Raw genomic sequence first — 229609 nt, forward strand, 5'->3', positions numbered from 1 at the left:
GATCTTTGCGCCGCTCGTGGCCCCCTATGATCCGGCCGAGCTGGTCAGCCGGGCCCGGCAGGCCCCTTCCTGGGATCATTGGCTTGGGACCGACATGTTGGGCCGTGACGTGCTCAGCCGGGTCATCTACGGCTCGCGGATCTCGATCTCGCTCGGCCTGATCGCGGTGGCGCTGGGCGGCATTCCCGGAGTGATCCTTGGACTGCTCGCCGGGTACTTCGGGGGATGGGTCGATACGATCATCTCGCGCTTCGTCGACGCGCTGCTGGCCTTTCCGTCGATCCTGCTGGCGCTGATCGTCATTGCCTCGCTCGGCCCGTCTATCCAGAACATGATGATCGCCGTTGGGATCGCGACCCTGCCGGATTATGCGCGACTGGTCCGTGGATCGGTGCTCGCGATCAAGTCGCAGCCCTATGTCGAAGCGGCGCGTCTGGTCGGGAACAGCCATCTGAGAACGATGGCGCGCCACATCCTCATCAACGCCAACGCACCGATCGTGGTGCTGGCGACCCTGCAGGTCGGCAGCGCGATCCTGATCGGGGCAGGACTGTCGTTCCTGGGTCTGGGGGCGCAGCCTCCCACGCCGGAATGGGGGCTTATGTCCGCCGAGGGGCGGCAGATGTTGCAGCGCGCCTGGTGGATCTCGACCTTTCCCGGCGTCGCAATTCTCAGCGTGGTGATCGCATGCAACCTGGTCGGTGACGGTCTGCGCAGCGCGCTCGACCCAAAGATGCGGATGTGACAATGGCCCAACCCCTGCTGGATGTTTCTGACCTGCATGTTTCCTTCCGCACCGACCGGGGCATGGCACATGCCCTGCGCGGCGTGTCGCTGTCGATGCAGCCCGGTGAGACGCTGGCCGTCGTGGGCGAGAGCGGTTCAGGGAAGTCCGTGACCGCCCTCGCGATCATGGGGCTGCTGCCGAAAAAGACCGCCAAGCTGTCGGCGACCGCCTTGCGGTTCGGTGGGCGGGATCTGTTGACCATGTCGGTGGACGAGCAGCGGCGCATGCGGGGGCGGGATGTGGCGATGGTGTTTCAGGACCCGATGACGTCGCTCAACCCGGTCCTGACGGTCGGCCGGCAACTCTCCGAGATCGGCGAGTTGCATCTCGGGATGGGGCGCTCGGAGGCGCGCGGCCATGCGGTCGAGACGCTTCGCATGGTTGGCATCCCGTCGCCGGAGGCGCGCATGTCCAGCTATCCGCACCAGTTCTCGGGTGGCATGCGTCAGCGTGTGATGATAGCAATGGCAATCGCCTGCAAGCCGCGCCTGTTGATCGCGGATGAGCCCACTACGGCGCTCGACGTCACGATCCAGGCGCAGATCCTCGACCTGCTCAGCGAGCTACAGGAAGAAATCGGCATGGCGATCATGCTGGTGACTCATGACCTGGGCGTCGTCGCTCGCGTCGCGGACCGGGTACAGGTCATGTACGCCGGGCGCGTTGTCGAGACGGGCCCCGCCGAGTCGGTGTTCGATGCTCCGGGCATGCCCTACACCGAGGCGCTGCTGCGGTCGGTGCCGCGCGTGGATCTTGTCGAGGATGCGCCGCTTGATCCGATCAGAGGCAGTCCGCCGGATGTGATGCGCATTCCCTCTGGCTGCAGTTTTGCGCCGCGCTGCGATCACGTCCGGGACGCCTGCCATGCGGGTGTCCCGCCGCTTGCGCCGTGCGGGGCAGGGCATCGGGCAGCGTGCATTCTTGTCGAAGAACAGGAGGTCGCGCTGTGAGTTTCGATGATACCGCATCGGCAGTGGATGCAAATGCCCTGGTTCGGCTGCGTGACCTGAGGGTGCACTTTCCAATTGCCAGGGGACTTTTCTCGGGCCATCGCGGCGTGATCAAGGCGGTCGACGGGGTGGACCTGGACATACCTCGGGGAGAGACACTCGGCCTTGTCGGTGAAAGCGGCTGCGGCAAGTCCACGCTCGGGCGCGCCATCGTCGGCCTCGTGCAGCCCTCCGGCGGGGAAATCCTGCTTTCGGGGGAGGGCGGGGACAGGCCTTTTGGGCGGCGCATCCAGCTGATTTTCCAGGACCCGGCCGCCAGTCTGAACCCGCGGATGACGGTTGCCGCTACACTTGCGGAACCCGTCCGCCTGCACGGACTGCGCAAGGGGCGGGCGGCCATCGACGCGCGCGTGCTGGATCTGCTTAAGATGGTCGGTCTGGATGAAAGCGCGGCGCACCGGTATCCGCACGAGTTCTCCGGCGGGCAGAAGCAGCGGGTCGGCATCGCCCGTGCGCTGGCGTGCGAGCCGGACCTGATCGTGTGCGACGAGGCAGTATCGGCCCTGGATGTCTCGATCCAGGCGCAGATCGTCAAGCTTCTCGAAAACCTGCAGAAGCAGCTTGGTCTGACCTATCTGTTCATCGCTCACGACCTGGGGGCGCTCAAACACATCTCTCACAAGGTCGCGGTCATGTATCTTGGCAAGGTGGTCGAGGTCGCACCCAAGGCCGAGCTGTTCTCGAATCCGCGCCATGCCTACACGCGGGCGCTGTTGTCCGCGATCCCGGTTCCGGACCCAAGGGCCGAGCGCCTTCGCCGCCGGATCGTCCTGCGCGGCGACATTCCCAGCCCGGCCAATCCGCCTGCCGGATGCCGTTTCCATACCCGCTGCCCCATCGCGATCGACCGCTGCGCTGTGGAAACGCCCGCGCTTGATCCGGTGGGCAGGGGGCATCACGCCGCGTGCTGGCGCGCGGGCGAGGATGTGGACCTCTAGACGGTAGACGGTTCCTCAAAGCCCTTCTCGCGCCGAGCCTTCGGCGCGGTGCAATTGGCTGCTCAACCGGTTTCTGCGGCCCAGTGTCCCGGCGAGATTTCCTTCATCGCGGTCTTTGTCGGGAGCCATCCCACCGGATGAACCGGGCTCGGGATCTCGCCCTCTATACGCGTGCGATCGCGCGGATGGGTCGGGTCGGCGACGGGCACGGCCGCCAGCAGTTTGCGCGTGTAGGGATGGGCAGGGTTCTGAAAGACGGATTGCCGGGGGCCGATCTCGACGATCTGACCAAGGTACATGACGGCGACGCGGTGACTGATCTTTTCGACCACGGCCATGTCGTGGCTGATGAACAGGTAGGACAGGCCGCGCCGAAGCTGGATCTCCATCAGCAGATCGATGATCTGGGCCTGCACCGACACATCCAGCGCCGACACGCTTTCGTCGGCGATCAGCAGGTCGGGATCGCTGGCCAATGCCCGTGCGATGCAGATCCGCTGGCGCTGGCCGCCCGAGAACTCGTGCGGGTAGCGGCCGGCCATCTCGGGGGTCAGGCCGACCTGCTCGAGCAATTCGCTGGTGCGGGTCTTCAGTGCGCCTCGACCGCTGACGAGGCCATGGACCACCATCGGCTCTGAGATCGAGTAGCCGACGGTACGCCGCGGATCGAGCGAGGCGAACGGGTCCTGAAAGACATACTGGATCTTCTGCTTCAGGCCGCGCCGCCGCGCCATCGTCATTTCGGCGGTATTGGTCGAGCGAAACCGGATGCTGCCCTCGGTCGGTTCGGTAAGCTGCTGCAACGTGCGGCCAATCGTAGTCTTTCCGCTGCCGGATTCGCCGACCAACGCCAGGGTTTCCCCCGGATGGATATGAAAGCTCACGTCCTCGACCGCGTGGACGCGGTGCGTCACTTGCCCGAAGAAACCGCGCCGGGCATCGAACCGGACCGAGAGGTTGTGCGCCTCCAGCAGGGTGGCGGACGGGTCGACGGTGTCCTGAACCTGGCTCTCGCCGCTTTGCCGGATGCCGTCGTTTCCGATGACCAGAAGGGGCGTCCTCTGCGGCAGGGGTTGGTCCGCCATGCTCCCAAGGCGCGGCACCGCCGACAGCAACGCCCGGGTATAGGAATGCGTCGGGGCGGCGAACAGGTCGCGTACCGGGGCGGCCTCGACGGTCTGTCCCTTCCACATCACCACGACATCGTCCGCCATCTCGGCCACCACGCCCATGTCGTGGGTGATGAAGATGACGGATGTGCCGGTCTCCTGCTGCAGTTCCTGTATCAGGTCCAGGATCTGCGCCTGAATGGTGACATCGAGCGCGGTCGTGGGCTCGTCCGCGATCAGGATGCGCGGCTCGCACGCAAGCGCCATCGCGATCATCACCCGCTGCCGCATCCCGCCCGACAACTGGTGCGGATAGGCGTCCAGAAGCCGTTCGGCGTCGGGCATCCGCACCCGTTTCAAAAGCTTCACCGCGCGATCGCGGGCCGCCCTGCGCGACAGCCCTTCGTGCAGGATCAGGGTTTCGCAGATCTGGTCGCCGATCGGAAAGACCGGGTTCAGCGAGGTCATCGGCTCCTGAAATATCATGGATATTTCGCGGCCGCGGATCTGGCGCAGGTCCGCATCACTCGCCTGTGCCAGGTCGACCGTCTGCCCGTTCTGCCGGTTGAGAAGCATCTGCCCCGAGGTGATCGTGCCATTCGCCGAGTCCGTCAGCCGCATCACCGCAAGCGAGGTCACCGATTTGCCTGAGCCGCTCTCGCCGACGATGGCGAGCGTCTTACCGGCCTGGAGGTCGAAGCTCACGTCCTGCACGACCTCGGTTCCGCCGAACGCTACCGAAAGGTTGCGGACCGACAGCAGCACTTCGGCGTCCTGGGTGGACTCCATGGCGGTTCGAGACTGCATCTTCATGATCCGGTCACCTTGCGTACGCGGGATTTCGGGTCGAGGAGGTAGCTCAGCCGGTCCCCGATCAGGTTCACGGACATCACCGCCAGGAACAGCGCGAGTCCGGGAAAGATCATCATCCATGGGGCGTAGCGCATGTACTCGCGGCCGCTGTTCAGCATCGCGCCCCATTCCGGCGTGGGCGGCTGTGCCCCGAGGCCCAGGAAGGACAGCGTCGCGGTCGACAGGATCGCCTCGCCCAGGTTCAGCGTGCCCAGCACGATTAGGGTCGGGGCCACGTTGGGCAGGAGGTGCTGCCACATGATGCGCCAATGATCCGCGCCGATGGCACGGGCCGAGTCGATGAAAAGCTGCTCTTTCACCGACAGCACCGCGCCGCGGGCGACCCGGGCGAAGCGCGGAACCTGCGCGATGCCGACGGCAAGGACGACGTTGACCAGCCCGACGCCCAGAACCACGACCACCATGATCGCCAGAACGACGGACGGAAAGCCGAGCATCACGTCCACCGCCCGGCTGCCGATAGCGTCGATCCGGCCGCCGCTGTAGCCAAGGATGATGCCCAGCGCGCTGCCGATGATCAGCGCGAACAGGACCGTGGCGATGCCGATGGTCAGCGAATAACGCCCGCCCCAGACGATCCGCGAGAAGATGTCCCGCGCAAACAAGTCGGTGCCGAAGAGGTTCTCGGCGTTCGGCGCGCCGAGCCTTGCACCGACATCCATCTTCGCAGGGTCGAACGGGGCGATCCACGGCGCGCAAATCGAGGTCAGCGTCAGGACCAGCAGGACCAGAATGCCGATGGCTGCGCCGGGATGGCGGACGAACTCGCGCAGGAAGCTCAGCGCACGCACGTGGCGCGCATTGCGTTCGGCGGGGGCGAGGGGGATGTCGGTCATGTTCTGCGGGCCTGCACACGGGGGTCGATCACTCCGTATAGAAGATCGACGATCAGGTTCACGATCACGTAGACGGCGGTGGTATAGACGACGAGCGCCTGCACCAGCGGCAGGTCTTTGGTCAGAACGGCGTCGACCAGCATCGTCCCGAGGCCCGGTCGGGCAAAGACGTTCTCGGTCACCACCGCGCCGCCGATCAGGACGGCGATCTGGATGCCCAGCAACGTGACCGGCGGGATCAGCGCGTTCCGAAGCGCGTGCTTGAAGGCGATCCTGCCGCGCGACAGGCCCTTCGCCCGTGCCGTGCGAATGTAGTCCTGGTTCATCGCCTCGATCATCGAGGCCCTGACCAGCCGGGCAAGCCCGCCCGCTATGTAAAGGCCAACCGAGATCGACGGCAGGATCAGCGCAGGCAGCCCGTCGCCCACGATCGGCACCCAGCCGAGCGTCATGCCGAACAGGTAGATCAGCACCATGCCGATCCAGAAACTCGGGAGTGAGATCCCGGCAAGTGCGACGACCATGCAGGCGGTGTCGATCCAGGTATTCGGTTTCAGCCCGGCGATCATGCCGAGGATGAGCCCCATCGACAGGCCTACGATCAGACCGCCGGCGGCGAGTTCCAGCGTGGCCGGCGCCTGCTCTGCGATCATCTTCGTCACCGGCTCGCGCGAGCGGAAGCTTTCACCCAGATCGCCGGTGACGGCGCGGCCGAGGAAGTCGACGTAGCGCTCGGCGATCGGCTTATCGAGGCCAAGCCGTTCCCGCTCGCGTTCGCGCACCTCTTCCGAGGCGGGTACGCCGGCGAGCATCAGGTTGACCGGATCACCCGGTATCCATTGCAGGACCAGGAAGACCACGGTCCAGGTGAAGAACAATACCGGGATGATCCCGATGATCCGGCGAAATGCATATTGCATGGCTGCCCCGCGGAAGTGCTGGAACGACCGGGCAGGGCCGGTCGCTCCCGGGTTCAGATACGATCCGTCACTCGGCGGGCCGGACGTCGTAGAGACGGACCTGCCAGTTGCCCGGCGCGAACCGCAGCCCCTCGATGGCACTGCTGTAGGCCACCGTCTGCACTTGATCGTGGATCGGCATGAAAGCCGCATAGTCCATGATCATCTTCTGCGCATCGGCATAGAGTTGCGTCACCTCGTCGGCCGAGGTCGCCATCGCCGCCATCTGGAGCGTCTCGTCCAGCTTCGGCTCGTTCCAACGCATCCAGTTGAACTTGAACTTGCCGGGCTCGGGGATGTTGGTCGAGCTGAACGGGATGACCAGGACCGAGGGCGAGTTGAAGACCCAGCGGATCTCGCCCATGTGGTACTCGTTCGCGAGGATCAACTCGTCCTGCTTGGCCTTGGTGACGATCTCGACGGCCAGATCGATGCCGACCTCCTTGGCCTTGGCCTGAAGCGCGACGGCGGTGTCCGGCTCCAGAAGCGAGGCGTAGTGGATGCTGAGCTTCTCGCCGTCCTTCTCGCGGATGCCGTCCGCGCCCATGGTCCAGCCTGCTTCCTCAAGCAGCGCCGCAGCCTTCTCGGGATCGTAGGGGTAATAGTCCTCGACCCCCGGCCAGTAGGCGGGTGTCGCGGACGAGATCGGGCCGAAGGCCGGCTTGGCCAGACCGAAGAAAAGGTTCTCGGCAAGGCGCGGGCGGTCGATCGCGTGGAACAGGGCCTGCCGCACCTTGATGTCCTGAAGCGGGCCGCGCGACGTGTTCAGCATGATCGAGAACGGCACGCCGGATGCGACGCCGACCACGGTCTCGAACTTGCCCGAGTCCGACAGCCGACGGATGTCCAGAGGCGGGGTCAGATCGCTGACGTCCACTTCTCCGGTCTCAAGCGCGGCGACGCGGGTTCCGGCATTGTTGATGAACTTGTGAACGATCTTCGAGACCTGGCTGGGGCCTTCGTTGTCGTAGAATTCGGGCGCCCAGGCGTAGTCGTCGTTGCGAACAAGCACGACCTCGCTGCCCTTTTCCCAGGATTCGAACTTGAACGGCCCCGTGCCGACCGGCGCCTGAGCGAACCCGGTGTTGCCAAGCGCTTCGACCGCGGCCGGGCTGACCGGGGACAGCTCGTTCTCGCTGTAGCTGGCGACGGCGCCGGGGAAGGGGCGTTCGTAGTCGATCCGGATCTCGTAGGGGCCGAGGACTTCGGAGCCGGCGTAGGGGCCAAGCAAGTCGACCGCGCCCTGCGAGCCGGTCGCGGGGTCGACGATGGTGTCGAAGGTGAACTTGACGGCCTCGGCGTCGAAGGGCGTGCCGTCGTGGAAGGTGACGCCCTCGCGCAGCTTCAGGGTCACCGACTTGTTGTCATCCGAGACGGTCCATTCGGTCGCGAGTCCGGGGTGGAGCGTGCCTTCCGCGTCAGCCGCAATCAGCTGATCGAAGATCTGCACGATCACCTGTTCTTCGTGGCGCGACTGGGTGACGCGCGGGTCGTACCCGACATCCGATGTGCTGTCGTCGGCCCATGTGACGGTCAGGTCCTGGGCGAGCGAGGCGGATGAGAACGCGAGTAGGGCTGCCGTCATCGCGGCTCCCGATAGCAAGTTCTTCATTTTCTTCTCCGTGTTGGGTCAGTCCAGAGGTGTCCCGCCATCTCTTTTCCGGAAGGCTGGGACGGGTCGTTCACTCGATCTGCTTGCCTCCCAGGAAGACGGTCTTTTTGTCATTGTCGCGAAGCACCGAGAGATCCCGCGAAGGATCGCCCGCCACCAGCACGAGGTCGGCGAGTTTGCCGGGCAGAAGCCGCCCGGCCTCCAGTTCCATGATGTCTGCGTTGGTCGCGGTCGCGGCCGAGATCGCCTCGACCGGGCTGAAGCCGCCTTCGACAAGACATTCCATCTCGCCCAGGCTGCTCGGGCCATGTTCCAGCAGGAAACCCGCGTCCGAGCCCGAGCCGATCCGGACGCCGCGCGCGCGGGCGCGGCTCAACCGTTCCCACATCGCGTCGAGCGAATTCTCTCCCCACCGCTTTGCGCCCCACGAGGCGTTCGGGTCGTTCGCGGTATATGCGGAGGAGGTCTTGTTGACGAGCAGGGTGGGCACCAGGAAGGTGCCGCGCTCGGCCATCAGATCCAGTGTCTCGTCGTCGATCCAGTGCCCGTGTTCGATGGTGTCGCAGCCGGCTTCGACGGCGGCGCGCAGCGGCGGGCCGCCCGAGGTATGCGCGCCGACATGGAAGCCCATCTCGTGCGCTTCCTCGCAGGCCGCCCGCATCTCGGCCGGGGTCATCTCGTACCGGTAGGGCTTGCGGTCGGGATCCTTTCGCGAGCCGACGCAGGGGTTCACCTTGATGAAGTCCGCGCCCCGCCGCATCTGTGTCCGCACGCCTTTACGAAACCCGTCCGGGCCGTCGCAGGGTGCCGTGAAGTCGCGGAAGCTGACATGATCCGCGAACCCGCCCTGATCCATGTGTCCGCCAGTGACGGTCAGGCCCATGCCGCAGGCCATGATCCTCGGGCCTTCGACGTGGCCTGCGTTCACCGCGTCGCGCAGGTCGATGATCGTTCCGCCCGGCGCGTGCATGTCGCGGACGGCGGTAAAGCCGCTGCGCAGGGTCTGCCGGGCATAGTGCGCGGCCCGCAGCGCCACGGACGCGTAGTTCAGATCGACCAGTTCGGCCCGGAACTGCCGCAGATCGGGGTGGCCGCTGTAGGCGAGGTGCACGTGCACGTCGATCAGGCCGGGGATGAGCGTGCTGTCCGGGGCCTCGACGATCTTTGCGCCTTCGGGTGCGGCGATATCGGCCTGCCGCCCGACCGCGAGGATCCGGTCGCCGTCGATCAGAAGTGCGGCGCCTTCCAGCGGCGGGGCGCCGGTGCCGTCGATCAGCTTGCCGACGCGAAAGAGGATCATGCCGCGCCCTCCGTTCGCAGGCGCTCGCTCAGTTCCCACGCGCTGACGTATTGGTCATGGATCCCGCTTGCGTCCTGGCAGGCGAGATGGACGAACGCCGGGGCGAACTCTTCGGGTTCCTTCCAGATCTTCCGGGTTTCCGCGTCATAGGTGATCTCGCTCATCGCGGTGTGGACCGGATGGCCGGGGGTGAGCGTGTTGACCGAAACGTTGTACTTGCCGAACTCGATGGCCAAGGCGCGGCTGAAGCCCTCAATGCCGAATTTCGACGCGCAATAGGCGCTTTCGTCGTCGCCACCGTGTTTTCCGGCGCGGCTGGAGACGTTGATGATCGCTCCGGACCGCCTGCGTTTCATGCCCGCGGCGACGGCGCGGGTGCACAGGAAAGGACCGCGCAGGTTCACGGCCTGCAGCCGGTCCCAATCCTCGGTCGAGGTATGTTCGATCGGTTTGAAGAAGATGATGCCGGCGTTGTTGACCAGCACGTCGATCTGGCCGGCGGTCCCCTCTATGTCCGCGAAGGTGCGCACGACGTCGGTCTGATCCGTCAGGTCCATGCGGCGGGCGAGGATGTTGGGCCTCGCAATTTCGGCAACTTCGTCGCCGAGAATGTCCAGCGCGTGGACCTGCGCGCCCTCTTTCGCGAACGCGAGCGCAGCGGCCCGCCCCAGTCCGCGAGCGGCGCCGGTGATGACCGTGACCTTGCCCGCGAGCCTGCCGCTCATGTCGCGACCCTGCCGCCATCGACCAAAAGGCCGACGCCGGTGATGAACCCTGCGCCGGGGGAGCACAGGAACATTACGGTTTCGGCGATCTCCTCGCCGGTGCCCATGCGGCCTATGGGCGTGATGGCGCGCCATTTCGCCTCGACTGCCGCCGGGTCGGCGGCGAGTTCCAGGTTGCGGCGGTTCATGCCGGTGTCGATCACGCCCGGATTTATCGCGTTCACCCGAATGTTCCGGTCCGCGTACTCGATCGCCAGAACGCGGGTCATCGACATGATCCCGCCCTTGGAGGACGCGTAGGACAGGTTGCCGCCCACGTTCGCGAAGGCGCTGACCGAGGAGTTGTTGACGATCGCCCCGCCGCCGGTTTCGAGCATGGCGCGGATCGCGTGTTTGCAGCCGAAAAACACACCCTTGAGGTTGATCGAGATCACCCGCTCGAACAGTTCTTCCGTCAGTTCGTGAGAGGGCGTGACCGGCTGTTCGATACCGGCATTGTTGAACATTGCGTCGAGGCGGCCGAAGCGGGTGACGGCGGACCCGACGAGCGCCTCGACGTCTGCCTCCGAGGCCATGTCGCAGCGCTGGAAGTGAAGCTTGTCCCCGGCTTCGCGCGACAGCGCTTCTCCGGCGGCTTCGTCCACGTCGCCAACGACGACATTCGCACCCTCGCGCAGGAAGGCCAGAGCGGTCGCCTTGCCCATGCCGTGCGCGCCGCCGGTGACGATCGCGGTCTTTCCCTCGAACCTCATGGCGGGTCTCCCGAAGCATACTCTCGACTTTTGATAGGTCGACTGTAGCATTGTCGACAAATATCGCAATAATGAATCCGCGCTGCTTGTGCGTCCCGAGCCGCAACCCCTTACCGGCGGCGGGATTGACGGATCGCGAGCGGTGCAGAACGGCGCGGGCCGGTTGGTCGGAACGCGCCCCAAGTCCAACCAGACAAGGATATTTCTTCGATGAGCCAACCTGATCCGAAGACGGGAATTACGCTTGCAAGCCCCAGCGATGTCTCCCCCGCGCCGACCTACGAGCACGGTGCACGCTGCGGCGACTTCATCTATGTCGCGGGGCAGGTCGCCAGGGACGAGCACGGGAACTGGGTGGGAATCGGTGACGCCCGCGCCCAGGCCGAGCAGGTCTACAAGAACATCGGCCGGATCCTCGCGCATTTCGGGGCCGGGCCCGAGCATGTCGTAAAAATCAACGCGATCATGGTCGACCGGGCGGACCGCGATGCGGTGACCGAACCGCGCCTCGCCTTCTTCGGCGACCACCGCCCGCCCCATACTGGGATCGTCATCGCCGGTCTCGGCTCGCCCGAGGTCAGAATCGAAGTCGAGGTCGTCGCCTACCTGCCGCAGGACCGGGCATGAGCGACGCGCCGGTCCCGCTTTACGATCACGCCGCGCTCTATGCCGCAGCAAGGCCGCAGATCGATGCGGCCATCGCGCGTGTCCTGACCTCGGGCCGGCTGGATTGGGGCGACGAGGTCCCGGCCTTCGAGGCGGAGTTGGCCTCCTGGCTGGGCGCCTCGCACGCCGTGGCTGTCGGGTCCGGCTCCGCCGCGCTCAAGGCCGCCTTGCTGGCGCTGGGCGTCGGGCCGGGGGACGAGGTAATCACGGTGACCAACACCGATATCGCCGGCTCGTCGGCGATACGGTTCGTCGGGGCCGAGGTGGTGTGGGTCGACATCGACCCGCTGACCCGGAATATCGATGTCGCCCAGGTCGAGGCGGCGATCACGCCCCGGACCCGGGCAATTCTGCCCGCCGACATGTACGGGCATCCCGCAGACCTTCCGGCGCTACGCGCGCTGGCGGATCGCCACGGATTGGTCATCGTCGAGGATGCCTGCCTTGCGCTGGGCGCCGAGATCGGCGGGCGCAGGATCGGGACCTTTGCGGACATCACCTGCTTCAGCTTCGCCCCCACCAAGCACCTGGGGGCCTATGGCTCGGCGGGGGCGTGCACCACGGAAAGCCCCGACCTCGCCGAGCGGCTGAGAAAGCTGTCGGCTTACGGCCAAGCGCGCGACCGGCACATGGGCGGCATTGTCGGCGCCGCAGACGGGCTGCACCACGAAACCGACGGGCTGAACGAGCGCATGGACGAGGTGCAGGCCGCCATCCTCCGCGCGCGCCTACCGGATCTGGATGGCTGGCTGGAAACGCGGTGTGCGCAGGCGCGCCGGTACGATGCCCGGCTGAAGGGTTCCGGCATCGACCTACCCGGAGAGCATGGCGACGTGCGCCATGCGTGGCGGAACTACGTGGTCGAACTCGATGACCGGGATGGGGCCCGCAAGAGACTTGCTGAGCACGGGGTTGCGACGAACACGCCCTATGCACCGCCGATGCACCTGCAGCCGGTGTACGCGGACCTCGGCTATGGCTGCGGCAGGTTTCCGGTGGCGGAACGCTCGTGCGCGCGCCTGATGGGGTTGCCCCTCGGGCCTCATCTATCGCTTGAGGATGTCGACCGGGCAGCCGACAAGCTTCTGGCGGCGGTCTAGGTCGGTCGTCCGGATCGGAAACAAAGAAAAAGCGCCGGGCCAGTTGGCCCGACGCTCTCTGGGGGAAACCCGGTTTCTTACTTCAGACCGGCGTTGAAGAGGTACACCTTTTCGTCCGGACGGGGCTGCCAGTCGATGCGGTCGCTGACGCCGTAGAAGTCCGGCTGGAAGTAGAGGTGCAGCCAGGGGCCGTCGTCGTAGAAGACCTGAAGCATCTCGTCGATGATGACGCGGCGCTCTTCGTCGGTCTCGGCGGCGTTGATATCATCCCAGCGGTCGAACCAGCGCGGGTCGTCCCAGTGGGTGTAGTTGGTGCCGGCGTCGACCGCCGAGAGGTCGGCCATGTCGTAGAGCGGGCTCCACAGCGCGCCACCTGAACCGATGAAGTAGAGCGGGCCTGCATTGCGCTCGCGGATGCGCGGGATGTAGACCGAGGACCATTCCATCAGGTCCAACTCGACATCCAGCCCCACGTCGCCAAGGTACTGGGCGATGGCCTGGATGACGCTGGCGTCGTTCAGGTAACGGCCCGGACCCGCCTGGAAGCGGATGCTGAAGCGGTTGCCGTCATCGCCGCGCGGCCAGCCGGCCTCGTCCAGCATCGCCTCGGCCTTGTCGGGGTCGTAGGGGTAGGGGGTCAGGCTCTGGTTCGCGTTGGGCGGGTTCACGATGCCGGTCATCCGCTCGCACTCGAAGTTGAGCAGCTGCTTGCAGATCGTCGGCACGTCGACGGCGTACTGCAGAGCGCGGCGGACCATCGGGTCCTGAATGGCGTCGCCACCGGGCTCTTTGGCCATTTCCTCGGAGAGGTTGAAGCCGACGTACATGCGGCGGGTGCCCTGGATCGGAACCACCTCGGCGCCGTCACGTGCGTTGATCGCGTCCAGCTGGTCCGGGGCCACGTTGGTGATGATATCGACATTGCCCGACATCAGTTCCGCCGCACGGGTCGAGGCTTCGGGGATGATGCGCCAGCGGATCGTCTCGAAGGCCATGTCCTCGTCGACGCGTGTCAGCTCGATGGCCGAGCCGGGTGTCCAATCCGCGAGCTTGTAGGGGCCCGAGCCGATGGGCTTGCTGGCCGCGTCGTCGAGGCTCATCGCCTCGTAGCTGTCCTTACAGTGGATGAAGACCTCGGCGATCAGGCCAAATGCAATCGGGTTTGGAGCGCCGAGATTGAGCTGGACGCGGCTTCCGTCAAGCGCCTCGGCGCTTTCGAATTTGATCGACGAGAACACGAAGCCGGGGGTGTTGCCGGTGAAGCCGTTCTCGGGATCGGCCGCGCGATTGAAGGAATACGCGGCGTCCTCGGCGGTCAGCGCCTCGCCGTCGTGGCAGGTCAGGCCTTCCTTCAGCGTGTAGATGTAGCCCAGGCCGTCCTCGGTCACTTCTCGCGACTCAGCGAGGTCGGGCTGCTCGACGCCCTCGGCATCGATCGACATCAGCGTGCCGAACATGTGGCGGGCGACGTTCGAGTTGTCGCGCGAGGAGATTTGCGCCGGATCGAGCGTGGTGATGTCCGCGCTCAGCCCTACGACGATGGTATCGTCGTCGACCTGCGCCAAGGCGGCGCCGGTCATCAGCAGGCTCGCGCTTCCCGCGGCAAGCAGACGTTTCATGGCAGGCATTCAGTCTTCCTTTCACCTGTTGGTGTTCAATCCCGACCGTTTCTTGTTCTGGTGGTCGGGAGGTTGACCGGCCCGTCTGCTGCGCGAAACGGGCCGAACTCTAGCCGGAAGCTGCGATAAGCTCCGGATTGAGGTCTTCGATGTTGCGGGTGTGGGCCGAGATCAGCTTGACGGCCGTCTTCTCGTCCCGGGCGTCTAGTGCGTCGACGATCGGCGGGTGGTTGGCGGCGATCGCGGTCAACTCGCGCTTCTCGTTGCCGCGCAGCGACATGATCTGGTGGATCCGGAGGTAGAGGTTCGCCCAGGTATCGAGCAGCAGCTGGTGGTCCGACAGCTGGATCAGCGTGCGGTGGAAAGCCTCGTCAGCGGAGACGAGCCCTTCGGTGTCGTCCGCCGCTGCTGCTTTCTGCATCTGGTCGCAGACGGTCCGCAGGGTCGCGACGTCCGCGCCCTTCTGAACGATGCGGCGCACCGCCATGACCTCGAGCGCCTCACGAAGGCTGTAGATTTCCTCGACTTCGCGGGGCGTCAGCGGCTTCACGCGCTTGCGCTTGTAAGCGATTGTCTCGACCAGACCGTCGTTTTCCAGGATCTGGATGGCCTCGCGGATCGGCGCGCGCGAGACGTTCATCTGCTGCGCGAGCGTCGTCTCGACCAATGCGACGCCGGGGCGGAGCCGGCCGCTGACGATCGCGTCCCGCAGTCGGTTCGCCACCATCACCCGCAGCGGCACGTTCTCGATCGGGGCCATGTCGCTCATCGGTTCTTCCCCGGAAAACGCGGTAGTTTCATCCATACGAAGGTTCCTCCCTCAAGTCCGCTTCAAGGCGGAGCGACCGTGCCGAGCGTTCGATGACGCTTGGCTGCCGGGCCCCGTATCCGAATCTATCAAATTCGGGCTCCGTATGGGCGAAATCCTTTAGATTGTCGACCGTTTGACTGCATACAGTCTGGCGCGCATCGCGACGCTGGCGGCCTCTAGTGTCGTTTGTGTAATGTCGACAATCCATACGTTGACATTGAGCCAGCATCCATCTGCTTGTCAAGCAGTCATTGTGCGGCAAGCGGCACAAAAAAGGGGACGGGCCGACCCCGCGAAAGGGCCGACCCGTCATCACAGTTTTTCAACAGGTCAGGTGGTGTGGATGCAGGCACTGAGATGCCCCGGAGATATTTCCTTGAGCGGGGGCATAACCTGGGCGCACTCCGCCGTCGCCAGTGGGCAGCGCGTGCGGAAAACGCAGCCGGATGGAGGATTGATCGGGCTCGGGATGTCCCCTTTGAGAAGCGTTCGCTGCCGTCGTTTGCCCGGTCGAGGCCGCGGCACCGCCGACATCAGGGCCTGCGTGTAGGGGTGGTTCGGGTTCGAATAGAGATCCGCCGCCGAGGCTTTCTCGACCACATGGCCCAGGTACATTACGATCACTTCGTCGCAGAAGTGTTCGACCACCGCCAGATCGTGCGCGATGAACAGCATCGTCAGGTTGAATTCCGACGCGAGGTCCTGAAGCAGGTTGATGACCTGGGCCTGGATCGAGACGTCGAGCGCGGAGACCGGCTCGTCCGCGACGATGAACTCGGGTTCGACCGCTAGCGCCCGGGCGATTCCGATGCGCTGCCGCTGACCGCCCGAGAACTCGTGCGGGAACCGGTCTAGATGGTCCGCCGTCAGGCCGACCTTGCTCATCAGCGCTTCGGCCCTGGCCTCGCGATCCGAAGATCTGCCGATACGGTGCAGCTTGAGGGGGTGGGTGAGGATCTCGCGCACCTTCTCGCGGGGGTTCAGGCTCGCATATGGATCCTGGAATATGATTTGCATGCGTTTCCGGTAGGACCGCATTTCAGAGGCGGACATCTGCATGATGTCGTTGCCATCGAAGCGGACCTCGCCCGAGGTCGCCTCTTCCAGGCGCAGCAGCGTTCGGCCGACCGTTGTCTTGCCGGAGCCGCTTTCTCCGACAAGGCCGACAACCTTGCCGCGACCGATCTCGAAGCTGACGTCGTCGACCGCCTTCACCTCGGCCACGACGCGCTGAAGGACGCCGCCGTGAATGCCGAAGTACTTTTTCAGGTGGCTTACCTGTACCAGTGGCTGAGTCATGCGCCGATGGTTCCTTCGAGTTCGAGTTCTCGCCAGCGCAGGCAACGGACAAGGTGCCCGCCGTCGTTTTCGAGTTGCGGAGCGTGCGCCCGGCATGCGTCCTGCGCGTAAGCGCAGCGCGGGTTGAAGCGGCACCCCGCCGGGGTATCCGAAAGCTGGGGCACGGTGCCGGGAATCGTCTTGAGCCGTTCGCGGTGCCGGGACGATCCGAGCTTGGGGATCGAGCTCATCAGGCCGGCAGTGTAGGGCATGCGCGGCCGGTCGAAGATCGACTGCACGTCGCCGGTTTCCACCACCTGCCCACTGTACATGACGACGACGCGGTCGGCGACCTCGGCGACCACGCCAAGATCGTGCGTGATGAAGATGATCCCCATGCCCATGCGGTCCTGCAACTCGACCATCAGATCGAGCATCTGCGCCTGGATTGTCACGTCGAGTGCGGTCGTCGGCTCATCCGCGATCAGGACGCTGGGTTCGCAGGAAAGTGCCATCGCGATCATCGCCCGCTGTCGCATGCCACCGGACATTTCGTGCGGGTAGTTGTCGACCCGGCGCTGCGGCTCGGGGATGCCCACAAGGTCCAGCATCTCGATGGCGCGCGTCCGGGCGGCGCTTTTCGACAGGCCCTGATGGCGAATGACAGTCTCGGCGATCTGGCGCCCGATAGTGTGGACGGGGTTCAGGCTAGTCATCGGCTCCTGGAAGATCATGCCGATGTCTTTGCCGCGAATATTCCACAACTCTCGGTCGGGCAGGTGGGTGATGTCGCGGCCGTTCAAGTGGATGCTTCCGCCGGTGATTGCCCCCACTCCCTTGGGCAGGAGGCCCATCACCGCCAGGCTCGTGACCGATTTTCCTGATCCCGACTCGCCGACGATGGCCAGGGTCTCGCCCGGTTCGAGGTCGAAACTTACGCCGTCGATGGCCGTGACAGTCCTGCGCTTGCCAAGCCGAAAGGTCACCTGAAGGTCGCGGACGCTGAGAAGCGGCGCGGCGCCTTGCACGCGGTCCGGGCCAGTCTGTGCCGTTGTCTGAGTGGTGGTGTCCTTCATCGGGCGAACCGTATCTTGAAAGCGTCGCCGGGTCTGGACTTCATCTGGTGTCCGGCTGTCATCTTGGCCCCTGTTTGCATCTTCTGAGTGCAGTTTCCGGTTTTCGCGCCACCGATCTTCACTTGTGTTCTTGACGCGGAACCGTGCTGCATGGTTTCATTGGTCTACTGTCGACAATATGTTGAGTACCTTGGGGCAGTCATCGAAGGCTTGTCAAGGACCCCAACAGCTTCAGTCGCCAGCAGATGCAAAGACCGACCGGGAGAGCAGAACGTGAAATCGAGTGACCAGCACGCGGTAACGACCTCGTGGCGCCGGACAACAGCGGCAGCGAGAAGTCTCGCCGTCGTCCGCAGAACCTAAGGCGCAAGGTCATGTGGACATTCCTGATCCGGCGACTTTGGCAAAGCGTGATCGTCATCATCGGCGTCACGCTTATCAGTTTCGTCTCTCTACAGATCGGCGGCGACCCGACCTATCTGTTCGTCTCGGAAGCAGCGAGCGAGGAAGAAATCCAGCGCGCCCGAGAGGCGCTGGGCTTCGACAAGCCGCTTCACATCCAGTACCTCGTCTACATCTGGGATCTGCTGCACGGCGATTTCGGCACGTCGCTCAGCTATCGGCAGCCGGCAATGGACGTGGTGCTGACCGCCATGCCCGCCACGATCGAGCTGACGCTGGTTTCGCTGGTGCTGGCCATCGCGCTCTCGATTCCGCTGGGCATCTACTCGGCCCTACACCGGGGCAAGCCCGTGGACGGCGGCATCATGACATTCGCAATGCTGGGCCAGTCGATTCCCAACTTCTGGATGGGGATCATGATGATCATGTATTTCGGGCTCTACCTCAGCTGGTTCCCGATCTCGGGGCATGTCCCGTTCCTCGAGCCACTGTTCGAGGGAGACATCGTCACGGCTTTCGGCAACCTGCCAGATGCGATGTACCACCTTGTCATGCCAGCGTTGGCGGTGGGCTCGTACACGCTGGCGCGCAATGCGCGGCTGGTGCGCTCGTCGATGTTGGAGGTCTTGCAGCAGGACTATGTGCGCACCGCGCGATCCAAGGGCATTTCCGAGCACAAGGTGATCGTTGATCATGCGCTTCGTAATGCCTGGCTGCCGGTCGTCACGATGATCGGCCTTGAATTCGGCTTCCTTCTAGGCGGCGTCGTGGTGGTCGAGACCGTCTTCTCCTATCCCGGCATCGGCCGGCTGGTGTTCAACGCGATCAACCAGCGGGACATCCCTGTCGTGCAGGCCTCGGTGATCCTGCTGGCAGTGATCTTCATCCTGTTGAACCTGATCGTCGACCTCATCTACTCGCGGCTGGATCCGCGCGTGAAGCTCTGATCGCGGGGAAAGAAAATGGCTAATGTCGAACCAAGTGTGCGGATGCAGATGGCCACGGCCCCGCGCAGATCGCACCGTCAGAAGGAATTGCGCCGCGCGCTGGAAAGCCTGACCACGAGCCGATGGGCGCTGGTGGGCATGCTCATCCTGTTCGCGGTGACGTTCGTCGCGATCTTCGGACCGGCGCTTTCGCCCTTCGATCCGAACCGCCAGAACATCCTGATGCGCCTGATGGAGCCCGGTGCCGAGGCGGCGCGGGGCGGGACCTACTGGCTGGGCTCGGACCATCTGGGGCGGGATGTGCTGTCGCGGCTGCTCTACGGCGCAAGGGTGTCGCTGCTGGTCGGGGTCGCGGCGATCGTGGTCGGCGGGACCCTGGGCACGCTGCTTGGACTCGTGTCGGGGTACTTCGGCGGCTGGGTCGATGACGTCATCATGCGTCTTGGCGACATCCAGCTGGCGTTCCCGTTCATCCTGCTGGCGATCATGTTCCTGGTCGTGCTGGGCCCCGGTCTTGTAAACATCATCCTGGTGCTCGGGATCGGGCAGTGGATCACCTATGCCCGTATCGTGCGCGCGCAGACACTGAGTCTGCGCGAGAAGGAATTCGTCGAGGCCGCGCGAGCGATGGGCGACAGCACCATGTCGATCCTGTTCCGCACGATCCTGCCGAACATCATCGCGCCGCTGACGGTCATCGCTTCGTTCAACGTGGCCAGCGTGATTCTCTCCGAGGCGGCGTTGTCGTTCCTTGGCCTGGGCGTTCCGCCCGATGTCCCGACCTGGGGCAGCATGCTGTCCGAAAGCCGCGATCACCTGCTGTCGAACAAGTGGTGGCTGGCAGTGTTCCCGGGGCTTGCCATCGTGTTCACCGTGCTGGCCTTCAACATCATCGGCGACTGGCTGCGGGACTTCCTGGATCCGAGGCTGAAGGAATCCGGCTGATCCCAAGATCCGCCCAAAAAGAAAGGCCGTGCGAGACGCTCGCACGGCCTTTCCGTTTCAGGTATTTAGCGTGGTGTCAGGCAGGCGCCACGAAACAGCCGTTTCCGGGTTCTCCGGTCACTTCGTCTTCCGAATAGACGGTCTTGCCCGAGAGGATCGTCCGCATGACCTTGCCCTTGAAGCTCCGGCCATCCCAGAGGTGTGCGACGTCGCGTGCGTGGCTTTGCAGGCTTCCCAACCGCACCTCGGTCACCTGGTTCAGGTCGACCAGCGCCACGTCGGCATCCGCACCGGGCAGCAGAGAGCCCTTTCGGGGATAAAGACCGTAGCGCCGCGCCCCGTTCGCACAGATCAGATCGTGCGCGCGCTTGAGGTCCATCCGTCCATTCGCCACGGCGTCCAGCATCGCAGGCAGCATCGTTTCGATCCCGGGCGAGCCAGGCGGGGCGGAGAAGAAGTCGCCCTCGGCCGCCTGCTTCTCGGCCTTGGCGAAGGGCGCGTGGTCGGTCGTGATGTACTCGATCACGCCATCCTCGATGGCCTGCCAGATCGCGTCCTGATCGGCCTGGCTGCGGATCGGCGGATTGACCTTGGCGTAGACGCCGGCGCGGTCGACGTCCTCTTCGGTGGCGAACAGGTACTGCGGACAGGTTTCGGCGCTGAAGTCCGAAGTGCCAGCGAAGGCGCGCAGGACCTCGACGGTTTCGGCGCTGGTTACATGCGCGATATGCAGCTTGGCCCCCGCGGTGATGTTCATCGCCAGCAGCTTGGCGACGGCCACGCTTTCACAGACGGCTGGGCGGGCCCGGTTGTGGGTGAACCCGCTTGCCGGATCCATGCCCACCCGCGCCTCGGCCTCGAAATGCGCCAGAAGGTCCGCGCTTTCGGCGTGGACGATCAGCGGACGTCCGGTGCCGGCCAGGACCTTCAGCGCGCGGTACTGGTCGTCCTCTTTCGGGAAGGCCAGGCCGTCGAACTCGTCACCGCGCCCGGCCGGGGCTGGGGTCGTGAAGATCTTGAAGGCGATGGCACCCTGTTCGAGGAACCGGTCCCGCGTCGCCTCGGTCAGATCGCCGGGCGCGGCGTAAAGCGCGAAATCGATCACCGCGTTCTCGGCGAAGTGATCCCGCCTGCGGTCGAACTCCTCGGGGGTGGAGCAGCAGGGCTTGGAAATCGGCATCTCGAACAGGGTCGTGACGCCGCCGGCCGCTGCGGCGCGGGTCTCGGACTGGACGGTGCCCCGTTCCGGGTAGGCCGGGGCGCGGACATGGAAGTGGATGTCGACGATGCCGGGCAGGGCCACCTGACCGGCGGCGTTGATGGTCTCGGTCGCGGCGGGCGCGGTTCCGGGGGCGTAGACCCCCGCAACCTTGCCGTTCGACAGGCCGAGATCGACCCGGTGCAGACCGTCGGGCAGCAGCACATCCGCCCCGGTGATCAGGGTATCGAGCATGCTCATTTCAGCCCCAGTTCAGTCAGGGCCTGCGCGACGCCGTCCAGGTTCGTCAGGTGCATCGAGGCATAGTTTGGCGACAGCACCACGCCATGCCCGCCCGCGCGATAGGTCGCCATGACCGAGCGATAGGCGATGTCTGGGGTGCACTTCGCCTGATCTGCGCGCACACGCGGAGCGTCGATGCCTAGGCCCATGTAGACTTTGGCACGCCCGTGAACGCCGCGCAGGGCGTCTGCGCACTGGCCGTAGACATAGGTGTCCGGGTCCATCCCCGCCTGCACCACCTGGTCGAGCGGCGCTTCTTTCAGCCCGAGGATCTTCGCCATCACGGCGGCAGCGGCGTTGGGCTCGAAATCGCGCAGGATCGTCTTGTGGAAGAAGCCGAATTCCTTGTGCCAGATCTCGCCCGACTGGTGCTGGTAGGTGATCGGCTTGACCCAGTCGGAATACATCGTCTGCTCGGCCCAGGGCCATTGGGCGCGCCGGAACAGGTTGAAGTGGTTGCGGTTCCAGACGTTCAGGCCGAAGGGCAGGTTGGGCTTGCACCACTTCACGAGGCCGTAAAGCTCGCGGTCGAGGTCCTTGTTCCGCTCCAGCCAGAAGCGCTCCCAGATCAGGATCTCGGGGTTTTCCATCAGCACGCGCAGGAAGGTGATGAAGGCGCCATCGTCGAATTCCTCGCCCGCGATGGCAGCCTGCATGAACTCGTACATCTTGATCAGGCCGCGGCGGCACGCCTCGACGTCGATCCCGCGGCGGATGGCCTCGTCGCGCGAGGCTTCCGAGAAATCGCCCGGCGCCTGGCCCTGGATCAGCTGGTCGAGCGGCGAGTTCCGCTCGTTGCACCACATCAGCCCGTCGATGTCGTAGCGGCGCACCTGATCCTCGATCATCGAGTGCATCCACGTCCGGTAGTCGGGGTTGGAGGTGGACGGCTCGTCCTTGCGGCGGCCGAACACGTCGACCTCCATCACCTGTGCGAGGTTCGGAATGTCGATCGAGTTGACCGAGCCGTGGCCGGCGTACTTGAAGAACGGCTCCATCAGCTCGGGATAGACCTTCATCCCGCGCTTGCGTGCCTCGGGAATGACGAGATCGAGGATGTCTATCCCCTCCATCTCCTCGTCCTTGGCGCGGAAATCCTTGATCAGCGTGTTCTGGTAGTAGCGCGGATCGGGATCGAAATAGGCGCCCCCCTTCATCGTGAATGGCTCGGGCACGCCGTGGTCCGGCCAGCCGTCGAGCTTGTGGCTGATCGAGCGACCGGTCTTGAGGCCAAGCCAGGACACGGTTCCCAGCATCAGGACGTTGACCCCGACACGATCCTTCAGCGTGTCGAGGACGGTATCCACGCCCTCGTCGATGAAGCTGATCGGGCTGACCTGAATGCCGACGAATTTCTCGGCGGGATCGGGTTTGGCAGCGGTCATGCGGCACCTTTCTTATGGGTTTCAATGAAACCCGCGATGCGGCGCACGGCTTCGCGGATCAGGTCGAGCGGTTGAAGGTAGGAAATGCGGATGAAGTCGCTGTCTGGCTCGCCGAACATGTCGCCGGGGAAGACCATCACCCCGGTTTCGCGCAGTAGCGCCTCGCAGAACGGTTTGCCCTTCATCCCCGTCGCCGAAATGTTGGTGTAGATGTAGAAGGCACCGCCCGGCGCGCCGTAGCTCAGTCCCATCTTGTCCAGCGCTTCGGTCAGGTAGGTCCTGCGCGCGGAGTAGTCCTCGTACATCCTTTCCATGTCATCCTGCGGGCCGGTCAGCGCCGCAATGGCGGCGAACTGGCTGACGGTGCAGGTGTTGATCGACAGGGTGTGGCGCGGCTCGGTCAATTTCTCGACGAAATCCGCAGGCGCAGCCATGTAGCCCACGCGCCAGCCGGTCATCGCGTAGGTCTTGGAGAACCCGTTGAGCGTGATCGTCCGTTCCTTCATGCCGGGCAGGGTGGCGATCGAGAGATGCTCATGCGGCGGGTAGATGAGTTTCGCGTAGATCTCGTCGGCGATGAGCAGGATGTCGTGCTTCACCGCCAGGTCCGCGATCTTGCGGATGACCTCGGGCGGGGTGATCGCGCCCGTGGGGTTGTTGGGCGAGACCAGCACGAACATCCGGGTCTTGTTGGTGATCCGCGCCTCGATCTCGGCCACGTCGAGCGCGAAATCGTCCTTCTGATAGGTCGGGACCGGTACCGGGACCCCGCCGCACAGATGCACGGCGGTATCATAGGTGGTGAACCGGGGCGAGGTGATCAGGACCTCGTCGCCGGGCTGCACGAGCCCGAGCATGCAGAGCATGATGGACTCCTGCACGCCGGCGGTGACGATGATCTCGTCCGGGTCATAGCCCAGCCCGTATTCGGCCGACAGGTTGTCCGCGATGGCCTTGCGCAACTCGGGCAGGCCCGTGGGGCCGGTGTAGTGGTGCTGGTTGGCGTCGATCGCGGCTTTCGCGGCCTCGGCGATGTGCTTCGGCGTGTGGAAGTCGGGATCGCCGCGGCCAAGGGCGATCACGTCGTCCAGCTCCGAGGCGATCTTCAGCATCTTCGTGCGAAACGAACCGTCTTCCTCGACGATCCGGGGGGCGAGGCGGCTGGCAAGAAGCGAAACTTCGGTCATCCGTACATCCTCTTGCCGTCGATGAAGGTCATCTCGACCCGTTCGAGCGCGGTCAGATCCGCATCAGGCTTGCCGTCGACCACGATCAGGTCGGCCAGCTTGCCGGCCTCGAGCGTGCCGAGCGTGTCACCGAACCCGTTGAGCACCGCCGCACGGGCAGTGATCGCGCGCAGCGCATCCATGTTGTCCGGGCAGACGCCGACCTCGACCATGAAGCCAAGCTCGGGCACGATCCGGTCATGCTCGACCGCGGGGCTGCCCGCGTCGGTGCCGAACACGATCGGCACACCGGCCTTGGAGGCACGAAGGAGGCCGTCGAAGCGGGACTTGTCGGCGACCGCGCGCTGACGCTCGGCGATCTTCCATTCCGGAATACCGAAGGCGCGGGCGATGTCGGGATTGGCCTGGATCACCAGTGCCGAGAAGGTCGTGACGATCGGCAGCTTGCGGTCGAGCAGGACCTGGATCGTCTCGTCGCTCATCGAGCCGCCATGTTCGATGCAGTCGATCCCGAACTCGGCGACGCGCTTGATGCAGGCGTCATAGGTCGCATGCGCCGTGATCGGCAGGCGGTTGCGGTGCGCCTCGTCGATCACCGCGTGCAGTTCGTCGTCGGTGAACTCCAATGTGTCGTGACAGGCCATTATCTTGATCAGATCCGCGCCGCCCTTGACCTGGTCGCGCACGGCCCGGCGCATCTCGTCCGCGCCAGAGGCCTCGCGGCAGACCCAGTAGGTGTGGCCGCCGGTCTGGATGATCGACTCGCCCGAGACCAGAAGCCGCGGGCCGGGGAATATGCCCTGCGCCACCGCCTGCTTGGTGAAGAGGTTGGCGTCGTGAACGCCCAGGTCCCGGACCAGCGTGATCCCGGCCTTGAGCGATTTGAGCATGTTTCCGGCCGCCTTGTAGGCGCGGATCTCGGGCGCATCGTACATCGACTGCTGCGACAGCTCGTGGATGCCGTCCCAGCTGAGGTGGGCATGGCTGTTCATCATGCCGGGCATCAGCGTCTTGCCGCCGGTGTCGATCACCTCGGCACCTTCGGGGGCCGAGGCCAGGTCGGCCCGTTTGCCGACGGCGGCGATCTTGCCTTCGCTGATGTGGACGAAGCCGTCCTCGATCACCTCGTCGCCGACGGCGGTGATCACGCGGCCGTAGATCAGGCGTTCCGGCGCCGGTTCGTCGAACATGCGTTTGGTTATCTTCTGGTAGTGCCAGGCGGCTGGTTCGGGCATCCTGTTGGTCCTCCCTCTTGGGTTGGGGTTTCAGAGCGCGACGATGCGCGCGTCGATCGGAACGTCGGCCTGGAAGCGCGAGGGGATCTCCACCCCGTCATGTCCCAGGATCATCGTGTTGATGGTGCGATAGCCGTCGCGACCGGGGCGGTAGACGCCCGGCTCGTTCGAGAACACCATGCCGGGTGCGGCCGGGGTTCGGTCCCCGGGGGCGAGCCAGGGGGCCTCGTGACCCTCGAGGCCCATGCCGTGACCGATCCGGTGGCGGATCGCGTCGCCAAGACCGGCGGCGCGTAACTCGTCCAGCGCTGCGCGGTCTATCGCCTCGCCGGTCTCGCGCCGGGAAAGCGCGGCGACGCCTGCGTCGTTGCAGGCCTGCATGGCGGTCATGATGCGGCGCTGCTCGGGCGTCATCTCGCCGGCGATCAGTGTGACGCCGCTTTCAGCGTGATAGCCACCAAGGTGCCCGCCGATGCCGGCAATCAGGGTTTCCCCGCGCTGGGGCTGACGGGTCAGAACGGCGCCGTGGGGTAGGGCGGCGCGTGGACCGGAGTGGACCGAAGCGGTGATGCCGACCGGCGTGCCCGCGAAGGCCTCGCCGTGCGCCGCAAAAATCGCCCCGCGCGCGTGCGACATCGCATCGGCCATCAGGTCCTGTTCGGTCCCGCCCTGATTGATGATGTCGGCTGCGACATCCGCGAGGCGGAACAGGAACATGTCGGCGAAGCGGGCGGCCTCGCGGATCAGCGCCAGTTCTTCGGGTGTCTTGATGGTGCGGACCGTCATCGCGTGATCGCGCAGGTCGACGCGCTTCATGCGCTCGCGCGCGGCGTCCAGAAGGTGCGCGTCGAGCCGGTCGATCCCGATGGCGCTGGGCCCGATCTCGTCGAGCATCCAGAGGACGGGATGCAGCGGGCCGGGAAACTCGTCATAGCAGCGCAGATCGGTGATGCCGGGGGCGACGGCGTTCTCACGCTCGAGCGCGGGCATGAACAGCACCGGCTCGCCCGCCACCGGCAGCCACAGGGCCATCGGCCGCTCGTTCGCGGACAGGAACAGGCCCGTCGCATAGGCGATGTTGGGCACATGCGTCAGCAGAAGGCCGTCGAGTTTCGCGGCATCGGCCCGCGCCTGCAGCCGCTCGCGCGCGGCTGCGTGGACGTCGGCGTCGAGTGGCTTGAGGCCGCTCACAGCGTATCGCCGCTGTACGGCCCCAGCTCGCGAAGGGGGCTCTTAAGCCCAAGCTCGCCGCCCAGTGCCTTGAGGTCGGCGAGCACCCGGTCATCCAGCGGCACGCCGTCCTTCGACTTCGCGGCGACGCGGCGGGCTTCCTGCTCGCCGGGGACGAGGATCTCGTCGACGCCGGGGCGGCGGGCGCGTGACTTGGCCATGTCAACGAACTCGCCCATGCGCCGGGCATAGTCGGCCGGGTCCATGAACCAGCTGATGTCGATCGCCTGGAAGTAATGCGACACGTCCAGCTTGTTCGGATCCGAATAGGGCGTCAGGCCGAAACCTCCGCCGGACAGGACGCCGGTCAGCGCCTCGGTCATGAAGGCAAGGCCGTAACCCTTGTGGCCGCCGATGGGCAAAAGCGGTCCCAGCATCGCGGCAGAGGGATCTTCCGTCTCGTGTCCCTCGGGGGTCAGTGCCCAGTCGAGCGGCATCTTCAGCCCCTCGCGCTCGTGCCATTTCATCATGCCTTTGCCGGCCGTGGTCAGCGCGATGTCGAGCACGACGGGAAAGCCCTTGTCGGACGGGGCCGCGATCGACCACGGATTTGTGCCGGTGACGCCTTCACGACCGCCATGGGGCGCCATCTCGGGGCCAGCGTTGGTGAAGGCGACCCCGATGCAGTCATGCTCCAGCGCCTGACAGGCATGCACCGCGCTGGAGCCATAGTGCGTGGAGTTGCGGACGATCACCGTGCCGATGCCGTTCTCCTTGGCCTTCGCGATGGCCAGCCGCATCGCTTTCGCCGCGGCGACCGTGCCGATGCCGTTGTGCGCGTCGACCAGCGCCAACGCCGGGCCTTCCTTGACCACAGACCACCCAGCGCGCGGATCGACCTCGCCCTTGCCGATCCGTTCCTGGTAGCGGCGCAGGCGCATCACGCCCTGACCCTGACCTGGGTGGAACCGGAGTTCCGAAAAGACCAGCGCGTCGGCAAAAATGCCGGCGTCTTCCTCGGTCAGGCCCAGGGCGGCGAAACCCTCGGCCACGAAGGCGCGCAAATCGTCCTTGTGGACGTTCGTCATCGGGATGCGGTTGGCCGACATCAGCGGGCAAGCTCCAGCAGTGCGGCGATGTTGGTGTTGGGCGCGTCGAACGTGCCCAGTTTGCCCGAAGGCGCCGTCATCACCACCGTCATGCCGGGGCCGTAGCCGGCGCGCGGCCCGTCGGTCTGGCCGACGATTCCGATGCTCAGGGCGCCGCGCAGGTAGCCGTGATTGTAGCGGCTGTCGGTGTCCTGAATCGCGACGACATCGCCAAGACGCAGCTTGTCGAGTCCATGCGCCGCCAGTTCATCACGATCTGTCGACTGCATGTGGAGCGAGCCACCCTCGGATGTCAGGCCGGCACCCGCGCCGACCATGTGCGGCGGGACGGTGGCGACGACGCCGATCTTCAGCACATCGCCTTCGGCCTTCTTGGGAAGGGCGTCGAACAGCGCGGGCGATATTGACTTCAGGGCAACGTCGGGATGGTCCGGAAGCGCAAGGCCAACGCCCTCGGCCCGTACCGTCAGCAGGTCGTCGACGGCGATCTTGCGGCGGGTCTCGGCGTCGAAATGGACGATCACCTGGTCCGAGAAACGGCCGGACTTGCCCGTGACCACGCCCTTCGCGCCCTTGGCCGCGCCGGTCGAGACCGTGACGCTGTTGCCGACGCAGGCAAAGACGTTGAGGCCGCGGTTCTTGTTGTCGTCGGGGTGAGCGATGCTGACCGAGGGGTGAATGCAGTCGCCGGTCCAGCCATAGGCACTGTCGCCGACCGAGACGTTGTAGACGATGCCTCCGAACGTCGGCCAGAGGAACGGCTTGCCCTCGGCGGTCAGGCGGTAGGGTTCGGCGGGCAGGCCGGTCAGGGACGGGTTGGCCACGCGGCCCGAAACGGAGACGGCGACGACGTCCGCGGCATTGGTCTTGATGGTCATTCGGCTTCTCCCAGTCCCAGGTGGCGGGCAATGTTGGCGGTCTCGTCGATGCTGAAATCGATGCAGCCATCGGCGGCGGTCATCAGTGTCAGGATGCCGGGGCCGTGGCCGGTCATGATCGAATCGCCGTGGATACAGAGGCAGATCGACACCGCGCCCTCGCGGTAGCTGCGCCCCCAATGGTGATCGGCATGGCGGATCGCGATGATGTCGCCCAGACGCATCTGGTCGATCCCCAGTTCCGCCATCAGGGCACGGTCGCCGGACATCAGGTCCTGGTCGACATATTCGGAGTTGAGCTCCGCGCCGGAGCCCATAATGCGGATCGGAAGCTCCATCGCGACGGGCACGTGTATCCGGCCATTGCCGCTTTCGGTGATATTCATCGCGCGCAGAAGGCGCGGGCTCATCTTCTTGAGCGAGATCTGCGGATAATCGAGGAGCGACAAGCCCTGGCCGTGCGAGGTGATCTGGATGCGATCGCCCTCCGCCAGCAGCTCGTGCGTCTCGTCGTCGAACTGTACGAGGATGCGGGCATGTTCGCCGATGACGACCCCGCGCGCGCCCGCGGCGAGCCCCGAGGTCACGACCGCGTCGTTGCCGATGCAGTTCAGGTAGTGCAGCGCGAAATGCCGGCCCTGGTCGCCTTCCATGTCGATGGAGACGCCGGGTTCGACGTGGTCTCCGGCCCAGCCGAAGGCGCGGTCGCCGCACCGGACATTGTAGGTGACCCCGAACATCCCGGGCAGAACTGTCGCCTTTCCATCGGGGTAGGGGATGTATTGGCCGGGGCGGACGGCCGGCGTCGTGACGGCACCGGTGATAGCCATTTCCACCAGTGTCGATTCGTTGGTTCTGAGGCTGGTCATGGACGCCTTTCCCTCCTTGCGGCCCTGCGAGCGGGTTTTGGTGTTGACTTATCGTTGATCAATTGCCACCAGTAGATTGTCGACATTGTTCATGACGATGGGATACATGAGCAGCGCCGATAGTCAAGCGCCGCGGCGGTCGTCAGAATCGCCGGCAGCCGACACAGACCGAAGGGATACCGAGCGGAATGAGCTACGCCGATCTGATCGAAGTCACTGGACGGGTGAACGATTTCCTGAACGCAGGGTCGATCCTGTCCTGGGACGCGCGCACGATGATGCCGAGTGCTGGCGCCGAGTCGCGCTCCAAGCAGCTTGCGACCCTGGCCGTAGCGGCGCGGGACCTGCTTTGCTCGGATGAGTTGAAGCGCGCGCTGGATGGCGCCGAGGCCGAGGTGGCCGGCAAGGAGCCGACCTCACCCGAGGCGCGCATCACTGCGGCGGTGCGCGAGGCGATCGACTATCACGAGCGTATCCCGGCCACACTGCTGCGGCGCAAGACCGAGCTTGGGTCCGCAAGCCACCAGGTCTGGGCCGAGGCGCGCGCGACCGCGGATTTCGCGAAGTTTGCGCCCGCCCTGACCCAGATGGTCGAGATCAACCGCGAAATGGCCGAGTGCATCGGCTACGAGGATCATCCCTATGATGCGTTGATGTACCGGTTCGAGCCGGGCACGACGACGCGCCAGTTGAACACCCTTTTCGCGCGCCTGCGCGAGGGGATGCTGCCGCTGGTCCGGCAGATCGCCGAGGCGCAGCAGCCGCGCGCCGATTTTCTTTACCGCGAATACGCGGTCGAAGATCAGATGGCCTTTGCGCTGAAGATGGCCGAGCGGATCGGCTATGACACCAGCCGCGGCCGCCTTGATACGACGGTGCACCCGTTCGAGATCTCGTTCACGCGCAACGACGTCCGGATCACGACCCGGGTAAATGCGGAATACATGCCGATGTCATTGTTCGGTGCGCTGCACGAGGCGGGCCATGCGATGTACGAACAGGGCGTCGATCCCGCTTACACCCGCACGCCGCTCGCCACCGATCTGATCAGCCTTTATGCCGTCGGTGGCGTCAGCTTCGGTGCGCATGAATCGCAATCGCGCCTGTGGGAGAACCACGTCGGGCGCAGCCGCGCCTTCTGGCACAACCATTTCCCGGACATCCAGGCGGCCTATCCCGGCACGCTGGACGATGTGAGCGCGGAAGAGTTCTATCGCGCGATCAACCGATCGCAGCCCAGCTTCATCCGCGTCGAGTCGGACGAGCTGACCTACGATTTCCACATCATGCTGCGGGTGGAACTGGAAAGCCGCCTGATCGACGGCAGCCTCGAGGTCAAGGACCTGCCCGAGGCGTGGAATGCGGCAATGAAAGAATACCTGGGCGTCGACGTGCCCGACGATTCGAAGGGTGTGCTTCAGGACGTGCACTGGTCCTCGGGGCAGATCGGCACCTTCTGCAACTATACCATCGGCAACATCATGGCGGCGCAGCTGTTCGAGACCGCCATGCAGAAGCGGCCCGAGATTGGCACCGCGCTAGAAGCGGCCGACTACGCGCCACTGCGCGAGTGGCTGACCGAGAACGTCGCCACGCATGGCAGGCGGTTCACCCGGGACGAGCTGCTGGAGAACGCCACGGGCCGGGTTCTGGATCCGGAACCGTATATCCGCCACCTCACCGCGAAGTTCGGCGAGATCTATGCGCTTGCCGCCTGAAGTGGCCAACCAACGAACGCCTGAAGGGAGGGCCCTGAGACCATGACGATCGATTACACAGCCCGGCTGGCAGACCGCGTCAAGCTGACCGAAGAGCACCTGATCACCAAGATGCTCAATATCGCCGATGGCCTAGATGACGTCATCAAGCTGGGCCGCGGCGACCCGGATCTGGACACCCCCGAGCATATCGTGAAGGCGGGGCAGGAGGCGCTGGCGAACGGCGCGACGCACTATACCCACCCGCTGGGCATCCTGCCTCTGCGCGAGGCGATCGCGCAGAACATCAGGGACTACGGCGGGGCGGACTACGCGCCCGACGAGATCATGGTCACGCCGGGGGGCCAGCACGGGATGTTCGTGATCGCCCTGTCGCTGCTGAACCCCGGCGACGAGATGATCGTGCCATGCCCGGGCTACAATCCCTACGGCCAGGCCGCGGAACTGGCGGACGCCAAGGTCGTCAAGGTGCCCATGGGCATGGAGACGAACTTCACCCTGACCGCCGACATGGTCCGCCCGCACATCACCGAGCGGTCCAAGATCCTCGTGCTGATCAACCCGAACAACCCGACCGGCACCGTCACCCCCGTCGAGGAGGTGCGCAAGATCGCGAAGCTCGCCGAAGAGCATGATCTGATCGTCATCTCGGACGAGATCTACTCTCGGCTGACATTCGGCAACCACAAGGTCCTCCCCGTCGCCTCGATCCCCGGCATGCGCGAGCGGACGATCACGCTGTCGGGTTTCTCGAAAGCCTATGCGATGACCGGCTGGCGCATCGGCTATCTCGCCGCGCCGCGCGGGCTGATCACGCCCATGTCCGAGATCAACCACGCCTTCGCCATCTCGACCGCCGCGGTCAGCCAGCATGCGGCGCTTGCCGCCATGACCGGCTCGCAGGAATGCGTCGAGGACATGCGCCGGACCTACGATGGCCGGCGCCGGGCGATTTGCGCCGGACTCGATGCCGTCGGCATGCGCTACGCCGAGCCGCAGGGCGGGTTCTACGTCTATGCCGATGTCGCCAGCCTGGGCTTGGGAATCACCGCTGGCGAGTTCTGCGAACGGCTTTTGGCCGACGGCAAGGTGATGATGTACCCGGGCACGATCTATGGCGATCACACGGACGATTTTGTCCGCATGTCCATGACACAGCCCGTCGACCGGATCGAAGTCGCAATGACCCGCATCGGCGAGGTCGTCGCCGCCATTCGCGCGGAAAAGACAGCTTCGGCGACAGCCTGACACCGTATTCCAGCAGGAGAGACCAAATGACCGTCAAATCAGACAATCCGAACGTGAAGGGCATCAAGCATATGGCCTTCGCGGTCAGCGACGCCGAGAAGGCGCTCGAGGCCTATGCGAAGTTCCTGCACGTTCCCGCCGACACCGAGATCACCCATTTCCCGAAATCCGGGAACAAGGTCGCGCTTTTCTACCTCGGCGGCATCGAATACCAGCTTTGCCAGTCGACCGATCCGAACGGCCGCTTCGCCTCGTGGATCAAGGAGCGCGGCGCCGAGGGGCTGCACCACATCTGCTACGAGGTCGACAATATCGACAAGGCGCTGGAGCACGCCCAGGCGCAGGGCGCCGAGCTTCGCCTTTGCCAGGCGTGCGGCGTGAAGGGCAGCCACGCGCATCCCGAAGGCTGGGTGGCGTTCCTCGACAACGATGCCGGCGGCATCGAGATCGAGTTCATGCAGGTCTACACGCCCGAGCAGCTGAAGGCCTACGAAACCTCGGGGGCCGAAGCGGTATGACGACCGAAGCGAACCAGGTGCTGAGCGTCGGCTCGGCAAGCGCGAAGCCGGGCGAGATGGCCCGCGGATATATCGCCGCCGGTGAACTGGCCGGTGGTGTCAAAGTCGAAATCCCCGTCGTGGTGATCAACGGCGCCAAGCCGGGCCGCGTCTTCTGGGTCAACGGCGCGATCCACGGCGACGAGCCCGAGGGCCCGCGCGCCTGCCACTTGGCGATGGAGCAGATCGACCCGGCAAAGCTGACCGGGGCAGTCGTTCTGGTGCCGGTGGTGAACCCGCTTGCGTTCTCGGCAGCCGAGCGGGGCAACCCGCTGGACACGTTCACCTACGACATGAACCGGATCTATCCCGGCAAGCCGGGCGGCTACTATTCCGACCGCGTCGCCGATGCGCACTGGCAGGCGATGAAGGACGTCGCCGATATCGAGATCTCGATCCATTCCGGCGGCGCGCACTCGTTCCTCGACAAGGCGATTTTCGTCGACGAGACGCCAGAGTCGGTCGAACTCGCCAAGGCGATGGGCGAGGGCTGGGGCTGCATCATGTCGAACTTCAACCCTTCAGGCAGCCCGATGGCGGCGCTGAAAGGTGTCGGCAAAACCGGGATCACCGTCGAGCTTGGCGGCCGGTCTGCAACCTCGCCAGAGCGGTTCCGTTATGTTGCGGACGAACTGGCTAAATCGATCATGAACATCCTCTACCACTACGGGATGATGGAGGGCGACGCCGTCTATCCGGACCCGTGCTGGAAGGGCGTTCAGGAGGCTCTGCTGGCGCCCGCGTCGGGGATCTTCCTGCCGGTAGAGGGCATCGACTTCCTGACCATGATGAAGAAGGGCGATCCGATCGCGAAGATCGTCAATGTCTTCGGGGACGTCGTGGGCGAACTTGAAGCGCCGGCGGACGGCATGTTCTTCGGCCTGCGCGCGCTGCCGAACGTGACGCTTGGCGACTGGTGCTGCTTCTTCTGCAAGGTGGAGGGGCCCCGTGACTGAACCGGCGAAAAAACAGGGGGCCCCGCGCCCGGGAGCGGTGGCCGCATGACGCACACGCGCGACCTCGAGGGCTATGCGACGGACCCGCCCAAGCTGACCTGGCCCAATGGGGCCGGGCTGGCGCTGAACTTCGTCCTCAACGTCGAGGAGGGCTCCGAATACTCCATCGGCGACGGGGACGGTGTGTCCGAGTCCGCGCTGCTGGAGGTACGCGCAAGCCGTGTCCCGAAGGGCGAGCGGGATCTCGCAGCAGAGAGCATGTACGAATACGGCCAGCGCGTTGGCGTCTGGCGCATCTTCGACCTGTTCCAGCGGCGCGGTGTGCCGCTGACCATCTTCGCCAGCGCGCAGTCGCTGGAGCGAAGCGATCGTGTCGCGCGCGCTATTGCCGAAACCGACTGGGACATCTGTGCCCACGGCTGGCGCTGGGTCGAGCACTACAAGATGGATCGCGAGGCCGAGCGCGAGCATATCGCCCGTGCGCATGAGAGCATCGAGACCACGATCGGCCGCCCGCCCGCAGGCTGGTACTGCCGCTATGCGCCGTCGCTGACGACGCGCGAACTGGTGGTCGAGCATGGCGGGTATGCCTACGACAGCGATGCCTACAACGACGATCTGCCGTACTGGACCACGGTGTCCGGTAAGCCGCACCTTGTGCTGCCCTACACGATGGTCAACAACGACGCGAAGTTCCTTGCCGGGGACGTGTTCGCGGCGGGCGATTTCGCCGACTTCCTGATCGACGGCTTCGATATCCTTGCCGAGGAGTCGACGCGGATGCCGCGCATGATGTCGGTCGGTCTGCATTCGCGGATCATCGGGCATCCCGGTCGCCTGATGGCGCTGGTGCGGTTCCTCGATCATATCGCCGGGCGGGACGATGTCTGGGTCTGCCGCCGGGCGGATATTGCCGAGCATTGGAAGCGCCACCAACCCGCCGGCGGGGTCACATGAGCGGTCCGGTCGTCACGCTGGAACCGGCGACCACCGAGGCCTTTGCCCCGTTTGGCCATTTCGTCGAGCCGCCTCACGCGGCAGGTGAGCGGGCGTTCTATTCCGACAGCTTTCACGAGCGACCGGATAGTTCGGCGCCGGTGCTCCACACCAATTTCGTGCCCGAAACGACCATCCCTCTGGTGTGCTCCGAGGTCGAGCGCCATCCCTTCGCCGCGCAGTGTTTCCTGCCGTTGGACGTCTCGCGCTACGTCGTTCTGGTCATGCCCTCGGACGACGATGGCGCGCCGATCGTCGGTGCCGCGCGGGCGATGCTGGTGCCGGGCAACCGGGGTGTCATCTACAACCGGAACGTCTGGCACATGGGGGCGAGCGTGCTCGACCGGACCGGGCATTTTGCCGTGCTGATGTGGCGCGGCGGAAAATACCACGACGATGAGTTCCGGCGCATCCCGCCGCTGACCGTCGTCGAATGACCCAAGATTTCTGAAGAACTGGATCCCTCGTCATGGCCCGCAAGGCAATCGAACTCTACGTTCCCGCGATCACGCCGTTCTCTGCCGACCTCTCGGTCGACACCCAGCGCTTCGTGGCGCGATGCCAGGCATTGCTCGAAGCGGGCGCGCATGGGCTTGCACCGTTCGGAACTACGAGCGAGGCGAACTCCCTGACGATCGAAGAGCGGATGCAGGCGCTCGAGGCGCTGATCGAGGCGGGTATTGCGCCATCCAGGCTCATTCCCGGCACCGGGTGCTGTGCGATCGGCGACAGCGTCACGTTGGGGCGCCATGCCACGTCGCTGGGCTGCAAGGGCGTGCTTGCCTTGCCGCCGTTCTACTACAAGGGCGTGCCGGACGAGGGTGTCTTCGACGCCTTTTCAAGGATGATCGACGGCATCGCAGACGACGCGCTGCGCGTCTACCTTTACCATATCCCGCAGATGAGCGGCGTGCCGATCACGCTGAGCCTGATCGAGAAGCTTCTGAAGGCGTACCCCAAGACCATAGCCGGGCTGAAGGACAGTTCGGGAAATTGGGAGAACACCGAAGCCGTCATCCGCACTTTCCCCGAGATCGACAGCTACTCCGCGTCGGAGGCGATGATTCCGAAGAACGCCGCGACCGGCGGGGCAGGGTGCATCAGCGCCAGCGCCAACGTGAACCCGGCCGGCATCCGTCGCCTGATCGAAGCGCTGGGCTCGGATGCCGAGGCCGGATGCCACGAGCAGGTTTCAGCGGTGCGAAAGATCTTCGAGGGGTTGCCGCTGATCCCCGCGATCAAGGCTGCAGTTGCAACACAGATGGGCGACGCGGTGTACGGAATTGTCCGACCGCCCTTCGTGGCCGTGGGCGCCGAACATGATGCGATGATCGCAGAGGCGGTTGCCATTGCCGGTCCTCAGGTGCGGGCGGGGCAGTGACAGTGACCGCCATGATCGACGGGCCAATTGTCATCACCGGCGCTGGCGGGTTCGTCTGCTCGGCGCTTGCGCAGGCCTGCGCGGAGAAGGGGTATGACGTTGTCGCCGTCGATCGTGGTTTTGACGGCCCGTCGCCGCATCGCCGCATCCGGCAGGTGCAGGCTGAACTGGGTCTTGCACTCGATCTGCCGGGAATCGGCACTCCGTCCGCTTTCGTGCATGGCGCGGCCCTCACCGCCGAGCCGGGGACTTTGGGGCTGACGGCAGCGGAACATCTGCAGCGCAATCTCGGCGTGCACATGGCCTGCATGAATTGGGCGCGGGACAGGGGCGTCGATCGTTTCCTGTTCCTCAGTTCAATGGGCGTTTTCGCACCGTTCGATGGTGTTGGCTTGGAAAAGGTGACCGAAAATGTCCCTGCCCATGGATTGGGTGCCTACCAGGCGGCAAAGCAGGCGGGCGAGATTGTTACCAAAGTGGTTCGCGAAGCGGGATTCGCGACTTTGAGCCTGCGTCTGGGCAATATCTTTGGCCCGGCGGAGCGAGAGCGTCCCTCTCGCCCCTGGATGAGCCTTGTCGGGCGCATGATCCGCGAAGCGCGGAGCACCGGCAAGGTGCACCCCGGGACGGGCGACAACTTGCGGGAATGGGCCTGGTTGCCTGACCTTGCGGACGCGATTGCGGATCTTCTGCCGACGGTACCGGAACTGGACGGCGGCGTGCTGCACGCGGGAACGCCGCCGGTCCTGTCAGACCGTGTGCTTGCGGAAGTGATCGCGGCAGGCATTGCCGGTGCGACTGTCACCGATGAAGTGCGGGGCGAGGCGCCTCGGCCTCCGATGGCGAGTGCCCGTAATTCCGTCTTTGACAAGGTTGACTGGCTGCCGATCGAAGAGGGTGTCGCGCGTCTGCTCAAAGAGGAAGTGCCCGCATGACCTCGGCTGTCCGCCTTGTCGTGGTCGGGCTTGGTGCACGTGCGCGCACCTGGTTGACCGTCATCGACGCCAACAAAGAGGTGGAGGTCGCTGGCCTTGTCGACCCGTCCCCCGACGCGCGTGACGCCGCCGCAGCGCGCTATCCCGGTGTGCCGGTTGCGGCCGATCTGGCCGACATAGTGACGACCTGCGCAGCGGATGCGGTCCTTCTGGTCACACCGCCGGGCGGTCGCGAAGGACAGATCAGCGCGGCCATCGAGGCTGGGCTGCACATCATCGCGGAGAAACCGCTCGCCGACGATGTCGCCCTGGCCGAACGCTATGTGGCGGCTGCCGAGGCTGCCGGTTTGCACCTGATCGTGGGTTTGAACTTCCGATACCTGCCCGTGACCCGCGCGCTCCGTGACCTGCTGGCCTCAGGCCGTATCGGCAAGGCGGAGTTCGCGCGCTTTACCTACGAACGCTGGCGGGACGGGACGCAGGCGCGGCTCAACAAGTATCCGCTGACGATGGATCAGCCGATGCTGTGGGAACAGTCGATCCATCATTTCGACCTCATGCGCTTCGTCTACGGGCAGGAACCTACCCGGATCTTCGCGCGGACCTACAATCCTGGCTGGTCCATGTACCGCGGCGACGCCAACGTCTCGGCGCTGATCGAGTTCGATGGTGGCATGTTCGTCAACTACCAGGGCACCTGGCAGGGCGGGGTCGACAGGCTCGATTTCGAGTGGCGTACCGACTGCTCGGACGGGGTCGCGCTGCAACGCGAGATGTTCGGCGATCTCGTCGCCACGACGCGTATGCGGCCGGACTACGAAGCGGTACCTCTTGCGCCGCTGGAGCCGTGGATCACCGACGCGACCGCATTGCTGGAAATGATCGTCGACGCGCTCAAGGGCCGCGCGGCGCCCGAATGCACCGGTCGCGATCACCTTCAATCCCTGCGGATGCTCGAGGCCTGCATCCGATCATCAACAACCGGCCAGCCAGTCGCACTGGCGTGAACGTAAGGAGAGTGCGGCAGCCAACGACACGACGGGACCGGGCCTAAAGTCCGAAACGTATTTCTCTGGTTCAGGAGACTTCCATGAAACGACGTCTAGACTTGTGTTTCGCCGCCTCGGCGATGCTGTTGCTGCCTATTACGGCGGATGCCCAGACCCTTCCGGACGACACGCTTGTTGTCGGCCTCAGCGCGGATGCCAGCACGTTCGAGCCGGCCGAGATCCGATCGCTCGACAATGCCAACATTGCCGAGATGATCTTCACGACGCTGACGGCGATCGATGACGAGGGCACGATCATGCCGCGCCTGGCGACAAGCTGGGAGGTTTCGGACGACGGCAAGACCTGGACCTATACCATCCTGCCGGACCAGACCTGCGAGGACGGCGCACCACTGACGGCAGACGATGTGGCCTATTCCTGGAACCGGGCCGCCGATCCGGCGAACGCGTTTGCGGGCAACACGCCGGGCTTCGTCTATACCTCGATGGGGTTCGAGCGCGCAGAGGCCCTGGACGACACAACGGTTGCGATCCACATCCGCGAGCGCAATGCGATGGCCCTCGGGTTCACCTCGCAGGTGTATCTGCATTGCCGTGAAAGCTACGAGGCAATGACCGAGGACGAGATCGCCCGCTCGCCGGTGGCCTCGGGGCCGTATCGCCTGGTCGAATGGCGACCGAGCTCGGAACTCGAGCTGGAGCGGTGGCGCGACAGCGAGCGCGGGCATTTCGACCGCATCCGGTTCCGGATCATACCCGAAGCCTCGACCCGCATCGCGGAGCTGCTGGCCGGTAACGTCGACATCATCACCAATGTGCTGCCCGACCAGTCGGACATGATCAACGCCAGCGGCGTGGCCGAGGTGCAGGTCGTCCAGGGGCTGCGGCGCATGTATGTCGGGTTCAACCAGGGCTCGCAATTCGAGGGTGTCGCGGGCGAGGCGGTGCGCGACCCGGATGTGCGCCGCGCACTGCAGTATGCCGTCGATGTGCCGCTGATCTGCCGCCAGCTTCTGAACTTCGAGTGTGAGCGGGCGACCGGCCTTGTGAACCCGCCGAACGGGCATCCGGACCTCGAGCCATATCCCTACGATCCGGAAACCGCCGAGCGGCTGCTGGACGAGGCGGGCTATCCGCGCGGCGAGGATGGCGTCCGTTTCGAGATCACGTTCCAGGCCCCGCGCGGCCGGTATCTGAACGATGCCAACGTCGCGCTGGCCGTCGGGGCCTTCCTGACGGATGTGGGCGTGAAGACCGAGGTAGAACTGCTGGAGTGGTCCTCGGTCTATGTGCCGCTGATCCGCAAGCACGATGCTGGTCCGCTGTTCCTCTTGGGGTCGGGCGGTGCGCTTTGGAGTCCGCTCTATGACATGGCGCTGCTGGCGACCGTCGAGTCGGGGCCGAACTACACGAACTGGTCCGATCCCCGCTGGTTCGACCGCTGGCCGGATGTGATGAACGCCGAGACCCCCGAGGAAGAGCGCGCGATCATCAACGAGATGCTGCAAGTCTTCTACGACGACGGTCCGTGGCTCCACATGTACTTCCAGCCGGATTTCTACGGCGTGGGCTCGCGCGTCGACTGGACCGCCCGGCGTGACGAGCGCCTTGACCTGTGGGATGCGCAACTCGCGGCAGACTAACCATATCTCCGCCCCCGCGCGTCGTTGTCGGGGGCGGATGCAATGACGAGAGGAAATGAAATGATCAGGACCGGCATCATCGGCGCCAGTTTCGCACGCGACGCTTATCTTCCCGCTTTCGAGCACATCGAGGGGGCGAAGGCGGTCGCTCTGGCCTCCGGCCGCCTTGAGAGCGCGAAGACGGCAGCCGGCGATTACGGCATCGAGGCGGTTTACGACGATTGGCAGAAGATGCTGGACGAGCAGGAGCTCGATCTGGTCTGCATCGCGACGCCTACAGTCCTGCATGCGCCGATGGTCAAGGCGGCCGTCGCACGCGGTGCCCATGTCCTGTGCGAGAAGCCGACCGCGATGAACGCAGGCGAAGCCCGCGAGATGCTGGACGCGGCGCGCGCAGCCGGGCGCCTGCACATGATCGATCATGAATTGCGCTTCAACCCGAACCGGGCGCGGATCGCCGAGCTGATCGCCGCCGGTGAACTGGGCGAAATCCGCCACGTGAACATTACCAACATCGGTGCGTCGTGGAACGATCCCGCCTCCCGCCGCAAGGGCGACTGGTGGTCCGATGCCGCCCAAGGGGGCGGGCGCCTCGGCGCGAACGGGTCTCACCAGGTGGACATGCTGCGCTGGTGGCTGGGCGAGCCGGCCTCGGTTGTCGGGCAGGCGCTGACCGTGGTCCCCGACCGGGTCTGCAAGAATACCGGCGAGCCGTGGACCGCCACGGCGGATGACCTGTCGCATTTCACGCTCGAGATGCAGTCGGGCGCGCTGGCCACGGTCTTCATGTCCGGGGTGGCGGCGGCGAACATGGGGAACGAGACGCAGGTGTTCGGGTCCAAGGGCACGATCACGCTGTCAAACTCGGACGAACGGCTCTACTTCGCGAAAGGGAATGCCGGGTTCGAGGAAATCACCGTCGATGATCCGACTGCTCGCCTTCCAGGCTTGAACAAGGGGATCTGGAACGTCTCGGTCCTCTCAGCCCTGCGGGAATTGACCAGCGCCATCGCCGGGGAACGGGAGTTGAAGCAGGGCGCGACTTTCGTCGACGGGTTGCGGAACCAGATGGTTCTGGATGCGGTGCTTGCCTCGACCACTTCGCGGGCATGGGTCGATCTGGATATGTCGGGCGCCGTTTGATGGCCCCCCCGATTGCCGATCAGCGGGTCTGCATCACGGGCGCTGCCCACGGTCTGGGGGCAGCGATCGCGCGTGCGTTCGCCGCAAAAGGCGCAAGGCTTGTCCTGATGGATTTCGACCGTTCAGCGTTGGAGGCGAGCGCCGAAACGCTAAACGCGGAGGCCCAGCTGATCTGCGCCGACCTGTCGGATCCCTATGCCTGTCAGGAGGCGATCCGGACGATGATGTCCGATCCCGCCCCGGTCGATACCCTGATCCACAACGCGGCGATCCTGCGGCCCGAGCCGTTCGAGGCCGTCACGTTCGGCACTTACCAGGCGACGGTAAATGTCGGATTGCAAGCGGGCTTCCAGCTTGCGCAGTCGGTCTGGCCCGCGATGAAGGCGCGGGGTGGGGCGCTGGTCTTCGTCTCTTCCCAGTCGGGCATCAAGGGGTTCGCGGACGAAACCGCGTATTGCGCGGCCAAGCACGGGCTGGAGGGACTATCCAAGTGCCTGGCGCTGGAAGGCGCCGCGCACGGGGTCCTGTCCTGCACGATCACGCCGGGCAAGGCGATGCGCACGCCCATGTCCGAACAGAACTATCCCCCGGAACTCAAGGCGACGTGGGTGGAGCCTGACGCGCTCACCCCCGCCTTCATCGAGATTGCAGAGACCCGGAACCCCGCGTTCAACGGTCAGCGCCTGAACGCGTGGGGTCTGTCCAGTGCCAAGGAGCCGACCGAATGAGTGACCGCATGCAGGAAATCTATGACTACATCGACGCGCATGCCGACGAGTTCGTGGCCGATCTCCAGCGCTTCGTGCGTCAACCGTCGATCTCGGCACAGGGGATCGGACTGGAGGAATGCGCCGCCCTGGTGCAGGACATGATGCATGCCGACGGGCTGCCGGCGGATCTGCACGCCTTGCCCGAAGGCCCCCCTGTGGTGTTCGGCGAGCTGAAAAGCCCCAGCTCGAAGAAGTCGCTGCTCTGCTATTCGCACTACGACGTTCAGCCCCCCGAGCCGATCGAGGCCTGGAGCCATGGCGGCCCCTGGTCCGCCGAAATCGTCGACGGCATTCTTTATGGCCGCGGCGCGACGGACAACAAGAGCGGCGTCCTTGCCTTCAACAAGGCCGCGAAAGCCTTCCTTGCCGTCCGCGGCGAGGTGCCCGTGACCCTGAAGCTGCTGATCGAGGGTGAGGAAGAAATCGGCAGCCCGAACCTCGGTCCCTGGGCCGAGCAGAACAAGGACATGCTGCAGGCGGATGGGATGCACTGCCTGGACGGCTCGCTGGAGATCGGGGCGGATGTGCCCGACGTCTCGCTGGGCCTGAAATCGATCCTCTTCGTCGAACTGGTCGCGCGCGGTCCTCGGACGGATGTCCACTCGCTGAACTTTCCGCTGGTGCCGAACCCGGTGTGGGACCTGATCCATTGTCTTGCCACCATCATGGACCGGGACCGCAACATCCTGATCCCGGATTGGGCCGAAGGGATCTATGTCCCCGACGAAGATCACGAGGCGTTCCTGCGCGACAAGGCCGGGCGGATCGACTTCGACATGCTGCGCGACGAGATGGGCGTGGACGAGTTCGTCCTCGGTCGCGACGGGGTGGATGCGCTGCGCGCCCGCACCTACGAGCCGACCGCCAATATCCAGGGCATCGAGGCCGGGTACATGGGCAAGGGCACCAAGACCATCGTGCCGTCGGAAGCACGTGTGCGGCTGGACTTCCGGCTGATCCCGAACATCAGCCCCGTCAAGGCAGCCGAGAAGCTGCGCGCGCACATCAAGGCGCAGGGCTTCGACTCGATCGAGGTGAATACGTTCGAACGGGCCGAGGAGCCGTACAAGATCTCGGCGAAAGAGGACATCTCCCAGTCAATCATCGCGGCGGCCCACGAGGTCTATGGCGAGCCGCCCATCGTCAACGGGGTGTCGGCCGAGGGCGCGATCCTGCGCCACGTCTGGATCCCGTGCGTGCTGACCGGCTTCGCCAACCCCGGCTGCAACCTGCACGCACCCGACGAGAACATTCACGTCGACAAGTACATCCAGGGCATCAAGTACGCCGCCGCCATCATGGAACATTTTGGCCGCTCGTAAGCGTCGCCGCGACAGGATCAGACATGACCACGATCAACATTCCCTTTGACACCTACCACGACTACGACACCATGACCGGCCACCTGAGGGCGTTGGCTGATGCGTATCCAAAGCTGGCCACGTTGACCTCGATCGCGAAGTCGCATCAGGGGCGCGACGTGTGGTTCATGCAGCTGACGAACCCCAAGACCGGCGCGCCCGAGGACAAGCCGGCGTTCTACATCGACGCGCAGATCCATGCCGAGGAGCATGCGACCTCGGCCACGGCGCTCTATGCGATCTGGTATCTGCTGACCAACTACGGCTTGGACGAGGAAGCCACGCGCTTGCTGGATACGCAGGTGTTCTACATCATTCCGCGGATCAATCCCGACGGGGCGGAGTTCGCGCTGAAGGCGCCGTTCCACCCATGGTGCGGCAACGGGCGCTTCCTGCCGGGCGAAGACAGGATCTCTGGCTTGATCCCGCAGGATATCGACGGCGACGGTTATATCGTCAGCATGCGTGTTCCGGATCCGAAGGGTGAGTGGAAGAAGGACGACAAAGATCCCCGGATCATGGTCCAGCGCGAGCCGGGCGAGGAGGGGGGCGAGTATTACCGCATCTACCCGGAGGGTCTGATCCGCGACTATGACGGCCTGCATGTCGAGATCGAGCAGGGCGAAGACGGGAACATGAACCGCAATTTCCCGATCAACTGGAGCCCGCGCGAATATGGTGCCGGCGAATACCCGTTTTCCGAACCCGAGGCGATGGGCGTTGGCCGACTGATCCTCGACCATCCGAATATTGCCGGGATGTGCGCCTATCACACGCACGGCGGGATCATCCTGCGCCCGTCGATGATGAAGATGGATGCGGACATGAGCCCGCGCGACCTTGCGCTCTACAAGGACCTCGGCGCGGTTGGGGAAAAGCTGACCGGCTATCCCACGATCTCGGTCTACGAAGAGTTCACGCCGGACAAGTCCAAGGTGCGCCACGGCAGCCTCAAGGACTGGGTCTACGAAGAGATGGGCATCATCTGCTTCTCGACTGAACTGTGGGATCTGGAGCGGACCGCCGGCGTACCCAAAGAGGGGTACTACAACCTTGGCCCGCGCGATGCCGAAACCCAGCGTACCGTCTTCAACTGGGTCGTCGAGAACCTCGGCGATCACGGGTTCCGCGACTGGAAGCCCTTCGACCACCCGCAACTTGGCCCGGTCGAGATCGGCGGGATGGTCTACATCTGGAGCTACCGAAACCCGCCGGGTCACCTGCTGGAAGAAATCTGCCACAACAACACGATGTTCAACCTACGCCACGCAGCCTCGGCGCCGCAGGTGCGTCTGGACGAAGTGACCTGCGAGCCATTGGGTGGAGATCTGTTCAAGGTGTCTGCCGTCGTTTCCAACCACGGATACCTGCCGACCAACCTCTCAGACGTTGCCATCGAAAAGGGTGTCGCAAAGTCGGTTCGCGTCGCCATTGAGCTGGAGGAAGCGGAACTGGTGATGAACCCCGACGAACAAGACCTCGGACACCTGGCTGGCCGAAATGAGCGCAAATACCAATGGTCGCCCTGGGGCCAACAGTGGTCGGCTGTCTCGAAGCGTGCCGAATGGCTGGTCAGAAGGACGTCTGAGAATGCCACCTGCTGCGTCAGCGCGGTCTCTGAAAAGGGCGGAAGCTGTTCCTCTTCATTCGTTCTCGGGGATTGAGAAACTGTCCTGCGGTACGATGAAGCTGGTGTGTCGAGAGGGTTTGTCGGGCTTGAATATCAAGCGTACATCACTGCGTTACTATGCCATCGCGCGCATGTGATCTTGCAATAAAAGCAATGTTTTGATCCTGCTCTGACAGCCAAAGTGACAAAAGATATCAAATACTTGAGGTCGGCTTTAGCCGATCGAGTTCCCGATATCGCGTTTCACATCAACGTCTGGCAAGGGCTCCAGACGGAACCTGTGGATTCGCGGGTTGCGGCTGTGCGAGTTGAAGATCGAAAATGCCAAACATAAGCGGATCGTGGCTTACCAAATGCTGGCCATGTCGTCGGTGAAGGAACTGCCGGCGAAAAAAACTGGCGAGACCCATGGCCAAACGTAAAGCTTTGGGATTTCTGATGGGGAGGTAGGCCTGAGTGAACGGCGGGCGTGCCAGATCGTTGGATTGGAGTGATCGGTTTGACCTTCCCCCCTGATAAGGGGCGCGTTGATCCAGAATCCCCCGGTTGATTGCGCTGTACCCGAACCTTAGGCCACCCGGAGCTGGAATTTCCGGACTCCCTCAACGTGGCTGGCCGAATGCGCCGCAGTAGTCTGTGAGCGCAATCGGGACGGTTTAGCTGATCACACTAATGGGTCGATACTCATTGTCGAACCTGCGCCAAGCCTCCATCTTCTACTGCGCCCCTGCGAGGCTCAGGATCCTGTGGACGGACAGGCATTCTTGTTGGAACTTCGAATTGAGCCTCGCAAGTGTAGCCTGATCGATCTGGCGAGACACCGCGTGGTCAGATCATAGCTTCTCGCGCAAAGCCTCGTAAGGCGTGTTTCCACCGTGGGCTCCATGTGGCCTTGCGAGATTGTAGAAGCGCTCCCACTCATTCAGCTTGGCGGCAAGATCGACGTCGCCCTTGTAGCTGAGAAGCTGATAGAACTCCTGCTGGTCAGCCCTGTGTGACCGCTCGACCTTTCCGTTGAGTTGCGGCGATCTCGGTTTGATGTAGGCGTGCCGGATGCCCCTGTCCTCGACAAACCAGTGGAACTTGGCCTGAAACTCATGGCCGTTGTTGGTTCGGATCTCTCGGATACGGAAAAGAAAGGCCGAGATGACATGATCGACGAAGTCGATGGCATTTGCCTGGGTATGCCTTTCGCGGATCTTCAGGGCGCGGATGCGCGTCGCATCATCGATCGAGGTGTATTGGAAACGCCGTATCTTCCGACCGTCTTTTCCTTTGAAGGTCAGGAACTTGACGTCCATCTGGATGTGATGGCCGGGACCCTGCTTGTTGTAGCGCCTGGTGTGCACCTTGCGCAGTCGGGTGCCCCGTGGCAGGCGGTTCAAGCCGTTGCGGCACAGGATGCGGGACACGCCGGCATCCGAGATCATGGTCCCGTGATAGCGCTCCAGGTACCAGACAATGAGCATAGGCCCGAGGTGATACTTGCGTCGCAGATGCAGGACTTTCTCGGCGACGCCTGCCGGTGTCTTGTTCGGATGATTATTCGGGACTGACCGCTTGCTGACCAGGCCTGCCTCCCCGTCGCGCTCGTACGCGTCGCGCCACCGATAGAAACTCGCGGGCCCGACCCCGAAGTACCGACAGGTCTTGCTAACGTTTCCCGCGCGCACTGCGTGGTCGAGAATGCGCAGCTTTCGACGGATCTCCCGTTGATCCTCTGTCATGTAAAACACCCTCCCTCTCCGCCATGGAGATCATCGAAGGTGTCTCGCTGAATCGTCCAACCCTACAAGCTGCTGAGACTGGTGGGGCTCAATCCCTCCGATGCCGACAGGCACCACCACCGGTGTTCGGGCGACCAGCATCAGCGTATCGGCATCGCCCGAGCGCTGGCGTTGGAACCCGAAGTCATCATCTGCGACGAGGCTGTCTCGGCGCTCGATGTCTCGGTACAGACGCAGGTGGTCAACCTGCTCAAGGACCTCCAGCAGAAGCTGGGGCTGGCCTATCTGTTCATCGCCCACGACCTGTCGGTGGTGCGTCAAATCTCGGGCCGCGTGATCGTGATGTATCTTGGAAATGTCGTCGAAGAGGGTCCGACCGAGAGCGGTAGCCCGTGAGGTTCCTAATCCGATTGTGTGGTTCCGGTACGGACAACGAAGCGGAAACGATAGCGCGTTCTAGATGCTGGCTGGGGTGCCCAAATTGATCCACTAGGCAGCAGTAGCAAGACAAGAAGTCCTAGGGACTGATTTATCCGGCACCGCATGAGGTTCCGGCCTCTAGCTGATCTCATATGGTGCATAACAACTTTGTCTCTTCCCGGTTCAAAGCTGCGCGCATAGTATCAATAACGCAGCCTTTTGGAGACTATCTTCTTGCCCACCGGAAAGCTCAGCCTGCGCGCGGGGCACGAGTCAAATGCCGGCAGAAACCGGGGACTTGTCTTCAACTTCGGGTGCGGTGCCATTCTGGGCCGAACGACGACCCGCTGGGCGATGCAACGTGTTGGCCCGAATGCGCGGGAGAGCTATGGGTGGGACATTCGGGACCTTGGCCTTGTGTGCGATCCATCGCACAGCGCGGCGCGGGAAACCATCTGCGGAGAGGGCCGAGGCCTATCTTGGCATACTGCCAACATAGGCTGGCATCGCGGTGGAGGTGGCCGTCACACCTGGGCGGCAGGGCGGGCTCAAGATGATTCCGAGCCGCCCTCGGTCTCGAGTTGATTGACCCTCTGCCCCTCAGGTACTCTGGCCCCATGAAGGAACGTCGACATCATTTTCTTTTCCTGTCGATCATTCTCCAACCGGTCGTTGTGCCGAATGTTGGATTGGCAGAAAGTATGACCGTCGTGACCTGGGGCGGGACCTACCAGAAAAGCCAGGAGAACGCCTATTCGCCCGGCTTCGCAGCCGATATTGAATGGGTGGAGTATCGTGGCGGGCTTGATGAGGTGCGTGCCCAGGTCGAGAGCGACAACGTCGAATGGGACGTCCTGGACGTCCTTGCTCATGACGCCCGCATCGGGTGCGAAGAGGGTTTGTTTCGCAATCTTCCGCCGGATCTTTTTCCCGCCGACGTGGAGAATGATCTCGTGATCCCGAGGCCTAACGCGTGTGTCGGCCCGAACATCACATGGTCTTGGGTCACAGCTTACAGACGGGCCGCATTTCAGAGCAAATCGCCAGGGTCCCTAGCCGACTTCTTCGACCCGCAAGCGTTTCCGGGGCCGAGGGCAATCTCGGCTTTCCCGCAGGCAAACCTGGAGATGGCGTTATTGGCCGATGGCCTGCCCGTCTCGGAGGTCTACGATCAGCTTGCTACGCAAGCCGGTCAGGACCGGGCGTTCTCGGTCTTGAACCGCATTGCCGCCGATCTGCACCTCTGGTCCTCTGGTGAGGAGCCGTTGGACCTGCTGCGAGCGGGCGAAGTGGTCATGGCCACAGCCTATAGCGGGCGTGTCGGGGCAGCGCAGTTGTCAGGCGAAGAAGGGATTGCGGCCATCTATGATGGCCAGATCCTTGATGAGGAGTGGTTCGTCATCGTCGCTGGTGCCCCGAACGAAGAAGCCGCACTCGACTTTCTGCGCCATGTCGCGGAACCCGAGCAGCAGGCGGCACAGGCGCGCTGGATCCCTTACGGACCCATGCGCCAGTCTGCGCTCGAGATCATTGCGGAGGGCGAGCCCTGGTTTCATACGGGAGAACCCGTCCTGCCTCATATCCCGTCGCGTCAGGATCGGGTTGAACATTCGCTCGTGCTCGACCCGGACTTCTGGGCGGAACACGGACCGGCGTTGACTGAACGCTTTGCGGCCTGGCGTAGGGGACTTGGCCTTTGATCAATCCGGATGGTGGTCCCGAACCGCGCAGCTCGAGGCAAGCAATACCCACGCCCAATTGAAAGCGCCCGTCTCGCCGTGAGCATTCAGGTAGGCCTCTTGTAACAGGTAAGCATCCCATTCCATTGCCTGCGGGCAATACCAATGCTGCGCAGTGGTCTGCCTATGATGCACCATTTCGTGCAGGAGAACGCTGCGGTCGAAGGCGGTCTCCTGATACCATTGCCTGACCAGATAGATCGTCGCTGTCTCGGCATCATATGCACCACGGACCGTCTCGGCGACCTGGGTCAATTGTCCTTCGAAGAGAATGGGGCTGCCGGGCTCGACGAGTGCCACCCGCGCGACCGGAACATCCGCTCGTGGGAGATCCGAATAGCCATCGAGCCAGAGGTCCAAAACCTCCATCGTGTTCAAGATTGCGCGCGGTTCATATGGTGCATGAGCCCCTAGGACCTCGGGCTCGGCGGCAGCTGGTGCAGCAAGGACAAAGGCGATCAAGCTTGTTCGGAGGGCGTTCATCTGATTGGCTCCCGTGCACTGGATTGCAGTGGTCACGGTTTGCCCGGCACCTCTCAGATTCGATTCAATCCGGTCTCAAATCGCTCTCAAAAGCGCGCAGGGCCTTGGAAAACAGGTTTGCAGTCGCCGATTCCGCGGCTTGACCCGGGATCGAGCATGGCTGGATGCTGATCGAGATGGCACAGGTGCGGGTTTCCCTTCTTGGGGCGTTCGAGATTGCGACTGGCGACGGTCGAGCGATCCGCATCGACACGCGGAAAGCCCGCGCGCTTCTGGCCGTACTTTTGATGGCGAAAGGCGCGTCGATGCGCCGGGAGCAACTCGCCGACCTTCTTTGGAGCCGCGTTGGTACACGGCAGTCCCTCGCGTCGCTCAGCCAGGCAATCTATAACATCAAGCGCGCGGTTGGTGATGTCGCGCCAGATCTGATCACGGCAGAAACCGATATTGTCGCTATCGATCGAAGTCAAGCCCGGATCGACGTTTGGGAGCTCGAGGCGGCGGCTACAGCAAACGACGAAGTGGGGCAGAGGCGTTGTCTCGAACTCTACAGCGCGGGGTTTCTCGAGGATCTCGTGATCGCCACCGAAGAGGGCTATTCGCAGTGGCGGAACGCAGAACGTGTCCGTTTAGACGGGATGGCCGCCGGTGCCGGAGCTGCTTTGATGGCTGCGTGGGAAAGTGCTCCCGAAGTTGCGGAGATGGCGCGGGTCGATCGCTTGTTATCCATAGATCCCTATTGCGAGCCGGCGATCCGAGTGCGGATGATACTGCTGGCACGAGAGGGCAGAAAGCCGGCGGCAATCGAAGCGGGCGAAGCCTTTACCAAGTTGCTCTCATCAGAACTGGGTATTTCACCTTCGAAAGACCTCTTCGACCTCTTGGCGAGGATTCGGACGAACGACGATTTCTTCGTTTCCCATGTAGTGAAGCCGGCCGAACAGGCTGGCCGATCGCACAATACTGCGCGTCTCTTGTTCGTCGCGGCAATCCTCACAGGCTTCGTAGCCGTCTGGGTGATGTTCGCACGCGCTCCGCCGCAGCCATTGGAGAACGCAAGGCTCCTCGTCAGGCCCTTCGAGCCGTCAGGCGGAGTGGACCCGCAACTCGCGGCGGGTTTTTCGGACGACCTTTCGACTTCGCTTGTCCGGCTATCGGCACTTGATGTGCTGTCTCGTGAAAGCGGACGCCTCATTGTTGATTCTGAGGATCGATCGAGTGGGGCCAGCCACGTTCTGCGCGGAAGGATGCGAGGCGACTCGGAGCAATGGGTGCTGAACGTGTGGATCACCGAAGTCGACAGCGGTCGTGAGATCTGGGCTGACCGCTTTCGGGGCAGCGCGAATGAACCGCGCGTGCTGCAGGACAAGATCGTTTCCAGGATCTCGGACAGAATTGGCTTAGAGTTGTTGCCAGTTCCGAAAGCCGCCCCGTCGAGACTCCCGCCGCGTTCAGTACCAGCGTACATGCGGGCGTTGAGCCGGTTGTACTCGGGCACGCCCGAAGGCAATGCTGTGGCAATCAGCGCGCTGAGAGATCTGGCTGTCGCGAATCCCGAAGCCATCGAGCCGGTCGCTGCGCTTGCCGTCGCATTCGAGCGGGTTGCTTTCGAAGCAGATGACTTCGCGAAAGCTGCAAGGCTGCATTGGCTCGAGGGATACCTCGAGCTGAAAAAGCACCTCGCCTCGGCGGAGGCCGCCAGCCCGGAACTTCTGGCCAGCCGCGCAAGGCTTGCTCTTCGCCGCCTGGATCATGTCGAGGCACAAGGGTTGGCGAGGCGCTCCCTTGCATTGGACGGCTCCAACGTGGTTGCGCTCGAGGTATTGGCGCAAAGCCATGCCTTGTCCGGTGATACGGAAGCAGCAAGAGAGTTCGGAACCCGCGCGATACTCTTGTCGCCCGCCACTCCGGAAAACGGATACCTTGCCCTGGCAACCGCCGCTTTCGTCGATGGCGACATGGCAGCCGCGTCCGATGCTGTCGGGATCGCCTTCGAAGGGACGACCGATCACTCTTTGGGGCTCTTGGCGCTTCGGGCCGCGATTTTCGGTAACAATGTCGATAAAGCTCGCGCTGAAGCCGCCTTTGATGACTTGCTCAACGCTGTTCGGAGCCGCCCCTTCGGCGCTTGGCGTATGGGCACGGTGGCGTTTACGAACCCGCGCGCTGCCACTTGGAGGCGCCCCACCGGTGCTGAAGCGTCGAGCCTGATCAGTTTCGCTGTGGAGTCTGCGAACGCTCGGTTTCGGGGCGGCCTGATCAATGCCTCCGGGCAGAGCTATCCTGACGAAGCCGTTCGGTCATTTGATCCGCTTTCCGGGCAAGAGATCGAAGAACTCTTGTTCAATCGCCGCATATCCGGGCAACAAACTTGGCAAGTCCTGGAGGACTGGACCCAGATTCGAACGGCTGACGGGACGATTTACCAGGACGGTGCTTTCGGTCCACTTGCCGGGGCGCAGGAAGGGCACAGCTACGTCATCGACGGGCGGCTTTGCGACCAGTGGATCTGGGACAAGGTGGAGATTGAGAACTGCCATCTGGTGCTCCGGACAGGCGAGGGGGAGACCTATGCTTTCGTCGGGGAGACGGGGTGGTTTCCTTTCGTGGCCGAAGGGCCAGAGTCGTCGCCAGACCCGCGTGACCTTCCATGAAACCATATAGCGCTATCGGCCCGAGAAACGTCGGTGTAGTATCCAATTCCGCGGCCTCGCTATCGTCCCGCGGTCAACGCGAGCGGTCCGACAGAATTGTATGAGGGCGCTCCAAGTTGTCCCAGGGCACGCTCCAGTTCCAGCTTCAGAATATCGAAGGCCCGTTGAGCGCCGGCTGCTCCGCCAGCTCCGACGCCAAATGCCAGGGCCCTTCCCGATAACACGAAATCCGCGCCGAGCGCCTTGGCGCGCAGGATGTCAGCTCCGCGGCGCACGCCGCTGTCGAGTATGATCCTTATCCTTCCGTCAAGTTCCTTGGCGATGGTGGGTAGCGCTTCAATCGTCGATGGACCGAAGGCGACTTGCCTCCCGCCGTGGTTCGACACGACGATGCCGTCACAGCCAATCTCGGCGCAGCTTAGTGCGTCCTTCGGATGCAGAATGCCTTTCACCAGCAGGGTGCCCTGCCAACGGTCGCGCAGGCGTTTCAGGTCCGCCCAGGTGAAACCGGGTGTGATCAGGGTCTTCTGCACATCGGCGTAGCTCGTGGCGCTTTGAAGCAGATCCGCATAATTCGCGATATTGGGTTTCCCGTGGCGCGCAGTGGCCAGGGACCAGCGCGGATGCAAGGCCAGTTGGAGGACCACTTCGGGCGTTATCCGGAAAGGTACCGCAAGCTGGTTTCGGATATCGCGGTCGCGCTTGCCTGCCGCTGGGACATCCGCGGTGACCATCATAACTTTGTAGTCTGCCGCTTCGGCGCGCGCGATCAGGCTATCGGTTACGTTAGGGTCGCTCGAAACGTAGAGCTGAAACCAACCATTGCCTTCTGTCGCCTCGGCCAGATCCTCGAGGGGCGTCGAGGCCGCAGAACTCGCCACATACGGAATGTTCTCGCGCGCGCAAAGCCGCGCCAGGATCAAGTCGGCCCCCGGCCAGAAGGCGTTCAGCATGCCGATTGGCGCCATCCCGAGCGGGACATCGAACTCGTTTCCGAACAGCGTCACCCTGGTGTCTACCTCTGAGACGTCCACCATGTAGCGGGGCGTCAACTGGATTTCTTCGAAGGCTTCGGAATTGCGCCTGAGATTGCGTTCAGACTCCGCTCCGCCATCAACCAGGTCGAATGCAAATCGGGGAATCCGGCGCTGTGCAATGCGCCGAAGATCATCAATGGAGGCGGCGCGGTTCAGGCGCATCAGATCGACCATCCACCGTCGACGGCGAAAGCCTGACCGGTCGTGAAGCCGGAGAGATCGCCCGAAAGGTAACAGACCATTTCCGCGATCTCTTCCGGCGTACCGAGGCGCCCCATGGGCTGCCGTGCTGCAAACTCTGCATGCGCCTTGTCGTAATCGCACGTGGCGGAGAGACGTTCCTTGAGCGATGGGCTTTCCACGGTGCCGGGGCAGATCGCATTACAGCGGATCCCGTGTTTCACGAAGTCGCAGGCAATGGCCTTGGTCATCCCTATGATTGCAGCTTTCGAAGCGCCGTATGCAAAGCGCCTGGGTGCACCCTTAACACTGGAGACGACCGAGGCGATGTTGACGATAGACCCGGCGCCCTGGTCAAGCATGCTCGGCAGGACAGTCCTTATCGTTCGAAACATAGCCTTCGCGTTCAAGTCGAACGCTGTGTCCCAATCTGCATCGTTGCAATCGAGGATGGTTCCATCGTGTACCCAGCCCGCGCAATTCACGAGGATCTGCAAGGGCGGTGCCGAGGTGACCAGCGCCTCTAGTTCTTGGATACTCAGAACGTCGAGGCGTTTGCCGGTCACACGGTTGGTATCAGCGTCAAGGCTTTCCACCGCCGCGCCGTCGATATCCGTTGCAATGACGTTTGCGCCTTGGTTCGCCAACGCCTCGGCTGTGGTACGGCCAATGCCTTGGCCGGCTGCGGTGACGAGGGCCGTTTTTCCTTCAAGCGGGTAGAGCATACGTCCTCACTCAGCGGGCCAGCCAGCCGCCGTCCACCGTGATTACACTGCCATGGCAGTAGGTCGCGGCGTCGGATGCCAGAAAGACGGCCGCGCCGGCAATCTCGGATGGTTCGGCAAAGCGTCCAGCGGGGATCCGGTCTAGAAGCGCTTTCGATCGCTCAGGATCGTCTCGCAGCGCCTGGGTATTGTCCGTTGCCGTGTACCCCGGCGCGATGGCGTTTACGTTCACCCCATGACCGGCCCATTCGTTGCAGAGCGCGCGGGTCAGGCCGATAGCGGCGTGTTTGCTGGAGGTGTAGGCCGGCACACGCAAACCTCCCTGACTGCCAAGCACGGATGCAACGGTGATGATCTTGCCGCTGCCCTGCGCCACCAGCTTGCGCCCGGCGGCCTGAGACAGAAGCCAGACGGAATCGAGGTTTACGGACAGGACGCGCCGCCAGTCCTCGAGCGGCAGGTCGACCGAGTCTTCGCGATGTATGATGCCGGCGTTGTTGACGAGGATGTCGAGCCCCCCCAACTCGTCGGCGGCAAAGTCTACGACACCCGCCGCGGATGCGGCATTCATTCCGGCGAAGTCCGATTTCACCGCGCTCGCTTTCCTGCCCAGAGCCTCGATTTCGGCCAGCGTCTCTTCGGGCTGATGGCTGCGATAGGTCAGCGCGACGTCGGCTCCGGCCTCGGCAAGACCAAGAGCGATGCCCCTGCCGATGCCTGTTGCGCCTCCGGTGACCAGGGCCTTGCGGCCGGTAAGGTCGAACGGGTTTGCCATCGTCAATAACGGTTCGCGATGGGCAGGTCTTCCGCCGGGAAGAGCGAGATGACCTCTACGCCCGTGTCGGTGACGACGACCTCTTCTTCGATCCGTGCAGCCGAATACCCGTCTGCGGCAGGGCAGTAGGTCTCAAGGGCGAAGACCATGCCGGTCTGGATCTCCATGGGATGATCGAGGCTGACCGCACGGCTGATGATCGGCCTTTCGTGGAGAGCCAGGCCGAGGCCGTGACCGAATTGAAGGCCGAATGCGGAATCCTCGTCCGGGAAGCCGAACTCTTCGGCCTTCGGCCAGACCGCCGCCACCTTGTCGGTCGTGACGCCGGGCTTGATCATTTCGATCGAGGCATCGATCCATTCCCGCGCCTTGACGTAGGCGTCGTGCTGGGCCGGCGTCGCCCTGCCGATGTTGAACGTGCGGTAGTAGCAGGTGCGATAGCCCTGGTACGACTGAAGGATATCGAAGAAAGCCTGGTCGCCGGGGCGGAAGTAGCGGTCTGTGAAATTGTGCGGATGCGGATTGCAACGCTCGCCCGAGATGGCGTTGATTGCCTCGACGTCGTCCGAGCCCATCTCGTAGAGCATCTTGTTCGACAGCGCGACGATGTCGTTCTCGCGCACCCCGGGTTTCAGCTCTTCGTAGATCATGTGGTAGACGCCATCGACCATGCTGGCGGCCTGGGTCAGTAGCTGGATCTCGTCCCAGTTCTTGATCTCGCGCGCGGCGAGCATGATCTGCTGACCGTCGACGATGTTCAGGCCCTCTTCCTTGAGCGCGTGGAACATCGCGGTCTCGGCATAGTCGACCCCGACCGGCATGTCGGCCATACCCGCGTCTCGAATGAGGCCAGCGATTTCCTTTGCGTACTTTCGCATCAGGCCGAACTCGGGCGGGATCGTTCCGCGCATGCCGACGACGCCGGCGCGGCAGTGTTCGGGTTCCAGCCAGTTGGAATACTTCTTGTGGTGCATCGCGGCCGAGCCGAAGTCCCAGACATAGGGGCTGTCGTCACCGGTCAACAGGCAGAAGCGGCACATCTTGTCCCGTTCCCACTCACCGATCTTGGTGGCCGAGACATAGCGGATGTTGTTCACGTCGAAGAGGAGCAGGGTGCCCGCCTGAGACTTCCCCAGGGCCTCGCGCGTTCGGCTCAGGCGATAGCGCCGCAGGCGGTCATGGTCGATCCTGCGCTCGAAATCCACTTCGGTGTGGCCCCAGGCCGGAATGCGACCTTCCCAGCGCCACGCGGGGTCGAGGTCGATCGGCTTCAGCACATTCGGCGTTAGCGCCGGGTTATGTAGGTTCATGGGATCCTCTCGGATTTTGCGGTGCGGGGATCGGCCCCGCGCTCAAGGTCTTCACTGGATGCACCAGCCACCATCAATGTGGATCATCTGACCGGTCATGTAGTCGCTGTCCTTGCTGGCCAGGAAGGCTGCAGTGCCCGTTACATCATCCGGATACGAGACACGCTTGATCTGGAGAGCATCGCGGACGATGTCTTCGTAGGCTTGCCCTTCCTTCTGCTTGAAGCCGATGTCGACAAGATCCTTGTCGAGCTGCTCCCAAAGCGGTGTCACCACGACCCCGGGCGCGTATCCGTTCACCGTGATCCCGTGTTCGGCCAGACCGATGGCGCCGCAATGCGTCAACGCCAGCACGCCGTACTTGGAGGTGCAATACACGGTCACATCCACAAGAGGTTTCCGGGATGCGATGGAGCCGACGTTGATCAGTTTATAGGGATAGTCGCGTTTGCCCTGAGCGATCATCTGACGGGCCGCCTCCTGCATGCCGAGCCACATCGCCTTGGTATTCACGTTCATTATGAGGTCCCAGTTGTCCTCGTCGATGTCCATGAAGAAGCGGGGCTTGTTGAGGCCCGCATTGAAGAGTGCGACGTTCAGCTCGCCGAACGCGTCCACGACCGCCTTGACCGCCGCAGCGTTGTCTTCGCGCTTCGTGACGTCCAGTTCGACCGCGATCGCCTTGCCATTGCCCGCATTGTTGATCCGGTCGGCGACCCCTTGCGCCTCTTCGACGTTGACGTCGCCAAGGCACACGTTTGCGCCTTGTGCGGCGAAGTTCTCGGCGTTTGCCGCGCCCATTCCGCGAGCGGCGCCCGTAATCAGTACGTTCTTCCCCTTCAGGCGGTTCGGGTCCATTGCGTCCTCCCTCGTCGTTGCTACGAACTGTTTTCTGCAATCAGCTTCTCGGCGCGGCTCTGAATACGCTGCAATGTTTCCTTCGGCGTGATGAGGCCGCGAAGCATGTCGTGGGCTTCCTCGCCGCAGATCTGGAAAAGCCGAAAGATCTCGGGGACAGGTGGGCGCGGCCAGAACTGCAGTTCATCACGCCAGCTCATACCGTCCACAGCCTCGAAAATCGGCGAAATGCGGCGTACTTCGGGATCTGCCCCGACGGAGTAGCGCGGGTTAGTTCGACTGCCGTTCTGGACGTACATCTTCTGCGCTTCGGGCGAGGTGAATACGACAAGAGCCTCGACAGCGGCGTGGAGCCGGTCCTGCGGCAGGTTTCTAGGGATACCCATGATATAACCCCCGACTGGCGCGACCACGCTTGCGTCCGGGCCTGTCGGGTGCGGGAGGTATCCGGTGTTTCCGGCGGCAGGCGAAGACGTATCTAGCTCGAAGTACGGGGCCAGAAGCGTATAGCCATAGGCCATCGGCACAGTGCCGGAGGAATAGGGCCGCACGCGCTCGTACCATGACATCGACAGGATATCGGGGGGCGAATAGCTGAGCAGTTCCTTGAGATATTCGCAGGCTGCCAGACCGGCATCCGTGTCGAACGTCGGCCTGTAACCGCCTTTCGCCAGACCAGCGGTATCGAAGCCGCCGGCAATTTCTGGCAGGTCGAAGATCGGCTGACCGAAATCGGCAAAGGTCATCATGACCGTATGGCCAAGCGCGGTACCGCGTGCGGCGTTCCAGGCAATACCGTAACGGCCGGCGCGAGGCTTGTGAAAGTGCCGCGCAGCTTCGAGGACGCGCTCGGTCGATACCGGAGGCTCCAAGCCGGCCTCGGCGAAAAGATCGCGGCGGAAAAAGAAAAGCTCTGGGGTGGTCTGAGCAGGGACGCCGTAAGGACGTCCGTCCCAATGCGCCGCTGCCCAACCGGCTGTATGGAAATCCGCCGGATCGATGCGCGCCAGATCCATAGCCTCATCGAGCGGCATCAGCGCTCCCTTTTCAGCAAACTCGCCCACCCAGGGGAGGTCGATGGCAATGATGTCGTAGCGGCTCGCCTTGCGCTCGGCGTTTCTCAACCCTTCTTCACGTAGCCGGTCGATCGAGAAAGCGCGTTGGTTGATCTGGCACCCGATTGCCTGCTCGAACTGGCGCTTCAACACGTCCATGACCATGAAGGTCGGATCGCCGTGAACCAGGACGCGGAGGCCTCCAACGGGCTTCAGCGGCTCCGGTAGCACCTGCAGTGGTGGGATCGAGCGTGTCTCGAGGTATGAGCCGCCGAAGTAGTAGTCCTGCGTTTCCGGAGCTTTTGCCTGGCCACCGAACCGCGCTTCCGCGATGCGGCGTACGCGTCCGGAAAGCGCCATCCACTGGTCGATAAGCTTCTCGCTAGGGTGCAGTGACACGCTTTTGCCAGTGGCGGTTCGCGGGCGCTGCTCGATCATGTCCGCGTCTACCATATCCCTGAGGCGGCGGTTCGCGGTGGCGTAGGGAACGCGGCTTGCCCCGATTAGTGCGGTAGGGGTGACGATCTTGCCCTCGTAATGAGCGCGCATCAGATGCAGAGCCATACGATAGAACGGGTTCGGAACGAAAAGCTCCGTCGTGTCTTCGAGCTCGTTGCCCAGGTCTTCCAGGAAAGCGATCATGTCGAGGCTGTCCGCTGGGGCAATCGTGCCCGCAGAGCCATTGTCGATATGATGTCCATCCTGGATATTCATGGTTGGGTATGACGTTGTGCCCGTCGGGCGCGGCGTCTCCGGCTTGTTGGATTTCGTGGTGCTCACAGCAGACCTCTTCGAAACTGTTCAAAATGAGCGTCGGGGTGTATCCGGAAAAAATCCAATATGGATAATTTAATGTCCATATTGGATATAATCTGCTGCCTATCTTGCACGAAGTTTGTGCACGTTGGAGGAAGTCCGCAGCGCCGGACCGCGATCCCCTTGGAGAAGAAGAGGGGGCAAAACGTCAAACAGGGAAAATCCGGGAGGACCCCAAGATGAATATCCGGACCGCACTCGCAGCATCCGTCGCCACAATTGCATTTGCCGGCGTTGCCGTCGCCGACTCGCATGGCGGCATGATGAAGATCGGCATCACCCAGAACAATGTCGGCGTGGACAGCTACCAGACGACCTACGAAAAGGCGTTCATCGAAGCGGCGGCGGCGAACGATAGCGTCGAGACCGTCGTTCTGGACGCCGGAGGCGATGTCGCCCGTCAGATCGCGCAGATGGAGGATCTGATTCAGCAAGAGGTCGACGCGATCATCATCTGGCCGACGAACGGTGAGGCGGTGATCCCCGCTGTCCGCAAGGCTGCTCAAGCCGACATTCCGGTCATCGTCACTAACTCGAACATCGCGGAGCAGGGGTTCGACTTTGTCGCGTCGTTCTCGGGTCCGGACAACATCACTCAGGGCCAGCGCGCCGCGGAGATCATGTGCGACAAGTTCAAGGCTGACGGGGTCGAGAACGAAGCGCAGATCGTACAGATCTCGGGCCAACCGGGCTATACGACCGCCATCGAGCGTGCGCAGGGCTTCGAAGAGCGTCTGCCGGAGGTGTGCCCGAACGTCACGTTGCTCGAAACGCAGCCCGGAGACTGGAACCGCGAGAAATCGCAGCAGGTCATGGAGGCGTTCCTGGTGAAGTACGACGACATCGACGGGGTCTACGCCGGTGATGACAACATGGGTGTCGGCGCTCTGAACGCTGCCAAGGCTGCGGGCCGCGCGGGAGATATCATCTTCGTTGGGGCGACCAACTTCGCCGTCGGCTACGAGGCGATGGAAGCCGGTGAGTACTGGGGGTCGATCTATCAGTCGCCTGTCGACGATGCGGAAGCGGCGCTCCAGACCGCAATCGACGTGCTGAATGGAGAGGAAGTGCCGTTCCTCAACTACTTTGATACGCCGAAGATTACCCAAGAGAACATGAGCGAGTTCACGAAACCGGTCTTCTGATCCTTTATTAAAGCTCAGCGGGGCTGCAGAAGCGGCCCCGCTCACCAAGAAGAATATCGGGAGGAGGCCATGGGCCGCGTAGAGGGACGATCTTGTATCGTGACTGGCGCTGCGAGGGGCATCGGCCGGGCCATCGGCGAAGCACTGCTCGAAGAAGGAGCGGATGTCTGCTTCGCAGATATAAACGGCGATCAGGTTGCACGCGTCGCCGATATGAACCGCGACCGGCTGAACGGGAACGGTGGTCGCGTCACCCATGCGGCCGTGGACGTAACCGATCGCGATGAGGTTCGCGCGATGATCGCGCACACCGTCGATGTCTTCGGTAAACTCGACGTAAAGTTCAACAATGCAGGCGTGAACAAGCCGATGAACTTTCTCGATGTGACCGAGGACAACTGGAATTTCATCATGGGAGTGAACGGGCTGGGCTGCATGATCGGCATGCAGGAAGCGGCCCGGCAGATGATCGCCCAGGGGTCCGGCGGCAAGATCGTGAACACGGCTTCGATCGCCAGCCGGCAGGGTTTCGACAATGTTGCCCCTTACTGCGCATCGAAATGGGCTGTCGTCAGCCTTACGCAGTCAGCGGCGCGCGACCTCGCGAAGCACGACATCACGGTTACCGGTTTCGCGCCGGGTGTGGTTGCGACCGAGATGTGGGAAGAGGTCGACCGTGATCTCATGGAGATCGGCGCCTCTGAAAGACCGGGCCAGGCAATGGACGAATTTTCGGCAGAGATCCTGAGGGGGCGCGTCGCGACCCCGGCCGATATAACCGGGACAACAACGTTCCTCGCTTCCCGGGACAGCGACTACATGACGGGGCAAATCGTCATGATCGACGGAGGAATGACGCTGGTCTGAATGGCCGGTGGGGAGGAGACATGGCTATGACCGACACGTCGAAGCAGCGCGTCGCAGACACCGCCGCAGCGAAGGCCGGATCTAGCAAAGCCGCGCCCGCCGGGACGGACCGAGCGGCGATAGGCAGTTTTCTGGCGCGGAACGGGATCCTGGTTGCTTTCGTGGTATTCATGGTCGGCTTCACGCTGGCAGAGCCGCGCTTCATTGGGCTCGACAACATCATGGGCGTCGTTCGCTCGTCGGCCATCCTTGGCGTGATGGCGCTGGGCGTCACATTCGTAGTCATCTCCGGCAATCTTGATCTCTCGGTCGGGTCGATGATGAGCTTCTCGACTATTGTCGTTCTCGATCTTCATGATCGACTCGGGCCGCTGCTGGGCATCCCTGCCATGTATGGCATGACGCTTGCGTTGGGTGCGATCATCGGCGTTCTCGTAGGCTACTTCAAACTCAACTCGCTGATCGTGACGCTCGGCATGTTGTCGGCGATCCATGGATTGACGCTGACCTATTCGGGCGGACAGAACATGGACATCGCCGACAAGGCTGGCACGTGGTTCAGTGTCTTCGGGCAAGGCAATGTCGCCGGCGTCCCGGTTCCGATCCTGATCTTCGGTCTTCTGGCGATCGTGCTGGGCATCACTCTTGCGAAGACGCCATTCGGTCGAAAGGTCTATGCGGTTGGCGGCAATGGCACAGCGGCGACATTTTCGGGGATCCGGCGCGCGCGGACAGTTTTCTACTGCTACCTGGTCTCGGCATTCTGTGTTGCGACTGCAGGTCTCATTCAGGCGTCGCGCTCGCTCGGATCCCAAAACACCGTCGGGCAGGGGATGGAGTTGGAAGTGCTCGCCGCGATCATCCTCGGCGGTGCGTCGCTTCTCGGAGGTTCCGGAACGATCTTCAAGACTGTGATCGGTGTTCTGATCCTGGGCTTCATTCAGAACGGGCTCTTGCTGATGGGGCTCCAATTCTATGCCCAGTACGTCGTCACCTGGATCATCATCATCCTGGCGGTCTGGTTGGATATCGCGGCAAAGCGCGGCCGTCTTCTCTCGCCCATCGCCTGACGGAGGAACTCATGGCACCAGGAGCTCTATCCAAATTCCTAAAGCGAGGCGCCATCTGGGCTTTCGTCGTTCTGGAGTTGATCTTCTTCTCGCTTGCCGGCCAGTTCTTGGCTATTTCGGACACGGCGTTTCTGGACCTCGATAACATGCTGCTGCTTCTGAAGCAGTCGGCTCCGATCGGCATCATTGCGATGGGGATGACCATCGTCATGATCAACGGGAATATCGATCTCTCCGTCGGGGCGACCTTCGCGATGTCGGCGATCATCCTGCTTACCGTGATGGGGGCGCCTGCGCTCGAGGGGCTCGGTGACTGGGTTATACCGGTAGCCTGGGCGGCGGCACTTCTTACCGGCTTAGTGCTCGGCGCGCTCAACGGGTTCATCGTCTGGAAGACCGGGGTAGACAGTTTCATTGTCACGCTCGGATCCTTGCTCGGATACCGGGGCCTGGTGTTCATGATGAACGGGGAGCAGCCCACCAGCGAACTGAACTGGACGCTGGTCGATTTCGCTGAGGCGCAATTCCTCGGGCTGCATACGGCCACCTGGTTTCTGCTTGGAGTCACGGCAGTAGCCTGGTTCCTGATGAACCGCACGGTGCACGGCCGGAACGCCTATGCAGTCGGCGACAACCGGGAAGCGGCGGTCAATGCGGGGATCCGCGTTGGGCCGCACATGATGATCAATTTCATGATCATCGGCTTCCTCGCCGCGCTCTCCGCTGTTGTCTTCTATTCGGAAAGTGGCTCGGTGAACCCCAACGACGGGCAACTCTACGAGCTCTGGATAATCACCGCCGTCGTTCTTGGCGGAACCAAGCTTACAGGAGGCTCTGGCTCGATCCTCTCGACGCTCGGTGGCGTCATCGCGATCCAGCTGCTTAGGAAAGGGCTCGGCTACATCGGCGCAGATACCGAGACCGTGAACCTCGTGATCGGCCTCATTCTCATCGCGGTCCTGTTCCTTGACCGCCAGCTCAACGTACGCGGCAAGGAGGCGCTTCGGGTATGACGAAACCGGCCCTCAGACTTGAACACATCACCAAGACCTTTCCAGGCGTAAAGGCGCTGGACGACGTGAGTTTCAACGTCTTGCCGGGAGAAGTGCACGCGCTCATGGGCGAGAATGGGGCGGGCAAATCGACATTGATGAAAGTGCTGGGCGGCATTCACCAGCCCAACGGCGGAACCATATATATCGATGAAGCACCCGCCGTCATGACTTCGCCGCTGGAGGCGAAAGCGAACGGCATCATTTTCATCCACCAGGAACTGAGCCTCGCGACGGAATTGACTGTGGCCGAGAATATCTATCTCGGGGAACTGCCGCGCAGTCGTTTCGGCATGGTCGACTGGAAAGGTCTTTTCTCGCGTACGGATGAGATCCTACAGAAGCTGCGGGTAGGTTTTGATGCCAAGACGCGTGTGGGCGATCTCTCTATCGCGAACCAGCAAATGGTCGAGATCGCACGTGCGCTGACACACGAGGCCAAGGCCGTGATCTTCGACGAGCCGACCGCTTCGTTGACAGATGCCGAGAAGGTGGTGCTGTTCGACGTCATCGATGACCTGAAGCGCGAGGGCGTTGGCATCATCTACATTTCACATCGGATGGAAGAGATCTTCAGGATAACCGACCGGATCAGTGTGCTGCGCGATGGCCAGTATCGGGGGACCGTGAACACTGCGGATACAACAGAAGAGGCAGTGACGCAGATGATGATCGGTCGCGCTCTCGACCTGAGCCGAAACGCCATGCACCACCAGTTGGGCGAGGTTGCTCTCGAGGTACGGGGCCTGTCCTGCGGTCATCTCTTTCAAGATGTCAGCTTCGAGGTGCGCAAGGGTGAGGTTGTCGGCTTCTATGGGCTTGTGGGGGCCGGACGAACCGAAATCGCCGAGACGATTTTTGGCCTTCGGGAGCCGTCCGCCGGTACGATCCACATCCATGGCGAGCAGACCCGGATCCACTCTCCTGCCGAGGCGATCGAGAAAGGCATTTCTCTGGTCCCAGAGGACCGGAAAGGGCAGGGGCTGGTGCTCGGACTCAACTGTCGCGACAACATGGTACTGCCGCAGGTTGGCGACCTGGCGAACGGCCCGTTCGTGGACGAAGGAGCGGAGAACCGGATCTTCGAGACCTACAAGGAGCGGCTGGACATTCGGACGCCCGGCTGGAAGCAGACCGTAGGCAATCTTTCCGGAGGCAACCAGCAGAAGATCGTCATAGCCAAGTGGCTGTCGATGAACCCGGAAGTTCTGATCGTGGACGAGCCGACGCGGGGGATCGATGTCGGCTCGAAATCGGAGATTCACAACCTGATCCGCGAGCTCGCTTCGCAAGGTTATGCGGTGGTTGTGATCTCGTCTGAAATGCCGGAGGTACTACACGTTTCAGACCGGATCATCGCGATGTACTCGGGAAGGATCATGGAGACCTTCACCTCCGACGAGGTGACAGAGGACAAGTTGATCCAGGCAATCTCGGGCATGACAGGCAGTAAGGCTGCTTAGTGGTGATTGCGCGGTTACGCCGGGCCTTGCTCTGAGGCTTTCGCAGTCTCGTGTAGCTCGGGCGGGTGCCATCCGACGAAGCACGCTCAAGTGCTGCACTCGCTTGTTAAGGCGATCCGCTAGCGCTTGATGCCCGTCCCAATCTCAGCAACCGCAGACTCTTCAAAGCTGTATCGAAAAGTATCGAGATCGTAGAGGTGGAGTTCCGCTGCTGAAAGCAGGTCGTGCAGAAGGTTGTGGTATGGTCCATTGCATACGCGGATTGCAGCATAGGTCGCAGAAACTAGCGGCAAAGGGCAGTCTGGCAATGGTCGAGGGCCCGGTCGCTCGGGCGGTCCGTAGTATTGGTCCGGCGTGCGGAATAAAATGGCGGCCCATCTATCCCAATCACTCCGGCGGTTTGATCTCAAGTTGCACAGCCGCGTACCAATCGGCGATTTCGCGGATTTGCGCATCGTCCAACGCAGCTGCCACGTCCGACATGATTTCGTGTTGCCGCTTGCCGCGTTTGAAAGCCTTCAGTTGGGTATCGATGTATATATTTGTTTCTCCCGCAAGGTTGGGGGCGTCGAGCAGCTTGGAGATTCCATCCGCCCCGTGACATGCGACGCAATCTGCCGGCGCCTCATCGGGGGTCGCGCCGCTCGGAAGGGTCGCGACCGCCGTATGCGAGGCATACCACGCTGAGACATCGGCGATCTGCTGCGCGCTCAACCCGGACGCCACGACACTCATCATCTCATGCTCGCGCGTCCCGGTCTTAAAGGCAAGGAGTTGTGCCTCGAGATACTCTGCCGGTTCGCCGCCGATATGGGGGGCGATTGGTATGGCCGCGTATCCGTCCAATCCATGGCAGGTTCGGCACATGTTGGCCACCTTGCGCCCGGCATCGGCGTCTTGTGCGGAGGTCGTCCCGGCGAGCATCAGCCCGCCGAGACCCAATAGCATCGCCAGCTTCATTCGGCTGATGAGGGATTGTAGGCGATCCGCCAGATCGCGCCTGCAAAATCGTCCGACACCAACATCGAGCCGTCAGGCAGGAAGGCAATGTCCATCGGGCGACCGCGATACTCGCCGGTGTCCTCATTCAACCAGCCATCGGCAAACACTTCCGTACCGGCAGCATTGCCCTCCTCGTCCAGCGTGGTGAACATGACCCGCGCACCCACCGGCGTCGTTCGGTTCCAAGAGCCGTGCTGTGCCGAGAAGATGCCGCCATGATACTTCGATGGGAAGCTGTCGTGCCGGTAGAAGCTCATCCCCAAGTCCGCCGCGTGTGCGTCCATCTCAACCTGTGGCTCCACGAACTCGACGCCTTCAGGCCGGGGGACATCCTTGTATTCGGGTATCTCGACGCGAGCATTTGTCCACGGGAAGCCGAAATGCTGTCCTGCCGCAGTCTGGCGGTTCAGCTCGCCGGGCGGGATGTCGTCACCCATCCCATCCACCTGGTTGTCGGTGAACCACAGGTCGCCGTTCGCGGGGTTGAAATCGTGTCCTACCGAGTTCCGAACGCCGCGTGTGTAGACCTCGCGACCCGAGCCGTCAGTGTTCATCCGGATGATGCCCCCGATCCCGATTTCATCGTACATCTCCAGCTTCTCGGCCGGCTGTACGTTGTAGGGCTGGCCGAGCGAAATGTAGAGCTTGCCGTCCGGGCCGACCCGGCAGACTCGCGCGGTGTGGTTGAAGCTCTCTTCCTCGGCGGGGATCAGTTCGCCCTGTGGAACCACAACACCCACTGCAGGGTCGGGCCCCTCGAAGAAGAACTCGGCGGCCGGCAACACCAGCACCCGGTTGCGCTCGGCGATGAATAGGAAGCCGTCCTTCGAGAAGCACGGACCGTTCGGAATGTCGAACGTGATCGACGGAGCGAAGTCTTTAACTTCGTCGGCGATGCGGTTGCGATCGCGGTCAACGATGGACCACACCTTGTCCTTCCGCGTGCCGGCAAAGACTACCGTACCCTGTGGTGCGACCGCCATCGACCGCGCATCCGGCACGACGGCATATAGGCTGACTTCAAACCCATCAGGGACATTGATGTACTGGATGATGTCCGATAGCGCTTCGGCGCGATCGCCTCCCTGATCGATGTAAGTAAAAGTCGCGTCCGTTCGCTGCATGTTTGACAGCTTTTCCATGTTGTCCGGCTCATCGGCGTTCTGAGCGAGCGAGAATGCGGGCAACAGTGCGGTGACAGCCACCGCGGTCATCAGCTTTTTCATTATTTCCTCCCTGGGTACTTCCCGCGTGAATCTTTTCCCAACTAACCCATTTCGGTCAAGTCTGGCGCTAAACTCGGGTCGATCAAGTATCGTGGAGCTTCCTGAAAACTAGGCTGTGCAGTTGCCATACAAATAATTCAATGCCTTAATAGGCGATGTGGATCTCGGGCCCAAGAGTGCGACGCGCAACAAAACCTCGAAACTGTCTCTGCCAGAGGGGCCACATTCGTGGTTGGGGAGGTCAGAATTCGAAGCTTGGACCCCTGTGAACGACTCACCCCGCAGCCAGAATCCGATGCTTGGTAGCTTGTCGCCGATCAACGGTCTTCGGATCTCTGTTGCGCCTATCGGATTGGGGGCGCTACGGGACGATGGCCTGGCTGATTCAAATGCCGTGTACACTGTCCATTCTAGGAATGCTCGAAGCTACGGCGGATTGTAGCGAAGCATGGCTCGCGCCGGTCGATTTCGGCCGGGACCGACTCGCAAGGTATCGAGGAGGCTGCATTTCAAGTTACGAGCGCCTGCCAGGTGCGGCACCGTAGTTGGGGCCCAATCGGACTGACGAGTCTTACTTCAGCGCCTTCCAACCGAGTCAATGAAGCAAAGGAGTAGGGGCTTTTTCGTGCCCGGGACAACCTGTCCGGTTGCCATGAAGCCCGCCTTGTTGTTTTGTGACAGTTCCGTGACAAAGGCAAATGCGCCCAAGCTCAGATCAGCCGTGACTTCGAGGTTGTTCGCTCTTGGTGCGCGACACAGGCCTTTGCGCGGGAAAGGGAGGAAATGCAATGACCAAAAAAACCAATATCGACAGACGCTCATTTCTTCGGAAATCTGCGTTGGCTGGCGGAGCAGTTGCGGGAGGCACGCTCGCCGCGCCCGCGGTCCTCGCCCAGGCACCCGTCGTCATCAAGATGCAGACGTCATGGGGTGCGGCCAACATCTGGCAGGAGTTCGCGCAGGACTACGCCGATCGGGTAGAGCAGATGTCGGGCGGCCGGCTCAAGATCGATCTGCTGCCCGCTGGCGCGGTCGTCGCGGCGTTCCAGGTGATGGACGCGGTCAACGACGGCGTTCTGGACGCGGCCCATTCCGTGACAGCCTACTGGTACGGCAAGACAAAGGCCGCATCGTTGTTCGGCACCGGCCCGGTTCTTGGCGCTTCGTCGCCCGCGATGCTTGGCTGGTTCTACGAGGGCGGCGGCGCCGAACTCTACCGTGAACTGACGCAGGATGTCCTTGGCCTCGATGTGGTCGGCTTCCTCGGCATGCCGATGTTCGCGCAACCTTTCGGCTGGTTCAAGGAGCCGGTCGCCGGCGTCGCAGATATCCAGGGCTTCAAGTACCGGACGGTCGGACTTGCCGCGGACCTCTTGCAGTCGATGGGCATGTCCGTCGCCCAGCTGCCGGGCGGCGAGATCGTTCCCGCGATGGAGCGGGGTGTCATCGACGCGTTCGAGTTCAACAACCCGTCGTCGGACAAGGATTTCGGCGCGCAGGACGTGGCGAAGAACTACTACCTGTCGTCCTATCATCAGGCTGCCGAGCAGTTCGAATTCATCTTCAACCGCTTCACCTACGAGGATCTCGAGCCCGATCTGCAGGCGATCCTGAAGTACGGTGTCGAGGCCTCGGCCACGGCGAACCTCAACAAGGCGATGCGTCGCTACTCGGACGACCTGCAGTGGCTTCAGAACGAAGCTGGCGTCACCGTTCATCGGACCCCGAAAGAGATCCTGGGGGCGCAGCTCGAAGCCTGGACGGAGATCCTTCCGGAACTGGAATCCGATCCGATGTTCAAGAAGATCGTCGACAGCCAGCGCGCTTGGGCGGAGAAGGTCGCGTTCTATGAACTGATGAACGCGCCGGACTATGCGCTCGCCTACGAGCACTTCTTCCCCGGCAAGCTGAAGCTCTGATCAGCTCCTGCGAACTCGCTCGCCCCGGCGCTCTCGCGTCGGGGCGGATTTGATCGAACCGGGGAAAAGCATGATTGGGTTCATCCGCTTTGCCGACAATTTGTCGGCGTGGTTTGGCAAGGCGTTCGCCTGGCTGATCGTCTTGATGGCCGTCGGGACCGGCTACGAAGTGTTCGTCCGCTACGTCCTCAACAGCCCGACGGCCTGGGCGCTGGACGTTTCGTTCATCATGTACGGCACGCTCTTCATGATGGGCGGGGCCTATACGCTCTCCCGCGGCGGACATGTGCGCGGCGATTTCCTGTATCGCCTTTGGCAGCCGCGGAACCAGGCCAAGATCGACTTCGTACTCTACATCATCTTCTTCTTCCCCGGCGTCATCGCCCTCGTCCTTTCGGGCTGGAAGTACGCTTCGCGCTCCTGGCAGTATGGAGAAGTGTCGGTCAACAGTCCGGCAGGCGTGCCGATCTACCAGTTCAAGACGATCATTGTGGCGGCGGGCATCCTCCTCTTCATTCAGGGCATCGCGCAGGTGATGCGGTGCATTCTGGCCATGCGGACCAACGAGTGGCTGGAGGCAGACGAGGATATCTTCGAAACCGAAGACCTGCTGATGCGTGAAGCCGACAAAGCCGAGACGGACCACCACATATGACCGATCCCCAGATCGCCCTGCTGATGCTGGGCCTTTTCATCGTATTCGTGTTCCTTGGCTTCCCCATCGCCTTCACGCTGATGGCTATGGGTATTGGCTTCGGCTACTACGCCTATTTCGACGAACGCCGCATGTGGCGTGACTATGATCGCCTAGACGAAACCGCGTCTGGGTGGGAGCAATGGTGGACGTGGCTCGAGGGTTTCATCAACAACCGAATATTCGACCTCTTCGTGAACCAGACCTTCACGGTGATGTCGAATGAAGTCCTGACCGCAGTGCCCCTGTTCCTGTTCATGGGGTACATCGTTGAGCGTGCGAACATCGTCGACCGGCTGTTCTCGACCCTGAACATCGCGTCCAAAAATGTTCCGGGGTCGATGGGCGTGGCGGCGCTTATCACATGTGCGCTTTTCGCGACGGCGACAGGGATCGTCGGCGCGGTCGTCACGCTCATGGGGTTGCTCGCGCTGCCTGCGATGCTCAAGGCGCGCTACAACCCTTCCTTCGCCTCGGGCATCATCTGCGCCGGCGGAACGCTGGGCATTCTGATCCCGCCCTCGATCATGCTGATCGTCTATGCCGCTGCCTCGAACGTCTCAATCGTGCGGCTCTATGCGGGCGCGCTGCTGCCGGGGCTGACCCTCGTCGGTCTCTATCTCGTGTACGTCATCGGCCGGTCGATCCTGCAACCGTCCGCAGCTCCGCGTCCCACATCAGACGAGGTGCCCGACGTGCCGATGGGCCGGCTCGTGATCATGATCCTGACGTCTTTCCTGCCGCTCGCGTTCCTGATCCTGGCGGTTCTCGGGTCGATCTTGTTCGGCCTGGCGACACCGACCGAAGCCGCGTCGATCGGCGCGCTGGGTGGGATACTGCTCGCGTTCGTCTACCGTGCGATGACCTGGCAGCGAATGCGCGAAAGCGTTTACCTGACGGTACGTACGACCGCGATGGTGTGTTGGCTATTCGTCGGGTCGTACACCTTCTCGGCCGTCTTTTCCTACCTCGGCGGCGAGCATGTCATTTCGGAGTTCGTTCAGGGGCTCGATCTGACGCCGGTTCAGTTCCTTATCCTTGCGCAGTTGATCATCTTCCTGCTCGGCTGGCCGCTTGAATGGTCGGAGATCATCATCATCTTCGTGCCGATCTTCCTGCCGCTCCTGCAGTTCTTCGATATCGACCCGCTGTTCTTCGGGATCCTCGTAGCGCTCAACCTGCAAACAAGCTTCCTGACGCCGCCAATGGCGATGTCGGCATATTATCTGAAGGGCATAGCGCCTCCAGAGGTGCGCCTGACTCAGATCTTCTCCGGCGTCATGCCCTTCCTGTTCTGCGTGATCCTGTCGATGGTGCTCATGTATATCTACCCGGATATCGTCTTCTATTTGCCCGAGTTGTTCTATGGAGGCTAAGGCGAGACGGCATCCTGCCGAGGCGCTTGTTTCACTGCCGGTCGCAGAGTTGCGCGACCGGCTGGCCGCCGGGGCGCTGTCGGCGCTGGAACTGACCGAAGCGTACATCGCCCGGATCGAGGCCATGGAGCCGCAGGTGCAGGCCTGGGAATGGTACGACGCCGATTACGCCCGGCAACAGGCGAGGGCACTCGACGCCTACCGGAACTCGGGCCGCCCGATAGGTCCGCTGCACGGGATCCCGGTCGGATTGAAGGACATCATCGACACCCTGCGAATGCCGACCAGGAACGGCTGCGCGGTTGATTCCGGAAGAATGCCAAAGCACGACTCCTTTGTTGCGGAGCGCCTCAAGGCGGCGGGGGCGATCATCCTTGGCAAGACGGTCACCACGGAACTGGCGCTCATGCATCCCGGGAAGACCCGCAATCCCCACAACACCGGTCACACGCCCGGAGGATCGTCCTCCGGTTCTGCCGCCGCCGTAGCGGCCGGCATGGTACCGCTTGCCGTGGGCACCCAGACGAACGGCTCGGTGATCCGACCTGCAGCGTATTGCGGGATCGCGGGGTTCAAGCCCAGCTTCGGCGCAATTTCTCGCAGAGGCGTGTTGATGCAGTCGCCAAGTCTCGACACAGTCGGTGTTTTCGCCGCCGATCCCATGGGGGCTGCGATCCTCGCGGAGGTGCTTTTCGGCCACGACCAAGGTGATCCTGCCACGGCGCCGTCACCACACCCAGACCTGTCGACGACCGCGGCGTCCGACCCGCCGTTGAAGCCTGTCTTCGCCGTGGTTCGGCCCCCCGGTTGGAGCGATGCAGACCAAGCCACCAAGGATGCCATCACAGAAATGGTCTCTGCTCTTGGCGACCAGGTCTTCGAAGTTCCGTTACCGAATGCTTTCGAGCAGGCCGTGACGGAGCATCGGCGCATCAGCTACGCAGAGATGTCGCGCTGCTATTATCGGTATTGGCGCGATGCGAAGAGTACGCTCGCCCCCGAAACGATAGCGGCGCTCGAAGAGGGGAACGGCATTCTCGCACGCGACTATCTTGCGGCACTCGACTGGAAGACGGTGCTGAATGCCGCCTTGGACGAGATTTTCGAACGGTGCGATGCTATCCTCTGTCCGGCGGCACCGGGGCCGGCACCTGAAGGGTTGGACACGACGGGAGATCCGGTCTTCAACGGCCTGTGGACCCTCTGCGGAACACCGACCGTAACGCTCCCGCTTTTCACGGCCCCGAATGGCCTGCCGATGGGCATACAACTCGTTGGAGCCCGCGGGAACGACTCACGCCTTCTTCGTACAGCCCGCTGGCTGTTCGACTGGGTCGATCAGCAATCTGGTTCCGGGAGCTAATGGAATGAATCGCTTTCTTGCTCTGCTCGCCTTTCTCGTTTTCTGCGGGTTTGTCGGTATTCTCGTCTTCGCGGTCCCAAGCCCGGACCTCGTGATCGTTGTCGTCTTCACTGTGCTTCTTGTGGCTTATGATTTCGCGACATCGAGCGGCAACAAGAGCTAGCGCCCTGCTACCGCGCCGGGGCATTCCCCGGTGGGTTTCCACAGAGGGCCGCAAGTCCATTAGCGCGGGGGAAACGAAGCGATAAGGCCCGGGGCGCAATCTGCTCTCCATGCCGGATGCGCAATCGAAGGCAACCCCACAAGCCTCGAGCATGGCAGCGGCGTGGTACTCCCCACTTGACGTGGTGCCAAACAATCCTGAGCCGGAGGACACATGATAAACGCCCTGACGATTTTTCTCCTGTGCCAGTTCGCCGGCGAAGTTGTCGCTGCGTTCACCGGCTCATCGGTTCCGGGGCCCGTCATCGGGATGGGCCTGCTCCTTGCCCTGTTTCTTGCCTTCGATCGGCTGGTTGCCTTGGTCCGGCCGACTGCGACGGCACTACTAGCCAATCTGTCCCTGCTTTTCGTACCGGCCGGGGTAGGGATCGCGGCCCACCTGTCCGAACTCGGGCCCTCCGCGCTCGGACTTTTCATCGCCATCCTCGTCTCCACCGTTCTCGCCATATGCGCGGGCGCGTGGACCTTCATGGCGGTCGCGAGGTTGACGGGAGACCGCCTTGACTGAACTGGGCACATTCTGGAGCTACCTCACCGAGGGGCCGCTCCTCTGGCTTCTGCTGACACTTCTCGCCTACGCGCTGGGCCAGGCTCTGAACCGCGCCACCAACGGATCTTCGCTGGCGAACCCAGTTCTCATCGCTGTCGCCGCCCTTGGCAGCGCCCTCTACTTCACTTCGACGCCCTACGACGTCTATTTCGAGGGGGCGCAGTTCGTACACTTCCTGTTGGGGCCCGCTACGGTGGCCTTGGCCCTGCCGCTCTATGACAACATCTCGCGTCTCAGGGCATCGCTCCTTCCGATCGTCGCCAGCGTGGCAGTAGGCTCGACGGTTGCGTGTCTTTCCGCTCTCCTGATCGCCTGGGCCCTCGGAGTGGGGGACACGGAACTCGCCTCACTGGCGCCGAAATCGGCCACCGCCCCCGTGGCTATCGGCATCGCGGAGCGCATCGGCGGGCTGCCCACTCTCACGGCGCTGCTCGTCATACTGACCGGGATCACAGGAGCAGTCGTCGCGACGCCGCTGCTCAACGCGATCCGAGTACGGGACTGGCGCGCAAGAGGTCTCTCCGTCGGTACTGCGAGCCATGGCATCGGCACGGCACGAGCTCTTGAGGTGAACCCGATCGCCGGAGCCTTCGCGGGGTTGGGCATGGCGCTGAACGCAGTCGTGACAGCCCTCGTTGCGCCACTTATTTTGAGAACATTTCTCGAGATCGTTCCCTGAGTGGACAAGGGTAGGGATCAGTTTATGGGCCATAACTCCCGGACGAGCACGTCGTAGTCTCCCCCCACCGCCGGTCAGGCGGGCCCTCGGTTCTGGAACGAAATTGCAGATTGCCGCGGTCTGAAGGTCTAAGTCAGGGACTTAAGAAGCATTTCCCTTAGCGGCAACGCCGCGCGCAGACGGCTTGCCAACAAGAACATGCCGCCAAGTTTCCTTTGAAGGTAAAGGACATCCATGTGGAGCGTCGGGGGCGCATAGCCTGCCTCTGCGAGAGCGATTCCCTTTTCGTTCAAGCGGTTGGACAGGGTCATGTCGGTGAAGTCGAAATCATCGGCACGGTCCAGAGCATCGAATACTGTCTTGATCATCCCGAGAATGTCTTCATCAAACCGACCTCCGCCTTCGACGAAACGAAGTTTCATGGCTGCATCGCGCAACTGCGCGTCATCATGAGAAAACCCAGCGCGTATAAGTTGACGATAACACTCAGTAATCCACGGATCGAGGTGCCTTGTAGCGCCGAAATCGAGCAGGATGATCTTTCCCGTTTCCGGATTGTAGCGGTAGTTCGCGAAGTTCGGATCGCTCTGAAGCGTGTTGAACTCGAAGATCTCGCGCAGCGTGAGGTCGATCAGCGCCGCTGTAATCCGATTGCGTTCGCGCTGCTCGGTGTAGGCGGCCGCTTCGATCGGATGCCCGTCAAGGTAGGACATCGTGAGGACCTCGCTTGTGCTCCAATCCTCGTGGTACGCGGGCACTGCGAAGACCTCGCTGTCGGAAAGCAGCTCTGCGAAATGACGCAGATGGGCACCTTCGTGCGCGTAATCAGTTTCTTCGTGCAGCTGCTTTCGAGCTTCCTCCATATAGGGAGCCAGATCGAAGCCGTCCGGTAAGAGGCCGGACATCCTGACCAGTGTGCCGACGTTGGAAACATCGCTGTCGATGCTGCGGGAGATGCCGGGGTATTGGACCTTTATCGCGACGTCCCGCCCATCGTTCAGTCGCGCGCGATGAACTTGGCCAATGCTGGCTGCGGCGATAGGGCGGGGGTCGAAAGACTCGAATTCGCGAAGCCAGTCTGGTCCCCAGTTTTTTGTGAGGACATGTTTCAGCTGTCTCGGCGGCATGAAATGGGCCTGGTCCCGCAGCCGGGCCATGATGTCCGCCAATTCCGGCGGCAACACCTCGCCCGCGTCCATGGAGATGAGCTGCCCGACTTTCATCGCGGCGCCGCGCATCCGGGCGAGTTCATCAGCCATTCGACGCATGTTTCGCGGCGTCATCAGGAGGTTGCGCATGTCCGGGCGCGCGCCGCGGCCGGCATCTCCGAGAGCCTGCAAGGCCATGTTGCCTGCAATACCGGCGGTCATGGTCCCGAGACGCATGAACCGATTGAGCCGGCCCGATGGGACGGGAAGGGGACGGCGTGAGTGAGAACGCCAGGTCATTCTGAACCGCCAAGTTTAGCGGGTATTGACCGGTGCCACCGTAGTGGAGCGGCTTCCATGACCGAAAAGCGCATCACCAGTGCTCCGTTCCTGCGGCGCCCTTGATGCGCCCGCGGAGGTTCTCCGTAACCCAGCCGCCATAGAAGTCGCCCGGCTGCGGTGTCACCCTGGTGTCGCCCACGAAGCAGTCATCCATCAGAGCAGCGTAGAACGCGATGTGGCCAGCCAGACTAGCGTAGCCGGCCGTCGGCCTGACGTAACTCCATGCAGCACGCGGCGCGGCAACTCCATTCAGTGTGACATCAAGATATTCGGCGGTGCCCTTCCACTCGCAGATAGAACGCCCCGGCGCGGAGGTCAGCGTCGCATGCACATCGCCAGGGGGCAGGTAGTAGGTTGGTGCATGGTGGGTTTCGAGAACGCGATAGGCGTGTATCGTTTCCGCCACAAGTCCGCCGCCAAGAAAGACGCGTAGTCTCTGGGGAACCTGCTCGAGCGTGGGCGGGCGCGGGTAGCCTTGAACGTTCTCCACTGGAAGCGCAGTCATATCAGCCCCGCTTTCCACAGGATCTCGGGGATCTTCTTCTTCACCTTGAAGAACCCCGCCGTGGCGTGAGGCCAGATGAGTTCGTCCCAGCCGCGCCGCCATTCTGTAAGGGCGATTCCTTTCGCCTCGAGGGCAGGCCGGGCCTTGCCTACCCAGTCAGACAAGGGCCCGACGGGAACATAGGGCATCGCAACCTGGCGCGCGCCGGCAGCCTCTGCCCATACGGCAAGCAGGTTCGGGTCGGCTGCAGGCCGGGCGGTCGCATCGACCCCGGCACGGCTCGCGGCATCGCGAAGTGCTCCCGCTTCGAATTCGTTGACCCGGGCCGACACCTTGCGCGGAGACCTCAGATGACTGGACGACAGCATGACGGCTGCGCGGATGTCGAGCGTGTTGATATCGAAATCCTCGAGGGTGCAGTCATCCTCGGTGAAAACCAGGATCGTCGGCACTCGGAGATTCGGCGCATGGGGGGCACGGAGCGGGCTAACCGGGGGCAGTCCATCCGGCTCTTCGCCGAGCGGTGCGGAAACCGTGGGCGTTAGATCTTCATCACGCGGCGAAAGGCGGTCGCTTGTGAACTCCGCTATGTTCGCGGCTGTTGCCATGTAAGCCTTGCCGGGTGTGTGGAGCCCCGCGACCCAGCGCCAGCTGCAGGTGTTCGAAGCAGGATCTCCATCCAGAAGATGTCTGTGGAAGAAGTCCGCCCCGATCCGCCACGGCAAACCGAAGGTGAATATCCATATCGAGGCGAACCACATTCGAGCGTGATTGTGCAAATAGCCTGTTTCGACCAGTTCGCGGGACCAAGCATCAAAGCAGTCGAGGCCGGTGTTTCCGCTTTCAGCGGCATCGATCTTTCGACGCAGAGCGCCGTCCGCTTCGAGCGCCCCTAGGTCTGTGTGTAGGCCTTCTGCATACCGCGTCCAGATGATGGGCCGGTGCTCCAGCCAACCCTTGAAGTAGGTGCGCCATAGCACCTCCTGAACGAACTTCTGTGCGGTTTTGGGCCCATGCTGGGCCAATGCGATCGCGACGACCTCTTGTTCCGTGATGAGACGCCGACGAATGTACGGGGAAAGGCGGGAGACGTCATCATGACGCCCGGGACCATGATCGTAATTCCGCCGGGCCTCATATTCGAGGCCCATCCGGCTCTTGAAGCTCTCGACACGGCGGTAGGCCTGATCGCGAGTGGCCTGTTCTGGAGACACGGTTTCCTCCTTGTCACGACCGCGAAGCTGTTCTGAAGGATCGGCCTTTCAATACTCCTGCGACACCGGTGCTCTGTCGCGCTGTGAAACAACTAAATCGCCTAACCTCTCGGTGCGGATGGATTAGACAGGCGCGCGCTGATTTCGTTGCGACATTATGGTGCGCTCGCGAGCGTTGCCCCCCATATGTCGCGGCCTACATGAGTTTCAGAAATTACTGAAAATAGAGAACGCAATGCCGACGCATGTAGAGAAGGAGTTCATCCTTCACTTCGGAGAAATGGGTTCGCGGTGGGGGATCAATCGCACCGTGGGTCAGATCTATGCGCTGCTGTTCCTCGCGCCCGAACCGCTCTGCGCGGACGATATATGCGAGGCGCTCGGGTTCTCGAGATCCAACGTCTCCATGGGTCTCAAGGAGTTGCAAGCCTGGAACCTCGTGCGGCTACGTCATGTTGACGGGGATCGCCGCGATCACTTCACCACGCCGGAAGATCTGTGGGAGATTGTCCGGACCCTGATTGCGGAGCGCAAGAAACGCGAAATCGACCCGACGCTGACCAAGTTGCGCGCATTGGAACTCGAAGGCGGAGACGCGGATGACTACGCGCTCCACCGCATGCGCGAGTTGCGAAATCTTATCGAGACCCTTGCCGGTTTCTACGACGATATGGAGCGACTGGAGACCACGCGTCTCGTCGGGCTCCTGAAGACCGGGCGGCGCCTGTCCGAACTGGTGTCCGCGACTGGCCAACTCATTCCCCTGAACCGCCTCAAAGGCGAGAAAGACCGCTCATGATGGACGCACTGCTGCTGTCGCGGATCCAGTTCGCGGCGAACATATCCTTCCACATCCTGTTCCCTACGATCACCATCGCGCTGGGATGGGTGCTTCTGTTCTTCAAATTGCGCTACACGCGAACCGGCGAGATGCGCTGGATGGAAGCCTACCGTTTCTGGGTGAAGATCTTCGCCCTGTCGTTCGCGATGGGCGTCGTATCCGGCATCACGATGTCTTTCCAGTTCGGCACCAACTGGCCCGGCTTTATGGAGACGATCGGGAACATCGCCGGCCCGCTGCTCGCCTACGAGATCCTGACGGCGTTTTTCCTCGAAGCAGCTTTCCTCGGGATCATGCTGTTCGGTTTCCGTCGTGTGCCGGGATGGCTCCACACGCTTGCGACCTTCCTGGTGGCATTCGGCACCACCATGTCCGCTTTCTGGATCCTGGTCTTGAACTCCTGGATGCACACACCCGCCGGTTTCGAGATGCGCGATGGCGTGGCCCATGCCACCGACTGGTTGGAAATCATCTTCAATCCTTCGATGCCCTACAGGCTGACGCACATGCTCCTCGCCTCGGGGCTCACCGTGGCCTTCCTCATGGCGGGCATATCCGCATTCCGTTGGTTGCGTGGGGATCGCGGTGCCGAAGTACGCACCACGCTCCGGACCGGCATCCTGCTCGGGGCGGCGCTCATTCCGCTCCAGATCGTTGCAGGCGACATGCACGGGCTGAATACCCTCGAGCATCAGCCAGCCAAAGTGGCGGCGATGGAGGGCAATTGGGACACCGGGGGCAACGTGCCGCTCCTGCTGTTCGCGCTGCCGGACGAAGACATGCGCAGCAACCGGTTCGAGCTTGGCGTACCGAACGGTGCGAGCCTGATCCTGAAGCATCATGCAGATGGTGTGGTGCCCGGCCTGAACGATTTCGTCGCGGAGGATGGTTCGCCCCTGCACCCGCGTGTCGCCCCGGTATTCTGGTCATTCCGGGTCATGGTGGGCACAGGTGTCGCGATGCTGCTGGTCAGCTGGTTCGCGGTGGCGATGATGGTGCGCAGGGTTCCGGGAGCGACCGGAAGCTGGAGGGCCACGCGGCGCGGGCTCGACGCGTTGCCGAAGATGCTTGTCGTCGCACTCGTGGGGATGACCTTTGCCGGCTGGATAGCAACGCTCGCGGGCTGGTATGTGACGGAGATCGGTCGTCAGCCCTGGCTTGTGACCGGCGTTCTGACCACCGAGGCTGCCGTAGCAGATGTGCCGGGCAGCATGGTCCTGTCCACACTGCTTGCCTACCTGGCCGTCTACGCAGGGTTGCTCGCTGCCTATGTGGGCGTGCTCTTCCACCTGGCGCGCAAGGCGGCCGGCACCGCCGGCCCAGTAGCGCCGGCGCCGATCCTTCAACCGGCGGAGTAATCTTATGCTGACGCTTTTCGGTGACCCGGCGGTCTGGCTGCCTCTTGCCTTCGCGGCGCTCATGGGCCTGTCGATCCTCGTTTACGTGATCCTCGACGGGTTCGACCTTGGGGTGGGGCTGCTTTCGCCCCTCGCAACCGACCAGGAGCGCGACCGGATGGTCGCCTCCATCGGCCCGTTCTGGGATGCGAACGAGACCTGGCTCGTCCTCGCGATTGGCCTGCTCCTAGTCGCGTTCCCGACCGCGCACGGGATGATTTTGTCGAGCCTCTACCTGCCTGTTGCGGTCATGCTCGTCGGACTGATCCTGCGCGGCGTCGCGTTCGAGTTTCGAGTGAAAGCGCCTCTTGGGCACAAGGCAAGCTGGGACCGGGCCTTTTTTGCCGGCTCGCTGATGACGTCCCTCTCGCAGGGCTTCATGCTCGGCATGTACATCATGGGTCTAGATCGCACGCTTTTTAGCTACGGCTTCGCCACGCTGACGGCGATATTCCTGACCGTGGGGTACAGTTTCATCGGCGCGACGTGGCTGATCTACAAATGTGAAGGAGGGCTTCAGGACAAGGCTGCGAAATGGGCGAGGCGCGGTATCTGGGGCGTGCTGGGCGGCGTGGCGGCAATCTCGCTAGCCACTCCGGCGGTCTCGCCTCGGATTTTCGAGCGATGGTTCTCGTTTCCCGACATGCTGTTCCTGGCGCCGCTGCCGCTGACCTTCATGGCAATCGCCGGGCTTCTATTGCTCGTTCTCCGCGGTCTGCCTGCCAAGGATGACGCGTTCGCGATGCTGCCGTTCGCCGCGACGGTTCTGCTGTTCGCATTGGCCTTCTTCGGGCTCGCCTACTCGTTCTATCCCTACGTGGTTCCGGAGCAGTTGACCTTGTACAAAGCGGCTGCCGCGCCCGAGAGCCTGATCATCATCCTTGTTGGAGCGGCAGTCGTGCTGCCGGTGATCATCGGCTATTCGGTATTGGCGTACACGGTGTTTCGCGGCAAGGCGACCGAGCTGCGCTATGACTGAGATTCCACTCCGTCTCCGTCGCTGTCTCGGCGCGGTTCCACGGGGTGAGCAGCAGTTCCGGTGCTCTCGAATGCCGTCAGGTTCGCAATCGTCGTCTCGGCGATCGCGGCCAAAGCCTCGCGCGTGAAGAACCCCTGGTGTCCGGTGATCAGGACGTTCGGAAAGGTCAGAAGCCGGGCAAACACGTCGTCCGGGATGATCTTGTCCGAGAGATCTTCGAAGAACAGGCCGCCTTCCTCTTCGTAGACGTCGAGGCCGAGGCTCCCGAGATGCCCCGACTTCAGCGCCCGGATCGCCGCGCGGGTATCGACCACTGCGCCGCGGCTGGTGTTCACCAGCATCGCCCCCGGTTTCATCTTCGCCAGCGCGGCATCGTCGATCAGGTGGTGCGTATCCGGCGTCAGGGGACACTGGAGCGTGACGACATCGCTCGCGGCCAGCAAATCGTCCACAGAGACATATCTGACCCCGAGCCCGGTGCACTCCGCGTTCGGCGATGGGTCGAAGGCCAAGATCTCGCAGCCGAACCCGGTCATGATCCGCGCGAGGACGGTGCCGATCAGCCCGGTCCCCACGATACCCACGGTCTTCCCGTTCAGGTCGAAGCCCATCAGCCCGTCGAGATCGAAATTGCCCTCGCGGACCCGATTCCAGGCACGATGGGTCTTGCGGTTGAGCGTGAGGATCAGCGCGACGGCGTGCTCGGCCACCGCGTGTGGCGAGTAGGCTGGCACCCGGCCGACGACGATCCCGGCGCGTTCCATCGCATCGAGATCGACATGGTTGAACCCGGCCGAGCGGAGCGCGACGAAACGGATGCCCTCAGCGGCCAGTTGCGCAACCACCTCGGCCGAGAGGTCATCGTTCACGAACGCGCAGACCGCCTCGGACCCTTGGGCGAGACGCGCGGTCTCGGCGGTCAGTTTCGCCTCGAAGAACGAGAGATCGTGACCCTCCGCCTCATTCGCTTCGGCGAGCGAGCTTTGGTCGTAGGGTTTGGCGGAGAAGACGGCGACACGCAAAGAGACCTACCGATTTCCGAGTTCGAGGACGTGCGTGATCGCAGCCTGACCGGCGGCTTGGGTCAACCCCGGAATCACCCCGGCAAGGAGCATCGGCAATTACCTGTCCATTTCGAACCTGAACGCGATGCCTGTTTGTCGCGAACCGAACCTGGTCAGCCTCGCGTGAACCCGGCCTCGAGGGCGCGTCTTTCTTCATCGTCTTCTTCGCGGTCACTTTCGCGAGCGCTTTGGTCTTCCAGCGCCTCCTCGAGCTCCGCAATGTCTGGGGTATGGAAGATACGCGCCGCCATCATGAGATCCGTCCACATCGGAACGAGTAGCATGTTCGTCTCCATGGTCTGGTGTTGTCGGTTCAGGCGTTTGCAGTGCCGCGGTTCAGCGTCCGCAACAGGCCTTCGTAGAGCGCCAGTTCGTCTTTCAACCTGAGCTTCTCGCGCTTCAGAGAACTGAGCTCCGTCGTATCAAGAAGCGGCCTACGCTGTTCCCTCGAAACATGGTCGTCGAGTTCCCGATGCCGCCGGCGAACGGCGTCGACCTTCGCCGAGAGGGCTTCAGTTGTGATCCGTGGGTGTATTGTCATCTGTGGTCCTCCTCTGCATGCATTGTTGCGCGGCTTCCCGCGGTGACTTCGTTTCCTGTTTATGAGAGGTGGGATTGGTGGGTTGACTGTGCCATCCTATGTAACAAGGAAATCCAATCGGAAATTCCTATCGTCATGGATCGCCAGCCAACCCTCAAACAGTTGCGGTACTTCGTGGCCCTCGCCGAGGCGGGTCACTATCGCCGGGCCGCCGAATTGGTAGGGATCAGTCAGCCGTCGCTCAGCCTGCAGATCGCCAACCTTGAAGAGACGCTTGGGCTGAGGCTGGTGGAACGCGGTAGGGCCGGGGCCGTGCTTACGCCAGCCGGGCGCGAGGTTCTGGCGCGCGCCCAGAGCATCTTGTCGGAAGTCTCTCTGCTGACCGAGACGTCGGAGCGGCTGACGCAGGGCCTTGCGGGGACGTTCAGGCTGGGCGCCTCGGCGACGTTGGGGCCGTACCTGCTGCCGAGCGTCGTGCGTGAACTGCACCAAGGCTATCCGTCGCTTCGGCTGTTCATCAGCGATGGAGCGCCGCGTGACCTCGAGGACGATCTGCTCGCCGGGCGGCATGATATCATTCTCACCCAGCTTCCGATCCGGTCATCTGAAACCACGGTCGCCCGCCTGTTCCGGGAACCGCTCCGGCTTGCCGTGGCGCGGGATCACCGTCTCGCGGCAGCCACGCGGGTCTCCGACGCGGATCTAGCCGAGGAGAGCCTGCTGACATTGTCGAGCCGGTTCACGCTTCATGCGCAGATATCAGAGATCGCGCACGAGGTCGGTGCGAACCTGCGGCAGGACTACGAGGGCACCAGTCTCGATGCGATCCGCCAGATGGTCGCCATGAACATGGGGGTGGCGTTTCTGCCGGCGCTTTACGTCCACTCCGAGATTGCCGAGCCGGACGGGGATGTCGCGCTTGTGCCGTTCCGCCCGGGCCGCTTTACCCGTTCGATCGGATTGGTATGGCGCAAGACGGTCGGCAACAGCGCTGGCTTCGCGGAACTGGCGGAGGTCATCCGGTCCGTCACACGGGACCGGTTTGCCGGGCTAGTCCAATTGGAAGCGGCTGCGCCGCGCTGAAAGCAACTCGGCAAGCAATCGCTCCGGCACTGGTATTCCTGCCAGCTGCCGTCGGAGAACGTTGCGAGATAGGCGTAGATGTCCTCCATTCCGTTGCGCAGCTTGAACGTCATCTTCCCGCGCGCGCTCGGATCGTCGAGATACTCGCGCAGGAATGCCGTCGGATCCTGCACGTAGGCGGAAAAGCTTTCTTCGTCCCACGCCAGCCCGGCTTCGCCTGCGTCGACCATCGCATCCGAGTATTGGGCGAATTCCGCTTGCGAGCCGGCAGTGCGGCCGATGACGCCGTAGAGGTTCGGGCCGACCTTTCCGCCTTTCTGGATTTCTTCTCCATCCGGGCTTGCGATCATGTGGCAGGAGCGGCACTGGCGGAAGATCTTCTCTCCTTCGTCGGCGCTTCCCTACGCCTGCACCCTGGAATGACCGAGGAGCAGTTGTCCGGCGGCGTGGACATCACCCGCTCGCTTTCGGCGGGCAGGCTATGCCAGAGCCGGGGTTTGCTGTGCGCCGAAACTGCGACCTACCTAATGCCCATGGCGGAGAGGACGCCGCGTGCGCTGGCAGCAAGACTGGCTGCGGTCCTTGATGCGCGAGAAGGAAGCGTGCTGATCGCGCTCGACGAGGGTATCGACGACGAGGCCCTGCCGGATTGCCTTTCCGAGCGGTTGGCGTTTCAGGTGATGCTGGATGACGGTGGCGGGTTCACCGAATTTTCTCCGTTTGCAATTGGCGGTGATCCGCGAAGTCTGTCCACCGTGGAGGTGCCGGACGAGACGCTGAAGAGTGTTGTGGGCCTGGCTCGGCAGCTTGGAATCCTCAGGATGCGCCCGGTGCTGCAGGCCGTGCGCGCTGCGCGTGCATCAGCCGCACTGGCAGGCCGGGCGCGTGTAGAAGAGGAAGATCTGATCCTGGCGACACAACTCGTGCTGGCGCCGAGAGCTATGCATCTACCTGAACCGGAAGACGGTCCCGATGCATCAACAACAGATCCGGCGTCGGAGGAGCAACCCGAGGTTGCCAAAGGCGAGAGCGTGCCCGAGAACGTCTTGCTGGAGGCGATCTCCGCCGTGCTGCCCGAAGAGGTATTGGCCCGGTTGCGTCAGTCGCGCCCTGGTCAAGGACTGGCGAGCGGATCCGGCAGCGGCGAGCGTATGCGCGGCAATCGCCGCGGGCGTCCTCTTCCGTCTCGCCCTTATCGCGGAGGTCAGAGCGCGAGGATCGACCTCGTGGCCACCCTGCGCGCCGCGGCTCCATGGCAGATGCTCAGGCGCGGGCAAGGCGCGGTTTCGGGGCACCTGGTTCAGGTGCGACCTGCGGACATCCGCTATGCGCGCCACGAAGATCGGAGTGATCGGCTCTTGGTGTTTGCCGTCGACGCGAGCGGTTCCGCCGCGGCAAGCCGCTTGGCCGAGGCGAAAGGGGCCGTCGAGTACCTTCTCGCCGAAGCTTACGCCCGTCGCGACCATGTCGCGCTGATCGCCTACCGGGGAGACCGGGCGGAAGCGCTGCTGCCGCCCACGCGTTCGCTGGTTCAGGCGCGCCGCAATCTTGCGGCTCTGCCCGGTGGCGGAACAACACCGCTTGCGAGCGGACTGGAGGCGGCACTGCGAACGGCTCTGGCCGGGCGGGGCAGGGGGATGACCCCTGCAATAGTGCTTCTCGCGGAGGGACGCGCAAACATGCCGAGAGTTGGCGTTCCGGACCGAGAGAACGCGTTCCGCGATGCGCTCGGAGTAGCCGACGCGATCCGGGCAAAGAGCGTAGAGACGTTGGTGGTTGATGTGAGCCGTCGCCCGCAGCCCCAATTGCAGGATCTGGCTGTGCGCTTGAGCGCGGTCTACGCACCCCTTCCGGTGAGTGACGCGCGTCGCCTGTCGCGGCTGGTGGCTGACGAGCTCGGCTGATGGACTGGGCCAGATACTCAGCAGTCTGGCCGAACGCCGAGTGCAGCCGCTTCCTCGATGTCGCGCCGCACCGCTGGCACGTTCAGGAAGCCGGCATCGGGAAATGCATTCTCCTGCTGCACGGGGCCGGGGCGAGCACACATACCTGGGCCGGAATGTTTCTGCCGCTTGCGCAACATGGAAAGGTTTTCGCGCTCGACCTGCCGGGGCAGGGCTTCACGGTGCGAGGTCGCAACAGGCGGTGCGGTCTTCCCGAGATGGCTGCAGACATTCGCGCTCTGCTCGAAGCCGAGTCTCTGACGCCCACCACGATTATCGGTCATTCCGCCGGTGCGGCCATCGCGTTGGAAATCGCGCGTTCGATGCCCGGCGTCCGTCGGGTGATCAGTCTGAACGGTGCGCTCGAAGGATTTGGCGGCCTGGCGGGGATCCTTTTCCCGGTGATGGCACGGCTCTTGTCGCTGACACCATTGCCCGCCGCGGCCTTCGCGCGGATCTGTTCGTCAAGAGGCCAGGTGCGCAGACTTGTGGAAGCGACGGGGAGCCGGATCCCCGAGTGCCAACTCACTTGCTACCGGGCTTTGATATCCGACCGCGCCCACGTCGACGCAACTCTCGAGATGATGGCGGACTGGGAGCTCGGCGACCTCATACAGGTCTTGCCGAGCCTTGAAATCCGCACCGTGTTTCTCGTCGGTACTAGGGATAGAACCGTTCCACCGAGCGTTTCCGGTCGCGCTGCGTCGCGTATGCCTGACGCCGAAGTCATTTCACTCGACGGTCTCGGACATCTCATGCAAGAAGAGGATCCGAAGACCGTTCTGGATCATGTGCTTCCTGTCGTGGGTGATGGGCTTAGCAGGTCTTGTTTTTGACGGACCCACCATCCTAAGCGCGGCCCAAAGTAATTCCTTTGCCACCTCGCCTGGTCGCCATCAGGTGGAGAATGCTCAAGGCGGACCATCAGCCGGCAGCGAAGCACTATGGAGCCTTTGAGGCGAGGTTGTCTGCCGTGGCCGGACCGCTCGAATCTACTCGGGGAAACGTCCGTCTCGGCGTGGCCCGCGTTGTAATGAAGTGTCGAAAGTCGCGCGCCAGTTTGGTCGCGGTCCTAGAAGAATAAAATCTACCCTCTGGGGCTGTTTTTGCTCAGGTCCAGCGGATCTCTCCGCAACCGCTCGGCGATATCCTCGTCCAGTGGGGTGTCGAAGGTGTTAAGGATGAAGCCGAGGGTCGAGTAAAAACCTACCGTCGCAAAGAGATCGAAGATTGCCGTGTTCCCGAATCGGCGAGAAAGGTCTTCGACAACGGTTTTTGACAGCCTAGCTGTTTCGAAGAGCTCATCGACGGCAGTCGAGACAAGCCTGTCGGGCGCAGACATCGCGTCTACTGGCCCGAGGATCGCGGCGATGCGTGAGTCGTCAAGGCCGCGCCTGCGGGCGCGCTCGATGTGCTGGTTGAGTTCATAGGACGATCCGAGACGATGTCCCGTTCTCAGTATCGCCACCTCGGAGAATTCAGGTCCAAGGGATGTCTGGTTGACGACATGCTCGCGCAGAGGTGCCCAGGACCGCAACAATTCCGGGTGATGGGCCATGGTCCGGTAGACGTTAAGGCGCCCGGCGAAGCCGTCGCGCAGGTCGGCGACGCTCTCCGGCCAGGCGTCATCGGGAATCGGGTCGAAAGTGGATTCGGATGTCATGGTTGGTAGCAATATCAAGACGGGCCAAGGATTTGGCGTTGGGCCTTCCCCGGCGCGCAGGACAGCCAAGACATTCGTCGAGTTAATTGTCCAGCAAGACCCTGTTCCTCAGGTCGGGATCGTCGATCTCACCAGTTCCTGGTTCGCTTTGGGGGCAACAGTACATCATCGGGCAGGAACAGGTGTGACTGACCAATTCTGGCAGATGCCATTTCCGCATTGGCCTACAGGCTAGTCCACCGGGTCAGGTTCACCGCAGCAGCACGGTAAGATGTTCGACATGGTGGTTCCCCCTCATTGCCAAGCATTCTCGGTTCCTGTCCGTTTCCTCCCCCAGTGATGCACGACAGAACTGGGCGCGGTGGATGCCGCGCCCAGTCGCCTGCGAGCTCTATTCAGCGGCGTGCGGGATTTCGGCTCTGACCGCGTCGGCCAAAGCGGCTTCGAAGATGGACATGCCTTCTTCGATGATTGCATCCGAGGCCGTGAGAGGCACCATGATCCGAACTGCGTTGCCGTGCATCCCGCAAGACAGCAAGATCAATCCGCGCTCGAGAGCGTTTGCGATGACCGACTTGGTCAGCGTCGCATCCGGTGTCGCTGTATCGAAATCGGTAACGAATTCGACCGCCAGCATCGCGCCTATGCCGCGGATATCCCACATGCGGTAGGGGGCGACGCGCGCGCCTATGTCGGCAAAGCGCTCGCGGAGCGTCTGACCCAACGCGGTCGAGCGCGCAAGCAGCCCTTCTGTCTCGATGGCTTCGATCGCGGCGAGGGCTGCCGCACAGGCTACCGGGTTACCCCCATAGGTGCCGCCGAGACCGCCCGGCGCCATCGCGTCCATGACCTCGGCCCGGCCGACGACGCCGGCAACGGGGTAGCCGCCGGCAACGCTCTTGGCGAAGGTGATGAGGTCAGGGGCGACTCCCGAATGCTCGATGGCGAACCAGGTGCCGGTGCGGCCAAAGCCCGCCTGAATCTCGTCGGAGATCAGCAAGATGCCGTGCTTGTCGCAGACCGCGCGAAGCCCCTGCCAGAGTTCGGTCGGGACCGGATGGTATCCACCTTCGCCCAGTACAGGTTCGAGAATGATTGCTGCGACCCGGTCGGGCTGAGCGTCGGTCAGGAACAGCGTCTCGAGGGCACGAAGCGAATCCTCGACCGTGATCCGGTCGCGCTGGCTGGGGAAGGGCACGCGGAAGATGTCACCCGGGAAGGGGCCCGCGTCCTTCTTGTAAGGGTTCATTTTGCCCGTGAGCCCGAGGGTAAGGAGGGTGCGGCCGTGGTAGCCCGCGGTGAAGGCGATGACGCCGGGGCGGCCGGTCGCTGCTCGCGCGATCTTGACGGCGTTCTCGACTGCTTCTGCCCCGGTGGTCACCAGAAGCGACTTCTTGGTGAAATCACCGGGTGCGAGCGCGTTGATCCGCTCGGCCAGCGCGACATAGGGCTCGTAGGGGATCACTTGGAACGAGGTGTGCGTGAAGCGGTCTTCCTGGGCTTTCGCGGCTTCGACCACCTTAGGGTGGCGATGCCCGGTGTTCAGAACAGCGATACCGCCTGCAAAGTCGATATAGCGTTTGCCCTCGACATCCCAAAGCTCGGCGTTCTCGGCGTGCTTGGCGAATACCGGAGCAGCAGAGGCGACGCCGCGCGCGACCGCGGCCTCGCGGCGCGCCCAAAGGGCTGCATTGGTGCTGCTGGCATCTACGGCAGGCACTTCGGTCTGGACCGGCGCGACCTGCTTTGCAGGCTTATTCGCGCGCGATTTGACGGGCTTTTTTGGGGCTGTGGCCATTGCGATTCTCCTCGCGACAGGTGCGTTGAGAATTATTAGTACGTGTCTATTATTCTTGTCAAATGCCACGCCATCAGCGATTCAGAATTCCCTGTCTGGTGTATAAACGTGATAAATCAGTGGGTTAAACTTCTTGACCGAATGCCGATCCGCCGTCAAAAATACTTGCCACATCTAAAGTGAGGCCAAATGGAAATCGGCGGCAGGCTCAGGACGGTACGGGAGGCGCGTGGAATGTCGCAGCGCGAACTTGCCGGGCGTGCAGGGCTGACCAACGCCGCGATCTCGTTGATCGAGCAGAACAAGTCCAGCCCGTCGGTCGCTTCGTTGAAGCGCCTGCTCGACGCAATCCCGATGACACTTTCCGAGTTCTTCTCGGAGGTCGAGGATACGGGCACTCCCAAGTATTTTTACAGTGCCGATGAGTTCGTCGAGTTGTCGCCGCAGGATATCGGGCTCGGCGCCGGCGCTATGCGAGTGTCGCTGCGCCAGCTGGGGGATGCCTCGCGACATGCGCTGCAGGTGCTTCACGAAACCTATCCTCCGGGATCGGATACGGGCCCCGACCTTCTGACGCACGAGGGCGAAGAGGCGGGCGTCGTCATCGAGGGCATCATCGAGATAACGGTGGCGGATCAGATTCGCGTGCTCAATCCGGGCGATGGATATCTGTTCGACAGCCGTCTTCCGCACCGGTTCCGCAACATCGCAGACACGCGCTGCGTGATCGTTTCGGCCTGTACGCCGCCAAGTTTCTAACGGCCTCCCGGCTTTCGCCGATCATTTGTGAAACACTGTTGATCGCCACGAACAAGAGGCTAGCATAAGAAAAACAATAAGCTGGCGGTCTGCCGGCTGCACCTGTCGAGCAAAAACGGATAGTCAGGGAGACGTCATGAAGATCCTGAGCACCGCGGCAATCGCCGCATCTCTTGCCCTCGCCGCCCCCGCGGTGTCGGCGCAGGAACAGTTCATTACCATTGGGACCGGCGGCCAGACCGGCGTGTACTACGTGGTCGGCCAGTCGATCTGCCGGCTCGTCAATCGCGGTACGGCCGATCACAATTTGAAATGTACCGCTCCTTCGACGGGCGGTTCGATCGCGAACATCAACGCCATTGCTGCGGGTGACATGGACATGGGTGTCGCCCAGTCCGACTGGCAGTACCACGCCTACAACGGCTCGTCCGAGTTCGAGGGCAAGCAGGTCGGTGACCTGCGCGCAGTCTTCTCGGTCCACGGCGAGCCCTTCACCGTGGTGGCGCGCGCCGACAGCGGCGCGGAAACCTTCACCGACCTGTTCGGCAAGCGGGTCAACGTCGGAAACCCCGGGTCGGGCCAGCGTGCGACGATGGATGTCGTGCTGAACGCCATGGGCAAGTCGGACGCTGATTTCTCGCTTGCCTCGGAGCTGAAACCGGCCGAACAATCGGCTGCGCTTGGCGACAACAAGGTCGATGCGATCATCTACACAGTCGGTCACCCGAACGGCTCGATCCAGGAAGCGACCTCGACGATCGAGGCCAAGATCCTGCCCGTCACGGGTGAAGCGATCGATACGCTTGTCTCCGAAAACCCGTACTACGCAAAGGCCGTCATCCCCGGCGGCATGTATGCCGGCACCGACAGCGACGTCGAGACCTTCGGCGTGAAGGCAACCTTCGTCACCTCCGCCAGTGTGCCGGACGAGGTGGTCTACACGGTCGTGCAGGCGGTCTTCGACAACTTCGACCGCTTCAAGGGCCTGCACCCGGCCTTCGCGAATCTGAAGGAAGAGGAAATGATCGCCGACGGGCTTTCGGCGCCCCTGCATCCGGGTGCCGAGAAGTACTACCGCGAACGCGGATGGATCAACTGATCCGACACCTCTCCTGAACCAAGGCAGATCCGCTTCGGCGGGCCTGCCCACATAAATGGGAGCGGCTCCCAGGGCCGCGGGGACCAGAGGGGAAGCGACATGACAGATGACCGGCAATTCGAGGCGGCCAGTGTCGAGAAAGAAGCCGCGGGCAAGGGCGGGCTCAGCCAATCCGAACTCGACGAACTTGTCGCTTCCGCCGACACCGGTGGCCGAACGCCGTCGATCCTTATCGCCCGGCTGATCACAGTCACGGCAATCGTCTGGTCGCTGTTCCAGCTATGGATCGCATCGCCGCTGCCCTTCATGGTCGGCTTCGGGGTCTTCAACGACACCGAAGCACGATCATTCCACCTGGCCTTCGCGCTGTTCCTGGCGTTCCTTGCCTATCCGGCAGCGCGTTCACCTGTTCAGCTTGTCCTCGCTATCGGCGTCCCTGCCATCCTTACGTTCCTGTTCATCTACGGCGCGAAGGAGGGGACACCGATCTGGTGGATCCCCGTCGTCGGTCTCGCCGTGATCGCGGCGGTCCTACTGGGATCGCCAAAGGACCGGGTGCCTCCTTGGGAATGGGCGCTCGCAATCGCCGGGGCGGTTGCCTCGCTTTACCTCTACTTTGCCTATGACGCGATCGCCACGCGGGTCGGCGCACCGATCCTGACCGACTTCGTGATCGCGGTGATCGGTCTGATGATTCTGCTCGAAGCGACGCGCCGCGCGCTTGGCCCGGCACTTATGATCGTCGCCACGGTGTTCCTGATCTACACCTTCCTCGGCCCGCTGATGCCATCGATCATCGCGCACAAGGGCAACAACCTAAGTGAGGTCGTCAACCACCAGTGGATCACCACCGAAGGGGTCTTCGGTATCGCCTTGGGCGTTTCGACCTCCTTCGTCTTCCTGTTCGTCCTCTTCGGATCGCTCCTCGATAAGGCCGGTGCAGGCAACTACTTCATCCAGGTTGCCTTCAGCCTGATGGGTCACATGCGCGGTGGACCCGCAAAGGCCGCCGTCGTGTCCTCGGCGATGACGGGCCTCATCTCGGGGTCGTCCATCGCCAACGTGGTCACGACGGGTACCTTCACCATCCCGCTGATGAAGCGCGTCGGTTTCTCGTCCGAGAAGGCGGGCGCGGTCGAGGTGGCCTCGTCGGTGAACGGACAGATCATGCCCCCGGTGATGGGCGCGGCGGCGTTCCTGATGGTCGAGTACGTGGGCATACCCTATTTCGACGTCGTCAAACACGCCTTCCTGCCTGCGGTCATTAGCTACATCGCGCTGGTCTACATCGTGCACCTCGAGGCGATGAAGGCAAACATGCAGGGGCTTCCCCGCGCGTATGAGCCGAAGCCGGTTGTCGCCTGGCTGATCAGTCTCGCCTTCACCATCGCCGTGATCTGCGCGCTCTCTTTTGCAGTCTATTATGGCATGGGATGGATCCGCCCGGTTTTCGGCGCGTCCGCGGGCTATATCGTCTTCGCACTTCTGGTCGCGGTTTACATCGGGCTGCTCTTCGTCGCCTGCCGCGAAGAGCGTCTGAAGATGGAAGATCCGAATGCGCCGGTGACCAAGCTGCCGCTTCCGGGGCCGACGATCCGTGCGGGCCTGCACTTCCTGCTGCCCGTGGTTGTTCTTGTCTGGGCGCTCATGGTCGACCGGTTGTCGCCGGGACTCTCGGCTTTCTGGGCCGCGGCCTTCATGATCTTCATCCTCATCACCCAGCGGCCGCTCGAGGCGGTCTTCCGGGGCGAGGGCGACATCGGTGCTGCGGTGAACCACGGTTTTCGCGAGTTGCTGGAAGGTCTCGAGGCGGGTGCCCGGAACATGATCGGCATCGGCATCGCGACTGCGACGGCGGGCATTATTGTCGGGGCGGTCAGCCAGACGGGCGTCGGCTCGGCACTTGCCGATGTGGTCGAGGTCCTGTCGGGCGGGAACATCCTCGCGATCCTGTTCCTGACAGCGGTGCTTTCCCTGATCCTCGGCATGGGTCTGCCCACGACGGCGAACTACATCGTCGTCTCGGCGCTTCTCGCGCCGGTGATCGTGACGCTCGGCCAACAGAACGGGCTGATCGTCCCGCTCATCGCCGTGCACCTTTTCGTGTTTTACTTCGGGATCATGGCGGACGTGACGCCACCGGTGGGGCTCGCGTCGTTTGCCGCCGCGGCAGTCTCGGGCGGCGACCCGATCCGAACCGGCGTGGTCGCGTTCTTCTACTCGCTGCGCACCGCGGCGCTTCCCTTCCTGTTTATCTTCAATACCGATCTGTTGCTGATCGATGTGGGATGGGCTCAGGGCATCTTCGTGTTCATAACGGCGACAATCGCGATGTTGCTGTTCGCCGCGGCGACACAGGGCTGGTTCCTGGCGCGGAACCGCATCCACGAGACGGTGTTGCTGCTTCTGATCGCGTTCACGCTGTTCCGTCCGGGATTCTGGATGGATATGGTCGCGCCCCCGTTCCAGAGCGTCGCGCCGGCCGAGATCGAGGCTGCGATGGCGGATGCCGCTGTCGGAGAGGAGTTGCGGCTCACCGTCAATGGCATGAACGCGGTCGGGGATCCGGTAACGTTCACGGCGCTCCTGCCGGTGGCCGAGGGTGAGACTGGCGCGGACCGGCTGCTGGCGTCCGGGGTCGAGTACATCGACAACGGCGGCAAGATCATGATCGACAACGTGACCTTCGACAGTCCCGCGCAGAAGGCGGGCCTCGATTGGGACCAGGAGATCGTCGAGGTCCTCGCGCCGTCATCGCAACCGTCGAAGTACCTGATGTATCTGCCGGCGCTGCTGCTTCTGGCGCTGGTCGTCCTGATGCAGCGCCGCAGGTCGGAGCCGGCGGAAGCCATGGCGTAAAGGAACAAGCCGATGCCCAAGACCATCCTACTTCCGATCGACCTGAACCATTCGGCATCCTGGGAGAAGGCTCTGCCGATGGCGCTGGACCTTGCCGGGGAAGGGGGCTCCCTGCACATCCTCGGCATCGTCCACGATCTCGGCGCCGCGGCTATAGCTTCGTTCCTCCCCGAGGGCTTCGAGGAGAAGGCGCTGCAGAAAATGAAGGCGGATCTCGACGCGTTCATTGCCGCCAACGTTCCGTCCGGAAACGCCGTGGCACATGTCGGTCATGGCCACGTCTCCGAACAGGTCCTCGATCACGCCAAGCGCCTGAACGCCAACGTCATCGTGATGGCGTCCCACCCGCCCGACGAGTTGATGACCTGGCTGGTGGGTAGCCAGGCGGACAAGGTGGTCCGGCACAGCGACCGTCCAGTGCTTGTCGTCAGGTAAAGGCGATATGCGGCGCAAGGGCATTGCGGGGGTCGACACAGTGTGCATCCGCTATATCGGATGCGGCTCACCTTTGGAGGCTTTGAGTAGATGACCCCTTTCGCGATCGCCGGCGTGCAGATGCATGTGGCAGCCCTTCACTCCAACGTGGAGGCTATGCGCCATAGGCTCGATATCCTGATGGCGCGCTTCCCATGGACCCAGATGGTCCTGTTCTCGGAACTGGCGCCGTTCGGTCCGCTCGACAGGTTTGCGCAGCCTTTCCCGAATGACGCTCTGCAGCAGTTCCAGGAAGACGCGCGGCGCTACAAAGTGTGGCTGATTCCCGGTTCGATGTTCGAGAAGCAGGAGGACGGGCGCATCTTCAACACGTCGGTGGTGATCAACCCCGATGGCGATATCGTCGCCAAGTATTCCAAGATGTTTCCGTTCCGGCCCTATGAAAGCGGGATTTCTGCGGGCACCGAGTTCTGCGTCTTCGACGTGCCGGACGTTGGGCGGTTCGGCCTTTCGATCTGCTACGACATCTGGTTCCCCGAAACCACGCGCCAGTTGACCAGCCAGGGTGTCGAGGTTCTGCTGCACCCGGTCCTGACCGGGACGACCGACCGCGACGCCGAATTGGCCATCGCACGTGCTACGGCAGCCCAGTTCCAGTGCTACGTCTTCGACGTGAACGGGCTCGCCGCCGGTGGCGTCGGCCGCTCCCTTGTCGTGGATCCCTCGGCCACCGTGCTGCACCAGTCGGCAGGGCAAGAGGACATGTTCCCGATCGAGGTCGATCTCGATCAGGTACGCCGCCAGCGGGAGACCGGTCTCAAGGGTCTGGGACAGGTCCTGAAAAGCTTCCGGGATCGGGATGTCGACTTCTCGGTCTATGACCGGTCCAGCGGCGCGGACGCGTATCTGAAAACCCTGGGGCCACTCGAGACGCCAATGAAAGGGTCGGCGCGGGGGCTTGGGGCATTCGATCCGCGAACCGCGCTCGGCTACACCGAGCAGCCGGACATCCCGGCAAAAAACTTCTCCGTGTTCCACGGCAAAACAGGATCCGACTGACGCGCGGGCGCCGTACGGATCCAACGATCAGAGGAGGCGAACGTGAACGTGCGGTCCACAGAGGGAAACCTCCCGTCCATCAGGGATTACTACAGCGCGACCCAATTGCGTGCAGATCGCTGGAGCGCACTACGCGAGGCGGCTGAAGGGCTTCATCGACATGGCTCCCAGGGCCGGCAGGGCAAGAAACTGCTGGCCTCGGCCGAGTCGCTCTTCGAGGCGCTTTCGCCGATCGAAAGCTACTGGGCCTTCCCCGGTGCGCATGCATTCGAGAATCTGCGCAGGCTTCTGCAAAACGGGAATATCGAGGATCTGTCGGTATCGGTTCGACGGATCGCGCGTGCCCTGACCTCCGGTGCATATCGGCGCCGAACGATTCCGCTGTCCTCGGACGAAATGGACAACGAGGACTATGAAGACGAAGCCTCGCTTGCGCCTGACGCTCGTGCACTCGGAAGGCCGTACTTCGAGGTGCTGATCGTTGATGAAGTGAACGAGCATCAGGAGCGTTTCCTGCGGCACTCGCTTCAGCGCATGCGGCGGCCGGAGGACCCCTTCATCTACGAAGCCGTCGTGGTTCCGTCGCTCGAGGATGCGCTGATCGGCGTTCTCTTCAACCACAACGTTCAGGCCGTCGTCGTCAGGCCTGGCTTGACGCTGAAGTCCCGAAACGACCTGCCGATCCTTAGCCAGTATCTGAACCGTGTGAACGAGGACGAAGAGGTCGACGCGATCGAACCGGCCGAATACGGCCCTGAAACCTGCCGCCTGATCGCCAAGATCCGTCCCGAGCTGGACGCCTATCTCGTGACGGACCGCTCGGCCGAGGATATCGCCGGGCTGGATCTCGGCCTCTGTCGCCGCGTCTTCTACAATCAGGAAGACTTTCTGGAGCTTCACCTCAATATCCTTCGGGGTGTGAACCGGCGGTTCAAGACCCCGTTTTTCACCGCGCTGAAAGAGTATTCCCGCCAGCCGACCGGCGTCTTCCACGCCATGCCGATCTCGCGCGGGAAGTCGATAAGCCGGTCTCACTGGATCCAGGATATGGGCGCGTTCTACGGGCCCAACATCTTCCTGGCAGAGACTTCGGCAACGTCCGGCGGTCTCGACAGCCTTCTGGAGCCGCGTGGCCCGATCAAGGAGGCGCAGGACATGGCGGCCCGGGCCTTCGGCTCGAAGCACACGTTCTTCGCCACCAACGGTACGTCGACCTGCAACAAGATCGTCGTTCAGGCGCTGGTGCGGCCGGGGGATATCGTGCTGGTCGACCGGGACTGCCACAAGTCGCATCACTACGGAATGGTGCTCGCGGGGGCCAATGTCGTCTACATGGACAGCTATCCGCTGCATCAATATTCGATGTACGGCGCTGTCCCGACGCGGGAGATCAAGCACCATCTCCTGAAGCTCAAGGCAGCGGGCAAACTTGATCGCGTCCGCATGGTGCTCCTGACGAATTGCACGTTCGACGGGCTGGTCTACAACGTGCAGCGAGTCATGGAGGAATGCCTCGCCATCAAGAAGGACCTCGTCTTTCTTTGGGACGAGGCCTGGTTCGGCTTCGCGCGTTTCGGGCCGACCTATCGGCAGCGCACCGCGATGGGCGTGGCGAACCATTTGCGCGAGACGCTGCGCTCTCCGGAGGCGGCGGCGGCATGGGAGGCACAGCAGAAGGAGTTGGACGGCGCCGACGAGGAAACGCTTCTCAACACCCGCCTCGTGCCGCCTCCAGATGCCCGCGTTCGGGCTTACGCGACCCAATCCACGCACAAGACGCTGACGTCGCTCCGTCAGGGCTCGATGATTCATGTGAACGACCAGGACTTCAAAGGAGAGGTCGAGCAGGCGTTTCACGAAGCCTACATGACCCACACCTCGACCTCGCCGAACTACCAGATCATCGCCTCGCTCGACGTGGGGCGGCGTCAGGTCGAACTGGAGGGGTTCGAGTTCGTTCAGCGCCAGGTCGAAAGCGCCATGGCCATCCGCCGCGCCGTCGCCACGCATCCGCTCTTACAGAAATATTTCAAGGTGCTGACCTCCGGGGACATGATTCCCGAGGAGCATCGGCAGAGTGGAATAGAGTCCTACTACGACCCCAAGGAAGGCTGGATTGACAAGTGGAAGACCTGGGGAGAGGACGAGTTCGTTCTCGACCCGACCCGGATCACGCTTGCCGTGGGCGGCACCGGTTGGGACGGCGACACGTTCAAGACGAAGATCCTGATGGACAAGTACGGGATCCAGATCAACAAGACCTCGCGCAACACCGTTCTCTTCATGACGAACATCGGCACCACCCGTTCGTCGGTCGCCTACCTGATCGAGGTGCTGGTGGAGATTGCGAACGAGCTGGACGATCTTCTGGACGACGCCTCGAAGATGGAGCGCCGGTCGTTTGAGAACCGAGTGGCCGCACTCGTCGAACACCTGCCACCGCTGCCGGATTTCAGCCACTTCCACGACGCGTTCCGTGCAGAGGGCGACACGCCCGAGGGGGACATAAGAAGCGCCTTCTTCCTCGCCTATGACGAAGAGAAATGCGACTACCTCGATCTGGATGACAAGCTGATGCAACGGCTGGAGAAGGGCGAAGAACTGGTCTCGGCCAGCTTCATCATTCCCTATCCTCCGGGCTTTCCCATTCTCGTACCAGGCCAGGTGATCAGCCCCGAGATCCTGTCGTTCATGCGTGCGCTCGACGTGAGCGAGATTCATGGCTACCGGGCAGACCTCGGTCTGCGGGTTTTCACGAAAGAAGCGCTCAAGGCGCTGACCAACGATAGATCCTGAAGGGAGAGAGACAGCAGATGCCCAAGAAAACCTTGAAGAACATCTCCGAAATCCGTCGCTACTTCCACACGAACAACGACCCGATCTATTTCGTGTCAGCGACGAATTTCAACCTGCTCGGTCTCGATGAATGGGTCAAGAACTTCAAATACATATGCTACATGGACTGCTTCGATGGGCAGCATCCGAACGTTCTGGTCCCGCAGGAATTGCCACACGACGAGTTCCAGTCGATCGAGGACATCAACAACTATCTGCTGTCTCACAAGGACGTGCATGACTACGTGAAGTCCCGCGGTGGCAAGCCGAAGTTCGTCTTCCTGATGTTCGACGAAAAGACAGAGAAGCTTGCCAAGGAACTGGGCGGCGAGGTCTGGTTTCCCAAGGCCAAGCTGCGCACCGCGATGGACAACAAGATCGAGACGGTGCGAGTCGGCAATAAGGCGGGTGTGCCCTCCGTGCCGAACACGCTTTCCGAGGTGAAGGACTATGCCCATCTTCAGGAACTGACGAAGAAGGCCGGAATCGGTGACGATCTGGTGCTTCAATCCGCTTTCGGGGACTCGGGCCACACCACGTTCTTCATCAAGTCCGAGGCCGATTTCCGCAAGCACGAGCACGAGATCGTGGGACAGGGCGAAATCAAGATCATGAAGCGCATCGACTGCCGCGGCTCGGCGATCGAGGCCTGTGCGACATCGCAGGGCACCATCGTCGGACCATTGATGACGGAACTGGTCGGCTTCAAGGAACTGACGCCCTATCGGGGCGGCTGGTGCGGCAACGAGATCTTCCCGACCGCGTTCTCTCCCAAGCAGCGCCAGAAGGCGCGTGAGTTGACGTTCAAATTCGGCGAGCAGCTGCGCAAGGAAGGGTATCGCGGCTACTTCGAGCTCGACTTCCTGATCGACAAGAAGAACGACGACATTTGGCTGGGTGAGTTGAACCCGCGCATCACCGGCGCGTCCTCGATGACCAACCACGCCGCATTCGCGCACGCCGATGCGCCCCTGTTCCTGTTCCACTTGCTCGAATTCTCGAAGAAGCCCTTCGAGCTGGATGTCGATGAACTGAATGCCCGATGGGCGGACCCGGACATGATCGACAGCTGGTCTCAGATGGTGATCAAGCACACCGAGGACAACGTCGATATCATCACGTCGGCGCCGCGGTCCGGCATCTACCGGATGCTTCCGGACGGCGAGGTGGTGTTCGACCGGTTCGACTATCACCGCCGCGCCGTGGAATCCGAAGACGAAGCCTTCTTCCTGCGGATCGCGAACGCGGGAGACTATCGCTACGAGGGCGCCGATCTCGGTATTTTGGTAACCCGTGGCCGCTCGATGACGAAGAACTTCCAGTTGACCGAGAAATCGAAGCGCTGGATCGCGGGCATCAAGGCGTCCTACTCGGCCCGGCCGCTACCCACCGCGCAGGCTTTGCAGGATCCCGCCTTCAAGATTATGTAGCGGGCATGGCCCTTACATTCAGAGCGATTTCCGAGGACACGCCTGGACCGAAATGGTCCAGGCTGTTTTCACAATACCGCGACGCCTACCTGAGATGGTGGGGGCGTGAAGGCTTGAGCGGCCGCCCGACCTATGTCGAATGCCGCCGCGCGCTTTCGACCCACATGCCAGAGCTGCTTCCGATCTACGAAAGGCTTTGCGAGCTTGCGGGCGGTGGCGACGCCGAGTCCCGGTTTCTCAGCTTCTACACTCCGCCCGCTTATCTGACCGGATGCAGCCAGGCGGTGTGGTCCGGAGACGAGCCCCTTCTGGTCAGAAACTACGACTACGATCCTCACGCCGTCGACGCGATCCTTCTGAAGACCGCATGGGACGGCCGACGGGTCATGGGCATGTCGGACGGGCTGTTCGGGCTCGTGGACGGGATGAACGATGAAGGCCTGGTCACCTCGCTGACCTTCGGTGGACGACAGGTCACCGGCGAAGGGTTTGGTGTGCCGCTGATCCTGCGGTACATCCTCCAAACGTGCTCCACGACGCAAGAGGCGGGGGAGGTGCTTCGCCGGGTTCCTTGCCACATGAGCTACAACGTGACGGTGCTCGATCGCGATCGAAACTACCTTACGGCGTTCCTGGCGCCGGACCGCGCCGCCCTGATCACGCACGCCGCCGTGGCGACGAACCACCAGGAGAAGGTCGAGTGGAAAAGCCATGCGAGGTTTACCGCGACCGTAGAGCGCGAGCGGTTTCTGCTGCAGCGTCTGACCCTGCACCCCGAAACCCCGGAGAAGTTCGTGAGTTCGTTCCTGAGGCCCCCGTTGTACTCGCTCGCGTTCAACCACGGTTTCGGAACACTCTACACATCGGCCTACCAGCCGAGAAAAAATGAGATCGAGTTGCTCTGGCCCGGTCAGCGCTGGGTGCAGTCTTTCGGCTCGTTCATCGAAGACAGCATGACCGTGTCTTATCCGGATGGGTCTCTGGCCTATTCGTGACGAAAAACGTCAGCGGTCAGAAAGTTTGAACACGAAGGCCGGACTTTTGACAACGACGCTGCCCCATGTTGGTTTCTGGTACCTGCCTAGGTATTCAGGACGCTGCGAAAGCGGCGACGCTGACCTCCGAAATGCGGTCTTTTTATGGATCATCTTCTCCAGCCTCGAGGAGGATAGTGGGAGATTGCGAAAAATCGCAGCATGGCGCGCGTGCATTCACGGTTGAGTTGCAGCTGTCCGCCACCAGAGCCCTAGCTGCGTCCGGCTTCGAAGTACGGAACCGCTTTGATCCGCCGTTTGTAGCGACACGGATCATCCAAGTAGTCACCAAAAAAGATCGGGGCTGTCCCTTTGGGTTGGGAAGTTGACGCACCCAGGTGAAGCCTGGCTTCTCTTCGACTAGAGCGCGCCGTGAGCGTGTTTATGTGCTGGATTGCCGGTTGTTCGAAATCGAGACTTTCTGGCAGTGACCATGTATCAGTTTGCTATTTCTATGGGCGTACCATCAGCCCTACGGCGTGTTCGCAATGATCCAGGGTACCGCTTCCGCCAGCAATCGGGTGGTCGCTCGGTCGAAGGCGATGGCTATGGCATCGACTTCGGTCGATGTGGCGGCGGCGGTCGCGGTCAGGGTTCGCGTGGCCACGACGCGTGCGTCGTTTTCGCGGACAAGTCGGAAGCTCATGCGGATCCGGACGGTTGCTTGCCCTGCCTCACCAGTCGTTTCTGCTTGGAAGTCCGTGAGTTCGCTGAGGACCGTGTAGTCGGCGAGGGTCCCCACCGGGCGCCTGCCGACAGAGGAGAAGGATCCGGTCTCTGTGAGGCTTCGGACCATGAGGGTCTGCAGCATGATGGGTGCGGTATCCGCCCAGCGAACGCCGGGGAGGTACTGTGCCTGCAGGGGAGCGGGGCGGACCATGATCCGCTCGGTCGCCAGTGCGCCGCTGGCGGCGGGTTCCTCGACGACCAGTTCCACGTTCCGGCGCACGCCCGATGGACGCACGGCCGGTGTGGTCAGCTCGTAGACCTCGAGCGGTTTCGATGCTTCGTCGAGAGCCGAAAGCGCAGAGCATCCCGAGAGGGCGGTCAGGAGCAATAGGCAGAGGCCCTGCCGCTGGATTGTGGCAATCATCGTCTGTACTCCGGTGCCCGTGGGTCGAGGAAGAAGCGGCTTGGGTCACGGCGAATCTGCTCGAAGAGCGTGTCGAGATTGTCGATCAGTGCCCGGGTTTCCGCGGCAAGGCGGCCGTATTGCGGCAGGGCCGTGGTGGCGAATTCGCGAACGGCCGGGGCGCTCTGATCGACGGCACCCTCGATCTGGGCGAATGCCGCCTCTGCGGACCGGCTTGCCGCGCGGAGCTCGTCGGCCACGCCCGGGATTTCCTCGGCGACCTTTCCCACGGCGGTTTCGAGTTCGGCAAGGGTCGAGCGCAGCCTCTGGGCGATCTCGGCCACCTCTTCGTTCATGATGCGGTCTGCACCCTGGAATGCCGTCTCTGCCGCCAGAAGCGCGCGATCTCCGGTCTCAAGCGCCGCGTTGATGGCCGACAGCGTATCATTGGCGTTGGTGAAGGTGCCGCGCACGCTCTCCAACGTTTCGGTCGCCGTCAGGGTCAGGCCATCCAGTCTGCCGGAGGCACCCGATAGGTCCGCGCCGACCCGTTCTGCCACGGTGGCAGCGGTTTCAGTCGCCGTGCGGATGTCCGCGAAGATCGTGGGAAGGTCGGTTTGCGCGGTCTCCGCCACCAATTCGATGACCGAGGTGGCGCTGGCGGTGGCGGCGCGAAGTTCGGTGACAAGCGGTTCAGCGCCCTCGGCGATCAGCCCGTCGAACCTGCGCGCCGCGGCGTCCACGCTTGCGAGCGTCACGTCTATACGCGTGATCAGTGTATTCGTCGCGGCCAGTGTTTCGCGGGCTTCTCTGAGCCGCTCCGTCGCAGTCTCGCCGGTCTCGGAATAGGTTGCCATCAGCTCGCCCGCCGACGTGGTCAGGGTGGCGAAGCGCGCCTCAAGTTCGGCCACGGATCGGTTGATCTGGGACGTCGCGGGGCCAAGCTCTGAGGTTATGTAGCGATCCGCCGTCGCGATGGTCGTTTCCGCCTGCACCAACGCGTCGGAGCCCTGCGCCAGCACTTTGCGGGCGTCGTCGGAGAGCGCGTCGATCGATGCCAGCGTGGTCTCAATCGCCGTCATGACGCCCGTCGCGTCCTTGGTAAGGGCGTCGAGCGTCGTGTTGAAGCGGTCGATCTCCTCCGCGAAACTCGTAACCGTGCCGCTGACGGTGGAGAAGTCTTCGAGCGCTTTGGCAAAGGATTCCGACGACTGCTCGACATTCTCGAGGATGTTCTGCACCCGCACCTGGTTCTCGCCGCCGATCAGTTGACGCAGTTGCCGGACGACCTCCAGCGTTTCCGATAGGATCTCGGGTGCGTCCTCGGACAGGGATTGCAGCACGGATTGCCCGGCGTCGATCATGGGAATGTCATCCTGCGACACCTCGGCCAGAAGCGGTGCCGTCGGGGTGCCGGCGGAGATGCCGACGTAGGATACCCCGGTCACGCCTTGCGCTTCGATAGTGGCGACGCTGTCGGTGCGGACCGGCGTCTCCGAGTCGATCTCGATCCGGATCCGCACGCGCCCATCGTTATTCGGCGACAGTCGCACATCGACGACTTGCCCCACCTGAAGTCCCGCGAACCGCACACCGGACGCATCGCTGAGCCCCGAGACCGTGGAAAAATCCACGTCGTAGTAGGCGAACTGGCGATCGAACTGGATGTTCGCGAACCAGAGGAAGAAGCCGAGTATTCCCAGAAAGCCCGCGAGGGCGAAGGCGCCGATCAGGATGTAGTTGGCACGTGTCTCCATGCTCAAAGATCTCCGGAGGCCGTGCCTGGGGTCGGCGCATCGAACGCCGCGCGGGCGCGCGGGCCGTGAAAGTAGTCGCGGACCCAAGGATGATCGACCTTGCGCATATCCTCAAGTGTCCCGGTAACCAGCACCTCGCGTTCAGCGAGCACCGCGATGCGGTCGCATGTCGCATAAAGCGTGTCGAGGTCGTGGGTGACGAGAAAGACCGTGAGCCCCAGAGACCGGCTCAGGTTGCGGATCAGGGTGTCGAAAGCGGCGGCGCCAATCGGGTCGAGCCCGGCCGTTGGCTCGTCAAGGAACACGATTTCGGGGTCGAGCGCGAGGGCCCGCGCAAGACCGGCACGCTTGCGCATCCCCCCCGACAGTTCGGAGGGATACTTGTCACCCGCAAGATAGGGCAGGCCGACCATCGAGATCTTCAGGTCCGCCAAATGGCGCCGGATGGCGGGCGGCAGTCCCGGGACGGTGCGCATCGGGACCTCGACGTTCTCCCGCAGAGTCAGCGAGGAGAACAGCGCACCATCCTGGAACATGACTCCCCAGCGTTCATCGAGGGTTTCTCGCGTCGCCTTCTTGCCGGAGAGGACATCGACACCGAAGACCTCGATCGAGCCTGCCGCCGGCTTCTGCAACCCGACGATCGTGCGTAGCAGGACCGATTTCCCGGTGCCGGAGCCGCCGACCACGCCAAGCACCTCGCCGCGGTAGACGTCGAGGTCGAGATCCTCGTGCACCACGTGGGTGCCGAACTGGGTTCTCAGGCCCCGCACCCGGACCACCGCTTCGCGTCGTCCGGTTTCGGTCATAGGCCGACCTGCGCGAAGAAGATCGAAAACAGCGCGTCCGCGATGATCACCGCGAAGATCGCGGTAACCACCGCGTTCGAGGTCATCCGCCCGAGCGACTCGGCGTTGCTTTTGACCTGCATCCCGGCGTGACAGCCGACGACGCCGATGATGAGCGCGAAGACCGGCGCCTTCACCAGCCCGACGAAGACATGCGAGACGTCGGTGCCCTCGATCAGGCGGGTCCGGAACATCGACGGCGATATCCCGAGATCGATCCAGGCCATGAGCGCCCCGCCGAAGAGGCCCATAACGTTGGCGATCAACCCGAGGATCGGCAGCATCAGCAACAGGGCCAGAATGCGCGGCAGGAAAAGGATGGTCGCCGGGTCGAGCCCCAGCGTACGCATGGCATCGATTTCCTCGCGCATCTTCATCGAGCCGATCGCGGCGGTGAAGGCCGAGGCTGTCCGGCCTGCGACGATGATCGCGGTCAGCAGGATGCCAAGCTCGCGCAAGACCGAGATCGCGATCAGGTCCACTACGAAGACCTCGGCACCGAACTGCTGAAGTTGCGTCGCGCCCTGGAAGGCGAGCACGACGCCGATCAGGAACGCCATCAGTGCCACGATGGGAACGGCGCGCAAGCCGACATCTTCGGCATGGACGACGAGAGAGGTGAAGCGGAATTCGCTCGGATGCAGCACGACACGCCCGAGACGGGCGAAGAACAGCCCAAGATAGCCGGTCAGATCGAGCAGGAAGCCCATGCCGCCCGCCACGGCCCGGCCTGTCTTTTCGAGGAGTGCCGCGAGGCCGCGGCTTTCCCGGGGCGGTTCTTCCGGCACCGGCATCGCCTCTCGGACGTTGTCCAGCAGCAGTGCGGATTCTGCGCTCATGTTGCGGACCACGAGCGCGCCTCCGCTGGCCGAGATCTTCTTTTCGAGGTCCGAGATCAGCCAGGCGCCGGCGGTATCCATACGGTCTACAGCACTCAGGTCGACAACCAGCCCGTCGGTTGCCGCGAAGGTTTCGAGCTGCTTGCGGGCTTTGGTCACGGTACGGATCGAAAGCTCACCAGCCAGTCGCACGATGTCTTCACCGCTTGCCTCCAGGCGATCGTGATCGATCCGTATGTCCTGACTCATTCCCTGCCTGTCCTGCTATGTCAGGTGCAGCGCACCCCGCGGGCATGTTTGCATACCGCCAGACGCATGACAGCAAAGAAAAATCTGCCGGATTGACGCGCCCATTCACCGCAGCTTGCAAGGCCACGAGAATCTTCACCTCGTCGCCGCGTGAGGCGGCGCAGGCCAGCCATGGCTGCCAAAACCTTGATCTATCTCATGGTGGACCGACCGCATTCCGGGGAACGCTTGCTCCGGGAGGAATTGCAGATGACGTGGGAGACAATCACGAAATCTGCCGGGGAGCGGGATTTCGCGGTTCTTGGCGATCCTGAAACGGCATGCCTGGATTTCACTTGGGACGACGCCCGGGCGATGCTCGACGGGTTGCCTGGAGGTGGGCTCAACATCGCCTACGAGGCGCTTGACCGGCACGTTCTACACGGCGAAGGCGAACGGATCGCGATGCGCTGGTTCGGCAAGAACGGCGAGGTAAAGGATTTCACCTATGCCGACCTGACGGCCCAGACCGCGCGTTTCTCCAACTTGCTGCTGGCGAACGGGCTTGAGCGCGGCGACAGGGTCTATTCGCTGATGGGGCGCAGGCCGGAACTGTTCATCGCGGCACTCGGCACGCTGAAAGCAGGGCTGGTGTTCTCGCCGCTGTTTTCCGCCTTCGGACCCGAGCCGATCCGGACCCGCATGGAGATCGGCGAGGCGAATGCCGTCGTGACGACCGAAGCGATTTATCGCCGGAAGATCGCTGCCTGGCGACACGAGATACCCTCGTTGAAGACGGTCTTTCTGGTGGATGTCGACGAGGCGCCGGAGGGGTGTGTGGCGCTCTCACCCTCCATGCAGGCCGCATCGCCGGACTTCGAAGTCGCGAACACCGATCCGGAGGATATGGCCCTGATCCATTTCACCTCCGGTACGACGGGACGCCCCAAGGGCGCGGTGCACGTACACAAGGCGGTTCATGCTCATGTTGCGACCGGCCGCTTCGCATTGAACATGCGGCCGGGCGCGATCTACTGGTGCACTGCGGATCCGGGGTGGGTGACGGGCACGTCCTACGGGATCATCGCGCCCTTGACCAATGGGGTGACCATGCTTGTGGACGAGGCGGAGTTCGACCTCGACCGATGGTACGAGACGCTGCAGCGCGAGCGCGTGGAGATCTGGTACACTGCGCCGACGGCAATCCGCATGATGATGCGCGCCGGAGCGGAGGCGGCGAGGGGATACGATTTCTCGGCTCTGAGCTTCCTCGCGAGTGTCGGGGAGCCGCTGAACCCCGAGGCCGTGGTTTGGAGCGCCGAGGTCTTCGGTCTGCCCTTCCACGACAACTGGTGGCAGACCGAAACCGGTGGGATCATGATCGCCAATCTCGCGGCGATGGACATCAAGCCCGGCTCCATGGGCAAGCCGCTGCCGGGGATAACTGCCGGCATTCTTGATACGTCGGGGGAGAGCCTGCGGGACTGCACGACCGGCGAGATCGGGGAACTCTCCCTGCGGCTAGGCTGGCCGTCGATGATGCGGGCCTATCTTCACGAGACCGCGCGGTACGAGAAGGTTTTCCGGGACGGCTGGTACCTGACGGGCGACCTCGCGATGCGCGATGCTGACGGGTATTTCTGGTTCGTGGGCCGCGCCGACGATCTGATCAAGTCGTCAGGCCATCTCATCGGCCCGTTCGAGGTGGAAAGCGCCCTTATCGAACATGACGCGGTTGCCGAGGCGGCGGTCATCGGACTGCCGGACGAGACCGCTGGCGAGGTGGTGAAGGCCTATGTCTCGTTGAACCACGGTTTCGAGCCTTCGGAGGACCTCGAACGGGAGATCCGCGGTCACGCCCGGAAGAAGCTGGGGCCGGCGGTCGCGCCGCGCGAAGTGGTGTTCCGCAGGACCCTGCCCAAGACCCGGTCCGGAAAGATCATGCGGCGACTGCTAAAGGCCCGGGAACTTGGCCTTCCGGAAGGTGACATCTCAACATTGGAGACCGACGAGTCATGAACATATCCGACAGGATCCGTCTGTCCCGTGAGCACGTGCTGGAGCTTCTGCACGCAATGGTTCGCGTGCGGAAGTTCGAAGACAAGTGCGCGGAACTCTACACACAGGAGAAGATCCGCGGCTTTCTGCATCTTTACGACGGAGAAGAAGCTATCGCCGCGGGCGTCATCCCGCTGCTGACTGGACGAGACAGCATCGTGGCGACCTATCGCGAGCACGGTCACGCCCTGATCCGCGGTGTGCCGATGAACCGGATCATGGCCGAGATGTACGGCAAGGCCACCGGGTGCTCTGGCGGGCGCGGCGGGTCGATGCACCTCTTCGACAGTGAAACGAACTTCCTCGGCGGCAACGCGATCGTCGGGGGCGGCCTTCCGTTGGCCGGAGGCGTCGCGCTGGCCGAACGGATGCGCGAGACTGGCGGCGTGTGCGCCTGCTTCTTCGGAGAGGGCGCGGTGGCCGAGGGCGAGTTCCACGAAACGATGAACCTTGCGCAGCTGTGGCAGGTTCCGGCTCTCTTCGTTTGCGAGAACAACGGCTACGCCATGGGAACGGCCCTTGCGCGGTCCGAGGCCGAGACCAGCATCCATCTCAAGGCGGCGGGCTATGGCATGACCTCCGAAGTGGTGGACGGGATGAACGTCGTCGCCGTCGGAGGGGCCGCGCGCCGGGCTCTTGCGGCGATACGGGAAGAGGCGCGCCCGTATTTCCTGGAATGCCGCACCTACCGGTTCCGGGCCCATTCGATGTTCGACGCCCAGCTTTATCGCGACAAGGCCGAAGTCGAGGAATGGCGGCTAAAGGGGCCCATCGTGCGCTTTCGGGATTGGGCGCTGGAGGCCGGACTGATCCACGATGCAGACCTGACCGAGCTCGAGAAGCAGATTGACGACGAGATCGCCGAGGCGGTTGCGTTCGCCGAAACGTCCGATTGGGAGCCGCTTTCCGACCTGGCCCGGCATGTGGTGGCGGAAACCCGTCCGGCCGCACCGGAGCCAACGGGTTCGAGCGGCGAGGGGACGGAAATGACCTATCGGGACGCGTGCCGTGAAGCGATCCGCGACGCGCTCAATCGCGATGAGCGGGTTTTTCTGATGGGCGAGGACGTCGGCGCCTATGGTGGCTGCTACGCTGTCTCTAAGGGACTTTTGCAGGAATTCGGTGATGCCCGGATCCGCGACACGCCGTTGTCGGAATCCGGGTTCACAGGCTTCGGTATCGGCGCCTCGATCGCCGGAATGCGACCGATCGTCGAGTTGATGACCGTTAATTTCAGCCTGCTCGCGCTCGATCAGATCATGAACACCGCCGCCACCATACGCCACATGTCGGGCGGACAGTTCGGCGTGCCTCTGGTGATCCGGATGGCCACCGGCGCGGGCAAGCAGTTGGCCGCGCAGCATTCGCATTCGCTTGAGGGCTGGTACGCGCATATCCCGGGGTTGCGGGTGCTGGCGCCGGCCACGCTCGAGGACGCGCGGGGGATGCTTTGGACCGCGCTGCAGGAGCCTGACCCGGTCCTGATCTTCGAGAACGTGATGCTCTACAACCGCAGCGGCAAGATCGACGCGGTGGCGGGACCGGTGGATATCGACAAGGCGGCGATCCGGCGGCCCGGCGGCGACCTGACCCTGATCACCTATGGCGGATCGCTTCACAAGACTTTGGAGGCTGCGGAGGAACTCGAACAGGGCGGCATAAGCGCCGAGGTCATCGACCTCAGGACGCTGCGGCCGCTGGACGAAGCGACGATCATGGCCTCGGTCGGCCGAACGCGTCGGGCGGTCGTGGTCGACGAGGGATGGCGGTCGGGGTCCCTGTCCGCGGAAATCGCGGCGCGGATCGGCGAGCGGATCTTCTACCGGCTGGATGCGCCGGTTGGGCGGGTCTGCGCCGAAGAGGTTCCGATCCCGTATCCGAAGCACCTGGAAGATGCCTCGATCCCGCAGGTTCCGGCCATCGTCGCGGCGTCCCGCGCCTTACTCGGCAAGGGGACGCCATGACCGTCTTCAGGATGCCTTCGCTGGGCGCGGACATGGAGGCGGGCAAGCTCGTCGAATGGCTCGTGGCGCCCGGCGACGCTGTCAAACGCGGTGACGTCGTGGCCGTGGTGGAAACCCAGAAAGGCGCGATCGAGATCGAGGTGTTCGAAGACGGTATAATCGAGAGGATTGACGCGGCGCTGGGCGAGATGCTGAAGGTCGGGGCGCCGCTGGCCGTCATTCGCCAGCCCGGCGAAACGGCTGGGAGCAAGCCGGAAAGGCCGGCTACCGACGCGGTTCCGGCCCCGGCTCCACAATCAACGCCCACGGAACCCTTGCACTTCGAAGTGCCCGAGGGGATCGCGGCCTCTCCCGCAGCGCGGGCCAGGGCGGCGGAACTGGGACTCGACCTGTCGACGGTATCGGGAAGCGGCCCGGACGGCGCGGTTGTTCTGGCCGATGTCGATGGAACCGGCATAAGAAAGTCCCGGGGAAAGCCGGGGCTCGATCTTGATGCAATGCGCTTGGCCATCGCCGCTGCGATGACCCGCTCGAAGCACGAGATCCCGCATTACTACCTGGAACATGAAATAGACCTGACACTGGCCGAGACGTGGCTGGGCGACAGGAATGGTGCGCGCCCGCCCGCCGAGCGCATCCTGATGGGGGCGTTGCTCGTGAAGGCCGTCGTGGATGCCGCCCGCAGCGTGCCGGGCCTCAATGGTCATTATCTGAACGAGGCGTTTTCGTCTTCCGCTACGGTGAACGCGGGGGTCGCCGTAGCACTGCGCGGCGGCGGGTTGATCGCGCCCGCAATCCTGGGCGCGGAGGCCCTGTCGCTCGGTCAGGTCATGGAGGAGATGCGTGATCTTGTTGGCCGCGCCCGAAGCGGGCGTCTGAAGAACTCCGAGATGACCCAGGGCACCATCACGATCTCCAGCCTCGGCGAGCGCGGCGTCGACGGTATGACGGGGGTGATCTACCCGCCGCAGGTAGCCCTGGTCGCCTTCGGAACCCCCCGGCAATCGCCGCGCGTCGTGTCTGGTGAGGTGATGCCCCGCCAATGTGTCCACGTCACGCTTGCCGCAGATCACCGGGTAAGTGATGGCCGCCGCGGTGCGAAATTCCTGACCGAACTGGACCGACGCCTGCAAGAACCGGAGGCCCTATGACAGAAGCTGAACTCAAGACCGCGTTCCTGGAAATCCTCATACAGATTGCCCCCGATCTCGACCCGGACGAGGTCGCGGGAAGCGATCATCTCCAGGACGACCTGGAACTGGACTCGATGGATGTGCTCAACCTGGTCGCCGCGCTCCACGCGCGGTTCGGCATCGACATTCCAGAGGCTGAATATGTCCGGATCGAAACGCCTGACAAGGCGGCGGCCTTTCTGTCGGAGCGGCTTGGTTGAGACATCTGGGCTTCAGGGGGGGCGCCGATGGAAGCGGCTTGCGGAAAGGCAATAGGGGCCGGACAGCGCATTCAGAGTTGGGCAACTCCGCAGCGTCACGGTGAAAGCGGCAATGGAAGATGAAGAGCCTCGCGCCGCACTGCGTCGACTGGGTGGAATGCCGGTGCAAGGTAGAGTTGACGCCGGTCAATGTGGAAATCCCCGACAAGCGGATAGGCTAGGGGTGTCATGGCCGAAACCAGATCTACCTTGTGGAGCGCCGAAATCCTGTCCGCCAACGGATGTTGTCGCGTGAAAATATGCAAGAAGCGCTGATCACCGCCGATGAGGCCCGAACGCTATTCGGCCTGCTGAGCGAGCGGGCGACACGGTCTCCGGATACTGTGGCCCTGTCGGAATACGACGAGACCAGGCGCAACTGGGTCGACTACTCCTGGAACGACATCCTGGGCCGCGCGAAGCGGATCGCGGCCGCCTTCGAGATGCGGGGGCTGACTTCGGGGGACCGGGTCGCGATCCTGCTGGGAAACCGCGTTGACTGGGTTTGCTACGACATGGCCGCGCACATGCTCGGGTTGCCGGTCGTGGCCTGCTATCTTGTCGACGCTCCGGCAGCCAGCGCGCACGTCCTTGCCGATGCGCAGCCTCGGATCCTGCTCATCGACACGCAGGCCCGGTGGAGCGCGATCGCGGCGACATCGGAGGATCTTGCCAGCATCGAAGAGGTCTGGATCCACAGAGGACAGGATGAGCCTGCGCCCGGCGTGCACGGATTTGGCGACGTGTTGGCGGAAGCCGCGGACGCGCCCGGGCATGTTCCCGAGGTTGATCCGGGGTCGATCGCCGCGCTGATCTATACCTCCGGCACGACCGGCAAGCCGAAGGGCGTGATGCTGACGCACCGGGCTATACTGAAGAACGCCGAGGCGGTCGGGCAGGTAGTCTCGCCGCTGCCCGACGATCGCTTCCTGTCGATCCTGCCACTTGCGCACGCGTTCGAGCGCGCGCTCGGTTACGTTCTGCCGTTCATGGCCGGTTCCAGTATCAGCTATGCACGCTCGATCCAGCGTCTCCGGCAGGATCTGGCGACGGTCCGGCCTTCGGTGATCATGGGGGTGCCGCGGTTCTACGAAACGATCGAGGCTTCGGCCCGGCGCGCTGCGGCCGGTAGTCCGCTCAAGCGGGCGCTTTTCGAGAAGACCGCGCAAATCGGCTGGAAGCGCTTCTCTGCGAAAGCCCACGGTGGAGCGGGGTTGTCGCTCTCGGAAACCCTGGCGTGGCCGATCCTGCAACGCCTGATCACCGGTAAGGTGGCGCAGGCGTTTGGCGGTCGGTTGCGCGTCGCAGTCTCTGGTGGGGCTGCGCTGGAGCCGGCGAAGGCGCGTGCACTGATCGGTCTCGGGGTCCCGCTAGTCGAGGGGTACGGCTTGACAGAGGCGGGCCCTGTCGTGACCGCTTCGACCCTGAAGCGCTATCTGCCCGGGCATGTCGGCTTCGCTCTGCCGGGTATCGACGTGAAGTTGTCGCGGGATCGCGAACTGATGATCCGCTCGCCGTCGCTGATGGCAGGCTATTGGCAAAACGAAATCGCGACGCAGGAAATTCTGGACGCTAGCGGCTGGCTCTCCTCGGGCGACCTGGCTGAGATCCGGGACGGGCGGATCCGGATCATAGGCCGAGCGAAGAACGTTCTTGTCCTGACGAACGGCGAAAACGTCAATCCAGAGCCGATCGAAGCGGCTCTGGACGCGGACCCGCTGTTCGATCAGGTCTGCGTGATAGGTGACGGCAAGGCCTGGCTTGCCGCGCTGATCGTCCTCAACCGGGAGAGTTGGAACGCTGCCACGGCCGAGGCGGGTATCAGCACGACTGACCCGAACACTGGTCCCGGCGGTTTGCTGATCAGCGAGCGGTTGAAAGAGTTGCTGAAGGAATATCCGCCGCACCAGACGGTGCGTGGATTCCATGCCGATTTCGGTGCTTGGACGGTCGAGCGCGGTTTGCTGACGCCCACTCTGAAGCCAAAACGTGCGCCTATCATGGCCGAGTACCAAGACCGGATAGACGCGCTTTACGGCCAGTTGCGGCAGGATTGAGGGACAGGCAGCACCTCTCGCACGCACTGCCAACGCTTTGCGCTCGATCAATGCAGCCTGCACGCAGCGGCGTACGCTGCCGGCATGGAACCGAAGACCAGATTTTCGGACCGTACCGACGCCGGGCGGCAGTTGGCGGCGAGGCTGGAGGCATTGGGTCTCGGCAACGCGGTAATCCATGCTTTGCCGCAAGGAGGGGGTCCGGTCGCCCATTCGGAAGAAGAGACGGTCGGACTGCTTCGGCGGAGTTGGAATGATTCAGCGGAAATGACCACATGGCCGGAAGAGTGGAATGAGCGGGGATCCCTACAAAGTCCTTGGTATCGCGAAAACAGCAAGCCAGGATGAGGTAAAGAAAGCCTACCGCAAGCTCGCGAAGAAGCTGCATCCGGATCTCCATCCCGGAGACAGCGGCAAACAGGCCGAGTTCCAGGCGGTCTCGGCGGCTTACGATCTTCTCGGCGATGCCGAGAAGCGCCGCCGCTTCGATGCAGGCGAGATAGACGCCAGCGGTCAGGAGCGATCCGAGCGCCAATACTATCACCAGTATGCGGATCAGGGTGCCGGACGCCGCTATGACCCGGATCAGAATATGGGCGATTACGGAGATTTCTCGGACCTGTTTTCGGACCTCTTCGGGCGGCGTGCTGGCGGAAGCGCCTACCGGCAGGAGTTTGACGCCCGGGGAGCGGATGCCCATTATCACCTGGACGTCGATTTCCTCGATGCGGCGCTCGGCACAAAGCGAACCGTGACGATGCCTGACGGAAACAGGATCGAGATCACGATTCCCCCCGGGTTGAACGACGGCCAGACGTTGCGCCTGCGTGGAAAGGGCGGTGCCGGGATGGGCGACGGACCCGCCGGCGACGCGCTGGTCAAGGTCACTGTTCGGCACCACCCGATCTTTACCCGCGACGGGAATGATATCGAGCTCGACCTGCCGATCACCTTCGATGAGGCCGTGCTCGGGGCCAAGGTTGAGGTGCCGACGATCTCGGGGACGGTTTCGATGACGATCCCGAAGGCCTCGTCCTCAGGCGACCGGCTGAGGTTGAAGGGGCGGGGTATCAAGCCCGCCAGAGGGGCGCCCGGAGATCAGTTCGTGCGCCTGAAGATCGTGCTTCCTGAAACGGTGGATGCCGAGATGGAGAACCTTGCGAAATCCTGGCGCGAGAAGGCCGCATTCGACCCAAGGCACAAGCTGCGGAGGAGGACATGACCTACGATGAACGCACGGTCGTCACGATCATCAGCCGCGTGAGCCTGCGCGAACTGCGGCTTTGGGTGCGCGAAGGCTGGGTGCGCCCTTCGCACGGTGAGGCCGGCCCGGTGTTCGATGAGGTGGATATCGCGCGGATCAGATTGCTGTGCGATCTGACGAAGGACATGGCCGTACCCTCGAACACGCTGCCCGTCGTGCTCAACCTGCTGGACAGCCTGCATCAGGCCCGTCGCGAGCTGAGATGCCTGTCTGAGGCGCTGGAGGAGCAGCCGGACGCCGTGCGTCGGTCCGTGGTCGACACGTACCGAAGATTGCAAGACGCGCGGGAAATCATAGCCAACGGCGACTAGCGGCGTGGGGACTCGACTGTCGCGAAACCTTGGGAGGAAACATGCACACGGACCTCGAAGCACGGCGACGCGTTCTCGTGCTCATCTACGAAAGATACACCGAAGCGGATCGCGCCTGGACAATCGCGTTGCAGGAAATGCGCGGCTGGTTCCCGCGATCCAGCCAACCCTACCGCAGTGCCATAGGTAACCCTGGCTCACCGATCCGCCGGCTCTACGAGCAACGCGCCCGCGCTCTGCAGCAGCTTGAAGTGGCGCGAATGGAATACGAGAGCATGAAGCGAAGGCTGTCCCGCGAAGGCACCCGAATCCCGATCCTCAGGATCACTGGGCGAAGCGGTTGAGGTCTGGCGGCAGGGCAGGGGGCGAGGATCTATGACCAACCAGGCCAATGGTTCGGATGGAGCGCCCGGCTCGAGTGGAAAACTGGACGCGCAGGACCCCGCGCGCTCCGCCCCCGAAGGGGAAGCCCGCCATGTCCCGTGGGAGGTCGAGGCCGGTCCGGGGCCGTTCGTGGGGCTTGCCCTCCACGCCGGCCACGAAATCCGTGACGGCTTGAGGAACGCCCTGGCGATCGACGATGAGGCCCGCCTTCGGGAAGAGGATCCATACACCGACGGGATCGCGGCGCTATGCGGGACGCGTGTGCGGACGTTTCGCTCCCGTTTCGAGGTCGACCTCAACCGCCCGGCGGACGAGTCGATCTGCGTGCAACCCGCCGATTGCTGGAACCTTCAGGTCTGGAAGCAGACCGGCGGCCTGACACAAACCATGTACCGCCGCTCCATCGAGGAGCATCGGCAATTCTACGCGATGCTGGGCGATCTGCTGGCGGAAGTCCGCGATCGCGATGGACGTTTCCTGGTCCTCGACTGCCATAGTTACAACCATAGGCGCTCCGGTCCCGACGCTCAGCCAGCCGATCCGCAAATGAACCCCGAAATCAACATCGGCACTGGCAGCATGGACCGGGAGCGGTGGGCGCCCGTGGTCGATGGCTTCATGTCGGCGCTTGCGAATGCGGACTACAGTGGGCGAAAGCTCGATGTGCGCGAGAACGTGAACTTCCGCGGGCGCTATCTGGCCGAATTCGTCCATACTCGGTTTCCTGAAAGTGGCTGCTGCATGGCCATCGAGGTCAAGAAGTTCTTCATGGACGAGTGGACCGGCGAACTCGACCGCGATGCGTTCTCGGCGCTTCTATCAGCCTTTCGCACCGCGCTCGAAGCGGTCGAAGACAAGCTGCGGAAGCCGGAATGATGGACACTGCGGGGCACCGGTTCGACGACGCGCTGTCCAGGATCAGATCGGCGTTGCATGCAGGCGAGGTCTGTCGCCACTTGCTGCCCGATGGGCTGGGCGAAATCTACATCGACCGCCTGCAGCCATTCCTCTGTGTTTACCGGCAACCGGCAGAGGGCGACGCGGGAACCGCGCAGCTGCTGCTTGGGCAGGCGTCTTACCTTCGGGGCGACGCATCTGAGGAAGCGCAGGAAGAACTGTTCGGCCTCGTCTCGGCGCTGACGAACCTTATGCTGGACGCTTATGGCGCCGCGCTGGTCCTGGAGTTGTGGAGCGCCCCCGAGCCGCCAAAATCTCCGGACGGCCCCCGCGCGTCGGCCAACCGGTATCGGATCGTGGCCGAAACGCATGGTGTGTCACGCCAGACAATCGAGGCGCTGGAGCATGCGCTTCTGGCTGCCGGAGCGTCCGAGCGAGCCGGGATCTCGGTCGAGTATCGCTCCCGCGCAGCTCCGCCCGGGCTTCGTCCGGTCCTGTCCCGCACCTTCGAAGACCGCGATGATGTCTACCTGCTGGGGCTCGAAGTGCCCGCGCATTATCGCGACGCGTACTCCGGCAAGGTGATCCCCGGCGCGCTGCGGCAGGTGACACGGCACCTGGGGCGCGCCTTGCGGCAGGCGTTCTACGCGTTTTCCCACGCTCACGCTCAATTCCAACCGGTGCATTTCCACGAGTTGGGGCCCAACGCGATGGCTCCCGAGGTAGAGGTGGTGGACCGGGGTTTCGCTTCGGTAGGCGATGCGTTCGATCTGCTGCTTCACGCCACGCCGGTAAACGCGGAAGCAGCCTACGCACGCTTCGTGGCGAGCGGCTACGACGCGGTTCCGGAGTTTCTTTACCGCCCGCTGACCGTCGATCCGGGCGCCCTTAAGCTTTCGCTCTACCAGGTTCCGCTCGAGGCGATCGAGGACCCGGCCCTGCATCACATATTCGCTGCTCAGCGCGACGAACTCGATCGGCAGATCACCATGCTCGGGGATCGTGGTACGCACCGGTTCCTGCTCGAAAGCCAGCAGGTTTTCGGCGGGGCGGATGCTGGTCTCAAGAAGATCGCGGCAAATATCCTCATGGCGGAGAGCGGCGAAACGAAGTCTGCGGGGCGGAAAAACTTCACCGCGGCCGAGTTTGCCCGCGAGGCCGAAAGCGAACTGGCGTATTATCGGAAGCATTGGCCCGGCTTGCCGGCGCGCGTCGAACTCCGCGACGACATCCCCGGCGTGATGGTCTCGAAAGGGCACTTGCTGGTGGGCCGTAACGCCCGGGTCCGCGAGGATCGGGTTGCACCGCTGTTGCACCACGAGATCGGAACGCATGTCCTGACCTACTACAACGGGCAAAGGCAGCCGCTTTCCCAGTTCCATACCGGAATGCCCGGATACGAGGAAACCCAGGAGGGGCTAGCCGTTCTGTCCGAATATCTCTGCGGCGGGCTGAGCGTCGGCCGCCTGCGGATGCTCGCCGGGCGCGTGCTTGCGGTCGATTGCGTCATCGCGGGCGCCGATTTCGTCGAGACCTACCGCGTTCTGACCCACCGCCATGGTTTCGGCGACCGGGATGCGTTCACCATCTCCATGCGCGTACATCGCGGCGGCGGTCTGACCAAGGACGTGGTTTACCTGCGCGGTCTGATCGAGCTTCTCGATCATCTGGCGCGGGGGCATCCGCTGGATGATCTGTTCCTGGGCAAGGTGACGCTGGAACACATGGAGATCGTCGAGGAACTGCGGTGGCGGCAGATCCTCGAGCCCGGTCCCCTGAGGCCCCGTTATCTGGATGCTCCCGATGCCAGGGATCGGCTTGAGGCTTTGCCCTCGGGCTCAGGCATTGCCGAACTGCTGGACGAGGTGTCGCGATGAGAATTGCATTCACGATCAATGATCTCGCGGCGGAGCATGCGGGCTACACCACCACCCAGCTTGCCCTGCGATCGCTGCGGCTGGGACACGAGGTCTGGTATGTCGAAGTGGGTAATTTCGCTCTGGGCCCGAACGATGGCTTGAGCGCCTGCGCGCGGCGGGTCGGCGGCGAAGGGATCAGCAGCCGGGAAAAGTTGATCTCGATCCTGCACAACGTGCGAGAGGAACAGCTGGATCTGGCCGGGCTGGACGTTCTGTTCCTGCGCAACGATCCCGCCGCAGACGCGTTGAATAGGCCCTGGGCGCAACTGGCTGGGGTCAATTTCGGTCGTCTTGCGCAACAGGCCGGTGTTCTCGTGGTGAACAATCCAGACGGATTGTACCGTGCCGTCAACAAGCTCTACCTTCAGCTGTTCCCGCAGGAAATCCGGCCGCGAACGCTGATCAGCCGCCAATTCGACGCTGTGCGCAACTTTATGGAAGAGGTCGGGGGCATGGCGGTGGTCAAGCCGCTGCGGGGCTCGGGTGGTCACAACGTTTTCCTTATCCGCCAGGAGGATCACTTTAACCTCCGCCAGATCTTCGATGCCATCTGCCGCGAAGGTTACCTGATTGCGCAGGAGTATATTCCCGCGTCGGTCGAAGGTGATACGCGGCTTTTCCTGCTGAACGGCGAAATCATCGAGGTCGACGGCAGGGTCGCCGCGGTCCGACGGGTTCCCGCCGGGGGGGATCTGCGCAGCAATCTCACCGCCGGGGGGCATGCGCAGGAAGCGGTGATGACTGAGCGTTACCGGGAAATCGCGGAACTGGCACGCCCGCAATTGCAGGCGGATGACATGTTCTTCGTCGGGCTCGACCTGATTGGCGAACATCTCGTGGAGATCAACGTGTTCTCGCCCGGCGCGCTCATCGCGGCGGAACACATGGCGGGCGTCGATTTCTCGACATCGATCATCAAGGCGCTGGAGCGGCGTGTGGCGCGGCGTCGGAGCTGACCGCTCGCGGCGCTTCCTAGTTACGCAGTTCGTGAGGCGAGCTGGCTTTTCAGCGCGTTCAGGATTCGGCGATATGGGCCGCGATGGCGGTTGCGCGTCAGAATCGCGGCATAGACAGGCTGGGCGATCCGCGGGGCCTCCGCGACACGTCGGGCTAGTCCGGCCCGTTCAAGCTCCAGCGCGGTTTCGCGAAGGACATACGCACTCCCTCCGAGGGCTGTCAGCAGTCCCCTGACCACTGCATTCTGCCCGCTCGAGACCAGTCCCCCCGACAGGGACGGGAGCAACGCGGAATGGGTCGCCGAGAAGGCCGGCGAGTAGTTCGCGAGGATGTAGGCTTCCGGCCCTACCTCCGCGAGGGTTTCGGCGTCGCACGAAACCATGAGATAGCTGACTTCCCCGAGGGTCTCGAAGTAGAGATCCGGATGTGGACGCGGGCTGTAGTGGATCGCGGCGTCGAGTTGGCCGTTCATCACGTCGGCGCACATCTGTGTGGAATAGTCTGCCTCAACGTAGAGCGCGGTTTCCGGCACGGCGCTTTGCAGGGCGGCCACCCAATTCGCCACCCGATCCCCAAGCAGGTCGTGCTGAATCCCGATCCGCATCACCAGGGCGGAATTGCCGGTGCCTTGTACGGCCTGACCAGCCGCGGTCCAGTTCAGTCGGATCGCGCGGGCATGGGGTTCGAATCGCAGCCCCTCCGTCGTCGGTTCAGTTCCGGCTCGGCTCCGTTCCAACAACCGGCAGTTCAGAACCCTCTCCAGCGCGCGGATCCTGCCCGAGACGGTGGATTGCGTGACCCCGAGGCGGATTGCTGTCTGGTTGAAACTGCGCGTCTCGCAGAGGTCCAGAAATGTGTCGATCAGCTCGATGTTCATGGTGCGCCACTAATCGTTATTTCCGATCAAAACACATGCGCCAACCGAATTGAACCCTTCGTGCGCCGGGAGGATACTTCAATCAGGTGGCACGGAGGATCCTGTGGCGGAACTGCCCGGACAGGCACGCGTGGTGATCATCGGCGGCGGGGTGGTCGGGGTCTCGTCGCTCTATCACCTTGCAAAGGCGGGTTGGACCGACTGCGTCCTGCTGGAAAAGAACGAACTGACCGCCGGATCGACCTGGCATGCGGCGGGCAACGTCCCGACGTTCTCGACGTCCTGGTCGATCATGAACACGCAGCGCTATTCGACCAAGCTCTATCGCGGGCTCGGCGCCGCGGTCGACTACCCGATGAATTACCACGTCACCGGATCGATCCGGCTTGGGCATTCCGATCAGCGTATGCAGGAGTTCGCTCGTGCCAGGGGGATGGGGCTTCACCAGGGGATGGAGCTTGAGATCCTGTCTCCCGGCGAGATCCGCGAGAAATACCCGTTCATCGAAACTCACGATCTGAAAGGGGCCCTCTATGATCCCGCCGATGGTGATATCGATCCGGCGCAGCTGACCCAGGCGCTCGCCAAGGGCGCACGCGACATGGGCGCGACGATCGTGCGATTCTGTCCTGCAACCGGGGTGAGCCGAAAGGATGGCGAGTGGATCGTTCACACCAGCAGGGGCGATATTCGCTGCGAAATCGTGGTGAACGCGGCGGGCTACTACGCTCAGCGGGTGGGCGAATGGTTCAGGCCATACGGAGGCCGGACTGTTCCTATGATGGTCATGAGCCACCAGTACATGGTGTTCGACGAGGTCGAGGCGGTTCGTAGTTGGTCCGACGAGTTTGGCCACAAGCTGCCTTTGTTGCGGGACGTGGACACCTCGTACTACCTGAGGCAGGAGAAAACGGGCTTCAACCTCGGCCCTTACGAGCGACATTGCCGGGCGCATTGGGCGGCTCCGACAGACCCGATGCCGGAGGATTTCAGCTTTCAGCTCTATCCTGACGATCTCGACCGCTTGTCCTTCCAGATCGAGGACGCAATGGCCCGGGTGCCGGTGCTAGCCGAGGCCGGACTCTCGAAGGTCATTAACGGACCAATCCCCTACGCGCCCGACGGCAATCCACTGATCGGGCCGATGCCCGGTGTGCCCAACGCTTTCGAGGCCTGCGTGTTCACCTTCGGCATCGCCCAAGGCGGCGGCGCGGGCAAGGTACTGGCGGAATGGATCACGGAAGGCCGGACAGAGTGGGACATGTGGTCCTGCGATCCGCGACGCTTTACCGACTTCACCGATCATGACTACTGCATCGCCAAGGGGATGGAGGTCTACGGGCACGAATATGCCATGCACTTTCCGTGGCATCGCTGGCCAGCCGCGCCGGATCGGAAGGTTTCGCCGGTGCATGAGCGGGTGCGGGAACTTGGCGGGCAGATGGGCGTCTATGCAGGCTGGGAGCGGGCCAACTGGTTCGCGCGACCGGGCGACGATATTTCGGAGGAGAGTACGCAAACCTGGAATCGTGCGGGCCCGTGGGAGCCCCGCATCCGCGAAGAATGCGAAGCGGTTCGCGATGCGGTCGGCGTGCTCGACCTGCCGGGCTTTTCTCGTTTCCACCTGACCGGTGCAGGAGCGGGCGAGTGGCTGCTGGGCAAGATTTCCGGCGGGCTGCCGAAACCGGGGCGTCTGTCGCTTGCCTACTTTCCCGACGAGAGGGGCCGGATCGTCACCGAGATGTCGGTCGCCTGCAATGGCGAGGACGACTTCACGCTCATTACGGCTGCCACGGCGCAGTGGCACGATCTTGAGTGGCTGACGCGCGACTTGGCGCCGGGTGTGCTGTTGGTGGATCGCACGAAGGAGTTGTCCACGCTTATCGTCACCGGCCCCGAAGCGCGCGCGCTGTTCGAGGCCATCGGAAGCGAGGCTGACTTGCACCCGCCATGGCTCAGCCATCAGCGCGCGGTTGTCGCTAAGCAGGAATGCACGTTGGCCCGCGTATCCTTCGCGGGAGAGCTGGGTTGGGAAATACACGCGCCGACCGCTAGCGTTCCCGCAATCTACGAGGCCGTGCTCGGGGCGGGCGCCAGGCCCTTCGGCATGTTCGCCCTGAACAGCTTGCGGATCGAAAAGGCATACCGCGCATGGAAGGGCGATCTCTCGACGGATTACAGCCTGCTCGAAGGTGGGCTCGAGCGCTTTGTCCACTTCGGGAAACCGCAGGACTTTCCGGGAAAGGCCGCGCTTGCGGCTGAACGGCAAAGAGGGGTGACCAAACGCTTCGTATCTCTTCTGGTCGACGCCGGTCCTGCGGACGCGCCGTACATGTCCACGCTCTGGCACCGCGGCGAGGTGGTGGGTGAAACGACCTCGGGCGCATGGGGCTACCGCGTCGGTGCTTCGATAGCGCTCGGGATGTTGAGGGCCGATCTCACTGCGCCGGGAACGGAAATAGAGGTCGACATCTATGGAGCGTGCTACCGCGCGGTGGTGCAGCCGGAGGGCCCATTGTGGGATCCCTCCAACGCGCGGCTGAAGGTGTGAGGGATGGCAACGCTAAGGGTGGGTGCCGGACGGCCCGCCGGGCGCCCCCGTGCCGCGCGCTCCGAGATCGAAGAGTTCGGTTTGGGGCGTTGGCCGCGCGAATGCCTGGGTCCTTAGTGCGGATGGAAACCTGAAGGGGGACGGATGTGAACGCCAAGATCGACCAGATCCCGCATACGCGTCGGAGCGGGGGACGCGCTGCACGGCATGCCTTGCGGACCGCACCTAGGACCGAGGACCGCCGCGCGGTTCGGCCCGGGCTTGTAGGCGGGCAGTACAACCCGCTGTCGGAGGTCGAGGTCGCGCGGATCCACGCAGCGGCGCTTGACGCGCTGGAACAGGTCGGCCTCAGCCAGGCACCTGCGTCAGGCGTGGAAGCCATGACGGCGGCTGGCGCGAGGCTTGGCGACGATGGCAGGCTGCGTTTCCCTCGTGCGCTGGTCGAAGACATGCTCGACAGGGCCGCCAAGGGTTTCCCGCTTTACGGCCGCGATCCGCAGCATCACCTGGATCTTTCGGGCACCCGGGTCCACTACGGCACTGCTGGCGCTGCGGTGAACATCGTAGATCCGTTCACCGGCGAATACCGGGCATCTACCGCCCAGGATCTCCACGACTCGGCCCGGTTGGCGCATCACCTCGACAACCTGCACTTTTTCCAGCGGACCATGGTCTGCTGTGACATCGCCGATCTCGTGGAATTGGACATCAATACGCTTTATGCCTCGGTCGCGGGCACGACCAAGCACGTCGGGACCTCGTTCTCGGATCCGGCGAGCGTCGCGCCTGGGATCGAACTCCTACACCTCATCGCCGGGTCCGAAGCCGCGTGGCGGGCCCTGCCGTTCGTGTCGCTCTCCAACTGCTTCGTCGTCCCGCCGATGAAGTTCGCGACCGAAAGCTGCCTGACCATGGAGGCCTGCATCCACGCCGGCATGCCGATCCTTCTGCTCTCGGCCGGTCAGGCTGGCGCCACCGCACCCGCGCCGATCGCGGCGGCCATCGTGCAGGCTGTGGCAGAGGTGTTGGCCGGTGTCGTCTACGTGAACGCGATCAGCCCAGGCCACCCGGCGGTCTTCGGAACCTGGCCCTTCGTTTCGGACCTGCGGACCGGGGCCATGTCCGGCGGTTCTGCCGAGCAAGCGCTGCTCTCAGCCGGTTGCGCGCAGATGCACCGGTTCTACGGCATTCCCGGCGGCGCTGCAGGGGGCATGAGCGACGCGAAGACGCCCGACATGCAGGCCGGCTGGGAACAGGGGATCACAAACGTGATGGCCGGGCTCGCGGGACTTAACATGGTCTACGAGTCTGTGGGCATGTATGCCTCGCTGCTGGGGTTTTCCCCCGAGGGCATGGTGCTCGGCAACGATCTGATCGGTCAGGCGCAGCGCTGCGTCCGCGGGATCGAGGTGACCGAGGACAGTCTCTCTATCGAGGTCATGAAGTCCGTCTGCCTCGGCGATGGGCCCGGGCACTATTTGGGCAGCGACCAGACGCTAAGGCTGATGGAGAGCGAGTATCTCTACCCCGAGATCGGCAACCGGATGTCTCACAAGGACTGGGCGGATGCCGGGCGCCCTGAGCTGCTCGCAACGGCGCGCGCAAAGGTGCGGCAGATCCTCGATGCAGCGCCTCGGCAGGTGTCGGAGGACATCGACCGCGCCGTCCGGGCACGTTTTCCGGTCAGGTTCGGTGCAGGTGGATGAGGGGGGCGTATGAAGGTCGGTTTCATAGGACTGGGAAGCGTAGGCGCCAAACTCGCGGGCAGTCTGCTGCGCAACGGGATCGAACTGACGGTGCACGACCTCGACACCGCGGCGGTCAAGGCTTTCGTCGACCGTGGCGCTTCGTCGGGCAAGGGGGCGGCCGAGGTGATGCGACGCTCAGACGTGGTGATCACCTCGCTGCCGTCCCCGGCCGCCTGCGACGCGGTGCTGATGGACGTGCTGCCCGAGATGAGACCAGGCAAGACCTGGGTCGAGATGTCCACCACGGACCCCGACGAGATGATACGTCATGGCGAGCTTGTCTCGGAAACTGGTGCGCACGTGGCGGAATGCCCGGTGTCCGGAGGTTGCCACAGGGCTGACACCGGAAACATCTCGATATTTGCAGGTGGAGAGCGGGCGGCGATCGAACACGTCATGCCGATTCTGCGCGTGATGGGGCGGCGGATCCTCCACACCGGACCGCTCGGCTCTGCATCGAAGCTGAAGGTGATGACCAACTATCTTGCCACGGTTAACCTTCTGTCGCTGTGCGAGGCGCTGACCACCATGAAAGCTGCCGGCCTGGATCTCGGCACCACCTACGAGGCGATCCGGATCAGTTCCGGCAATTCCTTCGTCCATGAAACCGAGAGCCAGCTGATCCTTTCGGGGTCGCGCGATGTGAACTTCACCATGGACCTCGTCCAGAAGGACATCGGTCTGTTCCAGAAGCTGGCTGAAACGCTCCGGATCCCCCTCGAGATCTCGCCGCTTATCATCGATATCATGACCGACGGGCAGCGCCGCTGCGGGGAGCGCGCCCAGTCCAACCGGATCATCGAACGTCTCGAGGAGGCTACGGAGCTCGAGATCCTGTACCCCGGTTTTCCGCATGTGCTCGTCGACGAAGAACCCGAGGCCCTAGGCAGCGAAGTCGCGCGGCAGCGCGATGCTGATGCGCCGGAGGATCGGTGACAGATCTTTGAGCACGACGCGACAGTCGACAGCTCAGCGATGCTGGATGGCGCCCCGGATTGATGTCCTGGAGGAATGAGCAAGCTTTACTTCGATCGGAGGGACATCCCACCGCGCAGGAGAGAAGTCGCATCGGTTCCCGGGATCAGCTCCTTGCAGGCGCCCAGCCGGCCTTGTCTAGCGCAGCTCCCGCGACCCAGAGAATGTCCTTCGTCGCCTTGTGCCGGATGAATGCCGCGAGCGGGTCGAAACCCGGAGCGGCTTGAGCCATTTTTGGCCAACGCGGCCCCGGCGGGCTCGGTATCTCCAGAGATCGCATAAGCATTGCAACCACCGCAGCGTCGAGACGTTCCCTTACAGTGCCATAGTCCATTTCCGCGAAGTTTCGCCGGTAGGAATAGCTGCCATATACGCAGAGGTAGCTGCTCATGTTGGCGACATCTTCATCGGCGGCAGTTCCCTGAAGATCTACCGATAGCGTGCCGTGGGGTGGCCGATCTCGGTCGCCACTGCTTGCTGCATCGCGATCAGTTCCGGCAGTCGGGCCGCGCGGTCATAGGCATTGGTCCAGACCACGCGGCCGGTGGCGATCTCGACCAGTTGTGTGGCGAAGTGGACGCTGTCGGCGTCGCTGCGGACAATGCCGGAGACGACAAAGCCGACACCGAGGTACTGTCCGACCTCTGACGGGGTTCGGCCGCTAAGGTCGAGGCCGATGGGCCCGGCGTACAGGCGAAAGTCCTGATACCGCCGCAAGCTGTCGGTCAGTTCAAGCGTGATCCCGGCGGCGAGGTCCCGGCTTTCCTCGGAGTCGCCGAGCGGCCGGAAGGGCAAGGCGACCAGTGCAGGTTCGAGCGGTGTCGCCGGCCTGTTCCTGGGCCAGAGGTGGCCAAGCGCCACGTCGGCGGCGCGCCTCGACACGGACCACGGGATCGGTCTTGCTGTCGAAGGTCTCTTCCCGCCGCATGACCTCGGTGGCGACCGTGTATCCATTGATGCGGTCGGAGCGACCCTCCGTCGTCTCTTTGACGACATAGCGCAGGAAATCCATCCGCCGGCGGCTGTGCTCGTATGTCCGGCCTTTTGCGATGCGCTCTAGTTCCGCGCGTACGTCGGTGTTCGACGGCGCCACGGCGGCAGCCACAAGCCGCTTTGTATGAAGGCCAGCCAATGGTCTTCCACAGCTACGACATGGTGCCCATGCTGTTCTCCGACGTGGACGACGTGGACTGGGAGCGCGACTCGTGGCTTCATTTTACCGAGGACGAACCGACGCCGGGTGTGATCCGGCTTTAGCCGTGGAAGGCGGTTTTCAACATGCGCGGCGACAATGTCGCGCGCGGGGTCTGAAACCCCGGCCTCCGAGCTGGGCTGGCGTGGACTGACGAAATACTCGGCAACCGTCCTGCAGATATCCAACTAGTGGGAAAACCCGATGGAGCGCTACGACATCTTCATTACTACTGGCGGCGAGAACCACTGGGCGATGCCCTTCTTCGGCGAGGAACTGAAGACGGTGGCGGACAGCTACAAGCAGTACCCGCCGCACAGGCTGCAGTCCGAGACCTAAACCGGGCCGACCACGATCTACCGCACCCAGGCGATCATCGCGTTCGCGAAAGCGTCGCCGACGCCGGTGCCGAGACCTGCGTACCCATGCGGGACCGGATCGCCGCACTCGACGACGATGGCACGCTCTGGTCCACTTCCAGGCGCTCTACGCACTGGATGTGCGCGCGAGATGGCGGCGCTTGATCCATCGAGCGTGACCTCGGATGTACTTCGGGCGGCTGGCGATGGCGACATGGACAAGGTGATGGCTGGGGGCGAGGATAGGCTGCTAGACATCTCGCATCCGGGTTTGACGGCCGAGGAGTTCAAGGGCAGCCCACACGGGAGGCTTTTCGTCGGACTTTTTCAGAGAATTGAAATTTATATTACATTTTCATGAAATACTCACCTAGAAATTGGAATTGATTTATTTTTATTGTCTATATCTACTTGGGTAGCCGAAGCGATTCGGCTCAACTTGTAAGGACCTAAATTATGAAGAACATCACTCTTTCCCTGGCCATGGTGGCCACCTCCTTCACCCTGGCTTTTGCTCAGGCCAGCGAAGCGCAGATCACCCAGCTGCAAAGCGAGATCAACGCTGCACAGATCGACGTGCAGGTCCCCGAAGGCGTGACCGAAGAGCAGATTGCGCAGGTCATGGGTCTGCTCGAGTCGAGCCAGGACACCGACTATCTGACCAATGAGGTCAAGAAGGTCCTGGGCCTCGAATAACCTGAAACCGCTCTGCCCGGCGGTATATGTGCTGACCCGCGCCACCCGCCTGGGATTCGGGTGTTGCAGAGGGCTGATCTTGCCGGGCAGGGCCATTCCGTCGCCGGTTTCGCAGGTGCGCGCCCGGCGACGGATCCGAACAATCTTGATCCTACGCGACGCATCCCACGGCATCGAGGGTTTGGACCGGGTCGTCCGGCGAACAGGCTTCGCCCGAAATCGGGTAGGTTTCCTGCGGTCCGCAGCCTGCCAGAATTGCGCAGATGGCCGGGATGACCGCGAATGCCATCAGCGTGCGGTAGCGCCGTTTATTCTCAACCACTTCCATTTCTCCTTTAGTGTTCTTCCGGCAGCCTACTTCCGACCCGATGCCTCTGCCTTGATCAGGATCATTCGGTAAGTGCCCGCGTCCATAGGGCGGCAACCACATTGCGAGGTCACTGGTCCTCGCCCAAAAAATCGGCCCGTATCAGTAGCAGAACGAACGTTGCGGCAGCCGGAGATGGAAATATGCCGTTACCGCTGAGGCGACCTTAACTTCCGGTCTATCTTCGAGCGGTATCGCGCGATCCGAGATAGTCGCTCGGCGTCGTGCCTGTCTGTGACCGGAAGAACCGCGTGAAGTGGGAGTTGTCAGCGTAACCGAGTATCCGGCCGATCTCGGCGACCGTATGCTTTCCTCCGTGCAACAGTTCCTTTGCCCGGTCGATCTTGTAGCGCTTCAACTCACGCGGGATCGTCGTTTCGTGCCGTTTGAGGGCCTTGGCGAGCCGGTCTTCCGCGATGCCGAGCGCGGCGGCGACGTCGGCGGGACCGACGGTCCCCAGGTCTTCGCGTGTGCTGAGGACGGAGCGTAGTGCCGCTATGACAGAGACTTCCTGTGATGGCTCGTCGAACCGCGCCGGCGTTGCCCGGCTGACGAAACGTAGGTCCCGAAACAGCCAAGAAGCGGGGAAGCGGAAGGACAGATCGTGTTCGCTGCCGCGCGCGATCGTGTGACCCGCGTAGTTCGGGGGGATCGCCTCGACATAGGCGCTTCGCACCGTCACTTCGGCCGGGTTCCAGTCCGGTCCGGCGACCGCATGGAAGAGGCGGGAGTAATGCGAGACGCCGAAGCCCATGGCGTGGGCGGGGCTCACCGCGGGTGGATGCAGGCGATATACCCGGTAGACCGCGGTCTCGTCGCCGATCGTCAGTTCGTGCCGGACCGAGCTTGCTTCTTTCGGAACCTGCCGGATGAAGTTGGTAAAGAACTCCGCCAGCGTCTTCGATGTCTTGGCGGCATTGGCGAACACCGGCCAGCCGGCAAGATTGTGGTATTCGCCGACATGCACGCCGAGGTAAGGGTCGTTCGCCGCATCTGCGAACGCGTTCAGCAATCCGTAGAGGATCTCGGCATGGACATAGACATTCGGGTCCTTGAGGGACGGCAGCTCCAAGCCCATGGACTCGACCGGTCCGGACATGTCGATCCGGGACGCTGCCAGGTACTCGATGAACGGCGAGACCTGGATCAGTCGAATGAAGCCTTCCTGCGGCTCGTTCTGTGGGCTCTTCTGCGGCACGGACACCTCTCGTGGCCAGCAGGATACAACAATGGCCACGCGAGTATGGCCACTTTTGCAGAAGACTTGCAAAGTTTTCCATGAAAGTGGCCGTCGTGCGAACCGCGGCCTTGCTAGGCTGGGTGAGGAAAGTTCCCCCAAGGAGACCGCAGATGCCCAAGACACCACGCCTCTTAGCGCTAGCCGTCGCGCTTGCGTCGCCATCGCTGATCGCCGGCCCGAGCAATGCGCAGGAGAATGAGCCCGCTCCGATCCTGTTCACGAATGTCGACGTCTTTGATGGATTTGGGCCGGACCTGATTGAAGGCGCGAACGTGCTGGTCGAAGGCAATGCCATCACCCAGGTTTCGACCGATCCGATCGAGGTCGAGGGCGCGTTCGAGGTTGACGGCACCGGAAAGACGATGACGCCCGGTCTAATCGACATGCACCAACACGTGATGCTGAATGCGCCCGAAGGCACCGCTGCGTATCAAACCCGTTGGGATGACGCAGCAGGTGGGGCGATCGCCATCCAGTACATGAACGATCACATGCTCATGAAAGGGATCACGACAGTACGTGACATTGCGGGTGATCCTCTGGATGTCGCCAAAGCCATCGACATGGGGCTTATCCGGGGACCACGCATCTTCTCATCGGGGGGCGCCATTGGCCAGACCGGCGGCCACAGCGATTGGGCGGCCAGAAACGTCCCGCCGCACACGCTCGAGAACGGCCTGGATATGGGACAGGCGACGTCGAATACATGGGTTGTCGACGGTGTTGACGACGTGACCCGCGCGGCACGGCTGAACTTGCGCCGTGGCGCAGCATTCCTCAAGGTGATGGGCGGCGGCGGCGTCGCCAGCGAGTTTGATCCCCTTGAGATCCTGGGCCTGGCCGAAGACGAAGTCGCGCGTGCAGTTGAAATTGCACGGGATAACGGCACCTACGTGGCGGTCCATGCCTATCACGACGAAAGCTACGAAAGGCACCTTCGTCTTGGCACCCGATCCTTCGAACATGGCTTCCTGATCTCGGAAGACATGGTCAAGAAGATGGTCGCCAAATACAACGAAACAAAGGACATTGTCTGGAGCTTCCAGTGCTACATGAGCGTGAAGTCCTTTGGCAGCTATGAAACCATGCCTGAGTTCTTTACGCATGAACAGAAGCTCAAGGGCGTCGCAGCAGGCGAAGGCGTGCGCCGTATGTCCAAGTGGATGAACGAGTACGGCATGTTCATTGTGGGCGGCTCAGATATGTTCAGCCCGGGGCTTGTTGAAAAGATCAAGGAAGACCTGACCTGCAACGTGGAGGCTGGATTCTCGCCCGCACAGGCGCTCAAGCACTGGACCGGCAATGCCGGGATCGTGCTGGCATGGTCCGGCCCGAAAGCTCCGTATCAAACATACCATCTCGGTCGAATTGCGCCCGAAAGCTATGCCGACATCCTGATCTGGGACGGAAACCCGCTTGAGGACATCAACCTCATCCTCGACGAGAGCAAGCTTCAACTCGTCATGAAGGATGGCCGCGCGTACAAGAACACTATGGTCGATAGCGACAGCGTCATGTACCGGCCGGCGGTAAGAGAACCAGGCATTTACCCGTGAGGATCATGAGGCACGGCGTGATCCGCAAGACCACGTCGAGCTGAGATCCGGAATGGCAGCGGCGGCTCAGGTCGCCCTGTCGGACGCCGATGATATCGAGCGATGAACCATGCACCGACAAGGCCGATCCGGGCATATGCACGTTTTCAGGAGCTCTGGTAATGAAGCCGAAGCTCTCGGCCAACCGGAAAGCGGAAAGTTCGCTTGATGGCGCTAGGGGGCTCGGCGGCTCGGTCACCTTCGGCTTTGCGACCGGAAAGCTACTCAGGGGAGCCCGGCTGCCGTTGCCATATCGCTGGCCCTTCCGCGAACAGGATAGAAACATGCGCGCAATTGCACTTGCAGTGATCACGGCCTTTCTTTCCGCTCCGGCATGGGCCGGCCCGCCGCTCGACTGGGCGGAACTTGTCGACCAGGCGGCTCAGACCTACGAGGATCCGTACCTCGATCTGACATTGGAGCAACTCGAGGCTGTGCGTACGGTCGCGCGATTTCGAGCGTCTGGAGAGGCCGGGGCAAAGGTGTCTCCGGACGCTGCGCAACGCGCGACTGCGGCGGAGGCGGCGCTGGAAGGTGCCGGGATCGACGTCGACTGGATCATCTCGCAGCGCTGGGTCGTGGCCGAGCGCCGGGAGCGGGCGGCGATAGCGGGCAACGCGGCGCTTGACGGGGAGGTCGTGACGCTTGCGGGCTTTGCAATCCCCGCGCCGCCCGACGCGGACGGCGAGCCAACTGCCTATCTGGTGCCTGAGCGCGGCATGTGCAGCCACATGCCGCCGCCGCAGCCTAACCAGATGGTGCAGATGAGCCTGCCGGAAGGCTGGACGCCTGAGACGATCCATCAGCCCGTACTGGTGACCGGCGCGCTGGCGATCGATCCCTCGGCGCGTGAGATTGTCGTCGTCGACGGTGTCGTGCCGATGCGGGCGACTTTCGCAATGGAGGTCAGCGAAGTACAGACGCCCTTCCGCCCGGCGCCCGCCTCCGAGATGACGAACCCTTGGGTGGACCAGCTTGCCGATAGATTGCGCGCGTCGGGGGTGATCGATGTCGAGTAGCGTCGGGTTGATCCGTCAGGGCACGCGGCTCTGGCCTACGCTGCTCGCCGCAACCCTTTTTGTGGCTCAGGCCTCGGCTCAGGAGGGCGGCTTGTCCGGCCCGTCTTCGGTGGCGGCCGAACTTGCGCCTGGTGACGGTCTCACCGATCCGCAGTACCGATCAGACTTCCCGCGTGGCGGTCTGCCGGGCCTTTACCGCTGGAAGGGGGATCTCGCCGAGCGCGGCTTCGCCTTCAAGCTGGACTACCTGTCGCTTGGACAGGTGTCGACCGCTGACCTTGGAGCTGGCGAGGCCGCAGGCGGCATCGCCCGCGCCTACGGAACCTGGCAGGCGACCGAGAACGGTGCGCTCACGTTCAAACTCGAGAACCGGCACAGCTATGGAGATGTCGCGCCGCAATTCTTCGGCCTCGACGGTGGCGCACTCGCCATCTCCGGGACGGCTTTCAACGACAGCGGCACGCTGCTGACCAACCTGTTCTGGACCCAGCGCGCGCCTGACCGGTCTTGGACCTTTCAGATCGGCCAGATCGACGTGACGGATTTTCTGGACGTCTACGGCGCCGTCAGCCCCTATACCGCGTTCCAGAACCTTGCATTCAACACAAACCCGACGATCAACGCGCCCAACCCCGGGCTCGGCATCGCCGGCGGCTTGGCACTCGGCAGCAATTTTTACGCGGTCGGCAGTCTGGCCGACGCGAACGCCGATCCCTCCGAGCCCGATTTCGACGTGTTCAGCGACGGGGATCTCTTCAAGAGCGTCGAGATCGGCTACACCAGCGATCTGGATCGGATCTACTTCGACAACATCCACCTGACCGTGTGGCACTCAGACGCCGCCGACGACGGAAGCCGGGCCGAGGACTACGGCGCCAGCCTCTCTGCCGCATGGTTCATCGACAACGAATGGCTGCCCTTCCTGCGCGCAGGTGTCTCGAAGGGCACCGCAGCGCTCTACGAGCGATCGCTTTCGACTGGCGTGGCCTGGTATCGCCGTAACACCGACCTCGCGGGCATCGGTCTGAACTGGGCAGGGGCGGACGGGATCGACGGCACCCAGTTCACCGCCGAGGCGTTTTACCGCTTCTCGATCTCGCCGGGTTTCCAGCTAACGCCATCGGTGCAACTCATCTCGAACCCGCTGCTCGACCCCGCGCAGGACCAGATCACGATCGTCGGGCTGCGGACGCGGATCGCGTTCTGACCATGCGGTGGTGACCTCGGCTACCATTCCACTCGCTTCAGCGCGCGGCGCGGTTGCCCGGCCAAATGCATGTGATCAGTTGATTTGTGGATTGCCGCGTTGAAATCGTTCGGCCCACCGGATCTAATCGCGCAAAGACAGCTTGCCAATTTTCTTCGGCACAATGCCTGAGGGGCAGGGGGGCGCATGAACCTGAAGACGCGGCTGGCGGCGCAGGAGCCGCTGTTGGGCACGTTCCTCAAGACGCCCCATCACGTTTTGGTCGAAGTGCTTGCGGGCACGGATCTGGATTTTCTCGTGCTGGACGCCGAGCACGCGCCCTTCACCCTGGCCGAGATCGACCGCTGCATTCTTGCGGGCCGGGCCTCGGGTCTTCCGGTGCTGGTGCGGCTGCTCGACGACACTGCAGGCTCGATCCTTCGGGTGCTCGACATGGGCGCGGCGGGGATCGTCGTGCCCCATGTCGGCTCGGCGGCGCAGGCCGAGGCGATCGTCGCCCGCACGCGCTATGTTCCCGGCGGTCGTGGCTTTGCGGGTACCAACCGGGGCGGCGGTTATGGTTCCATTCCGGCGGCGGACCTGGTCGAGCGGGCGGAAGGCACGGTGATCATCGCCCAGATCGAGAGCGAAGCCGCCGCCGCGAACGCGGCCGAAATCGCGCGGGTCGATGGCATCGACGCCTGTTTCGTGGGCCGCGCCGATCTTGGCGCTTCCATGGGAATCTTCGGCGCGGGGCACGCGCGTGTCGCCGAACTGACGCGGGCGGTGATCGACGAGACGGTGGGCGCCGGGAAATCCTCGGCGCTGTTCGTCGGAAGCGCGGCAGAGATCCCGGAGTGGCGCGACGCAGGCGCGAACGTCTTCCTGCTGGCGAGCGAGCACAAGGCGATCACCAGCTTTTTCAAGGACATCTGAGCGGATCCGCCTGGCGAACGGGGAGATGTCCGAACTGAACATCCCGGGCTTTTCCCCAAGGCTCGTCCGCCTCTAGGATCGCCTAAACAACGCCCGAGGGAGGACACTGGATTGACCATCGATATGCGCGCGCCGCTGCGGCAGCCATTGCTTGACCGCCGCTTGCGCCTGGGGTTCGTGGGCGGCGGCATCGGCGCCCTCGTCGGGGACTGGCACTCGGCGGGCGCGCGGCTCTCAAACCATTGGGAGATCGTCGCCGGTGCCCTGTCCTCGGATCCCGAACGGGCGCGGGCCTCGGCCGCGCGCTGGATGATCCCCGAGGATCGCAGCTATGCCGATTTCGCCGAGATGGCCCGCGCCGAGGCGGCGCGGCCGGACGGGATCGACGCGGTATCGATCTGCACGCCGAACTGGACGCATTTCGAGATCGCCAAGGCGTTCCTCGATGCCGGGATAAATGTGATCCTCGACAAGCCGATGACCACGCGGCTCGACGATGCCGAGGCGCTGGCGCTCCATGGCCGCGACGGCGGGCCGAAGCTCTACATCACGTATCCGTTCGCATTCCACGCCATGGTCCGGCAAGCGCGGCACATGATCCTGAACGGCGATCTGGGCCGTATCCGGCAGGTCAATGTGGAGTACCTGCAGGAATGGGCGACCGAAGCCCCCGATCCTTCGATCAAGGGGCGGGCCTGGCGGATGGACCCCGAGAAAGCCGGGCGATCCTCGGCGATGGGGGATATCGGCACCCATGCCTACCACCTGCTGCACTACACCACCGGGCTCGACATCGACGCGCTGCGGGCCGATTTTCATGTCTGCGGTGCGCCGAAGGACCTGGAGGACACGGCCTACGTCAACCTGCGGATGGAGGGCGGCGTGCCCGGTCTTCTCTGGGTCACGCAGGCTGCGCCGGGGCAATACTGTGGCCTCCGGATGCGGATCTGGGGCGAGAAGGGCGGGCTGAGCTGGGACCAGGAGCATCCCGAACGGCTGGTGCACACGCCGCTGAACGAGCCCGAGCGGCATATCCTCCGCGGCAAGGGCGTCGGCCTCTGCCCCGAAGCGGAGCGGCTGGTGCATCTGCCGCGCGGCCACCCCGAGGCGCTGAGCGACGCCTGGGCGAACCTATATGCCGAGATCGGCGTGGCGATCGCGGCCGAGGTTTCCGGCCAGCCCCTGCCCGAGGGCCTGGTCGAACTGCCGACCGGGATCGACGGTGCGCAGGGCGTACGGTTCATCCACGCCTGTGCCGACAGCCACGAGGCTGGCGGCACCTGGGTGGATTTCGGGCGCACGGCCTGAGCAATACGGCGGGGCAGGGGGCGGCGTTCTCAACCGCTTTGCGCATCGGCCGGCACGTCTGCCTAAGGTCGATCGGTCAGTGATGGGCGATCGTCACCGGGCCTCGAGGAACGGCCTTTCATGGGCCTGGCGCTAGCCTCCCGCAACGCCCGCGACATTGACATAAAGCGCGTAGACCGAGTGGCTGGCGGCCATGAACAGGCGGCTGTTGGCGCGGCCTCCGAAGCAGAGGTTAGCGCAGCGTTCGGGCAGGGCGATGCGGCCGATGGGCGTTCCGTCCGGGGCGAAGATCATCACGCCGTCAAGATCGTCCGACCCCATGCCCCAACCGCACCAGAGATTGCCGTCGACGTCGACGCGGAACCCATCCGGCGTACCGGGACCGGCGTCGATCAGCACCCGTTTGCCACTCAGCGTCTCGCCGTCGTGTCCGACGTCATAGGCGAGGATCTTGCGGGTCGGAACGCCCCGCGACTCGACGATGTACAGCAGGCTTTCGTCCGGCGAGAATGCCAGCCCGTTCGGCCCCAGGATGTCGTCCGCCACGACCGAGAGCCGACCGCTCTCCGGCTCGAGCCGGTAGACGTTCTGACCCAGTTCCGGCTCGGACCTGTGGCCCTCGTAGTTGCCGAGAATGCCGAATGGCGGGTCGGTGAACCAGATGCTGCCATCCGACTTCACGACAACGTCGTTGGGCGAGTTCAGCCGCTTGCCCTTAAAGTTGTCGGCGAGCACGGTGATCGTCCCGTCGTACTCCGTCCGCGTCACCCTGCGGGGGCCATGCTCGCAGGTGATCAGCCGGCCCTGGCGGTCGCGCGTCTGGCCGTTCGAGAAACTCGACGGCTCGCGATAGGCGGAGACCTGGCCGGTCACCTCGTCCCAGCGCATGATCCGGTTGTTGGGAATATCGCTCCAGAGGAGGTAGCGGCCGTCGCCGAACCAGACCGGGCCCTCGGACCAGCGGCACCCAGTGGCCAGCCGCTCGACGCCCGCCAGGGGCAGCCGGTACTTGTCGAAGCACGGATCGAGCGAGATGACGGACGGATCGGGATAGCGGCTTGCCGGTTGCCAGCTTGATGCATGATTTCCCTGGTCCGTCATGGTTCCGCCCTCTCCCCTGATGTTGCGCTTTCCTGACTAAGGCACCTACTGCGCCTGGGCAACATTGGGCTATACGGCGCTCAGATGATCTCGTCCTCGTCGAACATCGGATCGTCGGCCAGTTGCGTTGCGTGACCGTCCAGCGCGCCCTCGGCCTTGGCGAAGGCGCCGACCCGGGCCAGGTGAAACACCGCGTCGCCTTCGTTGACCACAGGCATCACTGCCCGGCCGACGATGATGCCGTCGAACGGGGCCACGATCTCGTTCTCCTGGTCGCCGAACGGATCCGATACCGAGCCCAGCACCTCGCCCTCGCGCACCGCGTCGCCGTCGGAGCGGAAGCAGCGGAAGAGCCCGCCCATCGGTGCGCGTAGCCATCTGCTGGAGGCGCAGAACTGCGGTGGCGCCTTGGACGCTGTGACGCCGCGGCCCGAGATCATCCCAAGCGAACGCAGGACGCGCAGGATGCCGACCTGACCGGCGCGCACCGAGACCTCGTCGAACCGCAGTCCCTCGCCAGCCTCGTAGAGCAGGATCTTCGTACCCAGTTCCTGCGCCGCGCCGCGCAAGGAGCCTTCCCGGATCGGCGATTGCATGACGATCGGCGCGCCGAAGACGTCGGCGAGGCGGCGCATCTCCTGATCTTCGGGCGAGACGCGGATCTGCGGGTAGTTGGTGCGGTGCACCGCCGCCGAGTGCAGGTCGATCCCGATGTCCGAGCGCGAGACGACCTCAGACAGGAAGAGGTGCGCCAGCCGTGCCGCGAGCGATCCGCCCTCGCTGCCCGGGAACGAGCGGTTCAGATCGCGCCGGTCCGGCAGGTAGCGGGACTTGTTGATGAAGCCGAAGGAATTGACGATAGGCACGACGATCAGCGTGCCCTTGAGGCCCCGCAGGCCCGGCGACTTCAGCAGACGGCGGACAATCTCGATGCCGATGACCTCGTCGCCGTGGACGCCCGCGCTGACGAAGACCGTCGGCCCCTCGGCCTTGCCGTGGATCACGTGCGCGGACATGGTCACGGGCGTGTGGTCCGAGAGCGAGCTGACGGGCAGGTCCACCGTACGGCGGCTGCCGGCGGCTACGGTCTCCCCGCCGATCGCGAACGCGCTTCGTTTTGCTGTCACCGGGTATCCTCGCTCGTCCCGGAGCCTGTCTCCGGCAAGGCGAAAAGCTTTCGCAGACGGCCGGGGGAAATCAATACCCAAACCGCGAGGGGTCAGCCCTCGGCGTGGTGGCAAGCGATGCGGTGGCCGCCGCCTGCAGTGCGCAGTTCGGGTACTTGCCGGGCACAGAGATCGGTGGCGAGGGGGCAGCGCGGGTGGAAATGGCAGCCCGAGGGCGGCGAGAGCGGGCTGGGGATCTCGGACGAGGGTGGCGGCGCGGTATGGGCGCCGGGTTTGGGCCGAAGGCTGGGTGCCGCACCCAGCAGCATCCGGGTATAGGGATGCGCGGGCCGCTCGTAGAGCGCCTTCGTCGGGGCCAGTTCGACGATCCGGCCGAGGTACATCACCGCGACCCGGTCCGAGATGTGCCGCACCACCTGCAGATCGTGCGCGACGAAAAGGATGGTCAGCGAAAGATCCCGTTGCAGGTCCTTCAACAGGTTCACGATCTGCGCCTGCACCGAAAGGTCGAGCGCCGAGACCGCCTCGTCGCAGACCAGGAAACGGGGCGTCAGCGCCAGGGCACGGGCGATGCCGATGCGCTGCCGCTGGCCGCCCGAGAACTGGTGCGGGTAGCGGTCGGCGAAGGCCGCGGGCAGGCCGACCATCTGCATCAACTCGTCAACGCGGGCGCGGCGCTGGCTGGCACTCAGCCGGCCCTCGACGACCAGCGGTTCCGAGATGATCCGGCGCGCGGTCATGCGTGGGTCGAGCGAACCGAACGGGTCCTGGAACACGATCTGCATCTCGCGACGCAGTGCCTGAAGGTCCTTGCCGCGCAATCCGGCGATCTCGGTCCCGGCGAAGCGGATGCTGCCGCGTGTCGGGTCCAGCAGGCGGATCAGCATGCGGCTGGTCGTGGTCTTGCCAGAGCCGCTTTCGCCGACAAGCCCGAGCGTTTCACCGGGGGCGATGTCGAAGCTCAGCCCGTCCACCGCCTGCACGCTGCCGGTGGAGCGGCCGAACAAGCCGCTGCGGACCGGGAAGGATTTGCCGAGGTCGCGGACCTCCAGAAGCGGGGCGTTCATGCGGTGAGCTCCGTGTGGGGGGCAGGGGAACGGGCGTCCAAGTCGTCCAGCCGGAGACAGGCGGCGTCGTGGGCGGGGCCAACGGGTTCGACCGGCGGAACGGTTGTGTGGCAGCGGTCCTGCACGTAGGGGCAGCGGGTGGCGAAGCGGCACCCGGCGGGGAAGGCGGCGGGCGTGGGCACCTGGCCCTCGATTGCGGGCAGGCGCGCGACGCCATCCTCGAGGCCGAGCGCGCAGGCGATCAGCCCTTGGGTGTAGGGATGCCGAGGCGCGTCGAAGAGGGTGTCCGCCGGGGCGGTCTCGGCCTGTCGGCCTGCGTACATCACCATGATCCGCCGCGCGAAGGACGCGACCAGCGGCAGGTCGTGGCTGATCAGCATGATCGCGACTCCGGTCTCGTCCTGCAGGCGGGTCAGCAGGTCGATGATCTGCCGCTGGATCGTGGCATCAAGGGCCGTCGTCGGCTCGTCCGCGATCAGCAGCCGGGGACGGCAGGCCAACGCCATCGCGATCATCACCCGCTGCCGCATGCCGCCCGACATCTGGTGCGGATAGTCTGCGATCCGGCGCTCGGGGGCAGGGATGCCGACCTGGCGGAACAGCTCGATCGTGCGATTACGGGCCTCGACGCGGGACAGGCGTTCGTGACGGCGCAGCACTTCCGAGACCTGCTCGCCCGTGGTGAACACCGGGTTCAGCGCGGTGGCGGGTTCCTGGAAGATCATCGATATGTCGCGGCCGCGGATCTCGCGCAGGCGCTCGGGCCGGAGTTCGGCCAGCGCCAGCCCGTCGAAGCGGATCTTGCCACGGGTCATCGTCATGGCGCGCGGCAGCAGACCCAGAAGCGACAGTGCGATCATGCTCTTGCCGCTGCCGGATTCCCCGACGACGCCCAGCCGGTCGCCGGGGGCGATGGAAAAGCTCACCCCGTCCACGATGTCGATGGCACGCGCGCCGGTGCCCAGCGTGATGGTCAGGTCCGAGACCTCGAGAAGCGGTGCGGTCATGGCTCAGCTTACCTTCTTCATGCGCGGGTCGAGCGCGTCGCGCAGCCCGTCGCCCAGCAGGTTCAGCGACAGCACGGTCAGGAAGATCGCAAGGCCGGGGAACATGGTGATCCACGCCGCCGAGTAGAGATAGGTCCGACCGTCCGCGATGATGTTGCCCCAGGTCGGTGCGGGCGGCGGCGGGCCGATGCCGATGAAGCTGAGCGCCGCCTCGGCCAGCACGGCGTCGGCGAAGATGAAGGTCATCTGCACGATCACCGGGGCCAGCGCGTTGGGGATCAGGTGGGTCAGGATGATCCGCGCCGGGCTTGCGCCCGAGGCACGTGCCGCCTCGACGAATTGCTGCTAAGCCACCACCAGGACCGAGGCGCGCACGATCCGCGCTGTCCTCGGAGCGTAGGCGACGCCGAGCGCCACCACCACGTTGATGACGCCCGGCCCGAGCACGGCTGCAAGCGCGATGGCCATGAGCAGCGTCGGGAACGCCTCGCCCGCGTCCATCACCCGCATGATCGGATTGTCGAGGCGCGGGAAATAGCCTGCCACCGCGCCGATCAGCACGCCCAGAACGGCGGCGATCACGACGACCGCCAGCCCGATCAACAGCGAGACATGCCCGCCGTAGAGCACGCGCGTCATCACGTCCCGGCCGAAACTGTCGGTGCCGAACGGATGCGACAGCGACGGGCCCTTGAACCGGTCCATGAGCGAGGTGTCCTCGGGGCCCAGAGGCGTCAGGAACGGGCCGAGCGCGGCGGCAAGGACGATCAGGCCGAAGATCGCGCCACCGATGAGCAGTGGCCAGTGCGCGCCCGATAGCGACAGGCGCAGGCGGCGCGTGCGCGGAGCTGCGGTGGAAAGGTCAGTCATAGCGCACCCTCGGGTCGAGCCAGGAATAGAGGATGTCCACCAGCAGGTTGATGAACACGAACGAGAAGGCGATCACCACGAGGCCGCCCTGCAGCACCGGGTAGTCGCGGCGCATGATGCCGTGCAGCATCAGCCGCCCCAGCCCGTTGAGCGAGAACACCGACTCGACCACGATTGCGCCCGCCATCGTCAGCGAGAAGGTGATGCCGATGACGGTGATGATGGGGATCATCGCGTTCTTCAGGGCGTGCTTGCCGATCACCTGCCGCTCGGCCAGCCCCTTGGCCTGTGCCGTTCGGACATAGTCCTGGCCCAGCTGCTCCAGCATCACCGAACGGGTGAAGCGCGAGATCTGACCCATTGTCGCCGTGCCCAGCGTCAGCGCGGGCAGCACCATCGACAGGAACCAGCCCGAGAGCGACTCGGCGGGGGAGACGAACCCGCCGGGCGGGAACCAGCCCAGCCCGACCGAGAAGATCAGGATGCCCACAAGGCCGAACCAGAAGTTCGGCACCGACACGCCGCAGAGCGCGACAGTCATCGCCGCCGCGTCGATCCAGGTGCGGTGGAACACGGCTGCGAGGATGCCCAGCGAGACGCCCATGACCGTCGCGAAGGCGATCGAGAGACCGGCGAGCGACAGGGTGACCGGCAACCGCTCGATGATGGCGTCGGTGACGGGGCGATTGAGGATATAGGAATAGCCGAGGTCGCCTCGGGCGAGGCCGCTCATCCATTCCCACAGCCGCGTGGGCCAGGGCTGGTCGAGGCCAAGCTGGCTGCGGATGAATTCAATCTCGTCAATGGTCGCGTCCTGCCCGGCGATGATCGCGGCGGCGTCTCCGGGGACGAGCTGCATGATAATGAAGGCGGTAATGCTGACCAGCAGCAGCACCGGAAAGGCGCTGATCAGGCGCTTGATGATGTAACGGCTCATGCCTGGGCCCTTGCGTCTGCCGCGGCCTTGGCCGCGATGGCCGCGTCGCGGTCGGCGATGACCTGGCGCGCGGTGTCCATGATGAATTCCAGTCCCGGACTGATCTGGCGGTTGCGGCGCCAGATCATGCCCGTTGCGCGCATCCGTGCGACCCGCTGTTCCGAGATGATCGCCAGCTCTCCCGAGACGACCGGGGGCGAGTGGCGCGGCTGAAAGCCCAGCAGGTCGCTCGACAACAGGGCACGGGTCGTGAGGTGCTTCTGGTAGCTTTCAAGCACGACATGCGGTTTCTCCATCCCGTGCTTGCGCGCGGTCGAGGTCAGCCAGTCCCAGGTGAGGTCCAACTGGCTGCACTCGCCGACAACCCAGCCGTACTGCATCATTTCCTCGAAACGGCATGGCCGGTCTAGTTGTGCCAGCGGATGCCCTTTTCGGGCGACGACGTGCAGTTGGCCATGGGTCAGTTCCTCGACGCAAAGCTCGGGCCCGAAGGGAACCGTCATCGACGAGAACGCGAGGTCGAGTTGCCCGTTCGTCAGTTTGGCCGTCAGCTCGGGTACGGATCCGGCGATGACGCTCATGCGCAGGCCGGGACGGGCCTCGTGGACCCGCACGAATATCTCGGGAAGCTGTTCGTGCACCCAGGTCTGCCCGGCGCCGATGCGGAAATGGCCGCTGGCGCCCTTGCGCATGGATTGCGCGATGGTGCCAAGGTCGCGCGTTTCGCGTTCGATCACCTGGGCGTAGTCCAGGAACAACCGCCCGAAGGGCGTCAGGATCGCGCCCTGCGGGCCACGGTCGAACAGCCGGACGCCGAACTCGTCCTCGATCCGCCGAACGATCTTGCTGAGCGCGGGCTGACCGATGCCAAGACGCTCGGACGCGGCCGAAAACCGGCCGGTCTCGGCGATCTCGCGGATCATACGTGCGTGGCGTGTTTCCATCCCGGCTCCCTTTGTCCGACCGGTCCTTCTTGGCCGGCTGGTTTTCAGGGAAGCTGCGGGATGAAGGGGGATTCAGGCAACGTCGATTGCGGGGGCACATTATTCCGGTTCGGAATGGCGCATGCCGGAACTCCGCGTTGCGAGGAAACATGACCTCCGCTCTGATCAGGGCATCCCAAGCGAGAACAAACATACCGGGAGGAAGGAATGAAACACGGATTGACCCTGGCATCGGCGGCGCTCGCGTCGCTGCTGCTGACCTCGCCTGCGCTGGCACAGGAGCCGGTCAAGGGCGGCGAGTTCGTCGTCGCGATGGCTGTCACCCTGTCCGAGCTGGACCCGCACGCGACCACCGGCCTGCCGACGCGCTATGTCGGCGCGCACCTCTACGAAGGCGTGCTGACGCGGGGCGAAACCGGCGAGATCATCCCTCAGCTTGCCGAAAGCTGGGAGATGAGCGAGGACGCCAAGACATATACTTTCGTGCTGCGCGAAGGTGTGACCTTTCACGACGGGTCGGGCTTCGATGCGGCGGATGTGGTCGCCTCGTGGGAGCGGATGCAGGAAAGCGGCATCGATCGTGGCGTCATGAGCCTGGTCGACCGGTTCGAGCAGGTCGACGACCGCACCGTACGCGTTCACATGACCGAGGCGAACCCGACCTTCCTCGACGGACTGTCCTCGCCAAGAGTAATCGTCGGTATCTTCCCCGAGGAGGTCGCCCGTGCCGCCAAGGAAGACTTCAAACCCATCGGAACCGGCCCGTTCAAGTTCGGCGAGTGGGTTCCCGATAGCCACATAACCCTCGAGCGCTTCGACGACTATGCCGCGCAGGACGGTGCCGCGCCCCGCGACGGTTTCGGCGGCAAACGCACCGCCCATGTCGACAGCGTCACCTTCCGCACTGTCCCCGAGGCCAGCGCGCAGCTTGCGGGCCTGCTGACCGGAGACTACCACGTCGCCGACCAGATATCGCCGCAGGATGTGCCGCGCCTCGAGGCGTCGGAAGACGTGCGCGCCGAGAAGATGCTGCCCTGGTACATGGTGCACCAGAGCTTCAATGCCTCGATCCCGCCCGCCGACGACGAGAACTTCCGAAAGGCGATCCAGGTCGGGCTCGACCTCGAGACGCTGATGGATTTCGCAACCGGCGGAAACTACCAGATGGGTCATGGCTGGCAGTACGAGGGCTATCCCTATCATTCCGAGGTCGGCAAGGAGACCTACAACCTCGGCGATGTCGAGGCCGCGAAAGAACTGCTGGCCAAAAGCGACTATGACGGGCAGGAACTTGAGATCCTGACGATCTCGGACGAGGCGGTGATGCGCGACTATGCCATCGCGCTGGCAGACCAACTGGGCAAGCTGGGCATCAAGTCGCGGATCAATGCACAGGATGCCGCGACCTGGTCGGCGCTGCTGCAGCAGAAGGACAGTTGGAACATCGTCATCGGCGGTTTCGGCATGGCGCCCTCGATCGGGCCTTTCGGAATGCTGCGGCACTATTCCGGTGACAACGCGATCCACGGGCTGAATGACCCGGATATCGAGGATGCGGTGAAGCGCGTGCGGACGTCGCTGACCTTCGAAGAACGCAAGCAGGCGTTCGAGGATTACCAGGCGGCTGTGCTGGGCAAGGCGCTGGCGATCCGCGCGGGGGCTGCCGGGATCTATGTCGGTGTCCGCGACGAGGTGCACAACTTCAAACCGTTCCGCGTGGTTCGCGCGTGGGACGTATGGCTCGATCCCCAGAACTGAGCCACTGGCCCCGCGCTGGTCGCGGGGCCTCTTTTCTTGCGGCCGCCAAGGCCCTCTCCGATTGTTGACCAAGGAGTGACGCGCATGACGACCGCGCCCGATATCCTGCTGATCCTCGCCGACCGCCACCGCCGCGACTATACCGGCCACGCAGGCGCAAGCCTGGTGCAGACGCCGAACATCGACCGGCTGGCGCGGGGCGGGATCTGGTTCGACCGCGCGGCCGCGATCTTTCCCCAGTCCGGCCCGTCTCTGGCCTCGGTGCTCGGCGGCACCTATCCTCAGCCGGACGCGGTCGCGCCCGCGCTGGGGGACAGCCCGCTGGGACGGGCCATGGCCCAGGCTGGGTATGCGCTGGTCGAGGTTCCGCCCGGCGCCGATCTGACCGCAACCGCCCGTGCCGGAGCCGAAGCGATCCGCACCGCGTGCGATGGTCCGCGGCTGTTGGTCGTGCGTTTGCCCGCCATCGACGGTGAGACCGACGATCTGCCGATCGAAGCGCTGGTCCCGTATCGCGGCAACGGTATCCCGCTCGCGATGCATTTCGCCGCCGTCACCGCGCTCGACATGGCGGTTGGGATGTTGCTTGCCGCGCTGGAGGGCAGCGCGCAGGCGGACAGGACCGCAGTGATCTATGCCTCTGTGGTCGGCGATCAGCTGAAGTTCCGCGACGCCGCGAACCGAACCAACACCTGCTACGACGACTGCATCCGGGTGCCCCTGATCCTGCGCCTGCCGGGCGGCCCCGAGGGCATGCGCCGAGAAGAACTTGTGGGCTTGCATGACCTTGCGCCGACGATCTGCGCGCTTGGCGGCACGGACCTACCGGCCGGGCAGGGCGCTTCGGTGCTGCCGCTGCTGAAAGGCGGCGCGCCCTGGCGCACGTCGCTCTACCTGCATAACCGGCACCTGCGGCACATCGCGGTCTCGTTCGTCGAGGGGCGGGCCTATTACGGCACGTTCCCGCCCTGGGATCAGCGTGCGATCTGGGACGGGCGGCACAAGCTGATCCTCAGTTTCGAGGACGGACGGCGCAGCCTGTTCGACACCGGGATCGACCCCGAGGAGGAGTTCGACCTCTACGGCGCGCCGGTTCGCCGCACGCCGATGGACGAACTGATCCGTTTCCGCGACACCGGGCCCAAGGTGGTCGAACTGGCGACCGAAATGGCCGCCTGGGCCGACCGCATGGGCGACGCCGAAGGGCGCGATCTGGCCCGGCAGGTCGCAGCCAATCCGCAGCCGATGCACAGACCTCTCGGCAAGCGCATCTGATCCGCGAACAGGAGCCGACATGACCGACCGTCCCAACATCATCCTTCTGTTCAGCGACCAGCAGCGCGCCGACAGCCTGCCGTGCTACGGCAACAGTTTCGTGCACACCCCCTATCTCGACCGGATGGCGCAGGAAGGCACGGTGTTCACCCAGTGCCGCACCGTGTTTCCCGTCTGCACCCCGGCGCGAGCGTCCATGTGGACCGGGCTCTACCCCCACAGTCACGGGATCGAGCGCAATGTCTACGGCGTCTCGGATCTGCTGAGCGAACGCGGCCTGACCGACCGGACCATGTTCGCGCTGCTCAAGGGTGCCGGTTACGACCTGGGTTACTGGGGCAAGTGGCACCTGGGCGACGACAATCCGGGGCCGTTCGACGAATGGCACAGCTTCAACTCGCTGGGCGGGCACTGGGTCGATCACCGGCAGCATTTCCAGGGCGGCACCTATGTGCCGGACCGCGACACCGACGACATGATTACCTGGATGCGCGAACGTGACCGGACCAACCCGTTCTGCGCCGTCCTGTCATGGTACCCGCCGCATGATCCGTTTTCCTGCCCGCTCGATACGATGGACCATTACCGCCGACTGGGCGTGCCGCACCCGGGCTATTACGGCTCGGTCACCGCGCTCGATCGCTGCGTCGGCCGGGTTATGGCCGCGCTGGAAGAGCAGGGCGAGGCCGAGAACACCGTCGTGTTCTACTACTCAGACCACGGCGAGACGTTCCGCGCCCGCGACGGCGTGACCTCGAAGTTCGTCTGCACCGAGGATTCGGTCCATGTCCCGTTCATGATGCGGGGACCTGGGGTCCCACAGGCCGCGCGTTGCGACGGGCTGATCGGCCTGCACGACCTCATGCCGACGGTGCTGGACCTCGCCGGGATCGATGCGCCCGCCGAGATTGAAGGTCGCAGCGTCCTGCCGCTCCTGCGCGGCGAGGCGGAGGACTGGCGCCGCGTGAACTATATCGAAAACGAGACCCACACGATCATGCGCGGCAGCGAAGCGCCGGTGCTGCCGCGCCGCCGCCAGCGCGCGGTCTGCGACGGCCGTTTCAAGCTGATCCTCGGTCCCGACGAGTTGCGCCTGTTCGACGTTCACAACGATCCCGAAGAACGCCTCGATATCGCCGCCGACCAGCCAGCGCGATGCAAGGCTCTTCTGGCCGAGCTTCACGCCGAGGCAAAGCGCACCGAGGATACCGCCGGACTTGGCCTCGTTGAAGCTATTGTCGAACGGATGGTCCCGGAGCGTGAGATCTCCATGTCTGGCTAATCCCTCGGGGGGGGGATGGGCCGACGGGGCACCATGGATCGATATCCGCGAGCGCTGTGGATTGTCTACTACCATACTTGTCTGCAATCGCGGAACACGCTACCTCTGCCGGCCAAACGGAGGAAGCAAATGCGGCAGACTTGGCGCTGGTTCGGACCGCACGATGCGGTCGGGATCGACGAGATCATGCAGGCCGGAGTCGAAGGCGTCGTGACAGCACTTCACCACGTGCCGACCGGACAAGTCTGGACCGAGGCCGAAATCGCCAAGCGGCAGCGGCAAATCGCGACCCGGGCCGATGGCGCGCCCTCGGGTCTGAAGTGGGAAGTGGTCGAAAGCCTGCCGGTCTCGGAGGCGATCAAGAAGCAGACAGGGGACTGGCGCGCACATCTCGATGCCTATCGAGAGAGCATGGCGAACCTCGCCGCCGCCGGGATCGAGGTGATCTGCTACAATTTCATGCCGGTGCTTGACTGGACCCGCACTGACTTGGCCTGGCGTCTGCCCCACGGTGGGACCGCGATGCGGTTCGACCTCGTGGATTTCGCCGCGTTCGACATCCACATCCTCAGACGGCCCGGTGCCGTCGAGGATTTCCCCGCGGCCGTCGTCGCCGAAGCTGCCGAGCGTTTTGCCCGCATGGACGGGCCGGCGCAAGCCGCGCTGACGAGCAACATCGTCAGCGGTCTGCCTGGCGCGGCGGAGCATTTCACGCTGGACGATGTGAAGGCGCATCTGGCCGAGTACGCCAATATCGCGCCCGAGAGGCTGCGCGCACACCTGATCGATTTCCTCGCCGAGGTCGCGCCCGAGGCCGAGCGCCTGGGCCTGAGGCTGTGCTGTCACCCGGACGATCCCCCGTTCCCGCTGCTTGGGTTGCCGCGGATCATGTCGACCGAGGCAGACTACAGGTCGATCATGGATGCGGTTGACCTGCAGGCGAATGGGGTGACGCTGTGTTCGGGATCGCTTGGTGCGCGGCCGGACAACGATTTGTCGGACATGATGGAGCGTTTGGGCGACCGGGTGCATTTCCTGCACCTGCGCAATGTCCTGCGCGAGACGCCGGGAGTGCCCTGTTCCTTCCACGAGGCAGAGCATCTGCGCGGCGGCACCGATATGGTCGCGCTCATCAAGGCCGTGGTGGCGGAAGAGAAACGCCGCCGCGAAGCCGGACGGCGCGACGCCTCGATCCCCTTCCGACCAGACCACGGGCAGGACATCCTCGACGATCTGAACCGCAAGGTGCAGCCCGGCTATCCGCTGATCGGCCGCCTAAAGGGGCTCGCGGAACTGCGCGGCATCGTGACTGCTCTCGAGCATCGGCCGTGACGCGCCTCACCCGCGCCGCGCTTGCCGCACTGCCAAAGAGTATGGCGCCCGGCTATACCCCCAAGGCGCACGGCATCGGCATCCTGCATCTAGGTCTCGGCGCCTTCCACAGGGCGCATCAGGCAGCCTATACCGATGACGCGCTGGCGGCGGAGGGCGGCGACTGGCGCATTGCCTCGGTCAGTTTGCGCTCTACCGGGACGGTCGATGCGCTGACGGCTCAGGACAACCTCTACACGCTGATCGAATGCGGGAAGGACGGTTTGCGGTCCCGTTTGATCGGCGCGATAGGGCAGAGCATCGCCGCCGCCCGCAATCCCGGCGCAGCCGTCGAGATCCTGGCCCGTCCCGAGATCTGCGTCGTCACGCTCACGGTGACCGAGAAGGCCTATGGCGTCGACCGCACCGCCCGAGATTGCGATCCTGGGCATCCGGCCGTCGCTGCCGACCTGGCCGATCCTCACAATCCAAAAGGCGTACTCGGGACGCTGGTCGAGGGGCTGCGTCGCCGCCGCGCGGCGGGGTTCGAGGCCCCGGCGATCCTCAGTTGCGACAATCTTCCGCACAACGGTGCACTGCTTCGGGCGGGCGTCCTGGGGTTCGCACGCCGCGTTGATCCGGACCTGGCCGACTGGATCGGGCGTAGCGCCACTTTTCCCTCGTCGATGGTCGACCGCATCACTCCGGCGGCGAGCGCCGAGACGCTGGCCAAGGCAATGCGCCTCACCGGGTTGGAGGACGCCGCGGCGATCGAGACCGAGCCCTTCGCTCAATGGGTGATCGAGGACGATTTCCCTCTTGGCCGTCCGGCGTGGGAGACGGCAGGTGCGACCTTCGTTTCGGACGTGGTGCCCTACGAGAAGATGAAGCTCCGGATGCTGAACGGCGCGCATTCGCTGATCGCCTATGTGAGCGTCGTTGCAGGCTATGAATACGTTCGCGACGCAATGGCCAACCCGGCGCTGGCGGTGCTGACCGACCGTCACATGGCGGCCGCTGCGCGGACCGTCGGCGCGTTGCCGGGCATAGATCTGGACCAGTACCGGGCCGATCTTCTAGATCGTTTCGCCAATCCCGAGATTGCCCACCGAACCGCGCAGATCGCGATGGACGGAACCGAAAAGCTGCCCCAGCGCATCTTCGAACCGGCTACGAAGGATCCGGCGCCAAGCTTCGCCTTCGCTCTGGCCGCGTGGATGCGCTACTGCCTAGGAACGACCGACAGCGGCGAAACCTATGACCTGAACGATCCGCGTGAAGCGGAACTTCGAGCCGCCGTCGAAGGCGCCGGGCGCGATGCGGACGCGGTCTTCGACGCACTGGTCGGCCTACCCGCGCTAGTGCCTGCGCCGCTCGCCACCGGCACGTTCCGAAATGCCGTGATCCAACGGCTGGGAACCATGCTGAAAGACGGTATGGTCGGGGCCATCCACAGAGAAATAGAGTGACCTGGCCTAGTGCCGTTTTCCCGGATGTACTGTCCACTGAAATCTGGATCGTTTGAAGCTGACGTTATCAGCTAGTATTTCCTCGCAGCGAGAGGAGTGGAAACGCACGAAGGTCTCGAAGGTCACGGCGGCGCAGAAAACGTTCATTCTGAAGCAGGGCGAGCAAGGCACGAAGGTAGCGGAGATTTGCCGCGCCGTCGCCATTCCAAAGACCTGGGTCTCGACGCTGAAATGTTCAGTGCACTCATCCTTGCGAACAGTGGTCCCGGGCGCCGGCAAAATATTCGGGGGATCTTCTGCAGGATTTACATTCACGCACACTCGAGAACTCCAATTATCGGGGCGCGGCGACGGTAAGGCCGCTACCCCCGATGGCCTCACGCGCGACCAACCTGGCGCGCAAGGCAATTTCTAAACCCTTGATCAGCCTTGCGCGCGGCCGAGCACCCGGAGACGGCTGTCCCATTCGCCTCGGTCGACGTAGCAGCCGTGCAGGTGGCGGTAGCCGGTTGAAGGGTCGAAGGCCTCGCGACCGTGCAGGACGCGGCGGTTGTCGAAGACCACCATCTCCCCTCCAGAGAGCCTCAGCGCGATGCCGTAGGCAGGATCGCGGGTCATCTCCATGAAGAGCCGATAGGCGCGGTAGAAAGCCTTCAGCCAAGAGGGCTCGAGATCGAGAATATCCGCGAGGTGCGCGTTGAAGCAGATCTCGGAAACCGCACCGCGCGTGTCGAGCGTGATCACGGCCTTGCGCGCGCGGATGTCGTTGTGGCGGTCATGGAAGCGGAAGGGGACCGTCACTGTCGACAGGACCTCGAACGCCTCCGCGTCGCGCGCACGCAGATCCTCGGCGACGGCGACCCCGTCGCAGAAGGTCGACCCGCCGCCCTTCGCCTCGTTGGCGAGGCAGTGGAGGAACTGGTAGCCCGGCGGCAATTCCTGGTTGGTCAGGTCGGTGTGCAGCGGAAGCGCGTCCGAAGTGTAGGCAAGGTTGTTCGGATCCGGCTTCGACACGACCTCGAAGGTCAGGCCGAAATTCGTCTCGCGCAGGTGGCCGACGCGCCGCGCGATCGCCTCACCGGCCTCGGTGGTGTCGGCCAGCCCTGTCACGATGGAAAGACCGTAGCGCTTGGTCTCGGTCAGCCACTCCGCCAGAGCCCTGTCCGAGGTCATGAGGCCGTTCGCATCGTGGCGCGGCACGCCGGCGCCGCCTAGATCGGCCCGCCATGCAATTGGAGCGACGTCCGCCGGATCATGGCGGCGCTGGCCTGGCCTGTGGGCCTTGATCCAGTTCAGATCGAAACGGCTCGGGGATTTCTGGTCATCCCATGTGACGAAGAGTTCCTGCGGCGTCAGTTCGGCCTTGCTCGGCGCGACGTCGAGCGGCACCTGCGTCAGATCGAAGGTGCGCTCGCCGGTCTGCGGATGGAAGCCCGAGGGGTCCGTATCGCGAAGCCAGATGTAGGGGAACTCGCCGACGGTCCCATCGGACCAGCGGATCTCGAGGCCCTCGGCCCCGGTGGTGAGGGTGGGTTGCATGTATGTCTCCGGAAAGCTGAGAAGATCAGGCGTGGTGGCTCAGCCGATCCGCGGGGGCGGCCACCATTCGTGGGCCTTCGCGTGAGGATGGCCCGGAGATCTTCCCAAGACGGTGCGCATGCTTTCGAAGACTCATTTGGTGGGTGCAGCAAATACGGATGCCGCGCTCCGCGCAAGCAGATCATTCGGTCGGAGATACGAACAGGCTGAAACGGAGCAACCGGCGCGATCTGCGCCGGCTGAAGGGTTTGCCGTCATGCTTCGGTCTGTCGGCCGGACAGCGTTCCGAGCGACGCCAGGCGGTTCAGGCCGCGTCCGTCAGGCAAACCACCAGCGCTCGACGGCGCGCAGGCCGTCCAGGGTCCAGTTGTTGCCGACGGTTTCGGGTGTGGCAATCGCGTTGCTGTGGGCCATGACGTAGCTCGCGAACAGCGGGATGACCGCGCCGCCCTGGGTGCGGACGATTTCCTGCATTTCGCGGTACATCTCGGCGCGCTTCGCCTCGTCAAGCTCGGACCGGGCTTCCAGCAGCAGGCTGTCGAACCGCTCGTGCGACCAGAACGTGTCGTTCCAGGCGGCGCCGGATGCGTAGGTCAGCGAGAACATCCAGTCCTCGGTCGGGCGGCCGCCCCAGTAGACCGCGCAGAAGGGCTTCTTCATCCAGACGTCCGACCAGTAGCCGTCGTTGGGCTCGCGCCGGACCTCGATGTTGATCCCTGCCGCGCGGGCACTTTCGGAGTAGAGCAGGGCGGCATCGACCGCGCCGCCGAAGGCTGCGTCCGCAGCGGACAGCGCGACGTCGACCGACTCGAGGCCCGCTTCCTTGAGGTGGAACTTCGCCTTGTCCGGGTCATAGCTGGTCTGCTCGAGATCGGCGGCGTGGTACCGGTTCGAGCGCCCGATCGGATGGTCGTTACCGACCTCGCCGTAGCCGAACAGGATCTTGTCGACGAGCTCCTGCCGATTGATTCCGTATTTCAGCGCCAGGCGCACGTTGTTGTCATCGAACGGGCCGACGCGGGTATCCATCGCGAAGCTGTAGTGCTGCGTTCCGGTCTTCGAGAGGACCGTGACGTTGGGCGCCCGCTCGAACAGCGAGACGGTCTTGAGATCGACCTGGTCGATCACGTCGACCGAGCCGGTCATCAGCGCGGACTGGCGGGCGGCCGCGTCGAGGATCGTAAGCAGCGACACCGAGTCGAAATGGGCGCGATCCGACTTCCAGTAATTCTCGTGCCGAACGAGGTCGGCTCGCACGCCTGGCTCGAACGTATCGAGCTTGTAGGCGCCGCAGCCGTCGGTGCCGGTCGGATCGATCTTCCCGTCCGAGGACGGCTTGATTGCCAGGTGGTAATCGCTGACCTGGAAGGGGAAGTCGGCATTTCCTTCGCGCAGGGTGATCGTGACGGTGTCGCCGTCCGCAACGATTTCGGTGATCGGTTCGACGATCGGCTTCGCGGCCGAAGTCGACTCGTCGCCGCGGTGGTAGTTGATCGACGCGGCCACGTCCTCGGCGGTCACGGTCCCGCCGGAGTGGTACTCGATCCCCGGGCGCAGCTTGAAGGTCCAGACCCGGGCGTCAGGGCTGGCTTCCCAGCTTTCGGCGACCTCGCCGATGATCGAGCCGTCCGCGGCGACCTCGGTCAGGAAACCGTTCATCGCAGTCCCGAGGGTCTGGGTGAAGACATGGGACCAGCTGCCCGGATCAAGGCTGTCCGATGTGTTGCCGGCGGCGATCCCGATGCGAAGCGTCCCGCCCTTCTTCGGCTGCGAAAAGGCCTGCCCGGCGGGAAGGATCAGGCCGGCGGCGGTAAGCGCCGTGCCCCCCTGGAGCACGGAACGCCTGGAGATCGCGCGCGCTGAAAGAAGTTTCCTCGAAGCCATGGTGATACTCTCCCTGTGCGGATTTGGATCCGACTTGCGTGACATTTGGAATGCGCCTCGACGCTGCGCCCGAAGGCTCAGGCAATCGCCGCACGGGGTCAACCGCTTTTTTGATTGATCCGTCAGTCAATAAAATCCATGGTCGCGCGGAGCGAACAAGGTGCGGGACGCGCGATGCCGAAAATCGGAATGCAGCCGATCCGGATGAACGGTCTGGTCGAGGCGGCGATCATGGAGATCGGGGCGACCGGGTCGCTCGACATAACCGTGAGCCAGATCGCCCGGCGCGCCGGCGTCTCGAGCGCGCTGGCGCACCACTACTTCGGAACCAAGGAACGGCTTTTCCTCTCGGCGATGCGGCACATCCTGTCGCAGTTCGGTGCAGAGGTGCGCAGCCGCCTTGCCGCCGCGAAGACGCCGGGCGCACGGCTTGATGCGATCATCGAGGCCAGTTTCGACGATCTGAATTTCCGGCCCGAGGTCGTCAGCGCCTGGCTCAACTTCTATGTCCGCGCAAGGTCGCAGCCCGACATCGCGTACCTGCTGTCAGTCTACCGCCGACGCCTGCGCTCGAACCTTGTCCAAGCGTTGAGGGCAGGTGGCTACGCGCAGCCGGAGATTCGTGCCGAGGCGATCGCCGCGATGATCGACGGGCTCTACCTGCGCCAGAGCCTTGCCGCAAAGAACGAGCGGTCCTCGGGAACGCTTGTCCTGAAGGATTACATTTCCCTGCTGCCCAAGGAGCCGACGTGACTCGGCCGAATATCCTCGTGATCATGGTCGACCAGCTGACCGGAACCCTGTTCGAGGACGGTCCGGCGGAGTGGCTGCACGCCCCGAACCTGCGGCGCCTTGCAGAGCGCTCGGTCCGGTTCGCGAATGCCTACACGGCCTCGCCGCTGTGCGCCCCCGCACGGGCCTCCTTCATGACCGGCAAGCTGCCGTCCCGGACACGCGTCTACGACAATGCGGCAGAGCTGTCCTCGGACCTGCCGACCTATGCGCATCACCTCCGCCGGGCAGGCTATGCGACATGCCTCGCGGGCAAGATGCATTTCGTCGGGCCGGATCAGCTCCACGGGTTCGAAGAGCGTCTGACCACGGACATCTACCCGGCCGATTTCGGATGGACCCCGGACTATCGCAAGCCGGGCGAGCGGATCGACTGGTGGTATCACAACCTCGGCTCGGTCACCGGTGCCGGTGTCGCCGAGATCACCAACCAGATGGAGTATGACGACGAGGTCGCGTTTCTCGCACAGCAGAAGCTCTATGACCTGTCTCGCGGCCAGGATGCCCGGCCCTGGTGCCTCACCGTCAGCTTCACTCATCCGCACGACCCCTATGTCGCGCGCCGGAAGTTCTGGGATCTCTACGAGGATTGCGAACACCTGGCGCCGGCGGTTCCGGCCATGGCCTACAAGGATCACGACCCGCACTCGCAGCGGATCTTCGACGCGAACGACTGGCAGAAGTTCGAGATAACCGAGCGGGACATCGCGCGGGCGCGGCGCGCCTATTTCGCTAACGTCAGCTACCTTGACGAGAAGATCGGGGACCTGCTTGCGACGCTGGAGGCGACCCGCCAGGAAGCGGCGATCCTCTTCGTCTCCGACCACGGCGATATGCTGGGCGAGCGTGGGCTGTGGTTCAAGATGAGCTTCTTCGAGGGCTCTTCACGCGTGCCGCTGATGATCTCGGCGCCCGGCCTCGAACCCGGGTGCATTACCGAGCCTGTCTCGACAATCGACATCGCCCCCACGCTCGCCGATCTGGCCGGGGTCGCGATGGACGAGGTCGCGCCCTGGACCGAGGGCGAGAGCCTGCTTCCCATCGCGTCCGGGCATCCGCGCTCAAAACCGGTGGCGATGGAGTATGCCGCCGAAGCCTCCTATGCCCCGCTGGTGGCGCTGCGTGACGGACGGTGGAAGTACACGCGCTGCGCCCTGGACCCCGAACAGCTCTTCGATCTCGAGACCGATCCGCACGAACTGATGAACCTCGCGACCTCACCGGATCATGCGCAGGTGCTGGGGGACTTGCGGCGGAAGGCCGATGAAAGGTGGGACCTTACCCGGTTCGACGACGAGGTTCGGGAAAGTCAGGCGCGCAGATGGGTGGTCTACGACGCACTGCGTGAAGGCCGATACGCGCCGTGGGAATACCAGCCGGTCCGCGATGCCTCGGACCGCTTCATGCGCAATCACATGGACCTGAACATGGTCGAGGAAAACCAGCGTTACCCGAGGGGCGAATGATGCGAAACGTTCAGCCGAAAGCCAGCCACTTCGTAAACGGCGCGCCGCTCGAGGATACCGAGGGGGCCGCGATGGAGGTGATCTATCCCGCGACGGGTGCGACGGTCGCGACCGTTCACGCGGCAACGCCTTCGGTGGTCGACGCGGCGCTCGGCGCTGCCGCTCGCGCTCAAGCGGACTGGGAAGAGATGGGCGGGGCCGCGCGGGGCAGGGTGCTGCGTCGCGCCGCCGATCTGCTGCGCGAGCGGAACCGAGAGCTGTCGGAACTGGAGACCATCGACACGGGCAAGCCGCTGTCCGAAACCCTTGTGGCGGACGCGGCTTCGGCGGCGGACGCGCTGGAGTATTTCGGAGGGCTGGCGGCGGGTTTGACCGGCTCGCACATCCGCCTGCCGGGCGGCGATTTCGTCTACACGACGCGGCGCGCTCTTGGCGTCGCGGTCGGCATCGGTGCCTGGAACTACCCGATCCAGATCGCCGGTTGGAAGGCAGCTCCCGCGCTCGCCTGCGGCAATACGATGGTCTTCAAGCCGTCCGAGACCACGCCGCTTTCCGCCCTGGCGCTTGCCGAAATCCTTACAGAGGCCGGCGCTCCGCCGGGTGTCTTCAACGTGGTTCAGGGCGCTGGCGGTGTCGGCAGTGCGCTAGTCACGGACCCGCGCGTGGCGAAAGTGTCGCTGACAGGTTCGGTCCCCACGGGCCGCAAGGTCTACGCCGCCGCGGCCGAGGGCATCCGCCACGTCACCATGGAACTGGGCGGCAAGTCGCCCCTGGTCGTGTTCGACGATGCGACGCTCGAGGACGCGGTTTCCGGCGCGATCCTCGGCAATTTCTACTCGACGGGGCAGATCTGCTCGAACGGCACCCGCGTCTTCGTCCAGCGGGGCATCAAGGATGCGTTCCTGAGCCGCCTCAGCGTGCGCATGGGCAACGCCGTGGTCGGCGATCCGCTGGACGAGGCGACCACGATCGGCCCGATGGTTTCGGCCCGGCAACGCGAGATCGTCGAGGGCTACATTCGCAAGGGACAGGAAGAGGGCGCGCAGCTGGTCGCCGGCGGCAAGCGGATCGACCGGTCGGGGTTCTACCTGGAGCCGACGCTGTTCGCCGACGTCACCGATGACATGACGATCGCCCGCGAAGAGATCTTCGGCCCCGTCATGTCGGTGCTGGAGTTCGACACCGAGGACGAAGTGATCGCGCGGGCCAACGACACAAGCTACGGGCTCGCCGCCGGAGTGTTCACCAACGACATCAGCCGCGCGCACCGGGTCATCGACCGCATCGACGCGGGCACCGGCTATATCAACACGTACAACCTGACCCCGGTCGAGGCGCCCTTCGGCGGTACCAAGGCTTCGGGCGTGGGTCGTGAAAACGGCCACGAGGCGCTGAACCACTGGTCCGAGCCGCGCTCGGTCTATGTCGGGATGTCCCGGGTGGAGGCTCCGTTCTGACCATGGCGATGGAAGCGGAGTACGTCATCGTCGGCGCGGGGTCCGCCGGTTGTGCGATCGCCTATCGCCTGGCCGAGGCGGGGCGGTCCGTCATCGTGGTGGAATACGGCGGCAGCGACCGGGGGCCGTTCATCCAGATGCCGGGTGCGCTGAGCTTCCCGATGAACATGCCACGTTACGACTGGGGGTATCGGACCGAGCCGGAGCCGCATCTCGGCGGCCGGCGGCTGGCCGTGCCGCGCGGCAAGGTGATCGGCGGCTCGTCCTCGATCAACGGCATGGTCTACGTGCGGGGCAATCCGCTCGACTTCGACCACTGGGCCGAGGCGGGCGCGACGGGCTGGTCCTACACCGACGTGCTGCCCTACTTCCGCCGGATGGAGAACTGGGACCCCGGACGCCACGGCGGCGATCCGTCCTGGCGCGGCACGGATGGACCGCTCCATGTGACGCGGGGCGATTGGGACACGCCGCTTTTCGAGGCCTTTGTCGAAGCTGGCCGTCAAGCCGGTTACCCGGTGACCGAGGACTACAACGGCGCCTATCAGGAGGGCTTCGGTCCGATGGAGCGCACGATCTACAAGGGCCGGCGCTGGTCGGCGGCAAACGCCTACCTGAAGCCCGCGCTGCGCACTGGCCGCGTCCGCATGGTGCGGGGCCTTGCCGAGAAGATCGAGATCACGGACCGCCGCGCCACCGGTGTCCGTGTCCGTACCCGGGGCGAGACCCGGCTGATCCATGCGTCGCGTGAAGTCATCGTGGCGGCCTCGTCCATCAACTCGCCCAAGCTGCTGATGCTGTCGGGCATCGGTCCGGGCGGGGACCTCGCAGCCCACGGGATCGAGGTGATCCGGGACGCGCCTGGCGTCGGTGGAAACCTCCAGGACCATCTCGAGGTCTACATCCAGATGTCCTCGAAAGAGCCGGTTACCCTCTACCGCTACTGGAACCTTCTCGGGAAAGCGTGGGTCGGCGGCCGCTGGCTTCTGACCGGCCGCGGCCCCGGCGCCTCGAACCAGTTCGAAAGCGCCGCCTTCATCCGAAGCCATGCGGGCGTCGAATACCCGGACATCCAATACCACTTCCTGCCGATCGCCGTGCGTTATGACGGCCGGGCCGCTGTTCGGGATCACGGCTTCCAGGCCCATGTCGGACCGATGCGCTCCCCCTCGCGCGGGCGGGTGTCGCTGGCATCGGCCGATCCCGCCGCGCCTCCGCGGATCTTCTTCAACTATATGTCCGAAGAGCAGGACTGGCAGGACTTCCGCGCTTGCGTCCGCCTGACCCGCGAGATCTTCGCGCAGGAGGCCTTCCGGCCGTTCGTCAAAGACGAAATCCAACCCGGCGCCGACGTGCAGAGCGACGACGAGATCGACGCCTTCATCCGCGAGCACGTCGAAAGCGCCTACCATCCCTGCGGCACCTGCCGGATGGGATCGGCTGACGATCCCGAAGTGGTCGTCGACCCCGAACTCCGCGTCATAGGGATCGACAACCTCAGGGTCGCCGACAGCTCGGTCTTCCCGAGGATCACGAACGGCAACCTCAATGCCCCGACGATCATGGTCGGGGAGAAGGCCGCTGACCACATTCTTGGAAAGCGGATGCCGACCGGAGCTGTTTCAGGTCAGCCGTCAGCCGTCGTTGCTCATCGGTCGGTGGAGGGTGTTCGACAGACCGCTGAATAGACTTCTCACCGCCGAACCGGAGGAAGGGTTCCCTGCAAGCACCGAAAAACCGGAGTCCGTGCGAACCTTCGGTTTGGTCGCGGATCATTTGCTTTGGCACTCTGACCGACACTCCGGAGACCTGTTCCAGAAACCCTCAAGCGCAGCGGGAGTGCGGCAGAAGTCCTCCTCGCGTCAAGTAGGAGCCGTTTCAGAGAATCTGTACGCTCGCCCAGTCGTCCAGCGATAATGACTCCAGCGTGGTATCGAGGATCCGGACTCCCGCCTCCGCACTTCCCCAGAGCAGCAGTACGTCGTCGCCGTTCTGCTCCAGCCAGCCCTCGGCGCCGCGTAGCGCCATCAGGTCCTCGCCCGGTGTGTAGTCGGTGATCTCGTCCCAGCCTTGCTGCGCGGCGCGGAAGAGGAAGACATCGGCCCCGTCGCCGCCCTCAAGCATGTCGTCACCGCGTCCCCCGCGCAGCACGTCATCGCCTTCGCCGCCCTCCAGCCGGTCGTTGCCTGCGCCACCGCGCAGGACGTCGTCTCCGCGCCCACCCTGAAGCCGGTCCGCCCCCGCGTTCCCCCACAGCAGGTCGTCGCCGTTGCTCGAGATGACCACGTCGTCTCCGCGCCCGCCGTGCACCCTCGAAGCCTGGGACCAGAGCCCGGTTTCCAGATGATCATCGCCCGCGCCACCGCGCAAAAGGCTGCTGCCGCCCGTATCGACAAGCACATCGTCGCCGCTGCCACCGCGCAGAACCTCGTCGGCGCGCCCGCCGTGCAGTACGTCATTGCCACCACCTCCGGACAGCAACATCGGCGCGTAGAGCGGGAGCACAGAGGCTGCCGGCTGAAACACGTCGTCACCCGCACTGCCCCGGAAGTGCAGCCCCTCGTGCTGCACCGCTTCGGACAGGGCTGCGGCCAGATCGCCGATCCACGCCGCATCCGCGCCGGTTCCAGGATCGTGGATAGCAGTGACCGTCAGCGGGGTTGTGAACTCCAGCGTGCCGACGATCTCGGCGCCGTCTGCCCCCGGCCGGGTCCAGTCGATCCTCAGTACGCTGATCTCGGCCGAGCCGTCTTGGCGCTCTGCGGGATCCAGCGCTGTGGCCGTGGTCACCACGATCTGCGCGGCGCCGGACAGGGCGGCCGCGGCATCCTCCCAGGCCGATCCCGGCCGCGAAAGGGCGATTCCCCCCTTCGGGTCGGGACCGGCGTTCAGGTAAACATCCGGAGGCAGCAGCGCGCCCAGCGGCGACAGGGCATGGAAGCCCCCGGGTCGGGCATGGATCACAAGCATGACAATCTCCGGCACTCGTTACGTCCCCGGAAATCCCATGAAGTCGTGTAAAATCCAAAGCATATGTTAAGCTTTGGTTAACCCCCGGGGGACGTCACGCCGCAGTGGCTCGGGGTTGGCATCCGGGCCCCTGCGCCGCTATGTATCAGGCAACAGGACAGCCTGACGGACGGAGTGAATGGCGAAGATCACCTATATCGAGCACAACGGCACCGAGCATGTCGTGGACGTGCCCAACGGGCTGAGCGTGATGGAAGGCGCACGGGACAACAACATTCCCGGCATCGAGGCCGATTGCGGCGGTGCCTGCGCCTGCTCGACCTGCCATGTTTACGTGCACCCGGACTGGGTCGGCAAACTGCCCGAGATGGAAGCGATGGAGGAGGACATGCTCGATTTCGCCTTCCAGCCCGACGCGGAGCGCTCACGCCTGACATGCCAGCTGAAGGTCAGCGATGATCTTGACGGGCTGGTGGTCCAGATGCCCGAGAAACAGATCTGATGCGCCTGCCGGCCCTCGCACTGACGGTTCTGATCGCCGGTGCAGCGCCGGCGCTGGCCAATGACGCCTGCCCGCACCCGGCCGAGATCGGCCGGGTCGTGCTGCCCGACGCGCCCTGCTATGACATTTCCGCCAGCTACGACCGCCCCACGACGCGCTACCCGCACGGCGCACTTGGCGACAACGAGGAATGGGCCTCGATGTTGGTGCGGAAGGCGAACGTAAAGGTCTACGTCAACGTGCCCGTGACGCATGTGTTCGAGGACCTTGCTCCGCGCCTGTCGAATTTCGACGACGATCCGGACCCCGAGATCGTGACCGTGGAAAGCTACTCCGCCGGCGGGGCCGCGCTGGTGGTCTACGATCCGGATTTCGAGAGAGGCCCGACCGTAAAGCGGATGGCAGCCACACGTGTCATCGGCCAGCGGAACCGCTGGCTGGCTCCGGTCGGGATCGCCGACTTCGACGGCGACGGCCGCAACGACGTGGCTTATGTGGAAACGCCGCACCTGGGTATGGTGCTGAAATTCGTGACCCCCGGCCCGGGCGGGATGGAGCCGTTGGCCGAAGCCGAGGGCTTCACCAACCACCGGTTCGGCGAAGCGGTCATCCAGGGCGGTGTGCGGGACTGCGGCACTGGTCCCGAGGCGCTTACTGCCAATGCGGACTGGACCCGTATCTTGGCTGCGCGGCTTGATGGCGGTCAGGTCGTCACCGCCGATCTCGGCCCCTACGAGGGACCGGACAGTTTCACACCGCATCTGGACTGCGAAGGCGCCTGACGCGGTAGCGCCCGGGCCTTCTCTTTCGCGAAAATTATTCTCGCCGGAGGCCCTCGCGCACAGGGTTAGCCGTCGCGCTTCAGCGCCCGCCAACCGATGTCCCTGCGCCAGTGCGCCTTGGGCCAGTCTATCGCCTCGACCGCGGCGTAGGCCCGGTCATGCGCCTCTTGCAGCGTCGCGCCGCGCGCGGTGACGCTCAGCACCCGACCGCCAGCACTCACCAGCGCGCCGTCCGCGTCGGCGGTGCCGGCGTGAAAGATCCGCACCAGAGGATCGCCTTTCGCGGCTTCCTTCACGCCGCCGATGCGCTGGCCCTTGGGGTAGCTGCCCGGATAGCCCGGCGCGGCCATCACCACGGTCAGCGCGTGGTCGGGCGCCCAGTTCAGCTTCGCCTCCGCCAGCTTGCCCTCGGCACAGGCCAGCATCGCGTCGAACGCCTGCGCGCCCAGACGCAGCATCAGAACCTGGCACTCTGGATCGCCGAAGCGGACATTGTATTCCACCAGCCGGGGCTGGCCGTCCTTGATCATCAGCCCGACATAAAGCACCCCTTGGAAGGGCGTGCCGCGCCGGACCATCTCGGCCAGCGTCGGCTTCACGATCCGCTCGATCGTGGCCTCGGTCACGGCGTCGGTCATCACCGGGGCAGGGGCATAGGCGCCCATGCCGCCGGTGTTCGGGCCCTCGTCGCCGTCAAGCGCGCGCTTGTGATCCTGCGCCGTGCCGATGGGCAGGAAATCCTCCCCGTCGCAGAGCACGAAGAACGAGGCTTCTTCACCCTCCATGAACTCCTCGATCACCACTTCGGCGCCCGCATCCCCAAAGGCGCCGCCGAAGATCGCCCGCACCGCGTCCTTCGCGGTGTCGAGGTCCACCGCCACCGTCACGCCCTTGCCGGCGGCCAGCCCGTCGGCCTTGACCACGACCGGGGCACCGGTCTTGTCGAGATAGGCCAACGCTGGGCTTTCCTCCGTGAAACGGGCCCAGGCGGCGGTCGGCGCGCCGCAGGCGTCGCAGACTTCCTTGGTAAAGCTCTTCGAGGCTTCGAGCCGCGCTGCTTCGCGTCCTGGACCGAAGACCAGCAGGCCCTGGCTGCGCAACACGTCGGCGACCCCGGCGGCCAGCGGCGCCTCGGGGCCGATCACCACGAAATCGATGCCGGTCTCGCGGGCGAAGGCGGCCACCGCCGCTCCGTCCTCGATGTCGAGGCTGACGCAGGTCGCCAGTTCCGCGATCCCAGGATTGCCCGGCGCGGCGTAGAGCTTGTCGCACTTCGGACTTTCCGCGATGGCCCAGGCCAGCGCGTGTTCGCGGCCGCCGCCGCCAAGCAGAAGAATCTTCACAATCACCGTCCTTGTTTTGCAAAGGGGTTTAGGCAAGAGGGCCAAAATGAACAAGTGGTGCGGGACAGGGCCTCGCGGCAGGCATGGACCTGATGGTGCCCGCACGCCCGCTTTCCTTTGGCCGCGCGGTTGCTCCACTGGCCTGAGCTGGACATTCGCAGAATCGCCACGTTTCCGGCCTATGATTCGCTCCCAGGCACCAGCAAAGGGGGCCGCGATGCGCGACCCGGCACTTTGGGAACGGCTGCGCGACTACCGGTTCGACGATCCGAACGCGAAAGTCCCGTTCAGCCGGAAGCTTCAACGATCCGAGGGATGGACGACAAGGGCGACGGCACGGGCGCTCGACGAGTATCGCCGGTTCCTCTATCTGGCGGCGGTTTCGGACGGAAAGATCACGCCCAGCCGCAAGATCGACAAGGTCTGGCACCTGCACCTGACCTACACCGAGGATTACTGGCACCGGCTTTGCCCCCTGCTCGGCGGAGAATTGCACCACAAGCCCTCGACCGGGCCGGACGAGGACGCGATGTACCTCGATCGGTACCGGGACACGGTAGCTCTCTACGAGCAGGAGTTCGGTGCCCGGCCACACAAGTCGATCTGGCCGAAGCCGCCGCGTTCGGCCGCGCCGAAGTCGATGGGAGGGCTCGGCGCGATGGCACGGCTGGCGGTGTTCTTCGGTGGGATCTACCTGGCGCTGACCTATTTCATGACCGGGGTGCCGATGCCGGTCGCGCTGATGGCCTCGGCCATCGGTTCGGTGATGCTGCTGATGATGACGGCCCCGGGCGGCGAGGGGGCAATCACATTCAGCTTCGACAGCGACAGCGGCGGAGATGGTGGCGATTGCGGCGGAGGCGGTTGCGGCGATTGATCCCGCCCGCCGATTGATCGCTTACGCCGATTGACCTGGGCTTCACGGCGCGAATAGTGTGCCGCGATGTCCGACCTTTTCGACGACCCGCCCGAGGGCGCCAACGCCCCCGAATTCACTGTCACGGAGCTGTCCGGCGCCGTGAAGCGCACGATCGAGGGCGCCTTCACCCATGTCCGCGTGCGCGGCGAGGTGGGCCGCGTCTCGCGCCCGCGCTCGGGCCATGTCTACTTGGATCTGAAGGACGACCGGTCAGTACTGGCGGGGGTTATCTGGAAGGGCAACGCGCAGCGCCTTCGTACCCAACCCGAGGAAGGGATGGAGGTCGTCGCCACCGGCCGGCTTACCACCTTCCCGGGGCAAAGCCGCTACCAGATCGTGATCGAGGATATTGCGCCCGCCGGGATGGGTGCGCTGATGGCGATGCTCGAGAAGCGCCGCGCCGCGCTGGCCGCTGAAGGGCTGTTCGATGAGGCCCGCAAGCGCCCGCTGCCCTATCTGCCCGAGGTCATCGGCGTCGTCACCTCGCCCTCGGGCGCGGTGATCCGCGACATCCTGCACCGGCTGCGGGACCGGTTCCCACGCAAGGTGCTGGTCTGGCCCGTCGCGGTGCAGGGCGAGAAATGCGCGCCCGAGGTTGCCGCCGCGATCCGCGGGTTCAATGCGCTGACGCCGGGCGGGGCGATTCCGAGGCCCGATGTGCTGATCGTCGCGCGCGGCGGCGGCTCGATCGAGGATCTCTGGGGGTTCAACGAGGAAATCGTCGTGCGGGCGGCGGCGGAAAGCGGCATACCCCTGATCTCGGCGGTGGGGCACGAGACCGACACGACGCTGATCGACTTCGCCTCGGACCGCCGTGCGCCGACACCCACGGCAGCCGCCGAGATGGCGGTGCCGGTGCGGCGCGACCTCGCGGTGCACCTCGGTGCGCTGGAAGAACGCCGCCGCCGGGCGCTGGTGGCGCAAGTCTCGACCAAGGGGCAGCGGCTGCGGGACCTCGCCCGCGCGCTGCCGCGCCCCGAGGCGATGCTGGGCGAGCGCGCGCAGCGGCTGGATGCCGTCGCGCAACGATTGCCGTTGGCGCTGACCGGTTTTGCCCGCCACACGCGGCTGCGGCTGACCACCGGGGGAGGGGGGCGGTTCGGCCCGCACTTGCTGACCGGACGGATCGAGGTGCGACGGGGGCGGCTCGACGCGCTGTCGGACAGGCTGCCGCGCGGGCTCTCACGGCAGGCGGAACGCGCGCGGGCGCGGCTGGAACGGCAGGTGCTCAGACCAAGGATACTGGAAGCGCTCAAGGAGCACGAGCGCGGGAGATTGAAGAATGCCGTGGATAGCCTCGCAAGATGTGCGTCCACCGCGCAGGAACGAAGGCAACAGAAGCTCAGCGAACTCGGCAAACTGCTGCGTTCGCTGGGCTATACCGAGACGCTGCGCCGGGGCTTTGCCGTGGTGCGCGACGATGCCGGGAAATTGGTGCAGGGCGCTGGGGCGGCGCAGGCCGCCGGGGCGCTTGAGATCGAGTTCTCGGACGGGCGCGTGCCGGTGATCGCGGCGGGCGGGAAGCCCGCGCGCAAGGCGCGAAAGAACGAACCAGAGCCGGACGAGGGGCCGCAGGGCTCACTGTTCTGACCGGGTGCGGTGCGTCTGGCCGTCGCCGGAGCCTCCGGCGGGAGTATTTTTCGGGATAGAGAACGCGGGGCGCGCGTCCGCCTGCTGGCGTGGGTGCCGGGTCAGACCTTCTCGAATTCCATCCGGTAGATGACCGCTTCGCCGGTGACCGGATCGGTGCCGGGCGCGCCGCTGATCGTCAGGCGGCGGCCCGAAAGGGTGAAAGGGCGCGAGAGATCGAGTTCCCAGTCCGGGTTCCAGGCGCGCTCGACATGGTGCACGACGCGGTCGCCCTCGAGGGTGTAGGAGGCGACATAGGCGAGCATGGTGTCGAAAAGTTCGGCTTTCTGCCCAGGTGTCCAGCCGCTACCGTCGCCTTTCGGCCGGTCGCGCTGGAAGACCGTCGCCATCATGCGCCCGTCGGCATGATAGGCGATGTAGCCCACAGGGGCGGGGCCCTGTGCGTCGGTGACCTGGCCGGTCGCAACCGCCTCGCGGGTCCAGGATATCATCCGCCAGCTTCCGAGTAGCGCGTCCTTGCCTGTCATTGTGACCTCCTCTGCCGTTCAGCCTAGCATGGCCGGGCGCGCAAGCGGAAACCGGCCGCTGGAGGGCAGCGGCCGGCAGGTAGTCCCTCGGGGCAGGGCTCAGGCGTCGGTCTGCTCGTCAGGCGGCGCGTCCATCGCGCCGGTCATCATCGCCACTGCGTCCGACATTGTGTGGCGCTTCGGATCGATCACCGCCTTGCGCGTGCCCAGCCGGTGGATGTGGATCCGGTCCGCGACCTCGAAGACATGCGGCATGTTGTGCGAGATCAGCACGATCGGCAGGCCGCGTTTCTTGACGTCGAGGATCAGGTCCAGCACCCGTCGGCTTTCCTTGACGCCGAGCGCCGCGGTCGGCTCGTCCAGGATTACCACCTTCGAGCCGAAGGCGCAGGCGCGGGCCACTGCGACGCCCTGGCGCTGGCCTCCCGACAGCGTCTCGACCGCCTGGTCGATGTTCTGGATCGTCAACAGGCCCAGTTCCGATAGCTTCTCGCGGGCGAACTTGCGCATCTCGGCCTTGTTGAGCTTGCGCAGGTACTTCCCGGCGAAACCCTCGGCGCGGATCTCGCGGCCGAGGAACATGTTGTCCACGATCGACAACGCCGGGGACAGGGCGAGGGTCTGGTAGACAGTCTCGATCCCGTGCTCGCGCGCCTCGAGCGGGTTGGCGTAGCTGACCGGCTTGCCGTCGAGCCGGATCTCGCCATCGTCGGGCTGCACCGCGCCCGAGAGCGCCTTGATCAGCGTCGACTTGCCGGCGCCGTTGTCGCCGATCACGGCCAGGATCTCGCCAGGGTAGAGGTCGAAGTCGCAGGCATCCATGGCGGTGACACGGCCGTAGCGTTTGGTCAGCCCGCGGGCGGAGAGGATGGGTTCCATGCCGGTATCCAGGCTCATGACGACACCTTTCTGATCCACTGGTCCATGGCGACGGCCACGATGATGAGCACGCCGACGGTGAACTCCTGCCAGAGTACCTCGACCCCGGCGAGCGCCAGGCCCGAGCGGAACACGCCCACGGTGATCGCGCCGATCAATGTGCCGAAAATCGCGCCGCGTCCGCCGAAGAGCGAGGTGCCCCCGATCACCACGGCGGTGATGGCGTCCAGGTTGCCTTCGTAGAAGCTCTGCGGGCTGATCGAGCCAAGTCGGCCGATGGCGATCCAGGCGCCGATGGCGCAGACGAAACCTGCGGTGGCGTAGACCGAGAGCAGGATCCGGTCGGTGCGGATACCGGCCAGTTCCGCCGCTTCCTTGTCGTCACCGATGGCATACACGGCTCGGCCCCAGGCGGTCCAGTTGAGGATGTACCAGAACACGCCGAACATCCCGAGCATCAGGAACGAGCCGTAGGTGAACTGCGCCCCGAACAACTGGACCCGCTCACCGAAGAACTTCAGCAGCGGCGCTGCGGCGTCGATGTCCTGGCTGCGCACCGTCTGCGCCTCGGAATACCAGAGGTTCAGCGCGAAGAACATCGACCAGGTGCCCAGCGTCACGATGAAGGGCGGCAGCTTGAACCGCGTCACCAGGAAGCCGTTCAGCATGCCGCAGGCGGTGCCGACGGCGAAGCCGATCAGGATCGCGAGCGGGGCGGGCAGGCCCATCGTCACGCCGAGCCGGCCCATGACGACCGAACTCAGCACCATGATCGCCGCTACCGACAGGTCGATCCCCGCGGTCAGGATGATCAGGGTCTGTGCGATGCCGAGGATGCCGATCACCGTCACCTGCTGGATGATCAGCGAGAAGTTGAACGGCGTGAAGAAGTTGTTCGCCACCATGCCGAAGACGACCAGGCTGGCCGCCAGCACCATCAGGGGCGCCGCGGTGGGGTAGCTGTGGAGGAAGTGGTGCAGCCGTTCCAGCGGGGCCCGGTGTCGCGTCTCGAACGTGGCGACACTCCCGCCGGAGTGGATGGCCTTTTCATAGTCGTCGCTCTTGGCGTCTGACATGGCGCGTCTCCAGGGTGTTGCGTTGTCTGGCCGGGTGCGCGGGCGGGGCCGGCGTGCACGAGGCTGTCCGTCGGCCTACGGGCCGTCGGTTGGGGGAGGGGCCGCCGCGTTGGCGGCCCGTCTGGTTCTGTCGTTGGGTGTGCTGACAGGTGCCGGGTATCAGCCCCAGCACTGCTCCAGCGCTTCGTCAGAGGTGATCGAGTCGATCCCCTCGACCGGGGCGTCGGTGACCAGCGTCACGCCGGTGTTGAAGAAGTCGAGGCCTTCAGAGTTCGCCGGCTTGGTGCCGTCCTTGGCGAAAGCGACGATCGCCTCGACGCCCATAGAGGCCATCTTCAGCGGGAACTGCATCGAGGTGGCGCCGATCACGCCCGCCTTCACGTCCTCTACGCCCGGGCAGCCGCCATCAACCGATACGATGGTGACCTGGTCCTCGAGACCGAAGGCCTTGAGCGCCTCGTATGCACCGGCGGCGGCGGGCTCGTTGATGGTGTGGATCAGGTTGATGCCCGGGTCGATCTGCAGCAGGTTCTCCATCGCGGTCCGGCCGCCCTCGGGCGAGCCTTGGGTGATGTCGGAGCCGACGATGCGCGGATCGTCCTCGTCGTACATCTTGTTGACGTCCTTCACGTCGATGCCGAAGCCGCTGAGGAAGCCCTGATTGCGGAGCACGTCGACGGTGATCTGCGCCTCGGAGAGATCGAGCGTCGCGATCTTGGCGTTCGCGGGATCCTCGAGAGTAGCGGCCGCCCACTGGCCGATCAGCTCGCCTGCCTTGAAGTTGTCGGTGGCGAAGGTCGCGTCGGCCGCGTCGATCGGATCGAAAGGCGTGTCGAGCGCGATCACCAGCAACCCGGCCTCGCGCGCGGCGGCGACGGTGTCGGACAGTCCCGCAGGGTCGGAGGGGGTGATCAGGATGCCCTTGGCACCGGCGGCGACCAGGCTTTCGATCGCCTCGACCTGGGCCTCGTTGTCACCGTCATACTTGCCGGCGAAGGTGCGCAACTCGACGCCCATTTCCTCGGCCTTGGCCGACGCGCCTTCCTTCATCTTCACGAAGAACGGGTTGGTGTCAGTCTTGGTGATCAGGCCGATGATCATGTCGTCCTGCGCGAACGCGGCGCCGGATAGGGCGCCCGCGGCGACGGCGGTGGACGCAAGAAGGGTTGTGAGACGTTTCATGCTATGATGCTCCTCCCAAAGCGGTGTTGTGGCCGGCCCGCCCGGTGTTCCGGATCGAACCTTGATCCTATCAAGCATCGCTTGGGGCGATTCGTCAATTAATAAATCACATTGATTTGTTAATTATGATCGGGCATGCTTCTCTCAAGAAATTATGGGGAGGAAGCGGCATGAAAGGGGGCGACTCCACGGGGCTCCGGGCGTACAACGCCCGGCTGATTGCAAGCGAGATCCGCACCGCGGGGGCCTTGTCGAAGGCCGAGATCGCGCGCCGAACCGGCCTCAGCGGTCAGGCAGCCTCGGTGATCGTCAACGCGATGCTTGAGGATGGCATCCTGCGCAAGGAGGCCAAGATCCGCGGACAGGTCGGCCAGCCGTCGACGCCCTATTCCCTGCACCCGCGTGGGGCGTTCTCGATCGGCATCAAGATCGGTCGCCGCAGTCTCGAGGTGCTGCTGGTTGATCTGAGCGGCAAGGCGGTGGCCCGGCGCGAGGTGGTCTACGAGGCACCGTATCTCGACCAGACGCTTGCGAGGGCCCGCGAGTTCGTCGCCGAGGCACGGGCGGTGCTGACTGACGCCGAGCAGGCACGGTTGGTCGGCATCGGCGTCGCCATGCCCTACGAGCTGCACGAATGGGCCAGTGAACTGGACATTCCCGACGATGCACTGGAAGACTGGCGCACCGCCGATGTCGCGGCAGTGCTGCGGGCTGCGACAGGGCTCGAGACGACGATCTTCAACGATGCCACCGCGGCCTGCGCGGCCGAGATGCTCGCGGGCTCGGCGATCACCGCGTCGAGCGCGCTCTACATTTACATCGGCACTTTCGTCGGCGGGGGCGTTGTGCTCGACGGTAGGCTGTATCGCGGTGCGCAGGAGAATGCGGGCGCGATCGGCTCGGTGCCGCTGGGGCCGGCAGGCGGTGCCGGAGCACCGCCGCAGTTGATCGAACGCGCCTCGCTGATCCATCTCGAACAGGCGCTGACCGAGGCGGGGCTTGATGCGGGCGAGGTGATCAACGGCGAGATCGGTCCAGCCGAGGCGATGTTTGACGCCTGGCGGGCCACGGCGGTCCCCGCGCTGGCGCAGACCGTGGTTGCCGGGCGTGGCTTCTTCGATTTCGAGACCGTGGTGGTCGACGGTTTTCTACCGGAACCCTGGCGCGCGCAGCTGGTCGCGGAACTCGAGACCGAGGTCGCGCGGTTCAACGCGGCCGGCCTGTCCCCGGCCGAGATCCGCGAGGGCACCATCGGCCCCGCGGCACGCGTCGTGGGCGCGGCGCTGCTGCCGCTGAACCGGCGGTTCTCGCCAGATACCGACCTGCTGGTGCGCGGTTCGGCGCAAGCGCAATCGGCGGTCTGATCCGGCGTTCCTGGCGTGTGCGTCTGACGGGGCCTCCGGCGGGGATCTTTAAGGAAAGCGGAAGTCGGGGCGCGGCGCGCGGGGTGCCTTGCGCCAAGCGGAATTGCAGGATAATGCAGTATTTTGCAAGTTAATGCAGGATTCGGCATGGATCTCAATATTCCCGAGACGCGGCAGGATCTGCTGGCCCGGCGGCTGTCCGGGGGGCAGGGGCTTGTCGCGGCGGATCTGGCAGAGGAGTTCGGCGTATCGATCGATACGGTGCGGCGGGACATCATCGCGCTTGAGCAATTGGGACGGGCACGCCGCGTGCGTGGTGGCGCAGTGCCTGTGGCGCGGCCCGCCGGCCCGGTGCAGGAGCGGCTGGGCGCGGATCCAAGTGCCGCGCGGGTGGCGGCAGCGGCGGTGCCGTGGTTGAAGGAGTACCGGACGCTGCTGCTCGACGGTGGCGCGACCGTGCAGGCGCTGGCCGAGCGGCTGCCGCAGCGCCCGGACCTGCTGGTCATCACGCCAAGCCCGTTCGTAGCCGTCACTTGTCAGCGGCGGGGCATCGACGTGCACCTATTGGGCGGGCGCCTCAGTCCGCGCGGCGGCGTTGCCACCGGGCAGGAGACGCTGGCCGAGACCGGGGCCGTCGCCGCCGAGATCGCCGTGCTGGGCGCATGCGGGCTTGAGACCGGGTTCGGGCTAAGCAGTGACGATCCCGAGGAAGCGCGGCTCAAGCGGGCCATGGCCGCCGCTTCCGCGCGGGTGATGGTCGTGACCTCCGCCGCCAAGCTGGGCCGGCGGGCGCGGCACCGGACCTTGCCGGTCAGCGGCATCGACATGCTGGTCACCGACGCGGAAGAGGCCGCCACAGCGCCGCTGACGCAGGCGGGGGTGGAGGTGATCCATGCGTAGACTTCGCACGCCGAGGCTGGCGGTCTCGGCCATGTTCGCGCTGAACGGTGCGCTGTTCGGCATCTGGGCCTCGCGCATTCCGGCGGTGGCCGAGCGTCACGCGCTGGGGCCGGGGGCGCTGGGCGTCTTGCTGCTGCTGATGGCGGCGGGCGCGATCTGCGCCTTTCCGCTGGCCGGGCGCGGCGCGGACCGGCTGGGGGCCTACCGGCTGACCTTCGGGCTGGCAATCGCGTACACCGGAACACTGGCGCTGCTGGCGCTGGCGCCAACCCCCTTGCTGCTGGGCGTGGCGCTGTTCCTGTTCGGCGCGGCGCATGGCGCGATGGATGTCTCGATGAACGCCTGGGCGGGCGAGGTCGAACGGCATCTGCGGCGGCCGGTCATGTCCTTCTTCCACGCGATGTGGAGCCTCGGCGCGGGTCTGGGCGCGGGCAGCGGCTACCTTGCCGCACGCGCCGGCCTTGGAGTGTCGCCGCATTTCCTGCTGGCAGGGGCGCTGGTCGCCGCCATTGCCCTGACTCTCGCCCGGATCGAGTGGGACTCGCCCCGGCGCGCGCCGCAGGGCAAGGTCTTCGCGCTGCCAAAGGGGGCGCTCGCGGCGGTCGGCTTCGTCGCCTTCTGCGCCGCGATGGGCGAGGGCGCGATGGCGGACTGGAGCGCGATCTTCATCGTGCTGACCACCGGCGCCTCAGAGGCTGCGGCGGCACTCGGATACGCGGCCTTCTCGGCGGCTATGGTGACGATGCGGCTGGCCGGGGACCGGGCGGTCGCGCGGCTGGGCACGGTGCGCGCGGCGCGGCTCGCCGGGCTGGTGGCCGCGGCAGGTATCACGCTGGCGCTGGCGGTGCCGGGATACGGCGCGGCGCTCACCGGGTTCGCGCTCATGGGGCTGGGCTATGCGGTGGTCATGCCGCTTGCCTTCAGCCGTGCCGCCAACGATGCCGAGGTGCCGCCGGGGACCGCCATCGCCAGCGTTGCGACGCTGGGCTACGGCGGCATCCTGATCGGCCCGCCGGCGATCGGTTTCCTGGCCGAGGCGACCTCGCTGCCGACGGCCTTCGGGCTGCTGCTGGTGCTGGCGCTGAGCATCGCGGCACTGGCCGGGGTGATGCGGCCGCAGGCGGTGGGGCAGGTCGCCTAGTCGTCGGTGGCGTGGATCGCGAACTGCTCCAGCGCGGCCTCGTCGCCCTTGATCGCGCGGAAGCGCTCGCGCACGCCGGCCTCGGTCAACTCGCGCTCGACGGTCAGCAGGGTGTTCGGATCCTGCTCGTCGCAGAGTTCGGCCATGTGGGCGATTTCCTCGGCGGCGACGGCGCGGGCAGCCTCAAGACCGGGGGCACCGTAGACCTGCACGAAATGCTCGGCGAGGCTTTCGGTCAGGCGTTGCAACTCCGCGTCCTCGATCCGGGTGACGGCGACCAGCGTGGCGCGGCCGAAGGTCTCCAGCCCCAGCCAGCCGTTGGCGAAGGCCTGACGGGCCTTGCCGGTCAGGTCCGCCTCGGACCAGTTCGAGAACTCGAACCCGCCCGAGATCGCCCATTCCCCGGTGCGGGCGTGGCGGTGGAAGACGAAGGTGTCGCTTTCGTCGAAATGGATCGTGCGGGCCAGGTGCATCAGGCGTCCTCGGTCTGCGTCAGAAGGGCGGTCAACGGGATTGCCCGCGTGCCTTCGAGTGTTTTCAGGATCATGCCGAAATCCTCATCCGTGCCAAGGAAAACTCCCGACATCCCCGCGACTTGCACCTCGTCGTTGAGGCCGTGCACGAGGCCTTGCCATTCGGCATGAAGCGGCGCTGCGCCATCCTCGGACCAGCGGTGGATCCAGGTCAGCGTGTGCCGCGCCCAGGATTCGAGCAGGGTGACGGGCGCGACTTCGCCGCAGCCCTCGTCATAGAGCGAGGTCTGGTCGGGCGTCGCGCCGGGCGCCTCGGCGTCCAGAGGGATCAGCCGGACCGAGAGTCCCACGACCAGCCAGTCGGGGACCTCCGCAGGATCGGCCCCGGAGGCCGCCATCTGCAAGGCGCCTGCCAGAGCGCCGTTCAGCCGAACGCTACCGTCCCAGTCGAGGTGCACCCCGACCTCGGGCGGCGAGAGCGCGCCCAGCGCATTGGCGAAGCCCACCCCGCAGAGCGGCAGCATCGCCGCCGCCTGCGCAAGCGGGACCTCGGGGGCCAGCACCAGCGCGGCTTCCAGCCGGTCGGCGGTCAGCGACCAGACCAGCGTGCCGCCGTCGCAGCCCTCGGCTGCCAGCCGCTGCGCCTCGGCAAAAGGCGCGGCGGCCTCGATGCCGATCAACAGTGGCGGGAAGGTTGGCCCCTGGTCCGGCGCTTCGCTCATGCGACGCCCTGGTCCACCAGTGCGCGGGCGACAGACCTGAAGGCCTGCGCCTGGGCGCTGTCAGGCTTGGAAACCACGATCGGCACGCCGCCGTCCGCCGCCAGCCGGATATCCAGATGCAGCGGCACCTCGGCCAGCAGGGGCACGCCCAGCTTCTCGGCCTCTTTCGCCACGCCGCCATGACCGAAGACATGCTCCTCGTGGCCGCAGTTGGAGCAGATGTGCGTCGACATGTTCTCGATCATGCCCAGCACGGGCGTGTTCATCTTATCGAACATGTTGATCGCCTTGCGCGCGTCCAGCAGCGCAACGTCCTGTGGGGTCGAGACGACGACCGCGCCGTCCACGTGCGCCTTCTGGCAGAGCGTCATCTGCACGTCGCCGGTGCCCGGCGGCAGGTCGACCACGAGGCAGTCGAGTGCGCCCCACTGCACCTGGTTCATCATCTGTTGCAGGGCGCCCATCAGCATCGGGCCACGCCAGACCACGGCCTCGTCCTCGCGGGTCATCAGGCCGATGCTCATCAGCGTGACACCGTGATTGCGCAGCGGCAGGATCGTCTTGCCGTCAGGCGAAGCGGGCCGGCCCGAGACGCCCAGCATCCGGGGCTGCGAGGGCCCGTAGACGTCGGCGTCCAACAGCCCCACGCGCCGCCCCTCGGCGGCAAGCGCGGCGGCGATGTTCGCCGAAACTGTTGACTTGCCGACGCCGCCCTTGCCCGAGGCGACGGCGATGATGTGCTCGACGCCCGGGATCTTCTGCGGGCCCTGCGGCGCCGCCTTGCGCGGCGTCAGTTCTGGCGGGGCCTTCGGCTGGCTGTGCGCGGTCATCAGCGCCGAGACGGATTGCACGCCCGCCAGCGCCTCGATTGCGGCCTGTGCCTGCGCGCGGACCGGTTCCATCGCCTTGGCCTGCGATCCGTCGATTTCCAGAACGAAGCGCACCGCGCCGTCCTCGACGGTCAGTGCGCGCACGACGCCCTTGCCGACGATGTCGCCGCCCGAGGGATCCTGGACCTTGCCCAGCGCCTCGAGCACCTGTTCGCGGGTCACCGCCATCAGTCGCGGCCCGTGATCGTGCCGGTGACGGTATGCTCGAGGTCCAGCCCGTCGACGGTCAGCACCACCTTGGCCTCGTAGGTCTTCCCGGCGGTCGCATCGACGCCCGCGTCGCGCATCGCTTCCTCGATCTTCTGCTGCGAGGTCACGCCCACCTGCTTGAGGAACTTCCTCATGCTCATGTTGAAATCGTCGCTCATGGTCCGTCTCCTGTGACCGTGCTTCCTGCCGCGCGCCGGGATTGACGCCCCGTGTGCGGCCTGCGTACCCTTTCTAACCTGCCGGCGCTATGGGAGGAGGCGCGCATGACCCGATGGATCGCCCTGGCGATCGCGGCGCTGGTGCTGGCCATCGCTCCGGCCCGCGCCCAGGACCGCCAGATCACGCTCGCCGCGCCCCAGGCGCTGGCCGACAGCGGTCTGCTGGCCTTCGTGCTGCCGCGCTTCTCCCTCAAGACCGGCATTAGGATCCAGGTCCAGCCGGACGCTGAAAGCGCCGACGTGATCCTGACTCCGGCCGACACCATCGGCGCGGGCGGGGCGGAACGCAAGACCCGGCGCGCGTTTCACGAGGCCGCAGGTGACGGCATCTGGCGCGTTGCCGGCGACGGTGTCGAGGACAGTCACAGTACCCGCTTCGTCGACTGGCTGCTTTCGGACGTCGGCCAGCGCACCATCGACAGTTTCGAGGGCGGGGCGGTCTATGTCGCCTCGGCCGGCAGCGTCGAGGTGGCCGAGGCCGCTCCGATCGACGGCGATGTCGTGCTGGGCGAGAAACTCTCGTTGACGCTCTGCGGGCGCTGCCACGTCATCGGCGAGATCAACCGGATGAACGGCATCGGCTCGACGCCGTCCTTCGGTGCGCTCCGGGCCATTGCGGACTGGCAGTACCGGTTCGAGGCGTTCTACGTGCTGAACCCGCATCCCTCGTTCACGCAGGTGAAGGACGTGACCCCGCCCTTCGACGCGCGCCTGCCGTCGCCGATCGCGCCGGTCGAGATGACACTGGACGACCTGGACGCGATCCTCGCCTATGTCTCGGCGATCGAGCCGATGGACCTCGGCGCGCCGGTCAAGGCGCAATAGGTCAGTTCAGATAATCGTCCGTGGTCCGCACCTTCGGGCGCGGCCCGGCGGCGAACGGATTGTCCTCGGAATGGTACTGCGCCTGCACCCGGCAGTCGTCGCACATCCGGATCATCCGCCCCTTGTCGCTGTCGGCGAACATCGGGTGCTTGCCCTCGAGCTGCGCGACGATGCGCTCGATGGTGGATTTCACGCCGAAGGGCTTGCCGCACTCGATGCACTCGTAAGGCTCTTCCTCTTTCAGCACCCGCTGGCGCAGCGCTGCGTCGCTGGTGTCGAAACGCGGCTCGAGTGTGATCGCGTTCTCGGGGCAGACATTGGCGCAGATCCCGCACTGCAGACAGGCGTCCTCCTGGAACAGCAATTGCGGGCTGTCCGGGTTGTCGCCCAGCGCGCCCGAGGGGCAGAGCCCGGCGCAGCTCAGGCACAGGGTACATGCCTCGGTATCCACGAGCACCGCGCCATAGGGCGCACCGGCGGGCAGGGGAATCGGCTGCTCGACCTCGCCGCGCAGCGCCTTGACGGCGGTGCGTGTCACCTGCCGCCGCGCCCCCATCGTCAGCACCGGATCGGTCAGCCGCTCGGCGGGCCGCCCGTAGAGCGCATCGCTAAGCCCGTCCGGGTCGGCAGGTTCCAGCAGGCGCAGCGGAGCGCCGTCCAGAAGCGCCTGCGTCAGCGCAACCTCGTGGTCCAGTGCCGTGCGCTCGGTCCTCGGGGCCAGCAGGATGTCCACCGCGCCGAAACCGCCGGCGATCGCGGCCAGCACCTCGGCATGGCCGAAGCCCGAGATCGCCTCCAGCTCCAGCGGGATCACGTCGGCGGGCAGGCCCCGGCCGAAGCGCGCGGCCAGCCGGATCATCTCGGCCCCGTGCTCGGCATCGTGCACCAGCAGGCGCGGGGTGCCGCCCCCGGCCTTGGCAAAGGTCTCGGCAAGCTTGCGCATCCGCGCGAACAGGGTCTGCGGCGCGGGCGCGGCATAGCTGATCGCGCCGGACGGACACAGCGCGGAACACGCCCCGCAGCCCGCGCAGATCAGCGGATCGACCGAGACGTGATCACCGTCCGGGCTGATCGCGCCGGTCGGGCAGGCGTCCAGGCACCGCGTGCAGCCGGTCTGCCGGGCCCGCGAATGCGCGCAAAGGTGTTCCTCCAGCGAAACGTAGAGCGGCTTCTCGAACGTCCCGATCATGTGCGAGGCTTCGTGCACCGCCGCCGCCACCGCGAGCGGATCGCCTGGATCGGCGCGCAGGTAGCCGTCGCGCTTGTGGTCCGCCGGGAACAGGGGGGTGCCGCCCGACAGGTCCAGGATCACGTCGCACTCGGTCTGGCCGCCGTCGCGCGGTTCGCTCAGACCGAAGCCGCCGCGCCCGCCGGGCTGCACCTGCCGCAGCCGGTCGATGCGCAGCTTGAACCGGCCCAGCGAGCCTTCGGCTTTCGCCAGCTTTCCGGTCACGGCGTCATAGGCGCGGCTCAACGGCAGCTCGTCGCCCTCCGGCAGCAGCACTGTGACGGTCAGCGTCTGCGCCAGCCGCTCGGCGGCGGGCAGCGCGACATCGGCGCGGCCGATCACAAGGCACAGCCCGCCCGAGATCACATCGAGCGTGCGCACCGGGGCAGGGGCCATCGCGGCCTCGGCCACCAGCGCGGCCATCTTCGGTCCGGCGCCTGCATCCTCGGTCCAGCCGGCCCGGTCGCGTATATCCACGAAGCCCGGCGCGTCGAGACCCAGCTCGTCCGCCAGATCCTCGAACACCGCCAGTTCCTGCCCGCAGGCGATCCAGCAGCCGCCGGCCGTCATCGCATCGGCGGCCACGCCCAGTTCCCTCGTACACAGCGCGGTATGCACCCGGGAGCACGGCACGCCCGCGGCACGTTCAATCGTCTCGCGGTCGATGGTTTGCGAGCCTTCGCAATCGCACAGCAACAGCTTGTCGGCCATGATCCCTCCCGTGGGCGTATCCGGCGCACATGATCATCACGTTCGTGCACGCTCGTCCAGTCCCGCGACCCCTTGGCGAAATCCGGGAACGGCCCTAGTCTTGTCCTCCCCGAAGACGGAGAACCTCATGCCCGCACCCCAGGCCCGGATGCCGCTTGGCATCGTGTTGCGCCGCCGACCCGGCGTCACCCGATGGGTGCGTTGGTCCTGGCAGGCCGTGGACGTGCTGCCCGGCGCAGGGCCCGCTACCTGGGCCGAGGTGCGGCGCGAAGGCGATGTCGTGGACTATCACGCCGCCACCGTGCCGCTGGAGCTGTTCCGCACCGACACCGAGGCTTATGCCGAAACGCTGGCCGGGGCCGTGCCCGCCGTCGCTGTGGTCTACGAACCGGCGCGCGGCGACAACCGTCCAAAGGTGCTGCGCGCCACCGTCTCGGCCTACCAGGCGCAGGACGAACTGGACAGCGGCGAGTTGGTCGTCGACCCCGTGCGGATGCCGCCGGGCCTGCTGGCCTGGGTCGACGACTTCCTGCGCGAGCATCATGCGCCCGAGCCTTTCGTCAAGCGCCGCCGTGACCGCAAGCGCACCGATCTGAAGGAGGACGGCAAGGGCGATCCGCGTATCTCGCAGGCCAGCGACGTCTACCGTGCGCCCTCGCGCCAGCGGGGGGCGAAATGAGCACAGACAAGGATTTCTGGTCCCGCCGCCGCGCCGCCGTTGCAGCTGAAAAACAGGCCGAACGGCAGGCCGAGGTCCGCAAGGCGGAACTTGCCGAGGCCGAGGCCGCGCGCGCCGAATTGCAGGACCTTTCCGACGAACAGTTGTTGGAGAAGCTGGACCTGCCGGACCCGGATACGCTCGAGCCCGGCGACGACTTCACCGCCTTCCTGCGCGACGTGGTGCCCGAGCACCTGCGCCGCCGGGCGCTGCGGCGGCTCTGGCGTTCGAACCCGGTGCTGGCGAATCTCGACGGGCTGAACGACTACGACGGGGATTACACCAACGCCGCCACCGACGCGCCGGGGCTCAAGACCGCTTACCGTGTGGGGAAGGGCCTTCTGAAACATGTCGAGGTACTGGCCGCCGAGGCCGAAGCCAAGGCGGAAGTGGCGGCTCGTGCCGAGGACACTGAAGCGGGGCCCGAGGGCACAGAGCCTGACGCGACCGGACCTCCAGCAGAGGCGGAACAGGATATCGCCCTCGCTGAAGCCGAGAGCTTGGACCCGTTTCCCGAGCCGGATGTGGTTGCCGAGGAAGATGGTTCGCCCCGCCCCTCGCGCCGAAGAATAACTTTCTCTTTTAACGGCTAGACAGGCGGCCCCGTTCGGGTGCAACATAAATCAACTTCAGGCATGAACCAGGTTTCGGAACCGGCGGCTTGAAGACGGGAGGAAGCCCCTGAAAGGGGAGGGAGGACTACCTTGTCGGCGCTCGCCGATCGTAAAGAAATCGCTGAGGAAGACCGGCTTCGGGCCGATCTCTATGACTTTCTGGCCGCGCTGCTTGCGCGTCCGGCAGATTCGCAGATGTTGCGCCACTGCGCCGGCCTCAACGGGGACGAAACCCCTTTGGGTCAGGCCGTCGGGGCGCTGTCGCGCGTCGCGCGGGCAAGCAACGAAAAGGCGGCTGCACGCGAGTTCAACGCGCTTTTCATCGGCCTCGGCCGTGGCGAACTTCTGCCCTACGCCAGCTACTACCTGACTGGTTTCCTCAACGAAAAACCGCTCGCAGTTCTGCGCAACGACATGCGCGCCCGCCAGATCACCCGCGCGCCCACGGTGTTCGAGCCCGAGGACAACATCGCCAGCCTTTGCGAGATGATGGCGGGCATGATCCTGGGCCGTTTCGGGACGCCCGCGCCGCTGCAAGAGCAGCAGGAATTCTTCAATCGACACCTCGCCGCCTGGGCGGGGCATTTCTTCACCGATCTCGAAGGAGCCGAGAACTCGGTTCTCTACGCGCCGGTGGGCGCTATGGGTGCCGCGTTCATCGAGATCGAGAAGCAGGCTTTTCGGATGATGGCAGCCAACTAGGGCCGCACGCCTCGCGATGACGGGGCAGAGATGAAGGGAGAGAGAGTGATGGCAAGAGACGACAAGGGCGCAAGCCGCCGCGACTTCCTGAAACTGGCCTCGGTGTCGGCACCCGCCGCCGCCGCGGCAATGGTCGCAGCGCCCGATGGCGCCGAGGCCGCGACGGCCGATGCCAAGGGCGACGGCCTGCGCGACACCGCGCACACGCGCGCCTATTTCGAGAGCGCCCGCTTCTGACGGACGCCCGCCGTTCGGCCCGCGCGGGCCGGCGGTCCTGAACCCAGCCAGGCCGGAGACCGCTCCGGTTCCAGCAAGGAGAGCATAAGATGCTGAGGAAAAAGACGAACGGGACCGCCCGCCGCCCGGCCCGCGGGCTAGTCGCTGAGGCAGCAAACGCAACCGTCGACCGCCGCGCCTTCCTGCGCGGGTCGGGCCTTGCGATCGGCGGCCTCGCCGCGATCGGCGCGACCGGCGGAACCGTGACCCGCGCCAGCGCGCAGGAAAGCGTGCAGGGCGCGATCGAGACCCGCAAGTCGGTCTGCACCCACTGTTCGGTCGGCTGCACCGTCATCGCCGAAGTCGACAACGGCGTCTGGGTCGGGCAGGAGCCCGGCTGGGACAGCCCCTTCAACCTGGGCGCCCACTGCGCCAAGGGCGCCTCGGTCCGCGAGCATGCTCATGGCGAGCGCCGTTTGCGCTACCCGATGAAGAAAGAAGGCGGCGAGTGGGTCCGCATCTCGTGGGAGCAGGCGATCAACGAGATCGGCGACCAGATGCTCTCGATCCGCGAGGAAAGCGGCCCCGACAGCGTCTACTGGCTGGGCTCGGCCAAGCACAACAACGAGCAGGCCTATCTGTTCCGCAAGTTCGCCGCCTACTGGGGCACGAACAACGTGGACCATCAGGCCCGCATCTGCCACTCGACCACGGTTGCAGGCGTTGCGAACACATGGGGCTACGGCGCCATGACCAACTCCTACAACGACATTCACAAATCCAAGGCGATCTTCGTGATCGGCGGCAACCCCGCCGAGGCGCACCCGGTCAGCCTGTTGCACCTGCTGCGCGCCAAGGAACAGAACAACGCTCCGCTGATCGTCTGCGACCCGCGCTTCACCCGTACCGCGGCCCATGCCGACGAGTACGTTCGGTTCCGGCCCGGCTCGGACGTGGCGCTGATCTGGGGCATCCTGTGGCACATCTTCGACAACGCGTGGGAGGACAAGGAATTCATCCGCACCCGCGTCTGGGGGATGGACCAGATCCGCGAAGAGGTCGCGCAGTGGACTCCCGACGAGGTCGAGCGTGTCACCGGCGTTCCGGAAAGCCAGCTGCGCCGCGTCGCGCGCACCCTGGCCAACAACCGTCCCGGCACCGTGATCTGGTGCATGGGCGGCACCCAGCACACCAACGGCAACAACAACACCCGCGCCTACTGCGTGCTCCAGCTTGCGCTGGGTAACATGGGCACCTCGGGCGGCGGCACCAACATCTTCCGCGGCCATGACAACGTGCAGGGCGCGACCGACCTGGGCGTTCTCGCCGACACGCTGCCTGGCTACTACGGTCTCTCCGACGGGTCCTGGGCGCACTGGGCCCGGGTCTGGGAGGAAGAGCTCGACTGGCTCCGCGGCCGCTTTGCGGTCATGGAAGGGGCAGGGGCCGACGGCGCCGACCGGATGATGATCAACGAGACCGGGATCCCGGTGTCGCGCTGGATCGACGGCGTGCTCGAAGATGCCGAGAACCTCGACCAGCCCGACAACACCCGCGCCATGGTGCTGTGGGGCCACGCGCCGAACTCGCAGACCCGTCTGCCCGAGATGAAGACCGCGATGGAAAAGCTCGACCTGCTGGTCGTGGTCGATCCGTATCCGACGGTCTCGGCGATCATGCAGGACCGCACCGACGGCGTTTACCTGCTGCCGGCGGCCACTCAGTTCGAGACCCGCGGCTCGGTAACCGCGTCGAACCGCTCGCTGCAGTGGCGCGAGCAGGTCGTCGCGCCGCTCTTCGAGAGCCTTCCGGATCACACGATCATGAAGCTCTTCGCGGACAAGTTCGGGTTCACCGACCGGATGTTCCGCAACATCGCGATCGAGGGCGACGAGCCAGTGATCGAGGACATCACCCGCGAGTTCAACAAGGGGATGTGGACCATCGGCTACACCGGCCAGTCGCCGGAGCGGATGAAGATGCACATGGCCAACCAGCACACCTTCGACAAGACCACGCTGCGTGCAGTGGGTGGTCCGGCCGACGGTGACTACTACGGCATGCCCTGGCCCTGCTGGGGAACGCCCGAGATGAACCACCCCGGTACCGCCAACCTCTACGACATGTCGCTGCCGGTGTCTGAGGGCGGTTTGACCTTCCGCGCCCGCTTCGGCGTGGAGCGGGACGGTGACAATCTGCTCGCCGAAGGCGTCGCCTCGATGAACTCGGAGATCCAGGACGGATATCCGGAATTCACGATGCAGATGCTGATCGACCTCGGTTGGGACGGCGATCTGACCGCCGAGGAGCGGGCGAGCATCGAGCGGGTTGCAGGGTATACCGGCCCGACCGCCGCGCAGGGCGGTGAAGGGGAGCAGAACAGCGAAGTGGGCGAGCAGTCGCAGAGCGGCCCGTACCCGTCCGACTACGCCGAGAAGGTCGGCGGCGTGAACTGGAAGACCGACCTTTCGGGCGGAATCCAGCGCGTCGCGATCGCCCACGAATGCGCGCCCTTCGGGAACGCCAAGGCCCGCGCCGTCGTGTGGACCTTCCCCGACCCGGTGCCGCTGCACCGCGAGCCGCTCTACTCGAACCGGCGCGACCTGGTGGCGGACTACCCGACCTACGAGGACAAGAAGTTCTGGCGCGTGCCGACCATGTACGCCTCGATCCAGAAGGAAGACTTCAGCCAGGACTTCCCGATCATCCTCACCTCCGGCCGTCTGGTCGAATACGAGGGTGGCGGCGACGAGACCCGGTCGAACCCTTGGCTGGCCGAGCTTCAGCAGGACATGTTCGTCGAGATCAACCCGCGCGACGCCAACAACCTGGGCGTCCGTGACGGGGCGCAGGTCTGGGTCGAAGGTCCCGAGGGTGGCAAGGTCAAGGTGATGGCCATGGTCACGCCGCGCGTCGGTCCCGGCGTCGCCTTCATGCCATTCCACTTCGGTGGCCACTGGCAGGGCGAGGATCGCAGGGCGAAGTACCCGAAAGGGGCGGACCCCTACGTGCTGGGCGAAAGCTCGAACACCGCACAGACCTACGGCTACGACAGCGTCACCCAGATGCAGGAGACGAAAGCCACCCTCTGCCGGATCTCGGTAGCGTAAGGACGAGGAGAGAGAAAAATGGCAAGAGCGAAGTTTCTCTGCGACGCCGAGCGCTGCATCGAGTGCAACGCCTGCGTCACCGCCTGCAAGAACGAGCATGAAGTGCCCTGGGGCATCAACCGCCGCCGCGTGGTGACGATCCAGGACGGCCAGCCGGGCGAACGCTCGATCTCGGTCGCGTGCATGCACTGCTCGGACGCGCCCTGCATGGCCGTCTGCCCGGTGGACTGCTTCTACCAGACCGAAGACGGCGTGGTCCTGCACTCCAAGGACCTGTGCATCGGCTGCGGTTACTGCTTCTACGCGTGCCCGTTCGGCGCGCCGCAGTACCCGCAGGCCGGCAACTTCGGCTCCCGCGGCAAGATGGACAAGTGCACCTTCTGCGCCGGCGGTCCGGAGGAGAACAACTCCGGCATCGAATTCTCGAAATACGGCCGCAACCGTATCGCCGAGGGCAAGCTGCCGATCTGCGCCGAAATGTGCTCGACCAAGGCCCTGCTCGCCGGTGACGGCGACGTGGTGTCGAACATCTACCGTGAGCGTGTCGTCGCCCGCGGCTTCGGCTCGGGCGCCTGGGGTTGGGGCACTGCCTACGACCAGAAGGGCGGCTGACCCGAGGGGCCGCCCGCGCGGGCGGTCCGACCAGATCCCGCCCGGCCTCCGAAAAGGGGCCGGGCGTTTGCCTTGCCGGGACCGGGGATGCATTCTCGCTCGACCGGGTGCTGCAGGGCGCTAGACTTGAAAGAAACGGTTTCCTTCGAACCGCTTGCCAGGAGGCCCTCGTCCATGACCGGAAGGTTCGCCACCCTTTTCGCGGCGCTTGCCGCAGTCCTTCTGTTGACCGGCCAGCCCGCCGCCGCGCAGGACCTGCGCGAGACGACGGTGGAGGAATTCGAACGCGACAGCGCGGGCACCAACGCCGAGGCGCCCGACACCGTCCCACCCCGCGCCTCCACCGGCGGCGCACAGACGCTCGAAGACATCCTCCGCCGCCAGCGCGGAGAGAAGATCGACGACAGCTTCCGTCGCGATGCAACGGGCGATCCCGAGCATGCCGCGCCGATCACCGGCCAACTCGGCACGCTGGGTGGCGTGTCCGACGCCGAGATGTTCCGCGCCCTGCGCTACGGCACCGCTGATGTCACCGTCTCTTCGCGCAGCCCTGCGGCGGACGTACTGGTGCAGGACAGCGGCATGTGGTGGCTCCAGTTCCGCGAGGGTCCGCTGGCGCATTACGGCGGCTACGGCCTGCTCGGTGTGATCGGCCTGCTGGCACTCTTCTTCCTGATCCGTGGTCGCATTCGCATCGACCACGGAAAATCCGGCATCACCATCGAGCGTTTCAGCTTTATCGAGCGGTTCGGCCACTGGCTGCTCGCTGGCAGCTTCATCCTGCTGGCCGTTACCGGGCTGATCACGCTCTTCGGCCGCATGGGCCTGATCCCGCTGATGGGGAAAGAGGCTTATGCCACGCTCGCGATCGGCTCCAAATGGGTCCACAACAACGTCAGCTGGGCCTTCATGCTGGGGCTGATCCTGGTGTTCGTGTTCTGGGTCCTGCACAACCTGCCGGACAAGACCGACATCAAGTGGATCCTCAAGGGCGGCGGCATCTTCACCAAGGCGCACCCGGACGCGAAGAAGTTCAATGCCGGGCAGAAGCTGATCTTCTGGGCGGTTATCGTGCTGGGCGTCTCGGTTTCCGCCTCGGGCCTGTCGCTTCTGTTCCCGTTCGAGTTGAACATGTTCGCCCCGACCTTCGAGAAGCTGAACGCGATCGGCGCGCCCGGCTGGTTCGGCCTCGAGCCGCTGCCGACCGAGCTGGCCCCGCACCAAGAGATGCAATACGCCCAGCTCTGGCACGCGATCGTCGCCTTCGCGATGATCGCGGTGATCCTGGCGCATATCTATATCGGCACCGTCGGGATGGAGGGCGCCTTCGACGCCATGGGCTCCGGCCAGGTCGACCGGAACTGGGCGATGGAGCACCACAACCTCTGGGTCGAGGAGGTCGAGGCGCGCAAGGGCAAGCCCGACACCGGCGCCCGGGCAACCCCGGCGGAGTGACATGCGCGCGCGGTTCGGGATCGCCGCCGCCATGCTGCTGGCCGCGCTTCCCGGCGCGGCGGCGGAGTTTGCCGCGCTGCAGGGGCACGGCGGCCCGGTGAAGGCCATCGCACTCAACGGCGATGACACCGCGCTGACCGCCAGCTTCGACTACTCCGTTGGCTACTGGCAGGATGGCGCCCCGACCTGGCTCGAAGGTCACCGCGCCGCCGTCAACGCCGTGCTCTGGCTGGACGACACCCGTGCAGCCTCGGGCGGCGACGATTTCGACGTGCGGCTCTGGGATCTTTCCACCGGCGAAAGCACCGCGCTGACCGGGCACAAGGGCAAGGTCATCGCGCTTGCGGTATCGCCGGACGGCGCCTGGCTCGCCTCGGCCAGCTGGGACGGCACCGTCGGCCTGTGGCTGCTCGCCGGGGCAGGGGAGGCGCGCTTCCTCTCCGGCCATGACGGCGCGGTCAACGATGTCGCCTTCTCGGCAGACGGCGCGCGTCTCTTTTCGGCGGCGGCGGACGGCACGATCCGCGAATGGGATGTGGCAAGCGGCGAGCAACTGCGTACGGTCGTCTCCCACGGTTTCGGCGTGAACACGCTGGAACTCGGCCCCGGCGACACATGGCTCGCCTATGGCGCGGTCGACGGCGGCACACGCGTCCTCGACCCCGCGACCGGGGCCGAGATCAAGGACTTTACTCTCGACCGCCGCCCGATCCTCGCAATGGCCGCGACGCCCGAAGGCACCGCGCTCGCCGTGGGCGATGGCGAGGGCTACATCATGGTCCTCGACACCGCCGACTGGTCGCTGGAACGCGACTTCCGCGCCGCCACCCGCGGTCCGGTCTGGGCGCTCGACTGGACCCATGCGGGGGACGCCATCGCCGCCGGCGGCATCTCCGACACGGCCTATCTCTGGCCGCTCGGTGCGCTCGAGGATGCGACCGCCGCGCTCGGCGCGGGCGAGCGCAGCTTCCTGGACGACCCCGAGACCATGACCAACGGCGAGCGCCAGTTCGCGCGCAAATGCTCGATCTGCCACACGCTGACCGGCGACGGCGCGCGCCGTGCGGGCCCGACGCTCGAAAACCTCTTCGGCCGCAAGGTGGCCAGCGTGCCCGGCTACGCCTATTCGTCCGCCATGCAGTCTCTCGATTTCGCCTGGGACGAGACCACCATCGACGCGCTCTTCGACGAAGGGCCGGACCATTTCGTGCCCGGCTCCAAGATGCCGATGCAGCGCATCGCACAGGCGCAGGACCGCGCCGATCTGATCGACTATCTCAAGATCGCCACCGACCCGGAAAGGGCCCGCCCATGAAAGCCATGTTCACCGCCTTCGTCGCCATCGCCGTCATCGCCGTCGCCGCCTGGTACGGCCTCGGTCAGGCCGGATTCTCGACACCCGAGCGCACTTCGGGGGACTCGGTCCGCTTGGGCTGACCCCCGACTTCCACGTTCTTCAAATATCCCCGCCGGAGGCCCCCGCCAGCCCCCGGCGCAACGCCAGGACTTCCCATGCCCACGCTCCCCGACGCCCCCACGCTCCGCCGGCAACTGGCGGACGGCACGCTCACCGCCCGCGCGCTGGCCGAGACCTGCCTCGACGCCATCGCTGCGCAGGAAGAGACCGTGCGCGCCTGGACCTGGCACGATCCGGACCATGTCCGCGCTCAGGCCGATGCGGCCGATGCGCACCGGGCGGCGGGCAAGCCGCTGGGCGCGCTCCACGGCCTGCCTGTGGGGCTGAAGGACGTGATCGACACCGCCGGGATCCCCACCGAGAACGGCACGCCCCTCGACGCCGGCCGCGTGCCCGAGCGCGACGCCTGGATCACCGCGCGGCTGCGGGCCGAGGGCGCGATCCTGATGGGCAAGACCGTCACAACGGAACTGGCCTTCCTGCATCCGGGCAAGACCCGCAACCCGGCGAACCCCGGGCATACGCCTGGCGGCTCGTCGTCCGGCTCGGCGGCGGCGGTGGCGGCGGGCATGGTGCCGCTTGCCATCGGCACCCAGACGGGCGGTTCCATGGTCCGGCCCGCCGCCTTCTGCGGCATCACCGGCTTCAAGCCCACCTTCGGCGCGATCCCCCGCACTGGCGTCCTGGAGCAATCGCCCTTTCTCGACACGCTCGGCACCTTTGGGCGCACCCCGGCTTGCGCCGCGCTGCTGGCAGAGGCGCTCTTCGGCCATGACGACGGCGATCCGTTCACCTCGCCGCGCCCGCATCCGCACCTCACGGAGGCCGTGCTGCGCGATCCGGCCAAAGCCCCGGTCATCGCCTTCACCCGCCCGCCCCGGTGGGAGGATGCGACCGACGACAGCCGCGCCGCCATCGAAGATCTCGCTGAGCGCTTGGGCGCGCGGACTATCGCGCTGCCCGACGGGTTCGACGAGGCCCCCGCGCTGCGCAACCTCATCAACAATGCCGAGATGGCCGCCTGCTTCCGCCGTTACACGGACCGCGATGCAAGCCTGCTTTCGGAAAAGATGCGCGCCGCCATTGCCGAGGGCGACGGCGTCTCGGCCCCGGACTACATCGCCGCGCTCAAGGCCCGCAACCGGCTGCACGCCGCGCTGGACCCGATCTTCGCCGAGGCCGACGTGATCCTGACCCCGGCGACGCTCGGCCCCGCGCCCGAAGGGCTGACCTCGACCGGAGACTCGGTCTTCAACGGCATCTGGACGCTGACCGGCAGCCCCTCGCTGACGATCCCGGTCCTTCGGGCCGACAACGGCCTTCCGCTGGGCGCGCAACTCTCGGCACGCCGGGGCGAGGACGGCAAGCTGCTCGCCATAGCGCAGCGGCTCTACGACGAGCTTACCTGAGAGCGTCTGCCAGCCGCCGGAACATGGCGATGTTCCCGGCATCGACGCCGGGCGCGCGGAACTCTGTGTCCCCCGCCGTCATCACGACAACGACCCCGGCGGCGCGGTCCATGTAGAGGTACTGCCCGTAGACACCCTCGGCCAGAACCTCGCCGGGGCGCGCGTCTGCGGGCAGCCAGAACTGGTAGCCATAGCCCTTCGCGCCCGGTGGAACCTCGGCCTGAGGGGCCATCGCCTCCGCCAGCCAGTCCTTGGGCACGATCTGCCGCCCCTGCCAGCGCCCGTCCTGCAGCAACATCTGGGCAAAGCGCGCCTGGTCGCGCGCGGTAACGCTGAGGCCCCCCAGCGCGAAGGCCACGCCGTGCCCGTCGGTGACGAAACTGGGTGCACGCTCCAGCCCGAGCGGCTGTACCAGCTTTTCCGAGATCAGCGCGGGCAGGGGCCGACCCGCCGCGCCGCGCAGCGCCATCGCCACCGCGTGCGTATCCGTCGAGACATAGGTCCCGTGCCCCGGCGGCCCGGTCCGCGCGTCCAGCCCGGCCACGAAGCCGTCCATCGACTGACCAAGCGCAAGAACCCGCCCCATCCGGTTGATGTCGCTCCAGAAATCCCCGTAGTCCTCGTCAAAGGCGACGCCGGTCGACATCCGCAGCGCATCGCGCAGGGTGACGCCCTCGTAGGCCGAACCTGCCAGCATCGGCGCGTGCCGCTCCAGCGGATCGTCCAGTGCGATCAGCCCCTGGTCGATCAGAACCCCCGCCAGCGCCGAGAGCCAGCTTTTCGAGACCGACCAGCCGATCCGCAGATCGTCGGGCCCGGTACCCTGATAATAATCCTCGAAGACCAGCGCGCCGTCCTTGAGCACCAGCAGCGCGGTGACGGTGCGCGCGGCGATCCAGTCCTCGGCGCCCTCGGGCAGAACCATCCTTGGCCCGTCGGGCAGGGGACTTACCGGCAGATCGCCCCGATCCAGCACCACCGATGAGAACATCGCGTCCATGTGGCTGAAATTGCCGACGATCCGATCTGGTTCGAACAGCACCAGCACCGAAGCCAGCCGCGACAGCTCCTCCTGTTTCCAGGTCGCCGCAGCGCCGCCCGCCAGCACCAGCGCAAGCACCCCCGCAAGGCTCCGTTTCACCCAGATCCGCATTTCTCCTCCCCGCCGGTTCGCGCAACCCTCGCGGGAATGCGGGGCGCTTTCAAGCTGCTCTGCGCGGCAACCATTGAAATGGATGAGTTTCGGTGAAAATGTATGTCGATTTCCCGTCTGCCACGGATCCCGAACCCCGATGCTGCGCCGCCAGAGTCCTACACGCGACCCCATGAGCTTCCTCGCCGGCAGCGGCGAGATGGCCCAGCGTATTCGCAACTTCCCGTGGAGGGATCACCCGTTCGGTCCGCCCGAGACCTGGCCCCAGTCGCTGCGCTCTGCGCTGGGTATCTGCCTTAACTCGGCCTTCCCGACGGCGATCTACTGGGGGTCGGACCTGCGCCTGCTCTACAACGATGCATGGTCCACTATCCCCGGCCCGCGCCACCCAGCCTGCCTGGGCGAGCCTGCGGCCGAGGTCTGGGCCGACATCTGGCACGTGATCGAACCTCAGTTTGCTCACCTCATCGAAAGCGGCGAGGGCATCTTCGTACAGGACCAGATGCTGCCGATGCGCCGCTACGGGTTCGAGGAAGAGACTTACTGGAACTACAGCTTCACCCCTATCCGCGGCGAGGACGGTGCGATCGAGGGGGTGTTCAACTCCGGCAGCGAGACCACCGACCACGTGCTCAAACGCCGCCGGTCCGAGTTCCTGCTGCAGCTCACCGACCGCTTCCGCGCCAGCCCCGACGCTGACGACACCCTGCAGGCCGCCTGCGCGGCGCTCGGCGCACATCTGGGCGCGCTGCGTGTCGGCATCCGTGAGTTGGGGGGTGACAGCGCCATGCGCGTCTCGGCCGAGTGGACACCCGAGGGCGTGCCCCGCCGCACCGCGAAGCTTGCCTTCGAAAGCCTTGGCCCGGTCGCGCAAACTTTGCGGGACGGGCACGTGGTCCGCATCGACGATACCGGCGCGCTGCCGGAACCGGAACTGCGCGCGCTCTTCGATGATCTCGGAGCCCGCGCCGTTCTCAACGTCCCCTGGGTCGAGAACCGGGTGCTGACCGCCGTGCTCTTCATCCACCTCGAGCAGCCGCGCAAGTGGACCGACGAGACCGTCGAGACCGTCGAACAGGTGCTGGAGCGCACGCTCAACAGTGTCGAGCGCGAACGCGCCCGCCAGCGCGAGAAGGTGATGATCCGCGAGATCGACCATCGCTCGCGCAACGTGCTGGCCGTCGTTCGGGCGTTGACCCGCCTGGCCGACGCACCCGATGTCGAAAGCTACAAGGTCAAGCTTCTGGACAGGCTTCGCGCGCTCTCGGTCACGCATGGACTGCTGGCCGACAACCGCTGGTCGGGGATCTCGCTGGGAACGCTCGTGGGGCAGGAGCTCTCGCCCTATGTCGACGCGGGGGACGGGCGGGTGCGCAGCGACGGGCCGGACATCCTGCTCGAGCCGCAGATGGCGCAAACGCTGGCGATGATCTTCCACGAACTCGCGACCAACGCTGCGAAATACGGCGCGCTGGCCGTCGAGGGCGGCACGCTGTCGGTCGGATGGTCGGCGCAGCAGAACGACTGGGTCCGGCTGTCGTGGACCGAGACCCTGCCGGGGGTGCCCGAAAGCGAAGAAGGCGGCACCGGCTTCGGCTCCAGCCTTCTGGAACAGCTGGTCGAGCGCCAGCTCTCGGGCCGCATCCGTCGCCGCCTAAGCCCGGCGGGGCTGCGCTGCGAGATGGAACTACCGCTCTCGGCCCAAGCGGCAGAGGCCGCGCCCTCGAAGCCGGCGGAACCCGCGCCGGACGGGCAGGGCGGCGCCCGCGTGCTGGTGGTCGAGGATGACCCGATTATCGGCATGGATCTCGCCGACAGCCTCGACGAGCTGGGCTTCCACGTACAGTCGGTCGAGCGCACGGTTGCCTCTGCCGTTGCGGCGATCGAGGCCGACGCGCCGGATGTGGCGGTGATCGATATCCACCTCGGCAAGGAGCTTTCGGCCCCGGTCGCCGAAGCGCTGACCGCGCAGGGCGTGCCTTATGTGGTGATGACCGGCTACGACTCGCCCGAAACCATCGACCCCGCCTACGAGAACCGCCCCCGCATCACCAAGCCGTTTTCCTCGCCCGAGTTGAAGGCGCGGCTGTCGGAACTGGGCGCGCACCCGGACACAGTGCCGCACGCGACCGACGCCGACTAGGGCGGCACCGGCCTCCTGAGGGTCCGCGGAAGGTGACCCACGCTTCCAGAAAACGAATTCATAACAATCGGGTAGGCGCGGATCCTTGGGTTGAACCTCAGCCCCAGTGCCAACCTGCGGCCGGCGGATGGTCCCGTGCCATCGTCTGCTGCCGCCGAAATTCCGACACAGGCAAGCCCTGCTTCTGTCATCTCGCTGGCCTTCGCTTTATCAAGATGGAAAAGCAAAAGCGGTCGAGCAGCGGTACATGGTAGAGAAACAGGATTCCCCGACGGACCATCAGGATCTGCCGGGATGGTATGACGAGGTGGGCGCCGCGCTTGCCTACGCCGATCATCTGGTATTCTCCGGCAACGTGACTGACCTCTACCCTGCTCCCGAGGGGCCAGACGACAGGTTCCTGACCTTCGGCGATACGCTGTGGAGCATCCTGCGTTCGGCCGGGTTCGGCGCACTGCTCGCGTTCGATCCGGTCAACGGATTGCGGATCGCAGCCGCTGCCGGGCCCGAGCAGACGGCGGCGCTGCAGGTCGCGGGTCTGCCCCTCGAAGCCGGCGCCTCCACCTTCTCGACCCTGGTCGGCATTCACCGCACCGTTACGGAGTTCAAACCCTTCCGTGTTGCCCTTCTGATCGAGTATGCGTCCCACCTGGCGGGGGCTGCGGACGATCTGGAAGACGTCTTCGTATCGATCGACATTGCATCGCGCGCAGCGCGTCAGTCCGGCTCGGCACTCGCGATCAACCCCACGCTCTGGCTCGTCGACCATTCCGCGGATCTGCCCGACTGGTTCGTGCTGAGCAATGCCTCCCTGCGCGAGGTGCAGCTGGAAGAGCCGAACCTCGAGGACCGCTTCCATTTTGCGCGGCACCTCGCGGCGCGCCACGGTTGGCTGGTGGGCAAGGACGACCGCGAAAGTCAAAGACTGCTTCAGCAGTTCGCCCTGGAATGCGACGGCAAACCGCTTCTGGCAATGGACGCCGTCGCCAGGGTGGCGCAGGCGGAAAACCTCGGCCTCGAGCGCATTTCGGACGCCATCCGGGTGTTTCGCACCGGCTCGCGGCGGAACCCGTGGACCTCGCCGGTCCTGCGAAGCCGGATGCAGGACGCGAAGGCCATGCTCGAGGCCAAGATCAAGGGGCAGCCGCACGCGATCGACAAGACCCTCGACATCCTTGCGCGGTCGATCCTCGGTCTGTCCGGCGCCCAGTCCGGCGCCATGCATACCCGGCCGCGCGGCACGCTGTTCTTTGTCGGGCCGACCGGCGTCGGCAAGACCGAGCTCGCCAAGTCCGTGACCGAACTGCTGTTCGCGGACGAGACGCTCTGCCACCGGTTCGACATGTCCGAGTTCATGGCCGAGAACTCGATCTCCCGGCTCATCGGCGCACCGCCGGGCCATCCGGGCCACGAGAAGGGCGGCGAGCTGGTGAACGCCGCCATCCGCAGACCCTTCAGCGTCTTCCTCTTCGACGAGGTCGAGAAGGCGCACCCGAGGGTACTGGACCTGTTCCTCCAGATCCTCGACGAGGGACGCCTGACCGACGCCAGGGGTGCGACCGCCTATTTCTCCGAGGCGCTGCTGATCTTCACGTCGAACATCGGCATGGTCGGCGGTTCGCGGGCCGACAACATGGGCATGAACGTGCTGCCGTCCGACAGCCACGCGGAACTCACGCTGAAGATCACCGGGGCCGTGCAGGAGCACTTCCGAAACAAGCTCCAGCGCCCCGAGCTTCTGAACCGCATAGGCCAGAACGTCGTGGTGTTCGACTTCCTGAGCCCCGCCGGTATCAGCGCGATCTTCGATGCCCTGCTCGATCGGGTTCTTGGGCGCGTGTTGCGCGATCATGGCGTGAGGATCACCTTCCAGCCCGAGGCGCTCCAGGCGCTCAAGCTGCTCTGCACCGCCGACGCGCTCGAGGGAGGGCGCGGGATCGCCAACCGGATCGAGACGCATTTCATCAACCCGCTGGCGCGGCAGTTCTTCCTGGACGGCGCCAGGGAGCATATCGACATCGCTGCGGTTCAGGAAATCGACGGAAAGACCGTCTTCGCGACGCAGGCTGCCGGCACGTCCGACACGCCGCCGCCAGATGCGGGCGCCGCCCCGAACATCGCCGCCATGCAACATCGGACCCCCGGCCCAATGCGCCTGGTCCCCGATGACGAACGCTGGCGCGACAGGTTCGCAATGCACGGAAGCTAGGCACGGCGTCGGCCCGTCATCCGCTACCCGCTCGCTGCGATCACCCGGATGAGCTTGCGCGCTGCGTTCTGGCGGAACGGCCGATGCAAAGGTACGGCGGGTCTGCGAACAATGAGGTCGTCTGAGGGGTTCTGAGCGTCGGCGTTTTCTGCCTGTTGAACGGTAGGCAGAAAAGTGGTCACTATTATGCGTGATTAATATGCTAGGTGGCGTGAAAGTTTGGAGAAGACCATGCTTTCAAGACGGGATTTTCTCGGCTCGACGACGGCGAGCCTAATGTGCGCGACGGCCGGCAAGCGAGCTGCGGCGCAGGTTTCAGACATTCAACAAGTTCTGTTGACCACGGACGGGCTCGGCCTTGCCAAATTGGTCAAGTCCGGAGACGTGACGCCTTCAGAGCTTTGCGACGCCGCGGTCGAAGCCGCCTTGGCGCTTGATCAGCGTCTCAACGCGATCACGACGCCGATGTTTACCGAGGCGAGAGACAAGGCCGTGGACATGCGACGCCAAGGGCCGTTCGCCGGGGTTCCGTTTGTGGTGAAAGATAACCTCGATATTGCAGGGCAGTACACGACCCAGGGTTCGCGCGTATATCGCGACAATTATCGGCCGAGGTCCGCGCCGCTGGCGCTCGCCCAAGAGGCCGCCGGGCTGAACCTGATCGGCAAGAGCAATATGCCAGAAGTCGGAGCACTTCCTGTCACGGAGGGTCAACTGCTCGGACCGTGCCGCAACCCGTGGAACCTCGACCATTCCTCAGGAGGTTCCAGCGGGGGGTCTGCGGCTGCAGTCGCAGCAGGTATCGTGCCGCTCGCTCATGCCAGCGACGGCGGCGGGTCCATCCGGATACCTGCATCCTGTTGCGGTGTCTTCGGATTGAAGCCGAGCCGTCGTCGTATGTTGTGGGGATCGAGTGATCAGACCACCTATGCCGCTGACAACTGTGTCAGCCGCTCAGTGCGCGACAGCGCGATGCTATTCGCCTTGGGGCAGGATCGGTCTCCGACCGCGCCGCACAGGCCAATCCCGTTTGTTTCTGGTCCGTCCACCGAGCGGCTCAAGATCGGATTCGATCTGCGCAATTATTACGGCAACTTGCCAGATCCGGAGGTGCAGCGCGTCATCGAAGAGATGGCGCAGCTCTGCGAAGACCTTGGTCATAGCGTGATTGAAACGCAAAGCCCCGTGGACGACGAGTTCGAACTCCGTTTCAATCAGATCTTCGGGTTTCGGATGGTAGGCCTCGCCGACGCCGCGACTGCCATGGCGGGCCGACCTCCGGAAGAAACAGGACTGCTTGACGTGTTCGTCCGCGACTGGGCCGCTTTCGCACGCAACTTTTCCCAGGAAGACGTGGAGGGCGCGAACGCGTACATGCTGGATCTGGGCGCCAAATATGATGCATGGCTATCCGAGTTCGATGTGTTTCTGTCACCGGTTACCCCAGCGACAGCACCTGCTATTGGCACGCTTTTTGATGAGAGCGTCCCATTTGAGGAGATGTTCGCACGCGTTGCAAGGTTCACGTCCTACACTCCAATTCAGAACGCGCTTGGATTACCGGGAATGTCCGTGCCCGCAGGGCTGACCCGCGAAGGTCTGCCCGTTGGCAGCCATTTCGTTGCGCCCGCCGGCCGCGAGGACAAGCTATTCGGCCTTGCCTACGAAATCGAACAGGCGAAGCCATGGTGGGGCGACTGGGCGCCGGTGTCGGTGGTCAGTCTCTAGCTTTCCATTCAAATGCGACAATATCTTTGAAATCGAGAACGGCCAAACGAGGTCGAGACCACTTTGGGCTCGACCCGGACCGCAGAAGTACCGCACACAGCGGCCGGCCTTCGACCGAAAGCCGGATGATCCCGTCGACAGCGGTACCCGCGTGAGCGTGGTCGAAACGGCGCGTCCGCGACGCCCTGCCGCCAGTGGGGCTGCTGGGGGCTCGCACGAGAACGCGGCTAGGCGGCTTTCCGGTCCGCGGCCGTCGGGAAGAGAAGCTCCAGATAGTCCCGGAACTGTTCTGACTGTCGGGCCGTCATACCCGGGTTTCCGTAGGCCCGCTGCAGGATCAGCCCACCTTCGATCATCGCGACGAACATCTCGGCAAGGCGCTTCGCCGTGACCGGCCGCGCCGGCGGATAGAGGTCGATGACCTCCTGGAACTTGCGGATGTACATCGCGGTCCAGGTCTGCAGCGTCTCGGCCACGAACCCCTTCACGTCATTCTCGAAGTGGTCGTCCTCGTAGGTGTAGAGCGCGTACATGCAACCCTTGGGCGGGTTCTCGGGGTCGCTGAGATAGGTCTCGAACTCCGTCAGGAAATGGACCAGCTGGTCCATCGGATCGTCATGTGCGGCCTCGGCCTCGGCCATGAAGGTCCGGAACATCTTCAGGTCCTTTTCCGAGTACCAGCGCACCAGCTTGTTCGCCAGGTCGGCCTTCGACTTGAAATGGTGGAAGAACGCACCCTTCGACACGCCGGCCTCTTTGAGGATGTCGTCGACGGCGGTGCCGGCGAAGCCCTTGCGCATCACCAGCGCCTTCGCGGCGGTCAGGATATTCTCGCGAGATAGGTCGCCCTTGCGGCTCATGGTTGCTCACTTTCATCCAGACTGGTCGGTATCATTATAGCGCGTCCGGCGACGCAGTCCATTCGCATTCTCTCATGTTTCACTCTCGTTTCAGCGGTGGCTGCGCCCCGAAACGAATGAAACCCGACTCCGCATTCATCTGAAACAGACTGAAAGGTATGTTTGTGACAGACCAAATAGTCTGTAACTGATGGAGCACACGATGTTCACCCTGATTGCACAAGCCGCCGAGGCTCCGTTCGCCATCGGCTTCGGATGCGCCGGTTTCGCTGCGCAACTGGCGTGGCCGTTCTTCCGCCGCCGCGAGACGATCCTGACCATCCAGCTCGGTGCCGCCTGTTCCTACGCCGCGAGCTACGCGCTGATGGGGCAGAACACGGGCACCGCCGTCTGCCTGACCGGGGCGATCCAGACAACCATCGCGCTCCTGGCCGGCGACCGGCCCTGGCTGTCCCGCATGGGCTACGTCTTTCTGCCGGTCGTCATGGGCGTCGGCGCACTGACCTACGCCGGGCTGTCCACGCTACTGGCTGTCACCGCCTGCTGCCTGGTCATGATCGGCCGCCTGCAATCCGACACCCTGCGGATGCGCGGCATCCAGCTGAGCGCGGCCCCGTTCGGCGCCGGGCACGACGTCCTGGTCGGCGCCTGGCCCTGCCTTGCCGGTGCGCTGCTGTCCTTCGGCATCGCGGGCACCGCCTTTTTCCGCGAGGCCCGGGCGCGCGCCAGCGCCCCGGCCATCGCCTGACCCGACGAAATCCCGACCGGACCGGGGACCGTCCGGAACAGATCCATCGCAACCAGCAAAGGAGTAGACAGATGGAAGACCAAACCCGGAAACTCGCCATCGTGGTATCCCGCGGTCTCGACGACGAACGCGCCACGGTCGCCTTCACCATCGCCAACACCGGCATCGCCTCGGGGCAGCAGGTCACGCTCTTCATGGTCAGCGCCGCGGTCGACGTCGTGCGCAAGGGGGCAGCCGACAACGTGCGGATGAACCCGTTCGATCCGCCGCTGAAAGAGCTGATCGACAGCTTCCAGTCGGGTGGGGGACGGATCCTCGTGTGCCCGCCCTGCGCCAAGGTGCGCGGCTACGAAGAAGGTGACTTCATCGACGGCGTGCAGGTCGTCGGATCGCCTGCACTCCACGCGCTGATCCTGGATGGCGCGGCCACCCTGAGCTTCTGACCGAACACGGTGAAAGGAAACGGACCAATGACCTCTTGCAGCAACACCGGCATCGTCGACACCTCGACCGCCAGCCCGATCTCCGTCGAGACGGCGCGCGACCACCACGGCCGCGCAGGCGTGGAGTTCGTCGATCCCCGCCCCGCCGAGGCGATCGCGGCCAGCACCGGAAAGATCCCCGGCGCGCGCCTCATCGCGATGGAGGATATCGAGGCGGGCAGACTCCCGGCGGCTTTTGCCGACCGCTCGATCCACGTCGTGACGACATGCCAGGCGGGCCCGATGGCGTCCCGCGCAGCAGCGGCCTTCGCCGCCCAGGGCTTCGCACGGGTAAGCTGGATCGAAGGTGGAACCCAGGCGTGGCTCGACGCAGGATTGCCGACCGTCCGCTGACACCAGTCGAAAGATGAACGCCGCAGCACCGCCTCGCCCGAGGCGGTGCTGACGTGTCGCCTGTGCATCAGGGCGTGTACCAGATTGGCGAGCCCCAGGCGCGCTCCTGGATCGTCGCCGGTACGTCCTCCAGAAGCGGCAGGCCGTTGCGCACCGCGTCATAGGTCGACCAGCGCGGCGTCGGGATCTCCAGCACCCGCGCGTAGTAGAACGCGCCTTCCTGCGGATCGAACTCCGCGTCGGTCCAGCTTCCGATCAGCTCCGGCGCACCGATGTCGTTGGTGAACATCGCCGTGGACAGATCTACGGTGTTGCCGACCGGCGGAAGCTTCCTGGTCAACGGATCGATCTCCCGGTCGCCCGCCCAGACCACGTCGATGATCTTCTCGTTTGCGTCGCCGTACTCGTCGACCCAACCCTTGATGATCTGAATCCGGTCCAGATTGGCCCCCATCGGGTCCTTCTGCGCATGAACGGTGAAGACCGGCGCGGCGCCGATCGGGGGCAGGGTTCCTCCCATCGGGGTGCCAAGAAGATAGCCCTCCTGCGCCATCGCCACCGGATCCTCCGGCGCCGAGAGATCCACGCCCCCGAACATCCGCACCTTGATCCGCGGGCCGGAGGTGGCAAAGGTCTCGCGGCGCTTCATGGCGTCCCAGATCCCTGCGCGCGTGTTTTCCGTCGCCCAGACCCCGGCGAGCGATCCGATGGATAGATCCTTGCCGTCGATCCAGCCCGCCACGCTTCCGGTCCTGCGGCGCTCGACGCTGCCGTCTTCGGGCCCGTGGGTGCCGATGAAACTGTCCTCGGCCACCGCCGCCGTCATGCCGTTGTGATTGTCAGTCCCGCCGATGAATCCGTATTTGAACGGATTCACGCCTAGGGCGAACTCGTATCCGACGCCATCAAGCAGGCCGGCGCGGACGAAATCCCGCTGCCGGAAGACGCGCCCCGAGTTCTTCTGGATCGAGTCCGCATTCTCGAAACCGGCAAACTCGTCGGCGGCCCAGAACTTGCGATGCACTTCGGAATTGCCCTTCACCTGCATCATCTCGATCAGCGGCTCGTAGGATTGCCGCATCCGCGCATATTCGAGGTCCATCGCCTCGCCGAAACTGTCGATATCGGGGAACATGCGCCCCTTGGAGGCATTCGAGTTGTGCGGAATGGCGAGCAGGCGGCGCCCCTCGGCTTCCTGCTCCTTCATCCAGGCCCAGAGGTTCTCTTCCTGGTTGATGTCGATGTAGCTCGGCACGCTGGCGGGCACGTTGTTGTCCCGGAACAGCACGTTGCGGTGGAGGTTTGCGCCGTTCGGCGCGGCGGACCATTCGAAGCCGATCAGTGCGGTGAAGACACCCGGCTCGTTCGCCTCGTCCGCGGCCTCGACGACCAATTGCCATGCCGATCTCGAGGTTTCCGGGCCGGCGAAGAACGGCGGATGCTGCGGCGTGGCCGAACGGTTGGACGACACCACGTACTTGATGAACCATTGCTGCCGATCCTCGAGCGTCTCCAGCCCGCGCAGCGCCACGAGGTCTTCGTTGTCATGTCCCGGGGCGTCCTCGAACATGGCCGAGTACATCTCGCCCAGGTATTCCGCATGGTCGGTGACGGCGGCGAAATCGAGCGGGCGCTCGTGCTGCGCGACCGAGCCGTCAGGCAGGGTCACAGGCTTGCCGCGTGCATAGGCAAGACTGTCCGCCGGCATAAGCCGCGTTCCACCGATATATGCGTCGAGCGAGAAGGCCGTGTGCAGGTGGGTCTCTCCGAAATACGCATCGCGCAGCGGGTTCGGATCGGCGTCGGCAGGTCCCGCGGCGGCGAGCGCGGCGATGGCAATGGGAAGGGGGCTGGCGCGCATGAGCGATACGGTTCCTCACGTTTTGGTCCGACGAGATGCCGAGGATCATATCAGCCGAGGCTGTGTGCCGGTGACGGTAGCGGATGAACCGGCCTCTGCACAGGCGGATTGTTTCCCCGGACACGATTGCCGCCGCTGCCAAGTGGGGGGGCGTGATACGGGAACGATTTTCGGGTGGGCCGCCTGGTCTGCGCGGGGCGATCCTGACCGTTTACACTTTACTCACACTTTATTTCTGATGAATATCATATGGTTAAGGGGGTTTTCACGATGAAATCCCGCCTTTTCATGCTGCAATCGCCCCCCGCGCTACCCTTGTCTCCGGTCCGGATAGCGCTTTCTGGCAGCGGGAAGACCAGCCGAACCGATGCAGGATCCATGTCCAGACCGAGCCTCCCGTTTTCACCGCGCAATGCCGGAGCCATCCTCTCCCGCACCCTGATCGCCACCTTCCTCGCCGTCGCAGCCCTCATCTGGGCCTTCGTCGAGTTGGCGGACGAGGTGGTCGAGGGCTCGACCCGCGCGCTCGACGAGGCGCTTCTGCTGGCGATGCGCAGCCCGCTCGACAGTGCCGACCCGCTCGGCCCGTCCTGGCTCGAGGAGATCGCCCGCGATTGCACCGCGCTCGGCGGGGTCGCGGTCCTGACGCTCCTGGTTTTCGCGGTGACCGGTTTTCTCTGGCTGACCGACCAGCGCCGATCGGCCCTGTTCCTGCTGGCGGTCGTCGCCGGGGGCCTTGCCGTCAGCACGGGGTTCAAGGAGTTCTTCGCGCGCCCGAGGCCCGATCTGGTCACCCACGGCTCGCATGTCTACACCGCGAGCTTCCCCTCGGGCCACTCGCTGATGGCCGCGATGACCTATCTGACGCTCGCCATGATGCTCGCCCGCACCCAGCCGCGCCGCAGGGTGAAGCTTTACCTGCTGAGCATTGCCGTGACCGCCACGATCCTGGTCGGCATAAGCCGCGTGTACCTCGGCGTCCACTGGCCCAGCGACGTCCTTGCCGGCTGGACCCTTGGGGCAGCCTGGGCCCTGCTGGCCTGGGCGCTCGCCCGGTTCCTGGAGCGGCGCGGAGAGCTGGAGCCCGAGACCGACGAGGGCTGATCGCGGTCTCGCGAGGCCGTTCCTGGTTGCGACATTCCATAATTCATGTATTCACGAACTATGGAATCGAATCTGCACACTGAAGCACTGACCGCACTGGGTCATGACGGGCGGCTGGCGGTGTTCCGGCTGCTGGCCCGCCGCGCCCCGCAGGGCGTGCGGCCCACGGAAATCACGCAAGCGCTGGATCTCAAACCCAACACCTTGTCGGTCTACCTTGCGACGCTGGAGCGGGCGGGCCTAGTCCGGTCCGAGCGGCAGGGGCGGGCGGTGTTCTACACGGTCGCGCTCGATCGTCTCGGCGCACTGATCGACTTCCTTGTCGCGGATTGCTGCAATGGCCGTCCGGACCTCTGCGCGCCACGCACCGCGCGGGCGCTTTCCTCCGACATTCAGGGGGGCTTCACGATGTCAGACCGTCCATTCAACGTGCTTTTCATCTGCTCGGGAAATTCCGCCCGCTCGATCTTCGCCGAGGCACTGCTGCGTGACCTGGGGAAGGGGCGTTTCACAGCCTATTCCGCCGGCATCAATCCCGCCGGTATGCCCAACGGCTTCGCGCTCCAGATCCTCGAGCAACTCGACCACGACACCTCGGACCTGCGCTCGAAGTCGCTGGAGGAGTTCCAGGGCGAGGGCGCGCCGGAGTTCGACTTCGTCTTCACCGTCTGCGACGCGGCGGCGAACGAGACATGCCCGCCCTGGCCCGGTCAGCCGATGACGGCCCATTGGGGCCTTCCGGATCCGGTCAAGGTCGAGGGCACCGACGCCGAGAAGGCGCTGGCCTTCAAGGACACCTACCGCCAACTGCGCCAGCGCATCTCGGCCTTCGTCGAAATCCCGTTCGAGGGGCTGAGCCGCGAGTCGCTGCAACGCCATCTCGACGCCACCGATCAAGCAACGGAAACCGCCTGACATGACTACGACGACGGAAGACCGCCCCGCGCCGGGCGGCCTTGGAAGTTTCGAACGCTGGCTCTCGGCCTGGGTCGCGGGTGCGATCCTTGCCGGGCTGATCCTCGGCAGCCTGCTACCCGGCCTGTTTTCGGCCCTTGCGGCGCTGGAGGTGGCACGCGTCAACCTGCCGGTCGCCGTGCTGATCTGGGCGATGATCCTGCCGATGATGGTCGGCGTCGATTTCGGTGCGCTGAAGCGCATCGGGGACCGGCCGAAGGGGCTGGTGATCACGCTGGTCGTCAACTGGCTGATCAAGCCGTTCAGCATGGCCGCGCTCGGCGTGTTGTTCTTCAACTATGTCTTCGCCGGGCTGATCCCGCCCGATGACGCGCAAGCCTATCTTGCGGGCGTGATCCTGCTGGGCGCGGCCCCCTGCACGGCGATGGTGTTCGTCTGGTCGAACCTGACGCGGGGCGACCCGACCTACACGCTGGTGCAGGTCAGCGTGAACGACGTCATCATGATCTTCGCCTTCGCGCCGATCGTCGCCTTCCTGCTGGGCGTGACCGATATCACCGTGCCCTGGGGCACGCTGTTGCTGTCCGCTGCGCTATACGTCGCCGCACCGCTGATCGCGGGGCTGGTGATCCGTCACCGTCTTGAAGGGCAGGGCGGGGAAGCCGCCGTCGAGCGCTTCAAGGAGCGTGCCCGCCCGGCCTCGATCCTCGGGCTGCTGCTGACGGTCGTGCTGCTCTTTGGCTTTCAGGGGCAGGTGATCCTCGACAACCCGCTGGTGATCGCGCTGATCGCCGTGCCGCTGCTGATCCAGAGCTACGGCGTCTTCTTCGTAGCCTACGGCGCCGCGCGCGCATGGCGCGTGCCCTTCGACGTGGCCGCGCCCTGCGCGCTGATCGGCACATCGAACTTCTTCGAACTGGCGGTGGCCGTGGCGATCAGCCTGTTCGGTCTTGGCTCGGGCGCGGCTCTGGCCACGGTCGTCGGCGTTCTGGTCGAGGTCCCGGTGATGCTGTCGCTGGTCGCGTTTGCCAACCGGACCCGCCACTGGTTCCCCGCATCGGATGAGACGAAATGACAAGAATTGCCATCAACGGTCTGGGCCGTATCGGAAAACTGGTTCTGCGCGCACTGATCGACGAGGGCGCGCCGGGCGAGATCGTGCTGCTGAACGACCTGGTCGCGGACCCCGCGCAGCACGCGCTGCTGATGGAGTTCGACAGCGTGCACGGTCGCTGGAAGGCGGATATCGGCCACGATGCGGATAGCCTGACGGTCAACGGCCAGCGGATGCGCCTGACTTCCGAGCACCGGATCGAGGAGCTGCCGCTGAAGGAACTGGCCGTCGATCTGGTGATCGACTGCACCGGGGTCTTCAAGACCGGCGAGAAGGTGCAGCCCTACTACGAAGCTGGCGTGCGCAAGGTCGTGGTCTCGGCCCCGGTCAAGGATGGCGGCGCGCTGAACCTTGTCTTTGGCGTAAATCATGGCCTCTATGATGCTGAAAAGCATGACCTAATCACGGCAGCCAGTTGCACGACGAATTGCCTGGCGCCGGTGGTGAAGGTGATCCACGAGGAACTGGGCATCAGGCACGGCGCGATCACCACGATCCATGACGTGACCAACACCCAAACGATCGTGGACCGCCCCGCCAAGGACCCGCGCCGGGCACGCTCGGCGCTGTCGAACCTGATCCCGACGACCACCGGCTCGGCCACGGCGATCACGCTGATCTACCCCGAACTCAAGGGCCGGCTGAACGGTCATGCGGTCCGGGTGCCGCTGCTGAACGCTTCGCTGACCGACTGCGTTTTCGAGGTCGAGCGCCCGACCACCGCCGATGAGGTCAACGCCATGTTCCGCAAGTATGCCGAGGGGCCGCTGAAGGGCATCCTGGGCTATGAGGAACGGCCGTTGGTCTCGACTGACTATCTGAACGATCCGCGTTCTTCGATCATCGATGCACTTTCCACGATGGTCATCAACGGGACACAGGTGAAGGTCTATGCCTGGTATGACAACGAGTTCGGCTATGCATGGCGGTTGGCTGACGTTGCTCGGCTGGTCGGAGAAGGGCTGTGACTCCAGACGTAAACGAGAAACGCGAGGGGCTGGCGGCCTATGTGGCCGTGACTGCGGCCTATTGGGCGTTCATGCTCAGCGACGGCGCGCTTCGGATGCTGGTGCTGCTGCATTTCCATACGCTCGGCTTCTCGCCGATCCAGCTGGCCTACCTGTTCCTGCTGTATGAATTCATGGGGATCGTCACCAATCTGTCGGCAGGTTGGATCGCGGCGCGCTTCGGGCTGACCTCGACGCTGTACGCGGGGCTTTCGATCCAGATCGCCGCGCTGCTGGCGTTGGCGGCACTGGACCCGGCCTGGGCCGTGGGCGTTTCGGTGGCCTATGTGATGGTCGTGCAAGGCGCCTCGGGCGTGGCGAAGGACCTGGCCAAGATGAGCTCCAAGTCCGCGGTCAAGCTGCTTGCGCCGGGTGAGGGGCTGTTCCGCTGGGTGGCCTGGCTGACCGGCTCGAAAAATGCCGTGAAGGGCGTCGGCTTCGGCCTGGGTGCGGTGCTGTTGGCGGGCTTCGGCTTCGTGCCGGCGGTTCTGGCGATGGCGGCGGTGCTGGCGGCGATCCTTGTCGCGGTGGCGGTCTGGATGCCCTCGGGGCTGCCGAAGGGCCGCAAGGGTGCGAAGTTCCGGGAGGTGTTCTCGAAGGACGCGGACATCAACCGGCTGTCGGCGTCGCGGATGTTTCTGTTCGGCGCACGTGACGTCTGGTTCGTGGTCGGTATCCCGATCTATTTCTACGCGGTGCTCTCGGACGGGACCGAGGCCGGGAACCGGGCGGCCTTCTTCCAGATCGGCAGTTTCATGGCGCTCTGGATCATCGGCTACGGCGCGGTTCAGGCTTGGGCGCCGAAACTGCTGCGCGCCGAGGGGCGCAGCGTGGACGAGGTGATCGGCATGGCGGTGCGCTGGGTCGGGGCGCTGACGCTGATCCCGGCTGGGCTGGCGCTGGCCGCTCTTCTGGCGGGTGGGCCGCAGCCCTGGCTGACGGCGGTGCTGATCGCCGGGCTGCTGCTGTTCGGGGCGGTTTTCGCGGTGAACTCGTCGGTTCACAGCTACTTGATACTCGCCTTTGCCCGGTCCGAGCGGGTCACGATGGATGTCGGCTTCTACTACATGTCGAACGCCGCCGGGCGCCTTGTGGGCACGCTTCTGTCGGGCCTCAGCTACCAGGTCGGCGGTTTGCCCCTGTGCCTGGAAACGGCGGCCGCGATGGCGGGGTTGAGCTGGGTCTGTGCCGGTCGGCTGTCGAAGGGCAGGGCGGTTCAGGTCGCCTGACACTGGACGCGCGGGTGCTCCGGTTTAACTCCCGGCCCACAGGTCCAGACAACAGGAGGACCCCGATGACCTTCACCCGCCGACGCGCACTTGCCACAGGCGTTTCCGCGCTTGCCGCGATCACCGTTCTGCCCTGGAAAGCCCGTGCTATGGGACATGCCGACAGCTTCCCCACCGCCAATGGCGAGGTGAAGGTGCACCCGATCTCACACGCCTCGTTCGTGATGGAGACACCGGGCATGGTGATCCACGTCGACCCGGTGGGCGAGGCGGACGCCTATGCCGACCTGCCCGCCCCGGATCTGATCCTGATCACCCACGAGCACGGCGATCACTACAAGCCCGAGACTTTGGCCGCGCTGGTCACCGACCAGACGAAGCTGATCACCAACCCGGCAGTTTACCAGAAGCTGCCCGAGGATCTGAAGGCCCGCGCCACTGCCATCGGCAACGGCGAACGGACTGAGGCAGGCTCGATCTCGATCGAGGCGATCCCGGCCTACAACCTGACCGAGGATCGGCTTCAGTATCACCCGCAGGGCCGCGACAACGGCTATGTGCTGGGGATCGACGGGTTGACCGTCTATGTCGCCGGCGACACCGAGGACATCCCCGAGATGCGCGCGCTGAGCGGCATCGACGTCGCCTTCCTGCCGATGAACCTGCCGTACACGATGACCGTCGATCAGGCGGCCTCGGCAGTGGCCGAGTTCAAACCGGCGCATGTCTACCCGTATCACTACGGCGACAGCGACGTTGACCGGTTCGCGCAACTGGTCTCGGAGCAGGCCGAGGGTGTCGAGGTCGTATTGGGCGAGTGGTATCCGGGCGAGACTGCCTGAGACCACGCCGCGCCCTTGAGTGGCGCTGCCTGATCGAGCCACGCCCCTGCGACCGTTCGCAGGGGCGTGTTTCTTTGTGGCATCCGAGCCAGGTAGCCTATTGCCGCGGCTTGTTGATGAATTCCTCGACCACGTTGGACATGTCGAAGGAGGTTCCGCCCTGCACCGGCGGGTAGTCCGCCAGCGACTGCAGGTGTTCGCCCATGAGTACCCCCATCGGCTGGATTAGCCAGGACACCTTCTGCATCAGGTGCCCGAAGCTGTCGGACGTGTCGTAGCTCTCGTAGGGATCCGAGCGGATGTTGAACACCAGCGGCACAGTCCGCGGTATGACGTTGGCGTAGTAGTCCTCCTTGGTCGAGAAGTGGAACTTCCACGGCCCCATGCGCACGGCGGTCAGCACGCTCTCGTAGTAGTGGAAGATGTGGCTGCGGGCCGACTGCTCGCTCTCGCCAAGCCAGTAGGGCAAGTTGTTCACGCCGTCGATGTACTGATCCATCTCCTCGCGCACGCGGGTCACCGGGTCCTCGATCCCGGCTGCGACGGCGAGCGTGGTGAACATGTCCTGATGCGCCTGCATCCCGTTCATCGTCACGCCTTCGGGCAGCACTCCGGGCCAGCGGATCACCGAGGGGACGCGGACGCCGCCTTCGTAGGTCGTCATCTTCTCGCCGCGGAACGGTGTCGTTGCGCCATGCGGCCAGGACGAATGTTCGGGGCCGTTGTCGGTCGAGTACCAGACGATCGTGTTCTCGCTCAGGCCGCGTTCCTCCAGCCAGTCGAGCACCCGGCCGATATCCATGTCGTGTTCGATCATGCCGCTGCCGTGAATGTCGCCTTCGAACGTGTATTCCTCGGCCAGGTAGAGCGACTCCTCCTTGAGCCGGGTGTAAAGATGCATCCGACTGGTGTTCATCCAGACGAAGAAGGGATCGCCCGCGTCCTGTGACGCCGCCATGAAGTCCAGGGCCTTCGGGATCATTTCTTCGCTGTCGAACGTCTTCATCCGCTCCTGTGACAGCGGCCCGGTGTCCTCGATGGTCTGCGCACCGACGACGCCGAAGCGCGGATGCTCGGTCTCATCCACCTCCTCGACCGCGAAGCTGTGGAGTACGCCGCGGGTGCCGAACTGCTCTTCATAAGCCTCGAGGCTGCCCGCGAACGCCTCGCCGAAGCGCTGATAGTCACGCTGTTCGGCCTCTTCCTGCGTGTTCAGGTGGTAGAGGTTGCCGAAAAACTCGTCGAAGCCGTGGTTTGTTGGAAGATGCTCGTTCCGATCGCCGAGGTGGTTCTTGCCGAACTGGCCGGTCCGGTAGCCCTCGGCCTTGAGCAGTTCGGCCAGTGTCGGCGACTCGACCTGCAGACCCAGCGGCGAGCCGGGCTGCCCGACCGTCGTCATCCCCGAGCGGATCGGGTACTGGCCGGTGATGAACGCCGCGCGCCCGGCCGTGCAGCTTGGCTGGGCGTAGTGGTCCGTGAACAGGATGCCCTGTTCCGCGATCCGGTCGATGTTCGGCGTGGAGTATCCCATCACCGCATGGTTGTAGGCCGAAATATTGCCCCATCCGATGTCATCCCCCCAGATGACCAGGATGTTGGGACGCTCAGTCTCCTGCGACAGCGTCGGGCCGGTGGAAAGCGCAAGGCACGCGGCCGCCAACATGTATCTGTGTTTCACTTCAATCCCCCCACGATACGAGTGTTGTCCTCAAGTGATTGAACGCTAGCATTTATTTTCGAAGCAAATGTCCCCACTGGGATAATGTAAAGAAATTTGGCCATGCAATTGAACAGGCTTCGAAATTTCGGATGGCTATCGACCCTGACCCGCGAGCGACAGGACGCGGTGCTCGATGCCGGGCGCATTCAGAGCTATCGGAAGGGCACCGAAATCATCCGGGTGGGGGATCCGCCCGGCGGTCCCTATGCGGTCCTGGATGGCGAGATCGCGGTGAGTATCGCTCCGCATCTCTCCGGCCCGGTCATCGTCCATCTGGCGACCCCCGGCTGGTGGATCGCGGAGGGCGCGTTTCTGACGCGGAACGAACGGCAGCTGGGTTTGACCGCCAAGCAGGACAGCACGCTGTTCTACCTGCCCCTCGACGCACTGGAGCGCCTGGCTGCGGACGACCCGGAGTGGATACGGCTCGTCGGGCAGATGCTCATGCTCAATGTCCTGGTCACGTTCCGGACCATCGGCGATCTGCTAATTCCGGAGCCGAAGCGCCGCGTGGCATCGACCCTGCTTCGCTGCATCGGTCAGGAAAGCAGCGGAACGGTCACCGTTTCCCAGTCAGAGCTCGGTCATATGACCAACACATCCCGCAAGGTGGTCAATCGTGTCCTCGCAGACCTCGCTGAGCGGGGGCTGGTCTCCCAGAACTATGGGAGGATCGAGGTGATCAGCGCCGCCGGGCTTCGCGCCTACGCGGCCGGAGAGTAGGTGGCGCCTTGGATGGCCTGACCTTGTCAGCCGAGCCGTGAGACCACCTCCTGCGCCAGCGCCTTGCCGCTGTCGAACGCGCCTTCGACGCGCGCACCGAGCGTCCAGTCTCCGCCCGCCAGCAGGCTGCCATCCTCGCTGGCCGCGAAGGGCCGGCCAAGGGGGCGCGTCGTCATCGCATAGCGCCAGCGGTGCGCGGCGGCGTAGACGGGCGCGGGCAGCGGGGCGAGCACTTCCAGCAACCGGTCCCGGGCGTCGTCCTTTTCGAGTTCCAGATGTTCGGTGCTCCACTCGGGCGTAGCGTGAACCACCCAGGCTAGTGCCGCCTCCCGGTCGGGGCGCGAGCCCGCACGGGCCATCCAGGCGATCCCGTCACGCGGGGCTTGCGCCGCGTCAGGCAGGTCCGGCGCGCGGTCGAAGGCGACCATCAGGGTCCAGCAGGGGGCTATTTCGACCTGCGCCAGCGCCTCGGCCAGTGATGCGTCGACCGCCAGCAGTCTCGCCGCCTGCGGAGCAGGGGCGGTGCAGATGACGTGGTCGAACGGCTCCGTCACCGTGCCATCCGCCAGCTTCAGCCGCCAGCGCAAGCTGTCCGGCACAATGGCAGCGACCTCGGTCTGGAACGCGACATTCAGCCCGTCCGCGAGATGCCGGAGCGGGGCGTTCATCTTCGGCACCCCGACGTAGCGGTGGTGGTCGGCATCCAGTCCATCGGGCATCCACTCCGCCGCCTCGCCGCGCGCGACGGCACCGTCGAGCCACTCCGCGAAGGGCGCGCCGCGCGCGGTCATGAACTGCGCGCCATGGTCGAACGCCAGCCCCTCGGCCCGCCGCGTCGCCATGCGCCCGCCCAGGCCCCGGCTTTTCTCAAAGACCTGAGGAGCGAGGCCCGCTTCCTTGAGCGCATGGGCGCAGGTCAGCCCGGCGAGGCCGGCGCCGATCACGGCGATGCTGGGGGACATGGGGGCTCCTTTCCGGTGGTTCTTGGGGGAAGCTAGGCGCGCTGAGGGCCGCGTCCACTTCCGCCTACCTAAGATCCGCGCTAGAAGGCCCGCATGGCGCTGACCCTGACCGATCTCCGCGCGCTCTCCGGTCTGCCGTTCGACGAGCTGATCGATGTGCGCGCCCCTGCCGAATACGCCGAAGATCACATTCCCGGCGCGACCAGCCTGCCCGTGCTCTCGGACGAGGAGCGGGCGCAGGTCGGCACGATCTATACCCGCGTCGACCGGTTCGAGGCGCGCAAGATCGGCGCCGCGCTGGTGGCGCGGAACGCGGCGGCGCATCTGGAGGGGCCGCTGCGGAACCGTCCCGGTGGCTGGCGGCCGCTGGTCTATTGCTGGCGCGGCGGGCAGCGCTCGGGGTCGTTCGCCTCGATCCTCGCGCAGATCGGCTGGCGGGTGGACACGCTCGACGGCGGCTACCGCAGCTACAGGCGGCTGGTGGTGGATGCGATGCACAAGACGCCGCTGCCGCACCGGTTGGTGTTGCTGGACGGCGACACGGGCACCGCGAAGACCGGCCTGCTGCACCGGCTGAAGGCGCGCGGGCATCAGGTGCTGGACCTCGAAGGGCTGGCGGCGCATCGCGGCTCGATCTTCGGTGCGACAGGGCGGGCGCAGCCGAGCCAGAAGGCGTTCGAAGGCGCCATCGCGGTGCAACTCGCGGCCATGGACCCCGGGCGCCCGGTGCTCGCCGAGGCCGAGTCAAGCCGCGTCGGCGACGTACAGATCCCGCCCAGTCTCTGGGGGGCGATGTGCGGCGCGCCCCGGTTGCATGTCTCGGCCCCGGTCGAGGAACGCGCCCGCTACCTCGTGCGTGCCTACGCCGACCTTACCGAGGACCCGGCCATTCTCACCCCGCTTCTGGACGGCCTGCGGGCGCTGCAAGGGCATGCACGCGTCGACCGCTGGCAGGCGCTGGCCGCCGAGGGCGCCTTCGAAACTCTGGCGCTGGAGCTGGTCCGCGATCACTACGACCACCGCTATCGCAAGCACCGTTCCCGCCACGCCGGACCGAAAGACCGGCACATTGCGCTCGCACGACTGGACGACGCCGCGCTCGATGCCGCCGTTGCCCGGCTTGAAGCCGAACTCGCCACGCTCGCCCTCCAGCCTGCCGCTGCAGACTGAAACGCGCCCCGCTTTCTCTATCCCTTAAAATACTCCCGCCGGAGGCATCCGGCGCCGCCAGATGCGCATTCGCCCGGGACTGTCATGCCACAGCCACCATCGGCGGCCCGTCAGCGACCGCTCCGATCTGTGCCGCGTCATATCCGGCGTCGCTCAGTTTGGCCAGCAGCCGCTCCGCAGCATCGCCGGGCACCGAGGCCAGCAGCCCGCCCGCCGTCTGCGGATCGAACAGCAGCGCTGCCGCAGGGCTGTCCGGCGCGACGACCGGTCCGGCCCCGGCGCGGTTCGCCTCCCAGAGGGTCGAGCGCACGCCTGCCGCCGCCAACCGCTCGGCCCCGGGCAGGAACGGCACCGAGGCCAGCGCCAGCGTCGCCGACGTGCCCGAGGCCGCCATCATCGCGGCGAGGTGCCCTGCCAGCCCGAAACCGGTCACGTCCGTCATCGCATGTGCACCCGAGAGGATCCGCGCCGCCGCGCCTTGCGAGCGCTGCATCGCCTCCAGTGTCGCCAGCACCTCGTCGCCGGTGGCTTTCAGGGCCATCTCGCCGGCCAGCACGTTGCCCGAGCCTATGGGCTTGGTCAGGATCAGCGCATCCCCGGGCCGCGCGCCCGAGAGCAGGATCGGCGGACGCGCGCAAAGCCCTGTCACCGTGAAGCCGAGCGTCATCTCGGCACCTTGGGTCGAGTGTCCGCCGACGACCTCGGCACCGGCCTCACGGAACACCTCGGCGGCCGCAGCCATGACCTCGCGCAGGGTCGCCTCCTGCAGGGGCGCGGCCATGTAGGGCAGCACGACTTGCGCCAGCGCGGCCTGCGGCTCGGCCCCCATCGCCCAGATGTCGCCAAGCGCGTGGTTGGCCGTGATCCGGGCCAGCGTCCACGGGTCCTCGGTGAAAGCGCGCAGGTGATCGGTCGTGACGACCTGCCGCGCGCCGCCGACGGTCAGCACCGCAGCGTCATCCCCGGGTGCGCGGGCCACGTCGGTGCGCACCGGTTCGGGCAGGACCGAGAGTGCCCGGCGCAGCGCGTCGCCGCCGAGTTTTGCACCGCAGCCCGCGCAAGGCGGCTGGTCGCCGGGGCGCGCTTCGGCGACGCCCAGCGCGACCGTTCGGGGCAGGCTGGGGCCGGGCATCTTTGGAAGCTCGTGGAACTTCTCCATGAACTTGTGGTCGATCCGGTTCTTCCAGTGCCAAACCCAGCGGCCCGAGACCGCACGTCCGTTCCGCGCGGCCACCGCGACCTTGCCGCCTAACGAGATCAGCTTCAGGAAGTCCTTCTGAGGTGTCCAGGTGCGCAGCCTGCCGCCCGTCAGTGCGGCGCGCAGATTGTCCGTCAGCACCGGAGCAGCGCGCACGGCATAGACCCCGGCCTTGGGACGCGGCGCGTGCGAGAGATGTGCGCAATCCCCCGCAGCGAACACGTCCTTGTGGCTGGTCGACCGCAGCCGCCCGTCGACGCGTACCCAGCCATCGGTCAACTCCAGCCCGGTCTGCGCCACCCAGCCCTGCGGCTTGGCCCCTGCGGCGCTGGCGATGAAGTCGGCGGGAATCTCAGTTCCCGAGGCCAGCACCGCGCCGTCCGCGCCGACCTTGGCGGCCGCATCGCCTTCGTGCAGCGCGATACCGCGCGCTGAAAGTTCCGCTAGGATCCTGTCACGCGCTCGGTCCGGTGTGTTCGGCAGCGCGGTGCCCGCCTCGATCACGGTAATCCGGGGTGCGTTGCCGGCAGAGGAAAGCCTGTGGTGCATCGCCAGGGCGATCTCGACGCCAGCGACGCCTGCGCCGATCACGGCAACGTGGGGCGCGGCCTCGCCAGCCGAAACGCGGGCGAGAAACGCGTCCCAGGCGCGGGCGAAGGGGCGCATCGGCTTTACGGGCACCGCATGGGCGTCAAACCCCTCGATCGCCGGGTTTGCCCAGCCGACGCCGAAATCCAGCGACAGGACGTCATAGCGGATCGCCGGTCGACCCGTGATGCTCACGGTCTTCGCCTCGGGGTCCAGATCCGAGACGATGCCGGGGATCATCCGCGCGCCGGCAAAGCGGGCCAGCCGCACCACGTCGATGTCGAGCTCATGGTCGGCGTAGTGCCCCGCAACGAGGCCCGGCAGCATCCCGGTGTAGGGTGCTGCGGCGGCGGGGTTGATGAGCGTGAGCCGCACGCCCGGTACGGGCTTCATGCCCCAGCGCCGCAGGACAAGCGCGTGGGTATGGCCGCCGCCGACCAACACCAGGTCGCGTGTCAGGGGCAGGGGGGCGTGCATCATGACCGGGCTTCAGGCGACAGGGCGAGGCCTCCGCTCAGGCGGCCTCGCGCCGAAGCAACTCGGGCAGTGCGGCGTGGTCGGCAAAGGCGCGCCAGTGCGGGATCCGCACCGCGGGGGTCTTGCGATAGCCCTCGGTGTAGAGCGCGAAGGGCATGCCCGCCGCCTGCGCGGTCTGTGCGTCCACCTCGCTGTCGCCGACGAAGATCGCGGCCGATGCGCCGAGGGCCTTGCGCGTTGCGATCAGAGGCGCCGGGTCCGGCTTGCGCACTTTGAGGCTGTCGCCGCCGATGACCGCGTCGAACAGGTGGTCCAGCTGGAAATGCCTCAACAGCTTGCGCGCCGGGGTCTCGGGCTTGTTGGTGCAGAGCCCCAGCTTGTGGTTCGCGGCGATCTGCTCTAGCGCGACCTCCGCACCCGGATACAGCACCGTCTGCGCGGCAGGCGCGGCCTCATAGTGGGCGGTGAAGGCCGCGAGCGCCTTGGGGTGCACCCCGTCACCCAGCCCGCGCGCGCAGAGACAGCGCTCGACCAGCTTGGGCACGCCGTTGCCGATGAAGCCGCGCACTTCGGCAAGGCTCAGCGGTTCGGCATCGAACCCCGCCAGCATGGCATTGGCGGCGGCGCGAAGGTCTGGCGCACTGTCGATCAGCGTGCCGTCGAGATCGAAGATGATTGCAGTCACGCGGCCTTCCACTTGATCGAGCAGCCCATCGACGGCGTCTGGTCCTTCGGCCCCTTGCCGGTGTCCGCGACCAGCGACATAGCTTCGTAGAGCTCGCGGCGCAGGTCTTCGGGACCAGCCGAAGCGCGTGAGGCGTCGAGCCGACCCCGGTATTGCAGTCCGAAATCCGCGTTGAAGCCGAAGAAGTCGGGCGTACAGGCGGCGTCATAGGCGCGGGCGACGTCCTGGCTCTCGTCATGGAGATAGGGGATAGGGAAGTCGTGCTCCTCGGCGAAGCGCGCCATGTTCTCGAAACTGTCGGCCGGATGCGTGGACGCGTCGTTCGAGCAGATCGCGCAAACGCCGATGCCCAACTCTTTCAAGTCATGGGCATCGCGCACGATCCGGTCGATCACCGCCTTCACATAGGGGCAATGGTTGCAGATGAAGACAACGAGCAGCCCCTTGGGGCCGGCGATCTCGTCGCGAGAGTAGGTCTTGCCGTCGGTCGCTGGCAGCCGGAAATCCGGCGCCGGCCAGTCGAACGCGCATACCGGTGGGGTTGCGGCCATGTCTTGCCTCCGATGCTGGTGAGGATCGTGGACCGTTTTCGTGTAGCAGACCGGCCCGCGCCCCGCCTAGCCCCGTGCGATCGCTTCTCGGATGGCCGTGATATTCTGGGCATAGGGGGCGGGATTGGCGACGCTGCCGCCCTTGAAGACCGCCGAGCCCGCGACCAGCACATCGGCGCCGGCTTTTGCCACCAGCGGCGCGGTGCCGGGGGCGACGCCGCCGTCGATCTCGATCTTCACCGGGCGGTCGCCGATGGCCTCGCGCAGGCGGGCCACGTCGGGGACACGGGCGTCGATGAAGCTCTGTCCCCCGAAGCCTGGGTTCACGGTCATCACGCAGACAAGCTCGACCATGTCGAGCAGCGGGAACACCGCCTCGATCGGGGTGCCCGGGTTGACCGCCACACCCGGTTTCGGCCCGGCGGCGCGGATCGCCTGCAGGGTGCGGTGGATGTGCGGCCCGGCCTCGACATGCGCGGTCAGGTAGTCGCAGCCGGCCTCGGCGAAGGCCTCGATGTAGGGATCGACCGGGGCGATCATCAGGTGCACGTCCATGACCGTCTTGATGTGCGGGCGGATCGCCTTGCACAGCTGCGGGCCGAAAGTGATGTTAGGGACGAAATGTCCGTCCATCACGTCAACATGGACCCAGTCGGCGCCGGCGGCCTCGACGGCCTGGATCTCGCGGCCGAAGTCGGCGAAATCGGCGGAGAGGATCGAGGGCGCGATCAGGACGTCTTTCTTGGTCATGGGGGCCTCCTTCAGGGCAGGGCGGCGGTATCAGGGCAGGTTCGCGGGCACTGGAAGGGCAAGCGAGCGCAGCGGTCAAGCCCCCAGCCGCCCGCCTGCGGCATTTACGCCGGGTCCGCGCGCCGTTACACAATCGACAAAGCCCGGTCAGGGCGGCGATTGCACCCGAGGAGATGCTCCATGGAATTGAAGGACGAAATCCGCATCGAGGCCCCGCGCGAGCAGGTCTATGCCGCGCTGAACGACACCGATGTGCTGAAGGCGTCGATCCCCGGCTGCGAGGAACTGACCCGCACCTCCGAGAACGAGCTGGAGGCAAAGGTCACGCTGAAGGTCGGCCCGGTGAAGGCGCGCTTCAAGGGCAATGTCACGCTGGATAATTCCGGCGCGCCCGAGCGGTTCTCGCTAACCGGGCAGGGCTCTGGCGGGGCCGCCGGTTTCGCCAAGGGCGGCGCCGAAGTCGAGCTGGAAGAGGTCGGGCCGTCCGAGACCATCCTCCGCTATGACGCCAAGGCCGACGTGGGCGGCAAGCTGGCCCAGCTGGGCAACCGGCTTATCGCGGGCACGGCCAAGAAGCTCTCGGCGCAGTTCTTCGACAATTTCGCCAAGCAGGTCGGCGCAGAGGTCCACCAGGACGACGCCTGAGTGCCGATCTGCCTCTCGGTGCAGAGCCACGTCGTCGCCGGCCATGTCGGCGGCGGCGCGGTCACGCCGGTCCTGGCGCTGTCGGGTATCGAGGTCTGGCCGTTGCCGACGGTGGTGCTGTCTGGTCATGCGGCGGTGCCCGGTGTGCGCGGGCGGAAGCTGCCCGGGGACGAGGTCGGCGCGCTCGCCGAGGGGCTGTCCGCGAGCGGCGCGTTGGCGCAGGCCGACGCCCTGCTGTCGGGCTACCTGGCCGGCGAGAGCACCGCGTCGGCCATCGAATGTCTCGCCCGTGGCAGGCCCGCCGGAACCGTCTATCTTTGCGATCCGGTGCTGGGCGACGCCGGGAGGCTGTATCTGCCCGAGCGACTGATCGCCGTCTATCGCGACCGGTTGCTGCCGCTGGCGGACTATGCCTGCCCCAACGTGCATGAGTTGGGTTGGCTGACCGGCATGCCCGTCGAGACACCGGAGGAATGCGCAGCCGCAGCCCGCTCACTTGGGTTGCGCGGGGTGTTCGTCACTTCGGTGGAGGCGGACAGCAGGATCGGTATCCTGGCCTGCGACGGCGCTGATGCACAGCTCGCGCTGAGCGCGAGGGTGCCGGGCGCCTACCATGGCGCGGGTGACGTGACCGCCGCGCTTCTGCTTGCGCGCCTGATGGCGGGCGACGCCCCGGCGCAGGCCGCTGCCGTCGCCGTAGGTGCCACCGCTGCGCTGGCCGCCGAGGCGCACCGGTTGGGCCGTGACGACCTGCCGGTGATCTCGGCTGCAGCGCTGTGGCAGGCCGCTCCGCCCGCGCCGCTACGCCCTGTCGGTTGACAGGCTGCTGCCGATCGCCGACAACCGGGCAACGCCGCCGCAGACGGCCCATTTTCCCGGAGGTATCCCCCTGTGAGCACGCAACTTTTCGACCTGACCGGGCGTACCGCGCTGGTCACCGGCTCCGGCCAGGGGATCGGACGGGCGCTGGCGGGGGGCCTGGCCGCCGCCGGGGCGCGGGTGATCCTGAACGGCCGCACGGCATCGCGTCTCGAAGAGGCCGCGGCCGAGCTGCGGGCCGAGGGCTACACGGTCGACGTGCTTGCCTTCGACGTGACGGACCACGATGCCGCCCGGACCGCGATAGACGGTTACGAGGCCGAAACCGGCCCGATCCACATCTGCGTCAACAATGCCGGAATGCAGCACCGCGGCCCGCTTGAGGATTTCCCGGCGGACGCGTTCGAGAGGCTGCTGCAGACCAACATCGCCAGCGTCTTCCACGTCGGCCAGGCGGCCGCACGGCACATGATCGGTCGGGGTGAGGGGAAGATCGTCAACATCGCCAGCGTGCAGACCTCGCTGGCCCGGCCCGGGATCGCGCCCTACACCGCAACCAAGGGCGCGGTCGGCAACCTGACCAAGGGCATGGCCACGGACTGGGCACGCCACGGTCTGCAGTGCAACGCCATCGCGCCGGGCTATTTCCGCACGCCGCTGAACCAGGCGCTGGTGGACGATCCCGAGTTCACCGCCTGGCTCGAAAAGCGCACCCCGGCAGGCCGTTGGGGCAATGTCGAGGAACTCGTCGGCGCCTGCGTCTTTCTCGCCTCAAATGCCTCTAGTTTCGTGAACGGACACACGCTCTATGTCGACGGCGGCATCACAGCCTCGCTCTGAGGCACCGCGCCTCGTCGTGGTCATGGGCGTGGCGGGCTGCGGCAAGTCCACCGTGGCCGCGGCGCTGGCCGACGGATGTGGCGGCACGCTTCTCGAAGGCGACAGCTTTCACCCGGCATCGAACATCGCCAAGATGACCTCGGGCACGCCGCTGACCGACGAGGACCGCTGGCCCTGGCTCGACGCGATGGGCCGGGCAATGGGGCAGACCTCGGGCCGTGTCTTCGCTGCCTGTTCGGCGCTGCGCCGGGTCTACCGCGAACGCCTCACAGCCGCCGCCGGAGAGCCTGTCTTCTTCCTGCACCTAGACGGCAGCAAGCACCTGATCGCCGGCAGGATGCACGCGCGCAGCGGGCACTTCATGCCCGAGAGCCTGCTCGACAGCCAGTTCGCCACGCTCGAGCCGCTCGAGCCTGACGAGTTTGCCGCGCGCATCCCCATCGACCAGCCCGTCGAGCACGTGCTCGCCGCCAGCCGAAAGGCCATCGGATGAGCCCGCGCGGCGCCGCCGTTCCAAGTACGTCGCAACTTCTCTTTCCCGAAAATACTCCCGCCGGAGGCCCCCGGCGGTTTCATGCACAACGTCGGGCGAACCAGGACGTCAACCGGCGCTGAAGAAAGGACCAGTCTGATGACCAGCCCCTTCAAGGCCTATGACCTGCGCGGCAGGGTCGGTGACACGCTTGACGCTACGCTGATGCGCAAGGTCGGGCAGGCATTTGCGCTGGAGGTTGCAGAGGGACGTGCGGTGGTCATCGGGCGCGACCCGCGGTACAGTTCTCCGGAGCTTGCGGATGCATTGGCCGAAGGCGTGCGGGACGGCGGCTCCGACGTGATGGAGCTTGGTCTCTGCGGCACCGAAGAGGTCTATTTCGCCACCGATCACCTTGGCGCAGGCGGCGGGCTGATGGTCACCGCTTCGCACAATCCGCCCGGCGACAACGGGCTGAAGCTGGTGCGGGAAGGCGCGCGCCCCATCAGCCGAGATACCGGCCTTGGGCGGATCGAGGCGCTGGCGACAGGGGCTGAGCCGCTACCTGCGCCGACCGCGAAGCGCGGCAGTCGGCAGCAGGTCTCGACCCGCGACGCTTATGTCGAGCGGGTCCTGTCCTTCGTCGACGTTGTCAAACTGGCGCCGCTGCACCTGTTGATGAACGCGGGGAACGGTGCGGCGGGGCCCACCTTTGACGCCATTGCGGACGGTCTGGCCGAAAAGGGCGCGCCGCTGACTTTCACCCGGCATCACCACACACCGGACCCGAGCTTTCCGAACGGCGTGCCGAATCCTCTGCTGCCCGAGAACCATCCGAAAACCGGGGACGCGGTGCGCGCGGCCAGCGCGGACCTCGGCGTTGCCTGGGACGGGGATTTCGACCGCTGTTTCTTCTTCGACCATGAAGGGCGCTTCGTGGACGGCGCCTATCTCGTCGGCCTGCTGGCCGAGGCGGTGTTGGAGCAGAGCCCGGGCGAGACCATCGTCTATGACCCGCGTGTGGTGATGAACACCCGCGACATACTCGCGCGCTGTGGCGGGCAGGGTGTCATGGCACGCACCGGGCACAGTTTCGTCAAGGCGGTGATGCGGTCGTCGAACGCGGCCTATGGCGGCGAGATGTCGGCGCACCACTATTTCCGCGATTTCATGTTCTGCGACAGCGGCATGATCCCCTGGCTGCTGGTCGCGCAGCGGCTCTCGGTGACCGGGCGCAGCCTTGCGGACCTGCTGGCCGACCGGATCGCGGCTTTCCCCGTCTCGGGAGAGCGGAACTTCCGGATCGAAGATCCCGACGCCGCCATTGCCCGCGTCGAGGCGGCCTATGCCCCGCACGCGCTGGAGCGTGATGACAGCGACGGGATGAGCCTGATCCTGCCAGGCCCCTGGCGCTTCAACCTACGCCGCTCGAATACCGAGCCGCTGGTGCGACTCAACGTCGAGGCGGCCGGAGACGCGGACCGCGTCGCGCAGGAAGTCGACCGGATCGGGGCGCTTCTGACCGGCTGAGCAACGTCCGCATGGTTTGCACGGCAAGTTTTGCTATGCTGCACCGGGGAAATCTCAACCGACAGGTGATTCATGACCGATCCGCAGCCGCAACCCGCGCCCGGAGACGATCCGCGCCTTGCCGTCAAGACCAAGTGGTACTGGCTTGTCATCATGGGCATCGTGATGCTGGTCGGCGGCTTCCTGTGCCTGATGAGACCGTTCGCGGCCTCGATCACGGTGACAGCCTTCGCGGCGATCGCCTTCGCGATCGTGGGCGTGATGATGATCGTCGATGCGGTGCGCGACGACGCCGAAAGCACCGGGGGGCGGCTGCTGACCGGCCTTGGCGGTGCGGTGTTCTTGTTCTTCGCCCTCTCGCTGGTCGCGAATCCGCTGGCGGGCCTGATCTCGCTGACCTTCCTCGCGGCGCTGCTGTTCATCACGACCGGCGCTCTTCAGGCCGGGGTCGCGTGGCGGCTGCGGCCGCAGAAACCCTGGGGCTGGATGATGGTCTCGGGCGTGATCTCGATCCTGCTGGGCCTCTACATCATCGCCACGCTGCCGGCCTCGTCGATAGCGATCCTGGGGATTCTGCTGGGGATCGACCTGCTGTCCTCGGGGGTCGCCTATGTCATGCTGGGTCTCTTCGTGCGCAGGGCGGCCTAGCACCGATTTGCCCTTGGCGGCGGCACTCGGGCCGCGGGCTGCCCAATTGATGGGCGGCGCGTGGCCCGTCCGGGTTTCGCGAACGATTCCCGTTGGGTGCCGGGCTTTCGGGCGATAGGCTCCGGCGCGATGCTGATGCACCCGACACCCTTGACCGACAGTGCAAGCCCCGCCGCGCACCAGCGTGCTCGTGGGCAGGTGCGGCTTGGGTTCGTCGCGCGCGACGGTTACACGCGGCTTGCGGACCTGTTCCAGCAGGGCTCGGCCAAGGCGATGTTGCCGCGCGCCCATGCCGCCGAGCCGCAGGCGACGTTGATCAATACCGCTGGCGGGCTGACCGGCGGCGACCGGTTCTCCTGGCAGGTCGATCTCGGTGCGGGTGCGCGGGCGACGCTCGCCACCCAGACCGCCGAGCGGGTCTATCGCAGTGCCTCCGGCGCGGCACGGGTGGATGTCGCCTTGCGCGTCGGCGCAGGCGGGCACCTCGACTGGCTGGGGCAGGAGACGATCCTGTTCGAAGGCGGCGCGCTCGACCGGCGGCTCGTGCTGGACCTCGAGGGCGATGCCAGCGCGCTGATCGTCGAGCCGCTGGTCTTCGGCCGCGCCGCCATGGGCGAGGCGCCCGAGCATGTCACGCTCACCGACCGCTGGAGCCTGCGCCGCGACGGGCGTCCGCTCCACGAAGAGGCGACGCGCATCCGCCCGCCGATGTCCGACTTGCGCGGTGTTGCGGGGCTTGGCGTCATGCGCGCCACGGCCACGGTGATCTATGCAGGCCTCGACGCCGAGGACCGGCTGGACCGCGCTCGTCGCCTGCTGCCTGATATTGGCGTGCACGCCGCCGCCAGTGCCTGGGGCGGGCGGCTTGTCGTGCGCCTGATGGCCCCCGACGCGCAGCCGCTGAGGGCGGCGCTGATCCATTTCCTGACAGGCTTTCGCGGCGCGACGCTGCCGCGGGTCTGGACCATGTAGACCGGGATAGACCACATGAACCTCACTCCCCGCGAAAAGGACAAGCTGCTGGTCAGCCTCGCCGCCATGGTGGCGCGCAACCGGCTGGAGCGCGGCGTCAAGCTGAACCACCCCGAGGCCATCGCGCTGATCACCGATTTCGTCGTCGAAGGCGCCCGCGACGGCCGCTCGGTCGCGGACCTGATGTCTGCGGGTGCGCAGGTCGTGCGCGCCGAGCAGTGCATGGACGGCGTGCCCGAGATGATCCACGACGTGCAGGTCGAAGCGACGTTCCCCGACGGCACCAAGCTGGTCACCGTGCACCACCCGATCCGATGACCGACGAAGCGATTGCCACCGCCGATCCCTACGAGCGAAGCCCGCGCAGCGAGCGGATCGCGCGGCGCGATTTCGCCTTCGTGCACATCAACAAGTGCGGCGGACGCAGCGTCGAGCACGCGCTTGGCCTGCCAAAGTTCCATGGCGATGCGAAACGGCTGCGCAAGCTGCACGGGCGCGAGAAATGGGCCGATATTTACAGCTTCTCGGTGGTGCGCAACCCCTATGCCCGGATCGCCTCGCTCTATCGGTATAGGCTGTCGAAAGAGCGGCTGGGCGAGCCTCCGGTGGGCTTTGCCGAATGGGTGGTTCGGGTCTTTCGGGACCGCGATCCGGCCCTGCGTGATGGCGAGGCGATGTTCCGTCCGGCTTTCGACTGGCTGCACGACCGCAAAGGTCGCCTGATGGTGCGCGAAACCTTCCGGCTGGAGGAACTCGCGCAGCACTGGGACCATATCCTGGAACAGGTCGGTCGCGGAGAGCCGCTGCCGCATCGCAACGCCAACCCGTCGTCCACGCCGCTGTCCGAGGCCTATGACGACACCGCCCGCGCTGTCGTGACCGAGGTTTTCGCCGCCGACCTCGACACCTGGCAATACAGTTTTCCCGAGTGAGGAGCCGCTGATGATCCCCGGAGAGATATTCCCCGCCGAAGGCGAGATCACCCTGAACGCCGGGCTGGAGCCGATCACGCTAACCGTCTCGAACACCGGCGACCGTCCGGTGCAGGTCGGCAGCCACTACCATTTCGCCGAGACCAATGCCGCGCTCGACTTCGACCGGGACGCGGCGAAGGGCATGCGGCTGGACATCGCCGCCGGAACCGCAGTGCGCTTTGAGCCGGGCCAGACCCGAGAGGTCACGCTGGTGCCCTATGGCGGTGACCGGCGGATCTTCGGCTTCAACCAGGCCGTGATGGGGGATCTGTGAGCGGAACCGTCACATGGGTGGGCGCGCACCGGTGAGCGCGCGCCCGGGTCTCTCAGCCCGCGTCGGGCAGCGGCGGCAGGGTCCGCAAGTAGGCGATGATCGCCTGCAGGTCCTCGTCCGTCATCTGCGCGAGATAACCGTAGGGCATCGGCGGCATCATGTCCGAGCCGTCCGGCCTTTTGCCCTTGGTGATCATCACCGCAAGCTGATCGTCGGTGTATCCGGCCAGCCCGTCCTCGTGCGAGGTGAGGTTCGCGGCGACCGAGGTGCCCCACGGCCCGTGGAACTCGAAACCTCCGCGACCGAAGTCGGTGTCCAGCATCGGACCCTGCGGCCCGAACGGCGTGTGACACTCCATGCAGTGCGCCACCGGCCCGGCAAGGTATTCGCCGTACTCGACCGTGACGCCGCGCTCGGGCGCCGTGACGCTCTCCACCGGCGGGCCGTAGGCCGGGGGCAGGGGGATGTTGTAGGTGCTCTTGCCCGGGTCGTTCTCGACCGCCGGGACCGTGCGCAGATAGGCCACGACGGCGGCAAGGTCTTCGTCTCCGATCCCCCGGTACATGGGGAACGGCATCGGCGGGCCGATCACGCTGCCGTCGGGGCGGATGCCCTCGCGGATCGCGCGGGCGAGGTCTTCGTCGGACCATTCGTCCACACGACCGCCGGGCGTGATGTTTGGCGCGATGGCAGTGAAGGCGTCGTTCTTCTCGACCAGCCGCCCGCCCAGCATCTGGTCCATGAGGAACCCTTCGGGCCCCATCGGCGTGTGGCAGTTGCCGCAGCCCATGATGCCTTCGACCAGGTATTTCCCGCGGGCGACAGGATCCTCCTGCGCCGCAGCACCCTGCGCCCAGGCCGACAGACCCAGGACCGCAAGGCCGATGTACTTGTTACGCATGTCTTACTCCCTCGGGCGCCGGTTACCGTCGCGCGCTTGAGGGGCGCGGATGCGGAACCGACATGGGTCGAAAAGGTACGCTTGCAAAGGATTCGCTACAATCGGCCAGATACGGGCGGATTGTGCAGGGATCACAGTTCCGCTCGGCTTGACGGAGGGGATGCCATGGCCGCAGGCGATATAGACATCCGCAGGGTGCGCTCGGACGCCGACATCGCTGTCGTGCGCGAGATGGTCTGGGAGTTCTTCGACTTCATGCGCGGCCGCTACCCGGACATGCTGGAGACCATCGACGCCTATATCGAGGATCAGGATCTCGCCGGGCAACTCGCCGATTTTCCGCGCTATTTCACGCCCCCGGCGGGTGAGTGCTTTCTTGCGCTGCTCGATGGCCAGCCCGTCGGCATCTGCAAGCTGCGCCCCGGCGAGGAGGGCGCGGCCGAGTTGAACCGGATGTATGTCCGCGACGCCGCGCGGGGCCGGGGGCTGGGACGCGCGCTCTGCCTCGCCACGATCGAGGAGGCCTGGGCACTGGGCTACCGCACGGTGCTGCTGGATGCGCTCTACCGCCATGTCGAGGCGCTGCCGCTCTACCGATCGCTCGGGTTCAGGGACTACGCCGCCGACGGGCTTTTCGGTGGCGACGACGACCGGATCATTCACATGCGGCTCGACCGCACCAAGGGGGATACGTGAGATGCGCCGACCGAAACAAGCAGACCCGATGGGCATGATGCGCGCCGGTTGGGACATGGCCCGCCTGATGGGCGAGGCGCAGATGGTCATCGGCATGAGGATGCTCGGCATGGCCGGGATCTGGGCCGTGAAGCCGTCCGAGAACCTGCGCATGATTACCGAGAAACAGGCCGCCTTCACCCGGATGTGGATCGCGACCGCCACCGCGACCGGCAAGGGCGCGTCTCCGGATGCGGTCATGCGCGCCGCGATCAAGCCGCTGCGCCAGAAGACGGCGCCGAACGTCCGCCGGCTGGGCCGCGCCGGAACGCGGCCCTTCCCAAAACACTAGGAGCCAGACATGCCCGCAACGATTTCCCGCGCCGCCTATGCCGACATGTACGGCCCCACCACCGGGGACCGCGTGCGACTGGCCGACACCGACCTGATCATTGAGGTCGAGCGCGATCTGACCACCTACGGCGAAGAGGTGAAGTTCGGCGGCGGCAAGGTGATCCGCGACGGGATGGGCCAGAGCCAGGCCAGCCGGGCCGAAGGCGCCGTCGATACCGTGATCACCAATGCGCTGATCGTCGACTGGACCGGCATCTACAAGGCCGACGTGGGCCTCAGGGACGGCCGTATCGCCGCTATCGGCAAGGCGGGCAACCCGGACACGCAGCCGGGTGTCGACATCATCGTCGGCCCCGGCACCGAGGCGATCGCGGGCGAGGGGCGGATCCTGACCGCCGGGGGCTTCGACAGCCACATCCACTTCATCTGCCCGCAGCAGATCGAGGATGCACTGCATTCGGGCCTGACGACCATGCTGGGCGGCGGCACCGGTCCCGCGCACGGCACGCTGGCCACGACCTGTACACCGGGGCCGTGGCATATCGGGCGGATGCTCCAGGCGCTCGACGCGTTCCCGATCAACTTCGGCCTGTCGGGCAAGGGCAATGCCTCGACCCCCGGCGCGCTGGTCGAGATGGTCGAGGCCGGTGCCTGCGCGATGAAGCTGCACGAGGACTGGGGCACGACGCCCGGCGCCATCGACTGCTGCCTCAGCGTCGCAGATGACATGGACGTGCAGGTGATGATCCACACCGACACGCTGAACGAATCCGGGTTCGTCGAGAACACCGTCGCCGCAATGAAGGGCCGCACGATCCACGCGTTCCACACCGAAGGCGCGGGCGGCGGTCACGCCCCAGATATCATCAAGGTCTGCGGCGAGCCGAACGTGATCCCGTCCTCGACCAACCCGACCCGGCCCTACACGGTCAACACGCTCGAGGAACATCTCGACATGCTGATGGTGTGCCATCACCTGGACAAGGCGATCCCCGAGGACGTGGCCTTCGCCGAAAGCCGCATCCGGCGCGAGACCATCGCCGCCGAGGATATCCTGCACGACATGGGCGCGTTCTCGATCATCGCGTCGGACAGCCAGGCGATGGGCCGAGTGGGCGAGGTCATCATCCGCACCTGGCAGACCGCCGACAAGATGAAGAAGCAGCGCGGACGCCTTCCCGACGAGACCGGCGATAACGACAACCTGCGCGTCCGCCGCTACATCGCCAAGTACACGATCAACCCGGCCATTGCGCATGGAATGTCGTCCGAGATCGGTTCGATCGAGGTCGGCAAGCGCGCGGACCTGGTGCTGTGGAACCCCGCCTTCTTCGGCGCCAAGCCGGAAATGGTGCTGGTTGGCGGCACGATCGCCTGCGCGCAGATGGGCGATCCCAACGCCTCGATCCCGACGCCGCAGCCGGTCTATACCCGGCCGATGTTCGGAGCCTTCGGCGGTAGCGTCGGGGCAGGGGCGGTGCAGTTCGTCTCGGGCGCGGCGCAGGCGGCCGGGATCGGCGCCAAGCTGGGCCTTTCCAAGCAGACGGTCGCGGTCAGCAACACCCGTGGCGGCATCGGCAAGGCGGCAATGAAGCTGAACGACGCCATGCCCAAGGTCGAGGTCGACCCCGAGACCTACGAGGTCCGCGCAAATGGCGAGCTGCTGACCTGCGAGCCCGCCGAGGTGCTGCCACTCGCCCAGCGCTACTTCCTGTTCTGAGGTCCGTCATGCCCGTGGCTCACAGCCCTGCTATTCCCTCAGCACACAACGGCTTTGCACTTTGGATGGATTGCGCTGCACTGCACAACGGACCATCTTCTGGGTCAAGGAAAGAGCTTGAAACGAAGGAGGTTTCCAATGCCGATGACCCAAACCCATGCTGCTCCGTCGCAGCTTTCGACCGTCCTTTCGCGCATCGGCGCGGGTGTTGCCTGGGCCGCCAATGGCGTGTTCGTCACCCTGGTCGAGATCGGCAATGCTGCCGGTCGCATGCAGGAACTCGAGCGTCTGCAGGCGATGAACGACGAGGAACTGGCCGAGCTGGGCCTGCGCCGCGAAGACATCGTGCGCCACGTTTTCCGCGACCGCCTGCACGTCTGAGGACGTCCCGCCCGGTGGTCCTTCAGGGGGCTGCGCAATGATCCGGGCAACCGAAGTGCTGGACAGCGACGCCGGCTGTTTCGACAGCGTGACGCTGGACCATGACGACCGCTTCCGCCGCCGCGTGGCCCTGACCACGGACGGAGGGCTGGAGTTCCTGCTGGACCTGCCCCGCGCCACCGAGCTGGCGGCCGGGCAGGCCCTGCAACTGACGGACGGCCGGCTGATCGGCGTCCGCGCCGCCGACGAGGACCTGATGGAGGTCCGCGCCCGCGACCCGCTGCACCTGCTGCGCACCGCCTGGCATGTCGGCAACCGCCATCTGCCCTGCGCCGTGCACGCCGACCGGCTGGTGCTGCGCCATGATCATGTCATTGCAGAAATGCTTGAAGGCCTCGGCTGCGAGGTGCGCCATTTCCGCGGTCCGTTCACGCCCGAGGGCGGCGCCTACGGGCATGGGCGCACGCACGGGCACGACCACGGGCACCATCACGGGCATTCGCACGATCACCATACACACGGGGGCTGAGCCATGCGCTTCTTTCACCCCGGCAACCGCTCCCGCAGCGACGAGCACGAACGCATCTACGCAGTCTATGAGCTTTGGTTCACGGTCGTGGATTTCGCCGCCGCGATCTGCTTCGTGGTCGGCTCGATACTGTTCTTCTCCGAGGCGACGACCTTTGCGGCGACATGGCTGTTCCTGATCGGCTCGATCTGCTTCGCGCTCAAGCCCAGCATCCGGCTGGCGCGCGAATGGCGTTACTGGCGGATGGGCGAGATCGAGAAACTGGCGGAGCGGGAACGTGGATAGCCGCGCGCGTCACCTGCTGCTCTCGCTGTTCTCGCCCGCGTATCCGCTGGGAAGCTTCGCGTACTCGCACGGGCTGGAGAGCGCGATCGACGAGGGCGCGGTCAGCTGCGCCGATGAACTCACCACCTGGCTGACCGATGTTCTGCGCCACGGGACCGGGCGAACTGACGCGATCCTGCTGGCACGAGCGTACCGCGCTCCCGACACCGCCGCCGAGCTTTCGGCCCTTGCCGAGGCGCTGGCGCCAAGCCTTGAACGGCACACCGAGACCATGGCGCAAGGCGCTGCCTTCGTGCGGGTGACGGCAGCAGTCCACGGAACGGACCCGGCACCGCTGGCCTTTCCGGTCGCCGTCGGCGCGGCCTCGGCCGCGCTGGACCTGCCGCTGCCCGACACGGTCGCTGCCTACCTGCATGCTTTCGCCGCCAATATCGTCTCCGCCGCCGTCAGACTGGTTCCCTTGGGCCAGACCGAAGGGCAAGCGGTGCTGGCGGCGCTGTTCCCGATCATCGACGCGACCGCCGTTGAGGCGCTGGAGGCCGACCCGGAGGATCTGGGCGGCTTCACCCCTGCAGCGGACCTTTGCGCGATGCGACACGAAACCAAGACCGTGAGGCTATTCCGGACATGACGACGACCACCAACGGCCCCCTGCGCGTGGGCATCGGCGGCCCGGTTGGGGCCGGCAAGACGACCCTGACGGACCGGCTCTGCAAGGCGATGCGCGACCGCTGGTCGCTGGCGGTGATCACCAACGACATCTACACGCGCGAGGATGCCGACGCGCTGGTGCGCAGCCAGGCGCTCCCGTCCGAGCGGATCCGTGGCGTCGAAACCGGCGGCTGCCCGCACACGGCGATCCGCGAGGATGCCTCGATCAACCTGGCCGCCGTCGCGGACCTGTCCGAGACATTCCCCGACCTCGACCTGATCTTCATCGAATCCGGGGGCGACAACCTGGCCGCGACATTCAGCCCGGAACTGGCCGACCTGACGATCTACATGATCGACGTCTGCATGGGCGAGGAAATCCCGCGCAAGGGCGGGCCGGGGATCACCCGCTCGGACCTGCTGATCGTCAACAAGACCGGGCTGGCGTCGCATGTGGGCGTCTCGACCGAGGTGATGGCCCACGACGCCGCCGCCCAGCGCGGCGCGCGCCCAGTGGTCTTCGCCGACCTGCGCGAGGGCCGCGGCGTCGACGAGATCGTCAACTTCCTCGAACGGATGGGCGGCCTCGCCGCCGCCTGACCGAGGGGCGCCACCCGCATCGGGCCGCGGTTTCTTCATCCCCGAAATACTCCCGCCGGAGGCACAAATCTCTGGCGCGGCGACTTTCTCGCCTCCGGCGGGAGTATTTTAAGGATGAAGAAAGCTTTTTGCGCCCAGATTGGCCACGCGGTACAGGCGGGAGCGCCGATGGCCGTGGATGGAGAAAGCGCCCCGACCCGGCCCCCCGGGCGGGGCGCTGGACCGTCAGGCGGGACCGATCAGGGTTTGCAGGTTGTGTGCCTCGACCCCGTCGATCGCCTTTACAATCGCTTCGGCCAACGCATTTCCGGCGGCGCCGAAGTCTTCCTGGATGGTGATGATCTCGGGGCGCAGCTTTGGCAGGACCCCGAACGATTCCTTGCCCACGACGTCGAGGTCGCGGCCGATCTTAAGTCCCGTCGCCTCGGCGGCCCAGACCGCGTTGATGGTCGAGGCGGCGCTGCCGCAGATCAGCCCGTCGGGCGGGGTGCGCCCGGTCATCAGACGGCGGATCTCGGCGGCGATGCCCTCGTCGGCGCTGTCGGTGTCGATCGCGCTCAGAGGAACCTCGGTCAGGTCCAGCCGCTCCAGTGTCTCGGTAAAGCCATCGCGCATATGCGTCGCATAGGTCAGGTGGGCCGGCGGGCCCAATAGCGCCAGCCGCTTGCGTCCGCGCGCGGCAAGTTTTTCGACCGCGCGCACCCCATAGGCGCGGTTGTCGAAGTCGAACCAGGGATGTTCGAGCCCCATGTCCGACCGGCCGTGCGTCGCGAAGGGCAGGCCGTGCTCGTGCAGATACTGGATGCGGGGATCGCGCGGCTCGATCCGGCTGAAGATCACCCCGTCCGCCGAGCCGGTTTCGACGATGTAGCGCACCGGCTCCAGCGGGTCCGAGCCTTGCGCATAGGGCGTCACCACCAGGTGATAGGGCGTGTGAGCCAGATACTCCGAGATGCCGTAGATCAGGCGCGAAGTCAGGCCCAGCACCTCGGTCTCGACCGAGAGCACGAGGCTGATGACATTGGTCTTGCCCGTTCGCAGGCGCACGCCCGCACGGTTCGGGCGATAGCCGATCTGCCGCGCGACCAGGCGGACACGCTCTTTCGTGGCCTCGCCGATATCCGGCGCATCCTTCAGCGCGCGAGAGACCGTCGTGACCCCAAGCCCGGTCATGTAGGCGATGGTCTTGAGGGTCGGCCGTCCGTTCGCCGCGCGCGGTGCGGCGGCCGGTGGAGTGGTCGCGGTGTCGTCCTTGGTTGGCACGGTCGGGCCTGGTCCGGGTCTGGATTGATCCTGCATCCGAGCTTAGCACTGGGGGTAGCGAAAGGAAAAGCTGAAACGTTGCAGAAGTAGGTCACGGGGCCAGCTGATTTGCCGGAAAGTTATGCCATGCCGGGGTATGCTGCGCGGCACACTAGCAAAAACAAACAAGTACAATGATTTGCGCTGCAGTAGCGAAGGGATTTGCGCGACCTCCCGCCTCGGTTGCCGAATCTGTTGCCAAGGCAACGGAGTTTCGCTTAGCCTCTTACTGCAACGTTATAGTTCAGGGAGGACTCAATGACGCGCGCACTCAGAACGGCCCTTATGGCCGCATCCGCGCTTGTACCGGCAACGGCATCCGCCACCGATCTCGAGGTCACGCACTGGTGGACCTCGGGCGGCGAGGCGGCGGCGGTCGCCGAATTCGCCAAGGCCTTCGACGCAAGCGGCCACAAGTGGGTCGATGGCGCCATCGCCGGGTCGGGCGGCACCGCGCGCCCGATCATGATCAGCCGCATCACCGGCGGTGATCCGATGGGCGCTACCCAGTTCAACCACGGACTTCAGGCGCAGGAACTGGTCGAGGCCGGGCTGATGCGAGACCTGACCGACCTAGCCGAGGCCGAGGGCTGGAAGGATCTGGTCAACCCGCCCTCGCTGCTGGACAGCTGTACGCTCGACGGCAAGATCTACTGCGTGCCGGTGAACATTCACTCGCAGCAGTGGCTGTGGCTTTCGAACGCCGCCTTCGAGAAAGCCGGCGTCGCCGTGCCGACCAATTGGGACGAGTATGTTTCGGCCGCACCCGCACTGCGCGAGGCAGGCATCCTGCCGCTGGCAATGGGGCAGCAGCCCTGGCAGACCACGCTGGCCTTCCAGGTCATCCTGACCGCGATCCTCGGCCCCGACGGCTATACCAAGGTCTTTGGCGACAAGGACGCCGAGTTCGCCGCCGGCGCCGAGATGGCCGAGGTCTTCCAGGCTGCCGCGACCGCCCGCGAGATGTCGGACGGCTCGAACGTGCAGGACTGGAACCAGGCGACCAACCTGGTGATTACCGATCAGGCCGCCGGGCAGATCATGGGTGACTGGGCGCAGGGCGAATTCCAGGTCGCCGGCGAGGTCGCTGGCACCGACTACACCTGCCTCCCGGGTCTTGGCGTGAACGAGGTCATCATGACCGGCGGCGACGCCTTCTATTTCCCGAAGGTTGACGATGCCGACATCACCAAGGCGCAGGAGGATCTGGCGAGCGTGATGATGTCGCCCGAGACGCAGGTCGCCTTCAACCTCAAGAAGGGCTCGCTGCCGGTACGGGGTGATGTGGACCTCGCGGCCGCCAACGACTGCATGAAGAAGGGTCTCGACATCCTGGCCGAGGGCAACACGATCCAGTCGCCCGACCAGCTGGTGTCGCCGGACTCGCTGAACCAGATCAACGATCTGTTCGTCGAGTTCTTCAACGACCCGAACCTCAGCCCGGAAGAGGCGCAGGAGATCTTCGCCGGGCTGATCGAGGACGCCAGCTGAGGCGGCCGACCTTCCACGACCGCCGCAGGGGGCGCCGGGTCTGACCCCGGCGTCCCGCCTCTGCGGCCCCAATCACAGGCAGACGCATGTCGACAGACAAGCGCCCGAACCAGCTGTTCCGGAACCTCTCGGCCAAGATCGCCGCGATCCCGATGATCCTGACCGCCGTGGTGGTCTTCGTCGGGTGCTCGGTCTGGACCGTGGTCTATTCGTTCACCGACTCGAAACTGCTGCCGCGTGCGAACTTCGTCGGGCTCGACCAGTACGAGCGGCTGTGGGACACGCGCCGCTGGCTGATATCGATCGAGAACCTGGCGATCTACGGCATTCTCTCGCTGGTCTTCAGCCTGCTCATCGGCTTCCTTTTGGCCGCGCTTCTGGACCAGAAAATCCGGTTCGAGGACACGTTCCGGACCATCTTCCTCTACCCGTTCGCCCTTAGCTTCATCGTCACGGGGCTCGTCTGGCAGTGGATCCTGAACCCGGACTTCGGCGTGCAGAACATCGTGCGCGGTCTCGGGTGGGAGAATTTCACCTTCGATCCGCTCTACGACAGCTCCATCGTGATTTACGGCGTGCTGATCGCCGGTCTCTGGCAAGGCACCGGGCTCGTCATGTGCCTGATGCTCGCCGGTCTGCGCGGCATCGACGAGGACATCTGGAAAGCCACCCGCGTCGAGGGCATCCCGATGTGGAAGACCTATCTGTTCGTCGTCATCCCGATGATGCGCCCGGTCTTCATCACCACGCTGGTGATCATCGCGACCGGCATCGTGAAGCTCTACGATCTGATTGTCGCGCAGACCGGGGGTGGACCGGGCATCGCATCCGAGGTGCCGGCCAAGTACGTCTATGACCTCATGTTCCAGGCGCAGAACCTCGGGCAGGGGTTCGCCGCGTCGACCATGATGCTGGTAACGGTGGTGATCATCGTGATCCCCTGGGCCTACCTCGAATTCGGAGGCAAGAAGCATGGCTAATCCCCAGACGCTGGCCTCGGCCGTGGCGGGGGCGGATGCTGTCGCCGGGCAGCTCAGCGGACCGTCCGGGCCAAAGCCCCGCCGCACGCTCTCGCGCCGGAACATCATCCTTTACGGCACGCTGATCGTCATCGCGCTCTACTACCTGCTGCCGCTTTACGTGATGGTCGTGACTTCTCTGAAGGGCATGCCGGAAATCCGCCTTGGCAACATCTTCTCGCCGCCGGTGGAGGTCACCTTTCAGCCCTGGGTGAAAGCCTGGTCCGAGGCCTGCACGGGCCTCAACTGCGACGGGCTGAGCCGCGGCTTCTGGAACTCGGTCCGGATCCTGATCCCCTCCGTGGTGCTGTCGATCGCCATCGCAAGCGTCAACGGCTATGCGTTGGCGAACTGGCGCTTCAAGGGCGCGGACGTGTTCTTCACCATCCTGATCATCGGCGCGTTCATCCCTTACCAGGTGATGATCTACCCGATCGTGATCCTGCTGCGGGAAATCGGCCTCTACGGCAGCCTGGCCGGGCTGGTGATCGTGCACTCGATCTTCGGCATGCCGATCCTGACGCTGCTGTTCCGCAACTATTTCACCTCGGTCCCCGAAGAGCTGTTCAAGGCCGCCCGCGTCGACGGCGCCGGGTTCTGGGGGATCTACTTCCGCATCATGCTGCCAATGTCGCTGCCGATCTTCGTCGTGGCGATCATTCTTCAGGTGACGGGCATCTGGAACGACTTCCTGTTCGGCGTCGTCTACACCAAGCCCGACGTCTATCCGATGACCGTGCAGCTCAACAACATCGTCAACTCGGTGCAGGGCGTGAAGGAGTACAACGTCAACATGGCCGCCACGATCCTGACGGGTCTGGTGCCGCTGATCGTCTACTTCTTCTCGGGCAAGCTGTTCGTCCGTGGCATCGCCGCCGGCGCCGTGAAGGGATAAGCGAATGGCAACCATCGAGATCAAGGACCTCGGGCTCAGCTTCGGCGCGGTGAAGGTTCTGCGGCAGCTGAACCTCGACATTGCCGAGGGCGAGTTCATCGTTCTGCTGGGGCCGTCGGGCTGCGGCAAGTCCACGCTGCTGAACTGCATCGCGGGCCTGCTGGACGTGA

The 229609-nt window shown here is 64.7% G+C and carries 211 protein-coding genes and 2 pseudogenes (2 of these 213 cut by a window edge); 135 read left to right on the forward strand and 78 right to left on the reverse strand.

Annotated elements, in window-relative coordinates; all coding sequences use genetic code 11:
- The 3 genes in view from ACW9UR_RS04970 to ACW9UR_RS04980 are tightly spaced (at most 2 nt apart) and all read left to right on the forward strand, a layout consistent with a single transcriptional unit that may run on beyond the window.
- Positions 1-745, forward strand: the 3' portion of a protein-coding gene (locus tag ACW9UR_RS04970) for an ABC transporter permease (protein ID WP_458915811.1). It extends 134 nt beyond the left edge of the window; 745 of the gene's 879 nt are visible here — the last part of the coding sequence; its start codon lies off the left edge, out of view; it ends in the stop codon at positions 743-745.
- Positions 746-747: 2 nt separating this feature from the next.
- A complete protein-coding gene (locus tag ACW9UR_RS04975; protein WP_458915812.1) occupies positions 748-1737 on the forward strand; it encodes an ABC transporter ATP-binding protein in 990 nt (329 codons plus the stop codon).
- Entirely contained in the window at positions 1734-2735 is a 1002-nt protein-coding gene (locus ACW9UR_RS04980; RefSeq protein WP_458915813.1) for an ABC transporter ATP-binding protein, read from the forward strand. The genes ACW9UR_RS04975 and ACW9UR_RS04980 overlap by 4 nt, the downstream gene beginning before the upstream one ends.
- A gap of 62 nt (positions 2736-2797) precedes the next feature.
- Here ACW9UR_RS04980 and ACW9UR_RS04985 read toward each other — a convergent pair whose 3' ends face one another.
- The 7 genes from ACW9UR_RS04985 to ACW9UR_RS05015 all read right to left on the reverse strand — a co-directional run bounded on the left by ACW9UR_RS04985 (position 2798) and on the right by ACW9UR_RS05015 (position 10901).
- Positions 2798-4657, reverse strand: a complete 1860-nt coding sequence (locus tag ACW9UR_RS04985; RefSeq protein ID WP_458915814.1) for an ABC transporter ATP-binding protein — start codon at positions 4655-4657, stop codon at positions 2798-2800.
- A complete protein-coding gene (locus ACW9UR_RS04990; RefSeq protein WP_458915815.1) occupies positions 4654-5553 on the reverse strand; it encodes an ABC transporter permease in 900 nt (299 codons plus the stop codon). The genes ACW9UR_RS04985 and ACW9UR_RS04990 overlap by 4 nt, the downstream gene beginning before the upstream one ends.
- A complete protein-coding gene (locus ACW9UR_RS04995) occupies positions 5550-6473 on the reverse strand; it encodes an ABC transporter permease (protein WP_458915817.1) in 924 nt (307 codons plus the stop codon). Before ACW9UR_RS04995 ends, ACW9UR_RS04990 begins: the two co-directional genes overlap by 4 nt.
- A 67-nt stretch (positions 6474-6540) precedes the next feature.
- Positions 6541-8124 (reverse strand): ABC transporter substrate-binding protein, encoded by a 1584-nt coding sequence (locus tag ACW9UR_RS05000; protein ID WP_458915818.1) that lies wholly within the window; start codon positions 8122-8124, stop codon positions 6541-6543.
- Between the two features lie 70 nt (positions 8125-8194).
- Positions 8195-9424 (reverse strand): amidohydrolase family protein, encoded by a 1230-nt coding sequence (locus ACW9UR_RS05005; protein WP_458915819.1) that lies wholly within the window; start codon positions 9422-9424, stop codon positions 8195-8197.
- Positions 9421-10149, reverse strand: coding sequence for an SDR family NAD(P)-dependent oxidoreductase (locus ACW9UR_RS05010; RefSeq protein WP_458915820.1), 729 nt, complete (start codon positions 10147-10149; stop codon positions 9421-9423). The genes ACW9UR_RS05005 and ACW9UR_RS05010 overlap by 4 nt, the downstream gene beginning before the upstream one ends.
- On the reverse strand, positions 10146-10901 hold the full coding sequence (locus ACW9UR_RS05015) for an SDR family NAD(P)-dependent oxidoreductase (RefSeq protein ID WP_458915821.1): 756 nt from the start codon (positions 10899-10901) through the stop codon (positions 10146-10148). Before ACW9UR_RS05015 ends, ACW9UR_RS05010 begins: the two co-directional genes overlap by 4 nt.
- 210 nt (positions 10902-11111) lie before the next feature.
- Between ACW9UR_RS05015 and ACW9UR_RS05020 the strand changes: the two genes are divergently transcribed.
- On the forward strand, positions 11112-11528 hold the full coding sequence (locus tag ACW9UR_RS05020) for a RidA family protein (protein ID WP_458915822.1): 417 nt from the start codon (positions 11112-11114) through the stop codon (positions 11526-11528).
- Entirely contained in the window at positions 11525-12667 is a 1143-nt protein-coding gene (locus ACW9UR_RS05025; protein ID WP_458915823.1) for a DegT/DnrJ/EryC1/StrS family aminotransferase, read from the forward strand. The genes ACW9UR_RS05020 and ACW9UR_RS05025 overlap by 4 nt, the downstream gene beginning before the upstream one ends.
- Positions 12668-12744: 77 nt before the next feature.
- On the opposite strand, the gene ACW9UR_RS05030 is transcribed toward ACW9UR_RS05025, so the two are convergent.
- The 4 genes from ACW9UR_RS05030 to ACW9UR_RS05045 all read right to left on the reverse strand — a co-directional run bounded on the left by ACW9UR_RS05030 (position 12745) and on the right by ACW9UR_RS05045 (position 17451).
- The gene (locus ACW9UR_RS05030; protein ID WP_458915824.1) at positions 12745-14295 is read right to left on the reverse strand and encodes an ABC transporter substrate-binding protein; all 1551 of its coding nucleotides are present in this window, start codon (positions 14293-14295) and stop codon (positions 12745-12747) included.
- A 100-nt stretch (positions 14296-14395) separates the two neighbouring features.
- A complete protein-coding gene (locus tag ACW9UR_RS05035) occupies positions 14396-15055 on the reverse strand; it encodes a GntR family transcriptional regulator (protein WP_458915825.1) in 660 nt (219 codons plus the stop codon).
- A 372-nt stretch (positions 15056-15427) separates the two neighbouring features.
- Positions 15428-16396, reverse strand: a complete 969-nt coding sequence (locus ACW9UR_RS05040; protein WP_458915826.1) for an ABC transporter ATP-binding protein — start codon at positions 16394-16396, stop codon at positions 15428-15430.
- Entirely contained in the window at positions 16393-17451 is a 1059-nt protein-coding gene (locus tag ACW9UR_RS05045) for an ABC transporter ATP-binding protein (RefSeq protein ID WP_458915827.1), read from the reverse strand. The genes ACW9UR_RS05040 and ACW9UR_RS05045 overlap by 4 nt, the downstream gene beginning before the upstream one ends.
- Before the next feature lie 374 nt (positions 17452-17825).
- Here ACW9UR_RS05045 and ACW9UR_RS05050 point away from each other — a divergent pair, with 374 nt between their 5' ends.
- Entirely contained in the window at positions 17826-18800 is a 975-nt protein-coding gene (locus tag ACW9UR_RS05050; protein ID WP_458915828.1) for an ABC transporter permease, read from the forward strand.
- Between the two features lie 15 nt (positions 18801-18815).
- Positions 18816-19745 (forward strand): ABC transporter permease, encoded by a 930-nt coding sequence (locus tag ACW9UR_RS05055; RefSeq protein WP_458915829.1) that lies wholly within the window; start codon positions 18816-18818, stop codon positions 19743-19745.
- A 76-nt stretch (positions 19746-19821) separates the two neighbouring features.
- Here ACW9UR_RS05055 and ACW9UR_RS05060 read toward each other — a convergent pair whose 3' ends face one another.
- Genes ACW9UR_RS05060 through ACW9UR_RS05095 form a run of 8 tightly spaced genes read right to left on the reverse strand, consistent with a single transcriptional unit; the run spans position 19822 to position 29079 of the window.
- Entirely contained in the window at positions 19822-21204 is a 1383-nt protein-coding gene (locus tag ACW9UR_RS05060) for a dihydroorotase (protein WP_458915830.1), read from the reverse strand.
- On the reverse strand, positions 21201-22631 hold the full coding sequence (locus ACW9UR_RS05065) for a hypothetical protein (RefSeq protein ID WP_458915831.1): 1431 nt from the start codon (positions 22629-22631) through the stop codon (positions 21201-21203). Before ACW9UR_RS05065 ends, ACW9UR_RS05060 begins: the two co-directional genes overlap by 4 nt.
- Positions 22628-23818, reverse strand: a complete 1191-nt coding sequence (locus ACW9UR_RS05070) for a pyridoxal phosphate-dependent aminotransferase (protein WP_458915832.1) — start codon at positions 23816-23818, stop codon at positions 22628-22630. Before ACW9UR_RS05070 ends, ACW9UR_RS05065 begins: the two co-directional genes overlap by 4 nt.
- Complete coding sequence (locus ACW9UR_RS05075) at positions 23815-25053, reverse strand: amidohydrolase family protein (protein WP_458915833.1); 1239 nt, start codon at positions 25051-25053, stop codon at positions 23815-23817. The genes ACW9UR_RS05070 and ACW9UR_RS05075 overlap by 4 nt, the downstream gene beginning before the upstream one ends.
- Positions 25054-25083: 30 nt before the next feature.
- Positions 25084-26244: a M24 family metallopeptidase gene (locus ACW9UR_RS05080; protein WP_458915834.1), complete on the reverse strand. Its 1161-nt coding sequence runs from the start codon at positions 26242-26244 to the stop codon at positions 25084-25086.
- Positions 26241-27332: an Ldh family oxidoreductase gene (locus tag ACW9UR_RS05085; protein WP_458915835.1), complete on the reverse strand. Its 1092-nt coding sequence runs from the start codon at positions 27330-27332 to the stop codon at positions 26241-26243. The genes ACW9UR_RS05080 and ACW9UR_RS05085 overlap by 4 nt, the downstream gene beginning before the upstream one ends.
- Positions 27332-28210 carry a DUF4438 domain-containing protein gene (locus tag ACW9UR_RS05090; protein ID WP_458915836.1) on the reverse strand — a complete coding sequence of 293 codons (879 nt, stop codon included), beginning with the start codon at positions 28208-28210 and terminating at the stop codon, positions 27332-27334. Before ACW9UR_RS05090 ends, ACW9UR_RS05085 begins: the two co-directional genes overlap by 1 nt.
- Complete coding sequence (locus ACW9UR_RS05095; RefSeq protein WP_458915837.1) at positions 28207-29079, reverse strand: DUF4438 domain-containing protein; 873 nt, start codon at positions 29077-29079, stop codon at positions 28207-28209. Before ACW9UR_RS05095 ends, ACW9UR_RS05090 begins: the two co-directional genes overlap by 4 nt.
- Positions 29080-29267: 188 nt before the next feature.
- On the opposite strand from ACW9UR_RS05095, the gene ACW9UR_RS05100 reads away from it, so the two are divergent.
- The 14 genes from ACW9UR_RS05100 to ACW9UR_RS05165 all read left to right on the forward strand — a co-directional run bounded on the left by ACW9UR_RS05100 (position 29268) and on the right by ACW9UR_RS05165 (position 44461).
- Positions 29268-30797, forward strand: a complete 1530-nt coding sequence (locus ACW9UR_RS05100; protein WP_458915838.1) for a carboxypeptidase M32 — start codon at positions 29268-29270, stop codon at positions 30795-30797.
- A gap of 42 nt (positions 30798-30839) precedes the next feature.
- Positions 30840-32045, forward strand: coding sequence for a pyridoxal phosphate-dependent aminotransferase (locus ACW9UR_RS05105; protein WP_458915839.1), 1206 nt, complete (start codon positions 30840-30842; stop codon positions 32043-32045).
- Positions 32046-32071: 26 nt separating this feature from the next.
- Entirely contained in the window at positions 32072-32563 is a 492-nt protein-coding gene (locus ACW9UR_RS05110; protein ID WP_458915840.1) for a VOC family protein, read from the forward strand.
- The gene (locus ACW9UR_RS05115; protein ID WP_458915841.1) at positions 32560-33558 is read left to right on the forward strand and encodes a succinylglutamate desuccinylase/aspartoacylase family protein; all 999 of its coding nucleotides are present in this window, start codon (positions 32560-32562) and stop codon (positions 33556-33558) included. Before ACW9UR_RS05110 ends, ACW9UR_RS05115 begins: the two co-directional genes overlap by 4 nt.
- 45 nt (positions 33559-33603) lie before the next feature.
- Positions 33604-34515 (forward strand): polysaccharide deacetylase family protein, encoded by a 912-nt coding sequence (locus ACW9UR_RS05120; protein ID WP_458915842.1) that lies wholly within the window; start codon positions 33604-33606, stop codon positions 34513-34515.
- Complete coding sequence (locus ACW9UR_RS05125) at positions 34512-34991, forward strand: ureidoglycolate lyase (protein WP_458915843.1); 480 nt, start codon at positions 34512-34514, stop codon at positions 34989-34991. The genes ACW9UR_RS05120 and ACW9UR_RS05125 overlap by 4 nt, the downstream gene beginning before the upstream one ends.
- Positions 34992-35023: 32 nt before the next feature.
- Positions 35024-35935: a dihydrodipicolinate synthase family protein gene (locus ACW9UR_RS05130; RefSeq protein WP_458915844.1), complete on the forward strand. Its 912-nt coding sequence runs from the start codon at positions 35024-35026 to the stop codon at positions 35933-35935.
- 11 nt (positions 35936-35946) lie between these two features.
- Positions 35947-36870, forward strand: coding sequence for an NAD-dependent epimerase/dehydratase family protein (locus tag ACW9UR_RS05135; protein ID WP_458916167.1), 924 nt, complete (start codon positions 35947-35949; stop codon positions 36868-36870).
- Positions 36867-37877, forward strand: coding sequence for a Gfo/Idh/MocA family protein (locus ACW9UR_RS05140; RefSeq protein ID WP_458915845.1), 1011 nt, complete (start codon positions 36867-36869; stop codon positions 37875-37877). Before ACW9UR_RS05135 ends, ACW9UR_RS05140 begins: the two co-directional genes overlap by 4 nt.
- Before the next feature lie 83 nt (positions 37878-37960).
- The gene (locus ACW9UR_RS05145) at positions 37961-39523 is read left to right on the forward strand and encodes an ABC transporter substrate-binding protein (RefSeq protein ID WP_458915846.1); all 1563 of its coding nucleotides are present in this window, start codon (positions 37961-37963) and stop codon (positions 39521-39523) included.
- Positions 39524-39583: 60 nt separating this feature from the next.
- Positions 39584-40666, forward strand: a complete 1083-nt coding sequence (locus ACW9UR_RS05150) for a Gfo/Idh/MocA family protein (protein WP_458915847.1) — start codon at positions 39584-39586, stop codon at positions 40664-40666.
- Positions 40666-41394 (forward strand): SDR family NAD(P)-dependent oxidoreductase, encoded by a 729-nt coding sequence (locus ACW9UR_RS05155; protein WP_458915848.1) that lies wholly within the window; start codon positions 40666-40668, stop codon positions 41392-41394. The genes ACW9UR_RS05150 and ACW9UR_RS05155 overlap by 1 nt, the downstream gene beginning before the upstream one ends.
- Positions 41391-42758 (forward strand): M20/M25/M40 family metallo-hydrolase, encoded by a 1368-nt coding sequence (locus ACW9UR_RS05160; protein WP_458915849.1) that lies wholly within the window; start codon positions 41391-41393, stop codon positions 42756-42758. Before ACW9UR_RS05155 ends, ACW9UR_RS05160 begins: the two co-directional genes overlap by 4 nt.
- A gap of 23 nt (positions 42759-42781) precedes the next feature.
- Positions 42782-44461: a M14 family metallopeptidase gene (locus ACW9UR_RS05165; RefSeq protein ID WP_458915850.1), complete on the forward strand. Its 1680-nt coding sequence runs from the start codon at positions 42782-42784 to the stop codon at positions 44459-44461.
- Positions 44462-45260: 799 nt separating this feature from the next.
- Here ACW9UR_RS05165 and ACW9UR_RS05170 read toward each other — a convergent pair.
- Positions 45261-46154: an IS481 family transposase gene (locus ACW9UR_RS05170; RefSeq protein ID WP_458915851.1), complete on the reverse strand. Its 894-nt coding sequence runs from the start codon at positions 46152-46154 to the stop codon at positions 45261-45263.
- Positions 46155-46220: 66 nt separating this feature from the next.
- Between ACW9UR_RS05170 and ACW9UR_RS05175 the strand changes: the two are divergent.
- Positions 46221-46538, forward strand: a pseudogene (locus ACW9UR_RS05175) (ATP-binding cassette domain-containing protein); the annotation flags it as partial.
- Between the two features lie 653 nt (positions 46539-47191).
- Positions 47192-48274 carry an extracellular solute-binding protein gene (locus ACW9UR_RS05180; protein ID WP_458915852.1) on the forward strand — a complete coding sequence of 361 codons (1083 nt, stop codon included), beginning with the start codon at positions 47192-47194 and terminating at the stop codon, positions 48272-48274.
- Here the strand turns inward: ACW9UR_RS05180 and ACW9UR_RS05185 are convergent, their stop codons facing one another.
- Entirely contained in the window at positions 48275-48796 is a 522-nt protein-coding gene (locus ACW9UR_RS05185) for a DUF6647 family protein (protein WP_458915853.1), read from the reverse strand.
- A 164-nt stretch (positions 48797-48960) separates the two neighbouring features.
- Between ACW9UR_RS05185 and ACW9UR_RS05190 the strand changes: the two genes are divergently transcribed.
- Positions 48961-51450 carry a BTAD domain-containing putative transcriptional regulator gene (locus ACW9UR_RS05190; protein ID WP_458915854.1) on the forward strand — a complete coding sequence of 830 codons (2490 nt, stop codon included), beginning with the start codon at positions 48961-48963 and terminating at the stop codon, positions 51448-51450.
- A 59-nt stretch (positions 51451-51509) separates the two neighbouring features.
- On the opposite strand, the gene ACW9UR_RS05195 is transcribed toward ACW9UR_RS05190, so the two are convergent.
- Genes ACW9UR_RS05195 through ACW9UR_RS05220 form a run of 6 tightly spaced genes read right to left on the reverse strand, consistent with a single transcriptional unit; the run spans position 51510 to position 58104 of the window.
- Positions 51510-52661: an alpha-hydroxy acid oxidase gene (locus ACW9UR_RS05195; protein ID WP_458915855.1), complete on the reverse strand. Its 1152-nt coding sequence runs from the start codon at positions 52659-52661 to the stop codon at positions 51510-51512.
- Entirely contained in the window at positions 52649-53392 is a 744-nt protein-coding gene (locus tag ACW9UR_RS05200; protein ID WP_458915856.1) for an SDR family oxidoreductase, read from the reverse strand. The genes ACW9UR_RS05195 and ACW9UR_RS05200 overlap by 13 nt, the downstream gene beginning before the upstream one ends.
- A 10-nt stretch (positions 53393-53402) precedes the next feature.
- Positions 53403-54167, reverse strand: a complete 765-nt coding sequence (locus tag ACW9UR_RS05205; RefSeq protein WP_458915857.1) for an SDR family oxidoreductase — start codon at positions 54165-54167, stop codon at positions 53403-53405.
- Between the two features lie 2 nt (positions 54168-54169).
- Complete coding sequence (locus ACW9UR_RS05210) at positions 54170-55477, reverse strand: M24 family metallopeptidase (protein WP_458915858.1); 1308 nt, start codon at positions 55475-55477, stop codon at positions 54170-54172.
- Between the two features lie 51 nt (positions 55478-55528).
- On the reverse strand, positions 55529-56335 hold the full coding sequence (locus ACW9UR_RS05215; RefSeq protein ID WP_458915859.1) for an SDR family NAD(P)-dependent oxidoreductase: 807 nt from the start codon (positions 56333-56335) through the stop codon (positions 55529-55531).
- A gap of 20 nt (positions 56336-56355) precedes the next feature.
- Positions 56356-58104, reverse strand: coding sequence for an ABC transporter substrate-binding protein (locus ACW9UR_RS05220; protein WP_458916168.1), 1749 nt, complete (start codon positions 58102-58104; stop codon positions 56356-56358).
- 281 nt (positions 58105-58385) lie between these two features.
- Here ACW9UR_RS05220 and ACW9UR_RS05225 point away from each other — a divergent pair, with 281 nt between their 5' ends.
- From ACW9UR_RS05225 to ACW9UR_RS05245, 5 genes are all read left to right on the forward strand, one after another.
- On the forward strand, positions 58386-59351 hold the full coding sequence (locus ACW9UR_RS05225; RefSeq protein ID WP_458915860.1) for a sugar ABC transporter substrate-binding protein: 966 nt from the start codon (positions 58386-58388) through the stop codon (positions 59349-59351).
- 69 nt (positions 59352-59420) lie between these two features.
- Positions 59421-60218 (forward strand): SDR family NAD(P)-dependent oxidoreductase, encoded by a 798-nt coding sequence (locus ACW9UR_RS05230; protein ID WP_458915861.1) that lies wholly within the window; start codon positions 59421-59423, stop codon positions 60216-60218.
- Between the two features lie 170 nt (positions 60219-60388).
- Positions 60389-61288: an ABC transporter permease gene (locus ACW9UR_RS05235; RefSeq protein WP_458916169.1), complete on the forward strand. Its 900-nt coding sequence runs from the start codon at positions 60389-60391 to the stop codon at positions 61286-61288.
- A gap of 11 nt (positions 61289-61299) precedes the next feature.
- On the forward strand, positions 61300-62301 hold the full coding sequence (locus tag ACW9UR_RS05240) for an ABC transporter permease (RefSeq protein WP_458915862.1): 1002 nt from the start codon (positions 61300-61302) through the stop codon (positions 62299-62301).
- A complete protein-coding gene (locus ACW9UR_RS05245; protein ID WP_458915863.1) occupies positions 62298-63803 on the forward strand; it encodes a sugar ABC transporter ATP-binding protein in 1506 nt (501 codons plus the stop codon). Before ACW9UR_RS05240 ends, ACW9UR_RS05245 begins: the two co-directional genes overlap by 4 nt.
- 387 nt (positions 63804-64190) lie before the next feature.
- Here ACW9UR_RS05245 and ACW9UR_RS05250 read toward each other — a convergent pair whose 3' ends face one another.
- Positions 64191-64763, reverse strand: coding sequence for a c-type cytochrome (locus ACW9UR_RS05250; protein WP_458915864.1), 573 nt, complete (start codon positions 64761-64763; stop codon positions 64191-64193).
- Positions 64760-66031: a PQQ-dependent sugar dehydrogenase gene (locus ACW9UR_RS05255; RefSeq protein WP_458915865.1), complete on the reverse strand. Its 1272-nt coding sequence runs from the start codon at positions 66029-66031 to the stop codon at positions 64760-64762. Before ACW9UR_RS05255 ends, ACW9UR_RS05250 begins: the two co-directional genes overlap by 4 nt.
- A 788-nt stretch (positions 66032-66819) precedes the next feature.
- Here ACW9UR_RS05255 and ACW9UR_RS05260 point away from each other — a divergent pair.
- From ACW9UR_RS05260 to ACW9UR_RS05290, 7 genes are all read left to right on the forward strand, one after another.
- Entirely contained in the window at positions 66820-67950 is a 1131-nt protein-coding gene (locus tag ACW9UR_RS05260) for a TRAP transporter substrate-binding protein (RefSeq protein WP_458915866.1), read from the forward strand.
- A 70-nt stretch (positions 67951-68020) separates the two neighbouring features.
- Positions 68021-68605, forward strand: a complete 585-nt coding sequence (locus ACW9UR_RS05265) for a TRAP transporter small permease subunit (protein WP_458915867.1) — start codon at positions 68021-68023, stop codon at positions 68603-68605.
- Complete coding sequence (locus tag ACW9UR_RS05270; protein ID WP_458915868.1) at positions 68602-70020, forward strand: TRAP transporter large permease; 1419 nt, start codon at positions 68602-68604, stop codon at positions 70018-70020. The genes ACW9UR_RS05265 and ACW9UR_RS05270 overlap by 4 nt, the downstream gene beginning before the upstream one ends.
- Entirely contained in the window at positions 70010-71383 is a 1374-nt protein-coding gene (locus ACW9UR_RS05275; RefSeq protein ID WP_458915869.1) for an amidase, read from the forward strand. Before ACW9UR_RS05270 ends, ACW9UR_RS05275 begins: the two co-directional genes overlap by 11 nt.
- Before the next feature lie 4 nt (positions 71384-71387).
- Positions 71388-71546: a hypothetical protein gene (locus ACW9UR_RS05280; protein ID WP_458915870.1), complete on the forward strand. Its 159-nt coding sequence runs from the start codon at positions 71388-71390 to the stop codon at positions 71544-71546.
- 213 nt (positions 71547-71759) lie between these two features.
- The gene (locus tag ACW9UR_RS05285) at positions 71760-72113 is read left to right on the forward strand and encodes a CidA/LrgA family protein (protein WP_458915871.1); all 354 of its coding nucleotides are present in this window, start codon (positions 71760-71762) and stop codon (positions 72111-72113) included.
- A complete protein-coding gene (locus ACW9UR_RS05290; RefSeq protein WP_458915872.1) occupies positions 72106-72834 on the forward strand; it encodes an LrgB family protein in 729 nt (242 codons plus the stop codon). The genes ACW9UR_RS05285 and ACW9UR_RS05290 overlap by 8 nt, the downstream gene beginning before the upstream one ends.
- Positions 72835-72962: 128 nt before the next feature.
- Here ACW9UR_RS05290 and ACW9UR_RS05295 read toward each other — a convergent pair whose 3' ends face one another.
- The 3 genes from ACW9UR_RS05295 to ACW9UR_RS05305 form a co-directional block, all read right to left on the reverse strand.
- Positions 72963-74204, reverse strand: a complete 1242-nt coding sequence (locus ACW9UR_RS05295; RefSeq protein ID WP_458915873.1) for an ABC1 kinase family protein — start codon at positions 74202-74204, stop codon at positions 72963-72965.
- A 151-nt stretch (positions 74205-74355) separates the two neighbouring features.
- Positions 74356-74829: a DUF427 domain-containing protein gene (locus ACW9UR_RS05300; protein ID WP_458915874.1), complete on the reverse strand. Its 474-nt coding sequence runs from the start codon at positions 74827-74829 to the stop codon at positions 74356-74358.
- Positions 74826-76043 (reverse strand): FAD-binding domain-containing protein, encoded by a 1218-nt coding sequence (locus tag ACW9UR_RS05305; RefSeq protein WP_458915875.1) that lies wholly within the window; start codon positions 76041-76043, stop codon positions 74826-74828. The genes ACW9UR_RS05300 and ACW9UR_RS05305 overlap by 4 nt, the downstream gene beginning before the upstream one ends.
- A gap of 235 nt (positions 76044-76278) precedes the next feature.
- On the opposite strand from ACW9UR_RS05305, the gene ACW9UR_RS05310 reads away from it, so the two are divergent.
- From ACW9UR_RS05310 to ACW9UR_RS05320, 3 genes are read left to right on the forward strand one after another with little or no spacing between them, the layout of a single operon-like run.
- Positions 76279-76842 carry a GbsR/MarR family transcriptional regulator gene (locus ACW9UR_RS05310; protein WP_458915876.1) on the forward strand — a complete coding sequence of 188 codons (564 nt, stop codon included), beginning with the start codon at positions 76279-76281 and terminating at the stop codon, positions 76840-76842.
- Complete coding sequence (locus tag ACW9UR_RS05315) at positions 76839-78242, forward strand: cytochrome ubiquinol oxidase subunit I (RefSeq protein WP_458915877.1); 1404 nt, start codon at positions 76839-76841, stop codon at positions 78240-78242. The genes ACW9UR_RS05310 and ACW9UR_RS05315 overlap by 4 nt, the downstream gene beginning before the upstream one ends.
- Before the next feature lie 4 nt (positions 78243-78246).
- Complete coding sequence (locus ACW9UR_RS05320) at positions 78247-79260, forward strand: cytochrome d ubiquinol oxidase subunit II (RefSeq protein WP_458915879.1); 1014 nt, start codon at positions 78247-78249, stop codon at positions 79258-79260.
- Here the strand turns inward: ACW9UR_RS05320 and ACW9UR_RS05325 are convergent.
- From ACW9UR_RS05325 to ACW9UR_RS05335, 3 genes are all read right to left on the reverse strand, one after another.
- Positions 79251-80282, reverse strand: a complete 1032-nt coding sequence (locus ACW9UR_RS05325; protein ID WP_458915880.1) for a 2-hydroxyacid dehydrogenase — start codon at positions 80280-80282, stop codon at positions 79251-79253. The genes ACW9UR_RS05320 and ACW9UR_RS05325 overlap by 10 nt on opposite strands.
- A 155-nt stretch (positions 80283-80437) precedes the next feature.
- Positions 80438-80608: a hypothetical protein gene (locus ACW9UR_RS05330; RefSeq protein ID WP_458915881.1), complete on the reverse strand. Its 171-nt coding sequence runs from the start codon at positions 80606-80608 to the stop codon at positions 80438-80440.
- A 29-nt stretch (positions 80609-80637) separates the two neighbouring features.
- Positions 80638-80865: a YdcH family protein gene (locus tag ACW9UR_RS05335; protein WP_458915882.1), complete on the reverse strand. Its 228-nt coding sequence runs from the start codon at positions 80863-80865 to the stop codon at positions 80638-80640.
- Between the two features lie 135 nt (positions 80866-81000).
- Here ACW9UR_RS05335 and ACW9UR_RS05340 point away from each other — a divergent pair, with 135 nt between their 5' ends.
- From ACW9UR_RS05340 to bchO, 3 genes are all read left to right on the forward strand, one after another.
- Positions 81001-81948, forward strand: a complete 948-nt coding sequence (locus tag ACW9UR_RS05340; protein ID WP_458915883.1) for a LysR substrate-binding domain-containing protein — start codon at positions 81001-81003, stop codon at positions 81946-81948.
- Between the two features lie 242 nt (positions 81949-82190).
- Complete coding sequence (locus ACW9UR_RS05345) at positions 82191-83852, forward strand: VWA domain-containing protein (protein ID WP_458915884.1); 1662 nt, start codon at positions 82191-82193, stop codon at positions 83850-83852.
- Entirely contained in the window at positions 83852-84727 is an 876-nt protein-coding gene (gene bchO, locus ACW9UR_RS05350) for an alpha/beta fold hydrolase BchO (RefSeq protein WP_458915885.1), read from the forward strand. The genes ACW9UR_RS05345 and bchO overlap by 1 nt, the downstream gene beginning before the upstream one ends.
- Positions 84728-84978: 251 nt before the next feature.
- Here bchO and ACW9UR_RS05355 read toward each other — a convergent pair whose 3' ends face one another.
- Complete coding sequence (locus ACW9UR_RS05355) at positions 84979-85554, reverse strand: carboxymuconolactone decarboxylase family protein (RefSeq protein ID WP_458915886.1); 576 nt, start codon at positions 85552-85554, stop codon at positions 84979-84981.
- 391 nt (positions 85555-85945) lie between these two features.
- Positions 85946-87352 (reverse strand): 4-aminobutyrate--2-oxoglutarate transaminase, encoded by a 1407-nt coding sequence (gene gabT, locus ACW9UR_RS05360; protein ID WP_458915887.1) that lies wholly within the window; start codon positions 87350-87352, stop codon positions 85946-85948.
- A gap of 189 nt (positions 87353-87541) precedes the next feature.
- Here gabT and ACW9UR_RS05365 point away from each other — a divergent pair, with 189 nt between their 5' ends.
- From ACW9UR_RS05365 to ACW9UR_RS05400, 8 genes are all read left to right on the forward strand, one after another.
- On the forward strand, positions 87542-88111 hold the full coding sequence (locus ACW9UR_RS05365; protein ID WP_458915888.1) for a cupin domain-containing protein: 570 nt from the start codon (positions 87542-87544) through the stop codon (positions 88109-88111).
- A gap of 136 nt (positions 88112-88247) precedes the next feature.
- Complete coding sequence (locus ACW9UR_RS05370; RefSeq protein ID WP_458915889.1) at positions 88248-89210, forward strand: TAXI family TRAP transporter solute-binding subunit; 963 nt, start codon at positions 88248-88250, stop codon at positions 89208-89210.
- 99 nt (positions 89211-89309) lie between these two features.
- Positions 89310-92069: a TRAP transporter permease gene (locus ACW9UR_RS05375; RefSeq protein WP_458915891.1), complete on the forward strand. Its 2760-nt coding sequence runs from the start codon at positions 89310-89312 to the stop codon at positions 92067-92069.
- A 12-nt stretch (positions 92070-92081) separates the two neighbouring features.
- Positions 92082-92504 (forward strand): universal stress protein, encoded by a 423-nt coding sequence (locus tag ACW9UR_RS05380; RefSeq protein WP_458915892.1) that lies wholly within the window; start codon positions 92082-92084, stop codon positions 92502-92504.
- Between the two features lie 90 nt (positions 92505-92594).
- Complete coding sequence (locus tag ACW9UR_RS05385) at positions 92595-93563, forward strand: carbon-nitrogen hydrolase family protein (protein ID WP_458915893.1); 969 nt, start codon at positions 92595-92597, stop codon at positions 93561-93563.
- Between the two features lie 42 nt (positions 93564-93605).
- Complete coding sequence (locus ACW9UR_RS05390; protein ID WP_458915894.1) at positions 93606-96359, forward strand: aminotransferase class I/II-fold pyridoxal phosphate-dependent enzyme; 2754 nt, start codon at positions 93606-93608, stop codon at positions 96357-96359.
- A gap of 17 nt (positions 96360-96376) precedes the next feature.
- Positions 96377-97828 carry a biotin carboxylase gene (locus tag ACW9UR_RS05395; protein WP_458915895.1) on the forward strand — a complete coding sequence of 484 codons (1452 nt, stop codon included), beginning with the start codon at positions 96377-96379 and terminating at the stop codon, positions 97826-97828.
- Positions 97829-97833: 5 nt separating this feature from the next.
- A complete protein-coding gene (locus ACW9UR_RS05400) occupies positions 97834-98823 on the forward strand; it encodes a C45 family autoproteolytic acyltransferase/hydolase (protein WP_458915896.1) in 990 nt (329 codons plus the stop codon).
- A 511-nt stretch (positions 98824-99334) separates the two neighbouring features.
- On the opposite strand, the gene ACW9UR_RS05405 is transcribed toward ACW9UR_RS05400, so the two are convergent.
- Genes ACW9UR_RS05405 through ACW9UR_RS05420 form a run of 4 tightly spaced genes read right to left on the reverse strand, consistent with a single transcriptional unit; the run spans position 99335 to position 103627 of the window.
- Complete coding sequence (locus ACW9UR_RS05405; RefSeq protein WP_458915897.1) at positions 99335-99955, reverse strand: ABC-type transport auxiliary lipoprotein family protein; 621 nt, start codon at positions 99953-99955, stop codon at positions 99335-99337.
- Complete coding sequence (locus ACW9UR_RS05410; protein ID WP_458915898.1) at positions 99952-101691, reverse strand: MlaD family protein; 1740 nt, start codon at positions 101689-101691, stop codon at positions 99952-99954. Before ACW9UR_RS05410 ends, ACW9UR_RS05405 begins: the two co-directional genes overlap by 4 nt.
- A 2-nt stretch (positions 101692-101693) precedes the next feature.
- Positions 101694-102500, reverse strand: a complete 807-nt coding sequence (locus ACW9UR_RS05415; RefSeq protein WP_458915899.1) for an ABC transporter ATP-binding protein — start codon at positions 102498-102500, stop codon at positions 101694-101696.
- The gene (locus ACW9UR_RS05420) at positions 102497-103627 is read right to left on the reverse strand and encodes an MlaE family lipid ABC transporter permease subunit (protein ID WP_458915900.1); all 1131 of its coding nucleotides are present in this window, start codon (positions 103625-103627) and stop codon (positions 102497-102499) included. The genes ACW9UR_RS05415 and ACW9UR_RS05420 overlap by 4 nt, the downstream gene beginning before the upstream one ends.
- Before the next feature lie 249 nt (positions 103628-103876).
- Between ACW9UR_RS05420 and acsA the strand changes: the two genes are divergently transcribed.
- The 11 genes from acsA (at position 103877) to ACW9UR_RS05475 (ending at position 116848) form a co-directional block, all read left to right on the forward strand.
- On the forward strand, positions 103877-105625 hold the full coding sequence (gene acsA / locus ACW9UR_RS05425) for an acetate--CoA ligase (RefSeq protein WP_458915901.1): 1749 nt from the start codon (positions 103877-103879) through the stop codon (positions 105623-105625).
- On the forward strand, positions 105622-107628 hold the full coding sequence (gene pdhA, locus ACW9UR_RS05430; RefSeq protein WP_458915902.1) for a pyruvate dehydrogenase (acetyl-transferring) E1 component subunit alpha: 2007 nt from the start codon (positions 105622-105624) through the stop codon (positions 107626-107628). Before acsA ends, pdhA begins: the two co-directional genes overlap by 4 nt.
- A gap of 11 nt (positions 107629-107639) precedes the next feature.
- Positions 107640-108779 (forward strand): dihydrolipoamide acetyltransferase family protein, encoded by a 1140-nt coding sequence (locus tag ACW9UR_RS05435; RefSeq protein ID WP_458915903.1) that lies wholly within the window; start codon positions 107640-107642, stop codon positions 108777-108779.
- The gene (locus ACW9UR_RS05440) at positions 108776-109021 is read left to right on the forward strand and encodes an acyl carrier protein (RefSeq protein WP_458915905.1); all 246 of its coding nucleotides are present in this window, start codon (positions 108776-108778) and stop codon (positions 109019-109021) included. Before ACW9UR_RS05435 ends, ACW9UR_RS05440 begins: the two co-directional genes overlap by 4 nt.
- Positions 109022-109320: 299 nt before the next feature.
- Positions 109321-111117, forward strand: a complete 1797-nt coding sequence (locus ACW9UR_RS05445) for an AMP-dependent synthetase/ligase (RefSeq protein WP_458915906.1) — start codon at positions 109321-109323, stop codon at positions 111115-111117.
- Between the two features lie 292 nt (positions 111118-111409).
- Positions 111410-112339, forward strand: a complete 930-nt coding sequence (locus ACW9UR_RS05450; protein ID WP_458915907.1) for a DnaJ C-terminal domain-containing protein — start codon at positions 111410-111412, stop codon at positions 112337-112339.
- A complete protein-coding gene (locus ACW9UR_RS05455; protein ID WP_458915908.1) occupies positions 112336-112692 on the forward strand; it encodes a chaperone modulator CbpM in 357 nt (118 codons plus the stop codon). Before ACW9UR_RS05450 ends, ACW9UR_RS05455 begins: the two co-directional genes overlap by 4 nt.
- A gap of 41 nt (positions 112693-112733) precedes the next feature.
- Entirely contained in the window at positions 112734-113036 is a 303-nt protein-coding gene (locus tag ACW9UR_RS05460; RefSeq protein WP_458915909.1) for a hypothetical protein, read from the forward strand.
- 31 nt (positions 113037-113067) lie between these two features.
- Positions 113068-113952: an N-formylglutamate amidohydrolase gene (locus ACW9UR_RS05465; RefSeq protein ID WP_458915910.1), complete on the forward strand. Its 885-nt coding sequence runs from the start codon at positions 113068-113070 to the stop codon at positions 113950-113952.
- Positions 113949-115850, forward strand: a complete 1902-nt coding sequence (locus tag ACW9UR_RS05470; protein ID WP_458915911.1) for a flavohemoglobin expression-modulating QEGLA motif protein — start codon at positions 113949-113951, stop codon at positions 115848-115850. Before ACW9UR_RS05465 ends, ACW9UR_RS05470 begins: the two co-directional genes overlap by 4 nt.
- Positions 115847-116848, forward strand: coding sequence for an ATP-grasp domain-containing protein (locus ACW9UR_RS05475; RefSeq protein ID WP_458915912.1), 1002 nt, complete (start codon positions 115847-115849; stop codon positions 116846-116848). Before ACW9UR_RS05470 ends, ACW9UR_RS05475 begins: the two co-directional genes overlap by 4 nt.
- 20 nt (positions 116849-116868) lie before the next feature.
- Here the strand turns inward: ACW9UR_RS05475 and ACW9UR_RS05480 are convergent, their stop codons facing one another.
- Positions 116869-117726 carry a LysR family transcriptional regulator gene (locus tag ACW9UR_RS05480; RefSeq protein WP_458915913.1) on the reverse strand — a complete coding sequence of 286 codons (858 nt, stop codon included), beginning with the start codon at positions 117724-117726 and terminating at the stop codon, positions 116869-116871.
- A 103-nt stretch (positions 117727-117829) separates the two neighbouring features.
- Here ACW9UR_RS05480 and ACW9UR_RS05485 point away from each other — a divergent pair, with 103 nt between their 5' ends.
- The 3 genes from ACW9UR_RS05485 to ACW9UR_RS05495 all read left to right on the forward strand — a co-directional run bounded on the left by ACW9UR_RS05485 (position 117830) and on the right by ACW9UR_RS05495 (position 122961).
- A complete protein-coding gene (locus ACW9UR_RS05485; protein WP_458915914.1) occupies positions 117830-120277 on the forward strand; it encodes a GcvT family protein in 2448 nt (815 codons plus the stop codon).
- Between the two features lie 146 nt (positions 120278-120423).
- On the forward strand, positions 120424-121983 hold the full coding sequence (locus ACW9UR_RS05490; RefSeq protein WP_458915915.1) for a trimethylamine methyltransferase family protein: 1560 nt from the start codon (positions 120424-120426) through the stop codon (positions 121981-121983).
- Between the two features lie 9 nt (positions 121984-121992).
- Positions 121993-122961 carry an NAD(P)-dependent oxidoreductase gene (locus tag ACW9UR_RS05495; protein ID WP_458915916.1) on the forward strand — a complete coding sequence of 323 codons (969 nt, stop codon included), beginning with the start codon at positions 121993-121995 and terminating at the stop codon, positions 122959-122961.
- A gap of 145 nt (positions 122962-123106) precedes the next feature.
- Here ACW9UR_RS05495 and ACW9UR_RS05500 read toward each other — a convergent pair whose 3' ends face one another.
- Together ACW9UR_RS05500 and ACW9UR_RS05505 are read right to left on the reverse strand one after the other, a co-directional pair.
- On the reverse strand, positions 123107-123391 hold the full coding sequence (locus ACW9UR_RS05500) for a hypothetical protein (RefSeq protein ID WP_458915917.1): 285 nt from the start codon (positions 123389-123391) through the stop codon (positions 123107-123109).
- A 38-nt stretch (positions 123392-123429) separates the two neighbouring features.
- Complete coding sequence (locus ACW9UR_RS05505) at positions 123430-123882, reverse strand: hypothetical protein (RefSeq protein WP_458915918.1); 453 nt, start codon at positions 123880-123882, stop codon at positions 123430-123432.
- Positions 123883-124131: 249 nt separating this feature from the next.
- Between ACW9UR_RS05505 and ACW9UR_RS05510 the strand changes: the two genes are divergently transcribed.
- Both ACW9UR_RS05510 and ACW9UR_RS05515 read left to right on the forward strand, forming a co-directional pair.
- Positions 124132-124257, forward strand: coding sequence for a hypothetical protein (locus ACW9UR_RS05510; RefSeq protein WP_458915919.1), 126 nt, complete (start codon positions 124132-124134; stop codon positions 124255-124257).
- A 139-nt stretch (positions 124258-124396) separates the two neighbouring features.
- On the forward strand, positions 124397-124531 hold the full coding sequence (locus ACW9UR_RS05515) for a hypothetical protein (RefSeq protein ID WP_458915920.1): 135 nt from the start codon (positions 124397-124399) through the stop codon (positions 124529-124531).
- Between the two features lie 17 nt (positions 124532-124548).
- On the opposite strand, the gene ACW9UR_RS05520 is transcribed toward ACW9UR_RS05515, so the two are convergent.
- Positions 124549-124686, reverse strand: coding sequence for a hypothetical protein (locus tag ACW9UR_RS05520; protein WP_458915921.1), 138 nt, complete (start codon positions 124684-124686; stop codon positions 124549-124551).
- Between the two features lie 321 nt (positions 124687-125007).
- Between ACW9UR_RS05520 and ACW9UR_RS05525 the strand changes: the two genes are divergently transcribed.
- On the forward strand, positions 125008-125247 hold the full coding sequence (locus ACW9UR_RS05525; RefSeq protein WP_458915923.1) for a hypothetical protein: 240 nt from the start codon (positions 125008-125010) through the stop codon (positions 125245-125247).
- A 151-nt stretch (positions 125248-125398) separates the two neighbouring features.
- Here ACW9UR_RS05525 and ACW9UR_RS05530 read toward each other — a convergent pair whose 3' ends face one another.
- Both ACW9UR_RS05530 and ACW9UR_RS05535 read right to left on the reverse strand, forming a co-directional pair.
- Entirely contained in the window at positions 125399-125575 is a 177-nt protein-coding gene (locus ACW9UR_RS05530) for a hypothetical protein (RefSeq protein ID WP_458915924.1), read from the reverse strand.
- 217 nt (positions 125576-125792) lie between these two features.
- Complete coding sequence (locus ACW9UR_RS05535) at positions 125793-126812, reverse strand: helix-turn-helix domain-containing protein (RefSeq protein ID WP_458915925.1); 1020 nt, start codon at positions 126810-126812, stop codon at positions 125793-125795.
- Positions 126813-126964: 152 nt separating this feature from the next.
- Here ACW9UR_RS05535 and ACW9UR_RS05540 point away from each other — a divergent pair, with 152 nt between their 5' ends.
- The 5 genes from ACW9UR_RS05540 (at position 126965) to ACW9UR_RS05560 (ending at position 132898) form a co-directional block, all read left to right on the forward strand.
- Complete coding sequence (locus ACW9UR_RS05540) at positions 126965-128410, forward strand: amidohydrolase family protein (protein WP_458915926.1); 1446 nt, start codon at positions 126965-126967, stop codon at positions 128408-128410.
- A 323-nt stretch (positions 128411-128733) separates the two neighbouring features.
- A complete protein-coding gene (locus tag ACW9UR_RS05545) occupies positions 128734-129468 on the forward strand; it encodes a DUF3299 domain-containing protein (RefSeq protein ID WP_458915927.1) in 735 nt (244 codons plus the stop codon).
- Entirely contained in the window at positions 129458-130675 is a 1218-nt protein-coding gene (locus ACW9UR_RS05550) for a carbohydrate porin (protein WP_458915928.1), read from the forward strand. Before ACW9UR_RS05545 ends, ACW9UR_RS05550 begins: the two co-directional genes overlap by 11 nt.
- A 186-nt stretch (positions 130676-130861) precedes the next feature.
- Positions 130862-131590, forward strand: coding sequence for an HpcH/HpaI aldolase family protein (locus tag ACW9UR_RS05555; RefSeq protein ID WP_458915929.1), 729 nt, complete (start codon positions 130862-130864; stop codon positions 131588-131590).
- Positions 131591-131701: 111 nt separating this feature from the next.
- The gene (locus ACW9UR_RS05560) at positions 131702-132898 is read left to right on the forward strand and encodes a Gfo/Idh/MocA family protein (protein WP_458915930.1); all 1197 of its coding nucleotides are present in this window, start codon (positions 131702-131704) and stop codon (positions 132896-132898) included.
- A 132-nt stretch (positions 132899-133030) separates the two neighbouring features.
- Here ACW9UR_RS05560 and ACW9UR_RS05565 read toward each other — a convergent pair whose 3' ends face one another.
- The 7 genes and pseudogenes from ACW9UR_RS05565 to ACW9UR_RS05595 all read right to left on the reverse strand — a co-directional run bounded on the left by ACW9UR_RS05565 (position 133031) and on the right by ACW9UR_RS05595 (position 139951).
- Positions 133031-133999 carry an SMP-30/gluconolactonase/LRE family protein gene (locus ACW9UR_RS05565; protein ID WP_458915931.1) on the reverse strand — a complete coding sequence of 323 codons (969 nt, stop codon included), beginning with the start codon at positions 133997-133999 and terminating at the stop codon, positions 133031-133033.
- Between the two features lie 80 nt (positions 134000-134079).
- Positions 134080-135126, reverse strand: coding sequence for a succinylglutamate desuccinylase/aspartoacylase family protein (locus ACW9UR_RS05570; RefSeq protein ID WP_458915932.1), 1047 nt, complete (start codon positions 135124-135126; stop codon positions 134080-134082).
- Between the two features lie 92 nt (positions 135127-135218).
- Positions 135219-136193, reverse strand: coding sequence for an ABC transporter ATP-binding protein (locus ACW9UR_RS05575; RefSeq protein ID WP_458915933.1), 975 nt, complete (start codon positions 136191-136193; stop codon positions 135219-135221).
- Entirely contained in the window at positions 136190-137200 is a 1011-nt protein-coding gene (locus ACW9UR_RS05580; RefSeq protein ID WP_458915934.1) for an ABC transporter ATP-binding protein, read from the reverse strand. The genes ACW9UR_RS05575 and ACW9UR_RS05580 overlap by 4 nt, the downstream gene beginning before the upstream one ends.
- Positions 137201-137203: 3 nt before the next feature.
- Positions 137204-138070 (reverse strand): annotated as a pseudogene (locus tag ACW9UR_RS05585) (ABC transporter permease).
- Positions 138063-139007 (reverse strand): ABC transporter permease, encoded by a 945-nt coding sequence (locus ACW9UR_RS05590; RefSeq protein ID WP_458915935.1) that lies wholly within the window; start codon positions 139005-139007, stop codon positions 138063-138065. The pseudogene ACW9UR_RS05585 and the gene ACW9UR_RS05590 overlap by 8 nt, the downstream one beginning before the upstream one ends.
- Entirely contained in the window at positions 139004-139951 is a 948-nt protein-coding gene (locus ACW9UR_RS05595; RefSeq protein ID WP_458915936.1) for a LysR family transcriptional regulator, read from the reverse strand. Before ACW9UR_RS05595 ends, ACW9UR_RS05590 begins: the two co-directional genes overlap by 4 nt.
- 207 nt (positions 139952-140158) lie before the next feature.
- Here ACW9UR_RS05595 and ACW9UR_RS05600 point away from each other — a divergent pair, with 207 nt between their 5' ends.
- The 5 genes from ACW9UR_RS05600 (at position 140159) to ACW9UR_RS05620 (ending at position 147046) form a co-directional block, all read left to right on the forward strand.
- The gene (locus tag ACW9UR_RS05600) at positions 140159-141709 is read left to right on the forward strand and encodes an ABC transporter substrate-binding protein (RefSeq protein WP_458915937.1); all 1551 of its coding nucleotides are present in this window, start codon (positions 140159-140161) and stop codon (positions 141707-141709) included.
- Positions 141710-141793: 84 nt separating this feature from the next.
- A complete protein-coding gene (locus tag ACW9UR_RS05605; RefSeq protein WP_458915938.1) occupies positions 141794-142984 on the forward strand; it encodes a sulfatase family protein in 1191 nt (396 codons plus the stop codon).
- Between the two features lie 19 nt (positions 142985-143003).
- On the forward strand, positions 143004-144266 hold the full coding sequence (locus ACW9UR_RS05610) for a sulfatase family protein (protein ID WP_458915939.1): 1263 nt from the start codon (positions 143004-143006) through the stop codon (positions 144264-144266).
- 129 nt (positions 144267-144395) lie between these two features.
- Positions 144396-145598, forward strand: coding sequence for a mannonate dehydratase (gene uxuA / locus ACW9UR_RS05615; RefSeq protein WP_458915940.1), 1203 nt, complete (start codon positions 144396-144398; stop codon positions 145596-145598).
- A complete protein-coding gene (locus ACW9UR_RS05620) occupies positions 145595-147046 on the forward strand; it encodes a mannitol dehydrogenase family protein (RefSeq protein WP_458915941.1) in 1452 nt (483 codons plus the stop codon). The genes uxuA and ACW9UR_RS05620 overlap by 4 nt, the downstream gene beginning before the upstream one ends.
- 423 nt (positions 147047-147469) lie before the next feature.
- Here ACW9UR_RS05620 and ACW9UR_RS05625 read toward each other — a convergent pair whose 3' ends face one another.
- Positions 147470-148585, reverse strand: a complete 1116-nt coding sequence (locus ACW9UR_RS05625; RefSeq protein ID WP_458915942.1) for a TauD/TfdA family dioxygenase — start codon at positions 148583-148585, stop codon at positions 147470-147472.
- 318 nt (positions 148586-148903) lie between these two features.
- Positions 148904-150469, reverse strand: coding sequence for an ABC transporter substrate-binding protein (locus ACW9UR_RS05630; RefSeq protein WP_458915943.1), 1566 nt, complete (start codon positions 150467-150469; stop codon positions 148904-148906).
- Between the two features lie 174 nt (positions 150470-150643).
- Here ACW9UR_RS05630 and betI point away from each other — a divergent pair, with 174 nt between their 5' ends.
- The 4 genes from betI to betA are packed head-to-tail and all read left to right on the forward strand — an operon-like array spanning position 150644 to position 155872.
- Entirely contained in the window at positions 150644-151222 is a 579-nt protein-coding gene (gene betI, locus ACW9UR_RS05635; RefSeq protein WP_458915944.1) for a choline-binding transcriptional repressor BetI, read from the forward strand.
- The gene (betC, locus tag ACW9UR_RS05640) at positions 151219-152727 is read left to right on the forward strand and encodes a choline-sulfatase (protein ID WP_458915945.1); all 1509 of its coding nucleotides are present in this window, start codon (positions 151219-151221) and stop codon (positions 152725-152727) included. Before betI ends, betC begins: the two co-directional genes overlap by 4 nt.
- Positions 152724-154184: a betaine-aldehyde dehydrogenase gene (betB, locus tag ACW9UR_RS05645; protein WP_458915946.1), complete on the forward strand. Its 1461-nt coding sequence runs from the start codon at positions 152724-152726 to the stop codon at positions 154182-154184. The genes betC and betB overlap by 4 nt, the downstream gene beginning before the upstream one ends.
- 8 nt (positions 154185-154192) lie before the next feature.
- Positions 154193-155872, forward strand: a complete 1680-nt coding sequence (gene betA / locus ACW9UR_RS05650; protein ID WP_458916170.1) for a choline dehydrogenase — start codon at positions 154193-154195, stop codon at positions 155870-155872.
- A gap of 190 nt (positions 155873-156062) precedes the next feature.
- Here the strand turns inward: betA and ACW9UR_RS05655 are convergent, their stop codons facing one another.
- Entirely contained in the window at positions 156063-157154 is a 1092-nt protein-coding gene (locus ACW9UR_RS05655; protein ID WP_458915947.1) for a calcium-binding protein, read from the reverse strand.
- Between the two features lie 178 nt (positions 157155-157332).
- Here ACW9UR_RS05655 and ACW9UR_RS05660 point away from each other — a divergent pair, with 178 nt between their 5' ends.
- Positions 157333-157656: a 2Fe-2S iron-sulfur cluster-binding protein gene (locus ACW9UR_RS05660; protein ID WP_458915948.1), complete on the forward strand. Its 324-nt coding sequence runs from the start codon at positions 157333-157335 to the stop codon at positions 157654-157656.
- Positions 157656-158438 carry a hypothetical protein gene (locus tag ACW9UR_RS05665; RefSeq protein ID WP_458915949.1) on the forward strand — a complete coding sequence of 261 codons (783 nt, stop codon included), beginning with the start codon at positions 157656-157658 and terminating at the stop codon, positions 158436-158438. The genes ACW9UR_RS05660 and ACW9UR_RS05665 overlap by 1 nt, the downstream gene beginning before the upstream one ends.
- A gap of 65 nt (positions 158439-158503) precedes the next feature.
- Here ACW9UR_RS05665 and purD read toward each other — a convergent pair whose 3' ends face one another.
- Positions 158504-159781: a phosphoribosylamine--glycine ligase gene (gene purD / locus ACW9UR_RS05670; protein WP_458915950.1), complete on the reverse strand. Its 1278-nt coding sequence runs from the start codon at positions 159779-159781 to the stop codon at positions 158504-158506.
- 217 nt (positions 159782-159998) lie between these two features.
- On the opposite strand from purD, the gene ACW9UR_RS05675 reads away from it, so the two are divergent.
- Complete coding sequence (locus tag ACW9UR_RS05675; protein ID WP_458915951.1) at positions 159999-160658, forward strand: glycine-rich domain-containing protein; 660 nt, start codon at positions 159999-160001, stop codon at positions 160656-160658.
- A gap of 66 nt (positions 160659-160724) precedes the next feature.
- Positions 160725-162290 carry an exodeoxyribonuclease VII large subunit gene (gene xseA / locus ACW9UR_RS05680; protein WP_458915952.1) on the forward strand — a complete coding sequence of 522 codons (1566 nt, stop codon included), beginning with the start codon at positions 160725-160727 and terminating at the stop codon, positions 162288-162290.
- A 101-nt stretch (positions 162291-162391) separates the two neighbouring features.
- Here the strand turns inward: xseA and ACW9UR_RS05685 are convergent, their stop codons facing one another.
- The 4 genes from ACW9UR_RS05685 to ACW9UR_RS05700 all read right to left on the reverse strand — a co-directional run bounded on the left by ACW9UR_RS05685 (position 162392) and on the right by ACW9UR_RS05700 (position 165954).
- Entirely contained in the window at positions 162392-162817 is a 426-nt protein-coding gene (locus ACW9UR_RS05685) for a lipocalin-like domain-containing protein (RefSeq protein ID WP_458915954.1), read from the reverse strand.
- Between the two features lie 99 nt (positions 162818-162916).
- On the reverse strand, positions 162917-163696 hold the full coding sequence (locus ACW9UR_RS05690; RefSeq protein WP_458916171.1) for an ATP-binding cassette domain-containing protein: 780 nt from the start codon (positions 163694-163696) through the stop codon (positions 162917-162919).
- A gap of 14 nt (positions 163697-163710) precedes the next feature.
- Complete coding sequence (locus ACW9UR_RS05695; RefSeq protein ID WP_458915955.1) at positions 163711-164772, reverse strand: ABC transporter permease; 1062 nt, start codon at positions 164770-164772, stop codon at positions 163711-163713.
- A 159-nt stretch (positions 164773-164931) separates the two neighbouring features.
- On the reverse strand, positions 164932-165954 hold the full coding sequence (locus tag ACW9UR_RS05700) for a substrate-binding domain-containing protein (protein ID WP_458915956.1): 1023 nt from the start codon (positions 165952-165954) through the stop codon (positions 164932-164934).
- A 170-nt stretch (positions 165955-166124) separates the two neighbouring features.
- Here ACW9UR_RS05700 and ACW9UR_RS05705 point away from each other — a divergent pair, with 170 nt between their 5' ends.
- The 3 genes from ACW9UR_RS05705 (at position 166125) to ACW9UR_RS05715 (ending at position 169359) form a co-directional block, all read left to right on the forward strand.
- Positions 166125-167318, forward strand: coding sequence for an ROK family transcriptional regulator (locus tag ACW9UR_RS05705; RefSeq protein ID WP_458915957.1), 1194 nt, complete (start codon positions 166125-166127; stop codon positions 167316-167318).
- Positions 167319-167465: 147 nt separating this feature from the next.
- Positions 167466-168218, forward strand: coding sequence for a DeoR/GlpR family DNA-binding transcription regulator (locus ACW9UR_RS05710; protein ID WP_458915958.1), 753 nt, complete (start codon positions 167466-167468; stop codon positions 168216-168218).
- A complete protein-coding gene (locus ACW9UR_RS05715) occupies positions 168211-169359 on the forward strand; it encodes an MFS transporter (protein ID WP_458915959.1) in 1149 nt (382 codons plus the stop codon). The genes ACW9UR_RS05710 and ACW9UR_RS05715 overlap by 8 nt, the downstream gene beginning before the upstream one ends.
- Here the strand turns inward: ACW9UR_RS05715 and ACW9UR_RS05720 are convergent.
- The 4 genes from ACW9UR_RS05720 to ACW9UR_RS05735 are packed head-to-tail and all read right to left on the reverse strand — an operon-like array spanning position 169356 to position 171812.
- On the reverse strand, positions 169356-169832 hold the full coding sequence (locus tag ACW9UR_RS05720; RefSeq protein ID WP_458915960.1) for a DUF6505 family protein: 477 nt from the start codon (positions 169830-169832) through the stop codon (positions 169356-169358). The genes ACW9UR_RS05715 and ACW9UR_RS05720 overlap by 4 nt on opposite strands.
- The gene (locus ACW9UR_RS05725; protein ID WP_458915961.1) at positions 169832-170554 is read right to left on the reverse strand and encodes a biotin/lipoate--protein ligase family protein; all 723 of its coding nucleotides are present in this window, start codon (positions 170552-170554) and stop codon (positions 169832-169834) included. Before ACW9UR_RS05725 ends, ACW9UR_RS05720 begins: the two co-directional genes overlap by 1 nt.
- Positions 170551-171612, reverse strand: a complete 1062-nt coding sequence (apbC, locus tag ACW9UR_RS05730) for an iron-sulfur cluster carrier protein ApbC (protein ID WP_458915962.1) — start codon at positions 171610-171612, stop codon at positions 170551-170553. The genes ACW9UR_RS05725 and apbC overlap by 4 nt, the downstream gene beginning before the upstream one ends.
- Positions 171612-171812, reverse strand: coding sequence for a DUF6494 family protein (locus ACW9UR_RS05735; RefSeq protein ID WP_458915963.1), 201 nt, complete (start codon positions 171810-171812; stop codon positions 171612-171614). Before ACW9UR_RS05735 ends, apbC begins: the two co-directional genes overlap by 1 nt.
- A 105-nt stretch (positions 171813-171917) precedes the next feature.
- On the opposite strand from ACW9UR_RS05735, the gene ACW9UR_RS05740 reads away from it, so the two are divergent.
- The gene (locus ACW9UR_RS05740; protein WP_458915964.1) at positions 171918-172697 is read left to right on the forward strand and encodes a hypothetical protein; all 780 of its coding nucleotides are present in this window, start codon (positions 171918-171920) and stop codon (positions 172695-172697) included.
- A gap of 1 nt (position 172698) precedes the next feature.
- On the opposite strand, the gene ACW9UR_RS05745 is transcribed toward ACW9UR_RS05740, so the two are convergent.
- On the reverse strand, positions 172699-174636 hold the full coding sequence (locus ACW9UR_RS05745) for a 4Fe-4S binding protein (protein WP_458915965.1): 1938 nt from the start codon (positions 174634-174636) through the stop codon (positions 172699-172701).
- Between the two features lie 127 nt (positions 174637-174763).
- Here ACW9UR_RS05745 and ACW9UR_RS05750 point away from each other — a divergent pair, with 127 nt between their 5' ends.
- The 10 genes from ACW9UR_RS05750 to ACW9UR_RS05795 all read left to right on the forward strand — a co-directional run bounded on the left by ACW9UR_RS05750 (position 174764) and on the right by ACW9UR_RS05795 (position 184889).
- On the forward strand, positions 174764-175315 hold the full coding sequence (locus ACW9UR_RS05750) for a DUF3305 domain-containing protein (protein WP_458915966.1): 552 nt from the start codon (positions 174764-174766) through the stop codon (positions 175313-175315).
- Complete coding sequence (locus tag ACW9UR_RS05755) at positions 175312-175947, forward strand: DUF3306 domain-containing protein (protein WP_458915967.1); 636 nt, start codon at positions 175312-175314, stop codon at positions 175945-175947. The genes ACW9UR_RS05750 and ACW9UR_RS05755 overlap by 4 nt, the downstream gene beginning before the upstream one ends.
- A 111-nt stretch (positions 175948-176058) precedes the next feature.
- Positions 176059-176670 carry a TorD/DmsD family molecular chaperone gene (locus ACW9UR_RS05760; protein WP_458915968.1) on the forward strand — a complete coding sequence of 204 codons (612 nt, stop codon included), beginning with the start codon at positions 176059-176061 and terminating at the stop codon, positions 176668-176670.
- Between the two features lie 48 nt (positions 176671-176718).
- The gene (locus ACW9UR_RS05765; protein ID WP_458915969.1) at positions 176719-176907 is read left to right on the forward strand and encodes a ubiquinol-cytochrome c reductase iron-sulfur subunit N-terminal domain-containing protein; all 189 of its coding nucleotides are present in this window, start codon (positions 176719-176721) and stop codon (positions 176905-176907) included.
- 89 nt (positions 176908-176996) lie between these two features.
- Entirely contained in the window at positions 176997-179996 is a 3000-nt protein-coding gene (locus ACW9UR_RS05770; RefSeq protein WP_458915970.1) for a formate dehydrogenase subunit alpha, read from the forward strand.
- A gap of 18 nt (positions 179997-180014) precedes the next feature.
- Positions 180015-180608 (forward strand): formate dehydrogenase FDH3 subunit beta, encoded by a 594-nt coding sequence (gene fdh3B, locus ACW9UR_RS05775; RefSeq protein ID WP_458915971.1) that lies wholly within the window; start codon positions 180015-180017, stop codon positions 180606-180608.
- Between the two features lie 174 nt (positions 180609-180782).
- A complete protein-coding gene (locus tag ACW9UR_RS05780; RefSeq protein ID WP_458915972.1) occupies positions 180783-182063 on the forward strand; it encodes a formate dehydrogenase subunit gamma in 1281 nt (426 codons plus the stop codon).
- Position 182064: 1 nt separating this feature from the next.
- Positions 182065-183378, forward strand: a complete 1314-nt coding sequence (locus tag ACW9UR_RS05785; RefSeq protein WP_458915973.1) for a c-type cytochrome — start codon at positions 182065-182067, stop codon at positions 183376-183378.
- Positions 183375-183500: a hypothetical protein gene (locus ACW9UR_RS05790; protein ID WP_458915974.1), complete on the forward strand. Its 126-nt coding sequence runs from the start codon at positions 183375-183377 to the stop codon at positions 183498-183500. Before ACW9UR_RS05785 ends, ACW9UR_RS05790 begins: the two co-directional genes overlap by 4 nt.
- A 75-nt stretch (positions 183501-183575) precedes the next feature.
- Positions 183576-184889 (forward strand): amidase, encoded by a 1314-nt coding sequence (locus ACW9UR_RS05795; RefSeq protein WP_458915975.1) that lies wholly within the window; start codon positions 183576-183578, stop codon positions 184887-184889.
- On the opposite strand, the gene ACW9UR_RS05800 is transcribed toward ACW9UR_RS05795, so the two are convergent.
- Complete coding sequence (locus tag ACW9UR_RS05800; protein ID WP_458915976.1) at positions 184882-186042, reverse strand: serine hydrolase domain-containing protein; 1161 nt, start codon at positions 186040-186042, stop codon at positions 184882-184884. The two genes, ACW9UR_RS05795 and ACW9UR_RS05800, sit on opposite strands and share 8 nt — an antisense overlap.
- Before the next feature lie 172 nt (positions 186043-186214).
- Between ACW9UR_RS05800 and ACW9UR_RS05805 the strand changes: the two genes are divergently transcribed.
- The 3 genes from ACW9UR_RS05805 (at position 186215) to ACW9UR_RS05815 (ending at position 192122) form a co-directional block, all read left to right on the forward strand.
- Positions 186215-188185, forward strand: coding sequence for an HWE histidine kinase domain-containing protein (locus tag ACW9UR_RS05805; protein ID WP_458915977.1), 1971 nt, complete (start codon positions 186215-186217; stop codon positions 188183-188185).
- A gap of 247 nt (positions 188186-188432) precedes the next feature.
- Positions 188433-190394, forward strand: a complete 1962-nt coding sequence (locus ACW9UR_RS05810) for an AAA family ATPase (RefSeq protein ID WP_458915978.1) — start codon at positions 188433-188435, stop codon at positions 190392-190394.
- A gap of 219 nt (positions 190395-190613) precedes the next feature.
- Complete coding sequence (locus ACW9UR_RS05815; protein ID WP_458915979.1) at positions 190614-192122, forward strand: amidase; 1509 nt, start codon at positions 190614-190616, stop codon at positions 192120-192122.
- Between the two features lie 227 nt (positions 192123-192349).
- Here ACW9UR_RS05815 and ACW9UR_RS05820 read toward each other — a convergent pair whose 3' ends face one another.
- A complete protein-coding gene (locus ACW9UR_RS05820; RefSeq protein WP_458915980.1) occupies positions 192350-192982 on the reverse strand; it encodes a TetR/AcrR family transcriptional regulator in 633 nt (210 codons plus the stop codon).
- Positions 192983-193184: 202 nt separating this feature from the next.
- Between ACW9UR_RS05820 and ACW9UR_RS05825 the strand changes: the two genes are divergently transcribed.
- From ACW9UR_RS05825 to ACW9UR_RS05835, 3 genes are all read left to right on the forward strand, one after another.
- Positions 193185-193730 (forward strand): YgjV family protein, encoded by a 546-nt coding sequence (locus ACW9UR_RS05825; protein WP_458915981.1) that lies wholly within the window; start codon positions 193185-193187, stop codon positions 193728-193730.
- 71 nt (positions 193731-193801) lie between these two features.
- Positions 193802-194173, forward strand: a complete 372-nt coding sequence (locus ACW9UR_RS05830; protein WP_458915982.1) for a DsrE family protein — start codon at positions 193802-193804, stop codon at positions 194171-194173.
- A 27-nt stretch (positions 194174-194200) separates the two neighbouring features.
- A complete protein-coding gene (locus ACW9UR_RS05835; protein ID WP_458915984.1) occupies positions 194201-194566 on the forward strand; it encodes a rhodanese-like domain-containing protein in 366 nt (121 codons plus the stop codon).
- A gap of 67 nt (positions 194567-194633) precedes the next feature.
- Here ACW9UR_RS05835 and ACW9UR_RS05840 read toward each other — a convergent pair whose 3' ends face one another.
- Positions 194634-196427: a DUF3604 domain-containing protein gene (locus ACW9UR_RS05840; RefSeq protein WP_458915985.1), complete on the reverse strand. Its 1794-nt coding sequence runs from the start codon at positions 196425-196427 to the stop codon at positions 194634-194636.
- A gap of 378 nt (positions 196428-196805) precedes the next feature.
- Here ACW9UR_RS05840 and ACW9UR_RS05845 point away from each other — a divergent pair, with 378 nt between their 5' ends.
- From ACW9UR_RS05845 to ACW9UR_RS05870, 6 genes are all read left to right on the forward strand, one after another.
- Positions 196806-197531, forward strand: a complete 726-nt coding sequence (locus ACW9UR_RS05845; RefSeq protein WP_458915986.1) for a phosphatase PAP2 family protein — start codon at positions 196806-196808, stop codon at positions 197529-197531.
- 60 nt (positions 197532-197591) lie between these two features.
- The gene (locus tag ACW9UR_RS05850; RefSeq protein WP_458915987.1) at positions 197592-198446 is read left to right on the forward strand and encodes an arsenate reductase/protein-tyrosine-phosphatase family protein; all 855 of its coding nucleotides are present in this window, start codon (positions 197592-197594) and stop codon (positions 198444-198446) included.
- 1 nt (position 198447) lies between these two features.
- Positions 198448-199521, forward strand: coding sequence for an ACR3 family arsenite efflux transporter (gene arsB, locus ACW9UR_RS05855; protein WP_458915988.1), 1074 nt, complete (start codon positions 198448-198450; stop codon positions 199519-199521).
- Entirely contained in the window at positions 199518-200528 is a 1011-nt protein-coding gene (locus ACW9UR_RS05860; protein ID WP_458915989.1) for an ArsJ-associated glyceraldehyde-3-phosphate dehydrogenase, read from the forward strand. Before arsB ends, ACW9UR_RS05860 begins: the two co-directional genes overlap by 4 nt.
- On the forward strand, positions 200525-201796 hold the full coding sequence (gene arsJ / locus ACW9UR_RS05865) for an organoarsenical effux MFS transporter ArsJ (RefSeq protein WP_458915990.1): 1272 nt from the start codon (positions 200525-200527) through the stop codon (positions 201794-201796). Before ACW9UR_RS05860 ends, arsJ begins: the two co-directional genes overlap by 4 nt.
- Before the next feature lie 65 nt (positions 201797-201861).
- Complete coding sequence (locus tag ACW9UR_RS05870; protein WP_458915991.1) at positions 201862-202638, forward strand: MBL fold metallo-hydrolase; 777 nt, start codon at positions 201862-201864, stop codon at positions 202636-202638.
- A gap of 97 nt (positions 202639-202735) precedes the next feature.
- Here the strand turns inward: ACW9UR_RS05870 and ACW9UR_RS05875 are convergent, their stop codons facing one another.
- Entirely contained in the window at positions 202736-204316 is a 1581-nt protein-coding gene (locus ACW9UR_RS05875) for an arylsulfatase (protein ID WP_458915993.1), read from the reverse strand.
- A gap of 102 nt (positions 204317-204418) precedes the next feature.
- On the opposite strand from ACW9UR_RS05875, the gene ACW9UR_RS05880 reads away from it, so the two are divergent.
- Positions 204419-205081 carry a Crp/Fnr family transcriptional regulator gene (locus ACW9UR_RS05880; protein ID WP_458915994.1) on the forward strand — a complete coding sequence of 221 codons (663 nt, stop codon included), beginning with the start codon at positions 204419-204421 and terminating at the stop codon, positions 205079-205081.
- Between the two features lie 26 nt (positions 205082-205107).
- Here ACW9UR_RS05880 and ACW9UR_RS05885 read toward each other — a convergent pair whose 3' ends face one another.
- Positions 205108-206043 (reverse strand): NAD(P)/FAD-dependent oxidoreductase, encoded by a 936-nt coding sequence (locus ACW9UR_RS05885; protein WP_458915995.1) that lies wholly within the window; start codon positions 206041-206043, stop codon positions 205108-205110.
- Between the two features lie 93 nt (positions 206044-206136).
- On the opposite strand from ACW9UR_RS05885, the gene mnmH reads away from it, so the two are divergent.
- On the forward strand, positions 206137-207213 hold the full coding sequence (gene mnmH, locus ACW9UR_RS05890) for a tRNA 2-selenouridine(34) synthase MnmH (RefSeq protein WP_458915996.1): 1077 nt from the start codon (positions 206137-206139) through the stop codon (positions 207211-207213).
- 82 nt (positions 207214-207295) lie between these two features.
- Here mnmH and selD read toward each other — a convergent pair whose 3' ends face one another.
- The 4 genes from selD to rpe form a co-directional block, all read right to left on the reverse strand.
- Positions 207296-209479 carry a selenide, water dikinase SelD gene (gene selD, locus ACW9UR_RS05895; protein WP_458915997.1) on the reverse strand — a complete coding sequence of 728 codons (2184 nt, stop codon included), beginning with the start codon at positions 209477-209479 and terminating at the stop codon, positions 207296-207298.
- Positions 209480-209513: 34 nt separating this feature from the next.
- Positions 209514-210161, reverse strand: coding sequence for a phosphoglycolate phosphatase (gene gph, locus ACW9UR_RS05900; protein ID WP_458915998.1), 648 nt, complete (start codon positions 210159-210161; stop codon positions 209514-209516).
- On the reverse strand, positions 210158-210712 hold the full coding sequence (locus tag ACW9UR_RS05905; protein ID WP_458915999.1) for a thioredoxin family protein: 555 nt from the start codon (positions 210710-210712) through the stop codon (positions 210158-210160). Before ACW9UR_RS05905 ends, gph begins: the two co-directional genes overlap by 4 nt.
- A 66-nt stretch (positions 210713-210778) precedes the next feature.
- Positions 210779-211462 carry a ribulose-phosphate 3-epimerase gene (gene rpe, locus ACW9UR_RS05910; protein ID WP_458916000.1) on the reverse strand — a complete coding sequence of 228 codons (684 nt, stop codon included), beginning with the start codon at positions 211460-211462 and terminating at the stop codon, positions 210779-210781.
- 180 nt (positions 211463-211642) lie between these two features.
- On the opposite strand from rpe, the gene ACW9UR_RS05915 reads away from it, so the two are divergent.
- The 10 genes from ACW9UR_RS05915 to ACW9UR_RS05960 all read left to right on the forward strand — a co-directional run bounded on the left by ACW9UR_RS05915 (position 211643) and on the right by ACW9UR_RS05960 (position 218636).
- A complete protein-coding gene (locus ACW9UR_RS05915) occupies positions 211643-212107 on the forward strand; it encodes a CoxG family protein (protein ID WP_458916002.1) in 465 nt (154 codons plus the stop codon).
- On the forward strand, positions 212108-212926 hold the full coding sequence (locus ACW9UR_RS05920) for a PfkB family carbohydrate kinase (RefSeq protein WP_458916003.1): 819 nt from the start codon (positions 212108-212110) through the stop codon (positions 212924-212926). It begins immediately after the preceding gene.
- 72 nt (positions 212927-212998) lie between these two features.
- Complete coding sequence (locus tag ACW9UR_RS05925; protein ID WP_458916004.1) at positions 212999-213766, forward strand: SDR family oxidoreductase; 768 nt, start codon at positions 212999-213001, stop codon at positions 213764-213766.
- A complete protein-coding gene (locus ACW9UR_RS05930; protein ID WP_458916005.1) occupies positions 213735-214259 on the forward strand; it encodes a gluconokinase in 525 nt (174 codons plus the stop codon). The genes ACW9UR_RS05925 and ACW9UR_RS05930 overlap by 32 nt, the downstream gene beginning before the upstream one ends.
- 138 nt (positions 214260-214397) lie before the next feature.
- A complete protein-coding gene (locus ACW9UR_RS05935; RefSeq protein WP_458916006.1) occupies positions 214398-215768 on the forward strand; it encodes a phosphohexomutase domain-containing protein in 1371 nt (456 codons plus the stop codon).
- A gap of 72 nt (positions 215769-215840) precedes the next feature.
- Positions 215841-216416: an HdeD family acid-resistance protein gene (locus tag ACW9UR_RS05940; protein ID WP_458916007.1), complete on the forward strand. Its 576-nt coding sequence runs from the start codon at positions 215841-215843 to the stop codon at positions 216414-216416.
- A gap of 135 nt (positions 216417-216551) precedes the next feature.
- Positions 216552-217388 carry an urease accessory protein UreD gene (locus ACW9UR_RS05945; RefSeq protein WP_458916009.1) on the forward strand — a complete coding sequence of 279 codons (837 nt, stop codon included), beginning with the start codon at positions 216552-216554 and terminating at the stop codon, positions 217386-217388.
- 15 nt (positions 217389-217403) lie between these two features.
- Positions 217404-217706, forward strand: coding sequence for an urease subunit gamma (locus ACW9UR_RS05950; RefSeq protein ID WP_458916010.1), 303 nt, complete (start codon positions 217404-217406; stop codon positions 217704-217706).
- On the forward strand, positions 217703-218320 hold the full coding sequence (locus tag ACW9UR_RS05955) for a sulfotransferase family 2 domain-containing protein (RefSeq protein ID WP_458916011.1): 618 nt from the start codon (positions 217703-217705) through the stop codon (positions 218318-218320). Before ACW9UR_RS05950 ends, ACW9UR_RS05955 begins: the two co-directional genes overlap by 4 nt.
- Positions 218321-218330: 10 nt before the next feature.
- Positions 218331-218636 carry an urease subunit beta gene (locus tag ACW9UR_RS05960; protein ID WP_458916012.1) on the forward strand — a complete coding sequence of 102 codons (306 nt, stop codon included), beginning with the start codon at positions 218331-218333 and terminating at the stop codon, positions 218634-218636.
- A gap of 52 nt (positions 218637-218688) precedes the next feature.
- Here ACW9UR_RS05960 and ACW9UR_RS05965 read toward each other — a convergent pair whose 3' ends face one another.
- Complete coding sequence (locus tag ACW9UR_RS05965) at positions 218689-219537, reverse strand: c-type cytochrome (RefSeq protein ID WP_458916013.1); 849 nt, start codon at positions 219535-219537, stop codon at positions 218689-218691.
- A 165-nt stretch (positions 219538-219702) separates the two neighbouring features.
- Between ACW9UR_RS05965 and ACW9UR_RS05970 the strand changes: the two genes are divergently transcribed.
- The 8 genes from ACW9UR_RS05970 to ureG all read left to right on the forward strand — a co-directional run bounded on the left by ACW9UR_RS05970 (position 219703) and on the right by ureG (position 224732).
- On the forward strand, positions 219703-220233 hold the full coding sequence (locus tag ACW9UR_RS05970; RefSeq protein WP_458916014.1) for a GNAT family N-acetyltransferase: 531 nt from the start codon (positions 219703-219705) through the stop codon (positions 220231-220233).
- Position 220234: 1 nt separating this feature from the next.
- Positions 220235-220564, forward strand: coding sequence for an antifreeze protein (locus ACW9UR_RS05975; RefSeq protein ID WP_458916016.1), 330 nt, complete (start codon positions 220235-220237; stop codon positions 220562-220564).
- A gap of 9 nt (positions 220565-220573) precedes the next feature.
- Complete coding sequence (ureC, locus tag ACW9UR_RS05980) at positions 220574-222286, forward strand: urease subunit alpha (RefSeq protein ID WP_458916017.1); 1713 nt, start codon at positions 220574-220576, stop codon at positions 222284-222286.
- Positions 222287-222424: 138 nt separating this feature from the next.
- Entirely contained in the window at positions 222425-222667 is a 243-nt protein-coding gene (locus ACW9UR_RS05985; RefSeq protein WP_458916018.1) for a DUF1127 domain-containing protein, read from the forward strand.
- Positions 222668-222704: 37 nt separating this feature from the next.
- Positions 222705-223196, forward strand: coding sequence for an urease accessory protein UreE (gene ureE, locus ACW9UR_RS05990; protein ID WP_458916019.1), 492 nt, complete (start codon positions 222705-222707; stop codon positions 223194-223196).
- A gap of 3 nt (positions 223197-223199) precedes the next feature.
- On the forward strand, positions 223200-223481 hold the full coding sequence (locus ACW9UR_RS05995) for a YrhK family protein (RefSeq protein WP_458916020.1): 282 nt from the start codon (positions 223200-223202) through the stop codon (positions 223479-223481).
- Positions 223474-224112, forward strand: a complete 639-nt coding sequence (locus ACW9UR_RS06000) for an urease accessory protein UreF (RefSeq protein WP_458916021.1) — start codon at positions 223474-223476, stop codon at positions 224110-224112. The genes ACW9UR_RS05995 and ACW9UR_RS06000 overlap by 8 nt, the downstream gene beginning before the upstream one ends.
- The gene (gene ureG, locus ACW9UR_RS06005) at positions 224109-224732 is read left to right on the forward strand and encodes an urease accessory protein UreG (protein WP_458916022.1); all 624 of its coding nucleotides are present in this window, start codon (positions 224109-224111) and stop codon (positions 224730-224732) included. The genes ACW9UR_RS06000 and ureG overlap by 4 nt, the downstream gene beginning before the upstream one ends.
- 225 nt (positions 224733-224957) lie before the next feature.
- Here the strand turns inward: ureG and ACW9UR_RS06010 are convergent, their stop codons facing one another.
- Positions 224958-225995, reverse strand: coding sequence for a LacI family transcriptional regulator (locus ACW9UR_RS06010; protein WP_458916023.1), 1038 nt, complete (start codon positions 225993-225995; stop codon positions 224958-224960).
- A 297-nt stretch (positions 225996-226292) separates the two neighbouring features.
- Here ACW9UR_RS06010 and ACW9UR_RS06015 point away from each other — a divergent pair, with 297 nt between their 5' ends.
- From ACW9UR_RS06015 to ACW9UR_RS06030, 4 genes are all read left to right on the forward strand, one after another.
- The gene (locus tag ACW9UR_RS06015) at positions 226293-227525 is read left to right on the forward strand and encodes an ABC transporter substrate-binding protein (protein WP_458916024.1); all 1233 of its coding nucleotides are present in this window, start codon (positions 226293-226295) and stop codon (positions 227523-227525) included.
- A gap of 86 nt (positions 227526-227611) precedes the next feature.
- Positions 227612-228505: a carbohydrate ABC transporter permease gene (locus ACW9UR_RS06020; protein WP_458916025.1), complete on the forward strand. Its 894-nt coding sequence runs from the start codon at positions 227612-227614 to the stop codon at positions 228503-228505.
- Positions 228498-229439 carry a carbohydrate ABC transporter permease gene (locus ACW9UR_RS06025; RefSeq protein WP_458916026.1) on the forward strand — a complete coding sequence of 314 codons (942 nt, stop codon included), beginning with the start codon at positions 228498-228500 and terminating at the stop codon, positions 229437-229439. The genes ACW9UR_RS06020 and ACW9UR_RS06025 overlap by 8 nt, the downstream gene beginning before the upstream one ends.
- 4 nt (positions 229440-229443) lie before the next feature.
- On the forward strand, positions 229444-229609 hold the beginning of the coding sequence (locus tag ACW9UR_RS06030) for an ABC transporter ATP-binding protein (RefSeq protein WP_458916027.1). It continues 914 nt past the right edge of the window; only the first 166 of its 1080 coding nucleotides appear in the window; its start codon is at positions 229444-229446; its stop codon lies beyond the right edge, outside the window.

The organism is Halovulum sp. GXIMD14794, assembly GCF_054457455.1.

Coding starts and splice junctions, on each gene's coding strand:
- ACW9UR_RS05140 (WP_458915845.1), top strand. CDS start 36,867: ATGACCTCGGCTGTCCGCCTTGTCGTGGTCGGGCTTGGTGCACGTGCG.
- ACW9UR_RS05945 (WP_458916009.1), top strand. CDS start 216,552: ATGCACCCGACACCCTTGACCGACAGTGCAAGCCCCGCCGCGCACCAG.
- ACW9UR_RS05745 (WP_458915965.1), bottom strand. CDS start 174,636: ATGGCCGACAAGCTGTTGCTGTGCGATTGCGAAGGCTCGCAAACCATC.
- ACW9UR_RS05280 (WP_458915870.1), top strand. CDS start 71,388: ATGAATCGCTTTCTTGCTCTGCTCGCCTTTCTCGTTTTCTGCGGGTTT.
- ACW9UR_RS05235 (WP_458916169.1), top strand. CDS start 60,389: ATGGTCGGCTTCACGCTGGCAGAGCCGCGCTTCATTGGGCTCGACAAC.
- ACW9UR_RS05460 (WP_458915909.1), top strand. CDS start 112,734: ATGCACACGGACCTCGAAGCACGGCGACGCGTTCTCGTGCTCATCTAC.
- ACW9UR_RS05545 (WP_458915927.1), top strand. CDS start 128,734: ATGCGCGCAATTGCACTTGCAGTGATCACGGCCTTTCTTTCCGCTCCG.
- ACW9UR_RS05450 (WP_458915907.1), top strand. CDS start 111,410: ATGAGCGGGGATCCCTACAAAGTCCTTGGTATCGCGAAAACAGCAAGC.
- ACW9UR_RS05960 (WP_458916012.1), top strand. CDS start 218,331: ATGATCCCCGGAGAGATATTCCCCGCCGAAGGCGAGATCACCCTGAAC.
- ACW9UR_RS05090 (WP_458915836.1), bottom strand. CDS start 28,210: ATGACCATCAAGACCAATGCCGCGGACGTCGTCGCCGTCTCCGTTTCG.
- ACW9UR_RS05660 (WP_458915948.1), top strand. CDS start 157,333: ATGGCGAAGATCACCTATATCGAGCACAACGGCACCGAGCATGTCGTG.
- ACW9UR_RS05370 (WP_458915889.1), top strand. CDS start 88,248: ATGAAGATCCTGAGCACCGCGGCAATCGCCGCATCTCTTGCCCTCGCC.
- ACW9UR_RS05985 (WP_458916018.1), top strand. CDS start 222,425: ATGCCGATGACCCAAACCCATGCTGCTCCGTCGCAGCTTTCGACCGTC.
- ACW9UR_RS05135 (WP_458916167.1), top strand. CDS start 35,947: ATGATCGACGGGCCAATTGTCATCACCGGCGCTGGCGGGTTCGTCTGC.
- ureG (WP_458916022.1), top strand. CDS start 224,109: ATGACGACGACCACCAACGGCCCCCTGCGCGTGGGCATCGGCGGCCCG.
- ACW9UR_RS05205 (WP_458915857.1), bottom strand. CDS start 54,167: ATGGCAAACCCGTTCGACCTTACCGGCCGCAAGGCCCTGGTCACCGGA.
- ACW9UR_RS05065 (WP_458915831.1), bottom strand. CDS start 22,631: ATGACCGCTGCCAAACCCGATCCCGCCGAGAAATTCGTCGGCATTCAG.
- ACW9UR_RS05410 (WP_458915898.1), bottom strand. CDS start 101,691: ATGGAGACACGTGCCAACTACATCCTGATCGGCGCCTTCGCCCTCGCG.
- ACW9UR_RS05950 (WP_458916010.1), top strand. CDS start 217,404: ATGAACCTCACTCCCCGCGAAAAGGACAAGCTGCTGGTCAGCCTCGCC.
- ACW9UR_RS05955 (WP_458916011.1), top strand. CDS start 217,703: ATGACCGACGAAGCGATTGCCACCGCCGATCCCTACGAGCGAAGCCCG.
- ACW9UR_RS05185 (WP_458915853.1), bottom strand. CDS start 48,796: ATGAACGCCCTCCGAACAAGCTTGATCGCCTTTGTCCTTGCTGCACCA.
- ACW9UR_RS05870 (WP_458915991.1), top strand. CDS start 201,862: ATGACCTTCACCCGCCGACGCGCACTTGCCACAGGCGTTTCCGCGCTT.
- ACW9UR_RS05715 (WP_458915959.1), top strand. CDS start 168,211: ATGCGTAGACTTCGCACGCCGAGGCTGGCGGTCTCGGCCATGTTCGCG.
- ACW9UR_RS05050 (WP_458915828.1), top strand. CDS start 17,826: ATGTGGACATTCCTGATCCGGCGACTTTGGCAAAGCGTGATCGTCATC.
- ACW9UR_RS05705 (WP_458915957.1), top strand. CDS start 166,125: ATGAAAGGGGGCGACTCCACGGGGCTCCGGGCGTACAACGCCCGGCTG.
- ACW9UR_RS05015 (WP_458915821.1), bottom strand. CDS start 10,901: ATGAGGTTCGAGGGAAAGACCGCGATCGTCACCGGCGGCGCGCACGGC.
- ACW9UR_RS05000 (WP_458915818.1), bottom strand. CDS start 8,124: ATGAAGAACTTGCTATCGGGAGCCGCGATGACGGCAGCCCTACTCGCG.
- ACW9UR_RS05795 (WP_458915975.1), top strand. CDS start 183,576: ATGCCCACGCTCCCCGACGCCCCCACGCTCCGCCGGCAACTGGCGGAC.
- ACW9UR_RS05055 (WP_458915829.1), top strand. CDS start 18,816: ATGGCTAATGTCGAACCAAGTGTGCGGATGCAGATGGCCACGGCCCCG.
- acsA (WP_458915901.1), top strand. CDS start 103,877: ATGACGTGGGAGACAATCACGAAATCTGCCGGGGAGCGGGATTTCGCG.
- ACW9UR_RS05075 (WP_458915833.1), bottom strand. CDS start 25,053: ATGCCCGAACCAGCCGCCTGGCACTACCAGAAGATAACCAAACGCATG.
- ACW9UR_RS05435 (WP_458915903.1), top strand. CDS start 107,640: ATGCCTTCGCTGGGCGCGGACATGGAGGCGGGCAAGCTCGTCGAATGG.
- ACW9UR_RS05115 (WP_458915841.1), top strand. CDS start 32,560: ATGACGACCGAAGCGAACCAGGTGCTGAGCGTCGGCTCGGCAAGCGCG.
- ACW9UR_RS05930 (WP_458916005.1), top strand. CDS start 213,735: ATGTCGACGGCGGCATCACAGCCTCGCTCTGAGGCACCGCGCCTCGTC.
- ACW9UR_RS05480 (WP_458915913.1), bottom strand. CDS start 117,726: ATGAACATCGAGCTGATCGACACATTTCTGGACCTCTGCGAGACGCGC.
- ACW9UR_RS06025 (WP_458916026.1), top strand. CDS start 228,498: ATGGCTAATCCCCAGACGCTGGCCTCGGCCGTGGCGGGGGCGGATGCT.
- ACW9UR_RS05295 (WP_458915873.1), bottom strand. CDS start 74,204: ATGACCGCCGGTATTGCAGGCAACATGGCCTTGCAGGCTCTCGGAGAT.
- ACW9UR_RS05770 (WP_458915970.1), top strand. CDS start 176,997: ATGCTGAGGAAAAAGACGAACGGGACCGCCCGCCGCCCGGCCCGCGGG.
- ACW9UR_RS05785 (WP_458915973.1), top strand. CDS start 182,065: ATGCGCGCGCGGTTCGGGATCGCCGCCGCCATGCTGCTGGCCGCGCTT.
- ACW9UR_RS05810 (WP_458915978.1), top strand. CDS start 188,433: ATGGTAGAGAAACAGGATTCCCCGACGGACCATCAGGATCTGCCGGGA.
- ACW9UR_RS05495 (WP_458915916.1), top strand. CDS start 121,993: ATGAAGGTCGGTTTCATAGGACTGGGAAGCGTAGGCGCCAAACTCGCG.
- ACW9UR_RS05915 (WP_458916002.1), top strand. CDS start 211,643: ATGGAATTGAAGGACGAAATCCGCATCGAGGCCCCGCGCGAGCAGGTC.
- ACW9UR_RS05315 (WP_458915877.1), top strand. CDS start 76,839: ATGATGGACGCACTGCTGCTGTCGCGGATCCAGTTCGCGGCGAACATA.
- ACW9UR_RS05740 (WP_458915964.1), top strand. CDS start 171,918: ATGACCCGATGGATCGCCCTGGCGATCGCGGCGCTGGTGCTGGCCATC.
- ACW9UR_RS05160 (WP_458915849.1), top strand. CDS start 41,391: ATGAGTGACCGCATGCAGGAAATCTATGACTACATCGACGCGCATGCC.
- ACW9UR_RS05475 (WP_458915912.1), top strand. CDS start 115,847: ATGAGAATTGCATTCACGATCAATGATCTCGCGGCGGAGCATGCGGGC.
- uxuA (WP_458915940.1), top strand. CDS start 144,396: ATGCGGCAGACTTGGCGCTGGTTCGGACCGCACGATGCGGTCGGGATC.
- ACW9UR_RS05100 (WP_458915838.1), top strand. CDS start 29,268: ATGAGCTACGCCGATCTGATCGAAGTCACTGGACGGGTGAACGATTTC.
- ACW9UR_RS05825 (WP_458915981.1), top strand. CDS start 193,185: ATGTTCACCCTGATTGCACAAGCCGCCGAGGCTCCGTTCGCCATCGGC.
- ACW9UR_RS05565 (WP_458915931.1), bottom strand. CDS start 133,999: ATGACGGACCAGGGAAATCATGCATCAAGCTGGCAACCGGCAAGCCGC.
- ACW9UR_RS05605 (WP_458915938.1), top strand. CDS start 141,794: ATGACGACCGCGCCCGATATCCTGCTGATCCTCGCCGACCGCCACCGC.
- ACW9UR_RS05120 (WP_458915842.1), top strand. CDS start 33,604: ATGACGCACACGCGCGACCTCGAGGGCTATGCGACGGACCCGCCCAAG.
- ACW9UR_RS05310 (WP_458915876.1), top strand. CDS start 76,279: ATGCCGACGCATGTAGAGAAGGAGTTCATCCTTCACTTCGGAGAAATG.
- ACW9UR_RS05630 (WP_458915943.1), bottom strand. CDS start 150,469: ATGGCTTCGAGGAAACTTCTTTCAGCGCGCGCGATCTCCAGGCGTTCC.
- ACW9UR_RS05010 (WP_458915820.1), bottom strand. CDS start 10,149: ATGAGCGGCAGGCTCGCGGGCAAGGTCACGGTCATCACCGGCGCCGCT.
- ACW9UR_RS05145 (WP_458915846.1), top strand. CDS start 37,961: ATGAAACGACGTCTAGACTTGTGTTTCGCCGCCTCGGCGATGCTGTTG.
- ACW9UR_RS05885 (WP_458915995.1), bottom strand. CDS start 206,043: ATGTCCCCCAGCATCGCCGTGATCGGCGCCGGCCTCGCCGGGCTGACC.
- ACW9UR_RS05735 (WP_458915963.1), bottom strand. CDS start 171,812: ATGAGCGACGATTTCAACATGAGCATGAGGAAGTTCCTCAAGCAGGTG.
- ACW9UR_RS05220 (WP_458916168.1), bottom strand. CDS start 58,104: ATGAATATCCAGGATGGACATCATATCGACAATGGCTCTGCGGGCACG.
- pdhA (WP_458915902.1), top strand. CDS start 105,622: ATGAACATATCCGACAGGATCCGTCTGTCCCGTGAGCACGTGCTGGAG.
- ACW9UR_RS05790 (WP_458915974.1), top strand. CDS start 183,375: ATGAAAGCCATGTTCACCGCCTTCGTCGCCATCGCCGTCATCGCCGTC.
- ACW9UR_RS05095 (WP_458915837.1), bottom strand. CDS start 29,079: ATGACCAGCCTCAGAACCAACGAATCGACACTGGTGGAAATGGCTATC.
- ACW9UR_RS05510 (WP_458915919.1), top strand. CDS start 124,132: ATGGTCTTCCACAGCTACGACATGGTGCCCATGCTGTTCTCCGACGTG.
- mnmH (WP_458915996.1), top strand. CDS start 206,137: ATGGCGCTGACCCTGACCGATCTCCGCGCGCTCTCCGGTCTGCCGTTC.
- ACW9UR_RS05110 (WP_458915840.1), top strand. CDS start 32,072: ATGACCGTCAAATCAGACAATCCGAACGTGAAGGGCATCAAGCATATG.
- ACW9UR_RS05285 (WP_458915871.1), top strand. CDS start 71,760: ATGATAAACGCCCTGACGATTTTTCTCCTGTGCCAGTTCGCCGGCGAA.
- ACW9UR_RS05880 (WP_458915994.1), top strand. CDS start 204,419: ATGCAATTGAACAGGCTTCGAAATTTCGGATGGCTATCGACCCTGACC.
- ACW9UR_RS05045 (WP_458915827.1), bottom strand. CDS start 17,451: ATGAAGGACACCACCACTCAGACAACGGCACAGACTGGCCCGGACCGC.
- arsB (WP_458915988.1), top strand. CDS start 198,448: ATGACTACGACGACGGAAGACCGCCCCGCGCCGGGCGGCCTTGGAAGT.
- ACW9UR_RS05515 (WP_458915920.1), top strand. CDS start 124,397: ATGGAGCGCTACGACATCTTCATTACTACTGGCGGCGAGAACCACTGG.
- ACW9UR_RS05610 (WP_458915939.1), top strand. CDS start 143,004: ATGACCGACCGTCCCAACATCATCCTTCTGTTCAGCGACCAGCAGCGC.
- ACW9UR_RS05655 (WP_458915947.1), bottom strand. CDS start 157,154: ATGCTTGTGATCCATGCCCGACCCGGGGGCTTCCATGCCCTGTCGCCG.
- ACW9UR_RS05155 (WP_458915848.1), top strand. CDS start 40,666: ATGGCCCCCCCGATTGCCGATCAGCGGGTCTGCATCACGGGCGCTGCC.
- ACW9UR_RS05420 (WP_458915900.1), bottom strand. CDS start 103,627: ATGAGTCAGGACATACGGATCGATCACGATCGCCTGGAGGCAAGCGGT.
- betB (WP_458915946.1), top strand. CDS start 152,724: ATGATGCGAAACGTTCAGCCGAAAGCCAGCCACTTCGTAAACGGCGCG.
- ACW9UR_RS05540 (WP_458915926.1), top strand. CDS start 126,965: ATGCCCAAGACACCACGCCTCTTAGCGCTAGCCGTCGCGCTTGCGTCG.
- ACW9UR_RS05465 (WP_458915910.1), top strand. CDS start 113,068: ATGACCAACCAGGCCAATGGTTCGGATGGAGCGCCCGGCTCGAGTGGA.
- ACW9UR_RS05150 (WP_458915847.1), top strand. CDS start 39,584: ATGATCAGGACCGGCATCATCGGCGCCAGTTTCGCACGCGACGCTTAT.
- ACW9UR_RS04975 (WP_458915812.1), top strand. CDS start 748: ATGGCCCAACCCCTGCTGGATGTTTCTGACCTGCATGTTTCCTTCCGC.
- ACW9UR_RS05550 (WP_458915928.1), top strand. CDS start 129,458: ATGTCGAGTAGCGTCGGGTTGATCCGTCAGGGCACGCGGCTCTGGCCT.
- ACW9UR_RS05260 (WP_458915866.1), top strand. CDS start 66,820: ATGACCAAAAAAACCAATATCGACAGACGCTCATTTCTTCGGAAATCT.
- ACW9UR_RS05210 (WP_458915858.1), bottom strand. CDS start 55,477: ATGAACCTACATAACCCGGCGCTAACGCCGAATGTGCTGAAGCCGATC.
- ACW9UR_RS05525 (WP_458915923.1), top strand. CDS start 125,008: ATGAAGAACATCACTCTTTCCCTGGCCATGGTGGCCACCTCCTTCACC.
- ACW9UR_RS05940 (WP_458916007.1), top strand. CDS start 215,841: ATGACCGATCCGCAGCCGCAACCCGCGCCCGGAGACGATCCGCGCCTT.
- bchO (WP_458915885.1), top strand. CDS start 83,852: ATGGACTGGGCCAGATACTCAGCAGTCTGGCCGAACGCCGAGTGCAGC.
- ACW9UR_RS05250 (WP_458915864.1), bottom strand. CDS start 64,763: ATGAAGCTGGCGATGCTATTGGGTCTCGGCGGGCTGATGCTCGCCGGG.
- ACW9UR_RS05830 (WP_458915982.1), top strand. CDS start 193,802: ATGGAAGACCAAACCCGGAAACTCGCCATCGTGGTATCCCGCGGTCTC.
- ACW9UR_RS05040 (WP_458915826.1), bottom strand. CDS start 16,396: ATGACTCAGCCACTGGTACAGGTAAGCCACCTGAAAAAGTACTTCGGC.
- ACW9UR_RS05835 (WP_458915984.1), top strand. CDS start 194,201: ATGACCTCTTGCAGCAACACCGGCATCGTCGACACCTCGACCGCCAGC.
- ACW9UR_RS05625 (WP_458915942.1), bottom strand. CDS start 148,585: ATGCAACCCACCCTCACCACCGGGGCCGAGGGCCTCGAGATCCGCTGG.
- ACW9UR_RS06015 (WP_458916024.1), top strand. CDS start 226,293: ATGACGCGCGCACTCAGAACGGCCCTTATGGCCGCATCCGCGCTTGTA.
- ACW9UR_RS05805 (WP_458915977.1), top strand. CDS start 186,215: ATGAGCTTCCTCGCCGGCAGCGGCGAGATGGCCCAGCGTATTCGCAAC.
- ACW9UR_RS05215 (WP_458915859.1), bottom strand. CDS start 56,335: ATGGACCCGAACCGCCTGAAGGGGAAGAACGTACTGATTACGGGCGCC.
- ACW9UR_RS05440 (WP_458915905.1), top strand. CDS start 108,776: ATGACAGAAGCTGAACTCAAGACCGCGTTCCTGGAAATCCTCATACAG.
- ACW9UR_RS05355 (WP_458915886.1), bottom strand. CDS start 85,554: ATGACATCCGAATCCACTTTCGACCCGATTCCCGATGACGCCTGGCCG.
- ACW9UR_RS05165 (WP_458915850.1), top strand. CDS start 42,782: ATGACCACGATCAACATTCCCTTTGACACCTACCACGACTACGACACC.
- fdh3B (WP_458915971.1), top strand. CDS start 180,015: ATGGCAAGAGCGAAGTTTCTCTGCGACGCCGAGCGCTGCATCGAGTGC.
- betA (WP_458916170.1), top strand. CDS start 154,193: ATGGAAGCGGAGTACGTCATCGTCGGCGCGGGGTCCGCCGGTTGTGCG.
- ACW9UR_RS05230 (WP_458915861.1), top strand. CDS start 59,421: ATGGGCCGCGTAGAGGGACGATCTTGTATCGTGACTGGCGCTGCGAGG.
- ACW9UR_RS05170 (WP_458915851.1), bottom strand. CDS start 46,154: ATGACAGAGGATCAACGGGAGATCCGTCGAAAGCTGCGCATTCTCGAC.
- xseA (WP_458915952.1), top strand. CDS start 160,725: ATGTCCGACCTTTTCGACGACCCGCCCGAGGGCGCCAACGCCCCCGAA.
- ACW9UR_RS05995 (WP_458916020.1), top strand. CDS start 223,200: ATGCGCTTCTTTCACCCCGGCAACCGCTCCCGCAGCGACGAGCACGAA.
- ACW9UR_RS05455 (WP_458915908.1), top strand. CDS start 112,336: ATGACCTACGATGAACGCACGGTCGTCACGATCATCAGCCGCGTGAGC.
- ACW9UR_RS05935 (WP_458916006.1), top strand. CDS start 214,398: ATGACCAGCCCCTTCAAGGCCTATGACCTGCGCGGCAGGGTCGGTGAC.
- ACW9UR_RS05070 (WP_458915832.1), bottom strand. CDS start 23,818: ATGACCGAAGTTTCGCTTCTTGCCAGCCGCCTCGCCCCCCGGATCGTC.
- ACW9UR_RS05340 (WP_458915883.1), top strand. CDS start 81,001: ATGGATCGCCAGCCAACCCTCAAACAGTTGCGGTACTTCGTGGCCCTC.
- ACW9UR_RS05975 (WP_458916016.1), top strand. CDS start 220,235: ATGCGCCGACCGAAACAAGCAGACCCGATGGGCATGATGCGCGCCGGT.
- ACW9UR_RS05105 (WP_458915839.1), top strand. CDS start 30,840: ATGACGATCGATTACACAGCCCGGCTGGCAGACCGCGTCAAGCTGACC.
- ACW9UR_RS05025 (WP_458915823.1), top strand. CDS start 11,525: ATGAGCGACGCGCCGGTCCCGCTTTACGATCACGCCGCGCTCTATGCC.
- ACW9UR_RS05180 (WP_458915852.1), top strand. CDS start 47,192: ATGAAGGAACGTCGACATCATTTTCTTTTCCTGTCGATCATTCTCCAA.
- ACW9UR_RS05580 (WP_458915934.1), bottom strand. CDS start 137,200: ATGACCGCACCGCTTCTCGAGGTCTCGGACCTGACCATCACGCTGGGC.
- ACW9UR_RS05255 (WP_458915865.1), bottom strand. CDS start 66,031: ATGAAAAAGCTGATGACCGCGGTGGCTGTCACCGCACTGTTGCCCGCA.
- ACW9UR_RS05965 (WP_458916013.1), bottom strand. CDS start 219,537: ATGCGTAACAAGTACATCGGCCTTGCGGTCCTGGGTCTGTCGGCCTGG.
- ACW9UR_RS05130 (WP_458915844.1), top strand. CDS start 35,024: ATGGCCCGCAAGGCAATCGAACTCTACGTTCCCGCGATCACGCCGTTC.
- ACW9UR_RS05225 (WP_458915860.1), top strand. CDS start 58,386: ATGAATATCCGGACCGCACTCGCAGCATCCGTCGCCACAATTGCATTT.
- ACW9UR_RS05530 (WP_458915924.1), bottom strand. CDS start 125,575: ATGGAAGTGGTTGAGAATAAACGGCGCTACCGCACGCTGATGGCATTC.
- ACW9UR_RS05335 (WP_458915882.1), bottom strand. CDS start 80,865: ATGACAATACACCCACGGATCACAACTGAAGCCCTCTCGGCGAAGGTC.
- ACW9UR_RS05190 (WP_458915854.1), top strand. CDS start 48,961: ATGCTGATCGAGATGGCACAGGTGCGGGTTTCCCTTCTTGGGGCGTTC.
- ACW9UR_RS04985 (WP_458915814.1), bottom strand. CDS start 4,657: ATGAAGATGCAGTCTCGAACCGCCATGGAGTCCACCCAGGACGCCGAA.
- gabT (WP_458915887.1), bottom strand. CDS start 87,352: ATGGCCACAGCCCCAAAAAAGCCCGTCAAATCGCGCGCGAATAAGCCT.
- ACW9UR_RS05905 (WP_458915999.1), bottom strand. CDS start 210,712: ATGGCCGCAACCCCACCGGTATGCGCGTTCGACTGGCCGGCGCCGGAT.
- ACW9UR_RS05850 (WP_458915987.1), top strand. CDS start 197,592: ATGGAATCGAATCTGCACACTGAAGCACTGACCGCACTGGGTCATGAC.
- betI (WP_458915944.1), top strand. CDS start 150,644: ATGCCGAAAATCGGAATGCAGCCGATCCGGATGAACGGTCTGGTCGAG.
- ACW9UR_RS05820 (WP_458915980.1), bottom strand. CDS start 192,982: ATGAGCCGCAAGGGCGACCTATCTCGCGAGAATATCCTGACCGCCGCG.
- ACW9UR_RS05800 (WP_458915976.1), bottom strand. CDS start 186,042: ATGCGGATCTGGGTGAAACGGAGCCTTGCGGGGGTGCTTGCGCTGGTG.
- ACW9UR_RS05005 (WP_458915819.1), bottom strand. CDS start 9,424: ATGATCCTCTTTCGCGTCGGCAAGCTGATCGACGGCACCGGCGCCCCG.
- ACW9UR_RS05690 (WP_458916171.1), bottom strand. CDS start 163,696: ATGGAACCCATCCTCTCCGCCCGCGGGCTGACCAAACGCTACGGCCGT.
- ACW9UR_RS05695 (WP_458915955.1), bottom strand. CDS start 164,772: ATGTCAGACGCCAAGAGCGACGACTATGAAAAGGCCATCCACTCCGGC.
- ACW9UR_RS05685 (WP_458915954.1), bottom strand. CDS start 162,817: ATGACAGGCAAGGACGCGCTACTCGGAAGCTGGCGGATGATATCCTGG.
- ACW9UR_RS05035 (WP_458915825.1), bottom strand. CDS start 15,055: ATGAGCGACATGGCCCCGATCGAGAACGTGCCGCTGCGGGTGATGGTG.
- ACW9UR_RS05665 (WP_458915949.1), top strand. CDS start 157,656: ATGCGCCTGCCGGCCCTCGCACTGACGGTTCTGATCGCCGGTGCAGCG.
- ACW9UR_RS05970 (WP_458916014.1), top strand. CDS start 219,703: ATGGCCGCAGGCGATATAGACATCCGCAGGGTGCGCTCGGACGCCGAC.
- ACW9UR_RS05275 (WP_458915869.1), top strand. CDS start 70,010: ATGGAGGCTAAGGCGAGACGGCATCCTGCCGAGGCGCTTGTTTCACTG.
- ACW9UR_RS05195 (WP_458915855.1), bottom strand. CDS start 52,661: ATGGTCGATCTGATGCGCCTGAACCGCGCCGCCTCCATTGATGATCTT.
- ACW9UR_RS05330 (WP_458915881.1), bottom strand. CDS start 80,608: ATGCTACTCGTTCCGATGTGGACGGATCTCATGATGGCGGCGCGTATC.
- ACW9UR_RS05765 (WP_458915969.1), top strand. CDS start 176,719: ATGGCAAGAGACGACAAGGGCGCAAGCCGCCGCGACTTCCTGAAACTG.
- ACW9UR_RS05755 (WP_458915967.1), top strand. CDS start 175,312: ATGAGCACAGACAAGGATTTCTGGTCCCGCCGCCGCGCCGCCGTTGCA.
- ACW9UR_RS05700 (WP_458915956.1), bottom strand. CDS start 165,954: ATGAAACGTCTCACAACCCTTCTTGCGTCCACCGCCGTCGCCGCGGGC.
- ACW9UR_RS05380 (WP_458915892.1), top strand. CDS start 92,082: ATGCCCAAGACCATCCTACTTCCGATCGACCTGAACCATTCGGCATCC.
- ACW9UR_RS05710 (WP_458915958.1), top strand. CDS start 167,466: ATGGATCTCAATATTCCCGAGACGCGGCAGGATCTGCTGGCCCGGCGG.
- ACW9UR_RS05400 (WP_458915896.1), top strand. CDS start 97,834: ATGGCCCTTACATTCAGAGCGATTTCCGAGGACACGCCTGGACCGAAA.
- ACW9UR_RS05500 (WP_458915917.1), bottom strand. CDS start 123,391: ATGAGCAGCTACCTCTGCGTATATGGCAGCTATTCCTACCGGCGAAAC.
- ACW9UR_RS05320 (WP_458915879.1), top strand. CDS start 78,247: ATGCTGACGCTTTTCGGTGACCCGGCGGTCTGGCTGCCTCTTGCCTTC.
- ACW9UR_RS05845 (WP_458915986.1), top strand. CDS start 196,806: ATGTCCAGACCGAGCCTCCCGTTTTCACCGCGCAATGCCGGAGCCATC.
- ACW9UR_RS05020 (WP_458915822.1), top strand. CDS start 11,112: ATGAGCCAACCTGATCCGAAGACGGGAATTACGCTTGCAAGCCCCAGC.
- ACW9UR_RS05595 (WP_458915936.1), bottom strand. CDS start 139,951: ATGGAAACACGCCACGCACGTATGATCCGCGAGATCGCCGAGACCGGC.
- ACW9UR_RS05245 (WP_458915863.1), top strand. CDS start 62,298: ATGACGAAACCGGCCCTCAGACTTGAACACATCACCAAGACCTTTCCA.
- ACW9UR_RS05030 (WP_458915824.1), bottom strand. CDS start 14,295: ATGCCTGCCATGAAACGTCTGCTTGCCGCGGGAAGCGCGAGCCTGCTG.
- ACW9UR_RS05590 (WP_458915935.1), bottom strand. CDS start 139,007: ATGAGCCGTTACATCATCAAGCGCCTGATCAGCGCCTTTCCGGTGCTG.
- ACW9UR_RS06020 (WP_458916025.1), top strand. CDS start 227,612: ATGTCGACAGACAAGCGCCCGAACCAGCTGTTCCGGAACCTCTCGGCC.
- ACW9UR_RS05840 (WP_458915985.1), bottom strand. CDS start 196,427: ATGCGCGCCAGCCCCCTTCCCATTGCCATCGCCGCGCTCGCCGCCGCG.
- ACW9UR_RS05125 (WP_458915843.1), top strand. CDS start 34,512: ATGAGCGGTCCGGTCGTCACGCTGGAACCGGCGACCACCGAGGCCTTT.
- ACW9UR_RS05405 (WP_458915897.1), bottom strand. CDS start 99,955: ATGATTGCCACAATCCAGCGGCAGGGCCTCTGCCTATTGCTCCTGACC.
- ACW9UR_RS05085 (WP_458915835.1), bottom strand. CDS start 27,332: ATGTCGGCCAACCGCATCCCGATGACGAACGTCCACAAGGACGATTTG.
- ACW9UR_RS05720 (WP_458915960.1), bottom strand. CDS start 169,832: ATGCACCTGGCCCGCACGATCCATTTCGACGAAAGCGACACCTTCGTC.
- ACW9UR_RS05270 (WP_458915868.1), top strand. CDS start 68,602: ATGACCGATCCCCAGATCGCCCTGCTGATGCTGGGCCTTTTCATCGTA.
- ureE (WP_458916019.1), top strand. CDS start 222,705: ATGATCCGGGCAACCGAAGTGCTGGACAGCGACGCCGGCTGTTTCGAC.
- ACW9UR_RS05860 (WP_458915989.1), top strand. CDS start 199,518: ATGACAAGAATTGCCATCAACGGTCTGGGCCGTATCGGAAAACTGGTT.
- ACW9UR_RS05750 (WP_458915966.1), top strand. CDS start 174,764: ATGCCCGCACCCCAGGCCCGGATGCCGCTTGGCATCGTGTTGCGCCGC.
- ACW9UR_RS05265 (WP_458915867.1), top strand. CDS start 68,021: ATGATTGGGTTCATCCGCTTTGCCGACAATTTGTCGGCGTGGTTTGGC.
- ACW9UR_RS04995 (WP_458915817.1), bottom strand. CDS start 6,473: ATGCAATATGCATTTCGCCGGATCATCGGGATCATCCCGGTATTGTTC.
- ACW9UR_RS05200 (WP_458915856.1), bottom strand. CDS start 53,392: ATGCTCTACCCGCTTGAAGGAAAAACGGCCCTCGTCACCGCAGCCGGC.
- ACW9UR_RS05395 (WP_458915895.1), top strand. CDS start 96,377: ATGCCCAAGAAAACCTTGAAGAACATCTCCGAAATCCGTCGCTACTTC.
- ACW9UR_RS05575 (WP_458915933.1), bottom strand. CDS start 136,193: ATGAACGCCCCGCTTCTGGAGGTCCGCGACCTCGGCAAATCCTTCCCG.
- rpe (WP_458916000.1), bottom strand. CDS start 211,462: ATGACCAAGAAAGACGTCCTGATCGCGCCCTCGATCCTCTCCGCCGAT.
- ACW9UR_RS05675 (WP_458915951.1), top strand. CDS start 159,999: ATGCGCGACCCGGCACTTTGGGAACGGCTGCGCGACTACCGGTTCGAC.
- ACW9UR_RS05555 (WP_458915929.1), top strand. CDS start 130,862: ATGAACCTGAAGACGCGGCTGGCGGCGCAGGAGCCGCTGTTGGGCACG.
- ACW9UR_RS05780 (WP_458915972.1), top strand. CDS start 180,783: ATGACCGGAAGGTTCGCCACCCTTTTCGCGGCGCTTGCCGCAGTCCTT.
- ureC (WP_458916017.1), top strand. CDS start 220,574: ATGCCCGCAACGATTTCCCGCGCCGCCTATGCCGACATGTACGGCCCC.
- selD (WP_458915997.1), bottom strand. CDS start 209,479: ATGATGCACGCCCCCCTGCCCCTGACACGCGACCTGGTGTTGGTCGGC.
- ACW9UR_RS05385 (WP_458915893.1), top strand. CDS start 92,595: ATGACCCCTTTCGCGATCGCCGGCGTGCAGATGCATGTGGCAGCCCTT.
- ACW9UR_RS05470 (WP_458915911.1), top strand. CDS start 113,949: ATGATGGACACTGCGGGGCACCGGTTCGACGACGCGCTGTCCAGGATC.
- apbC (WP_458915962.1), bottom strand. CDS start 171,612: ATGGCGGTGACCCGCGAACAGGTGCTCGAGGCGCTGGGCAAGGTCCAG.
- ACW9UR_RS05600 (WP_458915937.1), top strand. CDS start 140,159: ATGAAACACGGATTGACCCTGGCATCGGCGGCGCTCGCGTCGCTGCTG.
- ACW9UR_RS05300 (WP_458915874.1), bottom strand. CDS start 74,829: ATGACTGCGCTTCCAGTGGAGAACGTTCAAGGCTACCCGCGCCCGCCC.
- ACW9UR_RS05415 (WP_458915899.1), bottom strand. CDS start 102,500: ATGACCGAAACCGGACGACGCGAAGCGGTGGTCCGGGTGCGGGGCCTG.
- ACW9UR_RS05375 (WP_458915891.1), top strand. CDS start 89,310: ATGACAGATGACCGGCAATTCGAGGCGGCCAGTGTCGAGAAAGAAGCC.
- ACW9UR_RS05725 (WP_458915961.1), bottom strand. CDS start 170,554: ATGAGCGAAGCGCCGGACCAGGGGCCAACCTTCCCGCCACTGTTGATC.
- ACW9UR_RS05060 (WP_458915830.1), bottom strand. CDS start 21,204: ATGAGCATGCTCGATACCCTGATCACCGGGGCGGATGTGCTGCTGCCC.
- ACW9UR_RS04990 (WP_458915815.1), bottom strand. CDS start 5,553: ATGACCGACATCCCCCTCGCCCCCGCCGAACGCAATGCGCGCCACGTG.
- ACW9UR_RS05240 (WP_458915862.1), top strand. CDS start 61,300: ATGGCACCAGGAGCTCTATCCAAATTCCTAAAGCGAGGCGCCATCTGG.
- ACW9UR_RS05365 (WP_458915888.1), top strand. CDS start 87,542: ATGGAAATCGGCGGCAGGCTCAGGACGGTACGGGAGGCGCGTGGAATG.
- ACW9UR_RS05445 (WP_458915906.1), top strand. CDS start 109,321: ATGCAAGAAGCGCTGATCACCGCCGATGAGGCCCGAACGCTATTCGGC.